Source organism: Peptoniphilus duerdenii ATCC BAA-1640, assembly GCF_000146345.1.
GTDB classification, from domain to species: domain Bacteria; phylum Bacillota; class Clostridia; order Tissierellales; family Peptoniphilaceae; genus Peptoniphilus_B; species Peptoniphilus_B duerdenii.
On sequence record NZ_GL397071.1, the window covers coordinates 1631904 to 1798644 of the forward strand.

Annotated in this window: 176 protein-coding genes, 1 tRNA gene and 1 CRISPR repeat array; of the genes, 11 read left to right on the forward strand and 166 right to left on the reverse strand. The window is 33.4% G+C overall.

Annotation, left to right across the window (positions count from 1 at the left end; genetic code table 11):
* The 85 genes from HMPREF9225_RS10115 to HMPREF9225_RS07790 form a co-directional block, all read right to left on the reverse strand.
* A partial coding sequence (locus tag HMPREF9225_RS10115; RefSeq protein WP_104659178.1) for a tetracycline resistance protein occupies nucleotides 1-66 on the reverse strand: 66 nt, incomplete at its 3' end.
* A 274-nt stretch (nucleotides 67-340) separates the two neighbouring features.
* Nucleotides 341-1258: a conjugal transfer protein gene (locus tag HMPREF9225_RS07375; protein ID WP_000975336.1), complete on the reverse strand. Its 918-nt coding sequence runs from the start codon at nucleotides 1256-1258 to the stop codon at nucleotides 341-343.
* Nucleotides 1259-1272: 14 nt separating this feature from the next.
* Nucleotides 1273-2274 carry a bifunctional lytic transglycosylase/C40 family peptidase gene (locus HMPREF9225_RS07380; protein ID WP_000769868.1) on the reverse strand — a complete coding sequence of 334 codons (1002 nt, stop codon included), beginning with the start codon at nucleotides 2272-2274 and terminating at the stop codon, nucleotides 1273-1275.
* Nucleotides 2271-4448, reverse strand: coding sequence for a CD3337/EF1877 family mobilome membrane protein (locus HMPREF9225_RS07385; protein WP_008902317.1), 2178 nt, complete (start codon nucleotides 4446-4448; stop codon nucleotides 2271-2273). Before HMPREF9225_RS07385 ends, HMPREF9225_RS07380 begins: the two co-directional genes overlap by 4 nt.
* A gap of 2 nt (nucleotides 4449-4450) precedes the next feature.
* Nucleotides 4451-6898 carry a conjugal transfer ATPase TcpF gene (gene tcpF / locus HMPREF9225_RS07390; protein ID WP_002368314.1) on the reverse strand — a complete coding sequence of 816 codons (2448 nt, stop codon included), beginning with the start codon at nucleotides 6896-6898 and terminating at the stop codon, nucleotides 4451-4453.
* Complete coding sequence (locus HMPREF9225_RS07395) at nucleotides 6882-7274, reverse strand: conjugal transfer protein (RefSeq protein WP_025186755.1); 393 nt, start codon at nucleotides 7272-7274, stop codon at nucleotides 6882-6884. The genes tcpF and HMPREF9225_RS07395 overlap by 17 nt, the downstream gene beginning before the upstream one ends.
* Before the next feature lie 13 nt (nucleotides 7275-7287).
* A complete protein-coding gene (locus tag HMPREF9225_RS07400; RefSeq protein WP_002368312.1) occupies nucleotides 7288-7785 on the reverse strand; it encodes an antirestriction protein ArdA in 498 nt (165 codons plus the stop codon).
* Between the two features lie 116 nt (nucleotides 7786-7901).
* A complete protein-coding gene (locus HMPREF9225_RS07405) occupies nucleotides 7902-8123 on the reverse strand; it encodes a hypothetical protein (protein ID WP_001009056.1) in 222 nt (73 codons plus the stop codon).
* A 42-nt stretch (nucleotides 8124-8165) separates the two neighbouring features.
* The gene (mobT, locus tag HMPREF9225_RS07410) at nucleotides 8166-9341 is read right to left on the reverse strand and encodes a MobT family relaxase (protein WP_002390710.1); all 1176 of its coding nucleotides are present in this window, start codon (nucleotides 9339-9341) and stop codon (nucleotides 8166-8168) included.
* 205 nt (nucleotides 9342-9546) lie between these two features.
* The gene (locus HMPREF9225_RS07420) at nucleotides 9547-10941 is read right to left on the reverse strand and encodes an FtsK/SpoIIIE domain-containing protein (RefSeq protein WP_002368310.1); all 1395 of its coding nucleotides are present in this window, start codon (nucleotides 10939-10941) and stop codon (nucleotides 9547-9549) included.
* A gap of 39 nt (nucleotides 10942-10980) precedes the next feature.
* Nucleotides 10981-11367 carry a YdcP family protein gene (locus HMPREF9225_RS07425; RefSeq protein ID WP_000985040.1) on the reverse strand — a complete coding sequence of 129 codons (387 nt, stop codon included), beginning with the start codon at nucleotides 11365-11367 and terminating at the stop codon, nucleotides 10981-10983.
* Nucleotides 11368-11382: 15 nt separating this feature from the next.
* Entirely contained in the window at nucleotides 11383-11697 is a 315-nt protein-coding gene (locus HMPREF9225_RS07430) for a YdcP family protein (protein WP_000420681.1), read from the reverse strand.
* A 363-nt stretch (nucleotides 11698-12060) separates the two neighbouring features.
* On the reverse strand, nucleotides 12061-13803 hold the full coding sequence (locus tag HMPREF9225_RS07435; protein WP_008902318.1) for a DUF4153 domain-containing protein: 1743 nt from the start codon (nucleotides 13801-13803) through the stop codon (nucleotides 12061-12063).
* 86 nt (nucleotides 13804-13889) lie between these two features.
* A complete protein-coding gene (gene glpK / locus HMPREF9225_RS07440) occupies nucleotides 13890-15389 on the reverse strand; it encodes a glycerol kinase GlpK (protein ID WP_008902319.1) in 1500 nt (499 codons plus the stop codon).
* Entirely contained in the window at nucleotides 15386-16129 is a 744-nt protein-coding gene (gene truA / locus HMPREF9225_RS07445; protein ID WP_008902320.1) for a tRNA pseudouridine(38-40) synthase TruA, read from the reverse strand. Before truA ends, glpK begins: the two co-directional genes overlap by 4 nt.
* A 2-nt stretch (nucleotides 16130-16131) precedes the next feature.
* Nucleotides 16132-16935: an energy-coupling factor transporter transmembrane component T family protein gene (locus HMPREF9225_RS07450; protein WP_008902321.1), complete on the reverse strand. Its 804-nt coding sequence runs from the start codon at nucleotides 16933-16935 to the stop codon at nucleotides 16132-16134.
* The gene (locus HMPREF9225_RS07455; RefSeq protein WP_008902322.1) at nucleotides 16928-17782 is read right to left on the reverse strand and encodes an energy-coupling factor transporter ATPase; all 855 of its coding nucleotides are present in this window, start codon (nucleotides 17780-17782) and stop codon (nucleotides 16928-16930) included. The genes HMPREF9225_RS07450 and HMPREF9225_RS07455 overlap by 8 nt, the downstream gene beginning before the upstream one ends.
* Nucleotides 17764-18582 (reverse strand): energy-coupling factor transporter ATPase, encoded by an 819-nt coding sequence (locus tag HMPREF9225_RS07460; protein ID WP_008902323.1) that lies wholly within the window; start codon nucleotides 18580-18582, stop codon nucleotides 17764-17766. The genes HMPREF9225_RS07455 and HMPREF9225_RS07460 overlap by 19 nt, the downstream gene beginning before the upstream one ends.
* A gap of 93 nt (nucleotides 18583-18675) precedes the next feature.
* The gene (gene pyrE, locus HMPREF9225_RS07465) at nucleotides 18676-19305 is read right to left on the reverse strand and encodes an orotate phosphoribosyltransferase (RefSeq protein ID WP_008902324.1); all 630 of its coding nucleotides are present in this window, start codon (nucleotides 19303-19305) and stop codon (nucleotides 18676-18678) included.
* Nucleotides 19302-19988, reverse strand: a complete 687-nt coding sequence (gene pyrF / locus HMPREF9225_RS07470) for an orotidine-5'-phosphate decarboxylase (protein ID WP_008902325.1) — start codon at nucleotides 19986-19988, stop codon at nucleotides 19302-19304. The genes pyrE and pyrF overlap by 4 nt, the downstream gene beginning before the upstream one ends.
* Before the next feature lie 72 nt (nucleotides 19989-20060).
* On the reverse strand, nucleotides 20061-20882 hold the full coding sequence (locus HMPREF9225_RS07475; protein ID WP_008902326.1) for an ABC transporter permease subunit: 822 nt from the start codon (nucleotides 20880-20882) through the stop codon (nucleotides 20061-20063).
* Entirely contained in the window at nucleotides 20882-22111 is a 1230-nt protein-coding gene (locus HMPREF9225_RS07480) for an ATP-binding cassette domain-containing protein (RefSeq protein WP_050748296.1), read from the reverse strand. Before HMPREF9225_RS07480 ends, HMPREF9225_RS07475 begins: the two co-directional genes overlap by 1 nt.
* Nucleotides 22112-22307: 196 nt before the next feature.
* Nucleotides 22308-24932, reverse strand: a complete 2625-nt coding sequence (gene alaS / locus HMPREF9225_RS07485; RefSeq protein WP_008902328.1) for an alanine--tRNA ligase — start codon at nucleotides 24930-24932, stop codon at nucleotides 22308-22310.
* Nucleotides 24933-24973: 41 nt separating this feature from the next.
* Nucleotides 24974-26221 carry an AI-2E family transporter gene (locus HMPREF9225_RS07490; RefSeq protein ID WP_008902329.1) on the reverse strand — a complete coding sequence of 416 codons (1248 nt, stop codon included), beginning with the start codon at nucleotides 26219-26221 and terminating at the stop codon, nucleotides 24974-24976.
* Nucleotides 26222-26224: 3 nt separating this feature from the next.
* Nucleotides 26225-27298, reverse strand: a complete 1074-nt coding sequence (locus HMPREF9225_RS07495) for a cysteine desulfurase family protein (RefSeq protein WP_008902330.1) — start codon at nucleotides 27296-27298, stop codon at nucleotides 26225-26227.
* Nucleotides 27295-27690, reverse strand: coding sequence for an RrF2 family transcriptional regulator (locus tag HMPREF9225_RS07500; protein WP_008902331.1), 396 nt, complete (start codon nucleotides 27688-27690; stop codon nucleotides 27295-27297). The genes HMPREF9225_RS07495 and HMPREF9225_RS07500 overlap by 4 nt, the downstream gene beginning before the upstream one ends.
* Before the next feature lie 8 nt (nucleotides 27691-27698).
* Complete coding sequence (gene sufU, locus HMPREF9225_RS07505; RefSeq protein ID WP_008902332.1) at nucleotides 27699-28154, reverse strand: Fe-S cluster assembly sulfur transfer protein SufU; 456 nt, start codon at nucleotides 28152-28154, stop codon at nucleotides 27699-27701.
* Entirely contained in the window at nucleotides 28144-29373 is a 1230-nt protein-coding gene (locus HMPREF9225_RS07510) for an aminotransferase class V-fold PLP-dependent enzyme (RefSeq protein WP_008902333.1), read from the reverse strand. Before HMPREF9225_RS07510 ends, sufU begins: the two co-directional genes overlap by 11 nt.
* Nucleotides 29366-30412, reverse strand: coding sequence for a SufB/SufD family protein (locus HMPREF9225_RS07515; RefSeq protein ID WP_008902334.1), 1047 nt, complete (start codon nucleotides 30410-30412; stop codon nucleotides 29366-29368). The genes HMPREF9225_RS07510 and HMPREF9225_RS07515 overlap by 8 nt, the downstream gene beginning before the upstream one ends.
* 9 nt (nucleotides 30413-30421) lie before the next feature.
* Entirely contained in the window at nucleotides 30422-31843 is a 1422-nt protein-coding gene (sufB, locus tag HMPREF9225_RS07520; RefSeq protein WP_008902335.1) for a Fe-S cluster assembly protein SufB, read from the reverse strand.
* Entirely contained in the window at nucleotides 31836-32591 is a 756-nt protein-coding gene (sufC, locus tag HMPREF9225_RS07525) for a Fe-S cluster assembly ATPase SufC (protein WP_008902336.1), read from the reverse strand. The genes sufB and sufC overlap by 8 nt, the downstream gene beginning before the upstream one ends.
* Nucleotides 32592-32702: 111 nt before the next feature.
* A complete protein-coding gene (locus HMPREF9225_RS10680; RefSeq protein ID WP_083773005.1) occupies nucleotides 32703-33452 on the reverse strand; it encodes a YwaF family protein in 750 nt (249 codons plus the stop codon).
* Complete coding sequence (locus HMPREF9225_RS07535) at nucleotides 33400-34263, reverse strand: sensor histidine kinase (RefSeq protein ID WP_008902338.1); 864 nt, start codon at nucleotides 34261-34263, stop codon at nucleotides 33400-33402. Before HMPREF9225_RS07535 ends, HMPREF9225_RS10680 begins: the two co-directional genes overlap by 53 nt.
* Nucleotides 34260-35063 carry an ABC transporter permease gene (locus tag HMPREF9225_RS07540; RefSeq protein WP_008902339.1) on the reverse strand — a complete coding sequence of 268 codons (804 nt, stop codon included), beginning with the start codon at nucleotides 35061-35063 and terminating at the stop codon, nucleotides 34260-34262. Before HMPREF9225_RS07540 ends, HMPREF9225_RS07535 begins: the two co-directional genes overlap by 4 nt.
* Entirely contained in the window at nucleotides 35056-35976 is a 921-nt protein-coding gene (locus HMPREF9225_RS07545; protein WP_008902340.1) for an ABC transporter ATP-binding protein, read from the reverse strand. The genes HMPREF9225_RS07540 and HMPREF9225_RS07545 overlap by 8 nt, the downstream gene beginning before the upstream one ends.
* 68 nt (nucleotides 35977-36044) lie before the next feature.
* The gene (locus tag HMPREF9225_RS07550; protein ID WP_008902341.1) at nucleotides 36045-36728 is read right to left on the reverse strand and encodes a response regulator transcription factor; all 684 of its coding nucleotides are present in this window, start codon (nucleotides 36726-36728) and stop codon (nucleotides 36045-36047) included.
* Between the two features lie 24 nt (nucleotides 36729-36752).
* A complete protein-coding gene (thiE, locus tag HMPREF9225_RS07555; RefSeq protein WP_008902342.1) occupies nucleotides 36753-37388 on the reverse strand; it encodes a thiamine phosphate synthase in 636 nt (211 codons plus the stop codon).
* Nucleotides 37375-38184 (reverse strand): hydroxyethylthiazole kinase, encoded by an 810-nt coding sequence (locus HMPREF9225_RS07560; RefSeq protein ID WP_008902343.1) that lies wholly within the window; start codon nucleotides 38182-38184, stop codon nucleotides 37375-37377. Before HMPREF9225_RS07560 ends, thiE begins: the two co-directional genes overlap by 14 nt.
* Nucleotides 38159-38671, reverse strand: a complete 513-nt coding sequence (gene thiW, locus HMPREF9225_RS07565) for an energy coupling factor transporter S component ThiW (protein WP_008902344.1) — start codon at nucleotides 38669-38671, stop codon at nucleotides 38159-38161. Before thiW ends, HMPREF9225_RS07560 begins: the two co-directional genes overlap by 26 nt.
* 380 nt (nucleotides 38672-39051) lie before the next feature.
* Nucleotides 39052-41001 (reverse strand): transketolase, encoded by a 1950-nt coding sequence (tkt, locus tag HMPREF9225_RS07570; RefSeq protein WP_008902345.1) that lies wholly within the window; start codon nucleotides 40999-41001, stop codon nucleotides 39052-39054.
* A complete protein-coding gene (locus HMPREF9225_RS07575) occupies nucleotides 40998-41768 on the reverse strand; it encodes a WecB/TagA/CpsF family glycosyltransferase (RefSeq protein WP_040551433.1) in 771 nt (256 codons plus the stop codon). Before HMPREF9225_RS07575 ends, tkt begins: the two co-directional genes overlap by 4 nt.
* A 4-nt stretch (nucleotides 41769-41772) precedes the next feature.
* On the reverse strand, nucleotides 41773-42867 hold the full coding sequence (gene csaB / locus HMPREF9225_RS07580; RefSeq protein ID WP_008902347.1) for a polysaccharide pyruvyl transferase CsaB: 1095 nt from the start codon (nucleotides 42865-42867) through the stop codon (nucleotides 41773-41775).
* Nucleotides 42857-44938 carry a DUF5693 family protein gene (locus HMPREF9225_RS07585; RefSeq protein WP_008902348.1) on the reverse strand — a complete coding sequence of 694 codons (2082 nt, stop codon included), beginning with the start codon at nucleotides 44936-44938 and terminating at the stop codon, nucleotides 42857-42859. Before HMPREF9225_RS07585 ends, csaB begins: the two co-directional genes overlap by 11 nt.
* Before the next feature lie 223 nt (nucleotides 44939-45161).
* Nucleotides 45162-45305: a hypothetical protein gene (locus HMPREF9225_RS10345; RefSeq protein WP_023059821.1), complete on the reverse strand. Its 144-nt coding sequence runs from the start codon at nucleotides 45303-45305 to the stop codon at nucleotides 45162-45164.
* Between the two features lie 123 nt (nucleotides 45306-45428).
* Complete coding sequence (locus tag HMPREF9225_RS07590) at nucleotides 45429-46673, reverse strand: FprA family A-type flavoprotein (RefSeq protein ID WP_036746999.1); 1245 nt, start codon at nucleotides 46671-46673, stop codon at nucleotides 45429-45431.
* Nucleotides 46674-46696: 23 nt separating this feature from the next.
* The gene (locus tag HMPREF9225_RS10120; protein ID WP_083773017.1) at nucleotides 46697-48634 is read right to left on the reverse strand and encodes an acyl-CoA dehydrogenase family protein; all 1938 of its coding nucleotides are present in this window, start codon (nucleotides 48632-48634) and stop codon (nucleotides 46697-46699) included.
* A gap of 524 nt (nucleotides 48635-49158) precedes the next feature.
* Complete coding sequence (locus tag HMPREF9225_RS07600) at nucleotides 49159-49809, reverse strand: OLD family protein (RefSeq protein WP_008902352.1); 651 nt, start codon at nucleotides 49807-49809, stop codon at nucleotides 49159-49161.
* A gap of 1 nt (nucleotide 49810) precedes the next feature.
* A complete protein-coding gene (locus HMPREF9225_RS07605; protein WP_008902353.1) occupies nucleotides 49811-50047 on the reverse strand; it encodes a hypothetical protein in 237 nt (78 codons plus the stop codon).
* Nucleotides 50044-51351, reverse strand: coding sequence for an AAA family ATPase (locus tag HMPREF9225_RS07610; RefSeq protein ID WP_008902354.1), 1308 nt, complete (start codon nucleotides 51349-51351; stop codon nucleotides 50044-50046). The genes HMPREF9225_RS07605 and HMPREF9225_RS07610 overlap by 4 nt, the downstream gene beginning before the upstream one ends.
* A complete protein-coding gene (locus HMPREF9225_RS07615) occupies nucleotides 51348-52328 on the reverse strand; it encodes a metallophosphoesterase family protein (protein WP_008902355.1) in 981 nt (326 codons plus the stop codon). The genes HMPREF9225_RS07610 and HMPREF9225_RS07615 overlap by 4 nt, the downstream gene beginning before the upstream one ends.
* Nucleotides 52328-53395 carry a recombinase RecA gene (gene recA / locus HMPREF9225_RS07620; protein ID WP_008902356.1) on the reverse strand — a complete coding sequence of 356 codons (1068 nt, stop codon included), beginning with the start codon at nucleotides 53393-53395 and terminating at the stop codon, nucleotides 52328-52330. The genes HMPREF9225_RS07615 and recA overlap by 1 nt, the downstream gene beginning before the upstream one ends.
* A 1-nt stretch (nucleotide 53396) precedes the next feature.
* Nucleotides 53397-54602, reverse strand: a complete 1206-nt coding sequence (locus HMPREF9225_RS07625) for a CinA family nicotinamide mononucleotide deamidase-related protein (RefSeq protein ID WP_008902357.1) — start codon at nucleotides 54600-54602, stop codon at nucleotides 53397-53399.
* Entirely contained in the window at nucleotides 54589-55122 is a 534-nt protein-coding gene (pgsA, locus tag HMPREF9225_RS07630; RefSeq protein WP_008902358.1) for a CDP-diacylglycerol--glycerol-3-phosphate 3-phosphatidyltransferase, read from the reverse strand. Before pgsA ends, HMPREF9225_RS07625 begins: the two co-directional genes overlap by 14 nt.
* Nucleotides 55106-56440: a 30S ribosomal protein S12 methylthiotransferase RimO gene (rimO, locus tag HMPREF9225_RS07635; RefSeq protein ID WP_008902359.1), complete on the reverse strand. Its 1335-nt coding sequence runs from the start codon at nucleotides 56438-56440 to the stop codon at nucleotides 55106-55108. Before rimO ends, pgsA begins: the two co-directional genes overlap by 17 nt.
* Entirely contained in the window at nucleotides 56433-58826 is a 2394-nt protein-coding gene (locus HMPREF9225_RS07640) for a DNA translocase FtsK 4TM domain-containing protein (RefSeq protein WP_008902360.1), read from the reverse strand. Before HMPREF9225_RS07640 ends, rimO begins: the two co-directional genes overlap by 8 nt.
* Nucleotides 58827-59164: 338 nt before the next feature.
* Nucleotides 59165-61450: a CRISPR direct-repeat array (repeat unit 28 nt; unit sequence GGATCACCCCTGCGTGTGCAGGAACATT).
* A 20-nt stretch (nucleotides 61451-61470) separates the two neighbouring features.
* Complete coding sequence (gene cas2e / locus HMPREF9225_RS07645) at nucleotides 61471-62361, reverse strand: type I-E CRISPR-associated endoribonuclease Cas2e (RefSeq protein ID WP_008902362.1); 891 nt, start codon at nucleotides 62359-62361, stop codon at nucleotides 61471-61473.
* A gap of 2 nt (nucleotides 62362-62363) precedes the next feature.
* A complete protein-coding gene (gene cas1e, locus HMPREF9225_RS07650; RefSeq protein WP_008902363.1) occupies nucleotides 62364-63308 on the reverse strand; it encodes a type I-E CRISPR-associated endonuclease Cas1e in 945 nt (314 codons plus the stop codon).
* The gene (cas6e, locus tag HMPREF9225_RS07655) at nucleotides 63305-63943 is read right to left on the reverse strand and encodes a type I-E CRISPR-associated protein Cas6/Cse3/CasE (protein ID WP_008902364.1); all 639 of its coding nucleotides are present in this window, start codon (nucleotides 63941-63943) and stop codon (nucleotides 63305-63307) included. Before cas6e ends, cas1e begins: the two co-directional genes overlap by 4 nt.
* Nucleotides 63944-63951: 8 nt before the next feature.
* Nucleotides 63952-64650, reverse strand: coding sequence for a type I-E CRISPR-associated protein Cas5/CasD (gene cas5e, locus HMPREF9225_RS07660; protein WP_008902365.1), 699 nt, complete (start codon nucleotides 64648-64650; stop codon nucleotides 63952-63954).
* Nucleotides 64643-65722, reverse strand: a complete 1080-nt coding sequence (cas7e, locus tag HMPREF9225_RS07665; RefSeq protein WP_008902366.1) for a type I-E CRISPR-associated protein Cas7/Cse4/CasC — start codon at nucleotides 65720-65722, stop codon at nucleotides 64643-64645. Before cas7e ends, cas5e begins: the two co-directional genes overlap by 8 nt.
* Nucleotides 65715-66314, reverse strand: coding sequence for a type I-E CRISPR-associated protein Cse2/CasB (casB, locus tag HMPREF9225_RS07670; protein WP_008902367.1), 600 nt, complete (start codon nucleotides 66312-66314; stop codon nucleotides 65715-65717). Before casB ends, cas7e begins: the two co-directional genes overlap by 8 nt.
* A complete protein-coding gene (locus tag HMPREF9225_RS07675; RefSeq protein WP_008902368.1) occupies nucleotides 66298-68028 on the reverse strand; it encodes a type I-E CRISPR-associated protein Cse1/CasA in 1731 nt (576 codons plus the stop codon). Before HMPREF9225_RS07675 ends, casB begins: the two co-directional genes overlap by 17 nt.
* Nucleotides 68029-68031: 3 nt before the next feature.
* Nucleotides 68032-70779, reverse strand: a complete 2748-nt coding sequence (locus tag HMPREF9225_RS07680; protein WP_008902369.1) for a CRISPR-associated helicase/endonuclease Cas3 — start codon at nucleotides 70777-70779, stop codon at nucleotides 68032-68034.
* A gap of 357 nt (nucleotides 70780-71136) precedes the next feature.
* Nucleotides 71137-71715 (reverse strand): HD domain-containing protein, encoded by a 579-nt coding sequence (locus HMPREF9225_RS07685; protein WP_008902370.1) that lies wholly within the window; start codon nucleotides 71713-71715, stop codon nucleotides 71137-71139.
* Nucleotides 71716-71728: 13 nt separating this feature from the next.
* Nucleotides 71729-73363 (reverse strand): putative manganese-dependent inorganic diphosphatase, encoded by a 1635-nt coding sequence (locus tag HMPREF9225_RS07690; protein WP_008902371.1) that lies wholly within the window; start codon nucleotides 73361-73363, stop codon nucleotides 71729-71731.
* Complete coding sequence (locus tag HMPREF9225_RS07695) at nucleotides 73363-74001, reverse strand: MBL fold metallo-hydrolase (RefSeq protein ID WP_008902372.1); 639 nt, start codon at nucleotides 73999-74001, stop codon at nucleotides 73363-73365. The genes HMPREF9225_RS07690 and HMPREF9225_RS07695 overlap by 1 nt, the downstream gene beginning before the upstream one ends.
* Complete coding sequence (gene dtd / locus HMPREF9225_RS07700; RefSeq protein WP_008902373.1) at nucleotides 74002-74451, reverse strand: D-aminoacyl-tRNA deacylase; 450 nt, start codon at nucleotides 74449-74451, stop codon at nucleotides 74002-74004.
* Entirely contained in the window at nucleotides 74451-76592 is a 2142-nt protein-coding gene (locus HMPREF9225_RS07705; protein WP_008902374.1) for a RelA/SpoT family protein, read from the reverse strand. The genes dtd and HMPREF9225_RS07705 overlap by 1 nt, the downstream gene beginning before the upstream one ends.
* 8 nt (nucleotides 76593-76600) lie before the next feature.
* Nucleotides 76601-78337 carry a single-stranded-DNA-specific exonuclease RecJ gene (gene recJ, locus HMPREF9225_RS07710; protein ID WP_008902375.1) on the reverse strand — a complete coding sequence of 579 codons (1737 nt, stop codon included), beginning with the start codon at nucleotides 78335-78337 and terminating at the stop codon, nucleotides 76601-76603.
* Nucleotides 78338-78476: 139 nt separating this feature from the next.
* Nucleotides 78477-79784: a ribonuclease PH gene (gene rph / locus HMPREF9225_RS07715; protein ID WP_008902376.1), complete on the reverse strand. Its 1308-nt coding sequence runs from the start codon at nucleotides 79782-79784 to the stop codon at nucleotides 78477-78479.
* A complete protein-coding gene (locus HMPREF9225_RS07720; RefSeq protein WP_040551437.1) occupies nucleotides 79774-81081 on the reverse strand; it encodes an N-acetylmuramoyl-L-alanine amidase in 1308 nt (435 codons plus the stop codon). Before HMPREF9225_RS07720 ends, rph begins: the two co-directional genes overlap by 11 nt.
* Before the next feature lie 16 nt (nucleotides 81082-81097).
* Nucleotides 81098-82081: an AIR synthase-related protein gene (locus tag HMPREF9225_RS07725; protein ID WP_008902378.1), complete on the reverse strand. Its 984-nt coding sequence runs from the start codon at nucleotides 82079-82081 to the stop codon at nucleotides 81098-81100.
* Entirely contained in the window at nucleotides 82078-83367 is a 1290-nt protein-coding gene (locus tag HMPREF9225_RS07730) for a type IV pilus biogenesis protein PilM (protein WP_008902379.1), read from the reverse strand. Before HMPREF9225_RS07730 ends, HMPREF9225_RS07725 begins: the two co-directional genes overlap by 4 nt.
* On the reverse strand, nucleotides 83355-84065 hold the full coding sequence (locus HMPREF9225_RS09850; protein ID WP_008902380.1) for a prepilin peptidase: 711 nt from the start codon (nucleotides 84063-84065) through the stop codon (nucleotides 83355-83357). Before HMPREF9225_RS09850 ends, HMPREF9225_RS07730 begins: the two co-directional genes overlap by 13 nt.
* Nucleotides 84062-84409: a type II secretion system protein gene (locus HMPREF9225_RS10575; protein WP_008902381.1), complete on the reverse strand. Its 348-nt coding sequence runs from the start codon at nucleotides 84407-84409 to the stop codon at nucleotides 84062-84064. Before HMPREF9225_RS10575 ends, HMPREF9225_RS09850 begins: the two co-directional genes overlap by 4 nt.
* 13 nt (nucleotides 84410-84422) lie before the next feature.
* Complete coding sequence (locus HMPREF9225_RS07745; RefSeq protein WP_211203945.1) at nucleotides 84423-85547, reverse strand: type II secretion system F family protein; 1125 nt, start codon at nucleotides 85545-85547, stop codon at nucleotides 84423-84425.
* Nucleotides 85548-85590: 43 nt separating this feature from the next.
* The gene (locus tag HMPREF9225_RS07750; RefSeq protein ID WP_008902383.1) at nucleotides 85591-87015 is read right to left on the reverse strand and encodes a GspE/PulE family protein; all 1425 of its coding nucleotides are present in this window, start codon (nucleotides 87013-87015) and stop codon (nucleotides 85591-85593) included.
* A gap of 5 nt (nucleotides 87016-87020) precedes the next feature.
* Nucleotides 87021-89084, reverse strand: coding sequence for a type I DNA topoisomerase (gene topA / locus HMPREF9225_RS07755; protein ID WP_008902384.1), 2064 nt, complete (start codon nucleotides 89082-89084; stop codon nucleotides 87021-87023).
* 8 nt (nucleotides 89085-89092) lie between these two features.
* On the reverse strand, nucleotides 89093-90181 hold the full coding sequence (gene dprA, locus HMPREF9225_RS07760; RefSeq protein WP_008902385.1) for a DNA-processing protein DprA: 1089 nt from the start codon (nucleotides 90179-90181) through the stop codon (nucleotides 89093-89095).
* Nucleotides 90181-91701 carry a YifB family Mg chelatase-like AAA ATPase gene (locus tag HMPREF9225_RS07765; RefSeq protein ID WP_008902386.1) on the reverse strand — a complete coding sequence of 507 codons (1521 nt, stop codon included), beginning with the start codon at nucleotides 91699-91701 and terminating at the stop codon, nucleotides 90181-90183. Before HMPREF9225_RS07765 ends, dprA begins: the two co-directional genes overlap by 1 nt.
* Nucleotides 91702-91709: 8 nt before the next feature.
* Entirely contained in the window at nucleotides 91710-92063 is a 354-nt protein-coding gene (locus HMPREF9225_RS07770; protein WP_008902387.1) for a YraN family protein, read from the reverse strand.
* Nucleotides 92060-92671 carry a ribonuclease HII gene (locus HMPREF9225_RS07775; protein WP_008902388.1) on the reverse strand — a complete coding sequence of 204 codons (612 nt, stop codon included), beginning with the start codon at nucleotides 92669-92671 and terminating at the stop codon, nucleotides 92060-92062. Before HMPREF9225_RS07775 ends, HMPREF9225_RS07770 begins: the two co-directional genes overlap by 4 nt.
* On the reverse strand, nucleotides 92664-93497 hold the full coding sequence (ylqF, locus tag HMPREF9225_RS07780) for a ribosome biogenesis GTPase YlqF (protein WP_040551438.1): 834 nt from the start codon (nucleotides 93495-93497) through the stop codon (nucleotides 92664-92666). Before ylqF ends, HMPREF9225_RS07775 begins: the two co-directional genes overlap by 8 nt.
* The gene (locus HMPREF9225_RS07785) at nucleotides 93494-94300 is read right to left on the reverse strand and encodes a Cof-type HAD-IIB family hydrolase (RefSeq protein WP_008902390.1); all 807 of its coding nucleotides are present in this window, start codon (nucleotides 94298-94300) and stop codon (nucleotides 93494-93496) included. Before HMPREF9225_RS07785 ends, ylqF begins: the two co-directional genes overlap by 4 nt.
* A gap of 333 nt (nucleotides 94301-94633) precedes the next feature.
* Nucleotides 94634-95281 (reverse strand): aspartate/glutamate racemase family protein, encoded by a 648-nt coding sequence (locus tag HMPREF9225_RS07790; RefSeq protein WP_008902391.1) that lies wholly within the window; start codon nucleotides 95279-95281, stop codon nucleotides 94634-94636.
* Nucleotides 95282-95422: 141 nt separating this feature from the next.
* On the opposite strand from HMPREF9225_RS07790, the gene ychF reads away from it, so the two are divergent.
* Nucleotides 95423-96517 (forward strand): redox-regulated ATPase YchF, encoded by a 1095-nt coding sequence (gene ychF, locus HMPREF9225_RS07795; protein WP_008902392.1) that lies wholly within the window; start codon nucleotides 95423-95425, stop codon nucleotides 96515-96517.
* Between the two features lie 74 nt (nucleotides 96518-96591).
* Nucleotides 96592-96668: transfer RNA gene (locus HMPREF9225_RS07800), tRNA-His, on the forward strand.
* Between the two features lie 197 nt (nucleotides 96669-96865).
* Here HMPREF9225_RS07800 and HMPREF9225_RS07805 read toward each other — a convergent pair.
* The 54 genes from HMPREF9225_RS07805 to HMPREF9225_RS08045 all read right to left on the reverse strand — a co-directional run bounded on the left by HMPREF9225_RS07805 (nucleotide 96866) and on the right by HMPREF9225_RS08045 (nucleotide 130372).
* Nucleotides 96866-97183 carry a phage holin, LLH family gene (locus HMPREF9225_RS07805; RefSeq protein WP_008902393.1) on the reverse strand — a complete coding sequence of 106 codons (318 nt, stop codon included), beginning with the start codon at nucleotides 97181-97183 and terminating at the stop codon, nucleotides 96866-96868.
* Nucleotides 97170-97556, reverse strand: a complete 387-nt coding sequence (locus HMPREF9225_RS07810; RefSeq protein ID WP_008902394.1) for a phage holin family protein — start codon at nucleotides 97554-97556, stop codon at nucleotides 97170-97172. Before HMPREF9225_RS07810 ends, HMPREF9225_RS07805 begins: the two co-directional genes overlap by 14 nt.
* Nucleotide 97557: 1 nt before the next feature.
* On the reverse strand, nucleotides 97558-98307 hold the full coding sequence (locus HMPREF9225_RS07815) for an N-acetylmuramoyl-L-alanine amidase (protein ID WP_245526542.1): 750 nt from the start codon (nucleotides 98305-98307) through the stop codon (nucleotides 97558-97560).
* Between the two features lie 4 nt (nucleotides 98308-98311).
* Nucleotides 98312-98635 carry a hypothetical protein gene (locus tag HMPREF9225_RS07820; RefSeq protein WP_008902396.1) on the reverse strand — a complete coding sequence of 108 codons (324 nt, stop codon included), beginning with the start codon at nucleotides 98633-98635 and terminating at the stop codon, nucleotides 98312-98314.
* A 99-nt stretch (nucleotides 98636-98734) separates the two neighbouring features.
* Nucleotides 98735-98974, reverse strand: coding sequence for a hypothetical protein (locus tag HMPREF9225_RS07825; protein ID WP_141553743.1), 240 nt, complete (start codon nucleotides 98972-98974; stop codon nucleotides 98735-98737).
* A gap of 94 nt (nucleotides 98975-99068) precedes the next feature.
* Nucleotides 99069-99386, reverse strand: coding sequence for a hypothetical protein (locus tag HMPREF9225_RS07830; RefSeq protein ID WP_008902398.1), 318 nt, complete (start codon nucleotides 99384-99386; stop codon nucleotides 99069-99071).
* Between the two features lie 8 nt (nucleotides 99387-99394).
* A complete protein-coding gene (locus HMPREF9225_RS09855) occupies nucleotides 99395-100120 on the reverse strand; it encodes a hyaluronate lyase N-terminal domain-containing protein (protein WP_008902399.1) in 726 nt (241 codons plus the stop codon).
* A gap of 2 nt (nucleotides 100121-100122) precedes the next feature.
* Entirely contained in the window at nucleotides 100123-100269 is a 147-nt protein-coding gene (locus HMPREF9225_RS10350; RefSeq protein WP_008902400.1) for a hypothetical protein, read from the reverse strand.
* Entirely contained in the window at nucleotides 100269-100424 is a 156-nt protein-coding gene (locus HMPREF9225_RS10355; protein WP_008902401.1) for a hypothetical protein, read from the reverse strand. Before HMPREF9225_RS10355 ends, HMPREF9225_RS10350 begins: the two co-directional genes overlap by 1 nt.
* The gene (locus HMPREF9225_RS07840) at nucleotides 100424-100660 is read right to left on the reverse strand and encodes a hypothetical protein (protein WP_008902402.1); all 237 of its coding nucleotides are present in this window, start codon (nucleotides 100658-100660) and stop codon (nucleotides 100424-100426) included. Before HMPREF9225_RS07840 ends, HMPREF9225_RS10355 begins: the two co-directional genes overlap by 1 nt.
* Nucleotides 100657-102360 carry a hypothetical protein gene (locus HMPREF9225_RS07845; protein WP_008902403.1) on the reverse strand — a complete coding sequence of 568 codons (1704 nt, stop codon included), beginning with the start codon at nucleotides 102358-102360 and terminating at the stop codon, nucleotides 100657-100659. The genes HMPREF9225_RS07840 and HMPREF9225_RS07845 overlap by 4 nt, the downstream gene beginning before the upstream one ends.
* Nucleotides 102360-103469, reverse strand: a complete 1110-nt coding sequence (locus tag HMPREF9225_RS07850) for a radical SAM/SPASM domain-containing protein (protein ID WP_008902404.1) — start codon at nucleotides 103467-103469, stop codon at nucleotides 102360-102362. The genes HMPREF9225_RS07845 and HMPREF9225_RS07850 overlap by 1 nt, the downstream gene beginning before the upstream one ends.
* The gene (locus tag HMPREF9225_RS07855; RefSeq protein WP_008902405.1) at nucleotides 103469-103942 is read right to left on the reverse strand and encodes a hypothetical protein; all 474 of its coding nucleotides are present in this window, start codon (nucleotides 103940-103942) and stop codon (nucleotides 103469-103471) included. Before HMPREF9225_RS07855 ends, HMPREF9225_RS07850 begins: the two co-directional genes overlap by 1 nt.
* Nucleotides 103935-104279 (reverse strand): hypothetical protein, encoded by a 345-nt coding sequence (locus tag HMPREF9225_RS07860; protein WP_008902406.1) that lies wholly within the window; start codon nucleotides 104277-104279, stop codon nucleotides 103935-103937. Before HMPREF9225_RS07860 ends, HMPREF9225_RS07855 begins: the two co-directional genes overlap by 8 nt.
* Entirely contained in the window at nucleotides 104280-105098 is an 819-nt protein-coding gene (locus HMPREF9225_RS07865) for a putative phage tail protein (protein ID WP_008902407.1), read from the reverse strand.
* Nucleotides 105091-106188 (reverse strand): baseplate J/gp47 family protein, encoded by a 1098-nt coding sequence (locus tag HMPREF9225_RS07870; protein WP_008902408.1) that lies wholly within the window; start codon nucleotides 106186-106188, stop codon nucleotides 105091-105093. Before HMPREF9225_RS07870 ends, HMPREF9225_RS07865 begins: the two co-directional genes overlap by 8 nt.
* Nucleotides 106189-106198: 10 nt before the next feature.
* Nucleotides 106199-106633 (reverse strand): DUF2634 domain-containing protein, encoded by a 435-nt coding sequence (locus HMPREF9225_RS07875; RefSeq protein WP_008902409.1) that lies wholly within the window; start codon nucleotides 106631-106633, stop codon nucleotides 106199-106201.
* On the reverse strand, nucleotides 106630-107082 hold the full coding sequence (locus tag HMPREF9225_RS07880; protein WP_008902410.1) for a hypothetical protein: 453 nt from the start codon (nucleotides 107080-107082) through the stop codon (nucleotides 106630-106632). The genes HMPREF9225_RS07875 and HMPREF9225_RS07880 overlap by 4 nt, the downstream gene beginning before the upstream one ends.
* Before the next feature lie 4 nt (nucleotides 107083-107086).
* The gene (locus tag HMPREF9225_RS07885) at nucleotides 107087-108502 is read right to left on the reverse strand and encodes an XkdQ/YqbQ family protein (protein ID WP_008902411.1); all 1416 of its coding nucleotides are present in this window, start codon (nucleotides 108500-108502) and stop codon (nucleotides 107087-107089) included.
* Nucleotides 108492-109088 carry a hypothetical protein gene (locus tag HMPREF9225_RS07890; protein WP_008902412.1) on the reverse strand — a complete coding sequence of 199 codons (597 nt, stop codon included), beginning with the start codon at nucleotides 109086-109088 and terminating at the stop codon, nucleotides 108492-108494. Before HMPREF9225_RS07890 ends, HMPREF9225_RS07885 begins: the two co-directional genes overlap by 11 nt.
* Entirely contained in the window at nucleotides 109081-111132 is a 2052-nt protein-coding gene (locus tag HMPREF9225_RS07895; RefSeq protein ID WP_008902413.1) for a tape measure protein, read from the reverse strand. The genes HMPREF9225_RS07890 and HMPREF9225_RS07895 overlap by 8 nt, the downstream gene beginning before the upstream one ends.
* 166 nt (nucleotides 111133-111298) lie before the next feature.
* Nucleotides 111299-111706, reverse strand: a complete 408-nt coding sequence (locus tag HMPREF9225_RS07900; RefSeq protein WP_008902414.1) for a phage tail assembly chaperone — start codon at nucleotides 111704-111706, stop codon at nucleotides 111299-111301.
* On the reverse strand, nucleotides 111706-112188 hold the full coding sequence (locus tag HMPREF9225_RS07905; protein ID WP_040551441.1) for a phage tail tube protein: 483 nt from the start codon (nucleotides 112186-112188) through the stop codon (nucleotides 111706-111708). Before HMPREF9225_RS07905 ends, HMPREF9225_RS07900 begins: the two co-directional genes overlap by 1 nt.
* Nucleotides 112189-112240: 52 nt before the next feature.
* Entirely contained in the window at nucleotides 112241-113581 is a 1341-nt protein-coding gene (locus HMPREF9225_RS07910) for a phage tail sheath subtilisin-like domain-containing protein (protein WP_008902416.1), read from the reverse strand.
* A complete protein-coding gene (locus HMPREF9225_RS10360) occupies nucleotides 113581-113754 on the reverse strand; it encodes a hypothetical protein (RefSeq protein ID WP_008902417.1) in 174 nt (57 codons plus the stop codon). The genes HMPREF9225_RS07910 and HMPREF9225_RS10360 overlap by 1 nt, the downstream gene beginning before the upstream one ends.
* Before the next feature lie 12 nt (nucleotides 113755-113766).
* Nucleotides 113767-114240 carry a phage tail terminator family protein gene (locus tag HMPREF9225_RS07915; protein WP_008902418.1) on the reverse strand — a complete coding sequence of 158 codons (474 nt, stop codon included), beginning with the start codon at nucleotides 114238-114240 and terminating at the stop codon, nucleotides 113767-113769.
* A complete protein-coding gene (locus HMPREF9225_RS07920; protein WP_008902419.1) occupies nucleotides 114237-114626 on the reverse strand; it encodes an HK97 gp10 family phage protein in 390 nt (129 codons plus the stop codon). Before HMPREF9225_RS07920 ends, HMPREF9225_RS07915 begins: the two co-directional genes overlap by 4 nt.
* 1 nt (nucleotide 114627) lies before the next feature.
* Nucleotides 114628-114999: a hypothetical protein gene (locus HMPREF9225_RS07925; protein ID WP_008902420.1), complete on the reverse strand. Its 372-nt coding sequence runs from the start codon at nucleotides 114997-114999 to the stop codon at nucleotides 114628-114630.
* A complete protein-coding gene (locus HMPREF9225_RS07930; RefSeq protein ID WP_008902421.1) occupies nucleotides 114978-115403 on the reverse strand; it encodes a hypothetical protein in 426 nt (141 codons plus the stop codon). Before HMPREF9225_RS07930 ends, HMPREF9225_RS07925 begins: the two co-directional genes overlap by 22 nt.
* Before the next feature lie 8 nt (nucleotides 115404-115411).
* Nucleotides 115412-115657 carry a hypothetical protein gene (locus tag HMPREF9225_RS07935; protein WP_008902422.1) on the reverse strand — a complete coding sequence of 82 codons (246 nt, stop codon included), beginning with the start codon at nucleotides 115655-115657 and terminating at the stop codon, nucleotides 115412-115414.
* Nucleotides 115658-115668: 11 nt separating this feature from the next.
* Complete coding sequence (locus HMPREF9225_RS07940) at nucleotides 115669-116586, reverse strand: hypothetical protein (RefSeq protein ID WP_008902423.1); 918 nt, start codon at nucleotides 116584-116586, stop codon at nucleotides 115669-115671.
* A 12-nt stretch (nucleotides 116587-116598) separates the two neighbouring features.
* The gene (locus tag HMPREF9225_RS07945; RefSeq protein WP_008902424.1) at nucleotides 116599-117141 is read right to left on the reverse strand and encodes a phage scaffolding protein; all 543 of its coding nucleotides are present in this window, start codon (nucleotides 117139-117141) and stop codon (nucleotides 116599-116601) included.
* A 264-nt stretch (nucleotides 117142-117405) separates the two neighbouring features.
* Nucleotides 117406-117576 (reverse strand): hypothetical protein, encoded by a 171-nt coding sequence (locus tag HMPREF9225_RS07950; RefSeq protein WP_008902425.1) that lies wholly within the window; start codon nucleotides 117574-117576, stop codon nucleotides 117406-117408.
* 1 nt (nucleotide 117577) lies between these two features.
* Nucleotides 117578-120094, reverse strand: a complete 2517-nt coding sequence (locus tag HMPREF9225_RS07955) for a minor capsid protein (RefSeq protein ID WP_008902426.1) — start codon at nucleotides 120092-120094, stop codon at nucleotides 117578-117580.
* The gene (locus HMPREF9225_RS07960; protein WP_008902427.1) at nucleotides 120051-121460 is read right to left on the reverse strand and encodes a phage portal protein; all 1410 of its coding nucleotides are present in this window, start codon (nucleotides 121458-121460) and stop codon (nucleotides 120051-120053) included. Before HMPREF9225_RS07960 ends, HMPREF9225_RS07955 begins: the two co-directional genes overlap by 44 nt.
* Nucleotides 121461-121471: 11 nt before the next feature.
* Nucleotides 121472-122638 (reverse strand): PBSX family phage terminase large subunit, encoded by a 1167-nt coding sequence (locus HMPREF9225_RS07965; protein WP_008902428.1) that lies wholly within the window; start codon nucleotides 122636-122638, stop codon nucleotides 121472-121474.
* A gap of 71 nt (nucleotides 122639-122709) precedes the next feature.
* The gene (locus HMPREF9225_RS07970) at nucleotides 122710-123138 is read right to left on the reverse strand and encodes a terminase small subunit (RefSeq protein ID WP_040551443.1); all 429 of its coding nucleotides are present in this window, start codon (nucleotides 123136-123138) and stop codon (nucleotides 122710-122712) included.
* A gap of 220 nt (nucleotides 123139-123358) precedes the next feature.
* Nucleotides 123359-123760 (reverse strand): hypothetical protein, encoded by a 402-nt coding sequence (locus tag HMPREF9225_RS07975; RefSeq protein WP_008902430.1) that lies wholly within the window; start codon nucleotides 123758-123760, stop codon nucleotides 123359-123361.
* 3 nt (nucleotides 123761-123763) lie between these two features.
* Nucleotides 123764-123967 carry a hypothetical protein gene (locus tag HMPREF9225_RS07980; RefSeq protein ID WP_008902431.1) on the reverse strand — a complete coding sequence of 68 codons (204 nt, stop codon included), beginning with the start codon at nucleotides 123965-123967 and terminating at the stop codon, nucleotides 123764-123766.
* Nucleotides 123968-123976: 9 nt separating this feature from the next.
* Nucleotides 123977-124318, reverse strand: a complete 342-nt coding sequence (locus tag HMPREF9225_RS07985; RefSeq protein WP_008902432.1) for a DUF1064 domain-containing protein — start codon at nucleotides 124316-124318, stop codon at nucleotides 123977-123979.
* Nucleotides 124299-124874, reverse strand: coding sequence for a replicative helicase loader/inhibitor (locus HMPREF9225_RS07990; protein ID WP_008902433.1), 576 nt, complete (start codon nucleotides 124872-124874; stop codon nucleotides 124299-124301). Before HMPREF9225_RS07990 ends, HMPREF9225_RS07985 begins: the two co-directional genes overlap by 20 nt.
* Complete coding sequence (locus HMPREF9225_RS09860) at nucleotides 124871-125755, reverse strand: Lin1244/Lin1753 domain-containing protein (protein ID WP_008902434.1); 885 nt, start codon at nucleotides 125753-125755, stop codon at nucleotides 124871-124873. Before HMPREF9225_RS09860 ends, HMPREF9225_RS07990 begins: the two co-directional genes overlap by 4 nt.
* Before the next feature lie 50 nt (nucleotides 125756-125805).
* Entirely contained in the window at nucleotides 125806-126660 is an 855-nt protein-coding gene (gene bet, locus HMPREF9225_RS08000; protein WP_008902435.1) for a phage recombination protein Bet, read from the reverse strand.
* A 10-nt stretch (nucleotides 126661-126670) separates the two neighbouring features.
* Nucleotides 126671-127246, reverse strand: coding sequence for a host-nuclease inhibitor Gam family protein (locus HMPREF9225_RS08005; RefSeq protein WP_008902436.1), 576 nt, complete (start codon nucleotides 127244-127246; stop codon nucleotides 126671-126673).
* The gene (locus HMPREF9225_RS08010) at nucleotides 127243-127482 is read right to left on the reverse strand and encodes a hypothetical protein (RefSeq protein ID WP_040551445.1); all 240 of its coding nucleotides are present in this window, start codon (nucleotides 127480-127482) and stop codon (nucleotides 127243-127245) included. The genes HMPREF9225_RS08005 and HMPREF9225_RS08010 overlap by 4 nt, the downstream gene beginning before the upstream one ends.
* 70 nt (nucleotides 127483-127552) lie before the next feature.
* Entirely contained in the window at nucleotides 127553-127765 is a 213-nt protein-coding gene (locus tag HMPREF9225_RS08015; RefSeq protein WP_008902438.1) for a hypothetical protein, read from the reverse strand.
* A gap of 91 nt (nucleotides 127766-127856) precedes the next feature.
* Entirely contained in the window at nucleotides 127857-128021 is a 165-nt protein-coding gene (locus HMPREF9225_RS10365; RefSeq protein ID WP_008902439.1) for a hypothetical protein, read from the reverse strand.
* 35 nt (nucleotides 128022-128056) lie between these two features.
* A complete protein-coding gene (locus HMPREF9225_RS08020; protein ID WP_008902440.1) occupies nucleotides 128057-128269 on the reverse strand; it encodes a hypothetical protein in 213 nt (70 codons plus the stop codon).
* Between the two features lie 23 nt (nucleotides 128270-128292).
* Nucleotides 128293-128760 carry a hypothetical protein gene (locus HMPREF9225_RS09865; RefSeq protein WP_008902441.1) on the reverse strand — a complete coding sequence of 156 codons (468 nt, stop codon included), beginning with the start codon at nucleotides 128758-128760 and terminating at the stop codon, nucleotides 128293-128295.
* A 34-nt stretch (nucleotides 128761-128794) separates the two neighbouring features.
* On the reverse strand, nucleotides 128795-128989 hold the full coding sequence (locus HMPREF9225_RS08030) for a hypothetical protein (RefSeq protein ID WP_008902442.1): 195 nt from the start codon (nucleotides 128987-128989) through the stop codon (nucleotides 128795-128797).
* Nucleotides 128990-129032: 43 nt separating this feature from the next.
* The gene (locus HMPREF9225_RS08035) at nucleotides 129033-129524 is read right to left on the reverse strand and encodes a hypothetical protein (RefSeq protein ID WP_008902443.1); all 492 of its coding nucleotides are present in this window, start codon (nucleotides 129522-129524) and stop codon (nucleotides 129033-129035) included.
* A gap of 2 nt (nucleotides 129525-129526) precedes the next feature.
* Entirely contained in the window at nucleotides 129527-129835 is a 309-nt protein-coding gene (locus HMPREF9225_RS08040; RefSeq protein WP_040551447.1) for a hypothetical protein, read from the reverse strand.
* 129 nt (nucleotides 129836-129964) lie between these two features.
* A complete protein-coding gene (locus HMPREF9225_RS10370) occupies nucleotides 129965-130132 on the reverse strand; it encodes a hypothetical protein (RefSeq protein ID WP_008902445.1) in 168 nt (55 codons plus the stop codon).
* A gap of 6 nt (nucleotides 130133-130138) precedes the next feature.
* The gene (locus tag HMPREF9225_RS08045) at nucleotides 130139-130372 is read right to left on the reverse strand and encodes an excisionase family DNA-binding protein (RefSeq protein WP_008902446.1); all 234 of its coding nucleotides are present in this window, start codon (nucleotides 130370-130372) and stop codon (nucleotides 130139-130141) included.
* Nucleotides 130373-130427: 55 nt separating this feature from the next.
* Between HMPREF9225_RS08045 and HMPREF9225_RS08050 the strand changes: the two genes are divergently transcribed.
* Nucleotides 130428-130796 carry a DUF2513 domain-containing protein gene (locus HMPREF9225_RS08050; RefSeq protein ID WP_040551450.1) on the forward strand — a complete coding sequence of 123 codons (369 nt, stop codon included), beginning with the start codon at nucleotides 130428-130430 and terminating at the stop codon, nucleotides 130794-130796.
* Here HMPREF9225_RS08050 and HMPREF9225_RS08055 read toward each other — a convergent pair.
* Together HMPREF9225_RS08055 and HMPREF9225_RS08060 are read right to left on the reverse strand one after the other, a co-directional pair.
* Nucleotides 130774-130974, reverse strand: a complete 201-nt coding sequence (locus tag HMPREF9225_RS08055) for a hypothetical protein (RefSeq protein ID WP_008902448.1) — start codon at nucleotides 130972-130974, stop codon at nucleotides 130774-130776. The two genes, HMPREF9225_RS08050 and HMPREF9225_RS08055, sit on opposite strands and share 23 nt — an antisense overlap.
* Before the next feature lie 17 nt (nucleotides 130975-130991).
* A complete protein-coding gene (locus HMPREF9225_RS08060) occupies nucleotides 130992-131204 on the reverse strand; it encodes a helix-turn-helix transcriptional regulator (protein ID WP_008902449.1) in 213 nt (70 codons plus the stop codon).
* A gap of 158 nt (nucleotides 131205-131362) precedes the next feature.
* On the opposite strand from HMPREF9225_RS08060, the gene HMPREF9225_RS08065 reads away from it, so the two are divergent.
* The 4 genes from HMPREF9225_RS08065 (at nucleotide 131363) to HMPREF9225_RS08080 (ending at nucleotide 134232) form a co-directional block, all read left to right on the forward strand.
* Nucleotides 131363-131743 (forward strand): helix-turn-helix domain-containing protein, encoded by a 381-nt coding sequence (locus HMPREF9225_RS08065; protein WP_211203946.1) that lies wholly within the window; start codon nucleotides 131363-131365, stop codon nucleotides 131741-131743.
* Between the two features lie 9 nt (nucleotides 131744-131752).
* Nucleotides 131753-132265, forward strand: coding sequence for a hypothetical protein (locus HMPREF9225_RS08070; RefSeq protein WP_008902451.1), 513 nt, complete (start codon nucleotides 131753-131755; stop codon nucleotides 132263-132265).
* Nucleotides 132266-132455: 190 nt separating this feature from the next.
* A complete protein-coding gene (locus HMPREF9225_RS08075; RefSeq protein ID WP_008902452.1) occupies nucleotides 132456-133046 on the forward strand; it encodes an ImmA/IrrE family metallo-endopeptidase in 591 nt (196 codons plus the stop codon).
* A gap of 22 nt (nucleotides 133047-133068) precedes the next feature.
* Nucleotides 133069-134232, forward strand: a complete 1164-nt coding sequence (locus HMPREF9225_RS08080) for a tyrosine-type recombinase/integrase (protein WP_008902453.1) — start codon at nucleotides 133069-133071, stop codon at nucleotides 134230-134232.
* A 231-nt stretch (nucleotides 134233-134463) separates the two neighbouring features.
* Here the strand turns inward: HMPREF9225_RS08080 and HMPREF9225_RS08085 are convergent, their stop codons facing one another.
* Nucleotides 134464-134739 (reverse strand): type II toxin-antitoxin system YafQ family toxin, encoded by a 276-nt coding sequence (locus HMPREF9225_RS08085; protein WP_008902454.1) that lies wholly within the window; start codon nucleotides 134737-134739, stop codon nucleotides 134464-134466.
* The gene (locus tag HMPREF9225_RS08090; RefSeq protein ID WP_008902455.1) at nucleotides 134736-134957 is read right to left on the reverse strand and encodes a type II toxin-antitoxin system RelB/DinJ family antitoxin; all 222 of its coding nucleotides are present in this window, start codon (nucleotides 134955-134957) and stop codon (nucleotides 134736-134738) included. The genes HMPREF9225_RS08085 and HMPREF9225_RS08090 overlap by 4 nt, the downstream gene beginning before the upstream one ends.
* 208 nt (nucleotides 134958-135165) lie before the next feature.
* On the opposite strand from HMPREF9225_RS08090, the gene HMPREF9225_RS08095 reads away from it, so the two are divergent.
* Nucleotides 135166-137352, forward strand: a complete 2187-nt coding sequence (locus HMPREF9225_RS08095; RefSeq protein WP_040551452.1) for a stalk domain-containing protein — start codon at nucleotides 135166-135168, stop codon at nucleotides 137350-137352.
* A 98-nt stretch (nucleotides 137353-137450) separates the two neighbouring features.
* Here the strand turns inward: HMPREF9225_RS08095 and HMPREF9225_RS08100 are convergent, their stop codons facing one another.
* The 10 genes from HMPREF9225_RS08100 to HMPREF9225_RS08145 all read right to left on the reverse strand — a co-directional run bounded on the left by HMPREF9225_RS08100 (nucleotide 137451) and on the right by HMPREF9225_RS08145 (nucleotide 150225).
* Nucleotides 137451-139886: an ABC transporter permease gene (locus HMPREF9225_RS08100; RefSeq protein ID WP_008902457.1), complete on the reverse strand. Its 2436-nt coding sequence runs from the start codon at nucleotides 139884-139886 to the stop codon at nucleotides 137451-137453.
* Nucleotides 139879-140559, reverse strand: a complete 681-nt coding sequence (locus HMPREF9225_RS08105; protein WP_008902458.1) for an ABC transporter ATP-binding protein — start codon at nucleotides 140557-140559, stop codon at nucleotides 139879-139881. The genes HMPREF9225_RS08100 and HMPREF9225_RS08105 overlap by 8 nt, the downstream gene beginning before the upstream one ends.
* A gap of 49 nt (nucleotides 140560-140608) precedes the next feature.
* Nucleotides 140609-141469 carry a sensor histidine kinase gene (locus HMPREF9225_RS08110; protein WP_040551454.1) on the reverse strand — a complete coding sequence of 287 codons (861 nt, stop codon included), beginning with the start codon at nucleotides 141467-141469 and terminating at the stop codon, nucleotides 140609-140611.
* Between the two features lies 1 nt (nucleotide 141470).
* A complete protein-coding gene (locus tag HMPREF9225_RS08115) occupies nucleotides 141471-142121 on the reverse strand; it encodes a response regulator transcription factor (protein WP_008902460.1) in 651 nt (216 codons plus the stop codon).
* 233 nt (nucleotides 142122-142354) lie between these two features.
* A complete protein-coding gene (locus HMPREF9225_RS08120; RefSeq protein WP_040551456.1) occupies nucleotides 142355-144853 on the reverse strand; it encodes an FtsX-like permease family protein in 2499 nt (832 codons plus the stop codon).
* Nucleotides 144840-145529 (reverse strand): ABC transporter ATP-binding protein, encoded by a 690-nt coding sequence (locus HMPREF9225_RS08125; RefSeq protein ID WP_008902462.1) that lies wholly within the window; start codon nucleotides 145527-145529, stop codon nucleotides 144840-144842. The genes HMPREF9225_RS08120 and HMPREF9225_RS08125 overlap by 14 nt, the downstream gene beginning before the upstream one ends.
* 99 nt (nucleotides 145530-145628) lie before the next feature.
* The gene (locus HMPREF9225_RS08130) at nucleotides 145629-146606 is read right to left on the reverse strand and encodes a sensor histidine kinase (protein WP_008902463.1); all 978 of its coding nucleotides are present in this window, start codon (nucleotides 146604-146606) and stop codon (nucleotides 145629-145631) included.
* Entirely contained in the window at nucleotides 146599-147258 is a 660-nt protein-coding gene (locus HMPREF9225_RS08135) for a response regulator transcription factor (protein WP_008902464.1), read from the reverse strand. Before HMPREF9225_RS08135 ends, HMPREF9225_RS08130 begins: the two co-directional genes overlap by 8 nt.
* Before the next feature lie 55 nt (nucleotides 147259-147313).
* The gene (locus HMPREF9225_RS08140) at nucleotides 147314-149527 is read right to left on the reverse strand and encodes a sensor histidine kinase (RefSeq protein WP_008902465.1); all 2214 of its coding nucleotides are present in this window, start codon (nucleotides 149525-149527) and stop codon (nucleotides 147314-147316) included.
* Complete coding sequence (locus tag HMPREF9225_RS08145; protein ID WP_008902466.1) at nucleotides 149524-150225, reverse strand: response regulator transcription factor; 702 nt, start codon at nucleotides 150223-150225, stop codon at nucleotides 149524-149526. The genes HMPREF9225_RS08140 and HMPREF9225_RS08145 overlap by 4 nt, the downstream gene beginning before the upstream one ends.
* A gap of 124 nt (nucleotides 150226-150349) precedes the next feature.
* On the opposite strand from HMPREF9225_RS08145, the gene HMPREF9225_RS08150 reads away from it, so the two are divergent.
* Nucleotides 150350-152056, forward strand: coding sequence for an Rqc2 family fibronectin-binding protein (locus tag HMPREF9225_RS08150; protein ID WP_008902467.1), 1707 nt, complete (start codon nucleotides 150350-150352; stop codon nucleotides 152054-152056).
* A gap of 87 nt (nucleotides 152057-152143) precedes the next feature.
* On the opposite strand, the gene HMPREF9225_RS08155 is transcribed toward HMPREF9225_RS08150, so the two are convergent.
* The 13 genes from HMPREF9225_RS08155 to miaB all read right to left on the reverse strand — a co-directional run bounded on the left by HMPREF9225_RS08155 (nucleotide 152144) and on the right by miaB (nucleotide 165346).
* Nucleotides 152144-152455 carry a YerC/YecD family TrpR-related protein gene (locus HMPREF9225_RS08155; RefSeq protein WP_008902468.1) on the reverse strand — a complete coding sequence of 104 codons (312 nt, stop codon included), beginning with the start codon at nucleotides 152453-152455 and terminating at the stop codon, nucleotides 152144-152146.
* Nucleotides 152456-152655: 200 nt separating this feature from the next.
* The gene (locus HMPREF9225_RS08160) at nucleotides 152656-153201 is read right to left on the reverse strand and encodes a rubrerythrin family protein (RefSeq protein WP_008902469.1); all 546 of its coding nucleotides are present in this window, start codon (nucleotides 153199-153201) and stop codon (nucleotides 152656-152658) included.
* Between the two features lie 103 nt (nucleotides 153202-153304).
* On the reverse strand, nucleotides 153305-154372 hold the full coding sequence (prfA, locus tag HMPREF9225_RS08165; protein ID WP_008902470.1) for a peptide chain release factor 1: 1068 nt from the start codon (nucleotides 154370-154372) through the stop codon (nucleotides 153305-153307).
* 4 nt (nucleotides 154373-154376) lie between these two features.
* Nucleotides 154377-155180: a peptide chain release factor N(5)-glutamine methyltransferase gene (gene prmC / locus HMPREF9225_RS08170; protein WP_008902471.1), complete on the reverse strand. Its 804-nt coding sequence runs from the start codon at nucleotides 155178-155180 to the stop codon at nucleotides 154377-154379.
* Between the two features lie 38 nt (nucleotides 155181-155218).
* Complete coding sequence (rpmE, locus tag HMPREF9225_RS08175; protein ID WP_008902472.1) at nucleotides 155219-155419, reverse strand: 50S ribosomal protein L31; 201 nt, start codon at nucleotides 155417-155419, stop codon at nucleotides 155219-155221.
* Between the two features lie 117 nt (nucleotides 155420-155536).
* Nucleotides 155537-155815, reverse strand: a complete 279-nt coding sequence (locus HMPREF9225_RS08180; protein ID WP_008902473.1) for an HU family DNA-binding protein — start codon at nucleotides 155813-155815, stop codon at nucleotides 155537-155539.
* Nucleotides 155816-155939: 124 nt separating this feature from the next.
* Entirely contained in the window at nucleotides 155940-156758 is an 819-nt protein-coding gene (locus tag HMPREF9225_RS08185; protein WP_008902474.1) for an SAM-dependent methyltransferase, read from the reverse strand.
* A complete protein-coding gene (locus tag HMPREF9225_RS08190; RefSeq protein WP_008902475.1) occupies nucleotides 156755-157273 on the reverse strand; it encodes a nitroreductase family protein in 519 nt (172 codons plus the stop codon). The genes HMPREF9225_RS08185 and HMPREF9225_RS08190 overlap by 4 nt, the downstream gene beginning before the upstream one ends.
* Nucleotides 157263-158588, reverse strand: coding sequence for a methionine gamma-lyase family protein (locus HMPREF9225_RS08195; RefSeq protein ID WP_008902476.1), 1326 nt, complete (start codon nucleotides 158586-158588; stop codon nucleotides 157263-157265). The genes HMPREF9225_RS08190 and HMPREF9225_RS08195 overlap by 11 nt, the downstream gene beginning before the upstream one ends.
* Nucleotides 158539-159453, reverse strand: coding sequence for a tRNA (adenosine(37)-N6)-dimethylallyltransferase MiaA (gene miaA / locus HMPREF9225_RS08200; protein ID WP_008902477.1), 915 nt, complete (start codon nucleotides 159451-159453; stop codon nucleotides 158539-158541). Before miaA ends, HMPREF9225_RS08195 begins: the two co-directional genes overlap by 50 nt.
* Nucleotides 159450-161342: a DNA mismatch repair endonuclease MutL gene (gene mutL / locus HMPREF9225_RS08205; RefSeq protein ID WP_008902478.1), complete on the reverse strand. Its 1893-nt coding sequence runs from the start codon at nucleotides 161340-161342 to the stop codon at nucleotides 159450-159452. Before mutL ends, miaA begins: the two co-directional genes overlap by 4 nt.
* Nucleotides 161335-163929, reverse strand: a complete 2595-nt coding sequence (gene mutS, locus HMPREF9225_RS08210; protein WP_008902479.1) for a DNA mismatch repair protein MutS — start codon at nucleotides 163927-163929, stop codon at nucleotides 161335-161337. The genes mutL and mutS overlap by 8 nt, the downstream gene beginning before the upstream one ends.
* On the reverse strand, nucleotides 163916-165346 hold the full coding sequence (gene miaB, locus HMPREF9225_RS08215; RefSeq protein ID WP_008902480.1) for a tRNA (N6-isopentenyl adenosine(37)-C2)-methylthiotransferase MiaB: 1431 nt from the start codon (nucleotides 165344-165346) through the stop codon (nucleotides 163916-163918). Before miaB ends, mutS begins: the two co-directional genes overlap by 14 nt.
* Before the next feature lie 123 nt (nucleotides 165347-165469).
* Between miaB and HMPREF9225_RS08220 the strand changes: the two genes are divergently transcribed.
* On the forward strand, nucleotides 165470-166243 hold the full coding sequence (locus HMPREF9225_RS08220; RefSeq protein ID WP_008902481.1) for a threonine/serine exporter family protein: 774 nt from the start codon (nucleotides 165470-165472) through the stop codon (nucleotides 166241-166243).
* Nucleotides 166240-166710 carry a threonine/serine exporter family protein gene (locus HMPREF9225_RS08225; protein WP_008902482.1) on the forward strand — a complete coding sequence of 157 codons (471 nt, stop codon included), beginning with the start codon at nucleotides 166240-166242 and terminating at the stop codon, nucleotides 166708-166710. Before HMPREF9225_RS08220 ends, HMPREF9225_RS08225 begins: the two co-directional genes overlap by 4 nt.
* Nucleotides 166711-166741: the final 31 nt, after the last annotated feature.

The window sequence follows — 166741 nt, forward strand, 5'->3', positions numbered from 1 at the left end:
AAAATCCCAGTGATAAATACTTTTATCACTGGGATTTTTATGCATAACCATAGGTATACAAAGCATACAGATATTCTCTGGATACTTTAGAATCACATGATAAAGGTATTCTTAAACTGGGTACAAAAAACTAAGCCCTCCTAAAAAAGGACATCTAATTATTTGTTCCCGCTATCAAATTGACAGTTTATTTAAGAATACCTTGCCGCATATTTATTAACTCCTTTTAAATAGTCACTTAAATAATAGCACGTAAGAGCATATTTGTAAAGGAATCTCCAATTTTTTATCAAAAAGAGTACATGATTACAAAGTATCTGTAATCATGTACCAATATTTGTTATTTTACAATCTTCCAATTACTCCCGTTCTTTTCAAGTACCAAATCAAATTGAGATACCTGCGTTGCTTTGGTCTGCTGGTCGATATACTCCACTGTCAGCGATACCGTGACTTGATTATCCTTACGATTGTGAATAGGATTTACCAGTTCTTGAAAGATGTACTCTTTTCCGATTGGTTTTAATATCCCGTCATTCACATAGTAGGAAAGTTCACTGGCTGTCGCTGTAGGATAGAGCTTGAAGAACGTCGTTAAAAACTCATTGATTTCATTGGTTGTAATGGAATCAACCGTCCCCTCACTTTCAATGGCTTTTGGTTTATAACTTGATTTCTTAGGTATGTTGGTAATGGTCGGATTCTTAACCAGTACCATATTTCCAGAACCATCTACATAGACACTCACTATATAAGCAGAGTGGACGGTCTTTGTATTTTCTCCCTCTGTAATGAGCTGGTCTACACTGTAGGTTACATTAAACTCATTGTCGCCAGTTGGCTCTACCGTCCATATCTGAAATCCTCTTACAGAAGACGATACAGGAATATCTTTGCGTACTGTATCAACATTGAGAGCTTGAAGTTCATCTGTCAGATAGCCTTTTAGACTTTCCATTCGATTATCAATGGACTTATCGGATTGCTCCCATGAATAGTAGACTTTCGCAAAGTTCTCTACAAAATTTTCTACATGATGAGTATCAACGTATTCCTTTTCTATGATAGTTGTTTCGTGAATAGTATGAGTATCTATAGCTGTAAAGTGCTTGAATATCGCAAAGCTGAAACTAAGCCCTAAAAGTACCCACAAGGCAATCACAACCTTTTTATGAGGATTGACCTTATAGTAGACACGAGGTTTCTTTTCCTTTGGTATCTGTTTTTCTTTATTCTGATTTTTTCTAAATTTCATCATTAAATCTTCCTTTCTCATTGTTTGATTCGTCCTGCTCCCACTAAATGCTGTTGCCAGTAGGGGCTTGTTAAGTCGGCATAACCGATTGGGTCGCCTGCATGAAACATACGGTTATTGCCAAGGTATATCCCAACATGAGTAATATAAGAGCCAGCGTTATAGGTAGAATGAAAGAAAACCAAATCGCCAGCTTGTGCTTCCGATAGTGGGATATGCTGGGTCACATCATATTGCTGTTGTGCGGTTCGTGGTAAGTTAATTCCAGCTTTTCCATACGTCCATTGTGTCAGTCCGCTACAATCAAAAGAAGTAGTCGGGGAAGCTCCACCGTAAACGTATCGCCAGCCCTCATATTTCAGTGCTTCGTCCATGATGGCTTGTACCGTATCATCATCAAACTCTGTTGTGACAAGATACTGCGTTACCAGTTGCACATAAAACATATTGCCATAGTTGTATCGCCAGCCCCCATTGATAGGTATGGCTATGGGATTGGGGTAAGACACTTTTTCGCCACCTGAATACTCTTTTGAGAAACTTTGAGCCAGTTCAAAGGTATATTTATTTCCACGATTAGCCACATACCCTAAGAAACCACCACCATAATTGTAGGACTGGATAACCGATTCTAAATCTACACTGAGCCTTTCGCTACTGGCTAATAATTCACTGAAATACTTCACACCTTGCTTAATGGATTCTTCTGTACTCAATGAATTAGGTGGAAGACCGAGGGATTCCGAGGACTGCATAACATCTTCCGCAGTACCGCCCGATTCCACCTGTATAATCGCAAGAAGTATGTTGACATATTCTTCAACGCCATATTCTTTGGCATATTTTTCTACCATAGGCTTATGAGCCAGCACTTCTGCGGAAACATTCACACCTCCATAATGAATATTGGAAATTCCGCTGTCCTGTTCATCTGAAAATAAAATGGCAACAAACAGAAGCAGTGAGAAGACCATCAAGAATAATCCAGAACCACCAATCACTAAAGTTTTCAACTTCATGGTTTCTTACCGACTTTCTTAATGGTGGCGGTTTTGATTGGTGGTCTACTTCTTGTATTTTGTAGTGGTACTCTTTGAACAGTAGACGGACGTTCTTTTGTGATTGGACGTTGTGAAGTTCTATCTGCTGTAGTGGTTGAAGTTGCTGGCTTTTGAACGGTTTTTTCTTGAACGGTATTGCCTTGGCGTTCCACTTTTGGACTTGAAAAATCGGACTTAACTGCTGGACGCTCTTGTTTGGCTTGTTGAGATTCCTTATATGAAGTCTGAATATTAGACTGTTTTGAGGTCTGTTCATCATGATATTGTTCTTGTCTTGTAGTCGGTCTTTCATGAACAGAAGAAGCAGGCTGTTTTTTCTGTTTGACCTGTTCCATTTCAGAGCGACGCTTCGCAATGGTTTTTCGCCTTTGTTCCTGCTGTTCCTTGCGTCCACTGGCTCTGTCCGCTTTGGTTTGAGAAATACTACTGGTTAAATCACGGACATTCTCTTTTACTTTGGATTTTCCTTGATATACTGCATATCTTGCATTGGTCGGCAAATCTTTAACCTGTTCTTTCAAACCACTAGCAGTGTCTACCATTCTGTCTTTGGTATCAGCTACTGTACCGATGGTTTGACCGATACGTTTTCCAAGTGTTGATTTTTCCTTTCCGTCTGGTCGGGAGTGATCTGCTTGTGTCCTTGCAGAACTCCCCGAACCCGACTGTCCTTTTTTACCTGTAACAATGGCAGACCCAGCCCCTAGAGTAGTCATGGAACGTCCAAGTTTCCGCTGTAGACGGTGCATGTGAGCGTGCATAAGCATACGAGGTTTTCTCATCACACGACTTCCCACACTTTGAGAATCGTTACTCTGTAGAGAAAACATACTCATTAAATCGCCCAGCTTGAAGTAGATTCCTGCAAAGGTCACAATCTGTAGAAAAGCAATCAAAAAGAACGGATAACCAGCCGATAAGGTATAGAGCATGGTTGAAATACTAAATGCTGTCGTAATAATCAATGTGATTCCAGCTCGTGTCAAAATGGTATTAAAGAGCTTTGTTATGGCTCGTTTTGACATACCATCAAATGATGGAATCATGCTTAAAATAAAGCTCACAGGCAGAAACATAGCATAGATGATAAAAAGTACCTGCGAGAAAATCATGATTCCTGTTAATAGGAATACAAATATGGAAATCCCAATATTGAAGACAAATAGGAAGAAGACTGTACCTAAACGGTTAATGGTCTTTGTAATGGTTAGATTGGTATTGCTTCTGTCTTCAATTTCTTCCGCAACAATTTTTTCTCTGTCTTCGCCATTGTTGGAATCTGGGCTGGTGGAGAGCAGGCTTTCCACACGGTCAATACCGATACTTTCAATGTCTGAACTGTTGTATTGAAGCAGTAGCCACGGTTGCTGAACCTGTATGGAAAACAGGCTATCTCTGATTAAGTCCACGCTGTCCTTGCCTTGACTATCGGAATGGGGCATGACAATCTTCGTGCCAAGTGATAAACTGGCATTACTGATGTCTGATGAAAAGTCATTGATTTTTTTAATGTAGTCGGGAGCGTAGGCAATAAAGGAAGCCGATAGGATAAACACCAGCACAAAATTCATAATGGCATGAATTGCCTTTGTGGTTTCTCTCTTTATCAGTCCCGTATAGGCAACATAAACCCCAAGAACCAAAATCAAGTGTAAGAGGAATCCAACATAGAAACCCTCTGTTGAAAATCCGTTTGCACTCACACCAGCTAAGGTCTGCATATTCTTACCAATGGAATCTGCTGTAGCGGAAATGAAGTCTAAGGAATAGGCTTCCTGTACTAAGTAACCTGTCGCATTGGAAACATACAAACTGATTGTCCAAATAAAATTGGTAATGGCATATAGTCCATACATGACCTGTTTTCCAATCCCGTCCGACCAGTTCCACGGAAGCCAGCCCCAGCTATTATCCACATAAAAATCCAGTTGATAGTTTTCAAGTGGGTATCGGCTGTATTCATTTGCCACATTGACCGTATCATCTACCAAGCCCGCAGCTTGAACCACCGTTCCCAGCATGGCTAAAAGAAAAATGGCAATCACAAGTGTGAAAGCCACTGTCATTGCCACTTTACCTAGACGTTTCAGCGTCCAGTTTGATTTTATTCTGTTTACTATTGATGGTTTCACATTTACACCTCTTTTCGCACAGGTGGTCTGGTATCAAAGGCATGGAGCAGTTCTTCAAATACAGGGTGGAACTGTATCACACCGACACGACCATATAAATCACTGATAAGGCATTGCCCGTTTTCCAAATCACGCAATCGCTTCTGATTGTTTTCGTCCTCTGGGTCTACACCAAAAAAGGCTAAGGTCTTTTTAATCTCGTTAAGGTCAGTGGAACGAAATGCAAATTTTAAGCCGAGGTTATTTTTCAGTTTTTCATCTAAGAGGTCGTCTGTATTTTGGGTCACGAAATATACCCCAGCGTTCATAGCACGACCAGCCCGAACCAGCTTCATAGATAGTGTTTTTCCTTGTGCTACCTGTAAAAAGCTCCACGCTTCGTCTAAGTCAACAATTTTAAAAATGCTTCTGTCTGTATGGATAAAGTCTAACGCAAAGGTACTAATGACAATCAGCATTGCCACCGATAGTAACTCCATTGTGGTATATTCCTCAAAGGAGGTTTCTTTATCGGGAAGTACCAAGTCGGCAACCTGTATGATGTTCAGTTGTTTTTCAAGACTGATAGACTGCTCCACATATCCATCACTAAAGAGCAGATGTGCAAAGTCATAGTCTGTAAAACTTTCGATATGGTCGGCTATGCTGGTGCTTATTTGAGTTCCCTCAACCCGTAATTCCTCAATCACTTTCAGAAGACCTCGCACTTCACTATTAGTTACAGCACGAATGGCTTTTCGTAGAACAGGGAAACGGTCAGAATCTCGTGATGAAATCCCCGTAAGGAACGTCAAAATGTCGATTGCCAGTGATTCAGAATCTTTGGGATTTTTCATAATCACGTAAGGGTCAAGTAAGCCTTTATTTTTCTCATCAGAAGTCAGATTGACAATATTAATTTCGTGAGCGATTTCTGGCAAGGTTTCTTTCCATCTGCCACGTTCCGCTTTCGGGTCAACAATCACTGCTTGTGCCCCATAAAGCACTGCATAATAGACGATAAGGTTATTCGCAAAGGATTTTCCACCGCCTAGCGAACCTACAAAGGCAGACGCTAATGCATTGGTTACTGAACCCTTAACCCCTTGACTGGCAAGAGCAGGTTTGAGGTAGACATTGCGTCCTGTATCTAAGCTATAGCCAACATAAATACCCTCATTTTCGCCAAGCATTTGAGTAGCACCGAAACCAAGTCCAGCTAAGAAATCAGAGGTTACATACTGAATATAGTCATTCATATAACGCTTGCTTGATGGTAAAAATTCTTCATGTAAGCCCAGCATATCTCCAAATGGTCGTACCAACTTGACACTTAAATCGTCATAAAAATCTTTCACTTCATTACAACGACGTTTCAATTCGTCCAAGTCATTTGCGGAAACACGCACCACATAAGAGAGCTTATACATGGATTCCTTGCTTTGGTCTAAATTATTTTCCAGCTCATTGACACTTTCCAGAGCTTCCGCCACATTAGAGCTGGTTTCGTTATCACTTTGCCATGCGTGGTTATCTAGGTCTTTTAGTTCTTTCTTTTTATTACGAACGGTGCTTAGTGCTTTACGGTTTGCCACGATTTCCACATTCATAGAAGTATCAATCGGGAATGTAAATTGCTGTTGCTGGTAGTAGAAGATTTCAGAGGACGGAAAGTCCAATTCGCCGACAATGCTGTTGATGGTAAAGTACGCCACATAGACGGTTTCGTCTTCCTGTTGAATTTTTAGGTATCGCTGTTTTTCTTCCACCAGACAACGGGTCGGTTTAATAAGGTCATAATATTTAATCAGCGTTTCATTATCCAGCTTCTTCTTTGATAGATGGTACTCATAATCTTCATAAGCTGTACCTGTCTGTCCATAAAGATGTTCAATCAGATAGCCGAAGTCGTCCTTATCCAGTCTACGGATTTTGAAACGACGAGAGATTTTATTTTCCAAGAGCTTTTCCATCTTCTGAAAACGCAGGATTTCATCATTACTCATGCTGACAAAATCGCCCATTAGCTTATGGTTCACATCATAGACAAAATCAGACAAAGCATTTTTGGCTTCAACGGTAAGACTTTTCATAGAAAACTCTTGATCGTTGAGAAGCAACTTAAAGCCGATAAAGAAGCGGTAGTCCACTTGATTTTCGCCAATCATGGATATTAAAGCGTCTGTCTGTTGGTCGATTTTGTCATAGGCAATTACTTTGAGTTTGCCAGTTACTTCCTCTTTGGAACGTTCTTGTGCAGAACGTATGCTGGATTCTGTACTGATTTGTAGAGCATGAATCTTGCCATCACGATTTTGTGCGATAAGCTGTCTGAAAGAATCATGCACTTGTATTTTCTGTTCTGGACTTAGGAATGAGTAATTGTAAGGAATAAGCTCATAATAGGCGTAACATTCGCCATCTTTATTCCAGACCAGATTATTTTCAATGTATTTAATTGGATATGCCATAAAATTCACTCCTAACTGTCGTAATGGCTTCTTGTGGCTGGTTTCTGCCAAGGGTTACTTTTTTCCCTGCATAGGTCAGCTTTGGTCGCAGTGCATAAGCAATGACAGACTTCAAAAATCCATAAGGCTTTTTACCATCAAAGGTTTTTGTAGACATAAACCATGTGAAAGCCACAGGAATTCCAAAATATTTGAGAAATGCTCCCTCAATCATGGAAAGAGGTGGCAAGTTGCCAAGTATCATAACCGCAAACAGTGACACGACAAACCACGTCATTTGCGTAAAGGTTATGGGAAACGGAAGTCTAAAATCGTTGATGGAGTACAGCACTTTCTCAACAGACCAAATACTGGTATAGCTTCGTATTTTCTTCATAGAATCAATCCTTTCAATAGACGATTTCAAAAATCCCATAATTGGTTGTGATAAAAGTTCCCGAAATTTCTAAATCACGACCATAGGATTCGTAATCAATATAGTTTTGAAGACTGGTTGGCACTTCGCCCAATACTCCAGTTTCTTCAATGTAGTAACGTGCGACATCTGCCATATCATCACAATCCGAGTGAATGATAATATCCTCTTGATGTTCGCTTAGTTCCTCAATACTTGAAAAATGAGTGAGCAGAGCAGATAGCTCGGATTGTAGTTCCTCTGGCAACTCCGATACCATTTCCCATAGGCGATTGAGTTCGCCAATAGAAGTGTATTCGTCAACCGTAAAGGGTAACTCATAATCGTGAATGGCGTATTCCTCGTATTCATCATTCAAGCCGATTTTCTCTTTGACTTCTTCAAAATCAATGGGAAAGGTAAACCAAGCACCGACTAATTCTCCTTCATTGTATTTACCTAAGTTGGCAATATAGACTTGCATATCGTCCATGTGTTCACGTCCTTTCTTTGTAGAGATTCAAAAATCCCTACCGCACTTCGTTTGGTGTACCATTCTTTTGCGGAACATAAGAAAACCACTTATATTCCACAAAATAACGGTTTAATTTAAGCACCGATAATGCGATTAAATAGCTCTAATAAAATGTCTTTTACTCCAGCAGCGTTGAACACCAAGCCCACCGCAATAATCGCAATGATGAGAAAGCCAATCAGTTTACTAAACTCACGCTTGAAGCCAAGATACAAGCCAATTACAACGATTGCTAAAAGTACCAGTGATTGAGCATTTGATAGAAACCAGTTATAAAGGTTTTGTCCAAAATTCATAAAAATGTTCTCCTTTCTGTATGCAGTGAATTTGTATTTAAGTTATTTTTTTGTCGTTATCACGTCCTGTTCTTTTACCGACTGTTGCTTTAAAATCTGCTTGTGTCGGTCTGTCAGTTTCGCATGGTCGAGAATGTCTTTCACAACCTGCGTCTGGTTAATTTCATCAAGTGTAATAGCAACCTTTAAGGTCGGGGCGACTTGATGAGATAGCCAGTTTAGTGTCCTTTGGAAAGAGTAAGGCTCTGGTTTTGTGGTTAGCTTTAATCGTTCACGATTGTTTCCAATAAACCATGCCCATTCTTCATTGAGTTTCCAATCGGAACGTGCTTTTGAATCGTCCTTATCCACAAAGCGGATATACCGATTGATAATCTTAAAAGCTGTATGCTCTGGATTATCATAGACAAGTAAATCACGTACTGCATAATAGGCACGCTCATTTTTTAGTCGGATTTCAAAACGGTTTTTAACCTCTGCGTCTTCAATGGGAATATCATTTTTCTTGTACTGCTCATAGTCCTTTTCATAGATACAGAAATAGACTTCGCTTTGTAATGAACCGATATAAAGCGTGTTTCCCATACATTCCTTTTCATCTTTGCGTACCAGTTCGCCACTGCGATAGCTCTTGAAACTGCGGAACACCGAAATACACTCTTCCTGTAGGCATTTTTCCGTCAGTGTGGGAATATTCAAAATCCCTGTTTTATCGTTGATGGCAAGGTCAAGGCGTTTCATCACGCCACCAGCCACCAAAGCGTCCATAAAGAACTCATACCAGCTTCTTTGTTGTGCTAGAAGATAGCTTTCAAATTGTCTGCACCCACGACCTTTTAATTCCACCAGAACACCTTTGTCTATCTCATGAGAGCAGAGAACGAATATATCGCCTAAGGCATAATGTTCTGAATAAGAATAAAAGCCATAGTCTTCATGAAGAAAATAGGAAAGTTTCAATTGCAATATTTCTTCAACCACATGCTGTACGTCCATTGTGGGAAAGCGAATCCTTACATAGTCAAAGAGCATTTCAAGTGGGGCATCGGGATTGAAGCGTTCCAGAGTTTCCCAAAGGGATTGTTGCAACTCGTCTGATGGCTTAACCTTGCCAGTTTCAATGTCGCTAAGATATTGCCTTGTAATGCCTGTAGCAATAGCCAGTCGGTTTTGAGATAGCCCATAAGCCAACCGTTTTTCCTTTAAATGCTGTATCAAAGTTTGTTCATTCAGTTAAATCCCTCCAATTAAAAAAGGTATGTCAACTATTGAAGCTCATTTGACATACCACGAAATTTTCTAAACTCCTTGTAACCAAAGAATTTTCTGCTATTTTTTTGACTGTTTCCTGTCGATTTGTACCCCCCTGTTAGATACGGGGGGTTAGGTGCTGGCGTGGCTATCGCCACACCAGCCAGCAAGATCAGTCCACACCTGCGACTTTCGCTTCGCACGTCGCCTGCGTGGACTGTCTGCTGTTGGTTAGTTTTTTTATTTCCTCCAAAAAGTCATGACCTTTTGGTACTAAGGGAGTGTAAAATTCTGATATGACACTTGTTCCCACATCAACATAGCCACGACCTTTGATTTGTTTTAAGAAGAAATCTTTTTGTACATCACTGCCAAACATCATGCCATAGCCCATTTCAGACATTCTTCCAAGTGCCACTCTGAAATTAAACTGGTCACGGATTCCGTCGCCTAAATATTTTGCGTCTGGACGTTGACAAGCCAGTATTAAAAAGAAGCCAGCTTGACGACCTAACATGACAATCTGTTTGAGCTTGTTTAAGACTGCGGTATTTTCTTTATTTCCCAGCATTTCCATGAAAGCCACGTATTCATCAAAGATAAGAAAGTTTGCAGGAAGTCCTAAGTAGGCATAGTTCTCGCCAGTCTTATAGTTTTCCATCTCTTTCATAGCTTCACTTCGTGCCATCATTTCATCATAGAAACGGTCAATGCAGGAGAGCATATCTTCTTTTCTGTAGTAGACATTCCCCATCACAGAGCCTAAGTCGGCAAGGTCGGCGTTCTTTGGGTCAAGAATATAGAGCTTAGAATCTGTATAAAGCAAGGCTTCAATCAGTGTCAGTATAAAGTAAGTTTTACCGCCACCTGTACCACCAGCTATGAGCATGTGAGGGAGCTTGTCATATTCCCACCATACGTTTTCCATCAAGCGTAGTTTGCCATCTTTGGCTTGGACTTCATCAATAGAAATACGACTGGCGATGGTGTCATAGAGCAGGGTATATTCCACATAAGAATCTTTTAACTCTTTATCCGTCAGCTCACAGTACAATCCGCTTTCTAATTTCTTTTCCAAGTGTAGGAGCTGGTCTTGATATTTTCCTAGCGTGATTTCCACTCGCATCTGTATTAAACCATCTTTAAGGCGATAAAATATTTTGGGAAAGTAGGTTATCTTTTCCTTAGTACGACTGGACGAATCTTTGAAGAAGCCATCTGTTTTGACCTGTTCCGATTCATACCACTTGTTTTCAAGTACCATCTTAGCCAGCTTTTGACGGTGGTACAGTTGTTTTACTGTATCATATCTATATCTTTTGAATAGAAATGCCACCAGCAAGCAGACAAGAATTGCGACACTAACACTAATAACTAAATAGGGAATGTGAATCTTGTCTACTTGTGATAGGTTAAAGTCCTGCCAGTTAATCTGCTGGATTGTCTTCACATGAAACAGTCCGATAACCAGCAGGAAAATTGGCAGTAAGGACGCTACTGTAAAATGAAAGACTAAATCCTTGTCACTTGGGCGAATCCTTTTACCACGAATGCCAAACTGTTTCATGCGGGATTTCCTCCTTTCTCTCTAGTGGAAGTAGCATGACTATTTATCCGTGGCTGGCTCTTTTTTAGGTTGTGGCTGATTTTTAAAGGTACTGGAATCTTTCGTCAATACAATATCGTCTGCCTTGATATACCAGTCAACATCTGCCCCTCGGAAGGTAGCGGTAGCGACGGTATCTGCAACTGGATTGATGATTTCCACTTTTGCGTTATAGTCAAACTCTTTCAAAGGAACACTGGCAGGAATACTCACTTGAATCATACGTCCTTGCCCTTTGGATTTTAAATCATAGGTACGTTCTTTGATTTCATCTGAAACCGTACCGTCGTCATTTTGGATTCGTACTTCACGACGGAGTGCTGAAAACTTTAATTCTCCAAATGTAGCGTCTTTATCTAATACAATGCCATTAGGTAATCTCATCATTTTTCCTCTCTTTCTTTATTCTTTTATCATGTCGTCCGCATGTAAAAGGTAATTTGTGAATCCACGAGTACCAATTTTATAGCCCTCTGCGGTAATACGTGGATTGACTAACATTACACGTTCCTCAAAGCCGAAATGTTTTTCTCCAGCTTCAGCAGGAAGCACCACCACAATATCATCTGCTCTTTGAACGTCAGAATAGAGGTTGTAGCTTCGAGATAAGACAGTTAATTGTCCGTTGATTCTTCGCTGTTCTACTTTATCCTCGCCAGCAAATTCTAAATTGCCAAATGTTTTTTCCATGTTGGGAATCACAAATTTAAGTTCCATATTTTTACCTATCCTTTCTTTTTATTGTTTGATAAATCTTGTTTGTTTGATGGTCTTAAAGGGAGGGGAGCGACCTTTTGATTCTTGATTTTCTGTTTTCATAAGTTCACTTCCTTTCAAATATTGGGTAAAAAAATAGACACCTCATTTTTTGAAGTGTCTACCTATTAAATATTCAATTTTATTGGAAGTATCTTTGTATCTTCACTTTTCAAGGATAAATCGTCGTATCAAAGCTCATTCATAAGTAGTAAATTAGTAGTAAATTGAGTGGTTTTGACCTTGATAAAGTGTGATAAGTCCAGTGTTTATGCGGATAATTAGATTTTTATACTGTTTTTGTAAAAAAAAAAGAATCAATGATCAATTGACTCTTTCCATTAAGAAATAGAATGATACATCTAGTATCTCTATCTTATTATCTTCTTTTGTAAAGCTTAACTCTTTAAATATAATCTTATAATTTAATCCATCTATACTTCCCTTATACGCTAAATCATTTTGGTTTATTATTGAGTTGTCTTTTTTTAATGCTATATATTTCTTAGCAATGTCATTTAAATTAATTTCCTTACTAACTTCGCTGCCTTTAGTTTTTTTTGTAATAATTATGCTGTTATTTTCACCATATATCTTTATATTATTGTCATCATACAAAGTTTCGCCATTATAGTAGTCTTTGGAAATAAAGCAATCATACCCAGTAGTATCTATTGCCTCATCATCTGAAATATTTGCAACTTCATAACAATTATTGTAAGCTTCTATATTTTCATTAAAACCAAAGGTCCTTTCAAAATTAGAATCATAGTTTCTGAGTAAATCTATATCTTTTGGCTCAAAGTAATCATTTAAATAATTAACTATGGAAATAATCTCTTTTTTATCATCATTAGAAATATTATTATTAGCCACAATTTTGCCGCCAACCAACATTTGATTTTTTATTAGTAGATTTTTAAGCCTTTTATTTTGCGAAATTGCACTAATATTATAAGCTGATACTGGTCCTATAGAGCTAATTAAAACAATTATAGAAAATAAAACTATAATTGTCATATTTGAACTGTTTTTAACGAAAATATAGTATAACATTGAAAGTAGAGAGAAAAATCCTAAAGCCACCACCAAGTATCTGTTTATTGTAAAACCATATTGATTTATTCTTATATATATTGAATAAAACATAAAAAGTATTAATGGTAAACTAAGTACAGGCTGAATTTTTTTAAAATTCTGACCTATATTTCCCCTTGTCTTGGCAGAAATAAATATAACAAATGTAGTAAATATAGAAAACCAAAGTACTAAATTTATAATTATTCCTTTTGGCAATGTCATAGTAAATACTATTTTAAAGAAATACGCATAAAGTATAAGTGTGTATAAATATATTAAAGGTATAAATATGTTGTTTACCAAGATATTAATTTCTTTTGAAACTTCATAATCATTAAATGACTTTTGAATAATTGGAAAATCACTTAAGAAAAAACCTAGATTCAATGGGATAAATACTATTAATTCCAATGAAAGTAAATGTTTATAATCCATATTTAAGTCAAACAATTTATTTAGACTTACAAAAAATATTAATAGCCCTATGCCTATTGTCATAGAATATATAATAGATGCAATAAGCTGAAAATTTACATTAAGTACATAAGGTATAAAGTCTTCAAAATAATTTAATTTTGAAATAAAAAATATAGATATTATTAAAAATGCCATACAACCTATATAAATATATAATGAATTGTATCTAAACTCTTTATTCAAATAAAATATGTTGAGATACATTCCAAAAATTGCGGGCAATGAGAGCAGATAAGATGACGCCTTCAAAAGGCTCACATTTTTAAATGAAAATTTATCTTTTTTACTGAAGATTATACCTTCAAGAAATAGTTTTATGTTTAGATATAAAGCTGTTGCAAAAATAAAGAAGAATCCAAGTTTTGCATTATTTTTTATTCCTTCATTTCTCTGTATAGACAATATGAAAAATACAGTTGAAATTATTGAAAATATCATAGGTAGTGGAAATCTTTCTATTGCTTTTCTGGAGCTTAAGAATTTTTCTTTTAGATGATAAAATGGTTTCATAAAACCTCCTACTGTAATAATAATTTAAAGAGTTTTTCAGTTCAAGAAATTTTTTAAATTGTAATCTCTCTTTTATTATTTTGTAATCATTCTGATTCTAATCCCCAGTCAAAAGATGTTTCAACAGCTTTATGCCATCTCTTTATCTTCTTTTTTCTTAAATCTTCTTCCATGTTTGGAGTAAATGTGGCACTAGATTCAGTTTTATTTTTCAAGTCATCTATATCTTTCCAAAATCCTACCGCTAGTCCCGCAAGATAACATGCACCTAGAGCTGTAGTTTCAGTTACCTTTGGTCTTTTTACTTCACATCCTAATATATCAGATTGAAATTGCATCAAGAAATTATTATTTGATGCTCCTCCATCAACTTTTAATAATTTAAGTCCATGCCCTAGATCTTCTTCCATTGCATGAAGAACATCATAGGATAGATACGCAATTGATTCCAAGGTTGCTCTAATCAAATGATACTTAGTTGTACCCCTTGTTATACCTACAACTGTTCCTCTTGCGTATTGGTTCCAATAGGGAGCTCCTAAGCTTGTGAAAGCTGGCACTACATAGCAATCTAATGTATCTTCAACTTTTCCAGCCATATATTCTGAATCTTCAGAAGAGTCAATGAGACGAAGTTTATCCCTTAACCATTGAATAGATGATCCAGCAACAAATATAGATCCTTCAAGCGCATAATTTACCTTTCCATCTATTGACCAAGCAATAGTGCTTAGTAGTCCATTCTTACTCCTTACAATTTTATCTCCTGTATTCATAAGCAAGAATGCTCCAGTTCCATATGTGTTCTTAGCTTCAGCTTCATCAATGCAGAGTTGTCCAAAAAGTGCAGACTGTTGATCTCCTATTGCAGCTGCAATCGGAATCTCTTGACCAAATATTTTTTCGTTGGTATAACCATATATTTCCATAGAATTTTTAACTTCTGGAAGAATATTCTTAGGAATATTTAAAAGTTCTAAGATATCATCGTCCCATTTCAATGTATTTATATTGAAAATCATCGTTCTAGATGCATTTGAGTAATCGGTAACATGCACTTTTTTATCGGTGAGCCTATATATTAAGTATGAATCGATAGTTCCAAACATTAGGTCTCCATCTTCTGCTAACTTCCTTGCACCTTCAACATTATCTAGAATCCATTTTATCTTCGTAGCTGAAAAATATGCATCTATAATAAGACCTGTCTTTTCCTTTATCATATCCTCATAGCCATTTGCTTTTAGTTCGTCACAATATGAAGAAGTTCTTCTACATTGCCAAACAATCGCATTATAAATTGGTTCTCCAGTCTTTTTATTCCATAAAACTGTAGTTTCCCTTTGGTTTGTTATACCTATTGAAGCTATTTCGTCTGCTGAAATTCCTGCCTTGTACATTGCCTCAATAGCTGTACCTAGTTGAGTTGACCATATTTCGTTGGCGTCGTGTTCTACATAACCAGGCTTTGGGAAATATTGAGTAAATTCTTTCTGTGCAGATGAGACAATTTCTCCATTCTTATCAAATATTATTGTTCTACTGCTGGTAGTACCAGCATCAAATGCCATTATATATTTTTTCATTTATTACCTCTAAAATACACATCCATCAGATAAAGACCACAAGCTGGAGCTGTCATGCCTGCAGAAATTCTTTCTTTTCTAACAAGAGCTTCTTTCGTTATTTCTGGGCTTTTATTTTTACTGGATATTTGAACAGAAGTTCCAACTATTATCCTCACCATGTTTTTTAAAAAACTCTTTCCATAAAAATCTATATTTATAACATCTCCAACCTTATTAACTTCTATCTTATGAATAATTCTAATAGTATCTTTTACCGTGGCATATCTTCCCATAAAAGATTTGAAGTCATGTTCTCCAACTAAATAAGAAAGAGATTTTTCTAAAATTTCCATGTCAATCTTATGTGGATACTGCCATGCACGATTTTCAAATAATGCATTCCTATATTTGTTGTTATAGATAATATAACGATAGAACTTTCCTTTAGCACTATAACGAGAATGGAAATTATCATCTACATATTTAGCTTCCACCACAGATATGTCTGTTGGTAGATGGTAGTTTATTACCTTTGGCAAGTTTCCAATATCAATCGTAGATTCAGTATAAAAATTTGCATACTGACCGAAAGCATGCACTCCACTATCAGTTCTTCCTGAATAAAAAAGTTTTACAGGATGCTTTACAGTGTTTTCAACGGCTTTAGTTAGCACTTTTTCAATGGTTCTACCTCTATCCTGCTTTTGAAATCCGTAGAAATTCGTTCCATCATAAGTTATTTTTATTCTTATATTCATAATTATCTCATTAAAATACTAGCAGCAATAATCGCTGAATAAAATATAAGTGAAATTATAAATAATAAAATATCAGAAGATTTAATTACAGCTTTATTTAATTTTGTTCTACCTTGACCACCATTATAGCATCTAGATTCCATAGCTGTCGCCAAATCATCGGCTCTCCTAAAAGAAGAAATAAATAATGGTACCAAAAGTGGAACTAAATTCTTAGCTCTATTTATAACATTTCCAGATTCAAAGTCCGCTCCTCTTGCCTTTTGAGCCTTCATTATCTTATCTGTTTCTTCGATAAGTGTCGGTATAAATCTAAGAGCTATAGTCATCATCATAGATATTTCATGAGCTGGAAGCCCAACAACTTTCATAGGTTTTAATAGAGATTCAATACCATCAGTTAGCTGTATTGGAGAAGTTGTAAGGGTAAGGATTGATGAACCCCAAACCAAGAGTACTATTCTTGTAGATGTAGTTGTAGCAAGCACTAGGGATTCTTTTGTCACTGTTATAAATAAAAAACTAAATAAAACAGTTCCACCTACAAAGAGTAAGTTAATTACAAATGTAATTAAAATAATCCATCTAAGAGGTCTTAACCCTTTAAATACAGTTTTAAACTTCAAACCACTAGCTATTGTAACTATGGTTAAGAAAATAATTTGCGGAATAAATAGGTAAAGATTCTTTACAAAGAATAATTGCACTATAAAAAACATTACAGATAGAATCTTTAATCTAGGATCATATCTATGAATTTTTGATTCTCCTGGATAGTATTGTCCCAAGTTTATATCTTTAAGCATTTTTACCTCCAAGTTTAGATAGTAAATCTTTTTTCAAAACATCAATATCCAGTGTTGGATCTACGTGTATTCCTTTTTTTTCAAGTTCCTTTATAATTTCTAGAACCATAGGAATTCTTAATCCTATTTTTTTAAGATCCTCAGCTTTTTCAAAAATCTTTAAAGTTTCATCATCAAAAGTAAGTTTACCATGATTCATTACTAACACTCTATTAGCAAACTTTGATATATCTTCCATTGAATGGGATACTAGAACTATTGTAATTCCCTCTTTATGGAGCTCGTTTATTTCACTTAATATTTCATCTCTACCATAAGGATCAAGTCCAGCAGTAGGTTCATCAAGGACTAATACTTTTGGTTTCATAGCAAGCACACCTGCTATAGCAACTCTTCTTTTTTGTCCTCCAGATATTTCAAAAGGACTTTTTTTTAGCATTCTTTCTTCAAGTCCTACGCATTTTACAGCATACATGACTCTTTCATCTATTTCTTCGCTTGATAAGCCTAAGTTTTTTGGACCGAAGGCAATATCTTTATATATGGTTTCTTCAAATAGTTGATATTCTGGATATTGAAACACTAAACCTACCTTTTCGCGAATCTTAATCATATTTGTTTTTTCTGCGAATAACTCTTCTCCATCCACAACAATTTTTCCGGAAGTAGCTTTTAAAAGTCCATTCAAATGTTGAACTAATGTCGATTTACCAGAACCTGTATGTCCGATTAATCCGACAAAATCTCCAGAATTTATGCTTAGATTAATGTTTGATAGGGCCTTTTTTTCATAAGGAGTTCCTACCGAATATATATGATTTAAATTTTCTATTTCAATAATTGCCATATTTCATCCACCAAATCATCAACATTTAAAACTTCTTCTATATTGATTCCATTAATCTTTAAAAAATGAGACACATCTGTAGCATGAGGGACATCGAGTCCAATCTTCTTCATCATCTCAACATCTTTAAATATCTCTAAAGGAGTACCTTCCTTTATTAGTTTTCCTTCTTCGACTAAAAATATTCTATCGGAAAGTTTTGCCTCTTCCATAAAATGGGTAATTAGAATTATTGTTTTTCCTTGTCTATTTAATTCAATAAGAGCATTCATTACTTCTTCTCTTCCACCTGGATCAAGCATAGCTGTGGGTTCGTCAAGAATAATATAATTAGGATGCATTGCAAGAATTCCAGCTATCGCAACCCTTTGTTTCTGTCCTCCAGAAAGAAGGTGCGGCGCAGACTTCCTATATTCATACATGCCAACAGATTTTAAGGCACTATCCACCCTTTCTCTTAGCTCAGGCATCTCAATTCCCAAATTTTCTGGTCCAAATGCTACATCTTCTTCAACTATTGTAGCTACGATTTGATTGTCAGGATTTTGAAAAACAACTCCAGCCTTTGACCTAATATTAAAAATATTGTCGTCTTCTTTAGTATCCATCCCATCTACTAATATCTGTCCATCAGTAGGAATAAATAGTCCGTTCATAAGTTTTGCAAGAGTTGATTTCCCTGATCCATTGTGTCCTAGAATAGAGACAAACTCCCCACTTTTTATATTTAAAGAAACATCTTTAAGAACATACTTACTGTCATCTTCATATTTGAAGCTTACATTTTTTACTTCTATCATTTTTCACCATTTTCATACTGGATAATTAAATAATATTATTTTAAAAAAGCCAAGTTCCCTTGGCTTAGTAATTTTTAAATTTTAATAATAGTATTATAGATTTATCCAAGATTCATCTTTTATGTCTTTTTTCCAAGCTTGTAGTTTTTCAAGATCAGAGTGTTCTATATAATCTATTTTAAGAGCTATATCTAAAAGTTCATCATAGTTTGTAAGTGAATAAAACTTTAGATTATTTTCTTCAAAATTCTTTACACATTCATCTAAATTATATGAAAATATACCACAAACCCCTAACACTTCAAAGCCTGCTTCCATAAGTGCATTTGCAGCTTTTATAGAAGATCCACCAGTTGAGAATAAATCTTCAATTACTACCACTTTAGCTCCTTCTATAATCTTGCCTTCTATTTTATTTCCTTTACCATGATCCTTATTAGAGCTTCTGACAAAACCCATAGGTAGTTGCATCTTATCGGCAATAATAGCTGCATGAGGAATTCCAGCAGTAGCAGTTCCCATTAAATATTGTGCTTCAGGAAACTTATCTTCTATTAAATTTTTAAGTTCTTCTTCGATTATATTTCTCTCTTTAGGAAATGAAAGAGTGAGTCTATTGTCACAATATATAGGTGATTTTATTCCAGAAGCCCAAGTATATGGTAACTTCGGAGATAAACTTACAGCTTTTAAATCCAATAATATTTTTGCTATTTCTTTCATAGTCCTAAAAACTCCTCTCTTATTTTTCTATAGCTTGAAACAGGATCTTCTGATCTCGTAATAGGTCTTCCACAAACTATATAATCGGAACCTAAATTTCTAGCATCTTCAGGAGTCACAACTCTCTTTTGGTCCCCGGTATCTTCACCTTGAGGTCTAATACCTGGCGTTACTGTTAAAAATTCTGGACCAAGCTCTTCTTTAACTTTTGGAACTTCTTGAGCTGAACATACAATTCCATCAAGTCCAGATTCTTTTCCGAATCTTGCGTAACTTAGTACTACTTGCTCAACTGAAAGTCTTGAATTTATAAGAATTTCATCATGCATAGTTTTTTCATCTATTGAAGTAAGCATAGTTACACCTAATAGAGTCGAATTTGGTAGTTCTTCTTTAGCTCTTTTTATCATTTCAGATCCACCGGCAATGTGAAGATTGAGCATTTCCACATTTAAAGAGCTAAGAGACCTAAATGCGCCACCTACTGTATTTGGGATATCATGAAGTTTTAAGTCTAAGAAAATTTTATGTCCTCTCTCTTTTATAAGTTTTATAATTTCTGGACCTTCTTTATAGAAAAGTTCCATACCAACTTTTACAAATATACTTTCATCAAACTTATCTAGAAATTCTAAACACGTTTCTTTATCCTTAAAATCTAGAGCTACTATAACGTCTTTCATTGTTCCTCCTAAATTTTTTAATATAAAAGTCTTTACTCTAAAAAAGTTTGAGCTTTACTCAAACTTTTAATACTAAAATTTAAATTCTTTATTGCCATAGATAAGATATGTTAAAGCAATAGTAATTATAAATATTACTCCATTTATTGCTATTCCAATAATATCAAAACTATGACTTACTAATTTATAAGGGTTGAATACTTCAAAAGGTAATTTGCTTGCAACCATTTCATAAGTTCCGCCTAGAACCTTTCCGGTTGTTGCAAATAAAACAATTATAATTATAAATAGTACTGCAACAGTCTCTGAGTAACTAGCAGATCTAGTAAATGAAGAAATAAAGTATCCTATTCCCATAAATACTAATGATGATGCTAGCATTCCCAAATGAATTATTACTAAGTTAACTAAATAGTCGTTACTTTCAATGTCTGGATATTTAAGACCTATTACTTTAATAAATCCTAAACTAAGTGCGCATAGTAGAATTAAGAATAAAAATAAAGTAACTAATCCTGAAAGTAATTTTGAACTTACTATTTCAGATCTGCTGATTGGATTAGAGTATAAATATTGGATTGATCCGTTTTCTTCTTCTTTTGCTAGACTTTTCGCGCCTAATTGAAATGCAAATATTCCAATAAGTACTGCTATATATTGAAATACGAATGCTAAGTATGAAGAAATATTTGAGTAATCTAGTTCTTTATCAAACCCAAGACCAGCAGCTAAATTGTCACTTAACCCGTTAATAAATGTGTCGAATATAGATTTCATTCTGTCTTCAAGCATTAGTGGATAGAAAGCCATAAGAAGTCCAGTTAAGACTCCAATAACTAGTAACCAAGCTATCATCTTGCCAAATGTTGATTTAAATTCTTTTGAAAAAATCATTATTTATCCTCCTTGGTTTCCACGATTACTGTATCATCATTTTCTAATTGATTTTCAACTAAATGACTTACATTTACAAATGTATTTTCATCGAAGTTATTATTTTCTTTAATTAGAGCGTTGTCTTCTGAGTTTTCTAAATCCGTAGTTTCAGTTTCTTTATTTTCTTCAGATGCAACTTCACTTGCATTAAATAAAATGGTGTCATCTGAATTATCTACTACTTCTGTATTTTCATTAGAAATAACTATTGTTTCGTCATTTTTAGGTTCAACTACAATTTGATCTACTTCATCATATTCTCTATTGGAAATATAATCTGTTTTATAATTATTATCTACAAACTTTGGAAGTGGTCCACCTTGAAGTGCTTTTACCTTGTCGTCTAGAGTTGAATCAAATATTGAGTAATTTTTGAGCTGTTTGTCGTTTATTATCTTAGTAAGCTCAATCATGGATCCATTGTAGTATAGTTCGTGTAGCTCTAATTCATCTCTTATAACTCTAGCACCTATCTTTTCAAATTCTTTAATAGAATCTATCGGTCCTTTAATTACAAGTACCTTATCATTTGATATTCTGTCTTTAACAAACTCAATATCTTTTACTTCTCCATCTTTTAAAATAGCTACTCTATCAAAATAACTTTGTGCCATTGGAAGATTATCAGAAAGCATAAATACTGTTAAACCATATTCTTCTTTTAAATTTCTAAGATATGAGAATAATTTTATATTATCATCATTAGTTAAATCTTTAGTTGTATCATCTAAAACTATCAAACGTGGTTTAAAAAGCAAAGCATTGATTATAGAAAATAGTTTTTTTTCACGTTCAGTCATATTTGAGAACTTTTGTCTTTGATCAAAATCAAAATAATCTAATAGATTGTTTAGCTCATCCTTATTGCTTAAATTATGTTGACTCAATGTTTTATTGAAGATGGATGATGCCTTTGTATTTTCTTCAAACATTACTTCAGAAGGTACATATGCTACACCCTCCTTTATAGTTTTAGAATCTTTGGTCACATCCATATCATATACAAGCACTTTGCCTTGACTAGGTTTTAAGAAATTAAAAATAATTCTTGCAAGTGTAGTCTTTCCCTTTTTTTCAGGAGCAAGTAGTGCGAAAAATTCTCCATCTAGGACTTCTAAATTCAATGAAGAAAAGATTACTTCTTTTCCAATTTTTTTAGATAAGTCTTTTATTAAAATTGCACTCAAAATATTACCTCCCATACAATATTACTTTCATTATACAATATTTTTCACTTAAAACCAATACTTAGGCGGTTATAATAGATAACTTAGTAATAAATAAATAATAATTTTTAAAAATTTTTTCTATATAATTTATTTTAAAATTATTTGTAAAAAAATAACCAGAGATTATCCCTGGTTAAATTAAAATATAAAATTTTTATTCTGTTAAAAGTTTCTTTGCGAAGTTCAATGCTTCGTCTACTTTAGTTAGATCGCTAGCACCTGCGGTTGCCATAGTTGGTCTTCCACCACCAGATCCACCACATATCTTTGCAACTTCTCTTACGATACTACCCGCGTTATATTTCTTTGAAATTTCATTTGATGCTGCAGCTACAAAGTTTAATTTACCTTCGTTTACAGTTGAGAATACTACTACAGCAGATCCAAGTTTATCCTTTACAGTGTCAGCTAAATCTCTAAGTGTTGAAACATCCATATTTTCAAACTTATAAACTAAACCAAATCCACCATCAATTTCAAACTTAGTATCAAGAACATTATCAACTTCTGATTTTGCCTTGTCCTTCTTAATAATTTCTATTTCTTTTTGAGCTTCTTTAAGTTCGTTTTGAGTAGTTTCTATTTTGTGTTCAATTTCACTCTTGTTTGCTTTTACAAGTTTTGAAATTCTATCTATTTGTTCTATATTTTCATTTAAATACTTATAAACTGCAGGTCCTGTGATACATTCAACACGTCTAACCCCAGAACTAATTCCACCTTCTTGTAAAATTTTGAACATTCCTATTTCAGAAGTATTCTTTACGTGAGTTCCTCCACATAGCTCTATTGAGAAGTCACCCATCTTAACTACCCTAACAATATCTCCATATTTTTCTTCAAAAAGACCAACAGCTCCAAGTTCTGCAGCTTCTTTTGGATTTGTAATTATTGTTTCAACAGGTAGCGCTCTAAATATTTCTTTATTTACAATTTCTTCAATCTTTTTTAAATCTTCTTGTGATATTGCTTCAAAATGAGTGAAGTCAAATCTCATATAGTCATCTCTAACAAGAGAACCTGCTTGATTTACATGATTTCCTAAAACTTCTTTTAGAGCCTTGTGAAGTAAATGTGTTACAGAGTGATTTCTTCTAATATTGTTTCTTCTTTCTACATCTATTTCAGTGTGAACATCTGAACCAACTTTTGCTATTCCAGCTGTAACATCACCAATCATTAGAACTATTCCCTTAGAAGTTTTCTTAGTATCTATAATATCTATTTCAAAATTATCTGAAGTTACAGTTCCAATATCTCCTACTTGTCCTCCGCCTTCTCCATAGAAAGGTGTCTTATCAAGTACAAATATTGCTCTTTGCCCTTCACAGGCACTATCAACTACTTCTCCATTAAGAACAATTCTAACTATTTTAGAGTCACTTTCATCATCACTATAACCAGTGAATTCAGTATTTAAGTCTTCATAGTAATGTTCAGATTCCTTTGAAGTCCAGCCAATTTGGTCATGATCACGAGATTCTCTAGCACGTCTTCTTTGTTCTTCCATATTTTCATCGAAGCCTTTTCTATCTACTTCGTATCCAGAATCTTCAAGTATTTCTATAGTTAAGTCTATAGGGAATCCGTATGTGTCATAGAGTTTAAAAGCTTTATCTCCTGGAAGAACTTTTGTATTCTCTTTATCAAGTTCTTCTAGATAAGAATTCAATATATTCATTCCTTGATCAATAGTTTCTAGGAATTTTTCTTCTTCAATTCTTATAACTTCTTTTATCTTTTCTCTATTTTCTTTTAGATCATCATATTCAACTGACCATGAGTCTATGATTAAATCAGCAATTTCTGATAGGAATGCTCTCTTTATACCAAGAAGTCTACCATGTCTTGCAGCACGTCTTATAAGTCTTCTAAGAACATATCCCCTTCCTTCGTTAGAAGGTCTAACTGTATCAGAAATCATGAAAGTCATTGCTCTTGCATGGTCTGTAATAACTCTTACAGATATGTCTTTCTTATTATCTGTTTTGTACTTATAGTTAGAAAGTTCTTCTATCTTTTCTATAATATTTTTAATTGCATCTATTTCGAAAATATTATTTGTATTTTGAAGTACTGTTGCAATTCTTTCAAGACCCATACCAGTATCTATGTTTGGATGTGCAAGTGGATGATAAACTCCAGCTTCATCTTTATCAAATTGTGTAAATACAAGATTCCAAACTTCGATAAACCTATCGCATTCACATCCTGGTTTACAATCTGGATCTCCGCATCCATATTCTTCGCCTCTATCTACATAGATTTCAGAACAAGGACCAGATGGACCAACCTCAAGTTCCCAGAAATTGTCTTCTTTGCCCATCTTTACAATTCTCTCTTCTGGAATATGGATTTCATCTCTCCAAATTTTATAAGCTTCTTCATCTTCATAAAATACAGTAACCCATAATTTATCTTTAGGAAGTTCTAAATGTTCAGTTAAAAATTCCCAAGCCCAAGAGATAGCTTCATGCTTAAAGTAATCGCCGAATGAGAAGTTACCAAGCATTTCAAAAAAAGTTGCATGCCTGTCAGTAAGTCCGACATTTTCGATATCTCCAGTTCTAATGCATTTTTGGCATGTTGATACTCTCTTGCTAGGCGGAGTAAGTTCGCCTGTAAAATATTTTTTCATTGGGGCCATACCAGCGCCAATTAACAATAAAGATTTGTCTTGTTTTGGAATAAGTGGAAAACTTTTTAAAATTAAATGATCTTTTGATTTAAAAAATTCTAAAAATTCTTTTCTTATTTCGTGAAGTCCTAAATTTTTCATATACACCTCTTACTTATTAAAACCTCCCATTAGGGAGGCTATTATATATTAATTTGAGCTTTCTTTTCGTTATATTTCAACTTAAAGAACTCTATTAAAATCATCATTATAGAAACGACTGGAACACCTAAAATCATTCCAAGTACTCCAAACATTCCACCACCTATAATTATCGATAATAAAATTACAAGTGGGTTTAGTCCAACTCTATCGCCTAAAAGCTTAGGAGCTAGAATATTATTTTCTGCCCACTGAATAGCTAAGAATATAATTCCTGCCCATACTGCTTTCATAGGAGATTCTATAAGTGCAAAAAGTATTGCAGGTACGAACCCTAAGAATGGACCTATATATGGAATGATATCAGCTACACATGTGATAAGACCAATTATAACGGCGAAATCTACACCTATTATAAGTAATGCTATCATAGTAAGTATACCAACGAATACCGCCATTAAAAGTCTACCCTTAACAAACCCAAGTAGAGCTTCATTTACTCTAACAGATACGAAAAGTACATCCCTTTTATATTTTTCTGGAATCAATTCAACTACTTTTGATTTGATCTTATCTTTATCAACCACGAAGTAGTATGAAAAAACCAAAACTATAAAAAGTTTTACAAATGAATATAGTACTGTTGATATACCCGTAGCAATATTTTTTAAATTTGAAATCATAAGATCTTGAGATTTCTTAAGTATTTCTAAAAATTTATCTCCAAATGTTTCTACCAAATTCATATCACTAGGATTAAATCCTGTGAACATCTTGCCTTCAAATATTTTCGCAAGTGATTTTGAAATCTCTTCTGCCTTTATAGAAAGTATATCAAGAGTGGCAGGAGCTTGTGCTACAAGTTTTGTAAGTTCCTGTACCGTCTTTGGTATTACTGTAGCTATAAGTACTGTAAGAATTAATAAAAATGCGAAGTATACAATAATTACTCCATATCCTCTTTTGATTCCTTTTCCTTCTAACTTTGTCACCAATGGATTTATTATAAATGCAAGAATCATTGCGATAAAAATGGAGAAAAATGTATCTTTTAAGATTTTATATTTATTAAAAATCATAAGTACTATAAATAAACAAATAAACCCAACCAATGTTTTGATAAGTAAAAGTATGTCTATGTTTATTCTTTTGTTTCTCTCAATATATTTATTTCCTATATTTATTAGATAATAGATAAGTAAAAATATTAAAGTAGCTAAAAGAACGAGTACAGTATTTGATAAGAATTTAGGTGTTATTAAAGATTTTGCTATTTCGATTTTATTCATAGCTCACCTCAGTGCTCGAATTAATGTATCTATTTCTTCCTTTGTATTTTCTATGTCTAGACTAATTCTTATTGAAGAGTTTGCTTCTTCTTCACTAAGCCCAATAGCTGTCAAAACATGGGAAGGGCTCATTGCTCCAGCGGTACAAGCAGAACCTGCACTTGCCATTATTCCTTCCATATCTAATCTTAGAAGTGTAATCTCCGAGCTATTTTTTGAAATGAAATTTACATTACAATCCAGTCTATTTTTAAGCGAGCCATTAATTTTTAGACCCATTTCATTCAAATTTTTTATTAAGTAATCCCTTAGTTCTTTGACATAATTATTATGTTCTCTATTATAGTGAATTTTCATGGCTTTTTCAAGACCAACTATTAGAGCAACACTTTCGGTACCAGGGCGTTTACCCCTTTCTTGTGCTCCACCAAATAGAATATTATTTATTTTTGTTCCTTCTTTTACATAAAGTATGCCTATACCCTTTGGCCCATTGAATTTATGTGCAGTTATTGATGCTAAATCACAGTCTTTAAAATCTATTGGAGTTTTAAACATTGCAGCAACAGCATCAGTATGAAATAATATCCCGTTATCTCTTGCTAGCTTACCAATTGACTTTATATCGTTTATAATACCGATTTCATTGTTTGCAGTCATAAGAGATATTAGTTTTGTATTTTCTTTTATGGCTGATTTGATACTATCTAGCTTTATGCTTCCATCTCTTTCTGGTTTTAAATATGTTACCTCGACTCCTATACCTTCTAGATAGTTTGCGGTGTGTAAAATCGCATGATGCTCTATCATAGAGGTTATAAGATGATCGCCTTTTTTAAGTGTTCCAATTAAAGCCCAGTTATCTGATTCTGTTCCTCCAGAAGTAAAAAATATTTCCTTAGGGTTTACATTTATCATATTAGCAATGCTAAGTCTCTTCTCTTCTATTATCCCTTTTGATTTTTGTCCTAGGGAATAAATGGATGATGGATTCCCATAATATTTATACGAATCCATCATTGCATCTAGTACCTCTTTATTCATTTTTGTTGTCGCTTGATGATCAAAATATATCATTTTCTCATATCCTCAAGGGTCATTGAATCAAGCACATTTTCAATTTTAAATTGAACTACATCTAATATGTCTCTAGTAGGACATTCTTCTGATTTTGGACAAACCACATCTTTTTGGCAACAGGAAAGTTCCATATTCCCCTCCAAAGCTTCTATAATCTCACCAATTTTTATTTCTTTAGGATCTTTTGCTAAACTGTATCCACCATTTACACCTCTAGTAGATTTAATAAGTTTTGCATTTCTTAAAAGTGAGAAAAGTTGTTCCAAGTATGATTCAGATAAGTTTTCTTTCATAGCAATATTACTTATGGATTGAGGTCCATCTCCATAGCTTTCCATAAGTCTATACATTGCCATAAGTCCATATCTTCCCTTTGTTGATAGTTTCATATCTACACCTAGTGAACTGTAAAAGAGCCTTGTGATTTGCCTTCTTCTAAAATATTTTTAATTGTATACCATGGAAGGACAGCACATTTTACTCTTGCTGGTAAGTTTTTGATACTTTCAAATGCTATTGCATCTCCAAGTTCATCTTTTTCATCTTCCGTAAGCTCTTTTCCTTTTATCATTTCTATAAAATCATTAGCAAGTTTTATAGTTTCTTCTTTTTCTAAACCTTTAATAGTATCTACCATTATTGAAGTTGAGGCTTGTGAAATTGCACATCCCGCCCCTGTATAAGATACATCCTTTATCTTGTCACCTTCCATTAGTACATAGAGAGTGATTTCATCTCCACAACTTGGATTGTGTCCTAATTCTTTGTAAGTAGGATTTTCTATTTCTCTTCTATTCTTTTTATTTCTAGATTGTTCTAGAATTAATTCTGTATATATATCATTAAGATTCAATTCCCATCACCTCTTTTACATATTCCAAAGATTCTACAAACTTGTCAACTTCTTCAAAAGTATTATAAAAAGCAAAGGATGCCCTACAAGAAAAGTTACATCCTAGCTTTCTGTGAAGAGGTTGGGCGCAGTGGTGTCCAGATCTTATTGCAACTCCCTTAGTATCAACTATTGATGCGACATCATGAGGATGAGCATCTTTAAAATTAAATGAAATTACAGGACTTCTATGTTCATTTGAAGTTGTATAAACGTCTATATAGTTTAATTTTTTAAGTTTTTCATAGCAGTAGTTGGTTAGATTTTTTTCGTGTTCAAAGATTTTGTCAAAACCAATATTTTCTAAATATTCTATTGCGTACCTAAGAGATACTGCACCACCTACATTTTGAGTTCCTGCTTCAAATCTTTGAGGACTCATTAAGTAGGTACTCTTATCTTCATACACATATTCGATCATATCTCCACCGTACATAAAAGGTTTAAGAGAATTTAAAAAATCTCTCTTGCCATATAAAACTCCAATGCCCATCGGGCTTACCATTTTATGTCCTGAAAATACTAGAGCATCACAGTCAAGATCTTTTACATTTATCTTTTGATGTGGTAGGTATTGAGCTGCATCTACGAATATCTTGACATCTTTATAGTTTTCTCTAATATATGAAATCATTCGTGGAAGATCTGGCATAGTTCCTACAACATTTGATGCTGCTGTTATAGAAAATATCTTAGTATTTTCATTAATCTTGCTAGTAAATTCTTCCCAAGGTATTTGCATATCCTCATCTAAATAGAGATGATTAAGTTTTGCATTCTTTCTCTTAGCTACTTCTTGCCAAGTTACATGGTTTGAATGGTGTTCCATTATTGAGATTAGAATTTCGTCTCCTTCTTTTATCTCTTCCATTCCATAACTATAAGCTAGCAGATTAAGTCCTTCTGTAGCATTCCTAACGAATACTACTTCATCACTTTCAGCTCCTAAGAATTTAGCAATATATTCTCTTGCCCCTTCATACGCTTCTGTTGATACCATCGCCAAGTAATGGGCGCCTCTATGTGGATTTCCATTTTCAAATTTATAATAATTTTCTAATGCTTCTATAACTTGAATAGGTTTCTGAGTTGTAGCTCCATTGTCTAAATATATGATGTTTTTATCCATGGTTAGATAAGGGAAATCTTCCCTTATTTTTAAAACTTCTTCTCTATTCATGTAAATCCTTTCCTGAATACACAAGTACTCTATTCCATATTTCTTCTTTTAGTTTTTCATCTTCAAGTTCATCTATTGCACTTGCAAACTTGGATTCTATTATTAACTTTTCTGCTTCTGCCATAGAAAATCCACGGCTCATTATATAAAATAGAATATTTTCATCTATTCTACCTGCTGAAGCTGCGTGGTTTCCAAGAACATCGTCTTCATGGCATAGAAGAAGTGGAACAGATATACTTTTTACAGTACTATCTAATAGCATGCAGAATTCTTCTTCATTACCGACGCTTCCTGTACTTCCTTCTAAGAAGTCTAGATTTGATTTAAACACTTTTCTAGCGTTATCTTTTAAAGCTCCATTAATAATGATATTTGAAGTGCTTTGTTTTCCCTTATGAATAATATTGTAAATTAAATCAATTTCATGGTCATTATATCCAAAATAAATTGAATTTACTTCTGCGTGGGAAGCTTCTCCAATTAAATTTGCCTTATAATTTGATATAAGTTTGGAAGAACCTACCTCGTATTGATTTACAAATATATTTGCGCCTTCTTCTGCATGAACAAGGATAGATTCCAAAACCGTTGATTCTTCACCTTCTCTTTGGATTATAAATACATTTGTCTTTGAATTTTCATGACCTAATATTCTTATTATTGAATTTCTAAATTTATCTTTATGACCTTTGGATGCATAGTCTATAATTATTGATTGACTTTCACCTTTTTCTGTAACAATATCAATTGTATCGAAAAGTTCTGTGTGTAGGTCATCTGTTTCTAGTCTTATTATTTCTTTATTATTATCTTTTGAATTTAAATATCTATAGTAATTTTCAAACTCTTCATTCATTTCAAGAGCTTCTTTGGATACTCCATATTCATCATCTTTAAATTCATTTATTTCTACGAATTTATCTGATGGTAAGCTGAAGTCTTGGGTGAATATAGCCGGAATTTTTACTGTAGTCTCATTTACTTTTAAATAATCAAAAGTCTTAAATTTTAATTCATTTGCTTGTATAGTTGACATATTTCCCCCTTAACCTATAGCGCCTTCAAGTTCGAGATTTATAAGATTGTTCATTTCAACCGCATATTCCATAGGTAATTCCTTTGCGACTGGATCGGCAAAACCACGAACAACCATTGCTCTTGCCTCTCCTTCAGGAATACCTCTACTCATCAAGTAGAAGATTACTTCATCAGAAATTCTGCCTATTTTAGCTTCGTGACCGAAGTCTACATCTTTATTTCTGATGTCTATTACCGGAATTGTGTCTGATCTACTTTCAGGATCTAGCATTAAGGATTCACAACTTACTGAAGATTTTGAATGGTGTGCATTTTCTGTAATCTTTACAAGACCTCTGTATACCCCGATTCCTCCACTCTTAGAAATTGATTTTGAATCAACTGTACTAGTTGTATATGGAGCCGCATGAATTACTTGTGCTCCGGTATCTATATTTTGATCAGTACCTGCAAATGAGATACCAGTATATTCAGATGATGCATGTTCTCCTAGTAGAACTGAGCATGGGTATAGCATAGAAACTTTTGAACCGAAAGATCCACTTATCCATTGAATAAGTCCATTCTTTTCAACATGCGCTCTCTTAGTATTTAAGTTGTACATATTTCTAGACCAGTTTTCAATAGTTGAATATCTAAGAGTTGAGTTTTCTCCAACGAATAGTTCAACCGCACCTGCGTGTATATTTAGCACATTGTACTTAGGCGCAGAACATCCTTCAATGAAGTGGCAATAAGCATCGTCTTCAATGATTATTAAAGTGTGTTCAAATTGTCCTGCTCCAGGAGCATTGAGTCTGAAATATGATTGTAGAGGCACATCAACCTTTACTCCCTTTGGAACGTAAACGAATGATCCACCACTCCATACTGCGTAATGAAGTGCAGCATACTTGTGAAGAGTCGGATTTATACATTTACCAAAATATTTTCTAACAATATTTGGATACTCTTTAACTGCTGAATCAAAATCTGTATATATAACCCCTTGATCAAGTAGGTACTTTTGAATATTGTGGTATACAACCTCTGAGTCATATTGAGCTCCAACACCAGATAGAAGTGCGTCTTTTTCAGCTTCAGGTATACCAAGCTTATCAAAAGTGTCACGAATATCGTCTGGAACATTCTTCCAATCATCAGTCATGTCTGCATTTGGACGAATGTAGGTAGTTACCTTGTCCATATCTACTTCTGAAAGATCTGGACCCCATACAGGATTTTCCTTTTCATAGAAAATTTTAAGAGCTTCTAATCTTATTTCAAGCATCCAGTCAGGTTCATTTTTTTCGTATGAAATTTGTCTTACTATTTCTTCAGATAGCCCAGTTTCAGTTTTGGATCTATATTCGAATTTATTTTTAATATCATAAATTCCCCTATCCATATCATCGATTTGGGTCTTCTTTCTTTCCATTTTATCAGTCATTTTTCACCTTATTTCTAATCCAGCCAAAACCTTCTGATTCTATTCTATCTACGATTTCTTCTCCACCTTCAAGAGCCATCTCTCCATCTACAATTACATGCACTTTGTCAGGAGCAATTGATCTTATCAGTTCTCTATGGTGAGTAATTATAATAACCGCATTGTCTTTGTTTCTATATCTGTTTATTCCTTCTGCCACTATTCTTGTTGCGTCTACGTCAAGTCCTGAATCTGTTTCATCTAGTATTGCAAGCTTAGGATTTAACATTAGAAGTTGAAGGATTTCATTCTTCTTCTTTTCTCCACCAGAAAATCCAACATTTAGATATCTATCTCCATATGATTTATCCATGCTAAGTTTATCCATTTCTTCATGAAGTTTCTTTCTAAATTTTATGAATGAAATATTTTCATCTGTCTTTTGTTGAAGAGCTGTTCTTATGAAATTTTCAGTTGAAATTCCATTTACTTCCATAGGTATTTGGAAACTCATAAAGATTCCAGCCCTCGCTCTTTTATCTGTTGAAAGTTCAGTTATATCTTCTCCTTCAAAGAAGATTTTTCCGTTTTCTATAATATATCTTGGATTTCCCATAATAGTATTTGAAAGAGTAGTCTTTCCAGAACCGTTAGGTCCCATTAATACATGGACTTCTCCAGGATTAATTGAAATGTTAATGTTTTTTAATATTTGTTTATCTTCAGTTCCTGCTGAAAGATTTTCAACTTTTAATAATTCTTTATTCATAGTTCCTCCTTAATTCCCACAATTTTACTATGATTTCTTTATAATTATACCATTAAAATTTAATAAATAAACAAAAATCAAGAAATTTACACAAAAAAAACGCAGGAAAATTTATTTCCCGCGTGTTAAAACTAAATTTATTAATCTATAAACCAAATAAACTAGAGCCATTACAACCGCCGTTATTAACATAAGAGTCATAATATAGTTAGGCGCATATTTGTAAATTATTTCCAAAGGACTTCCGTGACTTGGTTCATTTATATAGAAAAAGTTAGCGTCAAATCTTAAATTTAAATATTTGATTACCGGTAATATTGCAATTATAAATATTAAAGGGTACTTAATATCTAAAAATTTAGGTTTATATTCGCCGTTCAAAATCATATATATAGGTATAAATACGAGTATTGCATGAATTATCCAAGAAATCATCGATACATAGGAATATTTATTTAATAGTCCCCAATCTGGGAATATCAATGCAAGTATCGCTCCTGTCATAAATAGATAGAATAAGCAGCTTTTTATAAACTTATTATCTACAAATACTAAATCCAACACTAAAAAGTATGTTCCCCATATACAAAGATGAAAAGGAAGATAGGAAACCATGTAATACTCAGTATTATAAACCAAGGCTAACCTAATAAGTTCTAGCGTTATAGGGACCACATGTAAAATTACCTTAAACTTTTTATTCCTTAAATAAGGTTTATAAAAAAGTACTCCTGCTAATATAATTACAAATAGCATTACAAAGTGAAATGTCGTATAAAATTTAAATCCATAAGGTTTATAACTTAAATCATAGAAGTTTCTTAAAATCGATTTCAATAGTAAATATTTTCTCCTGTACATATATTTTTGAGCTAATATTCATGCTGTCAAGCCTTGTCTTTACTATATAAAGTCCAAGTCCTGTTGAATTTTGCCTAGAAGGATCCAAAACATATGATTTTTCAAAAAGTCTATCATAGTTTCCATCTTCTAAATCTGTAAGATTTTTAAAATAGAGTTTTCCATCACTATATAAAATCTTATTTTGACCTAATGAATATTTTAACATATTAGAAAGTATATTTGATACTACTTGTCTAAAAATATTTTCATCTATCTCTAATTCCAACTTATTATTTAAATCAACTTCTGTAGAATCGAATTTTTTTGTAAAATCGTCATAATATTCTAGTACACATTCGTTTGTAATGGATATAACATCATTTATTTCAATATTTAAATGGCTTCCCATCTCTGCGAGGGAAGCTTCATAGAACATATCTATCATATTTTTTAGATAAAGTGATTTATTCTTTATTATATCCAAATATGATCTTTCTTTTTCATTTAAATTTTCTTTTTCAAGAAGTTTTATATATCCAAGTATAGATGTGAGTGGAGTTCTAAGATCATGACTCATATCCGCTAAATTTTCTTTATGAAAATCATCTAAATTTCTTAACTGAACCCTTTGATCTTTATTTTTCAAAAGAAGTTCTTCAAGTTTACTTGCCACTTCATTTAGTTCTACTCCGTAATCACTCTTCATCTTACTTGTGGAGTTGATCATAGTCCTTATGTTAAAATCTTTTTTAAATCTTTTTCTTTCTCCTATTAATTTATAATTTAAATAGATAGAAATCAAAAGTAAGACTGCGATTAAATAGATCATATTCCCTCAACTTTTCTCTTAGAAAATAATGTAATTCCGATTCCTAATAACACTATAGTATAAACTGTACAGATAATATATACTGATGGTATTGCAGCCATTTCTCTACCGAAAAGACTCGTAGTTTCTTTAAAATCAAATACTAGTGGAAGTTTATCCATAAATCTATTTGGAATGTAGTTTGAAATCAAATGTAAATTTTTGATTCTAGTTATTTTTTCCATAAATAGTAATATCTCATCTATAGGTCCAAGTAAAATAATGTAGGTAATAAGAGATATTACTTCATTTTTAAATACAAATATTAGTAATAAATATAGCGATATCAATGAAAGTATAGGAATAAATTCTATAGAAATTACTTTAAAAATATTTTCTAAAATATTTAAACAATCATTAAAACTATATCCCATGGTCATTGGAATAATTGATATAACTATCGCCATCGCAATTGAATAAATAATTCCTATTATTACTATACTTATGAATTTAGATAAATATATACTTACAGGTCTTATTCCTGATTCCAATGCCTTCTCCATACCATGCTCATTTATCTCTTTGTTTATGCTAGCATATATAGGAATTATTAGTATGAATGGAATCAATGCTTGAAGTGCCTCACCAATTATCATTATAAAATCACTATTTATGGGTTTAGTGGTTGTCCATTCTACATTTCCGCCTCTATATCCAATTACAAAGTTTATTAATATAAATGCCGGTATCAAAAATAAACTTATAAGTGCACTTTTTGATTTTCTAATTCTAAAAAATTCAGCTTTTAAATATCTACTCATTTTGTCCTCCCATTAGATCTACATAGTATTCTTCAAGGCTTTCTTCCTTCTTTGTACTACTCTTTAAATATATTTCTTTAGATGATAATATTTTTTGAATTTCTTTTAAATTTACATCTTCATATATATTTACTATGTTATTTTCAAATACTTTGTAATCTTTTAGTACATTATTTTCTTCAAGAGTAGCTATTCCTTCTTCTAAATCTTCTGGATAAAATTCGAGAACAGTATAGTTTTCACCTTTTTGTTTCAAATCTTCAGCAGAAATTTCTTCTAAAATTTCTCCGTTCTTTATAAATCCATACCTGGTTGCAATCATGTCAAGTTCTGATAGGATATGTGAACTTATTAGAATAGCAGCTTCATTTTCTTTTGCATATTTCTTTAGATAGTTTCTAAGTTCTAAGATTCCATCAGGATCAAGTCCATTTACAGGTTCATCGAGCACAAGTATCTTAGGTCTATTTAAAAGTGCAGCCACAAGTTGAACTCTCTGTTTCATCCCTGTAGAATAGGATTTAAATTTTCTCTTCTTAAATTTATCAATTTTGAAGAATTTAAATAGCTCTTCTACATATTTATCCTTTATATTTAGACCTCTTAGTTTAGCAATATAGACTAAATTGTCATATCCACTTAAGTATGAGTACATTGAGTTCATGTCGATCATAAATCCCATTTCATCGAGGCCAATCTTTCTAGACACATCTCCTTCTCTACCAAAGGTTTCAATGTAGCCCGAACTAGGATTTTCATGGTTTGCGATTAATTTTAAAAGCGTGGTTTTACCAGCGCCATTTGGTCCAACTAAACCGTAAATATCACCAGCATTAATAGAGATATTTATATCTTTTAGTTTGAACTTTTTATAATCTTTGGTTAAATTAATGGTTTTTAATAATTCTTTCATTTCTTCCTCCTTGATTATTATTATATTTGGTCTTCCTTAAATATCTCTAAATACTTTCTAAAGAATTTCTAAAGAATTAAATCTTTATTTAATCTATAACCTATTCCCCAAAGCGTTTCTATATACTCTTCTTTAGTTTTGTTCTTAATCTTTCTTCTGATATTTGAAATATGAGCATTTATAATATCTTCATCTGCAGCAAAATAGTCTTCCCATACCGCTTCGTAAATATTTTTCTTTGTAAATATCTTCTTAGGATTTTCTAGAAAAAGTTTGAGAATCTTACTTTCAACCATTGTAAGCTTCAGAGGTTCATCGTATAGATAGAAGCATTCTTCTTCGTAATTATATTTTAAATCTTTTACTTCAAGTTTTTTTATTTCTTTTGTAAAGTCTCTATATCTCCTGATATTTGCCTCTACCCTTGCAAGGACATCGTCAAAATCAAATGGCTTCGTTATGAAATCATCTGCTCCATCTTTAAGCACTCCTATTCTCGTTTCCTTATCTATCTTAGCAGAAAGTACGATGATAGGGATTGACATTTTTCTTTCTCTAACTTCTTTTATAAAATCTTCCCCTGACATAAATGGCATCATAAGATCTAGTAGTATTAAATCAAATTCAGAAATCTCCATTAGCAATGCTTCTCTTGCTGTAAAACATTGGGTAATTTCGTAACCTTCTTCACTTAGTAATTCTTTTAAAAGGTTGTTAATATCTATATCATCTTCAACAATCATTATTTTCATAATTTCACCTACTAAAAATCCCAGTTAACACTGGGATCTTATACATTTTATTTTTTGTTTTAATTCTTGTACTGCAATATCAGCGTCACTTCTTTGCATTATAGCTCGAACTACGCAAACTCCAGATATATCAAGACCATTTAAAATTTCAATATTGTCTTTATTTAGTCCTCCGATTGCAAATACATCTATATCTACATTTTTAGAAATATCATCCAATGTATCTACGGAGGTTAATTTAGTTATAACTTTTGTCTTCGTTGGTCTTATAGCACCGACCCCAAGATAGTTTGCCCCATCTTTTTCACACTCTTTTGCAACTTCTACAGATTTTGCAGATGAACCTATAATTGCATCTTTTCCTAAAATCTTTCTAGCGATTGTGACAGGAATATCTGAACTTCCCAAATGAACGCCAACACCTAAGGCATAAGCAATATCCACCCTATCATCTATAATAAGTGGAATATTGAATTTATCTGTAATCTCTTTTACAGCTTCACCGAGTCTCATAATTTCTCTTGCAGTCTTATCTTTTTCTCTAATCTGAACTATATCTACTCCAGATTTGCAAGCTTTATAAACTCTATTTAGATATTCTTCTTCATCTAAATTTGTAGAATCTGTAACTAAGTAAAGTGCATCTTTAAATTTTCTCATACTCAAGCCTCATTTTATCTTTAACCGTTTCATAATCCAAATTATAAAACACGCTTTGCATATTAATAAATCTTTCGATAGGTGATGAGCCTTTAGATATTTCTCCTGATATGTCGAATAGTAAAACCGAAATTATAGCGGCATTTAGAGGATCTAGTTCTGTTAGATACGCTCCGATTATTGAATTTAAAATACATCCTGTAGCTACAATCTGAGGCATAAAATCACTGCCATTAGAAATAGTTACTACTTCTTCTCCGTTTGAGATTATGTCTACTTCTCCAGTTGCTAATACTACTGAATTTAATTTTTTAGAAAGTTCTTTTACAACACTTTTTTTATAAAAAATATCATTTGAATCATTTTCTAATTCATCTATGCCAATGGTTTTATATCCTTTGTATAGACTCTCTATCTCTGTAAAATTGCCCTTTATAACTTCTGGAATCTTTATTTTAAATAATTCATTTAAAATATTTCTTCTAAAATCTGAAATTCCAACTCCAACCACGTCTATAGAGACTGGTTTATTGTTTTGTTTTGCAGATTCAAGAGCAGATTTTTGAGATTCAAACCTAGTCTTATTTATATTTGCAAGCGAAATTGTAAGCGAATCAGCATTTTTTGTTACTTCTTCTACTTCTTCTATTGCGTCAGCGCATATTATTCTAGCACCTGTCGCCAAAGTGAAGTTACAAATTTCAAATACACCGATCTTACTTACTATTGAATGTACAAGTTTTTTGTCTTTTTTTAAATTTTTTCTTATCTCAAATAGTTCTTTTAGATTTTTCATAATCCATCACTCCAAGTTTTCTTTGGATAGTATATAGTGATCCATTTCTTTTTAAAACTTGAAGAAAAATAAATGCTACTGTTGAACCCATAGTGGTTGCAATTAAAAATGATGGCACATAGAACATCCATGTAAGTCCAGTCTTACCCCATAGTAGTGACATAACTGGATATGAAACTATTGCTCCGATAATACCGGTACCTATAATTTCTCCCAAGCAACCATAAAATATTGAACCTTTAGATGCTTTGTAAAAAATTCCGCTAAGTACTGCTCCGAATACTTGTCCAGTTATAGCAAGTGGTGGTATTGACATAAGTGTCATCCTTAAAAAGGCAATTATGCATGCATTTAAAAGTGAATACCAAGGTCCTAAAAATACTGAACAAACAATGTTAACAAAATGTGCTGTTGGACAGAATCCTTCTATCCTAAGTATTGGAGATATAACCACTCCAATAGCAACCATCATGGCCAATGTGACCATCCTCAATAAATGTTTTTCTCTCAATTTTTTCTCCTATTAACGGTAAGGACTAAGTAGTCCACTCTCACCTTGTTATACAAGTTCCCTCGCGAGTATTGAAGTGAAAGGCGCTCCCCTCCCACTTGAGAAATATCCATTTCAATAGTAGTACATTTATAAATTTTTATCAAGGAAAAATTTTATTATTTCTATAAAATGTCTGGTATTTAAATATAAATTTTATTATAATTTTATATTTCAAAATCAATTTATAGTTTAGTTAAGACACAATAAAAAAACCTCCGAAATATATTTTATGTGTTTTTCAAATACATAAATTACAGGAGGTTTTTTAAAAATTTTATTTAATTAGTTTTATAAATCTACTAAGAAATTTATAATTATAATTTTTCTAATTCTTCTCTAATTCTAGATGAAGTTATTCTAAAGTATTCAAACACTTCTGGTCCTGGACCGCTCATTCCAAAACTTTCCATTCCTATAGAAACTCCTTTGAGCCCTACATACTTTGCCCATCCAAATGTTGATGCTGCTTCCACAGAAATTCTCTTTTCAATGTTTGAAGGTAGAACTTCTTCTCTATATTCAGCAGGTTGTGCTTCAAATAGTTCCATTGATGGCATTGATACCACTCTTACACCTTTTAAGCCTTCTGCTGCTTCTAGTGCTATTGAAACTTCTGAACCAGATGCTATAACTATCTTTTCTAGTTCGCCTTCTTCTTTTTTTATTATATATGCACCTTTACAAGCATTTATACTTGAATTTAATCTCTTTAGCTTTTGTCTTGTAAGTATTAAACATACAGGAGTTGATGTTGAATTCATCGCAACTTTCCAAGCTACTGCAGTTTCAAATCCATCCGCCGGACGGAATACAATCATATTAGGAATTGATCTTAACATTGGAATTTGGTCTACCGGTTGATGAGTAGGTCCATCTTCTCCCACACCTATAGAATCGTGGGTCAATACAAATATATTTGGAAGCATTTGAAGTGATGCTAGTCTAAGAGCCGGTTTCATATAATCTGAAAATACTAAGAATGTTCCACAGTAGGATCTGAGTCCTCCGTGAAGTAAAATTCCATTAGTTATAGCTCCCATTGCGTGTTCTCTAATTCCAAAATTAATATTGTTTCCAAGTCTGTCTTCTGCGCTAAAATTGCTTGAATTATTCATGTGGGTATTGTTAGATGGAGCAAGGTCAGCTGATCCTCCAAATAAGTAGTTAACCTTATTTGCGATTCTATTTATAATTTCTCCAGAGTTTGCACGAGTTGCCAAGTCTTTATCAAAAGAATAGAAATCTTCTTCATTTAAGAAAGCTTCCTTCTTCTTATTTTCATATACATCCATTAGATTTTTATATTCTTCTGGATATTTTTCCTTATATAACTGTTCTACTCTCTTCCAACCTTCATAGATAATCTTTTTATTTTCTACATGACTTTTTATATTTTCATATACATCTTCATCTACATGGAATGGTTCTTCGCTATATCCAAAGTATTCTTTAGTTGCTTTTAAATTGTCTGCTCCAAGAGGAGAGCCATGCGCCTTGCTAGAATTTGCTACTGGAGAACCATAACCAATCTTTGTGTTTATTTTAATAAGTGTTGGATGAGGATCATTTTTCGCTGAATTAATGGCTTCATTTATTTCCATTAGATTATTTCCATCGGAAACTTCTCTAGTGCACCAGCCACAAGCTTCAAATTTTTTAACTACATCTTCTCTAAATGCTAAGTCAGTAGAGCCTTCAATGGTTATTTTATTTGAATCATAAAGAACGATTAATTTATTTAGATTTAATGTACCAGCTAAAGAAATAGCTTCTAGTGCTACCCCTTCCATGAGATCGCCATCGCCACAAACAACATAGGTATAATGGTCAATTAATTTTAAATCATCTTTATTATACATTGCTGCTAGATGTTCTTCTGCCATCGCCATACCAACTGCCATAGCTATACCTTGTCCTAGTGGACCTGTGGTACATTCCACCCCATTGGTATGCTTATATTCTGGATGACCCGGAGTAAGTGAATCTACTTGTCTAAATGCCTTTAAATCATCAATTGTAAGTCCAAATCCAAAGAGATGGAGTAATGAATATAACATTGCGCTTCCATGTCCTGCCGAAAGCACAAATCTATCTCTATTTATCCATTTTTGATCATCTGGATTGATTGACAAATGGTTTGCCCATAGTTCATAAGTAAAAGCTGCCGCACCCAAAGGTAATCCAGGATGCCCTGAGTTTGCCTTTTCTATTGCATCCACTGACAACATACGAACTGCATTTATTGAACGTTCTTCTAAATTCATATATCCTCCTCTACTTTTACAGAATCTCTATTTTTTAAAATTTCAAAAATAAATTTTGGAATTGCAACCTGTCTCTTAATTCTAGATGGCTCTTTTAGTAATCTATAGAACCATTCCAGATGTAGTTTTATGAATATTTCCGGAGCTCTTTTCATATTACCCGCCAAAATATCCATAACTCCTCCGTTTCCAATTATAATCTTGGAATGTAGTTTATCTTTATATTCATTTATAAACATCTCTTGCTTAGGAAATCCAAGTCCTAGAAATATTATATCAGGCTTAAGAGAATTAATCTCCTCAATAATTTCTAATTCTTCTGGATCGCCTTTCATACCACGGTGTATCCCTTTGAAATATCCATGATGATGGCCAACGATATTTATATTTTCATAATCTTTTTTGATTTTTTCTTCAGCCTTATCTGTAACCCCTGGCTTTCCACCTAACATGTAAAGGGATCCACGACTTTCATCTAAGATTTTCAAAAGTTCCATAGAGACATCATATCCGGTTACCCTTTCTTTAAGAGGATGACCTCTCATCTTAGATCCATAGATAAGACCTATTCCATCTGGAATTACAAGATCTGCTCCATTTATAATATCTCTTAGTTCTTCATCATCCTTTGCTGCCATTACGATTTCAGTATTTGGAGTTATTATTGAATGATTCCTTTCTTCTTTTAAAAATCTATTTGCTATATCTATGGCTTCTTTGAAATCTATATTAAAAATTTTGACTCCAAAAATGTCTACATATTCCATTCTATCACCTAATAAATTCATATAAATTTTCAGCAGATTCTTTAGCTATTTTTCTTAAATGTTCTACGTCTTGTTGAAGCTTTTTATTGAGACTATCTATACTGTCTAAAGAAATTAAAATTTCATTAGCCACTTTTTCTCCTTCGAAATCTTCAACATAGTTTGATTGATTTCTGCCTAATTCTTTCATAAACCCATCTATCTTTGGATCGTATGAAATTCCAATTGGATAAGCACCCATAAGGGTTGCAAATATTAAACCGTGTAACCTCATAGAGAGGTATATATCCATATTACCAACCAGTGAAAGATAACCATCTACATGTAGATATTTATCAACTAAATAAATATTTTTATAATCATCTTTTAGTCTATCATAAATCTTAGTTAAAATATCAAGATCTACATGGTAGTAAAATGGAATTAAAAACACATCTACATCTGGCTGTTCCTCGAGAATTATTTTTAGAAGTCTAACACTTTCTTCAATAGTTCTTTCACCACAGTCTTTCCAATTTATAATTGTAACACCAAGTTTTTTAGAATCTCTTTTAGAATAATTCTCTACTATTCCTTGCCCCTCTTTTAAAGAAGGCTTATTTATTCCAAAAACAGTATCTGTAGTTACAATAATATCTTTATTTATGCCAATCTTTCTAAGATAATCATAGCTATTGTTATCTCTTACATTTATATAGTCAACTCTGTTTAGAATAAACTTAGTAAGCCTACGATTAAATCTGCCTTTGATTGGACCTATCCCCTGGCTATAGATAATTGTTTTCTTGCCCATTATAATAGCCAAGAAAAGAATCATTAGATAGTAAATAATTGATTTTGAAGAAGTCACATCTTGCAAAAGACTTCCTCCGCCACTTAGTAGTACATCGCAATTTTTAATTTCTTTTAAAATTTGAAATATATTTGACCTATTGGCAGAATCTACAGAATATTTCTTAGTGGTCCATTCAGGATTTTTAGATAGAACTTTTAATTTTAAATTGTAAGTCTGTAATGAATCTATAAGCCCTTTTAAGATAGCTTCATCACCTATGTTGTTATAGCCATAATAGCCCGATAAAAGCACTTTAATTGGCAAATCTATCGTATCCTTTCAATGCGAATTTGTATATTAATACGAATAAAATAGCTACAGGAATGCAGACTATATATTCGATTGCGATTCTTTGGAATGAAACCAAAATCGGTGTTCTAATATGTGAAAAAGTATTTACAATGTCAGCTTGACCGATTGCAATAAGAATTGTCAAGAATATTTCTAAAAATCTTCCACGTTTTTTATATGCCAAGTAGATCAATAAAACTACAGCTGGATATCCTAAGAATATCGCTTTTGTTCTAGGTCTTACTGGAAGAGTATTTTCTAGGAAGTTTCTAAATCTTAATTCAGCTCCTGGTACTTTTACATTCGTATTTCCACCTCTTAGAAGAAGTAGAGCAAGAACTCCAAGTGCTACAACACCCATCATCGCATGCCAAAACTTAACATTCATGTTTAAGAATTTACCAACTTCATGAATGTCTAGTCTTTCTTCTACCTTATCTCTTGATACACCAATATAGTATAAAAATACTACTAGTGATAGAAGGATTGGCATTATTTGACTAATCTTAACACCTCTAAATATTATAAGTTCAAGCATATCTCTAGTTGAAGCTAAGAATGATACTTCATATAGTGCGCCTACCATAGTTATAATGACAGAAACTAAAAGAATAATCATTCCCTTTATAAATATTTGTACATCAGATATTTTATTGGTATCTATATTTTTTCTATTTCTATAGTGATTATAATTTTTAAGCACATAACATGTTGCAAGTGTAGGAAGAATTATTATTGCTCCTAAATTGTAAAGACTTGCACCAAAACCTGTCATCTTACCAAGTCCAAAGAATAGAATTGCAGGTATTATTCCAAGTATAAATAATATTATTTTAAACACAAAACTTATGTTAAATAATATTCCAAGGAAAATAACCGCAGCTGCACTTACTCCAAATGCAGCAGGAAGTTTCATAAATGATCTAGGGGACCATTCATTCATAGGTACTGCCGTTCCGTGACTAAAACCTATCTTTTCCATTCTATCAACAGTCATCTTTATAACATTTTCATAAGCAGCTACATCTGTTATAGCTCTATCGTCTTTTACGAATGGTTTAAGCATTATAGATGCAATGTTTCTTTCACTAATTGCTCTAAAGTAGACATTTGAAATTTCTTCACCATTTTGATGTCCTGGAATTCCATAGTCAAATTCACTTTGTATATAATCCCAAGTAGTGAACATTCTAAGTTTTCTTACATCTTCTCTATTAACGATTGGTTCTTGACCAAGTAATTTTAAGCTACCTCTTTGAGTAGAAGATTCTATTACAGCAACGCCAAGATTTCTCTTGTTTAGTTCATCTACAAATTTGCCTACTATGCCATCTTCTGTTTCCATAAAGGCTTCTCCGCCAGCAAAAGTTAAATAATTTACTCTTTCTTCTACTGATTTATTTTTATAGAGTTCATCGTAAGCTTTAAAATATCTATCGATTACAAACTTTTGATCTTGGTAAAAATTATTTACCATAGGGCGAAGTAAAATTTTTGCGTTAGCAGGAATATTTTCTAAATATGGTTTATAGAATCCTAGCCCAATATATTCAATATAAGAATGAGGTTCTCCTCTACTGCCTGCTGGATAACCAAAAATATCAATTCCCTTATCTCTAAATTTAACTAAATCTTTAGGTAATGTTTCTATTTTTAAACTTCCATCTTTTGTATATTCAACACTTCTATTATCTTTTAAAGATTTGAGTCCCTCTTTTACAAATTCAATTATATCTTTATCTCCAGAAACATATAAAAATCCATTGTCAATTTTAGTTTTTATATTTATCTCTGGATCTTCCTCTAAAGAATTAATAGTGCTTTCGCTAAGAGAAATTACATTTGCTCCTGCATCAACAATTTTTTGTAAAAACTCATCACTATCTCCATATAAATAACCAAGAGTTTTAAATTCATTATAATCAGCTACTATATCAAAATTTTTGTAAGCTTTTTCAATCTCTATTCTCTTCTTTACAAAATAAAATGAGAATAATGCCGCCAAAGCCATTATTATTATAAAAATATTATTATTCTTTTTCATGTCCTCTCCTTTTTTCCTACATTTTATTATACTATGAAAAAAATTTTTTGGGTAGATATGTATTTCCCATTGCTATTGGTAAGATTAAACACAAATATTTCTCCTATAACTAAACGATCAATTTAAAATATATTACACAAAATAAAACGTATAATATTATAAGTTTATTATACGTTTAGTAATTTAAATTTTATTTAATTATTTTTATCATTCTTAATTGTGCCTAATTCCCAAAATATTTTAAAATAAAATAAATTGCTAGGAGTAATATTACAGAATAAGCTCCAATTCTAAATTCCTTTTCAGCCTTTTCCTTATCGAACTTAGGCATTTTATTTTTTCCATTTTTTAAATTCTTCTTACTCATCTCTCCTCCTATGTTTAATATAAGTATATTATACATCTTTAAAATTTATTTTGTCTCTAGTGTTTTAAAAATTATATCATCATATGTAAAAAGAGACCCATTAAGGGTCTCTCAAATTTTATTTTATTCAGCAAGTTTAGCTTTAAGTTCTTGAGTGTTCTTAATTGATTCTATTAGTGAGTCAGCTAATGCTTCCATATCGTTCTTGTTTGCGATATTTAATGAAGTATTGATTGTAACTCTTTCACCTAAAACGTCTATAAGCTTCATGTTTTCGTTTAGATAATCTTCAATTTTATCTCCTACTGTACATGCCCAAGTACCGTTTTCAATGATACCAACTGTTCTGTTTTGTAGATTTAGAGCAGCCATGTCAGCGATGAAGTTCTTCATTGGAGGATAAATTCCAAGGTTATAAGTTACAGAAGCTAAAACGATGTGTGAATATTGGAAAGCTTTAGCAATTAGGTATGATACGTGAGTTTTTGAAACGTCAAATACTTCTACTTTTGTCATTCCTTTTTGTACTAAGTCGTTAGCTAATTCTTGTGCAGCTCTTTCTGTATTTCCATACATTGAACCGTAAACAATTAGTACACCGTAATCTTCTGGTTCATATTTAGACCATTTGTCATATTTGTCTATAATATATCCGAAATTGTTTCTCCAAACAAGTCCGTGAAGTGAACAGATATATTTAACTTGTGGTAGAAGTGGTCCAGCTTTTTTAAGAACATCTTGGATGAATGGTCCGTACTTACCTACGATATTAGTTAGGTATCTACGTCCTTCATCTAGCCAATCTCTATCCCAATCAACTTCGTCATTGAATAGTTTTCCATCAAGAGCCTTGAATGATCCAAATCCGTCTGCTGTGAATAGAACTCCATTATAAGTGTCGAATGACATTATAACTTCTGGCCAGTGAACCATAGGAGCTTCGATGAATGCTAGTGTATGTTTACCGAAACTTCTAGTATCGCCTTCTTTAACTATTTCTATATTTTCATCTGGAATCTTGTATCCAATTTGTCTCATTATATCAAAAGCTTGTTCGCTTGATATAATTTTACATTTTGGATATCTTAGAAGTACTTCTTCTATAGCTCCACAGTGGTCTGGTTCCATGTGGTGAATTAGAAGGTAATCTAGTGGTCTTCCATTAAGAACTTCTCTTACTCTTTCAAGATAGTCTCTAGCTATTGACCAGTCTACAGAGTCTACTAATACAGTCTTTTCATCTAATAGAAGATAAGAGTTGTATGAAACTCCGTCTGGTATTGGGAACATATTTTCAAATAATTCTATTCTTTTATCGTTACCGCCTACATAGTATAGGTCTTCAGCAACTTCTCTAATTTTGTACATTGACATAGTAAAAAACCTCCTAATTACTTTCTATCAGCTGGGAAATCAGCTTCTATAAATTCAGATTTTTCAGTTTGACAATCTGGGCATACCCAATCATCTGGTAGTCTGTCAAATACTGTACCTGGATCAATTTCACCTTCTGGATCGCCTAGATCAGGATCATATTCATATCCACATCCTGGGCAAACATATACGCCTGCTGTTGGTGCAAGTTTTCTAGGTTTTGATCTTCTAACTTTCTTCATAGGTGGAGCTGGTTTCTTTTCTCCGGTTCCTAGTGCTTCTGCAAGTAGTGGCATGATTTCGAACATATCTCCAACTATACCATAGTCAGCATTTTTAAATATTGGAGCTCCTGCGTTTTTATTAACTGCAACTATTGTAGATGCATCTTTAATACCCTTTAAGTGTTGGCTTGCTCCAGATACACCTAGTGCAATATATAGGTTTCCTCTGAATTTTTGTCCTGACATACCAACGTATCTTTCAAGTGGTAATAGTTTCATGTTTTCTGCTACTGGTCTTGAAGATCCTAGAGCTGCTCCTGCTGCTTTTGCAACTTTACGAGCTAGTTCTAATCCTTTTTCATTTCCAACACCTTTACCAACTGAAACTACTCTTTCAGCATCTCCAATTGGAGTATTTATATCTATACCAACTGAGAAGTCGTATCCGTCTTTTTTAAGATTTTTTACTAATATATCAACAGCTTCTTTTGCTGTGTCAGCTTTAATTATTTCTCTTTTTCTTTCTCCAGTTATAGGTCCTTGTTTTTTTCCTGGAGCTACAGCTTTAGATCCACCGCCACGTTTAGGCATTTTTCCTATGATGTGAGAAGCTATAACAACTCTTTGAATTTCGTTAGTTCCTTCATAGATTGTAGTGATCTTAGCATCTCTGTACATTCTTTCAACGTCCATGCCCTTTAGGTATCCGTTTCCACCGTGGATTTGAAGTGCATCATTTACTACTTCTAGAGCAATATCAGATGCATACATCTTAGCCATTGCAGATTCCATACCATAATTTTCATGGTTAGTCTTCATTTCTGCTGCAGAGTAAATCAAGAATCTTGCACAACGTAGTTTAGTTGCCATATCAGCAAGTTTAAATGAAATAGCTTGTTGTTGAGCAATTGGTCTACCAAATTGAATTCTTTCTTTTGCGTATTTAAGAGCAGCTTCATAAGCTCCTTGTGCAATACCTAGTGCTTGAGCAGCGATACCTATACGTCCACCGTCAAGAGTTTGCATTGCGATTCTAAATCCTTGTCCTTCTTGTCCAAGTAAGTTTTCTTTTGGAACTTTAACATTGTTGAATTGAAGTTCTGCAGTTGATGATGATCTAATACCTAATTTATCGTAATGATCTCCAAATGTGAATCCTTCCCATCCTTTTTCAACAATAAATGCAGATATTCCGTGAGTACCAATTCCAGGAGTAGTTACTGCAAACACTACATAATAGTCAGCTTTAGGAGCATTTGTGATGAATATTTTATTACCATTAAGAATGTAATAATCTCCATCTAATTCTGCTACTGTTTCAGTTCCACCAGCATCAGATCCTGCTTCTGGTTCAGTAAGACCGAAAGCACCTATTTTTTCACCTTTTGCAAGTGGTACTAAATATTTTTGTTTTTGTTCTTCTGTACCAAATGCTTCGATTGGATAAGAACCTAGTGAAGTATGAGCACTTAGTATAACTCCTACACCACCGTCAACTCTTGAAAGTTCTTCTACAGCTATCGCATAAGAAATAGCATCCAATCCAGCTCCGCCATATTTCTTTTCATATGGTAGACCCATCCATCCGTGTTCACCCATCATTTTAACGATTTCATCTGGGAATTCGTTGTTTTGATCAAGTGAGAATGCTATTGGCTTAACTTCTGCTTCTGCAAATTCTCTTACAGCTTTACGTAAAGCTTCATGTTGTTCTGTTGTTTTAAATAACATTGATTTACCCCCTTCATCTTTATGAGCATTTATACCTTTTTCAGTAGATTTTTCGAAAGATTTGTCAGTTTTATTATCTTTTCTTTCTTTTTCTACATTTTTGATACTGTTATTTTTCCCGTTATTAGTATTTTGAGAATTTTGATGCTCATTTTTTGTCATTTCCTTCTTGTTAGACGCTTGTTTAACATCTGCATTTTTGTCTTTAATGTCGGTCAGTTTCGTTCTTTCGTCTTTATTGTTTTCTTCTTTCGGATGCTCTTCATTTTTAAAATTCTTTTTATTAGGCTTCCTTCTTTTAAAGATACTCAGACTACTCACCTCCAAATAAAATTATAGGAAAGGTTTTCCATTCAAAGAAATAAAAAACTTGTTTCAAACTATACCTTTATAGTATCCTATATCAACTTGTATGTCAATACCTTAAAAGTGGATTAAAGTATTAATTGGTATTTCATTTCTTTTTTATTTATACCCGTAGTATCAGGAAAATATCAGGATTTTTATAAGTTAAAACTTAATTATTAATTATTAGATTCCTCTATACTATCAGAAATTTTTGAAATTCCATTTCTTATGCTTACAGTTTGAGAACTATCAGAAATTTCTTTTAAATATTCATTATGTGTCACCATGATGATTTGCATATCTAGGCTCCTTGAGAGTTCTCTTAAGAATTCTCCTAGGTTAAAAATATAGTCATTACTTACATGTTTTCCTGGTTCATCCAATATTAGTGGACCTGATGATCTTCTTTTCATCTGGGTGATAAACGATATCCTAAGAGCCATAGAAACTATATCTACTACTCCTCCACCCCTAGAATCCTCTGGCTTTGTCTTTATTTCTAAATCATCATATCTATTTACTACATAAAATTCGCAGGAAGGCACCCCAGATTTTTCTTGTAATTCGATTTTAAATTCCATATCTGTTTCAAATACGTATTGTAGAAATCTTGTCACCACTATTTCTATCTGTGATATCGCCTGTTTTCTCGCATATTCAGAAGTATTTTTTAACAAGATTTGTGTTTTATTTACGAGGTCCAAGTATTCTTCTTGAGATTTTAAATCTTTATTTAGTTCAGAAATCCTATCTTCTAGCGACTCTTTCTTTGCCTTTTGAAGTAGAACATAATTTGAATACTCTCTTATTTTTGTATTTAGATCCATTTTAAATATCCTTAGGAAGTAGGCTGTTAGCTTCTTCTAGTAGGGAATTTATCTCTGTTTTTAGTGAATTTATTTCACTTTCTAAATTCTTTGGATCTACTCCCAAGCTTTTTACTTGTTCAAGATATTCTTTTCTGTTATTTTCTATACTTTCTAGAGCTGCTTCAGCTTTTACCTTCATAGTGCTTGCAGTATTTAATTTTTCTTTTAATTTTTTTAGTTCTTCTTCGTAATTCATATTTCACCTCTTAAGTGGTCAAGTATATTCTGTCTGCTTTCATTTCCAATTTTAGAATAGCAGAATGGGCAGTAATCAAGTTTTTTATATATTTCTTCATACTTTAAAAGTATATTTTCTTTTTCCTTATCTATGGATTTTAATTGGGAGTTAATTCTTAAAATTTCATTATTTAAATTTTTTAAATTAATGCCTATTTCTTCAAGCATGTTTAGTTTTCTATTTAAAGAATCAAGTCTTGTGTATGATTCTTTTGCTCTTTCAACGTCTGTGAAGTTTTTAATGTATATATTCCCATTGCTAATTCTTTCGTCAAAAATTTTAATTTCTTTATAATATCTATAAAATGTTTGTAAATTTCTAAATTTTTCTTCTGATTCTCTATATTTTTCTAAACTCTTATCTAGATTTACTAAATTATCTATAACTTTCTTATTCTTTTCTAGATCATCTTTACTTTTAACAAGCTTTGAATGTGCATTTTCAAGTAAATTTAATTTAAGCCCTAGATGTTCTAGTTTTTCGAATATATTTTTTGTATTCTCTAAGTCTTTAAACTTTTCTATAATAGCTTTTTGCTCTTCTATAGATTTTTTAATCTTAGAAAGACCATCGTAAAGGAAAGAAAGTTTATTTAGTTTATCTTCTTTTTCAGAGAGAGCTTTTTGAATTTCTATTAGTCTATTTAACTTTTTTTCATCTTCTTCTAAGAATGAAAATCCCTCAAGTTCTTTCTCTAGTTTTTCTTTCTCTTCCTTCTTTTCCCTTAAAATTCCATTTAATTTTAATGTATCTCTTCTTGTATTTGTAATGGCTATATCTAAGATATCTACTCCTATTAATTTCCCAATCTCCGCTGCTTTTTGACCAGGACTTAGTGATAATAAAAACGGTCCTTCAAGTTGATCTTGTATATAGAGAATTTGACTGTTTTGACCTATTGAGTCTTTAAATATTTCTGTTTGATCGATTATTTCCTGAGGTACTTCTCCGCCAAATCCTTCATACCTTGTAACTTCGCCCAGTAGATTTTTAAATTCATATACGTTTTTATTTCCGTTTCTAGCTCTTTTAAGTACAGTGTCGTCAGAAAATGTTATTTCAACAGATGTATCCTTTTCTCCAATTCTAACAAAGTAATCTCCCCTTGGTTCATTGTATAGAGCCCATTTTATAGCTCTTATTACCGCTGTCTTTCCGCTATCGCTTCTACCGAGGATTACATTTAAACCTTCCTCGAAATCTAAAATAGAGTCGGCATGAGATTGGAAATTTATCAAGTGAACTTTTTTTATATATTTCATTTGCTTTCTAACTCAGCCTCCCCTATTCTTTTTATCGCTTCTTCTCTGACTTTTTCCGGAAGATTATTTTCTTTTGCTATTTCCGAAATCATGTCAAATATATTTAATTTATTTAAATTTAAGTTCGAATTAACCATATCACTAAAGGCTAAATCTCTACTTCTCTTGGACTTAAAGTTTTCCATTACGCTTCTATCTAAGACTAACTCTCCGTCAAGTGCAGATTTTAAATAGATTTCTTTTAGTTTTATTTCATCTGTTAATTCTATTATTACAACTTTTGGTTTTCTCTTTATTTCAAGCATAGAATTTGAAAGTCTTACCATGGCTCCTGGATTTATAAAGTATTTCTTATGTCCATTTTCCTCATGACAAACTGTTTTGAAACCTAGATGGTAATGTCCGCAAAGAGTAATATCTGCATCCGTTGTGTATAAATCTTCAACCGTTGTATAATCTACCGTGTTTACAAATGATTTATCGATTATAAATCCATGGGTCATATGAATTCTATAGTCGTAATCTTTCTCTTCTTCTTTTACCAGGTATCTCTTCATATTTTCTTTAAGATCCATTCCATATTTATATGGAGTCCCGGTAAGTTTAACTACTACATCTTTTTTTAAGTAGATATCTTTCCCATTTACTAAATTTAAAACTTTTAAATCGCAAAGAAGTCCCATAACAGTCCTATTTAGCGTATCAGGATTGTGACCATATATGTCGTGGTTGCCGCTAACTATATAGATAGGTGCAGGAGCTTCTTTAAAAATCTTAGCAAAAGTTGATACAACAGATATAGCTATATCTGGACGGTCAAAGAGATCGCCTCCATGAAGGATATAATCCACATCCTCCATTCTTGCGATCTCCATAACTTCTTCCGTCTTCTTTACTTGTGTTTCTAAAAAGTTATCCAATCTGTTTTGAGGATTGGTACCTCTATAGTGGGTGTCAGTAAAGTAAAGAATTTTCATTATTCTAAGAATCCTTGATCTATATCTTCTTCTTTTACTTCTTTTGCATCCACTTCAGCTTCTTCTTTTGGTTTTAATGTTTCTCTAATTTTAGCTTCTATTTCATCTGCAATATTTTTATTTTGTTCTAGGAAGGCTTTTGCGTTTTCTCTTCCTTGACCTAATTTTTCTTCGCCATAGCTATACCATGAACCTGATTTGTCAACAAATCCATAGTCAACTCCCATATCTATTAATATTCCAGATCTGGAAATTCCTTTTCCGTACATGATATCGAATTCCACTTGTTTAAATGGAGGAGCGACTTTATTTTTAGCAACTTTTACTCTTACTCTGTTACCTATCATGTCGTCACCTTGTTTTAAGGTTTCAATCTTTCTAATATCAAGCCTTACAGAAGAATAAAATCTAAGTGCACGTCCACCTGTTGTAGTTTCTGGATTTCCAAATACTACACCGATTTTTTCACGAAGTTGGTTAATAAAGATTACAGATGTTTGAGATTTATGAATAGCTCCTGTGAATTTTCTAAGAGCTTGAGACATAAGTCTTGCATGTCTTCCGACCATCGCATCTCCCATTTCACCATCGATTTCTGCCTTCGGCGTTAAGGCTGCTACTGAGTCTATGATGATTACTGAAACTGCGTTTGATCTAATCAAGTGTTCTGCAATTTCTAAAGCTTGTTCTCCTGAATCTGGTTGTGAAATGATAAGGTTCTTTTCATCAACCCCGAGAGCTCTAGCATATTGTGGGTCTAGTGCATGTTCAGCATCAATAAAAGCTGCTATTCCGCCCATTTTTTGAGCTTCAGCTACTATGTGAAGTGCAAGGGTTGTCTTACCAGAACTTTCTGGTCCATATATTTCTATTATTCTTCCCTTTGGTATTCCACCAATTCCAAGTGCAACATCCAGACTTAGAGATCCCGTTGGAATAGATTCTATATCTAGCTTTGAGTTTTCACCAAGGAGCATTACTGCTCCCTTACCGAATTGTTTTTCGATCTTAGTTACCGCTGTCTCTAAGGCTTTTTGTTTTTCTTTGTTTTCTAAATTTAAATCCATATTAACCTCCAATTATTAAAAGTATACGTGATAATATGCTTGTGGTGGAACTATTTTGAATATTTTCTCTTGATCCACTGAAATTAAACGACAAATCTTCTATCTCATCTCTATATTTAATAGAGGAATAAACCGTTCCTACATCTTTTACACTCGGTACAGGACCTGCTTCTCCAGTTACGGAGACTACAATGTCTGCTCCCGTAATCTTTTCTAGTGCTTCGACCATACTTCTTGCAGTTTCCTTACTAACTACAGAGTATTTTTCTATTATATCTTTATCTACGCCAAGTTTTATCTTCGCTTCGTTAGAATATGTTACATAAGATTCTTTTAAGACATTTGAACTACCAGGAACAGAAGTGATGCTTGAAGCGAGTCTACCTCCTGTTATGCTTTCCATAAAAGAAATCTTTAAACCCTTTTCGATGAGCCTTTTAACTATGGCTTCTTCTAATGAGTTTTCTTCAAATGTAAATCCCTTAAATTCATTTTTTATAAGACTCATGCAAGTCTCAAACTTCGTTTTGTCTTTTGAATATGAGATTGCGTCAATCTCTGTGAATGCGCCTTTCGCATAGGTATTAACTGTTATATCTCCATCTATTCCAAGCTTTCTAAGTCTTACCTCTATAGGTGATTCTCCTAATGCGTGTACATTTATTTTTTCTGAATAGAAGACTTCCTTTTCTAAATATTTATCGAAATATTCATCCACTAAGAAATGAAATTCTCTAGGTGGTCCAGGTAATAAATAGTATTTTATACCATTTTCTTCTAATATTTCACCTGGCGCTATGCCGACTAAATTATTTAAAACTGTAGAATTTTCTAGCACCATTATCTGTTTTTTAGAAGATTTAGTAAGTTTTCTATTTCTACCTTTATAATATTTTTCTAAGTTTAATAGACTTTCTTTATGTTCGATTAAATTTCTTCCCAAGTATTTTGCAAGTATTTCCTTGGTTAAATCATCTTCAGTAGGTCCAAGACCTCCTATTAAAAATATATGGCTTGCTCTTTTAGATGCAACTTTTATCGCTTCTGTTACATCAAATTCATTATCACCTATATTTGTTTGGTACTTGATTATATATCCTCTATCAAATAAATATTTCGCTAAATATGCACCGTTTGTGTTAACAGTAAATCCTCTTAAGACTTCATCTCCAACGGAAATAATTTCTACAATATTAGATGTTTTCAAGATCTAGTACCTCTTTATTCCTTACAATATAATCTACTCCTGATAGAATCGTAAAGAATACTGAAATATAATAAAGTATTATTCCTATTTTAACTAATGGAGTGTAATTTAAAAGAATAAGAATGATTCCAACCATTTGAGTTGCTGTCTTTATCTTTCCGAGAGGTCCTGCTGCGATTGTTATATTTTCAGATGCAGCTATTACTCTAAATCCTGTAATTGCAAATTCTCTAGCAATTATTACTATTACAGTCCATCCTGGGATGATTCCAAGTTCCGAAAGAAGTATTATAGCACTTGCTACTAGAATTTTATCTGCCAATGGATCTGCAAACTTACCAAAAGTAGTTACAAGTCCATTCTTTCTTGCTAAATATCCGTCTAAAAAATCTGTAAACGATGCAGCTACAAATATAATTGTAGCTATCATTCTGTAATTATCTCCTGGAAGATACATAAATAGTACAAACACTGGTACCAGTATCATTCTCATAAAAGTCAATTTATTTGCTATGTTCATTATAAACTCCCAATAATTCGTATTCTTGGCTATCTTCTATAAATACTTTGACAAAACTCCCTATCTCAAGCTCTCTATCCGATGTGAATATGACTTCTGTGTCAATTTCAGGAGCGTCATACTCTGATCTTCCAATATAAGTTTTATCATCGGCTTTTTCCTCAATTAAAACTTCTAAAACTTTGCCAACTTTTGAATTCAAAAGCTCTTCAGAAATTCCCATCTGTTCCATCATAATTCTTTCAAACCTATCTTGTTTTATGTCTTCTGAAATCTGTCCTTCTAGATTAGCAGCCGGAGTTCCTTCTTCTTTTGAATATGTGAATGCTCCAACTCTATCTAATTTTGCAAAATTAATAAATTCCAAAAGCTCCATGAAATCTTCTTCAGTTTCACCTGGAAAACCAACTATAAATGTGGTTCTTATTACCATATCATCAATTTCTGATCTAAGGGTTTTTATAAGATTTTTGATATCTTCTTTGTTGGTTCTTCTGTTCATCCTCTTTAAAACATTATCTGAAACATGTTGAAGAGGGATATCTGCATATTTTACAAGCTTTTTATTGTTTTTAAATTCATCTATCAATTCTTTTGTGAAATGGTCTGGATAAAGGTACATCACCCTTATCCATTTTAAATCTTCAATCTTTTCCAGTTCATGTAGAAGCTTTGCAAGTCTATATTCACCGTATAGATCAATTCCATAGTCAGTGGTATTTTGTGCTATTAAAATTACTTCTCTAGTTCCATTTTCTACCAAGTATTTAACTTCACCTACGATGTTTTCTAGCTTTCTAGATCTATTCTTTCCTTTTAGTTTAGGAATTATACAATAGGTGCAGAAATTGTCGCAGCCTTCAGATATTTTTACATATTCTGTGATATTTATATCTTGTTTTGATTTTAAATTTCCTTCTAAATATTCTGAATTTATATCTCCGATAAAAACAGGCTTCTTGCCTTCTAATGAAAGATCTATAACTTCATTTATTTTATTTAAATGTCCAGTTCCGATTATCCCATCTATTTCTGGTATCTCTTTCATAAGTTCATTTGAGTACCTCTCGGCAAGACACCCGGCAAGGATAAGACTTTTTAATTTTTTATTTTCTTTATAAGAAGCTACTTCTAATGTCATATCTATAGATTCTTCTTTGGCAGACTCTATAAATCCGCAGGTGTTAACTATGATTACATCTGCATCGTCAACATTGTTTGTTGCTTCTGATTTCTTTTCATCCAAAATGGTGTTCATAAGATCCGTATCAACGTCATTCTTTGAACATCCAAGGGTGATAAAGTATACTTTATTCATTTCTTTCTCCCAGATATTTCTCTATTTCCTCAGGTGACATAATAATCGTTCTAGGCTTAGAGCCTTCATGCGGCCCGATTATTCCAGCCTCTTCCATTTGATCTACAATTCTTGCAGCTCTAGAATATCCTACCTTAAGTTTTCTTTGTAAGAATGATATAGAAGCCTGTTCATCCGTTAAAATATATCTTACCGCCTCTTCAAAAAGCGGATCTTTGTCTTTTATTTCTTCTGTCTTTTTCTCAATTTCATCGAGTAAGTTTTCTTTCTTCTCAGTCATTTGACTAGCGTTATTGCCTTTTACGAAGTCTATTACCCTTTCCACTTCCTCATCAGAAATAAATGCACCCTGAACCCTCTTTGGTTTCGAATAAAAACCTGGGTAGAACATCATATCTCCCTTTCCTAGAAGTTTTTCTGCTCCACCTATATCAAGTATAGTTCTTGAATCCACAGATGACGAAACAGCAAATGCAATTCTTGAAGGAATATTTGCTTTTATGGTTCCTGTAATTACATCAACAGACGGTCTTTGGGTTGCAATTATAAGATATATACCTGCCGCCCTTGCCATTTGAGCAAGTCTTGCAATATAATCTTCAACTTCTTGTCCAGATACCATCATAAGGTCTGCAAGCTCGTCTACAATTACAACTATTCTAGGGAATTCTTTTTCGCCTTGACTCTTCATCTTCTTGTTATAACCTTTTATGTCTCTTACAGAATTTTCAGCAAAGGCTTGGTACCTCTTTTCCATTTCTTGCACAGCCCAATTAAGAGCATATTGCGCCTTCTTAGGATTTGTAACTACTGGTATAAGTAGATGCGGAATGCCATTATAAATTGAAAGCTCAACTACTTTCGGGTCGATTAGTACAAGCTTTACATCCTCTGGCGAACTCTTATAAATAATTGACGTTATAATCGTATTTATGCATACAGATTTACCAGACCCTGTTGCACCCGCAATTAATAGGTGAGGCATCTTGTCAATGGTACTAATTATGTTCTTGCCCATTACGTCCTTCCCTAAAGCTAAAGGAAGATGAGAGTTCAATTCTTTAAATTCATCTGACTCAATTAGTTCTCTAACAGTTACCGCAGCTTTAGTTTTGTTTGGAACTTCGATACCTACTACAGATTTGCCCGGAATTGGTGCTTCGATTCTAATATCAGAACTTGCAAGTGATAATGCCAAGTTGTCAGAAAGAGAAACAATCTTTGAAAGCCTAACTCCAGGAGATGGCTCAAGTTCATAGGAAGTTATAACCGGTCCTTTATTTATAGCTACAATTTTTGATTCAATGCCGAAGTTTTCCATAGTTTCTTCTATTATTTTTTTATTTTTTAGAATCTCACTATTGTCCCCACGTTCATTTTCTATATTGTCAAGAAGTTCTATTGGAGGAGCAGTATATACATATTCTTCCTCCATGGACTTTTCTATATCCTTGCTTAACTCCTCTTCTTCTTTTTCATCTTCAATAATCTCATCATAGGTTTGAAGTTTAGTCTTTTTAGATTTAGTTTCTACTTTTTCTTTAGATTCTTCTACATAAGATTCATTCTCTTTAATGCAGTTTTCTTTATTATCCGAACTAATGGCTTCATTTGTATTTTGATCATATACATTTATAAGTAATTCATCATCTGAATCATCTTCAAAATCATTTTCTATAATTTCTAAAGAAGGTTCGTCTTCATTATCTTTTTCAATTTTTGACTTCTTTTTAGAAATTTTCTTATCCTTAATATCTTTATTCTTTTCCTTTTCTTCCTTAGCTAAAGCTCTTTCGTTTTTCATCTCAACGATTTTTTCTTTTAAATTTGCAAAACTTTCTTTTGTATTTTGAGAAAAATCAAAGATAAATTCTTTAGCCTTATGAGGATCAAATCTAATTAAGTATAGTATGGTTCCAATAGCAAGAATACTTATAACAATCGATGTGCCAACCACACCAAGAGCCTTGTAAAGGAAAAAACCTAAAGAAGCACCTATTACTCCTCCACCTTTACCAACTGTTGCATACTCTTTAGAAAAATGAATTCTTTCGATAAGAGTGTAGTCTCCACTTTTATCCGTGTCTAAAAGAATAATAAGACACACAAATAAAATAAGAGAACACACAAAATGTTTTAAAAAATTTTCTCTAAGAGATTTAAAACTTAGACTAGTTCCTAGAAACATAAAAATTAGTGGAACTACTAAATTCGCTCTACCCGCTAAATTTGTATTTAATTTATATAAAAAATTGCCGATAAATCCCATTTTGTCAGAAAAAATACTCACAAATGACATAAGTCCAATGAATATAAGAACTGCTCCTACAATTTCCGGCCTTATAGTTTTTGGTTTAGATTTAGTTTTTGCTCTTCTCTTTTTCAAAATTACACCTCAAGTAAATTATAACATATTTATGGCTTATTTTTCTTATAAATACCTTAGAACAAATCGTCTTTTTTATTAAGATATGTATATTTAATTCATTATTTTAATTAAGCAAAAAATAAAAAGAGTTTTAAATTACAACTAATTTATATAATATGAAAGTTAAAAAAAATATGAATGTTGATTTATTAAAATTAGATGTTGATTTATTAAAATTAGATATTAATTTATTAATAAGTAAATATTTTTAAATATATTATAGTCTAATTAAATTAAGGTTACATTGTCTATGTAGGAAACTTGTTCATAATAAAATCCGCAACAGATTATGTCTAGGATCACCCCTGCGTGTGCAGGAACATTTTGGTTTACTGGACTTAGAGTCCTATTTTCTTGGGATCACCCCTGCGTGTGCAGGAACATTTCATTGACATTCAGTAATTGACCTAAATATTTAGGATCACCCCTGCGTGTGCAGGAACATTTAATGATATACACACATCTTCCCTATTCGGAGAGGATCACCCCTGCGTGTGCAGGAACATTCGAAGAAGTAATCATGTCCTACTGGGTAGACGCGGATCACCCCTGCGTGTGCAGGAACATTTCAGAACTTGCTATTCTTAAATCCGATGGTCAGGGATCACCCCTGCGTGTGCAGGAACATTTTAACATTCGCCACCTCTATTCTTCTTCGCCAGGGATCACCCCTGCGTGTGCAGGAACATTTCCCATCATACGCAGTACCAGAAGATACGCTAGGGATCACCCCTGCGTGTGCAGGAACATTTTGGTTTACTGGACTTAGAGTCCTATTTTCTTGGGATCACCCCTGCGTGTGCAGGAACATTTCCATTTCGGTTTCCCAACCGCAAGCAAATGGAGGATCACCCCTGCGTGTGCAGGAACATTGTACACTTTCTTGATTGACTCATTAAGTCCGTAGGATCACCCCTGCGTGTGCAGGAACATTCTAATACGTAGATCGTCTTAAAGTTCGAGTGGTGGATCACCCCTGCGTGTGCAGGAACATTCTTCGACGCTACGGGCAAAATTTGTCCAGGTAGGGATCACCCCTGCGTGTGCAGGAACATTGTACACTTTCTTGATTGACTCATTAAGTCCGTAGGATCACCCCTGCGTGTGCAGGAACATTGCTAGTTTCTTGACTACGTGTTCTATTGAAGCGGGATCACCCCTGCGTGTGCAGGAACATTTACCCGTTAAATCATATCCTGGTTTAATCGTCAGGATCACCCCTGCGTGTGCAGGAACATTCTATAGCTGCATAATATCAATGCTTTGAGGGTGGGATCACCCCTGCGTGTGCAGGAACATTCTTCATTTGGTTTACTGGACTTATTTGTCTTTGGGATCACCCCTGCGTGTGCAGGAACATTCTGCTACTTCAAATGGTTGACACATTTCAGCTAGGATCACCCCTGCGTGTGCAGGAACATTTGGGCTATAAATACGAAATCAATGACCCAGACAGGATCACCCCTGCGTGTGCAGGAACATTGGACCGAAAGAGTATCTTTTCAAACAATAGGGAGGATCACCCCTGCGTGTGCAGGAACATTCTAATTCCAAGCACCAAACCTCTAATCTCTTCAGGATCACCCCTGCGTGTGCAGGAACATTATTTTTTTCACCTCTTCATGATTTCAATACCAGGGATCACCCCTGCGTGTGCAGGAACATTTGGGGCTTGTAAGTGTACGTCATGCGACGCATAGGATCACCCCTGCGTGTGCAGGAACATTCATTAAGTAAAGTAGAAAAAAATGCCAGATTTAGGATCACCCCTGCGTGTGCAGGAACATTTTGACGCTTCGAAATTCGAAAAGCTACCCCCTAGGATCACCCCTGCGTGTGCAGGAACATTAAAAGCCTTGTAATCTCTCTAGTCCAAAGTGCGGGATCACCCCTGCGTGTGCAGGAACATTTATTCTTGTAGTTGCTGCCTGTGGCGGTAGTCGGGATCACCCCTGCGTGTGCAGGAACATTTTGGAAATCTTCTTGAATTTTCCGTCATTGTTAGGATCACCCCTGCGTGTGCAGGAACATTTCTAAAAAGTAGTAGAATCTGTCTTTTCCTTTGGGATCACCCCTGCGTGTGCAGGAACATTTCAATTTCAAACTCTGGGTCATAATCCAGCAAGGGATCACCCCTGCGTGTGCAGGAACATTTGACAATGATTGGTTTATAAGAAGTATTGCAAGGGGATCACCCCTGCGTGTGCAGGAACATTTAGTAAATTCTTCATTTGATTTACTGGACTTGGGGATCACCCCTGCGTGTGCAGGAACATTTGTCCCAAAGTAACCAGGAATAGGCATCAAATAGGATCACCCCTGCGTGTGCAGGAACATTTCCATATTTCTTTATAAATCTTCTTTAGAATGAGGATCACCCCTGCGTGTGCAGGAACATTTAAATCGTGGTAAATATCCGTATATCTTATCTAGGATCACCCCTGCGTGTGCAGGAACATTTTGAAATAGTTAGCTATCAGTTCTGCGGTCTTAGGATCACCCCTGCGTGTGCAGGAACATTTCCAGCGTTTAAAGCTTTATACTGTCCACTTCGGGATCACCCCTGCGTGTGCAGGAACATTACTTAAATTTCCTCTAATTTTCAAGGTTTTCTTTTTGAAAATTCTTGAAATTTTTGCACTTTCTCTGAAAGTTCATATATTAATTTTGAATCTTCGAGTGCTCGATGAGGAACTTTTTTATCGATCCCATATTCTTTTAATACTGTTTCTAGTTTATAATTTTCTAAAAAGCTTTTTTCTCTTTTTACAAAATCCATTAGATCCCATGTTTTGTTTGTCAGTACGTCTAACCCATTTAACTTTAATTTTCTATTTATAAATTTTATATCAAATTTTATCCCGTAACCTACTAAATCTTCTAATCCTATAAATTCTTTCAGTTCTTTTAAGATTTCTTTTATGTTTTCTCCAGATTCCAATTCTTTGTCCGTTATTCCTGTTAATTCTATTATATTTTTAGGTAGTTTGGTATCTATTTTAACTATTTTGTGAAATTCTTCCTTTGAATCACTTTTGATAGCTCCTATTTCTATTATTTTATTTGTCTTTTCATCTAGTCCATCTGTTTCAATATCTAAAAACACAAAAGTTTTTTCTGAATAATTATTTCCAATACTTGTATACTTTTTGGATTTATGGTATTTAGATGCGTTGCTATATCCATGAATTTTAGCATCTTCTTCTATTTTTTCTTTTGACTTTATAATTATTAATGGTATTCCTTCAAAATCTATTACCTGTCTATCTGTGTTATGGGTTTCAAAGTTATATCCAATTTCATTTCTATTGTAGTAAGATAGAGTTGCCTCTCCTACTCCAGAGCTCTCTATTACTCTATTCCATAGCTCTTCTCTTACTTTACTGTTGAAATTACCTACATATACTCCTGTTGCTATTTCTTGCATCCATTTAGTTAAATCTCCTCTTAAGGATTTTGGCGTGTTTTTCAATGTTATTACTGTGAATGGCATGTCTAAATCTCTCTATAACTTATTCCATATTTTACTAGTTTTTCTTTGTCATCCCATAGATTTAAGGAGTCTGTTTCTATATAGTTTGGATCTTTTTCATCTATTTCTAGTAAGTATTGGACATCTTTTACTATTTGAGACATAATTCTACCGTCTACCATCTCATCTCTAACTCTTTTTCTAGTTTCTGAGCCTATGTCTTCGCCTTCTTTTATGTTTTTTGCCATTTCAAATGCTATCGGTATTGTCAGTTCTGCTTTATATAGATCGGCAATGTCATAGATAAAACTTTTGTCATGACCTGTGTGGACAAATCCAAGTCCAGGTGACATTCCCAGTGCTACTACTACGCTCATGACTACTCCGTATAGTGAAACATTTGCCGCTGATAGTGCTTGATTTACTAAGTTTGAGTTTTCAAAGTCATCTGGGTCATACTCTCTTCCGTCCCATTTAATACCTGTTTCTTTTGAGTATCTTCTATAGACTCCTCTTACTCTGGCTCCTTCTCTTCCTCTAAGTTGATGCATCGTAAGTTTACTTACGTCTTCGCCCGGAAATCTCATCTGATACATTTTTCTTGCTACTTCTAGTCTTGACCTGGTATTACTTACTAGGCTAGCTTGTTTTTCCAAAAGTTTCGTTGAGTGGGCAAGGGGTCTACCATATGCATAGTTTCTGACCCCTCTTTCTCCAACCCAAACGATGCTTGTGCCTGTATCTCCGATTATTTCTACCGCTCTATGACTAATATCTGTGCCTGGGCCCAAAAGTAATACTCCTATTATAGCAACTGGAATTCTTATTGTCCCTCTATAATCTGTTATGGTTATAGAGCTATCAATCTTGTTTATTTTTGCATGTTCTATATAGATAAAACTAACCCTGTCTCCTATTCTAGGTAATTCCTTTAGTTCTGTTTTTTTAGCACCTACTTGTTTTTTCATCTTATTACCGGTATTACAGTCATCATACCAAATCCATAAGCTTTTTTCTTTCCTATGCCAGTGGTAAGTGCATTTTTGAATTTTTCAACATCTGTTATGGTTAATTCGCCTTGGTATTCTGCCTTTATTAAATCCAATTTAAATCCATTTGGTTTATATAGTGTCTCGAAGTTACTTTTAAGAATATAGAAATCTTTGTTATTTAATGAAAACCCATTTTTTTCACTTCTGTCTATCAAATATTTAAACTGTTCATCTTCCTGCAAAAGCGGAATTACCTTTCCCCTTCGAAGACTTCTATCTGAGATTGACTTGTTAGGATTTAAAACTACTCTGAATGTCATTCTATCATTATTTTTAAATGTATTTAAAAATTCATCATAATCTTTTGCCTGCGCTGTCCCCTTTACTCCGTATTTTTCTAATCTTTCAAAGTCAGGTTTATCTTCACTAACTATTAGTAGATAGTTTTTATTTTTTAATCTATCTACTCTCCATAGTTTCCTTTTTCGTTCACTATTTTTAATTTCTTCTGGGAAGCTTTGTTCTACCCAATTATGAAAAGCACCTAAGTGATTTAATTCTTTTAATGCCAATCTATTTTCATAGTCTATTTCAACTCTTGATAAATACATCTTTCCTCCTAGAAATTGAAAGCATCATGCTCTTCACTTAATGTAACTACGTATCTTTTTTCTCCTCTGTATCCGAATCTTCTATTTTTTTGAGAAAAAGATTCCACTCTATCTTTTCTAAATTTACTTACGGATTCTTCTAATAAATCTCCGTCTATATAGACTTCTAAATCCACCTTACTCTTGTCTTTGAAATCTCTTTTATACCAGTTCCCTGCCTGCCAGCTTAGATTTTCTAAGCTTTCTATTACTCCTAAGTCTGTTTTGTCTAGTATAAAGTCTGGATTTATAGGATTAGATCTCTTGCCGAAGAATGTTTGGAAGTATGGATTTTTAAGACTGTGCTCGATTTGATCTATAAAATTATCTTCTCCACCTATTGCAACCACAAAGATTGCATCTTCTAAATAGTATCTGTTGGTTACATAGTTTCTTTCAAATCTTCCATCCGGTTTATATGCAGTGGCTATTTGATAGTCTCTTAGCAAGTTTCCTCTTTGATCAACTCTTACCGCAAAGTCTAAATCATTTAATTTTTTTATTTTTTCATCTTCGTGTCTTCTATAACCGAAGCTCGCAGCTATCATACCTATTACCGCACTTTTAGAAGGATAGAAATCTGTATACCTGGTTTCAAATTTAGAGTCAGTTCCCCAGGACTGAAGTGGTCCTGCAAATTTCAATAATAGGGTTTTCAATCTATTCACCTTGACTTTCGTCTATGACTTCTGCTAATTTTTCTCCTAATTTTGATAGTATATCTTTCATGCTTTCAGCTTTTTCAAATTCATCTGATAGTTCTATTGCTCTGGTACTTAAAACAATTGTAAATAGTGGTTCTTCTACAAATTTTTCTACTTCTTTGTATTCCTTCGTAAGTTTTTTTATAGATTCTTCCACATACCCTTCTTTAGATCTAACTGGTTCTTCAAATGCACTTACTAAGCTTACTGGTCTATCACTTCTAATACTTACCATTATGAATTGTGGTAATGTTTGGTTTGCAAATGAATTTAACATTCCTGTTGGAAGTGAGTTTGAAAAAGCTTCTACAAAGGCTTTCAATGCGTTAATTGTAGATTCTTTATCTCCAACTTGATTTAAGAAATCATGCACTGCTACATTTGCGTATCTATACATGGTTGATGAGTTAAACTCTATTGTTCCAAGCATACCAGCGCCAGCATTATCCTGTGGAGATAAGTCATCTACTGCAGTATAGAAATCAAATTCTGTTTGAATTTCATGGGTTGAAATTGAATGGGCTACTTGGCAAGATGCGTCTTCATTTAAGTATGGATCGTCTGCTACCATTCTTCCAAACAAAGCTATGTCTATGGCTGGGTTTGAATTAAATATTTCTTGGATGGTCTTCTTATCTTTAACACCTTCAATAGCTGCTTCTGCAAGTTTTACAGCTTGAATTTCTCCTAGGAAAAAGAGTGCTCTTACTTTATTATCTTTAGTCTTTATTCCTCCTAGGTTGAATATTTCGTCAGCCATTTTTATTGCTTCTTCCATAGTTATAGAACTATCTATGTTGTTTATCTTTTCTGCAACGTATTCAACAACATTAAGAGATCTTATACCTACATTTGTTTGAGCAGTGTTTTTGTTGAAGTATTCTCTGATTGCTTTCTTCCATGATTGAGAGCTTACTCTTGCTCTTCTAGCTCCGCCATATTGCGCAGTCTTAGGACTTCCAGTGTCATCCCTATTGATATTTGAAGGCGGCAAAGTTTGTACTGCGTGAATGTCCATAAAAATTCTTTTATTCATTTTCTTCTCCTTTTGAAATATTTTTACTATAATATGCTCTTGACCAATTTAGTCTTACTCTTTCATCGTACCCTCTTGCAAAATCGTATAGATCTTGGGCAAGTTTTGGATAGTTAATCTTAATAAGTTCTTTTGAACCTTTTAATATTTTGATTAACTGTCTTAGGTGGTTTGATAATTCTTCAAATGATTGTGAGGTTATCATTGCATTAAACCTTCTATCTAGTGATAAAAAGTTATCTTCTGTTCTAATTTCTGCTATCGATTCACCTACATTGTCCCATCCATCTTTCTTTTCCGTATTATTTACCGAATCAATTTCAGATTGTTGATGTATCGCATAAAGTTGTAAAGTTGTTAAGATGGCATTTTCTTCATAAGTTAGTTTACTGTATTTAGTGTAAAATTCTTCTGGAATGAACTGATACAGAAGCTTTATTCCTTCTAGATTTTCTGCCGATGGTCTACCCACAGAATTTCTAAGATTTGAAAGTGTAGCTTTGGTTTTTGATAGTTCTTTACTTTCTTCCAAACTAAAAATTATCTTGTTCGTTGTGGAATAAACGAGTTGTCTTTTACTTGGATTCTGCATATTCCTCCTCCTTTGTCTTTATTTTTTTATCTAAAAAGTATTTAAACCTGGAGTATGATTTTGCTAAATTTTTTATGCAATTTTCTGTTATAGGCTCATTTTTTCTTTTAACGATTATGCCTTTATACTCTCTTGAACCAGACTTTAAGGCAATCTCTTCTGCTGATTTTAAAATTAAACCTTTAACAGTTTTTCTCCATTCGAATACTTTTTCTTCCTTTGATGAATTTTCATCTATTGAAGATATCCAGTTTCTAAAAGGCTGATCTATGATATAGTACATTTCACTTATATTTTCATCTATAAAGCCGGTGCCTTTAAATCTTCTCATATCGCTTATGTCAGCTAGTAGATTTCTATATATTACGCTCACCGCAAACTTTGTTTCTTCAACTACATCATTTACTATGTTATTCCAACCATCATTTCTGCCATCTGTAATGATTATGTCGTGAATATCTAGTCTGTCATGGATTTCTCCTACTGGCATCCATGAAGTTGCATTTCCATCATCCTCCATAGAAATTGCATTGATGGTAATAATTTTATCCCTTCCAATTATTTCAGAAATTTCTGAAAACCATCTTATTACTCCAGGGATTTGAACATTGTCTTCACCACTTCCCGCTAAAAATATATTTCCAAAGGATCTCCACATAGATTGATTTGAAATATGTTTTCTAGGTGTGAAACTATCTTTGTTAGGCCCTTGTTTATTTTCTCTATACACAGTCATCGGCTCAAGAAACATATCTCTATGGTCTATGTCTGGAACTTTTACCACCTGCATTTCAAATGGTTTTTCTACATCTGTTTCAGGATTTATATAGATTGCCCGACTCCAAGTGGTGTAAAGTTCTGCAATATTGTCAGGATCATTTTTTACAAGATACCTATCTATAATCTCTTGACCTGAATATTCCCAACAAGGTTTTTGTTTCTTATAATAGAAATTATCTCTATTTCCAAGGATAGTATTTAGCATAAGTGTTTCGAAGAGGTTGTCCCCTTCCAAGTATATACCACCGATATCATATATCCATCCTTTAGAAGCAGTGTATTTTTCTTTGCCAAACATGACTTTATCAGACGTACCAACATAACCTTGAAATGTAATGAGCCATCTTGTGATTTCATCTTCTGTTAAGATTTCTTTGTTGTTTTTGAATTCATTTTTAGGTGAGAATAAAGCAATTTTATTTCCACTTTCAGAGATGATTCTATTCATAGTCTTTCCAGAAATAGATGTTGGACTCGCTTTATTTATCTTGTCTTCAGCTACTACATCAGCTGTAACTTGATAGAAAGGATATTTATCATCGAATAGATAAAATCTATCCCTCCATCTTTCTAAATAATCAAACATTATTTTTGAATATTTCTTTTCTTTCCAAAGATCTGACCATGTAGATCCCAGTTCATACTTATAATCTTCACTATCCGCATCTTCTACCTCTTCGATCTGCATGAATTTTTCATCTACTTCGAAAAATTCATAGGGATCTCCATTAATTCCAAATCGTGAATACACTGTTTGAGGTATAGCAAGTAAAAATCTTAGCAATGCAAACTTTTGAGTTTCGGTATCTCCACCCAAAGCTAAATAACTACTAGCATTTTTAAAAAGTTCTAGTATTGACACTTTTTCGATGCTTCCTTTTTCATTTAAGATTACAGGTATCCACTTTTCATCCAGTAAATTATACTTTCCCATTTTTCACATCCTTTCATACATAAGCCCTAATTTCTCATCATACTTTAATCTAACTCCATCTAATAAAAACTCACCTTCCTCATCGAAAATTATTCCTAGACAACCTTTTAAAAAGGATTTGTCTTGCCAATTTCTTAAATATTTATTGTTGTAATTTTCTAAATTTAATATTAGTCTATCCACCTGAGCTGAAGAAAATGTAAGACTCGAAGGAATTCTAAGAGTGTGTTTTGAAATCTCTCTTAATGTTTCTACATTTTCTAAATCTTTCGATATATCTACATCTTCACCAAAGATACCATATCCTTCACCAACTTTCTTAAGCGCAATAACTTCAACTGTTTCTTTTATATCACGAACTTGAGCATAGATTTGTTCTTCTGATTTTCCTGAAAAATCTTTAGATGTAGTGAACATCCCGATAAGATTATTCACATCAGTAAACCTACTCCTTTCATATGGTTCCCTAAGTTTAAATGTTTCAGCTCTCTGTTTTTTGTTTTTAGTATATGCTTCAAATTTATATTTGTAATCTTTGTAAATCGGCAGTAATTCTTCCTTAAGTTCAATTTCTGATTCTCCATATACATTTTGAACTAATGGAGAAATATCTTCTGGTATATTAATTTTATCCGGTAAGAAATACTGAGTTCTGGTTAAATTATATCCATCATAAACTGCTATTGATCCTTTTTCAAAATCAAGGACATCTGATGTTCCAAGAACATAAAATTTTGGCTCTTTAAATATTTCTGGCCTTATATTTTTATGTCTATGTAATCTGCCCATCCTTTGAATAAGTAGATCCATCGGAGCAAGATCAGAAATCATCACATCAAAATCAATATCTAGGGACTGTTCGATCACTTGAGTTCCAATTATTATTTTGAATTTCGGTCTGTCTTCAATCTTTCCACCGATAATCTTCATCAAATTCTTTTCTTTTTTTATTCTATCTGTGGCTATAAATGATGAGTGCAAAAGCTCCACATTTTCTTCGCCAAATTTAAAGGTCAAGTCTTTTGCTATTTCTTGAGATTTCTTTACCGTATTTACAACTATCCCGATTACTCCACCTTCATTAGAGAAATCTTCAACGAGATTTAATAGATTTTCTGAATCTTCTCTTATAATCTCGATGGTCTTACTGTGTTTAGTCTTAAATTCATCGAAAATTCTCACTTCTTCACCATCTGTATATGTTATAAGTGGATAAGAATCAGTGTTTAAACTTGAAAGCTGTTTTTTTATTTCTATATTTTTAATTCCTTTACCGATTAGATAATTTTTTACAAGTTCCTTTCTTCTTTCTGAAGGAAGGGTTGCTGAAAGTATGATTATCGGTATATTGTAAGTTGCTGCCCACTTTATGGACTGATATAAGTAAGAAGCCATAAACGAATCATAGGAATGGACTTCATCTATAATTACTACTTTCTTGCTGAAACCGAGATGTCTTAAAAATAAATGCTTCTGTTTAAGTGACATCATAAGAAAATTATCTACCGTTCCAACTACAAAATCATCTAGAACAGAAGTTTTATTTCCAGAAAACCACTCATTTACAAATGTACCAGGTGTGAAATCATCTTCATAAATATTTCTTGAAAGATGTCTATAAATATCGTTTAAAGAAGATTTTCCGTGTTTAAGTCTAATAGGAAGTTTTTCTCCCATATCTTCAGAAATAGACTTTAACCATTTGTCATTGATTCTTGGAAAGATTCCATCGCTTGTAGCTTGAGTTGGCAGGCCAAAGAATAATCCACTTTTCCCAATTTTGCATGCAAGTTGTTCTGCTGCGATTAGTGATGCTTCTGTTTTTCCCATTCCCATTGGTGCTTCGAAAATTATAATTCCTGGCTCATCTATTTGTTCAATTACATCAAATAAAACTTGTTGCTCGTGTCTTGGAGTATTAAATCCAAATCTTTTTTCATAAATCTTCGAAGCTTCATAAACATCTTCAGCAATCCAAGTATCAGACATCCTCCATTTATTAAATCCATCAATAATTCTAACTTGAGGATTACAAGCACTTTCATCGTCTATTGGTATGAGGGGAAAATAATACTCGTTACTTGCAATCCAGTCCGCCATAATTAAAAGACCTGTTAGTATCATCTGTACCGGAACTGAAATCTCAGGAATATCTTCTACAGAACTGTATCCAGATTTTTTTAAAGCCCAATTAAATAATTCTTCTTGAGCCTTTCTAAATAAATTATCACTGCTGCAATTCTCTTCACCGTAATAGTTTGCAGAGTATGAACTGAGCTGTAACTCGATATCTTCTAAAGAATTTACAGATTTTCCGTGATGACTCCCAACTATAGATGAAACATCTCTTTTCACGCCAAATTTTTCTAATATTACTTGCCCAGCAATAGAGTGATGGCTTTTGTTTGCATTTGCAAGTTCTAAATTATGTATTCCTTTAAATCCACATCGTTCAAGTTTAATTAAAACTTCGCTATCTAAATCTTCAGAGTTTGTAAAGCTTTTTTTAGTTACAAAGTTAGCAGTTACTTTTCCAATGTCATGAACATAGGCTATAAATGTAGCAAGCTTCTTTCCATCTTCTTCACATATTAAATTTTCTGTTATCATCTTCTTCTGACTATCATCAAGCCATAACTCCCAAAGCCTTCCTATAATTCCAGCCGTGTCTTGAAGATGATCAATTACTGACAGCCATTTTAAAGTTCCATCTCTGTCAGATTTTTTTGCCCAGAAATTTTTTGCAAGCATTTTATATCCTCAATTTATATTCAAACTAATACGTTTCTAAAATCAATATACAACATTTAAAATATAATTGCAACTATAAATTTAAAATTTATAAAATATTTTTTGAGTAATAAAAAAACCCGCTTATGCGGGCATTTGAGAATTGTCTGTTGCACAATCCAAACTAATACTGGATCACACCTGCTCTGCAGGAATACAATTCTTCTTTTTATTATATCATTTTATAATTTCTTTATAAAGAACTCTAATAGCTTTGTTTTCATTCGTTTAACTTTAGTATTTCTAATAATATTAAACTTAAACTAGATATTTTTATTTTCGCAAATCTACATTGAATATAAAGATTTTAATTAAATTTTACTTTTCTTCTCCCAAAAAGTAATTGTCTATAATACCCTTTGTATATTCATAGAGCTTTGTAGAGATTTTTTTCATTGGTTCTATTCTCTTATATACTTGTTCTATTTTTATTCCGTGTTCTTCCCAGGATCCTCCACCTCTGTAGTAGTTGAGCATGATTGGTTGGAGTCTATCGATAGTATTTGCAAAGAGTGAGTCGTCGGTTTCTAGATTATCAAACTCGAAAAATAGATCCATATATTCTTTTTTCTTTTCGTCATCAAGTAGTCCGAAGATTCTATTTGCTGCCTTTTTTTCTCTTTCTTCTTTGGTTTTATATCCTTCGTAGTCATAGGCGTAGGTGTCTCCTGCGTCTATTTCTACGATATCATGAATTAGAAGCATCTTTATTACTTTTGATTTATCGATTGGCTTATCCGCATAATCTGCTAGCACATCCGCCATAAGTGCCACATGAAATGAATGGGCTGCATCGGATTCGAACTTGCCAGTTTCTATTACTTTTGTCTGTCTAAAAACAGATTTCATTTTGTCAATTTCCACTATAAAATCTATTTGTTTTTGTAATTTTTCCATTGTGTCCTCTAGATCAATTTTTAATTTCTTTGTCGACGCCTCTTGTCACTGCTGGTAATAATTGTTTCTTCCTAGATAGAAGTCCCTTTACCTCAAATACTTTTCTCTCATCTTCAGGATTTAATTCACTTTTTATTCCATTATAAAAAGATGATTCTATAAAAACTTTAGATGATTCATCCAATATATTTGTTACCATGGTTACAAATCCTGAAATATTTTTTTCTTCTACTGTCGATTTCATTATCCTTGAAATATCTTCTTTTAATTCATCTACTAATTCATCGTCCATGGTAAAGACTTGAGATATTAGAAAGTCGTATCCAGATATATTAAATTTCTTTTGATCTATATTTAATATTTCTTCTACGGTCTTTCCTTTTAATGAGGTTCCTGCTTTAAACATTTCTTTTGCAAATTCTTTGCTATCGATTCCACTGATTTCTTCTAAAATTTTAAGTATCTTCTTGTCTGTTTCTGTGGTGGTTGGACTTTTAAAGAATAATGTGTCTGAAATTATCCCCGCCATAAGTATTCCAGCTATTTCCTTTGGCATATTTACAAGTCTTTCTAAATAGATTTTAGAAACTATGGTTGCTGTACTTCCAACAGGCTCATTTCTAAAGTATATAGGTTCGTTTGTTGGCACGGACTGTACTCTGTGATGATCGATTATTTCAAGTACATTTGCCGTTTCAATTCCATCGATAGATTGAGTCTTTTCGTTGTGGTCTACCAATATCAAATCATGTCCTTTTAGATTCAAAAGATTAAATCTTGAAATACTTCCTAGGACTTCATCTTTTCTATTTAGGACTGGATATTGACGAAATCTCGTCGATTTCATAATATTCTTTATTTCGGATACTTCTTGATCCTCATAGAAAGCTATTATTTCATCTTTTTTCATTATCTTATCTATGCTTGTTGCAAGTGGGATTAGTTTAGCTGCCCCTACCGTATCTAAGTCTGTTAAGATATATGAAACATTTTTTTCTTTTGCAAGCTTTTTTAAATCTTCTTCTAGATCTATACCACCTACAAGTATCATAAGAGAAACTTCCATCTCTATAGCAGATTTTCTAGCTTTGTATCTATCTCCTACGATTACTACATCTCCAGGACTTATATATTTTCTTGCAAGGTCTGTATCCATCGCATAGGCAGTTAGTTTTGTCTCTGGCTTTATGCCTTTGAAATTATTTTTTATAAGTTTACCGCTTAGCACTTTTGATAAACTTTCTAAATTTATATTACCTTCTAGATTATGTTCACTGGCAAACTTTAGATATCTATCCATGATGTCATACATGGTTACTAGTCCGACCATCTTCTTGTTCTTATCCACAACATATGCACTCTTATAATTCTTCTTTTGTAAAATATCTAGAGTATCAAAGATAGAAGCATCTTCTTCTATTTCTATGGCATCGTCCATATTTATGTCTATCGCCCTTGGGAAAATATCTTCTTTTAACTCAGGAACGTCTATGTTGAAATAATCTAGTATAAATTTTGTTTCTAAATTTAATTCACCTAGTCTAATGGGCTCAGTCTTATTTCCTTCTATATTTTTTAAATATGAATAGGCTATACTTGAAACTATTGAGTCCGTATCAGGTTTTTTGTGTCCAGTTATATATATCATTACCAAAGACCTTTCGCTTTTTGTATATATGGATTAAGTCTTAATTCTTTTCCGATATCTGTTCCAGGTCCATGACCAGGATATACCTTTATATCTTTATCTAAATCGGAAAGTCTTAGAAGTGAATTCATCATTGCTTCTTCACTTCCTCCTGGTAGATCTACTCTTCCCATTGATGTGTAGAAAAGTGTGTCCCCAGAGAAAAGATCTTTGCCATTTAATAAGAAGCAACAACTTCCTTCTGTATGACCTGGCGTATGAAGAACCTTGAAGTTCATTTCACCAACAGTTATTTCATCTCCATCTTTCAAAATAACATCTGGTGTAACATCTTTTACTTCCATGCCAAGCATAGGTCCAAAGTATTTTGAATTAGTCTCTAACATTTCTACATCTTTTGAAACTAAGTATACGGGCACATCTTTCTTTTGAACTATGTCATAAAGTCCACAAACATGATCTGGATGGGCATGAGTTAATAGAATCTTTTTTAAATTTAGCTGTAATTCATCTAATTTTTTTAGTATCGCTTTTGCATTGTCTGCAGGGTCTATTACAACCGCATTTTTTTCATCATCATAGACTATATAACAATTGGTTTGAAAAGGTCCAAGTATCATCTTTTCTATATTTATCATTTAAAACACCTTCTCTGAATCAAGTAAAATTGTAACCGGTCCATTATTTATAAGCGATACCTTCATATCTGCTCCATAGGATCCAGTTTCTATCTTTAGTTGTGAATTTTTAAGTTCTTCTATCATTTTTTCATAAAGAGCTCTTCCTTCTTCGAATCCAGCTGCAGTTGAGTAAGATGGTCTATTACCCTTTCTCACATCTCCATATAGAGTAAACTGACTGATTAGAAGGATGCTTCCTCCTACGTCCATTATAGATTTATTCATTACTCCATTTTCATCATCATAGATTCTAAGATTTAATAGTTTTCTCAGTATATAATTTAAGTCTTCAACAGTGTCGGTATCCTTTATACCAAGAAGAACGACCATTCCCCAGTCGATTTTCCCTATAGTTTCTCCGTCTACCTTTACACTGGCTTCATAACTTCTTTGAACAACTGCTCTCATTATGCCTCCACTCTATAAACATCGTAAACATGTTTTATTTTCTTTATCTTTTCAATTAATTTTTCTAGTTCTTTTATAGATTTAATCTCAACAGTAAGGTCCACTATAAGCTCATGGTCTTTTCCTTTTCTCGCGCTAAGTGATGAAAATTCGAGCTTAGAATCAGATATTTTATTTGCAATATCTGAAATAACTGTCGCCCTTTCAAAAGCCATAACTTCTATTTGAGCTGAATAGAATCCTGATTCAGTTTGATTCCAAGAAACATCTACAATTCTATTTTCGTCTATTCCTTTTAAGTTAGGACAATCTGCCCTATGAACAGAAACTCCACGGCCAATAGTTACATAACCTATGATGTCATCTCCTGGAACCGGGTTACAACATTTTGCAAATCTTACCTTTACATCATCTATTCCGTCAATGACAATTCCACCGCGTTTTGGTCTATTGAACCTTGTAGTTCCTACTTGTTCAGTTGGATCTTCTGTATCTTTGTAAGTTCTCTTATATATGTCTACTAGTTTTGCAGTAACTTGATTTACAGAGATAGTCCCAAAACCAACCGCCGCATACATATCGTCGATGGTTGAGATGTTTAATTTAGATCTTACTTCTTCAAGCCATTCATCCTTTAAAAATTCAAAAGGTTTATATCCTATTCTCTTAGCTTCATTTACAAGCATATCTCTTCCGCGTTCAATGTTTTTATCTCTGTCTTTTACTTTGAAATATTGTTGGATTTTCTTCTTAGCTTGAGGACTCTTAACTATATTTAACCAGTCAAGTGATGGTCCGGAGTTAGGGTTTGTAATTACACTTACAATGTCCCCACTCTTTAATTTATAGGTAAGTGGAACTATCCTTCCGCTTATCTTTGCACCGACACAAGTATTTCCTACTTGGGAGTGAATTCTATAAGCAAAGTCAATTGGAGTAGATCCTTCTGGCAAGTTCACCACATCACCATTAGGTGTGAATACAAATACTTCGTCTGCGAAGAAGTCAATCTTTAGCGTTTCCATGAAGTCATCTGCATCATTTACGTCTTTTTGCCACTCTAATAGCTGTCTTAGCCAAGTTAGGTTCTCGTCAAATGACGTTGACTTAGTAGCTCCTGATTTATATTTCCAATGGGCAGCAATACCGTATTCAGCAGTTTGATGCATTTCGTAAGTTCTGATTTGAACTTCAAAAGTCTCACCATTACTATCAATTACAGTTGTGTGTAATGACTGGTAGTTATTTGACTTAGGCATTGCTATATAGTCTTTAAATCTTCCTGGAATTGGTTTATAAAGATTGTGAACAGCACCAAGAACCCCGTAACAATCTTTGACTGTATCTACGAGCACTCTTACCGCTTGGAGATCATATATTTCATCAAAAGACTTTTTCTTTATTATCATTTTTTTGTAAATGGAATAAAAGTTTTTTGGTCTTCCGTGAATATCTGCCTTTATACCAGCCTTTTCAACTTCGGCTTTGATTTCATCAATGAGTTTTTTGATGAGGTCTTCTCTCTCGTTACGTCTCTTGTTCACCATATCTACTAATTTGTAGTAATTGTCTGGATCCAAGTAACGAAGTGATAGATCTTCAAGTTCCCATTTAACTTTACTCATCCCTAGTCTATCCGCTATTGGCGCATAGATTTCGATGGTTTCATTTGCTTTTTCAATCTTCTTCTCTGGGGTCATGTACTCTAGAGTTCTCATGTTGTGAGTCCTGTCTGCAAGTTTAACTATGATTACTCTAATATCTTTCGCCATAGCAAGAACCATTTTTCTTATATTCTCTGCTTGGTTTTCTTTTTTCGTCTTGTAATTTAATTTTTTTAACTTCGTAACCCCATCTACTAGATCTGCAATCTCTTGGCCGAATTCTTCTTTGATATCCTCATAAGTTACATCTGTATCTTCAACTACATCGTGTAAAAGACCAGCAACTATAGTAGGTGTATCCATATTCATATCTGCAAGTATAAGCGCTACATTGAATGGATGGATGATGTAGTCCTCTCCAGAATTACGCTTTTGTCCCTTGTGATGTTTTTCCGCTAAGTCAAAAGCCTCTTTGATTAGATCTAGGTCTGCATGTTCATTATACGATTTTACTTTATCTAATAATACTTCTATCATAATTACTCCTAAGGTCTTACACTCTTTATGCTAAGTTGAAGAGTCGTATTTCCCATAAATTTATTTACATCCACAGATGCAACCACATCTATAAATAGCTCTTTTTTATTTTGAAGAATATAGTTTAGCTCTTCTCCATCATATTTAGAGCTCATTAGCTTCTTAAAATTATCAAAAGTTTGAAAATATATACCTTCTACATAATTTTCTCCATCGGTAAAGGTAAATTTCAAAACATTTTTATTTTTTCCAAGTACATCAAGTCTAACTATTTTTAAATTTTTAAATCCAAAGATCGGATCTTCATTTCCCTTTCCAAAAGGTTTAAGTCTCATAATTTCATCGTAAAAATCAAAATTAATATCTCTTAATGTAAGGCTATCATCTAAATAAATCGTCTTTACAAGATCCTCTCTCGTAAGATTTGAATTATTGTTTAAATCCTTTACGAAATCTCTTAAATTTTCCCTTTGAATAGTTAATCCGCAAGCCATTTGATGACCACCAAAAGCTGTAAGGTATGATTTTATCTCTGATACTTTTGTGAACATATCATAGGCTTCGATACTTCTTCCAGAGCCTTTAAGTTCATCCTTACCACTTAGTACAATGGTTGGTCTATAATATTTTTCCTTTATTCTTCCTGCAACGATTCCTGCCACTGCAGGATGTAGATCTTCATCTAGCACTACAAGTACTGGAAATTTCCTTTGCATCTCATGGGTTTCTATGAAATCTATAGCTTTTTTAAACCCCTCTTCTGTGTAGCTTTGTCTAGTTGTATTTAGTTTTTTAAGCAATTCTACAATTTCAGTTCTCTTAGTAATGGAGTCTGACATAAATAATTCAACCCCAATATCTGCAGTTTCAATCCTGCCAGCAGAGTTAATCATAGGACCGATTAGAAATCCTATCGCAGACACGTCTAACTCTTTTTGAAATCCTGAAAGCTTAACAATATCGTCAAATCCTGAAATAGTACTACTATTTAAAATTTCAAGTCCGTACTTTACAAATATTCTGTTCTCTCCCACCAAGTTCATCATGTCACAAATGGTTGCAACAGCTACATATGGAAGTAGAGCTTTTTCCTTTTCTTCATCAATGCCTTGAATTTTATATAGATAGGATATAAGTTTAAAAGAAACTCCTGCTCCACATAGTTCTTTGAATGGATAGTCACAGTCAGATCTCTTGGGATTTAGTACCGCATCCGCAGCAGGTATACTGTCCTTGCCATCGATCTTTGGTACTTCATGGTGATCTGTAACTATTACATCAACTCCTAGTGATTTTGCATATTTAACTGTTTCGCTTGCCGCTATTCCATTGTCACAAGTTATGATTAGTGAAACATCTTTTTCTTTTAATTCATCTACGATATTATTATTTATTCCATATCCTTCTTCTCTTGCTGGAATTCTATAGATTGGATTCATTCCAAGTGTTTGAAGTCCCTTTAAAAGAATAACCGTACTCATGACTCCATCTACATCATAATCTCCAACTATGGCAATATTTTTACCGCTACTTTTTGCAGATAAGACTATATTCCCAGCTATTATCATGTCCCTCATCTTTAGCGGAGTTTCTAAGTCATCATAATCAATATTTAAAAAATGCTCTGCCTCTTCATTAGTTACTATTCCTCTCTTAGAAAGGAGATTGGCAGTGGTCTTAGTTATATTTAATTTTTCTATATCTAAAGTATTTTCTTTATTTCCTTTTAATATCCAACGTTCCATATTTCACCTATAATTAAGTATTTTATCATATTTTAGCACATTTTTCGATAAATGGTGATAATTAGCATTTATTATGCTATTCAAATAATATAAAATGAATATTTAAATTTATCCAAAATAAAAAACCTCATTAAGAGGTTTAATTATTTCTATATTTATATTTTAAATATGATTTTAAATTTTCTGTAGCTATTGCTCTATGAGATATTTTATTCTTCTCTTCTTCGCCTAGCTCAGCAAATGTCTTGTCGTATCCATTTGGAATAAACACGCTATCGTAGCCAAAGCCTTCTTCGCCTCTTTCTTCATAGGCGATGGTGCCGTCAATTCTACCGCTAAAGAGTTTTATTTCTTTACTTGGTTCTACTAAGGCAATAGAAGTTTGGAAGTAAGCGCTTCTATCTTCTTTGTCTTGTAATTTTTCTAAAATCTTTTCAATATTTTTCTTGTCATCGTGATCGCCACAGTATCTAGCAGAATGCACTCCTGGCTCTCCATTTAGTGCATTTACAAATAAGCCTGTATCATCAGAAATAACATTTTTATATCCGACCAATTTTGAAATTTCTTCAGCTTTTTTTCTTGCATTTCCTTCAAGGGTCTCTTGATCTTCATCCACTTGTAAATCTTGTAGACCTACATCTGATTTAGATTCAACGATTAAATCTATATCGGATAAAATAGATTCCATCTCTTTAATCTTGTGAACATTGTCTGTTGAAAGCACCAAGTAATTGTTAGAAGGTACTGTATCCTCAACTATTTTCATAATCTCATCTATAGTTTCTTCTGATAATTTTACCAGTTCTTCAAGTTCTTTAATTTTTAAAGGAGATTTTTCTGATGTGCCTTGTATTTCAATAATGTTATGGTCTTCATCCATGACGATATTCATATCTACATCAGCTTTAGAGTCGTCATTGAAATCTAAATCAACCATTAATCTTCCATAAACTTTTCCAAGTGATATTGCTGCTACCTTTCTCTTAATAGGGTTAGCAAAGATTAATTTTTCTTTTAGATATTTATTTACAGCAAGTTTTAATGCTACAAATCCTCCTGTTACAGAAAGAGTTCTAGTGCCTCCATCGGCGGAGATTACATCGCAATCAATCCATATGGTTCTCTCTCCTATTAGGGATAAATCTATCGCAGATCTTAATGCTCTACCTATAAGTCTTTGTATTTCTTGGCTTCTACCGTCGATCTTACCTCTAGAGATATCTCTTGGTTTTCTTCTTTGAGTTGAACCTGGTATCATGGAATATTCTGCACTGAGCCAACCGACTCCTTGTCCTTTTAAAAAGAACGGAACTTTGTCTTCAATCATTGCAGTTACAATTATCTTCGTGTTCCCCATCTCTACTAGACAAGATCCATCTGGACTACTCAAATAGTTTGGAGTTATTTTTAAATCTCTTATCTTGTTAAATTCTCTATCTCTCATCAGATTCCATCCTGTAATTCATCACATATTCTTGAACTCCTCTTACTATTGCATCTGCCATAGTATCTAAGTAGGAGCTGTCGGTTATTTTTTCCATATCTTCACTGTTTGTTACAAATCCCAATTCACATAGTGCAGCAACCATTTTGGTTTTATTTAAAACGATTAAGTCTGCTCTATTCTTAACTCCTCTGTTTACTGCTCCTGTGCTATCTATAAGCTCTTTGAGGATTGCTTTTGCCATATGAACCTGTTCAGATTTTTTTATAATAATATTTTTTTCTGAACCATAAAGTACTTCAATCCCTTTTGATGTACTACTGTTGGAAGCATTAAAGTGAATAGATAAGAATATATCTGCATCACTAGTGTTTGAAATTCTTGCTCTGTCCAAAAGTTTTATATATTCATCTTCTGTTCTGGTAAGGATAACATCATAACCAAGCATCAAAAACCTTTCGTTAAGTCTATTTATCATGTCAAGGGTAAGTGTTTTTTCCATGACCGACTTATCTATAGTACTTATTGCGCCTGAATCTGTTCCACCATGGCCTGCATCTAGTACTATCTTAATCTTTTCGCCATTTTGAATGAATCCTTTAGTGATTTTTCTTTTCTTTGGATCTATTTTGTATTCCTCTTCTTTAAGTCCTGCTCTTTCATAAATCTTGTTTTTCTTATTATTTTGTGCATTCTTTGTTTCTTTTTTTTCAGATTGTGATTGAAATTGAACTCCTGAATTACTATTCTTCTTATTGTTTTCGTTTTTTAAATCTTCATCACTAATAATTGTCGCAGTTTGAAGTACCGTTGAACTTATATTTTCTCCAGTAGTTATAAGTGCGGTAGAAGTTTTTTCGTCCCAAGACACATTATATCCCAAAGTTTCTGATACAAACCTAAGTGGGATCATAGTCTTGGTTTCAACTCTAGGTGAATTATATAAAGCAAGCTTAGGAATTTGATCCTTGTCAACTATATTTTTCTTTCCGTCTACATATGTGACATCTGAATTTATTTTAAGAACTATAGTTTTTTCTCCGAATTTAATCTCAACGGTCATATTTTCTCCGTCCCAATTAACCTCAGCTCCCAGTCCTTCTGTTAGTTCTCTAACTGGGACAAAAGTTCTTCCGCTAGTTACATATGGACCGAAGTCAGACTTAATTGGACTTCCATTTACAAGCACGTTCGCGTCCAAAACTTTTACATCTTTTTTATCTATCTTTACATTGCTTAGTGCATAGGCTGGCACTATTAATATCAATAAAATAATTACAAAAAATAATTTTCTCATGTTACCTCCCAATTCATTATACCACTTTGTAAAGTTCATCAGGAGAAGGTTCATCAATGTCTAATTTTTCTCCGTTTTTATTCATAACTATACCAGTTTCAACTAAACTTCCTATATCAGTAAATAATAGTCCCACCTTTTTCGCTTCGTCAATTAATTTTTCACTGTCTTCTCTATCTACGATTACCATCATAGAACCAGATGAAATAAATCTAAAAGGGTTTAAATCAAAACCTTTGGTGAGTTTTTTCGTAACATCTGTTATAGGTATATCTTCAAAGTTTATTTCTGCACCAAACCCAAGGTTGGTCGCCATCTCCCAAACAGCTCCTAAGACTCCACCTTCTGTGATGTCATGAAGAGCTCTAACTCTAAATTTTCTAGAAATAAGTGATTCTTCTTTTACAGATAGAAGTTTGGAATAGGATTTAGCTTCATTTAATTCTTCTTCATTTAAGTATTTTGAACTATCCATTTCAAAGTCGTGGGCTATTATTGATGTACCTTCTAATGCAACATGCTTTGACACTAGAATTCTATCTCCAACCTTTGCAGATTTTCTATTTGGAAGAATCCTATCCTTGGTCTTTGCTAATACCGTTGTAGTTATTACAACTGTATTTACAACATCTGTTACTTCAGTATGACCTCCGATAATATTTACACCTATCTTGTCGCAAGCAGATTGTGCATCAATCATTATCTCTTCAATTTCATTCTTCGTCGTCTTTTCTGGTAATAGAACGGACATTAAAAGTCCCACTGGTTCTGCAAGTAGACAGTATGCATCATTGCAAGCCACATTTACTGCAAGTGAACCTATATTTTTACTCGCTCCAGTTATTGGATCAACTGAAGTGACAAGGAGCTCATCTCCTAAATCCACAACAGCACAGTCACTTCCAATTTCAGAAGCTTCTAAAACTTCTTTTCTATTTAATGTAAGATTATTAAAAATTAATTTTTTTAAGTCGTTATTAGAGATTTTACCTATTTTCATTTTTCCTCCAAGTTAATTGTAAAGTAGTAGACGTCTTTTTTCTCATAATCTATTCTAGGATTATAATCTTTTAGATAATCTTCAATAATTTTTATTGTAGGTTCATCTTTTGCAAGACCAGAAATGACTATTTTTTGTTCGTCAGCTTTTATCGATGTGATGAGTATATCATTTTCATTTAATTTTTTTAATTTCTCAAGTATTTTTTCAAATTTTTCAGAAAAATCTACTTTTTCATTTGTATTTTCTGAACTGTCTTCCGAGATATTTTCATTTTTTATATTTTCTAAATCGATTGAATCAAGTTCTTCTTTTAAACTTTCAAGCTTTCTTTCATTTATCTCAAGTTTATCTGACTTTGATCTGTATATTATAAAACTAAATAATAAAAAAACACAACATAATAGTATATATCCAAGCTTTTTGAAATTGAATGACTTTAAATTCGTCTTCTTTGTAGTAGTTTTAACTTTTGAAAAATCAATTCTGTCTACACTAAAATTTCCTAATTGCTCTTCTAAAAAATATTGATCAAATTCAAAATAATCATTTAAAAATATTTTGCTTACATTATTATTTGTAGCAATATTTTTTAGATCGTTTAGAAACTCACTTACTATGAAGTCGTATCCCATGAAAAAGTCTTGTAAATCTACAGAATCTCTATAAAAAGATGGATTTTTTATTTCATGGAAATACTTTTCATCAATATCATAATCTTTTTTAAGAGTCACTAAATTATTTAAATCAATATTTTTTATTTTTTCTATGGAGCCATTTTTAATGATAATATCTGCACTTCTTCTACCGACAAACACATAGGCACCATCGGAATTTTCTTCTACAAAAGTCGTAATAGGATATACATTTCTTAAATTTAAATCTAATTTATCAAATATTTTACGAACTTTTTCAAACTCTTCTAAATAGATGGCAGAGACAGAATATTTTCCATCATTAAACTTTTCAACCATCGGGATGATCTGTTCATCAGTTTCGAAATATTCCTTGCTTTCAATTTGAATCATGGACTCAAGATCTGCCTCAGAAAGATTTGGTAGTTCTAAAGTTTTATGGATATATGATTTCATAAAGTAGACATAGGCATCCGTACCACTTTTTATCTCTCTATTTTCTATCTCTTTTTTTAGAATGTATAGAAGATAATTTTCATCCGTTATCCTTCCGTTATATAGAACTGATTCATCAACAATTATTCTAGTTGTATTTTCGTTGTAATTTAGATATATTAAATTTTCGTCTAAAAATATGTTTACAATTTGCAAAGTAAAACTCCTAATATGGTTGTTACTATAAATGGTCCAAATGGTATGTAATCTTTTCTATCTTTTATTTTAAATAAAATAAGCACAATTGCAACTACTGCGCCAAGTAAAAATGTGTATGTAAAATTATATAGAGCATCAATTATTCCACTAGAAACGATTCCTAACGGAATAGAAAGTAGTGCGTCTCCTGAACCCATAACTCCAGTTATTTTATAGATTGCATAAAAAATAGCAGCTAAAAAACACATTGATTTAATAGCATCAAATGTAAAATTATTATTAGTAACTCTAAAATTAATTAACAAAATTGTGAGCGTCATCGTGTCAATGTCATAAATGTCCATGTACTTCAAATCTGTAATTGCAATTAGAAAACAAAATGAAAAAATAATTAAAAATATAAAAAGATTAAAATTAAATCCAAATTTCAAATATCCAAGCATAAATCCAATTCCTGAAATAGTTTCAAAAATTGGATAGAGTGGATCTATTTTCTTATTGCAACATGAGGATTTTCCTATTAAAAGAAGATATGAAATTATCGGAATATTATCCACTACTTTCAAAGTTTTATTACAATGATCGCAATGGCTTCTTCCTATAATAAAAACTTCATTTTTATTTCTTCTAATGGAAACTAGTGTTAGAAATGATCCTACACATGCTCCAATAATGAACATTAAAATATAAATCATTGCGGAATTATTTTTCCATTTTCAAATTTTACTGGGCCTGGTGTTACTACTATATTTCTATTTGCATCAACGCTCACTGAAAAGTCTGATCCGTCATATGCCTTTGGAATTTTGGAATCCATATAACCCTCTAAATCATTTAATGTTACCGAATCAGCTTCTGGATGTTCTACTAAGTAAGTGGCAGCTGCCTGTTTTATAACTTCTACGTTGGTGTTGTGGGCTGCTGCTTTCGCCTTTTCTTGAGTCTGCATATATTTTGGAATTGCAATTGATGCAAGAAGTGCAAGTATTGCTATTACAACTATTAATTCAATTAATGTAAATCCTTTTTTCTTTTTCATTTCTTCCCCCCCCCTAAATAAAATTTACTATATCAAACATTGGAAGTGCTACGGAAATTACTATAGTTCCTACCACTACTGCTAGAATAAGTATTACTATTGGTTCAAAGTATGAAACCATCTTCTTTAGATGAATTTTTAAATTTTCTCTGTAGTAGGTAGATAATTCTCCTACAACTGAATCTAAAGATGATGACATCTCAGCAACTTCTATAATTTCTAAAAATAATTTATTGAAGTACCTGTCCATTTTTAAGGATGTTGAGATACTCATTCCAGAACTTATATTTGTAAGTACATTTTCAAAAATCTCTTTTAAATATTCATTTGAAAACGAATCTCTAATCATCACCAGTGCTCTTTGCGGCTTAACTCCAGATGATAAAAGTGCATCTAAGGATGAAACAAATCTCTCTGTGTAGTATATCTTGCCCGTTTTTGTTCTGGCGATAAATCTATCGAAAATTATTCTTTTCTTAATTCCAAAATAATAATATATCGAAATTCCTATTAAAACTAAAAGTATTGCTATGTAGAAAAAGTTTTGTCTTATAAAATTGGAACTATTTACAACAATTTTTGTAATTAAAGGAAGTTCTAGGTCTCTGCTGGCGTACAAACCAACAAATGTCGGCACCACAAATATTATTAGAAAGTTCACCACAAGCATAGTTGTGAAGATCAAAATTATTGGATATATTAGAGATTTCTTGACTTCCTGCCTAATATTTTCTAGTTCCTGCAAGTATTCTGCCATATTTGTAAAGGTCTCTTCGAGGTTTTCTGATTCTTCAGCAATCTTAATACTAGAGATCACAAATTTAGAAAAAATCTTGGATTCTTCAAATATTTCTCCTAGACTTTCTCCCATCTTAAGCCTCTTTTCCACATTTGAAAAGAAATCATACTTTTTGCCATCGCTACTATTCTTTAAAAGAACGAATGCACCATATAGATCTATTCCGGATCTTAGCATTATTGATATTTCTTTAAATAAAAGAGGTATCTCTCCTTCTTTAAAGGTTCCTTTAAAGCTCTCTTCTTCTAATACTTCTTCAATTTTTACAACTTTATATCCTCTGGATTTTAGCTTTTGAATGGCAATTTCTCTACTTGAATCTTTTAAAACTCCATTCACAATCTTTTCCGACGGATCTATGGCTCTATATTTAAATTTCATTTTAATGGAATATATTTTTCTTTACTTCTTCAACTGAAGTGGTGTAATTTTCTACCAATTTTAAAAGACTTTTCTTTAGAGTAACTAGTCCTTTCTTTTCAGCGACTTCTCGTATTTTATTTATGTCTTCACCTTTGTAAAACATGCTCTCTAGTTCATCGTCATAGTCTAGTATTTCAAATACAGAAGTTCTATTTAAGTATCCATCCTTACACATCGGACATCCAACAGGAATTGCGTGGTCCATTTCTCTATCGAAAACATCGACGTATTCGTGGATAATTTTCTTACAATGAGGACAGAGAACTCTCACCAGTCTTTGTGAAACCACTCCTATTAATCCTGCATTTACTTCATAGATTGGAACTCCCATCTCAACTAATCTGGTAACTGCTCCTATTGCATCCCTTGTATGGAGTGTGGAAAGAACTAAGTGACCTGTTATCGCTGCCCTTAAGGCAACTTTTGCAGTTTCTAGCGAACGAATCTCTCCAACCATGACCTTGTCCGGGTCTTGTCTTAAAATTGCTTTAAGTCCGGTTTCAAAATTAAGCCCAGACTGTTCATTTACTTGAACTTGGTTTATTCCCTCAACTTTGTATTCAACTGGATCTTCAACTGTAATTATGTTAAGCTTTGGATTTTTTATGTATTCCAAAATTGTATAAAGTGTAGAAGTTTTTCCTGATCCTGTAGGTCCAACTAGTAGAATTAAACCCGATGGCTGGCCTATAAGCTTAATAAGTTTATCCCTATCGTCTCCTTCTATTCCAATTCCATCAAATGTAAAATCCACCTTAAGCTTATCCAAAATTCTTAGAACGATCTTTTCTCCATAGACCGTTGGAATGGTTGACACTCTTATATCAGTTGAAAATTTTTCGTTCTTATAGGTAAATCTTCCATCCTGCGGTAGAGATTTCTTAGCTATGTCCAGATTTGATAAGACTTTTATACGCATGATTACTTGGTTGTAGAGATCTTTTTGTATCTCGGAAATGTCGGATAAAATTGAGTCCATCCTTATTCTTATAACTGCAGATTTTTCTCGAGGATCGAAATGAATGTCTGATGCCTTCTTTGTTATTGAATATGTAATTATCTTATCCAAAAGTTTGGATACAGGGCTTTTTATATTTTCAAAATAATATCTATCTTCTTCAGATTTTACTTCTATACTCTTTACAAAATCTTCAATTTCAGAGATTTCATCATAGAATTTATCTCTTAATTCTTCTAGCTCCGCTTCACTTACTGGAATAAATTTAGATTTTAATCCAAAACTATTTTCTAAAATCTTATCATTGAAGTTTACACCTTCAAGTATATAAAAGGTTGCCTCATTCCCAAGTATGCTTTTGGGAACAAGGCTATATTTTTCTGAATAATCTTTATTTATTATCTTTTTTAATCTTTCTATTTCCATTTATCTCATTTTTGAAAGTTACAGTCCTTGTTTGGACATCTTAATACTACACCATTTCTAGTTCTAACTTTGGTCAAATTTTCTCCGCATTTTGGACATTTTTCTTCCACAGGTTCATCCCAGGATACGAAGTCACAGTCAGGATATCTTGAACAGCCGAAGAATTTACGACCTTTTTTAGATCTCTTTACAACTATGTCACCCTTGTGACACTTTGGACATTTAACTCCGATTTTTTCTAAAAGAGGTTTGGTGTTTTTACATTCTGGCCAGCCTGGACATGCTAGAAATTTTCCAAATCTGCCCATTTTTATGACCATTTTTCTACCGCATTTTTCACAGACTTCATCTGTTTCTTGATCTCTTATATCTATCTTTTCCAGATCCTTGTCCGCTACTTTTAAATCGCCTTCAATATCTTTGTAAAATTCTCTTACTATTTCCTTCCAGAACATATCTCCTTCTGCAATTTTATCCAGTCCCGTTTCAAGTTTTGCGGTGAAATTTTCATCCACCAAGTCTTTGAAGTATTTTTTCATGACATTGTTGACAGTTTCCCCGAGTTCTGTCGGTACAAACTTCTTATCTTCTATAACTACATAGTACCTAGATAGAATGGTAGAAATTGTAGGTGCATATGTTGATGGTCTTCCTATTCCTAAATCTTCAAGCAGTTTAATTAATGTCGCTTCTGAATATCTAGCTGGTGGTTGTGTATAATGTTTTTCTTCTTTGCAAGAAGTTGTCTTAACTATTTCATTTTTTTCTAAAGGGGGAAGAATCGTATCTTTTTCAATTGCATAGTTGTAAACTTTTAAGAATCCATCGAACACGATAGTTGAGCCTTTTGCTTTAAACAAATTGTCATTGGATGCTATATCTATAATTTGATTTTCATATATTGCAGGACTCATAAACGATGCTACAAATCTCTTCCAAATCAAACTGTAGAGCTTGTATTCATCGCGAGAAAGCGAATCCTTTATGCTCTCTGGAGTTCTTGTAACATCGGTTGGTCTTATACATTCGTGAGCATCTTGTACATTGTCCTTGGATTTAACACTTCTATGTCCTTTTAGATACTTGCTTCCGTATTCAGAGTTTATAAATAAAAATGCATTGTCTTCTGCTTCTTTAGAAACTCTTGTGGAGTCGGTTCTCATGTAGGTTATAAGTCCCACTTCTCCGACCTTTGGAAGGTATATTCCTTCATAGAGTTTCTGTGCAACCATCATTGTCTTCTTCGTTGAGAAGCTTAATCTCGTTGAGGCTTGTTGTTGCATGGTAGAAGTTGTAAATGGAGGTTGAGATGCTCTTGTTCTGTCTGATTTAGATATTTCTAAAACTTTAAAATTATTTAAATCAACTGAGTCTATAATTGCCTTCGCTTGTTTTTCTGATGTAATTTTATCTTTTTTCGCTTTTCCATTTTCAATTTTTCCGTAGTATTCAGAATTAAAAGTCTTTCTATTCTTTAAATGGCTAGCTTCTATAGTGAAATACAGCTCAGGAATAAACTCTCTGATTTCATCTTCTCTATCGCATATTAGTTTTAGTACCACCGATTGAACACGGCCTGCTGAAAGTCCACTCTTAATCTTCTTCCATAAAAATGGTGAAATATTGTAACCCGCAAGTCTATCTAGAACTCTTCTTGCTTGTTGTGCGTCAACTAGGTTCATGTCTATTGACTTTGGTTCTTTGATTGCTCCCTTAACTTTGTCTTTTGTTATTTCGTTAAATGTTACCCTCACCTTATCTTTTGGATTTAAATCAAGTATGTGAGAAAGATGCCAAGAGATAGCTTCCCCCTCTCTATCCGGGTCAGTTGCTAAAAATATTTTTGAAGCGTCTTTTGCATCCTTTTTCAATTCTTTAATTAATGGACCCTTTCCCCTAATGTTTATATACTTAGGTTCGAAGTCATTTTCAATGTCGATTCCCATAGTTGATTTAGGTAAATCTCTAATATGTCCTATTGAGGCTACTACTTTATAATTAGAACCCAACATTTTCTTTATTGTTTTTGCCTTTGTAGGTGATTCTACTATAACTAAATTCTTTGCCATAATTCTCCTTACTTACTCATGAATCTTCCCATAGATTCTTCCATTATTACACCTTTTATTTCCAGTACTGTAAGTATTCCACTTACTTGGGATACGCTAAAGTTTGTATTCTGAACGATACTGTCCACATCGTTTTTTCCTTTAACGATTAAATCATATACTATTAGCTCATCTTCACCGAGCTCTGTTCTCATTTTTTTATTCTTTTTGTCTAAACATGCTTCTTGTAATTTGTAGATATTTTCTACTATGTCTCCAACTTCTAGAGCTATAATGGCACCGTCTCTTATAAGCTTGTTGGTTCCTTCAGAATAAACAGAATTTATATTTCCAGGCACAGCGAAGACTTCTTTGCCCTGCTCTGCTCCAACTCTTGCTGTTATAAGAGATCCACTTCTATCTTTCGCTTCAACTACGATTACTCCATCTGAAAGTCCAGAAATAATTCTGTTTCTCAGCGGAAATCTATAGGGCATCGGACCTGAAGTTGGTGGAAATTCACTAACTATAAGTCCTTTTTCTCTAACTTCTTCATAAATTTTTCTATTCTTGCTCGGATAACAAATATCCACCCCTGTGCCTAGTACACAGGTAGTCCTTGCTCCATATTTAAGAGCGGTTTTGTGGGCAATGCTGTCGATTCCATAAGCCATTCCACTTACTATTTCAACTCCAAGCTCACATAGGTCTGATGCAAACTTTTCGGTTACATATGCACCATACTCTGTATGATTTCTCGCACCGACTATCGCTATCTTTATGGTTTCTTCGTTGAAACTTCCCATGTAGTATAGAACAGCCGGAGAATTTTCAATTAATTTTAGGCTCACCGGATATATCTCGTCATTATAAGTTATGACTTTGATTCCATGTTTGTCATTGTATTCGTATAGCTTTTTAAGTAGATCTTCATCATAATCTTTTAGCTTTTGAAATGTCGCCTTTTGAACCAAACTCTTTAGCTCTATATTATTAGTTATATCTTTTAGATCATCTGCTGTCAAATTATTATCTGAAAAAAACTCGTCTATTATTAAAATTTCACTATTGGATATTCCCTTTGCATTCAAATATACAAGCATTTCATCGTAGTTCATTACTTACTCCAATATTTACCGTCGATAGTTCTATATCTTATAGCTTCTAGTAGGTGCATCTCTTTGATGTTTTCTGATGAATCAAGGTCTGCAATAGTTCTAGCTATCTTTAAAATTTTGTTGTAGGTCCTCGCTGAGAATCCATATTTTTTAAAACTAAGCGCCATTAACTTTTCACAAGCTGAGTCTAGCTTACAGTATTTTCTAATTTTATTATCAGGCAAATCGCCATTTAGTTTGAAACTTTCCTTTGCATATCTCTCTTCTTGCAATTGTCTTGCATGAAGAACAGAATTTCTAAGAGTTTCAGAATCAAGTCCAGATGCCTCATCAGAAATATCTTCATACTTAACTTCTGATACTTCAATGTGCATATCAATTCTATCGAGAAGAGGATGTGATACCTTTGAAAGATATCTATCTATTTGAGGTCTCGTACAATTACATTCATGAAGTTTTGAACCATGGTATCCACATGGACATGGATTAAGTGCAGCGATTAAGATAAAGTCTGCAGGATAAGTAAGCGTCGCAGTCGCTCGGCTTATGTGAATTGTCTTTGATTCAAGTGGTTCTCTTAAAACTTCCAATACATTCTTTTGAAACTCTGGTAGCTCGTCTAAGAATAATACACCTCTATGAGCAAGAGAAATTTCTCCTGGTTTTGGTATGGATCCTCCGCCGATTAAACTTACCGCTGATGCGGTATGATGGGGAGATCTAAATGGTGGCGTAGTTATAAGTGCTCCTTCTTTTAAAAGTCCTGATACGGAATATATTTTAGAAACTTCTATTGCTTCTTCAAATGAAAGTTTCGGTAGTATAGTCGGAAATCTCTTGGCTGCCATGGTCTTACCTGAACCTGGTGTGCCCACCATGAGCACGTTGGTTCTTGATGCTGCAGATATTTCAAAGAGTCTCTTCACCTTTTCTTGACCTTTTAAATCTTTGAAATCAAGATTATAGGTTACTTCTTCTTCTGATCTATTGCCTACCATTCTCTTTAATGTTCCTGTTCCTTTTACGAATTCCACAACTTCTGTCAAAGTTTTCGCTGGATATATTTCAATATCTGATACTACAGAACATTCATTTCTATTGGCATATGGAACTATAAATTTGGTAAATCCTTCTTCCCTCATAGAAATTACCATAGGAAGCACACCTTTTACAGAATTTATACTTCCATCTAGTGCTAGTTCTCCTATAAATATAATATCTTTTGGATCTTCGTCTACTTCATCGTTTGCGCAAAGAAGTGACATAGCTATTGCTAGGTCTAGTGCAGATCCGTCCTTTTTTATTGCAGCTGGAGCTAAATTCACCGTTACTCTTTCGTTTGGAAATGAGTATCCCGAGTTGGTTATAGCAGATCTTACCCTTTCACCAGATTCTTTTACTGCCGTATCCGCAAGTCCTACAATGGTTAATTTTGGAATATTCCTAACTATATCTGCTTCTACATTTACAAGAGTTCCCTCTAGTCCTAGAAGTGTTACCGTCTTTACTTTTGCATACATATTCTACCTCAACTTAAAATAAATGCATCTTTGTTATGTACTATCTTCTTCTCATCTAAATATACTTCTACTACATCGAATCTAACTTTTATATTTTGGAGCTTTTTGTCATATATGTACTTCATTGCTCCTCTAATTATCCTACTCTGTTTATTTTTATTTACCGCTTCAGAAGGTCTTCCATAGCTTGAGTTCTTTCTCGACTTAACCTCTACAAAAACGATTTCAGTACTGCTCTTACAGATTATATCAATCTCAAAACCAATGCCTCTGTAATTTCTCTCAAGAATATTATATCCATTTTCTTCTAGAAATTTAGCTGCAATATCCTCTCCGATGTCGCCAAATACCTTTGTATTCATTTCCAATTCTCCATATTTTTTAGAAAAGATTTTCTGTGATGTGGCGTTGGACCTTTTTCAAGTAATATTTCCCTATGTTTTTTCGTTCCATATCCCTTGTGTTTTTCTATTTCATATCCTGGATATTCCTTACCCCATTTTTCACAGAGTCTATCTCTATAGACTTTTGCAACTATTGATGCACAGGCGATTGAATATACTTTTTCATCCCCTTTTACTATGGATTCCTGTGGTATGTCCGTCTCCAAATGTTCCGCATCTATTAAGAGTACATTCGGATCCACTTTCGAACCGTCCTTTGCTCTTAAGTTTTGCACCGCTAGTAACATAGCAAGATGGGTTGCCATCTTTATATTTATTTTATCAATGGTGACAGAGTCCATGATTCCAATTCCGTATGCGACACATGAACTAAGAATCTTGTCATATAACTCAGCTCTTCTTAATTCAGTTAGTTTTTTAGAATCATTTACTCCTGGGATCCTAGTCTTTGGCATGATTACAGCAGCAGCAACCACATCTCCGAAAAGACATCCTCTTCCCACTTCATCGATACCGCAGACTAAGTCCAAACCCTTGTCATAATAGTTTTTTTCTATTTCAATCATTTTTTTCTAGTGTAATTCTGCCGAGAATTCCCTTTCTAAATTCGTCTAATATAATAGAGGATACTTTGTTGTAGTCGACTTCTGCCCCTCTTAAAATGGCGCCCCTCTTCCTAGCGATACTTTCCATCACTTCGAGAGGATCATCTGTCGCTTCTATCTTGTATCTGTTTTCTAAAATAGTTTTATCTAGTTTAAGTGTGTATTTTATAAATTCAAATGCCAATGTCTCTATGTCCATAATTTCATCTTTGATTGCTCCCGTCCAAGCAAGATGCAGCTGTGCTTCTTTATCAAGTTTGTGCCATAACACACCTGGTGTATCCAATAGGTGTAGGTCATCGTTTATTCTGATCCATTGGTTGGTCTTTGTAACTCCTGGACGATTACCAACTTTAGTTGCCCTTCTCTTGCTGACATTATTTATAAAGGTACTCTTTCCTGAATTTGGAATTCCAACTATCATAGCTCTTAGAGCTCCTGTGGAGATTCCCTTTTCCTTCTGTCTCTCTATAAAATCCTTCATTAAAATTTTGGATTCTTTGACGATGACATTTGGATTTCCACTATTTGAATTATATAGAATCGCTCTGTCATTTGTTTTATCAATTGCTTCAACCCAAGCTCTATTTTCACTTGGAGAAGCTAGGTCTTCCTTATTTAGAATTATGAGTCTTGGTTTTTTAATTATTTCATTGAAGAGAGGATTTCTACTTGAACGAGGGATCCTCGCATCAACCACTTCGATGACGAAGTCCACGAGCTTTTGTTTATTTTCAATCTCTTCAATGGTCTTCTTCATATGACCTGGAAACCAGTTTATATTCATATTAAACCCCATTTCTCTATTGTTCTTACTACTCCGTGATTGTTGTTGTCAAACTCAGTAACATCAAATCCACTTTTTAGAGAGTCCCTTGCGTTCTTCATAATATATCCATGACCAACACTATTTAACATCTCTATGTCGTTTTCTTCATCTCCAAAAGCCATTACCTCTTCCGGAGAAATTCCATAAGTTTTAAATATTTTTTCCAAAGCTGAATACTTAGAAATATTTGCTTGAACGATTTCTAACATGTAGCTATCAACATTAGTTGCAGGCATAATATAAAATTTTAAATCTGAAAAATCATTTTTGATTTTATTCATAATTTCAGTTACATAGTCCAATGTTCCAACGTATATAACACTGAAATACTCTTCATCCTCTGAGAGTTCGTCTTTAAAATTAACCGGGAAATGATATCTAGAAATATATTTTTTTAAAGTTTCAGTCTCTGGCCTTCTAAGCATGATAGTGTTGTAGCCATCCTTGTAGCCGTTTACATGGGCGATGAAATTATCTATTCCATAGGTTGAAAGTTTCTTCACCGTTTCATAGCTAAGATGGTTTGAATAGAGTTCATTTCCAAAACTATCGAAGATTGCATTACCACTTAGTGTGTTGTAGAGAATTCTATCTTCCTTGTCGAAAAACTCCCTTGCTGAGAAGAAATCTCTTCCGGTAGAAACTACAACCTTTATTCCATTATCTATTAACTTCGAAAGATATTCTTTGTCTTCATCTGGTATTCTTTTGTCTGAAGTCAAAAGAGTTCCATCTAAATCTATTGCAATTAGTTTTATCATTTATTCACCTTTTTTTCTTCTATTTATATAAAATTATTTTTTATTCATTATAGTAGCATAGTTATCTCATTATTTTTATTATAACACAAATCTATTTTACAATTTTTTGGATTTCGATACTACAAAATTAATCCAATGAATTTTATAAAATTTTTAAAAAATGGATTATTTATGATGACAATAAAAAAACCTTAGTTAATTAAATTCTAAGGTCTTAAATTTATATTATTTTTTTGTAATCAAGAATAGTTATAAAGCTTTACGTGAATCATTTTTTAATGCTATACGTAGAGCATTTAAATTTATTTACACACTATCCGTGTAGCATCTATTTTATTCTCCTAGCATCTTAATCATTTCCGCTGCTGGGTCTAGGATTTTTATGTCTGTTAGCCTTTCAAGTTCTTCCTTTATATATGGAAAATGTGTACAACCAAGAATTATAAGATCTAGCTTTTCTCTTTTAATATTATTGAAATAATCAGCGAGTTTATCAAGAGCAAGGAGCTTTATTATTTCTTCTGGGTTTAATTTGTCTTCTATTGCTTCTACCAAGGTTAGGTTTCCAATGGCAACTATATTTCTAAATTCCTCTTCACAAAGAATTTGATCAATTTTAAATGCAGATTTCGAATTTGCAGCAATAATTGCTATGTTTTTATATTTCTTATCCAAGTTTTTGTACACATCTATCGGTGTTATAATTTCCATGCCAGTAGTTTCTCTTAGATATTTTAAATCAATTGCAACGGATAGAGAATTGCAATAGATGAATATCTTCTCTGCTCCATTTTCTTTTGCGTCTTCAATCTTTTCTTTTACGATATTTGTGAGTTCTTCTACTGAATAGAACTGTAGCTTCGACTGTTCTTTGGGATTTTTTGAAATAGGATATAGAATTGTTTCAAAATTGTTTTTCTCAAGTAAGTCTGAACCCATCTTAGTATCAACGTATGTACCTGCAAATACTGCTACTTTCATTTAGCACCTCTGTTTTCATTTATTAATTTAATTCTCTACTTAGTAATATTATAACACCAATTATTTTATTTTATATTGGAAGTTCATTAAAATTAACATAAATTCTATGATATAATTAACAAGTAAAGTGAGGAGATATTTATGAAATTAGGAATAGTTGGACTTCCAAATGTAGGCAAGTCTACACTTTTTAATGCACTTACCAAAGCCGGTGCAGAAGCTGCAAACTATCCATTTGCAACTATCGAACCAAATATCGGCGTGGTAGCAGTGCCAGATGAAAGATTAGAAGTTTTATCTAAAATTAATAATTCAGAGAGAATTCTACCGGCAACCATAGAATTTTTTGATATAGCAGGTTTAGTAAAAGGCGCGAGCAAGGGTGAAGGTCTAGGTAACCAATTCCTTGCAAATATCCGTGAAGTTGATTCTATCGTTCAAGTTGTAAGATGTTTCGAAGATAGCAATATCATCCACGTTGATGGTTCTGTAAATCCACTTCGTGATATTGAAAATATAAATCTTGAACTAATCTTTTCTGATTTAGATTTAGTTGACAAGAGACTTTCAAGAGTTGAAAAACAAGCTAAAGCCGATAAATCATTGGCACTTGAAGTAGAAGTTTTAAAAAAGACTAAAGAAGTTTTGGAACAAGGAAAAGCTGCTAGATCTCTTGACCTTTCAGAAGAAGAAAGTAAAATTTTAAAATCTTACCAACTTCTATCATCAAAACCAATCATTTACGTTGCCAATGTTTCTGAAGATGATATTGCAGACGACGGCGCAAGTAATAAAATGGTATCTGAAGTGAGAGAATATGCCGCAAAAGAAGGCTCAGATGTGGTTGTAATTTCATGTGAAATTGAATCACAAATTCAAGCGCTAGACGATGATGAAAAAGAACTCTTCTTAGAAGAACTTGGGCTTAAATCATCAGGACTTGATAAACTAATAAGAGCTTCCTACAGTCTACTAGGTCTCATATCTTATTTAACTTCAGGACCTATGGAAACAAGAGCATGGACCATCAAAAAAGGCACCAAAGCTCCCCAAGCAGCAGGCAAAATTCACACAGATTTTGAAAGAGGATTTATAAGAGCAGAAACCGTAAGTTATGACGATTTAGTTAAATCAGGATCTATGAATGCCGCAAAAGAACACGGTCTAGTACGAAGCGAAGGTAAAGACTACGTAGTCCAAGACGGCGACGTAATACTATTTAGATTTAACGTATAAATTTTATTAATTAACTTATTAAAAGTATTGACAATATATTTAATCGATGTTAAAATTTTATATGTTGTCATATGGTGGGTATGGCCTAGTTGGTTAGGGCGCAAGATTGTGGCTCTTGAGGTCGTGGGTTCGAATCCCACTATCCACCCCAAGAAAATACCTTGTAATTTCAATGTTACGAGGTATTTTTTATTTTAACGAGCGGGGACTCTAAGCGGGATTTTTAAATATAAAGTTTTATATTTAAAGTACTGTACATCATGGCAATCCAATTATGATACATTAAAAAATCATTGATCAGCCATCAATTTATTAATATTGTTACAAACAAAAAAATAAGCCTGAGGATTATTCCCCAGGCTTCTCTAATTCTTTTTTCCATTTATTTAATTCAAGCACGCTAGCTTTTCTCATGTCGTCAAGATCCTTTTCCGTAACCTTAAAGCCTTGTTCGTTTAACCTCATCAAGACATATTTCTTCTTGAGGTCGCCCTGACCAGCTTCTTTATAGATTTCCTCTGCAGCCTTGACTGCAATATCTACAGCTTTCATAGCTGTGAGAATTTTCTCTCTGCCATACTTTTGCTTTAACAGCGGCACAAGTACACCAGTGATTAGCACTGATGAAATTGACAAAACTACATAAAATATTTCACTTACTCTCATTTTCTACCTCCATAGATTTTTTAATTTCTTTGATTAATTCTTCTTTATCTTCCCACTTTTTTAAGCTTTTAAATTCTGAATGCTGTTTAAAAAATTGATGCACTCCTACTGCCGTGGCACCAAGAAAAACTCCCTGCCCAACACTCATAAGGATCCATACAATGATTTGAATTTTATTCATGGGATCCATACGATTTGCAAGACTAGTGATTAAAGCTATAGGTATACCTACTATTGATAATATAGTAGGTATTAAGCTATCACTAATTCTTGTAGACTTTTTCAAGCCGCTTCCTATAACTACTAGTACAGGTATCATGAAGACTAATTCAGGGCTAAGATACTCTTTTAAGCTGAAGACTATATCTTGCATGTTAGCCTCTTAACTCTACAATCTTCTTATCTTGGTTCCAGCCTACCTTAAGGTTTAAAGCCTCTGCTAGATCCCTTATAGATACATAGTTAGTTCCTTGAATATTCTTGCCACGAAGCTCTATTTCTTTGCCATTATAATTTACTTTCACTCTATCCGCTTTTAAAATCTCATCCATAACAAATTTAATCCTTTCATCTAGTGCTTTCTGTTGCACAGGTACTCCTACACTTGACTTAGATAGGTCAAGCTTTATCTTAATCGGCTTTTGTACATCTTGTAGAAATTTCTCCCAAAGATTCTTGGTAAAAAAGGATCCAGGGCATCTCTTCCTAGACACATCATAGTGCCTGCAAATAAAGTGTACATTGATGTTGAATTTCACCATTAGATTTTTCACCAATTCTACTAGATTTTCATAAGCCTTTTGATAATTACCATCTGAATTGATACAAAGTTCAATTCCTATAGAAGTGCAGTTTCTAACTCCATTTAAAGCTCTGCCATATCCCTGTGTATCTCCACAGTGCCAAGCAGAGAAGCTATCTCCAATGATTTGTACTATTTGATGGTCATCCACGAAGTAGTGAGCACTTGCATTTCGATTTCCGCCACTAAAGAATTTAAAGTGGTTTAGGGCATTTGCTCCTACACCTGAATTTCCTGTGTCGTGAATAACTAAATATTTTATCTTTTGCCCTTTTCTGCTTGAAAAGTTATATTTTATAGGCATAAATTTATATTCTAGCAATCTATCACCCCTTTACGAGTTTAGCTATTATTCCAGTGACAATAGCAGTAATTATTATAGTGATTATAGTGTCCTTGTATTTGTCGTATGCTTTTTTCGGCTTGTCTGTAAGTTCAACCAGGGTTGCATTCATACTCTTTAATTGCTCTTTTATGAAATCCAAGTCTTTTTGAAATAATTGACTGTTCGTATTTTGGATTGATATCTCCGCCGAGAGCTTTTCGATTTTGTTATCGTGATCCTTAAAATTGATTTCGTGTCTTTCTGAAATTTTTTCCAAAAGGGCAATTCTTTTTTCGTGGTCGTTACATTTTTCATCATCTGTCATAGGCTTTCTCGTCCTTTCTTTTGAAAATTAGGTCTATTTTCATGCTTTTCTACATGCTACTATAAGTTGCTTTAATTCTATTTCCATAATTTTCTCCTTTTAGTCAGTAAAATAGTTGTCTACCTTTCTTTGCCATCCTTCTTTTGAAATTTCTACCGTAATATAATCATCCTGTCTTATTGAATTGTCAAAACTACACGTAAAACTTCCAGAGACAGAAGAGACACCTTCAGTAAAAAATTTACCGTTTAAACTGATTTTAACTTTACATTTAGCTGGGTAGGTATTAAATGCAAGATCTGTCAATCCTGGATATATATTTATATCACTAGTCATCACCGTTGGCATCTCCCAAACTAAATCCCCCCCCCCTAAATATTTCTACAACACGCTTATTTAAGCCATTTTTAAGTTCCATAAATCCTCCTTTTTATTAAACTATATAATTATTTCGTAAATCTCTCCATCCACTTTTTGTAATTTTTATAGTCACATAATCTTCGCTTCGAAGTGGAGTGCCTAATCCACACGAGAAATTGCCATCAAATGAAGATTGAGCATTTGCGACTTCCTTGTCGTTAACCGTAACAGTAACATTACATCTCGCAGGATAAGTTGTAAAAACTAAAGTTTGTATGCCCGCGTATACGTTAACCTCGCTAATCATTACAGTAGGTAATTGCCAAACAAGCTCCTTACCTTTATACATTTGATTTATGATTTTATTATTTTTCTCAATGTTTTCTAACATTTAACCACCTATCTTTCAGTAACAAGGTATAATGTTTCAGGCTCAACAGTTCCGCTGCTTACCAGTTTTCTGTGTTCTGCTTTTGTTATCCACACTACTTTAACTCCTACTTCTTCTTTCTTTGCATATCCACTTAATTGACTCGTAACATCAATGCTTTCTAAGTCTTTTTTAGTTGCATAGTCTTTTAGTAGTTCGTCCTTGGCTACCTTGGTGGCTAGTTCCTGTTTCTGCGCCTCCGTCAAATCTGTATACTTTAAAGGATCCCCCTTTTCACCCTTAAAGCCTTGTGGACCAATTTTTCCTCTTTCGCCAGTCTTACCTGGAGGTCCTAGTGGTCCTGGTGGTCCAATTTCTCCCTGATCACCCTTAGGACCTTTGATTCTGCCTACATTGGTAAATTTGCCATCTTTAGCAATATACAGGTCACCTTGTACCATGTAACCTACACCATCTTTGGGATTCTTAGGAAGTGAGGCTTCATCTGCTACAGTGCCATTGATACTAAGACTAGTACCAGTATCACCTTTTTCACCTTTATCTCCAGTGAGTCCTATAGGACCTCTATTTAAATAAGGTAAGTCGGAGTATGGACTTTTGCCATCTCCGACTTTCATAAACTGTGTATCATTTTCAATTGCAAGCTCCCCTTTAAGCAAGATTAAGTTTTCCTCTTCAAGCTCAGCCTTAGTGCCATAATTAAAAATGAATCTTCCTTCTTTTAAGATTTTCAATTTTAAACTCCTTGAAGCTCTTTGATCACTTCTTCAACTGCTGCTCTTATACCAAATAAAGCAGGTACTTGGTCAATTTTATAGACTCCAGTCATAACCATAGTGACCCAAGCTTTTACTACCATTGAATTTCTATCAAATTTTAACATTATTTATCCCCCTTTCTTTGATCTAACACTTTTTTAACGACTGCCCTCAAATCCCAGATATCAGGCACATCGTCTAGTATTCTTTCACCACTTAAAATCATGGTTACCCACGCATTTACGATAATACTATCTTCTTTAAAAAATCCAGTTGCCATTATTTCATACCTCCCATACTTACCATCATTGTTGTAAGTTCTGTTATTGCCTTTGCTTGATCCATTGCCATCTGCTGTACCATCATGGTCATCTCAACTGCAAGTTCGCTACTATCTGCAGCTTTACTTTCTATTACATTTGCTAAATGTTCAGTTTGTTTTTTTAAATCACCTGAAGCCTCAAGCTCTCTAATTGCTTGTATCTCTGAGACAGGCTTTTGTAAAAATTCTATCATTCTACTGATCCTCCTATCGAAGTTATATAGCTAGTTACTGTGGATTTGCCTTTTTCAATCGTTAGCCTTATATTTACTCCCCACTTTGTAGCAGTCTTAGAAGAGTTTAAGAAGTTAAAGGCTCTACCCTCATTAGTTACCACAGTTGCATCTTCCCATGTAGGAGCCGCATCATAAGCATTATTACAAACCTCTACTTTGCCTGTAGCTCCAGGAGCCACGAACCAGCCAGGAATAACAAGGACTTTCTTTGCCATTACGTCAGTATCTCTTGGATCCTTAAGTTGCATTACGACTCTTGCAGCAGTTCTAGTGAAAGATACTAGCCTAGTAGATACCAAGCCATTGCTATCAGTAGCCACGATCTTCAGAGTGTGCTTACCTAGTGTCAATTTTAAGAAGTCAAAGCCTTTAAGCTCATATCTGTACTCTTTATTGTCTACTCCATCAAACTCAGGCACTACGAGCCTATTGTCTAAGAAGACTTTAATCTTTATCTTGTCTTTTTCTTCATCAGTAACTGAGTAAATATAAGTAAATTCTTTGTCTTTTTCTCCTAAATCTGTGTCAGTGCCGCTGATAATAGGAGCAAAGTTACTTCTAACAAAGGTAAATCTTCTATAACTTACAGCATTATTTGCATCTCTCGCTTCAATTTCTATTACATTGCTTGTATTGATCGCAAATTCAGAGAGCATTTCAGCAGTAACAGTTATAGATTGCTCACCAGTACCAATATTTGTAATGTTCTTTAAGATTTTGCCGTTAAGTTTCTCAATTACGTTGACCTTGTCATTATTAGGATCTTTGACAGTATAAACGATTGTAAAAGCAGAGTTTTTATTCCCTAGATCGGTGTCAGTACCGCTTATTATAGGAGCGGTGTTTATCTTCTCAAAAGTATAGGTTCTAGTATAGGTTGTACCTTCTTTATCTCTAGCTATAATCTCTATCTTATGTTTTCCAAGCTCATACTTAGTAAGATCTACATCAATAGTCTTTCTAATTCCTAATGATGTTTCTGTAAAATCTTGGATAATCTGATTATCAACTGTAATTTTAACTTCTACTCTATCTCCGTCATCTGAATCGGTGACGATGTAATTAATTGAGAAATTTTCTGTTACAGCTCCATAATCATAATTGGATCCAGAGATTATAGGAGCGGAGTTATTCACAACTGTTACTATTTGAGAGTAAGTATATCCTGAAGTTAAATTGTAGGAGTCGTAGGCTCTTACTCTGTATCTTACGCTCTTAGTGCCTTTAGGTACTGTGTCAGTGTAAGAAGTTGAGCTTCCGTTATAAATTTGACTATAGCTGCCGTTGTCGATAGACCTTTCTAAGGTGTATCCACTTAAATTTCCATCAGAATCACTAGCATACCCCCAAGATATACTAAAGGATTTCTCACTTCTTATTGGATTTGGAAGATTGACTCCTCCAGGACTACTTGGAGCAGAGTTCTTTTCTGCACCAGATTGACAGCTTTTCTCGCATGAAGATTCACAATTTTTTTGACATGAACTTTGGCAGCCATTTTCGCAATATCCTTGACATCCTTGGCAATTGCTCTCACATGTTGTTTGACAACTATGTCTACAGCGTTCTTCTTTATTACTTTGGCACTCCTGACAGTAGCCTTCGCAGCTTACCCCTTGGCAAGCACTACATGTTTCCCATCCATCGCAATATCCCATTATTTCACCTTACCTTTCTTTAATTTCTTATAGCTTTCAAAACACATTTCACTATATACGCATAGAGGCTCACTCATGACGTTTAAATCTCCATTTTTAAAGTAATTATTAATCACGCAGCCGCCGTTGCAAACTTGCTTCAAGCTGCAGCTTTCACATCTACCAGCCTTAGAGCTTTCTACCTTTGAAATATGATATCTTGAAATAACTTCATATCTCTTTTCATCATCCACTCCATCGTAGATATTGCCGATTATGAAGTCATCACAGTCGGAATTTTCAGTCATTTCTTGACAACTATAAAGATTTCCGCTTGCACCACATGAAGCGTACCTACCTGCACCAAGTCCACAATTACCGCAGCCCTCAGTATTGCAGAGTTGCACTCTTTTATTTCCTGCTTCTCCAGATTCCAAAAGCTCAAGATCTCTTTTATATTTAGATACTTCAGTAAATTCGATTGAGCCATCATTATTTTCTATATATGTCATAATTTTATTTAAGTTTCTAGCAAGTTCTCTATAATCTTCTTCGGTCCAAGTTGCAAAGACATTTATAATCATAGTGCAGCTTTTATAGCCTATATCTTTTGCCCAGATATAGTTATCGAACATATATCTCACATTTCTTGGATCTAAAGTAGCTCTAAAAGTGCCATAAGGATTATATTTGAGATAAGTCTTAACATCGACATCATCAAAGCTTCCGCTTCCATCATGCTTTACCCTTAGCAAATCCTGAGTTTTTCTATCTCCGTCGATTGATAAAAGGATCCCTACATCATTCTTTTTAAAGAATTTTAATTTTTCTTCATCTAGCAGAGTGCCATTAGTAGTAATATCTAGGTGATAATCTCCGTATGTTTTTCTTATATACTCTACAAGCGGTTTAACTATATCGTCATATCGAAGCATAGGCTCACCGCCAAAAAAGGTTATGTTTGGCACAGTCTTTTCTTCTAGTGCATTTCTAGCGTAGAAGTCAGCACAGTCTTTCGCTACCTTATAGGTCATCTCTTTGGGCTGTTGGACCACAAAGCAGTACTTACAAGCTAAGTTACACCTCTGAGTGACATTTAAAAAGCCACCGCATATTTTAGGCAAAGCCATTAAACGATACCCCTTCCGTTTACCTCGTCGTAACATCCTTCAAGGATTACGAGATCCTCGTTAATCTTCATAGCTGAAGCTACAAATCCGTTATATGACATGTTATTTGAAGCTTGGCCAAGAAGTGTAGCCACTTGAATTTGAAGCCTTGATACAATTTCTCTTAATGCTTTAATGTTGACGAAGTTTATAAGGTCATTCCACTCCATCCTCCCTAAATTTTCAGCGTTTACAAAAGTACCTTCTTGGAATATATTTCCATCAAATCTTTCGTGTCTAACCAACTGAGTACCATCAGAGTTATTTTTTACAATCGTTTCTTTCTTGACATCACCAAATTCAGAAATGTTGTCATACCAAAAAACAAGCCCTAGTTCGTCATTTAAGAGCTTGTCTTTATATTTCTCTATGAATTTATTGTTGTCTTCGTCTTTCTTTAAGTTGTAATAATCCCTTAAAGTGAATTTACTCATTTCTTACCCCCTTAGCTAAGTCAAAGATATTTATAGGGTCATCGATTTCTACTTCTTTCACCCTTATATAAAAAGAAGCTACGAGGCTATATCCTGTAGACTTTAAAAGACTATCAGGTTTTGAAATGATGACATTTCCCTCACTGTCTTTGATCACTATATCGCTCACTCTTCCTTTTCCCTCAGAGGCATTTGTGAAGATTTTTAAAATATTTCCTGAAATTTCAGTTTTTAAAATCTCCATATTTCTTTTATTGCCGTCAATTATCATCTCGGCACTTGCAACTTTGCTTTCAATAAAGCCGCATATATCACTTATTAGCTTTTCGCTAAGCATTTACTCACCTCTTTCAAAACTGTAAATATTATCACTTGCAAAGTCGGTTGCATATATTATCTCTGTGACTTCTCCATTCTCAAGATCTCCAGATTTAATTTTCCCGACAGTAGGATAATAGTTTTTGCCATAATTGCTACCAACTTCAACATTTAAGTCACTTACTAACCTTTGAGCCTCAGCAAATACATAAGGAATATCACCGCAAGGATGTTCACCACATAAAAAGGCAGGATAGTTATAAGTGCCATATCTTGAGATTATATCTACACCGCATACAAAGCCGTACTTGATGAAAATTCCCAAGTTAGCAGGTACTATCCCTCTTAGTTCCTCATATAGCCCGCTTTCTTCATACTCTTTGCCGACAAATAACTCAAACTCTAGTTCATATTTATTATATTTAAGCTCTAGCCTGTACTTGGATTTTCCAACTCTGATATTAAGCCATTCTAACAGCGTTCTATGAGTCCAAATAATCTTCTTATTCCAAAGAAGATAAACTCTTTTTCTTCTATCTTCTAGTGACTCTTTCTTATCAGGTGATATGCCAAGGATTTTTTCATATCTAGCTATGCCATACTCACTAGCTCTTAAAATAAATTTGTCGTTAAAAGTTTTTAAAAGTCTTCTAGTTAAAAAGTCAAATTCAAGGCTCTCACTGTCGCTCCAGTCAATCCAGTCAGCAGATTTCGCTATGGTCTCGAAGTCATTATAGGCTTTTAGATCTACATTTCTACTAAGCCTTATCTCAGAGCCTGAGAAGTCCTCTTTCGTGTCGAAGTACCATAGCTTTTCAATATCTCTTCTCTTATCCATTGACTGTCACCACACTAAGCACAGGGATCTCATTTTCTTTTAAAGCTCCATTTCTATCGAAGCCTTCAAGTTTCGTGTCATATACATCGACTACTCCGTCTATATCTAGGATTAAAGATTCCAATTTAGATACTCTGATTATTGTCGATTTTTCATTTTCCCACTCTTTTCTAAGCTGTAAGAAGTATGGATTTAAAACACTTTTAATCTTTTCTTCTATACTTTCTATTTTGTTATTGTCTCTGTAAGTAACTTTTAAAGATACTTTAACCTCTACCTTATTTGCACCCTCTACAGTTACTAAGTGACCGATAGGAGCTAGTCCGTACCCCTTTTGTTGATTAGGCACAGGATCCAGCTTTTCTTGTACTTTATCAATAAGCTCTTTGCTCGGTACATCAAATTTAGAGTCAGTGAAGACGATCTTCACAGTGCCGCCGCCATTCCACACAGGATAGACTTTCACTCCGCCTACACCCTCTATTGCGTGGCACCAGTCCAGGTATTGGTCTATATTTCCGCCATAAGCGTTGGTATTAATGTTTCTGTAGTATCTGTTTCTAAAGTCTTCAGTGTCTTCCTCTTCTTCACCAGGTTTAATTACACTCACTATAAAAGCGTGGTTTAATCCGTTTATATTATCTATCGGAATTAATTTTCCATAAGGGACATTGCCTTTTTCTCCATACTCTTCGCAAATTAGCTCATAGTAAAACTTACCTTGATTTTCTTCTATGAATTTTATTGCCATATAGTTTAGATCATCAAAGTTAAATCTCGCATTTATAGGCAAAGCAATATTAAATTCACCCTTAACTATTGCCTGAGTCGCAGGAAAAGGCTCCATCGCTCTATCTTTCGCTACCGCCTTGAGTCCCTCTCTATCCGCAGTGTCACCATACATATTTTTAAGGATCCAGTCCAAGGTCATATATACGAGAGAAAATTCTACCGCAGCAGGAGCTTGGGCATCGTAGATTATTGAACCCTCTCTTTTATCCCTAGTGTTGTCTACCCTAGACAGCATCCTTTCAAGAAGAAAGTCCGCTGAAAATTCTTCAAACTGAGGTTTATATTCTTTTTTAGCCATTTTTCACCCCCTAGTTCACGTTGTCGTAGTCAAATTTCCAAGTATTTTCAATTTCAATTTCTCCATACACTGAATTTACTATGAATGACATACTAAGCTCGTCTCTCAGTGATCTATCTTTTAAATAGTTGAAGTCGGTCACTGAAAGCACTCTATCATCTTTAATTAAGCACTCTTCAATTCTTCTAGTAAGTTCTACATAAACATAATTTTTAGGTTGACCAAATAGATCCTGAAGAGGCATACCAAAAGTAGGATAGATGATGTGCACACCATACTCAGTATTTAGATTTTTATAGATCATCTGTTTTAAAGCTTCTACATCGTCAATATTCCCGTAAATTCTCTCGGAGTTGACGTGCATCCTATAGGTTTTAGTAGGTGATATTTCTTCATCTATGCTTTCTTGCATAGCTAAGTTGATTTCGTTTTGTTCAGGTATCATTTCTTTATCCCCTTGTCATGTTTAATCTCAATGATATCTCCCTCAAAGAGCTCCACAGTGCCGTTGGTTACTACTACTGCACCATGAGGACATGTGCCATGAATCTCGCAGGTGATATTGCCCTTTAATTTGTGAGTACCATCAAAATAATAATCAACCCCGTTAGATCCTTGAGGACTTGAAGCCTCATACAAGTAGTACCATACTTGACCTTCTGAGTTAGATTGAAAGACAAAGTAGTGCCCGATTTCTTCGGCAGTAAATTTTCTATATTTAGGCACTACCAAAAACTCTTCTTTAAGCTCTATGTCATCATCTCTTTTAAAAGTCAAAGGCTCTAGTGTTTCTAATTTTGCATGGACGATTGTAGGGATCTTTAAAGTTTCGCAATAATTAGCCGCTATCTTAGTAACAGCCCTTTTTAAATTTAAAACATTTACATCACTCACTCAATCACCCCTTATATCTGAAAGCTCTAGTGAACTTCTTAGGTCTCTTAGATTGACTTTGAATTACTACTTTTTTCTTTGAAAAAGCCGCCTCTATGACGTTAGTATCGTCATACTTCATAGCCACGTGCCCTTTATGCCAAAGTACATCTCCAGGCTCAGCCTGATTGATAGGTATTTCCACGAAGCCATAAGCTTTTGGATTTGAAGCCAGTGTACTTGATGTGAATCTCGGCATATTGACTCCCATATCTCTAAGTGATCTAATTACTAAGCCAGTGCAGTCTACACCGCCCTCACTCATCGATTCACCGCCCCATACATACTTAACTCCTAGATATTTCTTAGCAGCTTCAGTCATGCTGCTATTTCCGCCATCTGAGCCTCCAGGTGAAGAAATATCCGCAGATCCACTCTTTTGTTTTTGAGGTAAACTTTGTGGAGCTACCTCAGGACTAATGTCTTTGTTATATACTTCTAAATCCATAAAGTGATGTTCCTCCTGAAATTTGTGAGTCACGCTCTGCACTAGCATTAAAGAGTTGATATCAATGTCACCAATAGCCATCATCTGTACAGGTACTAGGGATCCTGCTCTTACATCGAGTCTTCCGACTATGTTTTTTAGCCTTAATTTTCTATGTTTCTTATTTAAGACTTTTAAAAGTTCCTTAGCCTTTGCATCTATATCCAACTCTTCATTATTTGTAGTAGCTGAGTATGAAAGAAGCCCCCATTTTTCGATAGCCTTGGTGTCCTCTGCAGTAGCTGACTTGATTTCTTTTTTATTGTCGTCTAAAAGTTTTAAGTGGACCCGATTATAGGTATTAGAGTTGATAGAGGTTTCGTAGTTGAAATCCTCTGTGCAGTCATAATCGATAACATCTTTGGTCTTCATACTTTCTATAGACTTAAGACAGATTTTTCCACCCTTGTCAAAGAGCGTATAGAGTTTACCAGTGTTTGCCGTAGTCATATCACTTGCAAATCTTAAAATCTCCCAAAATTCTTTATTTTCTTCAATTCTTCCAGGTATTTTGAATTTAGTGTCCTCTACTTCTCCTATCTGAAGATTTCTATCTCTGCAGATATTAGTTAGAAGCTCTGAATAGGTCCAATCTTTATATTGATAAGTAGCCTTGTTCTTTAAGTACCTAAGCTGATCGTAGCAAGTAGTAGTTATAATTTGTTCTCCAGTCCTTGACTTAGAGAAGACATATCCATAAAAAAAGACTTTGCCATCTACATAAAAAGCTATTGGATTTCCCTCTTGATAGTCTAGGTTCTCATCTTTTACGATGTTGCAGGTCATCTGTCCAGGTGATCCATCTCTTGACCACATCACCTGGACAGTGCCCTCAATCATAGCCTCTTGGACTTTACCTCTATTATCAATGATGACTTTAAATCTATCTCGCATTTTTACCACCGCCAAAGACAGCATCTAAAAAAGCACTAACTCCATTAAAGGCTCCATGTACTACCTTTGAAGCAAGGCTGCCATCAGGTTTTCCCTTATTCATTGGCACATTTCCCTCAGAGACAGTGATTGACTTAGACTTGTCCGCATTAGTATTTATAATCTTGGTTTTAAGTGGTAAATACTGCTTTAAACTTATAGAAATAATTAAATCAGCACCATTCTCAGCATCTTCAATAATTTCGTAGTCTTCTAAAGTTACCGACTTATTGATGGAGTTTTTAAGATTTTCTTGGTACTGACTTCTAAGAATTATGAATTGAAAAGATTTCTTTTTGACCTTTAGATCTTCAAGTTTATTTAGCACAGTTTGAGGACTTACGTATCTTTTGACTGCAGGGAAATCTTCAGATGGTACTCTAAACTCAAAGTCAAACTCCGTAAGTCCAGGTTTTTTTAAAAGGTTCAACTCTTCTCCATTTAGAAGAGTTACAACCTTGTTTTTATTCTTAATCTTGGTGTTTATTTTCTTTGGTGTTATTGGGAGTAGTAAATTATCAATATAAAAGTCATATCCTTTATTCATATTGCGGTATTCCTCCCATTGTCATTTCTACAGCTTCAGTGAGCTTGTCAGTTAATCCTTCCATCCAGCCATCAAGATCGGCGGTTTCGTGCACATCACCAAAGTTGTTATTAGCAATCACTTCTAGTTTGTCAAAGCTAAAGTTTTGAATCGCTCTTCGTTCCATAAGGTCTTTTAGATAGGATATATCCTCATTTTTGACCTCTAAGCCGTCTTTTAACTTTTCAGTGTTTTCTTTTGTACCTGCTGCAGATTTCTTCAGATCTCCAATATCGCTTGCTATGCCAGGTAATTCTGCATATTTAGGTATATCAAATTTAGGGATCTTGTCTTCAGTTTTTTCAGCATTGAGTTTTTCAGCTTGTTTCTTTGCAATTTCGCGTTCTCTTTGGAATTTCTCGCTCTCATACTTAAAGGCTATCTTCTTGGTCTCGGAATCTCTTAGTGCCTTGTCTCTTTCGACTTGGTCTACTACCATTTCTAAGTTTTGATCTCTCTCCGCCTTTTTTCTAGCAGCCTCAGCCTTAGCACCCGCTACCATAGAGACTTGATCTATAGTTTCTATCCCTACACCAGGTATTTTATTAACTAAATCTATAAGCTTGTTTATTAAACCTATAGCTCCGTTGACCATGTTTTCAAGGATAGTCAAGCCTTTAATCCTCATGTTGTCTAAGTGGTCTAGCACTCCATTTTTCATTCTCGCTATGCCGACTTTATACATTTGCCATTGGTAAATCATATCGCTGATATCATTTCTAGTATTTATGATTAAGCTAGCCATGTAGTTTTTTATAGCATTTACAACTATTAAGTGAGCTACACCTACGCCGCCTACAGAATTTGCCCATTTTAAATAGGCTGCTACTATTAGAGTTATAATTGCAGGTATTAGAAACATAGGGCTCTTAAGCATAGCCAGATTAAGCTCCATAGTTGCCAACTTCGCAGCAGTAGTTGCTACTGTATATGCAGTAAATCCAGCCGCTGCTGCAACTGCTGCAGGTTCTATTAGCCATAGATTGTCGGATATAAAATTCATCCCTTTAACTGCTATCTCTGTTGCTGTAAAGATCCCTTTTGTTACTTCTCCCAGATAAAATAAAGCTCTATCAGAAAATTCTTGAAAGGCTTTTGAGTTTGCAAAGTCATTAAGCCTATTTAAAGCAGGCTCAATGTTTTTTAAGAATCTATTTTTCATTGATACTGCTATCTGCCCAAAAGTCATAGGCATGTTCTCAAATTCTTCGTTTATTTCCTTGCTTGCACCTAAAAGTGCATTTTTAATAACATCTGCAGATAGTTTGCCTTCTTCCGCCAATTTCCTTATTTTGCCTATAGGCTCACCCATATATTCTGATACTATTCTTAGAAGTTGAGGTGTGTTTGCCATTACAGCGTTTAAGTCTTGACCCCTTAAGACTCCAGAAGCCATTGCTTGAGTTAAGTTATACATGACTGACTCAACCCCTTGAGCAGAGGTACCAGAAATTGTAAATAGTTTATTTAGATTTTCGGCAAATGCTATAGTTTCTTCATTGCTTGCAAAGGCATCTTTAGCCTGTGCTCCAAGTTTAGAGACTATATCCATAGTCATCTTATATTCTCCTCTAGCCCTTTGAGCAGATTTATATATCATTTCTTGAAGCTCTAGTGTAGTTTGATGACCATCGTTTATAGCATCTAGTCTAGCCTTAATCTGTGTCATTTCATCTGATAAGCCTACAAAAGCCTTAACACTTCTAAAAGAAGCGTATGTTACCAAGGCTTTTTTAATCATTCCTGCCATTTTGTTAGCAGCAGAGGATCCTTCTTGTAGTTTTCTATTAAATTTTTCTTGTTCTTCAGCGTTTTTATTTATAGTAGCTTGAACTTCAGCAAGTTTGCTTTTTGCTCCATTTAGTGTTGCAGGATTAAAAGCCTTTTTCCCAGCCGTTTCGACATCATAAGCAGCAGAGATCACCATATTCATACTGTCTACAATACTATTTAAAACTCCTGACATTTGATTTTTTAAAATTATAGTACTTTCTAAAACTCCCAATTTCTCACCCCCTACTTTGTTTTAGTGTCTTCAGCATACTTTTCAAGCATTGCCACATACATAGCTTGAGTAGCTTCATCTAGTTGTATAAATTCCTCAGGTCTTATTTGAAATTTACTACAAACAAAAACATAGTATGCCAGGGAGGTTTCTAAGTCCTCCCTGATTAGTTTTTTACTTCATTTTTTAAATCGTTAAAGTTCTTGTTTAAGCCGTTTATATCCAAGCATTTTTCTAGAAGCCTGTTAAATTCTGCTGAGTTAAGCATTTTATTTAAAAGTTGACCAGGATCCATAACTCCGTATGAATCTTGGAGCTCTTTATCCCTTAAATTAGGGTAAACTACACTCTCAGCTACTACACTTTTAAAGTATATGTTAGTATTAAAGCCGCCTTTCTTGCCTTTTACTATTGTTGACTTATCAGTAGCCAAAAGGGCATTGTCTGGAGACATTGCCCTTAATTTCCATGCAATTGGATTCCCATCTTCATCTTTAAATCTATCTGATACTATAAACTCTACTTCCTCGTAGGCATTTGCCACGTTTTCTTTTAAAAAAGCTGTTAAACTCATTAAATCATCCCTTCTAAGATATTAAATTCTTCAGGCATATCGCAGTCTTCGAAAGTACCTGATAGCTTTTCTTCCAAAGTATCTGAAGTTATATCGATCTTTGCCATCACTGATCCATCGATATTACAGTCTCTGAAGATTACAGTGTGTCTACCAGCGTTTGAGTTTGGATCGTCGTTAGTGATTTGTACATCGAAATAAATATCTCTATGGTCTTTGACGTAGGTCATCATTAACTTTCTGAAAATATCAGTATTGTAGTAGCAAGTTGCACTCCATTTTCCAGTTACTGTGTTGGATCTATTTCCTTTAATTCTTGTACCTAGTCTAGGGATCTCTGATTTTCCTTTTTCCCAAGTTCCTTCAAAGTCTTTAAGTTGGAAAAGTAAATATCTGCTACCTTCAATAGTGACGTAGGCTGCACCTTCGGCACCGTGTATCGGTTCTCTTGCGTGCATTATAGCTTGATTTTTATCCACCATTTTTTTCTCCTTTTCAATTAAAAAAGACAATCTTAAAGATTGCCTTTGAGTTCTATCTAACTAAAATTGTCATATAAAGTTTTTGCATAGCCATAACAGGCATTAAGTAGTCATGGACTATGATTGTATCTTTTTCATGACCTTTTTCCACTGTTGAGTCTTTAGAGTCATAATCTTCTATAGCTCCTAAATCGGATAATGTTTCGGCATGTTTTACCAGTTCATTCCAGAATCCAATTCTGCCATCTTCGTTATTTTGCACCTTACCTAAGTAGTACTTATTGAAAATTATAGCTATATCTTTTGCTCTTTGATCGAGGACTCTTATGACTTGGTTCTTTGAGAAGTCTACATTTTGATACAAAGTAAATTCTGTGAAAGAGTTGATGTCTTCAAGTACCCTTACTTCCTTATTTCTTTCATAGAAGAAGAAGTATCCGCTCTTAATAGCTTGTTCAGCCTCTCTCTTCTTATACTTTGTATTAATTTTGTATTCTCCGCCATATAGCTTATTGGTCAAAGATCTATTTATAGGACAGCCTGCTTCTTGACCAGTTACCCAGTAGACTGCAGAGGCTTCATTTTCTACATCGGTTACAGAGTTCTTAACATTAATTAAGCCTTTATGGTTTGCCTTTGCTGTTTCCATATTGTATACAACTAGTTGGAATTTAACCCCTTCGTCTTCTCTCATTCTTCTCATAAATTCCTTATATAGAAGTTTGATTGTAGGATCTACCCCTGCATATCCAATTACATTGAAGTCGTATTTTTCTATCTCTTCAAGGTATCTTGAATGTGACTCAGCTAGAGTAGTACCATTTTCACCACCAGTAAGTTTCAACCCAGCAGTTGTAGTAAGTTCTTCATCTGAAGCATTAAATGCTACCACAGGATTGTCCTTTAGGTCGCTTCCTTTGGTTGCACGCTGCTCACATACTGTAGTTTTACCAAATTTAGTAGTGACGATGTAGCCTTTATCCACGTCCACGTCTTTTTCGATGATAATTTGAATATCATTTCCTCTTACACCCTTATATTTAGCTGTAGCTGTTAGACTACCTATTGTAGCCTTAGCTTCAGAGCCGCCATTGTCATTTAGCCTATAAAGGTATAAAGTTTTTGCTCCCTGCATAAGATCTCTTAAAGGCTTCATCTTTTCATGAGCATAGTCATAGCCTAACAGCTCTAGTGACTCATTTTGAAGCTCTGCAGGCTCTATTGTTATAATTTCACCAGTAGCACCCCAATCTAGCTCTAGTCCGATAGTTGCATAGCCTCTATCTGAGAAGAAGTTGGTTGCCCTTGGTACTGAAATATAGTTTATATAAGATCCAGGTAAAACTTTATTCTGTGTTAAAAAAGTTCCCCCACCTAAAGCACCATATGCCATTATTTAACCTCCCTTTTATTAAAATCTTGTACTATCTTTTCTACCTCGTCTAGTGTGTACTCTTTGCCACTTTCTAGCAGTACTGATAGCACATCTCTATTCCATCTCAATTTTTCAGATTTCAGTATCGCTTCTTTAGTGTACTTATCTGATTGAGTCTTCTTTTCTGCCATTTTTACCTCCGTTTATTTCTTTAATTCCCACATACCAGGATTGACCTTTTTAGTAGCATTTCTATAAGGTTTTTCTTCGGTGTAGTGTATGATATTTTCCACCATCATAAAAGGATCCTTAGGAATTTCTTCCTTGGTGTGATACCTATAGTTTATAGTGAAATTTACCTCTGTGTCTCCAGTTTTTGAGTTAGGTTCAAATCCATATACACCGCCACTTTCAAGCCTTATATTTCTCGTGCCATAGAGTAGCTTTTGTTCTATCTCTTCTTTCAAAAAGGCATCCGCTCTCTGATCTAAGTAGACTATATTGACCAAACTATCTACTCTATACCTCTTCATGAAGTCCACCTTCACGTCAGTATTTACTATGGTTATGAAGAAGCAAGGCTCTACTAGTCCTTGAGGCACATCTCTTATATAGATATTGGTATAAGGGAAAAGCTCATCCACTCTTTTAATCACTGCATCTAGTAGTTGAATCATAGTCCTTTAAAAGCCTCCTCTAAGTGCCTATCCACTATCTTTTCTATCTCTTTTTCAATCTGTTTTTCTGATATAGTCAGCATAAATTTTCCAGGCACCCATTTTTTATGATCTCTTGTTCTATGCCCAAATTCTACATAATTTCCATAGTTGGTATTATTGTATATGGTGACCTCTACCTCTAAGCCTTTTCTCTTAATATCCCCCACATACCAACTTCTTCTTAAAGTCCCTGTGTCTACAGGTGTCAACTTCTTCACGGATCTAAGCTCTCTTAAAGCTATCTCTTTGATTGCTTCTTCCATGACATTGCCTAGAGTGTCTTTAAATTCTCCCAGAGACTTTTCAAAGTCTTCTAACTTTGACATGTCAATCCTAATACTCATACTATGCCCACCTCGTGAACTCTACGCATAAGTACTCATTGTGAGAAGCATAAGACTTAAGCTTGGTGTTTTGAATATTAAATTCATAGTTATTTTGAGTAACTTTTATCTTGGAGTTTAAAGGTATATCAATTTCAGGAGCTACAAATAGAGTAAAAGTGCTCTCACTTGATGTGGTAAATTCTTCATCAGTGTTTTTGCCACTCGAAAAAGATAACCTGCAAGGTATATCTTCAAATTTAGTCACTTCTTTAAGTCCTGATACCTTGGTCACTTGGTCTTTTGCAGTCTCTCTGACTGTCACTGAGCATTTACCAGTATAAAGAGATTCAATTGCCTTTCTATAGGCTTCTACCACTGTAGTTTTCTGCATGTTATAGCCTCTTTTCTCCAGGATTCCTCGATTGTAGATAGCCAAGATAGAAGTTTTCTTTCGCTCATATCGTTGATGCCAGGTTCACTTGATAGCTCTACTGAAGTATCTCCTAGTTGAATTTTGCCAGCTATGCCATCAAAGTTAAATTTATCAGGCAATTTACCGCTTTTATACATACTATCTAAATATGCAGCTATTATCATCTCATACAAGATATAGTAGATCCTAGGCGGTATCAATTCTATGTTGCAGAAATTCTTCAGCCTCATAGTTTCTCTAGCTGCTATGATTTTGATACTAGTGTCAATCTCTTTAAATCCTGATTCTTTTAAGCTCTCAAGTATGTCATCGGCATATATACAAGCAAAGAAAGGATCTAAAGGCACTAAGTCTTTAAACATCAAATCACCTACTTTAAAAGCTCTATAAGTTCAGCCTTTGTCTTTGCTTTTCCTCTATCTAAGCCTTTTTCGTCACATAGCTTTTCAAGCTCTTCTACTTTAAGATTCTTTAAATTTGAGTTATCATCTATCTTTAATTCATCTTTTACTTCCTCTTTGCCGCCACTAACTACGAGGGCTCCAAGACTTTGGAGCTCCTCAATCCTGTTTGGATCATTAGTGGTATAAAAGAGGTTATCTAGTAATAATCTCATGAAATCACCTCTTAAGCGTTAGTGCATACGAAGATTTGATTTTCTTTTTGCTTCTTAATCCATAAATCGTGATACTTTCTGAAGTCAATCTTCCAAGCATCCGCTTTTTGGTTCACGTCAGGTGTGAAGACTCTTAGCTTGTCAGTCTTACTGATTCCTATTGGTACATTTTGAGGAGTGATGATCCAGTTGATGTCCTTAGCTTCAGCCGCTGCCTTAAGTCCGCCTGCTTCTTGTCCGCCAGTTTTACCATCTTGAATATTGTAAAGAGTTTTAAGTCTAGCAGATGGAGCAATTCTAATTGGGCATTCATCAAGCGTTTTAACTTTGAAGTTTAAAGCACCTTGTTTGAAGTCGGCTACGTTGATAGACTTACCAATCTTTGTAGATCCTTCAATAAGAGCTCTAGTTATAGAAGACATTGTAAGTACTAGAGGTACGTCTTCTCCTACTATATCTTGCACTGCTCTTATATGTTCTCTAATTTTGTCTAGTGCATTGTCAGCGGTTAAAGCAATAGCTTCAGTTTGTCCTGCTGTCTTTGCAATTGCTGCTATCTTTGAGTATCTATACGCATCGATTTCAGGTATAACCTGTTCAGTTTGGAATACTTTAATTAAGTTTGCTGATGTTGCCACAAATCCAGATTCATCTACATCCATTGAGTCAAGTTGAAATGTTCTACCTCTATCTTGAGTCATTTTGTAAGTATCGTATTTTAGAGTAACTCCGCCTTGTACAAATCCAGCATCTCTATCATAGTTAGCTAGTCCTACAGTTGACATTGTAGGGATTTTAACTTCATCCCCACCGTTATAAATAACTTGCCCTGCGTTTGCTTCCATCCAGCCTGAAGTCAAACCATGCACTGCATGTTGATCAAGCTGCTTCATCATTAATTTTGCATATTCTATAGTGTTTATTGTCATTTTCTATCTCCTTTATTCATTGAAAATATTTGATATTGTTTCAGCCATTGGACTTGTTCCTCCGCCATTATTATCGGGCGGTGTGTGAACATTAAATCTTGGATCCTCAGGATTGTTGTCTTCAGCCTTAAATAAATAAGGTTTAGATTCCTTTAGTGATTCCATTTGCTCTTTAAGTCCAGTTATGCCATCGTCAGAAAATTTAAGACTCTCTTTATCAAGAAGTTTAAGCAGTACATCTTCATCCACTGATTCATAGGCTCTTACTGCATCTTTTAAAGCTGTATCATTTTTAAGATTTTGATAGGCTTTTTCATGTTCTTTTGCAGTAGTTTTCCAAGTTTCTACAGATTTTTGGATTTCCTCAATGTTCATGTCTTTGTATGATTTGATTTCCTTGTTAGCTGATTCTACCTGCTCTTTTAAAGCCTTGATTTCGTCATCTTTCGCAGTAGCTTTAGCTTTTTCAGCGTTGATGTCTTTGCCATTCTCGTCCATGATCTTGTCGATCACTTCTTTTTCAAGTCCTAAGTTTTCTAAAAATTCTCTCTTCATTTCGTCCTCCTAAACTACGATTTTTTACGTCTTTTTCATAGACTTGTCCGACCAAGTTTTACGTCATTTCGGGACAATATAAAAGACGACTTTTACAGTCGCCTTAGATCCATGTTCTCGCGATTAACTCACGATTAATTGTGTAATTTTAACGTTTTTTAACTTTTACTCACGATTTTCTCACGATTAAATGCAATTTTAGTGTTTTTTTAATTTTTCATACAATAAAAAAGCACCTCTAACATCATCTGTCAGTGTGCTTTTTTAGTAATCATCTTCTAAATTAAAGTAACCTAGCTCATACGCATCTTTTCCTTTTGATAGGCAGTTTACTATGATCTCTTTTTCATATTCTTTAGATATTCCTATGTTTGGAAAATAATCATCAAATTTTTCTAAATATTTAGTTCTTAAAGCAGTTAAGTCATCTGCCATTTTAATTCACCCCTTTGATTATCTTTAGAAGAGCCTCTAAACTCTTCGGCAAATACTTTTCAGCAAATTCTAGTTCGCTTCCACCACAGGTAACAGCACTCATGATATTTGCCCATGCTTCACTCGCAGTTTCGTAATCCCTGATTAAAGACTTCATATCTTTTTTTGCTTTTATTTTGTACCCTAACTCTTTAAAAGCATCCATTAATATTTTATCATAATCTTCTCCATAAAGATCTGCATAATATTTTATCTTGTTATATTTTCTGTTATAGTATTTTTCGCCATGACCCCAGCTAATTCTATATTTAGAGCCCTCAAACATTCCATCAATTGCATCTTGTATTCCTTTAGAGGCTTCTTCATCTCTCAACTCTTCTACCAGTTTTTTAAAGCCTATTGATTTTAAATTCGCTTTATCTTCTCGTATAGCTTGCATAAATTCATCAGAGGAACTTAATAAGTCTTTCGCAGGAGCTAACGATTCAGGAATCACTTCTCTAATTTTTTTAAGATCAGTGTGAGTTAGGTCAGATGTTGCGTTGTGATCAAATGAGTGTCCATATTCATGAGCAACAGTCGAAAATTTATTTATTCCAGATTTAACTTCTTCCTCACTATTAATGCTTATTGACAACTCATTTCTTGCACTATTATAACATCCCTTGTCAGATATATATACGTGATTAATTTCATCTCCATACTTTTTATAAAGTTTCTGTATATCTTCATTTGTGTTTTCAGATATTATCTTTTTAAATTCTTTGTAGTCGTCTTCTTTAAATACTTTTTTAAGTTTAGGAAGCTCAATTTCTTCGTTTACATTATACCCATTATTGAGAATTAAATCAGCTTTAAAATAAAATTGTCCTTGTTCTTGAGTCATTTCTTTGATTACAAACTTTTGACCTCTCGCAAGCAGTACCTCTCTTTGTTCTGAATCAGCAATATCAAAATCTTTTAAATCTACACCCTTAATTCCATCGGGTACATTAAACTCTATTACGCAAGACTTTGAACTTCCTGTAAATCCTTGAAATTCCAAGGCTATATCTTTACTTTTTGTTGTAGAAAGGAACCCTTTGTCTACTATTTCTTTGCCTTGTATGTTTTTTAGATACTTTTCCATAATCTCTTTAGCACGCTTTGAATCATCTCCGTAGAAATAAGCACCTCTTAAATCATCATAATCGAAATCGCTTATATCTCCTATAATCGCGGATACATCCACAGATCTATATAGTGTTTTTTCTTTTACATTTTGTAATGTAGTTGCTTGGTCTAGCCGCTCAAGATAAATTTTATCATCTTCAGTAAATACGATATCTGGAGATCGTCCTCTAAGGTAGTTATTTATCCACATACCATCGCCAGATACATAGTAGTCAAGTGCATCGTCAGTTTCTGCCTTAGTGTATTTTTGTGGTGGTTCTACAGTCTCACTAGGAATGTTACTCTTTTCGCTATCAATCGGAAGCCCTTCTACATACTTTTTATGCCAATCTTCATAGGTTAAGTTTTCCACAGGTTCACTTTCCCCACTCTCTGGATCCCTTGCCATTCTTCCTATACCTTGGTCAATTTCTTTTTCAAATTCATCACCAAAATATGGCACTGTATCGCTTCTACAGTTCGGATGGAATGGTGGAGCAGTGATACCTATTCTGTAGTCTTTATAGTCAAAGATTTTAGAGTCCATGCTCCTACATATGTCACTAGTCTTTAAATCCAGTGTAGCTAGTATCTGATACTGCTTGACTCCTAGCTTCTCATAGGAATCTTGAGTAGCTTTAGCATTAACCGCCGCAGTTTCTGTGAAGACTAGCCTTGAAGCTGAAGCCTTTGATACATCGAATAGCCTTTGAATATTTCTTGCTGATTCTTTTGGACTATTTCCTCTAGCTATGTCTCGGATTAAATTGTCTCTTAGGGATGTAGTGAGCTTTTCACCTCTACCCCAGATTCTCTCTGAAAATTCTTGTCCGTCACTAGTCCATGGATTTTTTATAAGCGTATTTAACTCGCTTTTATTGACTGATTGCACCGACTTATAGCCTGTAATCCTTTGAAGTTCGTAGAGTTCTTTATAGTATCTTTTCTCGTAGGTACCGCCTAAGTGTGCAAAGAGTCCTTTTTCTTCACGGCTCATAAGTCCTGCTACTGTCTTTTTAAGCTCTACTTCCATAGCTTGAAGTCGTGAGATCCTGACTCTTCTTGAAATGATGTTTAATTCTCTTTCAGTGTCAACATTGATTTTCCCAGTAGCTTTCTTAATAAAGTCATCGAGACTGTCTTTGAAGATCTTCTTTTCTCTGTCATTTAATAGCTTCTTAGCCTCTGCCAGTGAGATTTCTCCAGCTTCTTCTTGAAGTTTTAAAAGCTGTGAATAGATACTATCTTGAATCTTTTCCGTCTCGGTGTCATAGATCTTTCTAAGTTCTCTTACATAACTTTCAGAGTCTCGGAAGACTTCTCTATTTAATCTTTCTATTCTCTGATCCCAATAATTGGTGGTCATGTCCTTCACCGCCTAGATCTTTATAATCATCAAAGTATTCAAGGCTCTTTTCCTTTTCTTTTTCTATTCTCTTCATCTCTTCATTTACATTTTCTACAAATGGATGTTCAGCAATTAAAGTCTCTTCAGAAATAATTCCTACTGAATCTCTAATCATGTCGATAGTAGACTCATCATTTACCATGATTGACCTCTTAAAGTTTACATTTACATCAGAGAAATCAATACTTATAATCTCAGATATCCAAGAGAATAAATATTCAAAAGAAGCCGCAAACTCCAATTCTAAATCATTGGCATCCAGTTCCATATCTGAGTACATTGCCTTGATGTTTAAAGTATTCGGAGCATTACTAGTTCTATCATTATCCAAGTATAAGGATCTTGCATTGTGAGCAATAGCTTTTTTAATTAGCTCTATAATAACTTTGTAGTTTTCTGCATTGACTGTAACTTCAAGTGTATCTACACCGCCTTGAGATCCATCAGCGGTCCTGACCTTAATTGCTGAATACTGTGCCAGTTTTTCTCTAAATTCCGCCAAATCTTCACCCTCATAGTTCTTAAGTACAAGGATTGAGTTCATAGGATTTTCAAACAAGTTGTCAGCATAGTTAGATAGTAGCAGGTTAAGTGCATCTTGTAGACATCTAACTCTTTCTAATAGAGTGATCTCATTAGGCTGCTTAAAATATACGAAAGGCAGCTTTTTATAGCTGTACATAGTGCCGTCTTTTTCGAGATATTGTTCATCTTTTAAATACTTGAGTCTTCCGTCTTTGTAATCAAAGACTTTTATAAAGTTTAAAGTATAAAGATAAACATAAGTTTTAACTTCAAGTTTGCCATTTTCAAATTCTGTTTCTGTTACCACTCTAATCACTGCATCTAATGACTCATGGTTATCATCTGACCATTCAGGGATCACTGTCATTGGATCCAGTCTCTTATACTTGATATCTTTACCATCCGTGGATAAGTACATCCAGCCTATAGAGGTGTTATATGAGTCTATAGCAATTCTATTCAAAGTTCTCATAAATCTCTTATCTACAAAATCATCTAAGTACTTCACCGCTTCTTTATTCTTTGAATTTATATTCGGCTTTCTTGAAAGTACATAGTTTCTCTTTTGGTCCAAGGATCTAGAATACTGATTATCTTTGATTATCGTGTTCGGTAAATTTCTCATGGAGATGATTTTTCCATTTTGACCAAGTATAGCTCTCTTTTTCTCGTCTATTGCATGTCTATAATGATAATAGTCAATCCCTGCCTGCATCTTTATTTTCTTTTCTTCAAATTCTGATATTTTGATCTCGACATATTTCGTGAGATCGTCAATTTTTAATTCTTCTAAATTCAAATGTTCACCTCCTAAAAGCCAATAAGTGAGCCTCTCATATCTTCAGATAGGCTGTACCTTGTGGCATCTATCGCGTGATTGTCTTTATCTTCCAGTTTATTCTTCGGATTGCCGTCTTTATCGACTGCATAATCAATATTTTCAAATTCCTTAGCAGTGTTCGGGCATCTCTTCGGATCTATGATGATTTCTTCTACGTCATCTAGCCACTTTTCTCCATACTCGACTGACCCTGGTCTCTTATTTGCACCATAAATCTTTAATCCATACTCCCACATTTCGTCGATTGACTTCGGCTCTGCAGAGTCGGCTATGATTTTACAATCATTCCAACCATTTGCTTTAATCTTTGCCGCCGCTTCTCTATTTGATAGCTTCACTCTATATAGTTCATCAAAGATGTAGATCCTTCTTCTAGTTTTGTCATAATGTAGCCTAATAAAGGCAAAAGGATCATTAGCATAACCCCAGTCAATGCCTTGTCTTATATTGTCAAAGTTTAAAAGTTCCTTTGTAGATATCTCCCTGAATACTAAATTATCAAAAGGCACTACACCTGAACCTATAGGCTCACCAAGATATTCCCACCGATATTTCAAAGGTTTAGTATTTTTTATATGCTCGGCTTCATTTTTAAAGGCTTGAGAGATATATGGATTATCTAAGTATGTTGAGTGATGTACAAAAGTATTCTCAGCTAAGAATGTTGTCTCGTACCTCTTATTGACCCATGATTGCTTTCTTTTCGGTGGATTGTATGTGTAATAAAACTTATATTCCAGTCCATCTTCAAGTTCTCCACGTAAGATAGAGTTCTCAATCATAGAGACTTCATCTTCAGTCTTAAATTCTGCAAGCTCCTCAATCCATAGCCTAGCTATAGGATACTTAGCCATTTTAATGGATTTAATCTTCGCAGGATCATCTGCCCCTCTAAATATGATTGAATTTCCTCTTGGAGTGTATGTAATCTTCAGAGGACTTATATTGAGTTTAAAGTATTCACCTAAGTTTAATTGGTCAATAGCTTCTTTAATCTGCTCGTAACATGATTCCTGAAGTGTATTTCCTACCTTCCTCACGCATAAAACAGTGATCGGATATTTAATAATATCTAGGATTATTTCTTGGGCTATAAAAGATGATTTCCCTGAGGCTCTACCCCCCCTTGAGTACATACTTTAAAAATTTACTTTTTTTAATTTCTTTATGCACAGGGATAAAACTTTCAGTGAAGACTGTGGATAACTTAATCTGTGTCATCGATGATCACCACTTTATCATTTGATTCGAGTTCTACTTTATCGGTCCACATACCAAACCTTTTTCCTATAAGCTCTGCAGCTTTAATTTTATCTGAAGCATTGAGCTCAATATTTGTAATCTTTTGAGCACATTTTCCAACTCCTATAAGTGTTTGTTGAGTTTCTTGCCCTCTAACTACTGATGTTAAATATCTAAGTACTTCTCTTTGGTCAGCTATAAGTTCTTCGTCAAGCTCTTTCATTCGCTCTTCGATATAGTCTTTCATGTCCTGAGTAGCAAAAAGACGGCATGAATTTGCTCTTGCCGTCTCTCTGTTTTTAACATTTTTATAAAATTTTAAGTAACTTTCTGTTTTGTTGCCTGTGATAATATAGTCGTCGGCAACCTGTTTCTGTTTAATTGTCAAAGCCATACCATCACCCCTTTTAAAATAAACAAGTCTATTATCCCGCCCCTGTGTGCAATATCTTGACTTGTAGCACTGCCCCCTCAAAATATGAGTAACCATTAAAAAAGCAGCCCTCGGCTGCTCTTTCATAAGATGTATAAGAAGGAAAAAAAGTTTTACTACTTCAATTTATATATTAGCATAGAAATTTCGCCCAAATCGCCCAAAATTAAAAATGACATAATTATTTTAAATTTAAATATCTATCATGTATCTTTCGAGCGTAACTTTCGTGAGGACTTCCAAGCTCTCTACTTATCTTCTGCCAGCTATAGCCGTCTATGTACCTCTTTTCAAAGATATACCTCACGTAGCTATCATCTATGCTGCTGATATACTCCTCTATCTCCACCTTTGCTTTTTTAGCTTTTATAAGTCTACTTTTAAGTACTTTATAGAGCTTTTTTTTATGTTTCGAATAAGAGAGCCCTTGAATCTCTTTGTGAATCTCCTGATAAGGAAATTCGGGATTTGAGGCTTTTACTATGTCAGTAACTGTAGTATCTTTTGCCTTTTTAATTTTTTCGCTGAGGTCGTCAATCTCTTTTCTTAATACTAAATATTGCATAAGTTTTTCCCTATTCACTCTCTACTCCTTATACAGCTTCCTCTCTCTTAGATAGTCAAAGTACTCTTTTTCTTTATCTCTTTTCTTTCGGATAGCCCCTATCATCATCTTATAGTTTTTATATCTTCGGCACTTACTATGGCAGCCAACTTCTCTATAGTCGCAATCTCTGCATACTTCTTCTAAATTTCTCATTTCACCAAATCCATTAGCAATTGTTAGCATTTTTGCTTCTCAAGTCTCTATAAAATCATATTTTTCTCCATATTTTTTTAAAAATATTTTCTTTTTGATCTTATAGACTTCAGTCCTGACCCCTTTCACGTCCTCTACTATGCAAGTTTTCTTCTCACAATCCCAGTACATGAAATCAGCTATATACTCAATCTTTCTTTGAGCCTTGCCTTTATACTCAAATTTATCTTGAAGCAGGAAATTAGGCTGCAAGCATAGATCTTTAATAACCCCTGCTCTTTCTAAGAGTTTTAATTCTTGGTATCTTGCAGCTTCTTTTCTACTGTCGAAGGTGATTCCGTCTACTTCAGTTTTCTTAGATCTATATTTCCTGTAAGCCATCTCTGCCTCGATCTAAATATTTATTGATCAATTCATCCATCCGCCTTTTACCCTCAATCTCAATTGCAAGCTGTCTCTTTTTTGTAGATTCAGGAAGCATGCCATAATACTTCTTTTGCTCGGCATAGTTAGTGTATGCCATCCTAAATTGCCCCCTAATCACTTCAAGATTCTCACTCAAACAGATCTCTTTAAAGCCTAGTCTTCTAGTCACTTCGGCGGCGGTCCTATCCTGCTCACTTATCCACTCTAGAGCCTCATCTTCTCTGTATGATCCAAATTTTCTTATAGCACGCAAAGCAAGTCCAAAGGCATCTGACCAATCACGGATTTTTTCATCGGATAAATTAAATATATTTTCTCTGATCTCTGCAATTGTAGGCGGAAATTTAGCTGTCATGATGTGCTTCTCAAATGCAAGAGAAACTATATCATCAGATACATCAGCTAGGGCTTTAAGCCATATTTCCATGCCCTCTTTACTTTCAATAAACTTAAACTGTGGATAGGCAGCTCTAACTGCTTTTACAATCCTGCCAAATTTGTCTATATTCATTTCTTCTCCAACTTTCTTTTAATGCTTTCAGTCCACTGATCCACTTGATCATAGTATCTCTCAGTGTCTGTTTGACTATCCTTTTTCTTGAATTGACTATCTTTGCCATTAGAAGTCCATCTCATGAGTATACCTCGGATATAGGTAAGACTTAGTTTTCCGCCATCAGCAGCAATCTTAAACGCTTCCTCTATCCAGGTCGTAGGATAAGTGTTCGTAAATTCTATCAGTGTGTCTTTAACGGACGGACTGATGTTCTGAAATCCAGAGTAATTATATAAATCCACCACCTTTTTAAATTTTTCTTGGTCAATTTCTGCATCAAAAGAAGCAGTATTATATATATTATTAATACTAGGTGGTGTATTATATACTTTACTTTTATTTAATTTACTATCCTTTACTATACTTTGTGTACCTTTGTATACATTTTTCTGATTTATGTATACATCAATTCCATTAATGTCTACATAAACTACATTAGTATACTCATCAATATTTATTAAAGAATAATCTTTTATAATCTTGACTTCTTTTCTTCTCTCACAGGCTTTCAAATATCTTTCTTGAATCCCTTTAGAAGTTAAGATTTTAAATTTACTACAGAGTTTTTTTTCAAAGAAACCAACTTGGACCAACTTACTAATGATCTCTTTAGTGGCACCCTCGGTAATCCCAACTGTGTCAGCAATTACAAAAGGTAAATCTTCGCTAAGCTTGATATAGTAGCCCTCATCTTCATATATAGAAGACAAGAGGGCTAATATCACGGCTATAGAATTAGCTCCGCAAGCCATCAGCACCCTACGCACCTTGATGTCTCTTAAAAACGCTGTATCAAGGGGAAAGTAACTGATACCCACTGCTATTTTCCTTGCCATACTTAATTCCTCCTATTTTTTCTTATTTAGTTATTCTTAATAAATATTATTTAAAAAGGAAGTTCTTCTTCGTTAATTTCAAAATTATTATCTTCATCTTGTAGATCTTTAAAATCAGGATCCACATCTTCATACTCAATAACTTCTTCGTCTTCTAGCTTCTTTTTAGTAGCTTCAGCTATAAGCTTCTCATACTCATCTACTTTTATTTTCGCTGCATCGTTGTAGCCTTTAGATTTACAGAAATCTACAATGGCATCTTCTCCCAGTGTTTTTAAAAGTAAATTAAATTGCTCTTTTGATATTGTAGGAGCCTTAACCTTTACTCCATCTGTAGGAAGTACTTCCTCATTAACTCCCATTTCAGAAGAGTCATATAAACCTTGATAATCTTCAGGAAATGCCTCTCTAAGTGCTTGTACCAGTGCAACCTTTCTAATCATAGTAGCAGGCTTAGATGCCCATGTTGACTTACCTGTGTTGTACTCATCAAAAGCTACTGTGTGATAAAAATCTGTGCCATTTGTAAATTCAACCTTGCACCAAGCACCCACTAAAGATTCAACTTGTTTCGCATAAAAGGATCCAGGTCTTTCTTCAATGTTGCCAGTCTTACCGAGGACAATAACCCCTGCAGTATAGCCTTTAAAGTTTTCATTTGCAGAAGCTCTTTTAATGAAAAAGTCTTTGCCCACGATCATATTTGCAGGTTTATCTCCAAATTTCACTAAGTAGGCATCTCTTAAAAATGGATTTAACTTTTGATACTTACAAAGATTTATAAATAGCTCTAACTCTTGATCAGTAACCTTGTCAGCATCTCCACTGACAAGGTAATTTTTAATCGTTTGTTTGTCTAATTGAACTTCACCATTAGACGTTTCATACTTTACAATGTTTGCCATTTTTTTCTCCTCAACTAAATCTTATTGATAACTTTTCTTCCTGAGTTACTTCAACTCCATCTATAACTTCTCCAGTCTCAGGAATTACTACAACTGAATCTATAACGTCTACCGCCTTTTTAAAGTCAGCCTTATTAACTTCTACTTTAAATCTCATAAATTGCTTCATGTCGTTCTTGTTAAGGAACTCTAATAACTTTCCATCGTCATATTTCCAGTTGGTTGACTTCCTGATGCTAGCTGTACCTGTAACAGTCTTCAACTTGAAGTTTGGATCTTCCTCTCTTCTTTGAAGTAGGTAATTTTCAAGTAAATGTTCTAAATATGCCACGTTATTGTCACGTCTTGCTTCTTCTTTCTTAATGAATTGTTGAAGTCTTTGGATTTCTTCTTTTGCATAATCGATTATTTCTCCAGATCTGTCTTTATTTTCTTTGATCTTACGCATAACCCAATCTGCAGATGAAAGACTATCTACTACAAATTGTTTTTGCACTAATTCTTCATTCTCGTCTTCGTCTCTATAAACTTCTCCAAAAGCCTTATACTCGTCATCATAAGTTTTTAATTCTACTTCTTTAATCATATTGCCACCTCTCTATATCCTATTGCTTCTACTATTTCTGACAGATTTTCGTACTCTGCCTCTAACTTTCTTAAATCTTCTTTAGTTGCATTAATATCTATAGCTATCCATTCTTTTTCTTCAGGATAAGGACAGCTCAAATATTTCATTTTTAACTCACTTAAATGTTGAGAAAGTTTTCTGCTTTCTTCAGGAATACTCTTCCATTTTTTTATAATTCTTTCAACTTGATTCATAATTTCCTCCACATCACCTAATCTGTGATATAATATAGGTGATAAAATATTTTTTATTACTTTTAGTCCTCTAGCTTTGAACGGTGTGAGGACTTTTTTTTATTAATTCTTCAATACAATACTCATTAGTTATAGGTCTTAATAAGCTAAAATCAGTTAGTGCCGCTGTATCACCTTCGTGGTAATAAACAAAGGCTTTATTTCCTGTAATTCTTTTGATTTTTCCTATCATCATATCGTCGAAGCCTACGTAAATAACTAATTGCCCTTCTTTAAAATTCATTCTTTCACCTCAATCTCTACATTTTCAATCCACGCTTTTTTATCTAACTCTCTGTCTATTCCCCATTGTTCAATATTTTCTATTAATTCTTTCATTTTTCTACCCCTGCTAAATTAATCATTATGATGTGAACTTCTCCTCTAAAGGTCTTGCTTTCCACTAATTCTCCAGCTTTTGCATAGATTTTCTCTTCGCTATATGTTGAATATAGGACCACTCGACTTTTAACGTCGTACAAAATATATAGCTCTTTCACTTAACACCTCTTCTCTACTCAACTCCTACTCAACTTTAATATCTTTTTTCTTCAGGAATTTTTGCGACTTTCGATCTACACTCGCAACAGTAATAGTAAATGCTTTTTAGTCTATAATCTGTAGCGTCATAAGCATCAGCATTATAATTAGTAAGTTCTCCATCAGCATCTACACACAATTCAGTAACACCAGAAAATTTTTCTATAATAAAGAAATTTTCCTCGTTACCACATTTTTTACATTTCATGTTTCTCAACTCCTACTCAACTCCTACTCAACGCTACTCAACTCTACCGCGTATTTTCTGTACTCTTCAGGTATATACTTCAAGTGCTTTTCCTTCCAGGTCTGCCTTAAATCCTTATTTCTTCTACAAGCGAAGAAGTGCTCTTCTTTATGAGTCAAGTATTGCTGCTCACCATCTGTAGTAACAAGCCCAGGAAGAGGAACTATAAATCTTTTCTCTTCTTCTCTTTCATCAGGCGGTGTCTTTGCATACTCTACAAAGATATCAAGTAGCTCTGCTCTAATATCATCTTCTAAACTTAAAAAATTTACATACATTGTTTCTAGTGCATTTGCTTTTCTCTCATAGATTCTAGCAATCATAAGATCTTTAAGATCTTCATCAGCAACCATAAATATTTCTGTCTCGAAAATATATTTTCTTACTTTGAAATGCAGGTTATGTTTCTTTTCGATTTTTTCGAGTCTTTTTACTAATTCATCAATTCTCATTTTTTACCTCAACTATTTCCATTTTTGCAATAGTTCATCTTTTTTCCGCAAAGATTCCAGGATAAAACCTAGATCCATAATCCAAGATTTGTTGAATGTCTCTATTTTCATCTTCTCCATCAGCTATGCCGATATAGTACTTGTCTTCATAGCCAGTGTCTACCTTAACGATTCCAATTACTTTTGCAGTGCCTAAAACCGTGTACCAATATGCTCTCAATTCTTTCATGTCTTTCCTCCTAATTTTTTCTACTCCCGATTCTTCCTCTAGCTTAAATATCTCCTAAAAAGGATCCATACATATCGGGAAAAAATTCATCTCCCTCAATAATAATTGATGGTAAAATCTTCATCTTTATTAAAGGAAGCCTTCCAGCTATGTTTGGATGTATTTCTTCAAAATCTTCAAAAGTATAATTTACCAAATCAAACATCACATCAGAAATATATACTTGAAATTCATCTTCTAATTCTACAACACCAGTTAAAAGCCTAAACATAAAACAGTCTTCATCTTCCTCAATGTCATAGGAAAAAGATATATCCATAATTAACTTTAAATAAGAATTAATTCTGTCGTGATCATCATAGAAATCTTTTGAAATACGGATCCATTTACTAGATGTAGATTTTCTCTTTTGTAATATGAAATTCAATAACTTGAAAAGGACAAAATCAGCATCCATTTCTCCATATTCTATTTCACCAATTCCAGTCTTAACACATATGAAATTTTTAATTCCTCTTAAATATTCTTCTTCCATCTTTATCTCCTAATGATTTCTATCTTCTTTTCTTCGTTTATAGTCTTTACTATGTCATTTAAATTTAAATACTCTTTGTCAATGCTGTCGTAAGTGTCATAAACGATATCCAAGAATCTCTCAAGCCTCACTCTTCCAAAACCAAATCCGTCAATCAGTGCCAAAACAGGTACAGCTATAGAGTAGTCAGTAGCTTTCTTTATTGCCTCATCTCTACCTTGGATGTAGCCTTGTTTTACGTATCCGCGGATGTCATCCATGGTCACGTTATATGTCGGAGTCTTGACCTTCTTCTCTTTCTTCTTTGCCATATCTATATCGGCTCGCATGAAAGATAAAAGATAAAGAGTATCACTACTACTCCCCAGATAAACCTAATGAAATTTTTTAAAAACCGCCACAATGGAGCGTTAAAATTAAGGATCACTTTTCCATGACTATTAACTAATTTCATTTTTATCCCCCTTTTTCCTAAACTTTTCTCCGATGACAAAGCCATCAGAGTATTCAACGATCTTCCAACCTTCATCCATGAGCATTCTGACGATCCTCACTCTTTCTTTAAAGCTTTCATACTTTACGCAGGTCACCATTCTTATAAAGTTCATTTTTCATCAGCTATCCATCCAATCATCGAGCCAATCTTTCTTAAAGATATAACTTCTAGATCCTTTATATCTGAATCTTATATTGCCTGCATAGACTTCTTTTAAAAGTTGTCTATAGCTGATACTTAGATACTCAGCCGCTTCTTCAGCACTGAAGATTACCTTAGGCTTCATCTTTTCAGCTATAGCTTTTGCCAAGCCTTCAATCGTGCCTTGGTCTAATCTAATTAAATTTTCCATCTTATATCCACCTTTAATTTTTATTTGTTATAATCACCATAAGGAGGTGATTATATTGAAAAGAGACCTAGACCTAATTCGAGATATGTTAATCAAAATAGAAGATTTAACTCCTTCAAAAGAAGTGACATTAGAAGATTTTTTAGAACTATCTTCTGACAAAGATAAACTTTATTATCATTTAGAATTAATAATAGATAATAATTTTATTTCATACAAAGCCATGCCTTGTATGGGAGCTAAATATAATTTATTTATAATTCACAGATTAACTTCTCAAGGTCATGACTACCTAGATTCTGTTAGAGATCCTGGAATATACAAAGAGACCAAATCTAAAATAGGTTCTTTAGTTAAATCCTGTTCTCTTGCAGTCTTCCAAGCTACAGCTGAATCCGTAATTAAATCTCATCTAGGCATTTAGCCTCATAACAAATAATTTCATTAAAGAGTCTTTCAAGTTTTGAGTACTTAGAAAATAACTCTTCATTTTTTTCATAAATATTAGAATTAATTTCCTCTCTAAGTTCTTTTTTATGTTTTTGAAGGACTCTTATTCTTTCCATATTCATTTCTTTTAAAAGTAATGATTTACTTTCCATCTTACACCTCAATTAATTTAAAGTTTGCCAACTGTGAATTTTATAGGCAAAAAAATATCATTTTTATTGACATTTAAAATCTTAGATATTTTGTTTACAGTCTCAACAGGTAAATTTCTCTTGCCTGTTTCGTATTGGCAATACGTAGATACTGCAATGCCAAGAAGATCCGCCATATCTTTTTGAGTTTTACTATTTTCTTCTCTGATTTCTGCCAAAGATTTTTTCACAGAATCACCTCCAATAATTTGCTATACGTGAAGTATAATATAATTATATATTCACAGTTAGCAAATGTCAACACTTTCATTCACTTTTTGTGAATTTATATTTTCTAATTGCAAAATTTGATATATAATATTCACAAATAGTGAATGAGGCGATAAGAATGATTTCAAATTTAGGAAGCAATATTAAATATTTAAGGGAAAAAAATAATTTATCTCAAAAAGAATTGGCAAAAATATTAAATATAAGTAATTCTACATTATCTCAATATGAAAGTAATGTAAGAGTTCCTAGTGACGATATTAAAATTTTAATAGCTGATTATTTTAATGTTTCTTTGGACTATCTTCTTGGTCGTTCTTCTAATCCTCATAAAAATAACAAAAAAACAAAAGTTGATGAACTTGAAGAAGATTTTCCTGAAGGGATCTCTGTGCTCTATAGAGCTAATCAAAAGCTAACTCCAGAGCAGAAAGATACAATGATTCGTATGATTAAGGCTACATTCTTCGATGATGAAGATGATAATAAAAGCAAATAGGAGGTAATTATGGGATATGTAATTGTTATTGGATTTTGTATTGTAATGCTAATCTATAGCATTAACTACCAAAACAAGAGAAAAGCTTTATTTAAAGAACGTCAACTTGCAAATCCTTTAGAAAATATTACTAAAGAATTTAAAATTAATAATCCTGCTTTTGAAAAAACTACAATTCAAATTGACGAGCCAAATAAGAAATTCTCTGTAGATTATGAAGTATTTAATTTCAAAGATCTTTTAGATTTCGATTATAAACTTGACGGAGAAACAATAATCAGCGGTAAAGGTCTATCCACAGTAGCAGGTGGTGTTACTTTTGGTCTTCTAGGAGCTATGGCAGGAGCCTCAGGAAAAAGAAAACAAAAAGAAAAAATTAGAAAAGCTACATTAATATTGAGGATGGATAGCCTAGAAAGATCTAACATTAATATTGAAATCTTACCTGCTATTGCAAAGTCATCACAGATTGAAGACTTAATCAGTGCTTTTAAATACATTAAGGTTCACTCTGCAGATTAATACTTGTTGAGGTCAACAAATTCCGATATTTCAATATTTAAAGTTATAAAATAATTAATCCTTGGAAGTAGCTCTCTCACCATTAGGTGGCAAAACCAAGGATTGATTATAAAATACAAATTTTAAGGGAAATTATGTCCCTATATATTTTTTATTTTTAAAAGAACATATGTTCTTAAAGTGAGGTAATATGAACGCTTTAGAGTATAACTTAAGGTATGCTACGAGCATAGCAAATTATATCCATAAGAATATTTCACCAGATGAAAGGCTGCTTCCAATTTTTCTTGGTGATATTTTGAAATATAGAGATGACATCATTGTTAAATACAAGAATTTACACGGATTAGATGGCTGCACAGTCTATAATGAAAAAACTAAAAAATATTTAATAGCTATAGATAATGTTAATTATGAGCGTGAAAGACAGAGGTTCACTCTTGCCCATGAGCTTGGGCATATCTTTTTACAGCATCATACTAAAAATAAAGATTTACCAGAGTATATCAAAGAGCAATCGGCAAATGCCTTTGCAGGTGAACTGCTCATGCCCTTAGAAATGATGAAAAAAACTTCACGATTTCCTGATGATTATATCTTCAGCCTTTTCGGTGTAAGTATCTCAGCTTTTAACTGTAGAAAAGATTTTATAAAAAGATTTATAGATTTAGAAAAAGTAAAAGATGATGAAGTTGCCTATAGTTTTAAAGAAATTTTTAAATATACAAAAAATTACAAGATTTTAAAAGGGTACTACCCTTCTAAAATAAATTTAATCTAAAAAATGTTGAGGTGATGATTTAATGGTGTGGAGAAAAATAGGTCCAGAAAAGTATAAGATCGAGGTGGAAAAGACAGTAGATGGTGAACGATATAGGAAGACTAAGACTATTAAATGCAGCTTTACAGGTTTGAAGTTAAAATCTTTTATGAACGCAAAAGAGTTAGATGTAATTCAAGAACTATATGCAGAAATAGGATCCGCATCCTACGCTGCTAATCTTTCTATATTTAACTTTGGTCAATGGTATATTAAAAATCATAAACTAGAAGAAAATACAATTTCTTGGTATAATTCTTATCTTAAAAATCAGATTAATTCTTTCTTTGGGGATAAGCCTATAAAGAATATCACTGAAAGAGATGTGAAAGATTTTAATAATCACTTGATGAACTATATAAGTGAGAGGACTAAAAAGCCCTATGCTCCAAAAACTATCAAGCATAATATCACAGTTTTAAAATCTCTTTTTAATGTAGCCGTCGAAGAAGGGATCCTTGAAAAAAATCCTGCTGAAAATGTCAAAAATGTTAAAGTTCAAAAGTCAGTTCAAGATAAGTATTATAGTCCAAGTGAGATGAAAAAGGCTCTGAAGTATGCTTTTAAAGAAGATGATGTTAATTTCATACTTTGCATAGTTTTAACTGTGACATATGGACTTCGTCCAGCTGAGCTAAGAGGTCTAAAGTGGACTAAAATTGAATGGACAAGTAAAAGAGTGATGATAGATGATACTATCACAGTGGTAAATTACTATGGTTATGATGAAAAAGGCACGAAAAATAATGAGCCGAGAGTAGGTATTTTAACACCTATGATAGAAGAGCTTTTAAAGCTGCAAATAAAAGAGCAAAAGAAACTATTTGGCAAAAAATGTGAGTTTGTGGTTCACTCAACTACAGGTGATCACTTGGCAAATAAGACCTTTAGAGATAATTGGAAAAAATTCTGTAAAAAAATAGGTTTGAGATATCTACCGCCATATGGATTGAGACATACTACCGCTACGCTTCTAGCCTCTCAAAATGTATCTATTCCTAATATCGCTGATGTCATGGGGCATAAAAATCTTTCAACTACTGAGATTTATATCCATGCAATCGAAGAAGAAAAGGGAATAGCATATAACATTATTAATGATACTATAGGCGGGCGGGATTTCGAGCGGGAATTTAGTACAAATTAGTATAAAAAATGTAAAACTGTGCATAACTAAAAAATTAAAATTCAGTAAAATACACAGATTGACCGACTGTGCATTACTGTGCAATTAAACTCCGTGGGTTCGAATCCCACTATCCACCCCATTATAAAAACCGTTGAAACATTTTAATTTCAACGGTTTTTTTATTGCAAAAATTGGCTACTATAGTGTTTTTTTTAATTTTATTATATTAAATTATATTCTTTAAAATTTTTAAAATAAATCGCTATGAGATCCTGTTCTATTTAAGATTAATATTAGACTTGTGCCTATTTTTTCATAAATAAGTAGCCAGTCTGGTTCTATATGGCATTCTCTGCATCCTGTGTAGTTGCCTGCTAGTTTATGATCTCTATAATTCTCTTCTAATATTTCATCGTTTGCTAGTTTTTCTACCACAGTAAAAAGTTTGTTCATATCTAAACCAGCTTTTTTAATTCTCTTTAAATCCTTTTTAAAAGAAGATCTGATTTGAATTTTTCTTTTCATATTTCACTTACAAAATTTTTAAAATCATCCATGTTGTCAAATTCTGCTACTATTGGATTACTCCCCTTTACTTTAAAAGGTATCCCATTGTCGTTTACCACTGCTTTGGCAAATACATTAAATGCGGTGGACATACTCATTCCCATTGATTCGCAAACTTTTGAAAATTCATTCTTCAATTCTTCATCCAATCTAATATTTAAATTTACATTTGCCATACTATCATCTCCTTAAGAATATTATATCATTTTGCATGTATTTGTAAATAAATATCTATGAATATGTTTTCTTATTTCTCTATGTATTATATTAAAATTTTTAAATTTTCTAATAATTGCATACGCTCTAATATTACATATATATTAAAGATTTTCTAATTAAGCATTGATAGAAACCGACTGTGCTATAATATCTGTGGAGGTTGAAATGAAAAAACGATTAACTATTTTATTATTATTTATATTTTTAATTCCCTACTCTACTTATGCAAATTTAAATTTAATTAATAGGGAAAATATATCTGGTGGCGTGGTTAAAACTCGCTACACTTACCAAGGTGCAAAGGGCAAAACTAGGGTCTATATTTTAGAATGTAATCTTTCAGATCCGGATTTAGATATAGACATCATAACTGGTAAAGGAAAATATACTCAAAGGGCTACAGTTTCTGAGATGGCAAATACAAGGAATGCTCTTGCCACTGTTAACGGTGACTTCTTCAATATGGCTCTTCAAGGAACTCCTGAAGGTCCTTCTATGAGAGGTGGAGTTCTACTTTCTAGTCCTTCCGTTATAAAGGATGTGTATTCAATCGGAATTACAAATGATATGACTGCTGATATTCTAAGAGTTTGGTCCCAAGGTGGAGTAACTGCTCCAAATGGGAAAAAATATCCAATAAGTGGTCTAAATAGAAGTTACTATTGGTACGATACGACAAATGAATACTCCCATGAAAATAAAATAAATCTATACGATAGCATGTGGGCATCAAAGTCCAGAGGCGACAAGAAAAATTCTGAAGTTCTTCTAGATTCAAACTATGTTGTTGAACAGATTTCAGATAAAAACTTCCCATTTGCTGTGCCCGATGGAAAATACATCCTTCAACTAGATGGTTTAGCAAAAGATTTCTTCAACCAAAACATAAAAGTTGGAGACCAACTAAAGATTGACTACACCATCTATCCTAGAAACGACTACAAGATGTTAATCGGTGGTCATGGACTGCTTGTGGATAATGGTCAAGCTAAGAAATACACAAAGGATGTAAATGTCCTAGGTGGTTTCAGAGCAAGAACTGCAGTTGGTATTTCTAAAGATGGTAAGACTCTTTACATTCTATCTGCAGAAGGTAGAACTAAGAGATCTTATGGACTTAGTTTAAATGATATGTCCAAAATATTTGTAGAGTTAAAAGCATTTAAGGCGGTTAACCTTGATGGAGGCGGTTCTACTGCAATGGTTGCAAAAGAACTTGGAAGCTCTGAAAGAACTAGATTTGTAAATCCAGAAAGAAACGGTCCTGAAAGAAGAGTTGTAAATGGTATAGGCCTATTTAACAAGGCTCAACCTACAGGTATCGCTGCTGGAGTTAAAATCTCTGGTCCATCTACAGTCTTCGTTGGAGAAAATGCACAGTATGGTTTGAAATCAGTATGGGATACTGCATACCAACCAATGGATAAATCTAAAGTAAAATATTCTGTCTATGATTTAAGTGGTCAGGAAGAATTTTGGAACAACGACGTCTTCTCCCCTATGAATCCTGGTAAGGTGGACATAGGAATCACAACATCTGAAGGGGCTGCGGGAGTCTTGTCTGTAGATGTTTTAGGCTTAGATAAATTAAAATCACTAAATATAAATAGAGACAAGGTTAAAGTTGCTCCAGGGGAAGAGTTAAATGTTAAATTCGAAGGAGTTAAACCAGATGGATCTAAATTTAAAATAAACCCAAGCATGTTTATTGCTAAATCTGATTCAGTTGTGCTAAATGATCTTGGCGGCGGTAAGTATTCTATCGGACCAATGAATAAAAATATTTCGAAAGTTGAATTTAGCGCCCCAGGCAAAACCGGAAGCATCATACTTTTAAATAAAGATGCTGAATTTTTAAGAATGGTTGTCGGCTCTAAAGATTGGGAAATGAATGGAATTAAAAATAAAATGGATGTCAGTCCATTTATAAAGAATAACAGAACCTTGGTTCCTCTAAGATTCGTCGTAGAAGCACTAAAAGGCGAAGTTGATTGGAATCCTGAAACAAAGACTGCAACTATAAAAATAAGAGATAAAAATATAGAAATTCCTATTGACTCAAATAAAGTTATGGTAAATGGAGTCGAAAAAACAATAGATCAAGCAGCAATAATTTCAAATAGTAGAACCTTCGTCCCAATCAGATTTATATCTGAAACAGTTGGAATGGAAGTTATCTACCTAGGAGAAAGTAAAGAAATCTATATAGTCGATTCAAACGGTGTTTCATTAGAAAATAATGTAGATAATAATGTAGAAAATACAGATGAAAATCAAAATGAAAATTCTAATAATAATTCTGAAAACACAAACGCTGATAACAACACCAACAATTCTACAAACGCAAAATAAACAAAAAATGAATGTTTAAAATCCTAAATAAAAAAAGACGAGGAAAAATAAAAATCCTCGTCTTTTTTATACAGTTATTATAAATAGTTGAATTAAAATTATATTGTTCGAATTAAATCTATGGTCGGTCTGTCTAAAATTCTCTTTAAAGAAAAATGATAGATGATTAGATTAATACCATAGACGACTAATGAAAATCCTAGGAAGCTTTTGTAGTCATAATATTTTATTAAAGTACTCATCCTTAAACTAGGGACTACTAATGATATTATAAACATAACTCCTAAGCTCACCATAATAGAAATTATAAAGGATTTTACCTGTTCTTCAATAAATTCTTTTTGATAGATGTTCTTTAACTCATCTACATCCATCCCGCAAGAGTAAAGACTCCCGATTTCTTTTTTTCTGCTCATGAGACTTAAATTAATGGACGAGTAACCGTTGGTGATATTTAATACAAAGATGATCGATGCTATTCCTATTACAAGTTTTATATAACTTTTAACTGCCTTATATTCATTTGTTGCGATTTCTTCACCTGTTGTGATATTAAATCTATCTTCAGGTGAAATTTGTTCTCTGATCATGGCCTCTACATATTCTTTTACATCTTTGGTATCAGAGTCTTTTACCTTCATATTCAAAGTATAGGCATATCCTGTATATTTCTCATCACCTGATTCTTCCATAAGCTTAAAATAAGTGTCAAAATCTGTATAAACTTTTACATCAAAAGGCATTGTTCTCGACTTATATTTTCCCAAATCTGTTATTGTCTTTGAAATTTTAATAGTCTTATTAGAATCATTTTCAAAGTTAATGTCTAAACTCTGTGGGTTTTCAAAATATGGAATTCTCTTTGCCTTTGCTATTGGAATAGAAGAATCTTCTTGAATTGTATTGTAGAGGACAAATTCACCCTTCTTTCCTCCAAGTTCTTTTAAGTCTTTTTCTTCCAAGGCGATGATAAATCCATCCATACCCTTTGCCTTATATTTTTCTATATTCTTTCTAGCTTCCTCGTCTAATCCAGCTGCCTTTGCTTCTTTTGAGAATTCGTTATTGTTTTCCACTTGAACATACTTATCTTTTGAAATATAAGACTTTTCGTTAGGAATTTTATCTACAATTTCTTTTAATATTTTTGGGACTTGGTTCTTTTCACTAAAATAATCCACAGAAAAATTATAGCCATTATCGTAACGAGAAAAATCTCTGTAGTAAAATGAGATGGCTATAGTGATTATAAAAACCGAAATGATAATTATACCTATTGCAGAAATATATCTCTGTGATTTTATTGAAGCTAAGTTGTTGAGTTTTAATTCCTTCCAAAAATCTTTGGCTCTTTTCTTCTTTGATTTTGAAAAATCTATATTCCCTCTTATGCCGTCTATAATATTTATTTTAGAAATCTTTTTCGCAGGAGATTTAATAGCTAATGCTACAATCACAAAAGAAACGAAAAGTATCGCCAAACTTAATAAGGGATTAAATTTTATAACTTCAAAGGCACTTACTCCTTCACCTTTTGTTATGTTTTTATACAAAGAATACATAAAGAAAAATCCTGCAATGTGTCCTAAAATTATTGGAACTATAGTTGTAACAAGCCCTTCCTTTAGAAGTAAGAGATAAATTTGTACATTGGTGGATCCAATAGATTTATAGATGGAAAGCTCTCTAATCTTCCTTAGCCCCCAAACCCAAAAGATGTTTTTTATAAAAAACACAAAGATTGCTATGCATCCAAGAACCGATAGAACAAGAACGGCCTTTTTCATTATATTTTGTAAGAGTTCGTTTTCTAATCCATAATAGTTTATAAGACTTTTAGAAAATTCTAAATGAACATCTTTACCAAGTCTCTTATTTATTTCATTTTGTATCTTATCTATATTCTTGTAAGCTTCTTCAAATGAATGAAATTTTATAAATGTTCTGAAAGTGGTCATTTTATCTTGTAGTCCTAAGGCAAAACTTAGTTTGCTGTACTTGTTGTAGACATCTCCATAAACACCGACTAAAGTAAAACTTTTAGAACCTTTAATCTCAAATTTTTCCCTGTCAGTATTTGCACTTGTGGGACCTATCTCTTCTCCATCTAAAAACCTTTTGCCCATATCAAGTTCAACCTTGTCGCCTATTTTAAGTTTATTTTTCTTTACGAGGCTTTCAGATAGTACAATTTCGTCTTCCTTTTCAGCAAATCTGCCGTAAGTAAGTCTAGAATACTCTCTCATCTTATTGATTGCTTCGTCTAGATAGTTGACAACGACTAAATCGTCGCCAAGCTTTCCGTTGTCAGGTTCAAGAGACATTTTTCCAACCAAATCTATATCTTCAATGGACTTTAGTTTTTCAACATCTTCATTTGAAAGCTCTTCTTTAATCTCTCCATGATAAAAGCTTGAAGCCATGTAATAACCATAGTTAGCCTTCATATTTGTATATCCGTAATAAAAAACCACAGTAAAAAACAGACTTACAATAAATAATGAGATGAAAATAGGAAAATTCTTCTTATTCATGTTTCTCATCTCCTACAATTTTTCCATCGACTATTGTAACAATTCGATTTGCTTGTAAGGCTATCTCTTCGTCATGGGTGATTAGGATAATCGTCTGTTTTAAAGTTTTGTTAAAATATTTAAAAATTTCAATTATTTCCTTAGAATTTTTTCTATCCAAATTACCCGTTGGTTCATCCGCTAATATTATAGATGGATTGTAGATAAGACTTCTCGCTATGGCAACTCTTTGCTGTTGGCCTCCTGATAATTCACTTGGAAAAGAATCAAGTTTACTTTCTATACCAAGTTTTTTTACTATATCTGAAAATTCATCTTGACTTATTTTTCTTTTATCAAGTTTTAATGGAAGTTCTATGTTATGTCTGACTGTTAAATTTGGTATTAAATTATAAAACTGATAAATTAGTCCGACTTTTCTTCTTCTAAAATAGGCTAGTTCCTTTGAAGAATACTTTGAGATGTCGTTACCATCTATATAAACCTTACCATCATCTGGACTATCTACCCCTCCTACAATGTGCAAAAGTGTAGATTTTCCAGATCCACTTGGTCCGACAATGGCGACAAACTCTCCTCTTTCAATTTCAAGGTCAACTCCATCTAAGGCAATAACTTTAGAATCTCCCTCACCGTATTCTTTTCTTAAGTTTTCTACTTTTAATATTTCCATACTTGCCTCCTTATTATCTTAAAGAAAGCTTATTAAAGTAAAGTGACTTTTAAGTGACATTGTAAAATTTAATTTCAAATCTTGCACCAGCATCAATATTGGAAACAGAAATCTCCCCATTGTTTTTTTCGACAATTGTCTTCGCCATGGCAAGACCTATCCCAAAGCCATTTGAGTCGGGGGTTTTATAAAAGCGTTTAAAAATTTTTTTCATATTTTCTTTTTCTATTCCTCCGCCATTATCTTCGATGATTAAGCTTGTATAGAGAGGATTTTTATAAGATGAAACCAAGATTTTATCACAAGACGGTCTATTATCAGCATTCTTTATAATATTAATAAGAGCTTCTGCCAGCCAATAAAAATCTCCACAAATACTATTTTCCTTTAAACTCTCCCCTATTTCTACATTTATAGATCTCTTTAAATCCAAACTATCTAAAGCATAATCCACTAATTCATCTAAACGAATTTCTTCTTTTTTCATAAGATCTTTATTTGCATCAAGGCTTGATAGTTTGAGCAAAATATCTGATAGAGAATTTAATCTGATAGTTTGCCTTTTTAAAATCTCTATGTCTCTATTATCTGGAAAGTCCATCTCCAAATTTTCTATGGAAAAAAGCATAGATGTAATAGGAGTTTTGATTTGATGGGCGATATCTTCTAGGTATTCTATTTGCTTTTCACTATTTCTAGCACTTGTCTCTTTGGCTTCTATTATTTCTATAAAAAGTTTGTAAATCTTATCTTCTAAAATTGAAAAATCATCTTGCTTCATAGGAATTTTATAGTCTTGATCCTTCATTTTTTCTATCAGATCTATAAGCTCATTTATTCTATTTTTCTTTCTTTTTTCTAAAAAATAATAAAGAAGTAAAAGACTTATTATCCAAAATACATATATCATCTTAATCCATCCTATATCCAATTCCTCTAACAGTAGAAATAACTTCCTTATCAAGTTTTTCTCTAATTCTCTTAATAGTTGATGTGAGAGTATTGTCATTTACAAACTTATCCCTGTCTTCCCAAAACATTTCTAACAGCTGACCTCTCGTATAAACTCGATGAGGATTTTTAATAAATAAAACTAGGATTTCATACTCAAGTGGGGTTAGCTCTATTTGACTAGCTTTAAAATAAACTTTTGATTCTTTTAAATCTATTTTGATATCCTTGTAAGTAAGGATTTTGTCTTGAGTTAAAGGTATTGTCCTTAAAACTGCATCAATTCTTGCCCTTAATATTGCTAGGGAAAATGGCTTTGTTAAGTAATCATCTGCTCCTTGATCTAGGGCATCAATTATAAAATCTTCATCATTTTTTACTGTTGTTACAATAACTCTTATGTCCTTATCTTTTAACTTTTTAATCAAATGTTGACCGTCTTTATCTGGTAGGTTTATATCAAGTAGTGCCACGTCCATGTCTACATTCATCTTATAGCTTGCTTCGTAAAAAGATGATGCAATCTCTACTTCATAACCATTATTAACTAAATACTCTTCCATTTGTAAGGCAATTTCTTTATTATCCTCTATAATCAAAACACTCTTCATCCTAACCCTCCCATGTACTTACTTTGAAATTTATTAAAATATTTTGTTTTATATCATTCGTCTATAAGCTATTTTATACTACTAACCAATATTTACACTTATAGTATACCATTATCAATTATATTAAAATATCCTTAAAGGCTTTCTGAATTAGGTATTTTAGAAAAATACTTTCATAAATCTTAACATGAAAAGAAAAAAAGGCTATGAGTTTAATGCTCACAGCCTTTTTCTTATATACTCTTGAAAGTATTATCTGAGTTTTCGTTTATTGTTTTAAGACCACTTTTTATTGCAAATAAAACTCCTGCAATCATAAATACAAATACTATTATCAGAGGGATATAATTCATATTTGTTATCAGGCCTTTTATCGCAAATGCTAATTCATAGTTGCTTCTATAGGCTCTTAATACAATTCCAATAATGAACATAAAGACATAGGCTAAGAAAATATTTTTAAACAGTATTTTTCCTTCTCCAAAGACCATCTTTTCCATTTGTTTTTCTGTCATACCTGTAGTGGATAGGAGTTTAAAATCATTGGCTCTCGCTCTAAGGTTGCCTTTAAAACTATTGTAGGCATTGGAAAGAGCAATTGTTATTAGAATGATTTGAATAGCTAGGTTTAAAAGTCTTTCATTCCTTGTTTGCTCTTTACTTGTTGCTTCTCTTAAAATTTCTGTAGCTGTTCCATGGTCAGACTTTGGTACATAATTTGAAATTACTTTTTCAGCATCTTCAAATACTTTTTCTTTATTATTATCAGCTTTAATTTTTACAAAGTAATAATAAACTGGGTCGCCTTCATCTATTCCATATTCATCAATAAATTTCTTCATATTACTTGTGCTTGTGTAGATGGATATTTCATTATTATCATAAGCTTCTAAGTCATAAGGCATTTCATCAATACTTGCGTCAATTTTTATATTTATTGGTTTGCCCTGTGCATTATATTTTAAAGTAACTTTTCCTGTATCCTTATCAGAAATTTTTATATACTCGCTAAAAGCGTAAGGCGTTCTATTGTCTTTTCTTATCTTATTAAGCAATAAGTAAGATGCATTAGTTATGTTATTTTCTTTTAAAAGCTCTTCAAAATCTTCATCTGTTAAAGCATATAAGCTTGCATATAGTCTATCATTTTCTATTTTGCCACTAGCTAAAGAATCTTTTAAGTCTTTAGAAATTAAATCTTTATTATCGTCAACATAAAATTTTGTATCATTTCTTTGATATAGGTGAAGCTCTTTTATTCCGTCAACTTTTTCTAAATCAGCTAATAAGTTTTCATCTAAATTCTTATCAGTGTAAATACTTGAATTAAAATTGTAAGGACTTTTATAAGAGTTATATTTTTCGTTCAAAGTTCTATAGGACTGGCTAACTAAAACTGTAGTCAGTACAAAGGCAGAAAGAGCCATTGAGATTACAATAATTCGATATGTTGATCGATATGACCTATAATAATCTTTTGCTAAAGTCTTTTCTATAGGTCCATTTATTTTTGATTTTCCTAATTTTATATTTTTTTCTGTAATACCATTTAAGCCTTCTATTATTTTTATTTTTGCACTTTTCCTAGCAGGGATTGTCGCAGATAAATATACTGTCAAAAGCGATAATAAAATAATTATTAAAATAGAAGTAAGATCTAAATAAATTAGGTGAAAATCTGGTGCCTTAAAACTTTCTCCAATTATCTCAGACATATTCTTATAGGATACTGAGTTATTAAGCCACATTAAATACATTAATAAGTTTGCGAAAACCCAGGACAGTAGTGTACCTAAAGTTACTGGCAATGCAGATAGTTTAAAGGCTTTCTTTTTTATCATTTTTTTAACTTGTTTTGCAGTCATACCTGTGCTTTTTAATAGGGCAATTTCCTTTAAATCTCTATTATTCCATACATTAAAAGCACCATAGATAATAAAAGCAAATAGAAAAACTAGAAAGAAATACGCACTATATTCTTCTACAGCAGATTTTATCACCGACTTAGGTGGAAATATTCCTTGAGGATAAATCATCTTATACTCTAAAATATCTGTGTTATAAGATAGTCTTCCTATTTCTATTGAAGACTTCTCGTCTATATTCATAGTAGATAAAATTTCTCTAGTCTTTGTATAAGTATCTCTTGGATGCTTATACCATATTAGGGCTTCTAAACCTCCATTATTTTTTAATAAGTCTATCTTTTTATCACTATCAGCCATAGTAAGTAACATAGACTTTTCAAAAGAATATCCATAATCATCATAGACTCCAACTATGGTATAAGTTTTATCACTTGCAGTAATTTTAGAGCCTATATCATAAGTTTTATTATTTGTTAAAAATCTTTCTGGTACTAATAGTTCATTTGAATTATTAGGTTCTCTTCCTTTTTTTATTTCGTAGCCAGTTAATAGGTTGCTATATTTTCCATTTTCATAAATATTAGCATTTAAATCTGTCTCTATAATTTTATTAAAAGAAATTTTTTCTATATCCGTATCATTTATTAATTTATCATATAGTTTTTCATCAACTTCTGTAATTGCTACATGGTAGTCTCCAATAGTTTTTCTTACGTAGTTATACTCGTCATGTTTTAAGGATCCTACAATAAATACAACTGTACCTAGCAATATAACTGCTAAAAGTATGGAAATTTTAATAGCAAAACTGTCTTTCTTATTATTTTTTACAGCTCCATCAGCTAGGTCATTAATAATTTTCATAAGTTCCATCTCCTAAGAAATTTAACCTACCATCTACCATTCTATAGACCTTATCACAAGAATTTGCTACTTTTTCATCATGAGTTATTATCATAATTGTAGAATTTAATCTTTTATTTACAAGTCTGAAAAGTCCTGTGATTTCTTCAGAATTTTTTCTATCAAGATTTCCTGTAGGTTCATCTGCTAATATTATTGCAGGTCTTGTAATCAAACTTCTGGCAATAGCGACTCTTTGTTGCTCTCCACCGGATAATTGTTTTGGATACCTATCAAGCTTTCCTTCTATTCCTAGTATTGATAAAATTTCCTTTAAATATTCTTCATCTACATTTTTATTGTCTAATAAAAGAGGAAGTAAAATATTTTTTCGAACGTTGATGTTTGGAATCAAATTAAAAAATTGATAGACAACACCAATATTTCTTCTGCGAAATACTGTCATCTCATCTTTGTTAAACTTGGTAATATTTTTATCTTGAATAAATATATCACCACTTGTTGGTGTATCTACTCCTGCAAGTAAATGAAGTAGTGTAGATTTGCCAGATCCACTGTCTCCAATGATGGCAACTAGGTCTCCTTTTTCTAGTTCAAAGTTTACATTTGAAAGGGCATTTACTTCTACTCCGCCCTTATATGTTTTTGTTAAATCAACTGTTTTTACTATATTCATATTGCATCCTCCTTAACTTGTCTATATAATACTAGGCTTAAGTGACTGGAAAGTGACTAGAAAAAAAGACTGTGCTTTATTTACACAGCCATAATTAAATCAGTTATAAAATCTCAGTTCAAAGGAATTTGATTTCTTCCCCTTATGATATAAAAGCTCTCCATTTTGTCTTTCCATAACAGATTTTGCCATTGGAAGTCCAATACCATAGCCTTTTGAATTTGGATCCGCTTTATAAAAACGTCTAAAAACTTTTTCTAACATTTGTCGATCTAATCCATCTGAGAAATCTTCTACTAATATGCTCTTATATAAGTTCGTATCTTTTAAGTGAATTTCTATATGCCTATCTTCTGTTGCTTCTAGACCATTTTTCATCACATTAAATGCTGCTTCATAGGTCCATTTCTTATCGCATATAAGATTAAAATCATCTCCATAAAGTAGAATTTCAACATTATCATTAATAAAATAATCTTTTAGGTTTTGTATGATATCTTCAATCAATCCTCGAGCTGATATCCTATCTTTTGTCATTTCTATTGTACCTGAATCAAGGGCGGCAAGTTTTAATAAAATATCAGATAAGTTGTGGAGTCTAAGAAGATTGTCCCTAAGTCTAGATATAAATTCTTTTACCGATTCATCTTCTTCGTCTTCTAATAAGTCAAGTAATAATAAGGACCCCGTCAATGGAGTTTTTATTTGATGGGCAATATCTTCCGTATATTCCCTTAGAATTTCTTTATTCTTCTCAGCATTTTCAGCTATTCTCTTGTTTTCTATAATAATTTTAATAATCTCATCTCTTAATTTTCCAAATTCATCATCTATAATTTCATAATTATCAGAGTTTATATCAAGTGAATGTAGGAGGTTAAATATATTGTTGATTTTATCCTCAAGAGATTTTTCTTTTTTCTTTTCAATTTTTGAAATAACTATAAATAGAATTATATTTATAACTAGAAATCCAATAAGTGTTAGAATATCAAATCTTGGATTGAGATAAACTACAAACAAAGACATTATCAAATTTAAAATTAAGACAAGTAAAATATTTTTGTTTTTACTCATTGTCCCACCTATATCCTATCCCTCTAAGAGTTTTTATATGACTGCCATAATCTCCAAGTTTAGATCTGAGTCTTTTTATGGTGACAGTTAGGGTATTGTCATTTACTTCATAAAAATCATAACCCCATACATAATCTAAAATTCGCTCTCTTAGTAAATTTATATCTTGATTTTCTAAGAGCATTTCCAATATAGCAAACTCTTTTAAGTTAAGGTCTAAATCTTTTCCATCTATGGAAGCTTGTTTTGATATAAGATCTAAAGATAAATTTTCAAAAGTCAGCTCATTCACTTTTTTAATTTTTCTACTAAAAACATTTTCTATTCTCGCCTTTAGAACAGGGAGAGAAAAAGGTTTTGTAATATAATCATCTGCTCCTTGAGAAAGACCTTTTATAATATATTCATCTTCATTTTTTACAGTAAGCATTATTACAGGAATATCAGAAAATCCCCTCAGCCACTTTAAAAAATTAAAGCCTGATCCATCTGGAAGATTGGCATCAAGTAGAATTAAATTAAAATCATTAAAATTAAGATTTTCTGTCAGAGAAAGATTGTTATAAATAATAGTTTCAATATTATGCTTGTTTAAGTAAGTTTTAACAGCAAAGGCAATTGTGCTGTCATCTTCAATCATCAGTATTTTCAATTCTATACTCCAATTTTCAAAGCTTGAGTTCTTAATTTTTTCCTACATAGAAATATTATATTCCTATAAATTTATTTTTAAACACTATGGATTGTTTAAATAAATCACCGTCGATGTCTATATAGAACTCTCCATCTTGTACTTCTACTAAAGATTTAGCTATTGAGAGTCCAAGCCCTGCTCCTTCTGTCTTCCTTGAGCTATCTCCCCTTACAAATCTTTCAAGAAGTTCTTTTGAACTTAAATTTAATTCCTCTTTGGAAATATTTTTAAATATTATAGCTATCTCTTGATTTACAAATAGATCTACGTAGACCCTTGTATTTTCTAAGGCATACTTATAGATATTTGAAAAAATATTTTGGAAAACCCTATACATTAAATCTGGATCTAGATTTACTTCTGCGGCGCTTGATGAACTTGATATAATTTCTAGTCCTCTTTCTTTAAACTTGTCTTCCCACTCTCCTATCATCTGAAGCAGCATCTCATTTAATTCGAAATCGACTTTGTGCACATCTATTTCTCCAGATCTTATCTTAGATATTTCAAATAGATCTTCGATTAAATACTTGATCTTCATACTCTTTTGATTTACAATTTTCGCATATTTTATTCTATCTTCTAAGGATAAATTTTCATCTTTTAGAAGAGTTGAATAGTTTATAACCGATGTAAGTGGAGTTTTGAGATCATGGGAAACATTGGTTATTAGTTCAGATTTTAACTTTTCAGAATCCAATTTTTCGCTTAAAATATTATCCAAATTTCTTCCAGTTCTATTTAGATTTTCAACCACCTTTTCGTAGCCATCTATTTCTTCTAAATTATTTTCAAAATTTCCTTCCGCTAGATATTTTGAATATTCCATTATCTTCTTATAATCTTTTGCATTGGTTGCAAAATATATTGCAAATACTGTAATAAGTATAAACCAAATTGCAAAAATATTTCCTCTATAAGCGTAATTTACAGATTCAATTCCAATAATTCCTGCAAAGATAAACAAAATATAGATTATTAATATCTTGATGTTGGATAAATTTTCTAGGCTGAAATTTTTATTTATAACTCTAGAAATTTTGGTTGCAAGTGAATGCTCAACTACCTGAGATTTTATTCTATTTTTAAGAATATCCCTCAAGAAAAGTAAGCTCAAAAATACGAATGCAGATGCTACAAATGCAAATATATAAAATTGTAACACCAATGTATTGAGGCTACCGTCCATTCTAAATGTATTGTCAAACCGGGTTAGATTTATATAATTAGTATGAATTAGAAATATAAAGAAGAAGTAGTATGTCAATAGAAATATCACTTCCGCTGGAATTCTAAAGGCAGTCTTTACATACTTAGATTTTCTTACCGATATGTCGAATAGCAATCCGTATAGCGCCATCGCTATTAAAAACACATATCCACTGATTAGGACTGGGTTTTGATAATACTCTGAAAAGATAATATTGTTATATAGTTTTGCAAAATTTTTGCTGGAATAATCCACTCCATAATAAAAATATAGAGAAATAATATCCGTATTATCTATGTTGGAATAAGAATTTGTAACCGCATCTAGTACACTCTTTTCAAAACTCTTTATAATATTTTTATCATATTTTTTAAAGATATCTTCCGAATAGGTTCTAGAAATTGTAATTGGATTTAGCTTTTTATTTTCATAGGAGCCCTTTATTATTAGACCATGTATTTTTTTATCGAACTTTCTAGGATCCATTGGAGAAAACTCTTCCATATTGGTTAGATATCTTGGATAGATAAATTTTCCATCTTCTAGTTTTTCTTTTTCAGTTTCATTTATTTCTTTGTTGGCATAGAAAACAGAAACATTTCCAGAAAAATCAACTAATTTCTTGTAGCCATCTCCACTGATTACGAATCCGTCCTCCTTTTCTTCTGAAATGGTCTCACCCTTTTCTCCAGAATATAGAATTCCTCCGCTGGTCTTATAGATCATAAGCTTACCATCTTTTGATTCGTAGTAGAAGCTGCTATTTACAATTTTGCTATCGTTTTTTATGGATTTTATTGCGTAATCATAGAAGAATTCAGTCTTCATATCAAGGAGTTTATAAAGACTTAAATTTATCTGGTCATTTATAGAATATTTAATTTGTCCAGATAGATTTTTAGTTTTCGATTGAGACTTTATAGTTCCTACAATGCTAGCTGAGGTAATAGAAATTATGAGAAGTATAATCGTCACAATCGGTACATATTTGTACTCTTTAAATATCTTCTTCATCATTTATCATTCTTTCTCGGATCTACAAAAATATATCCCATTCCCCATTTAACTTTTAAATAGATTGGGTTTTGTGGATCAGCTTCAATCTTTTCTCTAATCCTTCTTATGTGAACAGTGACTGTCTTAGGATCTATCGCAGGCTCATTCCAAACTTCTTCATAGATTTTATCTATTGAAAATACGACGTTTGGATTACTCATCATAAACTCTAGAATCAAATATTCTATATTTGTTAGGTCTATCTTTTTATTATTTAAAAATATTGTCTTTTGATTCTTATCCAGTTTTAAATTCCCAATTTCTACGATGCTTGCACTTTCTTTTACATACTTTTTTGTTCTTCTAAGTTGTGATGCCACCCTCGCCATTAACTCAGATGGGTTAAATGGTTTGGTCATATAGTCATCTGCCCCGATATTTAAACCGATTATCTTTTCAAATTCTTGGGACTTGGCAGATAGAATTATGATTGGCACATAAGAATTTTCTCTGATTCTAAGAATTGCATCTTCCCCAGATACATTAGGCATCATAAGATCCATGATGATTAAATCAATATGTTCTCTATCAAATATTTCCAGGCACTTTTCTCCATCTTCTGCGTAGAAAACTCTGTAATTTTCTCTTTCTAAATAAAGTCCTATTAAATCTCTTATCTCTTTATCGTCTTCTGCGACTAAAATATTATATACGTCCATAGTAACCTCCAACTATATTCTATCAAATAAATAAGTCTTAATTTCTTAAAAAACTATTAATTATGAATCGAAAATAATTTGGTAAATACCTTTCTTCTTGATATAATTTTTATGAGGTGATTTTATGGCTTACGATGGATCTACCATGCTAGCTTTAAAAAATGAACTGAGAGACAAAATTCTCGGATTAAAAATAGAAAAAATATATCAAACAAACGATACGGATATAATTATACAGATGAGAGAAATGGGCGAAAAATACAGACTATTCATATCAACCAATGCCACATTTCCAAGAATAAATTTGACAGAAATTGATTATGAAAATCCACAGATGCCACCTTCCTTTTGTATGCTTCTTAGGAAACATCTGCAAAGTGGAGTAATAAAAGATATTTCTCAACACAAGATGGACAGAATCCTATTTATAGATATAGAAAGTAGATCTGAACTTGGAGATTTGGTAATAAAAAGACTAAATTTAGAAATCATGGGCAGACATTCAAATATAATACTTACTGAAGACGGAAAGATTATAGATTCTATAAAGAGAATTGGGCCGCATATTTCTCGCGTCCGTTCTGTGCTTCCTGGATTAGAATACAATTTTGAAGTAATTTCAGATAAAATAAATCCTCTCGGTTTAAACTCAGAAGATTTTATAAAAATTTTAGATGAAGCACCAAAGGGAAAATCTATTAAGAATACTTTTGTAAATCTCTTTACAGGAATTAGTAACACAACAGCGAGAGAGCTTGCAGAGAGACTATCTATTGATGAGGACATTCCTCTAAGTGGGCTTGAACTAAACGAAACTACCGGAGATAAAATAGCTAAGTTTTTTTCTGATTTAGATCATACTGACAAGGCTTATTTAATCTATAATAGCGAGAGAAAACTAATCGACTTTACTTCTTTTAAACCAAGCTACTACAATAGTTCTAGTTTAGAAGAATTACCAAGCATTTCCTCTGCAATAGATAAATTTTATTTTGAAAAATCAAAGGATATAAATCTTAAAAACATTGGATCCGATGTACTAAAAGTGGTGGATCACAATATTTCTAAACTCGAAAAGAAATTGGAAAAACTTGTAATTGAACAGGAAGATTCTAAAAATCGTGAGAAGTACAAAGTTTACGGCGACCTTATCTCTTCAAACTCTTATAGAATTGAAAAAGGTGAAAAAGAAGTTACACTAGAAAATTTCTTTGACAACATGAATCCTATCACTATTCCCCTAGACGCAAGACTTTCCGCTCAAGAGAACGCAAGAAAATTCTACAAAACTTATCAAAAGATGAAGGTTCGTGAAGAGGTTTTAAAACCAGAAATTGAAAATACAAAAAATAAACTTTTATATCTAGAATCTGCAAAATCTTATTTAGAAATTGCTGAAAAAAAGGAAGACATCGAAGAAATACAAGATGAACTTAGAAATTTTGGATTTATAAAAAAGAAGAATAAGAAAAAGGTAAAACTTTCCAAACCCCTTGAATTTAAAACGGATGATGGTTTTACAATCTTCGTCGGCAAAAATAGCAGACAAAACGACAATCTTACATTTAAAACTGCAGGAAGAAATGATCTTTGGTTCCACGTAAAGGATGCACCAGGATCCCATGTAATTATTAAAAATGATGGTAGGGAGTTCTCTGAAAGTGCAATTGAATACGCTGCTACACTTGCAGCTAAGTACTCTTCAGTGAGATATTCTTCAAATATATCAGTTGATTACACGGAAAAAATAAATGTGAAGAGACATCCTCAAAAGGTACTAGGTCTTGCTGTATATACAGACTTTAAGACCATCAATATAAAGAATGATTAAATAAATTAATGCTACGAATTTTTCGTAGCATTTTTTATTCATTAAAATTATATAAAAAAATAGCGGACTAACCGCTATTATTAATTATTATTTTTTCTTGCTGTCGAATTTTATTCCTATTCTTTCAAGAACTAGTTTATATCCGTCAGAACCATAGTTAAGTGATCTATTTATTCTAGATATTGTAGCTGTTGAAGCACCTGTTTCTTCTTCGATTTCATGGTAAGTTTTGTTTTGTACAAGTAATTTAACTACTTCAAGTCTTTGTGCAATTGCTTGAATTTCTTTAACTGTACAAATATCTTCGAAGAATCTGTAACATTCTTCCATATTTTTTAATTGAAGAACCGCTTCAAAAAATCCGTCTGTTTGTTCGTTCTTAATTTTAGAGCTATACATTTAAATCCTCCTTTTTGTAAGTTTTATACTAACAGTTTTACACGTTAAAGTCAATATGTAATACTATCTTTTCTTTCTAACATTTTAACATACAAAGCACTTTAATGTGTGAAAAATTTGTGAATTATACTATTAATATTTTACCGCATAAAAAAACTCCTTCCTTTTAGAAAAGAGTTTTAATATATCTTTTAAAATAATTAGTAAGCTACGAACTTTGAAGATTTTGTATGACAGATTGGGCAAGATTCTTCGTTTGCATCGAATGTGATATATCCACATACTGGGCAAAGTAGAATATTTTCTGCTTTTAAGTCATGTCCTGCATCTACGTCTTTCTTAGCTTCTAGATATCTTTCTTCGTGTACTTTTTCAGCTTCAACTGCAAATCTCATTGCACGTACAGCTTCTTTTTCTTCTTGGAATTCAGCAACTGCAATATATGCTGGATACATTTGAGTAAATTCAAATCTTTCTCCATCTGCTGCTGCTTGAAGATTTTCTGATGTAGTTCCAAGTCCAAATCCTGCTCCTGATGTAACTGAGAAATCACCCTTTACATCTTTTAGAGCTTTGAAGTGTAGTGTTGCGTGAACTGCTTCAGCTTCTGATGTAGCATCAAATAATCTCTTTACATTTGGGAATCCTTGTTTTTCAGCTTCGTTTCCCCAAATTCTATATCTCATATGTGCTTGAGATTCTCCACCAAATGCTGATCTTAAGTTTTCACTTGTCATTGCGTTCATAATAATACCTCCTAAAATTTTATACCTTTACTTGTATATAATACTATATTAGGAGGTTTTATTCAAGATTTTATAGTAAAAATGGGCTTATCAAATCATAAGCTTAATCCATATTTTCAATTTTTTTAGCTTCATAATATTGAGTTAGTGCATCTATTATTTCGTCTAAATCACCATTGTTTATGGCATCTATTCTATGGGAAGTAAGTCCGATTCTATGGTCTGTCACCCTACCTTGTGGATAGTTGTAGGTCCTTATTCTTTCTGATCTATCTCCACTACCAATTTGACTTCTCTTCTCTGCACTAAGTTCTTGAGCTTGCTTTTGAAGTTCCAAGTCATAGAGTTTTGTCTTTAGAATCTTCATAGCTTTCTCTTTATTTTTAAGCTGTGACTTTTCATCTTGGCAAGAAATTACAATTCCAGTTGGTAAGTGTGTGATTCTAACAGCTGAGTCAGTGGTGTTTACAGATTGTCCACCATTACCAGAAGATCTAAACACATCGACTCTAATATCAGATGGGTCTATTTCAATTTCTACATCTTCTGCTTCCGGTAGCACTGCAACCGTTGCGGTACTAGTATGGATTCTACCAGAACTTTCTGTTTCAGGAACCCTTTGAACTCTGTGCACTCCTGATTCATATTTTAATTTAGAGTAGGCCCCCTTACCTTCTATCATAAATACTACTTCTTTGTAACCGCCTATTCCAATTTCATTGGTGCTCATGATATCTGTTTTGAATCCGCATTTTTCTGCATACATTAGGTACTGTCTTAGAAGTACACCTGCAAATAGTGCAGCTTCATCTCCACCTGCTCCAGCTCTAATCTCAACTATTACGTTTTTGTTGTCATTAGGATCTTTTGGAACTAAAAGTCTCTTTAATTCTTCAGTTACTTTTTCTAATTCTTGTTCTATGTTTTTTATATCATCTTTTACCAGTTGAAGCATGTCGTCGTCAAGATCTTCTGTGAGAAGTTCTTTGTTTCCACTTAAATCTTCTTCTAGTTTTTTATATTCTCTATACTTGTGTACAATAGGCTCTAGTTCTGCGTGTTCTATTGCCGTTTTTTGGTATAGTGCAGAGTTATTTATAACATCTACATTCACTAAGTCTTTTTCAAGTTCTACATAGCGATCTTCAAACACTTGTATATTCTCAAACATTTTATCACCTCATTATTACTACTCTTGGAAGTCCATTTAAATCTTTTATGATTTCAGCCCCTAATTTTTCAAAGAACTCTCCTTGATCATGGCCTATTTCAAATATTAAATATCCGCCTTCATTCAAATAATCTCTATATTCTGAAATAATCTTTTTATAGAAATCAAGTCCATCTTCTCCACCATCAAGTGCAAGCCTTGGTTCATAGTCTGTAATCTCAACCTGTAAATTTAAAATCTCATGAGACTTTATATATGGAGGGTTTGAATAGATTATATCGTATTTTCCTTCTACATTTTCAAATAAATCCGAATATTTAACTTCTACATTTTTTAAGTTTAAGTTTTCTATATTTAGCTTAGTGCATTCTAGAGCATCTTCTGAAATATCTACTCCATAACATTTAGCGTCACTATTCTTAGCAACGCTACATATCACCGCGCCAGATCCTACTCCCAATTCCAAAAATTTATCCCCAGATTTTAGTCTCTTTAGAATGTTTTCTACAGATACTTCAGTATCTGGTCTTGGAATTAGTACCTTGCCCTTTAGAAGAATGTCTAGACCATAAAATTCACTATGACCTAGTATATACTGTAGTGGTTCTCCATGCTTTCTTCTATTTAAAATATCTATGATCTCTTCTTCTTTTTCTTTATTTAATTCTTGTTCTTCATTTAAAATTAGGTAGGTCATAGAAACATCGAGCACTTCCATTAAAATCCTTCTAGATTCTATAAATGGATCTGTAAACTCTATATTTTCTAAACCATCTACTAATATTTTCTGTATATCTTTTAATTTCATAATTTAAAAAAGGGAAGTTAAAAAACCTCCCCTTAAACTTATTTTCTTCCGAATTTCTTGTTGAATTTTTCAATACGTCCGCCATGGTCAGTAAACTTTTGTTTTCCAGTGTAGAATGGATGACACTCTGAGCAAACTTCAACCTTTAAATCTTCTTTAACAGAACCAGTTTTAAAGGTATTTCCACAAGCGCAGGTTACAGTTGCTTCTTTATATTCTGGATGAATTCCTTGTTTCATGTTTTCTACCTCCTATTCTCCATTAAAATATTATAACAAAATTTCTTTTGTTTAACAAGCTTTTTACTTGTAAGTAAATCATTAAAATAGCTGTATCACTGATACAGCTAAAAAAACTTATTTATTAACAGCTTCTTTAAGTGCTTTTCCTGATCTGAATACAGGTGCTTTTGAAGCAGGAATTTTAATAACTTCTTCAGGGTTTCTTGGGTTTCTTCCTTCTCTTGCTTTTCTTTCTCTAACTTCGAAAGTTCCAAATCCTACAAGTTGTACTTTTTCTCCGCTTGCAAGTGCGTCTTGAACAGTTGTAAGGAAACCGTTAAGAGCCATTTCTGCATCTTTTTTTGTTAAATTACTTTTTTCTGCAATATTTGCAATTAATTCTGCTTTATTCATTACATCCTCCTAATTAATGAAAATTTCAATTTTTTAAATTGATGATAATCATCTGTATATCTGTAATTATACAATAGTTTCTCTATTTTTCCAATAGTTTTATGCGAAAAACTATAATAAATGGCTATTTTTTTGAGATTTTATCAAATATCTCACTCATTTCCCAATAACCATACCTATTTCCCACCCGGATCTTGTTCCAAATGGTCATAAATTCATCGGAAATTTCTTCTAGACTTTCATCAACTTCTACTTCTTTTAAAATTTTTTCCAAATCTAGAATAGTTTTTATATCTGATTTTGGAATAAATAGACATGTTCTATGATTTACAAAGTGACCTCTGTCCAAATCTTCTATCTTTAACTTCTTTCCACTTTCACTTTCAAGTCCAGCGTCCACTACCAAGTAGACTTCATATTCATCTCCATAAATTGAAGAAAGCAAAAGTTTCATATCTGATAGAATTCTTTCGTTGTAGACCTGTGTTATTATTATATGTTTCTTTGGATCTATCATTAAATCGCTTATTTCAAGAGCATCTAAGAGAATAAATCCTTCTGAAATATCTTTTTTTACAATATTTAAGGTCGGTTCTATAAAACTAAGCCCACTTATTATCTTATACTCTACTCCAGATTCTATTAGCATTCTCACTGTTCTTTCTGCAACAAGTGGATGTCCTGGCACAGAATAATTAATATCCCCGGACTTTTCTTCTTCTAAAAGTGTACTTACTATTTTCTTATAAACTTCGTCAAAACTCTCTGCATCTTCGTAGTAGTCATCAAATGAAGCGTATGGGATATTTTCAATTTCAAAATATTTTATCGCTTCTGTTTCCTTTGTCCTTGTGAAGTTTCTGTTTCCATTTTTTAAAGTTCTACAAGCTTCTAATGTCAGTTCTTCGTAGGATCCTGCTCCTAAACCAATTATATTAATCATATTATTCTAAATACTTCCTCAACTGATTTCTTCTTAGCTGGTTCTCTGTCTTTTTCTGGGTAACCCATGGCAATTAAAAGTCTAATTGGAGATTTTGTTCCTATGATTTTTTGGATACTCTTCTCATCGAACATTCCTAGTATACAAGTTCCAAGTCCTTTCGACTTTGCGGCAAGACAGATATTTTGTGTCATTATTCCTATATCTATTGAGCGAAAATCTATATCTGTTATTTTATTTCCTGCTTTTGCAGTAAGATTATAGCTATCTTCTTCGATTATAAATATAACTTTTGCTTTCTCTGCAAATTTATTCATTGCCATCTTTCTTTGACTAGCTATGAGTTTTGCTTTTTCTTTTGTAGCTACGGTTATTTTATATGGCATTGAGTTACATGCAGATGGAGCGTTTATCGCCATATCTAAAATTTCTTTAAGTACACCGTCTTCTACTTCTCTAGTTTCATCAAACTGTCTAAGGGAGTACCTACTTTTTATTACTTCTTCAAAATTCATAATCAAACTCTCCACTTTCTCTAATCTTATTTAAAATATTTAAAACTGCTATCTTCACATGGTCATAGGTAAGTCCGCCTTGAAAGTACACGTAGTATGGCTCTCTCATCGGACCATCTGCACTTAATTCAATGGAGGAGCCTTCTATGAAGTCACCTGCCGCCATGATTACTTGATCTTCATACCCTGGCATATCCCAAGCAACTGGTGTGAACTGTGAATCAACAGGGCTTGAATCTTGGACAGCTTCACAAAAAATTTCAACGAGCCTTCTATCTTTAAGTTCTATTGCAGTTACTATGTCTGAACGTTTATCTGTTGATTTTGGAATAGAGTTAAAGCCCATCTTCTCAAAACATTTTGAAACTAAATTGGCACCTAGTAGCGCATCATATACTACCTTTGGAGCTATAAATAATCCTTGAAGGATCTGCCTTGTCATCCCAAAGGTTAGACCGCATTCTCTACCTATCCCAGGCGCTGTAAGTCGATTGGCACATCTTTCTACCAAGTCTTCTCTTCCAGCCACATATCCTCCAGAAAAAGCTAGCCCTCCACCAGGATTCTTAATTAAAGATCCTGCCATTAAATCTGCTCCAACTTCAAGAGGTTCTTTGTAATCTGTGAACTCTCCGTAACAGTTATCTATAAAGATTATTACGTCTTTATTTATCTTTCTTACTATATTTATTGCGTCTTCTATTTCATCGATAGTTAGTGCTCTTCTGTCAGAGTATCCAGTAGATCTTTGTATAGCTACAATCTTTGTGTTGTCTTGGAACTTTTCCTTGACGTTTTCGAAGCTTACCACTCCATTTTCAAGTTCAGCGTAGGAAAATTCGATTCCTATATCCTTCATAGATCCAGGTTCTTCTCCTGTAACTCCTATTACTTTTAGAAGTGTATCGTAAGGCTTTCCAGTGATGTATAGTAGATGATCTCCTGCTTTTAAATTTGATAGTAGGGCCAGTGAAATTGCATGGGTTCCACTTACAATATTTGGTCTTACCAATGTGGACTGTGCCTTAAATACATCTGTGTAGATGGCTTCAACCTTATCTCTTCCTATATCTCCATATCCATATCCTGTTGTCCAGTTGAAATCTGTAGCAGCAAGATTGTTATTTTGCATCGCTTTTAGTATTTTAAGTTGGTTATATTCTTTTATTTCTTTTAAGTATTCCATTTCCTTAAATACTTCGGATTCTCTAATCTGAACGAAGTCATAGATCTCTCTGCTGACTCCGTAACTTTCATTTATTAAATTAAAAAAACTTTCTTTCAATTTCTTCGAAAATTTCCTTTCTATCTTCATTTAATGGATCGAACCATCTGATTCTTTCGTCTCTTCTAAACCAGGTGAGCTGTCTCTTTGCATAGTTTCTCGAAAATTGTTTCATCTTATCTACCGCAAATTCAAGATCCACTTTTCCTTCAAGGTACATAAGCATCTCCCTATATCCGATTGCCTTCATGGATTGGAAGTGTTCATCAATTCCCTTCTCATAGAGACTTTTGACCTCATCTAAAAATCCTTCTTCCATCATCATGTCAACTCTTCTATTTATTCTGTCATAGAGAACTTCCCGGTCCGTATTAAGTCCTAACATATAGAGATTGTAATCAGTATTTTGTCTTCTAAAATCTTCTGTCTCTTTTTTTTCTCCAGAGTTTAGAATTTCCATAGCTCTTATGATTCTATGACGATTGTTTGGATGGATATTGTCTTCAAGTTTTGGGTCCAGCTCCACCATTTTCGCGTACAGACTTTCCAAACCATGCTCATCGATATAACTGTCCAAGTACTTTCTATATTCATCGTCTTTTTCAATCTTTTGCATGGAAAAATCATAGACAATTGAGTTTATATAGAGACCTGTACCTCCTACCATTATTGGAAGCTTGCCTTCTTTATTTATTTCGCTTATCTTTTTTTTTGCAAGAGTCCTAAACTCTTCCACAGAGAACTCGGCTTTTGGATCTAAAAAATCTATTAGATGGTGAGGTATCCCTTCCATCTCTTCTTCTGTTATTTTCCCAGTTCCTATGTCAAATCCTCTGTAGATTTGCATGGAGTCTGCACCAATTATTTCACCGTTATATTTTTTAGCTATTTCTATTGAAAGTGAAGTCTTTCCGATTCCTGTCGGTCCAAGAATAATCATTAAATTCTCTTTCATCTTAAAAACAGCCTTTCTAAATCATATTTTTTAAGTTCTAATATGGTAGGTCTGCCATGTGGACAAGTAAGCGGATTGTCACAGTTTGACAAAAGTTTTATGAGTTCTTTTATCTCTTCTATACTTAGACTATCTCCTGCCTTTACAGACGCCTTACATGCTTTGGTCATGATTTTGTAAGGATCTACTTTGTAGAGATTGTCATATGAATCGGATAGAAGCTCATGGATAAAACCAAGTCCTGAAGGTTTTCCAAAGATAATAGGAATCTCCCTTAGAAGAAATGATTTTTCTCCAAACTCTTCAAAATAAAATCCTAAATTCTTTAAATTTTCTGTATTTTCTAAAAGCACCTTTCTCTCCTCTGAAGTCACTTCAACTAAAAGTGGACTTAGAAGCACTTGTCTCTCGATGCTTTTTTCTTCAAATTCTCTCTTAAATTTTTCGTAGTTTATTCTCTCGTGGGCTGCGTGTTGGTCCACAATGTAGAATTTATCTTCGTAGGATTCAAAAATTAGGTATGTCTTAAAAAGGCTTCCCTTGTAGGTAGAATTTAAAAGATCTTTTAAAATTTGTGGTTTCTCTACTAGGTATTCATCTGATTTATCCGCCACATTGAAGGATATATTTTCATATTTAGTAATATTATTTGAAAGAGAGTCAGTGCATTTTTCTCTTTTCTCATCCTCAACTTCTAAAGAATCATATTCATGTGAAAAATCTATTCCGTCGATTACCTTTATAAATTCATTTGATGTATTGGTCTTCTCTGTCGGTCTGTTAAACCAAGTATCTTCTTCTGAATTTTCATTAGAATTATTATCAAAAGAATTATTATCGAAACTTCCAAACTCTTCGAAGATACTCTTTTCCTCTTTTTCTTCAAAATTTACTTTGAAGATGGATGTGTTCTTGTATAACTTTTCTCTTACAAGCATATCCAAGATTTCAATCAATCTATTTTCGTTGGAAAGTTTAATCTCATGTTTCTTTGGATGGATATTTACATCCACAAGTTTTGGATCTATCTCAATATATAGTAGGTACACTGGAAATCTATTTAGTGGAATTAGAGATTTGTAGCTCTTTTCAATTGCCCTAGCGATTTCCAAGTTTTTTACAAACCTTCCATTTACAAATAGGTACTCGTGATTTCTCGTAGATCTGTAGAGCATATTGTTTGAGATGAAACCTTTAATCTTGTATCCTTCTTCCTCATGTTCTATTTCTACTAAGTTTCTCGTGATATCCGAACCGAGAACTGAATGGATATGATTTTTTAAATTTTCATTGGCAATGCTTGATACTACGACCTTTCCGTCTCTTACAAGGGTAAATGATATCTCTGATCTAGACAGAGATAGTTTCTCAACTACATCAAAGATATATGAAAACTCCAAATTCTCACTCTTTAAATATTTTTTTCTAACCGGAGTGTTGTAAAATACATCTCTAATTATAAATGTAGTCCCTTCGTTAGATGCGATATTTTTTTCACTTTTTATCTCTCCATTTTCAACTTCAACCACCGTCGCAGTTAAATCCGATTTTGTCTTAGTAATACAGGTGAGTTTTGAAACGTTTGAAATAGAAGCCAGTGCCTCTCCCCTAAATCCTAATGAGTGAATGTTAAATAGATCATCAGAAGTTTTAAGTTTTGATGTGGCATGACGAAGAAAGGCATACTTCAAATCATCTTTTTCAATTCCAGAACCATCGTCTGAAACTCTAAGATAGTTTGCAGCACCATCCTTAACTTCTACGGTTATATTCTTCGCCCCCGCATCTATGGAATTTTCAAGCAGTTCCTTTACAATTGACGCTGGATTTTCGATTATTTCTCCTGCAGCAATCTTGGAAACCGTGTATTCATCTAAAATATTAATCATTTAATTCACCGGATTTTTTCTTTATTTCATAAACCAAATCGAGAGCTTCCCTAGGAGTTAGAGAATCTGGATCCAGTTTCTTTAAGTCGTCTATAAAATTATCCCTTTTAACGTCGAATAGAGATTTTTCAAAAACAACATCTTTTTTCACTTTTACATTTAGATCTTTTGTCTTTTCTAGTGATTTTAGGATTTCTTCTGCCCTTTTTGTAACTTTTTCATCTATTCCCGCAAGCTTTGCAACGTCAATCCCGTAGGAATTATCGGTCCAACCTTCCACAATCTTTCTTAAAAAGATTATTTCTTCACCGTCTTTTTTAACTTTTATATTTAAATTTGAAACATTTTTATAGGTTTCTTCTATCTTTGATAGCTCGTGGTAATGGGTCGCAAACACAGTCTTAGCTCCGATATTTTCGCTTATATATTCAACTATTGACCAGGCGATGCTCATGCCGTCAAAGGTAGATGTACCTCTTCCCACTTCGTCCAAGATTATTAGAGATTTGTCCGTTGCGTTCTTTAAAATATTTGCAACTTCCTTCATCTCAACCATAAATGTGGATTCACCTTTAGAAAGATTGTCCGATGCTCCAATTCTTGTAAATATTCTGTCTACGATTCCGATATTACATGATTTCGCCGGAACGAAGCTTCCTATCTGTGCCATTATTACTATAAGGGCAATCTGTCTCATATAGGTGGACTTTCCCGCCATATTCGGTCCAGTTATGATGTGTATGAGATTCTTATCCATATCTAGAATAGTGTCGTTTGGAATAAATGAATCGTCTCTATTTTTAAATTCTACGATTGGATGCCTTCCATCTTTTATTATGATAGTATTATCTTCATTTAGTTCTGGTCTTATAAATCTATTTTCAATGGCAGATTTTGCAAGCCCTTGTAGCACATCTATTCTAGAAACTATTTCAGAAACTTCTAGAAGTAGGCTTGTGTATTTTTTAAAGTTTTCTATTAAGTTGTCATAGAGTTTAAGCTGAAGACTATTAGCTTCATCGTGGGCGTTTAGAATCTTTGATTCCATCTCTTTTAGCTCAATGGTGAAAAATCTCTCTGAGCCAACCAGTGTTTGTTTTCTAATATATCTTTCTGGAACCATATCTAAAGCAGATTTCGTAACTTCTATGAAGTATCCTAGAATTTTATTGTACTTTATCTTTAGATTTTTTATTCCAGTTTCTTCTTTTTCTTTCGCTTCCAAATCTATGAGGAACTTCTTGCCATCTTTCGAAAGTCTAAATAGTTCGTCTAACTCTTCATTGTAACCATCTTTTATAAATTTAACGTCCACAGTCTTAACTGGAGCGTCTTCAACTATCATGGAGTCAATCTCTTCTATGATATTGTAAAGAGGTTTTAATTCATAAGAAATTTCGTTTAGATTTTTGAAATTACTTCCTTCTAAATAGGACTTAAGCTCCATGACAGATGCTAAACTGCCTTTGAGGGCATTAAATTCATTTGGATTTATTTCGTTGTCAGAAATCTTAACCATCTGTCTTTCCATGTCTATAATTGACGAAAGTATACTTCTCACATCATCAAGAAGTATAAAATCAGATTTAAATTCCTCAACATAGTCCTGTCTCTTCTTTATTTCATCTACATTTAAAAGCGGTTCTTCTATCCATCTTCTTAGAAGTCTTTGACCCATGGAAGTCTTGGTATAATCTAGTACTTCTAAAAGTGATCCTGATTTTCTATTTGAGTTAAGTCCCTTTAGAATCTCTAAGTTTCTCATGGAATTTTCATCGAGAATCATCTTCTGTTCTAGATTTATATCTGCGATTTTAACTATGTGATTTAGTTTAGTCTTAGACACATTTGAAAGATAGTTAAGCAGAATTTCTAGAGAAATATTTTCCCTGTACTTGCTATTTAAAAGTTCATCTTTAAGTTCACTTGAAAGATGCTTTAAATATTCTTTATTCTTGATCTCTTCGATATTTTTTTCATTTATATAATTTTTTAAGACAGATTTATCGAAATATCTTTCCGCATCAGAATTTATAACCACTTCTTTAGGAGAAATTTTAGACACTATAAGGTCGATGTACTCATCTCTTGATCCTTCATTTAAAAATACTTTGCTGGTGCTTAAAAGCATCCCAGTAGAATAGTCCACATATGTTATTGAAACAGAATTATCCCTAACATAGAGACTCGTCATAAAGTTGTTTGAGCCTGCTTCAATATAGTCTGTGTCAGTGAATGTTCCAGGGGTGACAACTTTTGTAACTTCCCTCTTTACTATTCCCTTTGCAAGTTTTGGATCTTCTACCTGGTCACAGATTGCAACCTTGTATCCCTTGTCGATTAATTTTGAAAGATAATTTTTAAATACATGGTGAGGGATTCCACACATTGGAATCTTGTCATCCAAACCTCCACCCCTTCCAGTTAAGGCAAGGTCTAATTCCTTTGAAGCTGTGATTGCATCGTCAAAAAACATCTCATAAAAATCGCCGAGTCTATAGAATAGAATGGCGTCTTCATAATTTTTTTTAGTTTCTAGATACTGCCTCATCATAGGAGTTACTTTTTCTAAATCAACGTTTCTCAACTAAATCACCTTTCAAAGAAAATGTGTTTGCATCAGTTATATTTACATCTACGATTTTACCTATTAAATCTTTTGGTCCATCGAAGTTTACAAGTTTAAATTCATCTGTTCTTCCACTTAATTTATTTTCATCGGATTTTGAAGTAGATTCTACTAGAACCTTCCTTACTTTTCCAATTTCATTTTCATTCTTCTTAAGTTGTATAGGATATATTAAATCCAAAAGTCTATTGAACCTATCGTGCTTAATTTCTTCTGGCACCTGATCCATTTCATATGCCTTGGTACCTTCTCTCATGGAGTAAATAAATGTAAATGATGTGTCATATTCAACATACTTACATAGATCCAAAGTGTCTTTAAAATCTTCTTCCGTCTCCGTTGGGAATCCAACCATAAGGTCTGTAGAAAGTGCAATTTCAGGAACTATCTCCTTTACCATATCAATCTTTCTAATATATTCTTCCTTTGTATAATGTCTATTCATATCACGAAGAACTTTTGAAGATCCAGCTTGCACAGGAAGATGTAAGAAGTTTTTAAGTTTATCTAAGTCTCTATATGCATATGCAAGTTCTTTGGAAAAATCTCGTGGATGGGAGGTCATAAATCTTATTCTCTCTATTCCATCTATTTCATTTACCATTTTCAAAAGATCCACGAAGCTTACATTGTTTGAAAGACTCTTTCCATAGGAGTTTACATTCTGCCCAAGAAGTGTTACTTCCTTAACGCCGTGGGATGCAAGACCCTTAATTTCATTTACTATATCCATTGGTCGTCTACTCTTTTCACGGCCTCTAGTGTAAGGCACTATGCAGTAGGTGCAGAAATTGTTGCATCCATACATAATATTTACAAAAGATTTGAAAGAGTACATCCTGTTTGCACCGAGCAAATTGTCTTCGTTGGAATAATTCTCTTCAATATCAACAGCTCTAACTCCATTTTCAAGTCTTTCCAATAGAAGTTTTGGAAATTTATAAATATTATTCGTTCCAAAAATCATATCTACATTTGGAAATTTTTCAAGGACAATGTCTCTGGATTCTTTTCTCTGCATCATGCAGCCGCAAACTGCCACAAGAAGATTTTCATTTTCTCTCTTCTTGCCCTTTAGTTCGCCGAGCCTTCCATATACTTTATCCTCTGCGTTTTTTCTGATGGAACAGGTATTTATAATGTATAAATCTGAATTTCTATCAGACATATAAAAATCCATCTGTCTTAGGAGCCAATCTATTTTTTCAGAGTCGTGCTCATTCATTTGGCAACCAAAAGTTTCTATATAAGCGGTCCTTTTGCGACCATTTTTTTCAAAAAATTCTCTATTTAATTGTTTTATTTCATTGACTACATTCCAAAAATCGTAATCATATTCTGTTAAATCTAAATTTATATTTTTATCCATAATCATCCTCAATTCTAATACATATCTATTTTACACAAGGTTAAGAAAATAGTAAAGTAATTGACTTTTCGCCGATTTAACCTTTTAGAAAAAACTATATTTGTTGTATAATTGATTTAGGAGGAGCTTATGAAAAATATAGAGACAAAAGAAGATTTAAAAAAAGCAACAGACCTTGCCCTTACGGTTTCTATGATTATGGTCAAAAACGGAGCAGAAATCTTTAGAGCTGAAGATGCTTCAGAAAAAGTACTTCGTGCAATTCCAGAGATCACTCAAGCTGACTCTTACTGCTACCCTACAGGTGTCTTTGTAAGTTGCGAATACAGAGGCAAGGACTACACCATGTTTAGAAAAATATCTCTTGAGACTTATAATATGAAGCCTGTTGAGGATTGCAACACTCTATTAAGGGATTTTGTAAATACTGATTTATCTTTAGATGAAGCGCTTAACCGTGCTCAAGAAATCCTAAATAGAAAGCCTGCTTCAAGAAAACAGATAACCATATCTGCAGCTTTTGCCTGTGCATTTTTCGCTCTTCTATTCGGTGGAGGAATTAGAGATTTTATGGCAGCAGCCATTGCTGGATTTACAGTCTCAAATGTAATCTATAGTTTGTCTCAGTATTCACTTACGTTTTTTATAGAGAACTTCATTGGTGCATTCTTATCAGCTCTAATCGCTGTATTTTTAAATAAGATTGGTTTTGGAAATAATGTAGACTACACAGTTATAGGAGCTATTATGATCCTGGTGCCAGGATTTCCTATTACAAACGCTGCTCGGGACATATTTTCAAACCAATATATGAGTGGTATTATCGGTGTTACTAAGGCTCTATTCCAAGCATTTTCAATTGCTGCTGGAGTAGGTATTGTTTTAAAGGTGGTGGGACTATGAAACTATTAATAGAATTTTTCATAAGCATGTTCGCAGTCTTTGCTTTTACATACTTTTTTAATACTCCTAGAGATACAATGGTTCTTGGTGGAATCATCGGAGGATTATCATGGGTGATTTTTAAACTAGTTCTACCTTATAATGACTCTTATCTCTTCGCAGGATTTTTAGCGTCTATGTTTATAGGGATTAGCTCAGAAATTGCAGCTATTGTTTTTAAACACGCTGCGACTATGTATATTTTGCCTGCACTTCTACCACTTGTGCCAGGAGCAGGGATCTTCTATTCTATGTACTACGCAATTAATGGTGATACTGTCAATATGAAGATAGCTACTATGCAAACCATCTATCTAATTATTTCACTTGCAATTGGAATCGTCGCAAGTTCAACATTCGCAAGACTATATAAGTTTCACTCTAAAAATAGAAAATTAAAAAAGAAAATTAATTTAAAAATAAATTAAAAAAAAAGATTATAAAAGGCGGTTTTAGATA

Excerpts from the sequence above, each read along its gene's own strand:
- HMPREF9225_RS07375 (WP_000975336.1), bottom strand. The coding sequence starts at position 1,258 with ATGATGAAATTTAGAAAAAATCAGAATAAAGAAAAACAGATACCAAAG.
- HMPREF9225_RS07380 (WP_000769868.1), bottom strand. The coding sequence starts at position 2,274 with ATGAAGTTGAAAACTTTAGTGATTGGTGGTTCTGGATTATTCTTGATG.
- tcpF (WP_002368314.1), bottom strand. The coding sequence starts at position 6,898 with ATGGCATATCCAATTAAATACATTGAAAATAATCTGGTCTGGAATAAA.
- HMPREF9225_RS07395 (WP_025186755.1), bottom strand. The coding sequence starts at position 7,274 with ATGAAGAAAATACGAAGCTATACCAGTATTTGGTCTGTTGAGAAAGTG.
- HMPREF9225_RS07400 (WP_002368312.1), bottom strand. The coding sequence starts at position 7,785 with ATGGACGATATGCAAGTCTATATTGCCAACTTAGGTAAATACAATGAA.
- HMPREF9225_RS07405 (WP_001009056.1), bottom strand. The coding sequence starts at position 8,123 with ATGAATTTTGGACAAAACCTTTATAACTGGTTTCTATCAAATGCTCAA.
- HMPREF9225_RS07420 (WP_002368310.1), bottom strand. The coding sequence starts at position 10,941 with ATGAAACAGTTTGGCATTCGTGGTAAAAGGATTCGCCCAAGTGACAAG.
- HMPREF9225_RS07425 (WP_000985040.1), bottom strand. The coding sequence starts at position 11,367 with ATGATGAGATTACCTAATGGCATTGTATTAGATAAAGACGCTACATTT.
- HMPREF9225_RS07430 (WP_000420681.1), bottom strand. The coding sequence starts at position 11,697 with ATGGAACTTAAATTTGTGATTCCCAACATGGAAAAAACATTTGGCAAT.
- HMPREF9225_RS07435 (WP_008902318.1), bottom strand. The coding sequence starts at position 13,803 with ATGAAACCATTTTATCATCTAAAAGAAAAATTCTTAAGCTCCAGAAAA.
- glpK (WP_008902319.1), bottom strand. The coding sequence starts at position 15,389 with ATGAAAAAATATATAATGGCATTTGATGCTGGTACTACCAGCAGTAGA.
- truA (WP_008902320.1), bottom strand. The coding sequence starts at position 16,129 with ATGAATATAAGAATAAAAATAACTTATGATGGAACGAATTTCTACGGA.
- HMPREF9225_RS07450 (WP_008902321.1), bottom strand. The coding sequence starts at position 16,935 with ATGCTTAAAGATATAAACTTGGGACAATACTATCCAGGAGAATCAAAA.
- HMPREF9225_RS07455 (WP_008902322.1), bottom strand. The coding sequence starts at position 17,782 with ATGGCAATTATTGAAATAGAAAATTTAAATCATATATATTCGGTAGGA.
- HMPREF9225_RS07460 (WP_008902323.1), bottom strand. The coding sequence starts at position 18,582 with ATGATAGAAGTAAAAAATGTAAGCTTCAAATATGAAGATGACAGTAAG.
- pyrE (WP_008902324.1), bottom strand. The coding sequence starts at position 19,305 with ATGAAAGAAATAGCAAAAATATTATTGGATTTAAAAGCTGTAAGTTTA.
- pyrF (WP_008902325.1), bottom strand. The coding sequence starts at position 19,988 with ATGAAAGACGTTATAGTAGCTCTAGATTTTAAGGATAAAGAAACGTGT.
- HMPREF9225_RS07475 (WP_008902326.1), bottom strand. The coding sequence starts at position 20,882 with ATGATTTTTTCAAAAGAATTTAAATCAACATTTGGCAAGATGATAGCT.
- alaS (WP_008902328.1), bottom strand. The coding sequence starts at position 24,932 with ATGAAAAATTTAGGACTTCACGAAATAAGAAAAGAATTTTTAGAATTT.
- HMPREF9225_RS07490 (WP_008902329.1), bottom strand. The coding sequence starts at position 26,221 with ATGAATAAAATCGAAATAGCAAAATCTTTAATAACACCTAAATTCTTA.
- HMPREF9225_RS07495 (WP_008902330.1), bottom strand. The coding sequence starts at position 27,298 with ATGATATATTTTGATCATCAAGCGACAACAAAAATGAATAAAGAGGTA.
- HMPREF9225_RS07500 (WP_008902331.1), bottom strand. The coding sequence starts at position 27,690 with ATGAAACTATCAACAAAGGGAAGATATGGACTTATGGCAATGTATAGA.
- HMPREF9225_RS07510 (WP_008902333.1), bottom strand. The coding sequence starts at position 29,373 with ATGAATAGAGAAGAAGTTTTAAAAATAAGGGAAGATTTCCCTTATCTA.
- HMPREF9225_RS07515 (WP_008902334.1), bottom strand. The coding sequence starts at position 30,412 with ATGTCAACTATACAAGCAAATGAATTAAAATTTAAGACTTTTGATTAT.
- sufB (WP_008902335.1), bottom strand. The coding sequence starts at position 31,843 with ATGACTGATAAAATGGAAAGAAAGAAGACCCAAATCGATGATATGGAT.
- sufC (WP_008902336.1), bottom strand. The coding sequence starts at position 32,591 with ATGAATAAAGAATTATTAAAAGTTGAAAATCTTTCAGCAGGAACTGAA.
- HMPREF9225_RS10680 (WP_083773005.1), bottom strand. The coding sequence starts at position 33,452 with ATGTACAGGAGAAAATATTTACTATTGAAATCGATTTTAAGAAACTTC.
- HMPREF9225_RS07535 (WP_008902338.1), bottom strand. The coding sequence starts at position 34,263 with ATGATCTATTTAATCGCAGTCTTACTTTTGATTTCTATCTATTTAAAT.
- HMPREF9225_RS07540 (WP_008902339.1), bottom strand. The coding sequence starts at position 35,063 with ATGAGTAGATATTTAAAAGCTGAATTTTTTAGAATTAGAAAATCAAAA.
- HMPREF9225_RS07545 (WP_008902340.1), bottom strand. The coding sequence starts at position 35,976 with ATGAAAGAATTATTAAAAACCATTAATTTAACCAAAGATTATAAAAAG.
- HMPREF9225_RS07550 (WP_008902341.1), bottom strand. The coding sequence starts at position 36,728 with ATGAAAATAATGATTGTTGAAGATGATATAGATATTAACAACCTTTTA.
- thiE (WP_008902342.1), bottom strand. The coding sequence starts at position 37,388 with ATGAGAAAATTTAAAGATGCACTTTACTTAGTTACAGATTCTACAAAT.
- HMPREF9225_RS07560 (WP_008902343.1), bottom strand. The coding sequence starts at position 38,184 with ATGAAAAATCTAAAAGAACTATTTGAGATAAGAAAAAATTTAAAAAAA.
- thiW (WP_008902344.1), bottom strand. The coding sequence starts at position 38,671 with ATGGTCACATTGGCCATGATGGTTGCTATTGGAGTGGTTATATCTCCA.
- tkt (WP_008902345.1), bottom strand. The coding sequence starts at position 41,001 with ATGAATTTAGAAGAACGTTCAATAAATGCAGTTCGTATGTTGTCAGTG.
- HMPREF9225_RS07575 (WP_040551433.1), bottom strand. The coding sequence starts at position 41,768 with ATGGAATATGTAGACATTTTTGGAGTCAAAATTTTTAATATAGATTTC.
- HMPREF9225_RS07585 (WP_008902348.1), bottom strand. The coding sequence starts at position 44,938 with ATGAAAAAGAATAATAATATTTTTATAATAATAATGGCTTTGGCGGCA.
- HMPREF9225_RS10345 (WP_023059821.1), bottom strand. The coding sequence starts at position 45,305 with ATGAGTAAGAAGAATTTAAAAAATGGAAAAAATAAAATGCCTAAGTTC.
- HMPREF9225_RS07590 (WP_036746999.1), bottom strand. The coding sequence starts at position 46,673 with ATGTACAAAATTAGAGAAGTTGCTGAAGACCTATACTATGTAGGCGGT.
- HMPREF9225_RS10120 (WP_083773017.1), bottom strand. The coding sequence starts at position 48,634 with ATGTTATTTAAAACAACAGAACAACATGAAGCTTTACGTAAAGCTGTA.
- HMPREF9225_RS07600 (WP_008902352.1), bottom strand. The coding sequence starts at position 49,809 with ATGGATCTAAATACAAAAATAAGAGAGTATTCAAATTATGTTCTACTT.
- HMPREF9225_RS07605 (WP_008902353.1), bottom strand. The coding sequence starts at position 50,047 with ATGAATTACGAAGAAGAACTAAAAAAATTAAAAGAAAAATTAAATACT.
- HMPREF9225_RS07610 (WP_008902354.1), bottom strand. The coding sequence starts at position 51,351 with ATGAAATATATAAAAAAAGTTCACTTGATAAATTTCCAATCTCATGCC.
- HMPREF9225_RS07615 (WP_008902355.1), bottom strand. The coding sequence starts at position 52,328 with ATGAAAATTCTTTACTTTACTGACACCCACTATAGAGGTACCAATCCT.
- recA (WP_008902356.1), bottom strand. The coding sequence starts at position 53,395 with ATGGATTTAAATTTAGAAAACAAAGAAAAACAAAAAGCCTTAGAGACA.
- pgsA (WP_008902358.1), bottom strand. The coding sequence starts at position 55,122 with ATGAACATAGCAAATAAATTGACTTTTATGAGAATGATACTGGTACCA.
- rimO (WP_008902359.1), bottom strand. The coding sequence starts at position 56,440 with ATGAATAAAGTATACTTTATCACCCTTGGATGTTCAAAGAATGACGTT.
- cas2e (WP_008902362.1), bottom strand. The coding sequence starts at position 62,361 with ATGCCATTCACAGTAATAACATTGAAAAACACGCCAAAATCCTTAAGA.
- cas1e (WP_008902363.1), bottom strand. The coding sequence starts at position 63,308 with ATGAAAAAACAAGTAGGTGCTAAAAAAACAGAACTAAAGGAATTACCT.
- cas6e (WP_008902364.1), bottom strand. The coding sequence starts at position 63,943 with ATGTATTTATCAAGAGTTGAAATAGACTATGAAAATAGATTGGCATTA.
- cas7e (WP_008902366.1), bottom strand. The coding sequence starts at position 65,722 with ATGAATAAAAGAATTTTTATGGACATTCACGCAGTACAAACTTTGCCG.
- casB (WP_008902367.1), bottom strand. The coding sequence starts at position 66,314 with ATGCAGAATCCAAGTAAAAGACAACTCGTTTATTCCACAACGAACAAG.
- HMPREF9225_RS07675 (WP_008902368.1), bottom strand. The coding sequence starts at position 68,028 with ATGGGAAAGTATAATTTACTGGATGAAAAGTGGATACCTGTAATCTTA.
- HMPREF9225_RS07680 (WP_008902369.1), bottom strand. The coding sequence starts at position 70,779 with ATGCTTGCAAAAAATTTCTGGGCAAAAAAATCTGACAGAGATGGAACT.
- HMPREF9225_RS07685 (WP_008902370.1), bottom strand. The coding sequence starts at position 71,715 with ATGGAAAAATTACAAAAACAAATAGATTTTATAGTGGAAATTGACAAA.
- HMPREF9225_RS07690 (WP_008902371.1), bottom strand. The coding sequence starts at position 73,363 with ATGATATATATAACTGGACACAAAAAACCTGATACGGACTCAATAGTT.
- HMPREF9225_RS07695 (WP_008902372.1), bottom strand. The coding sequence starts at position 74,001 with ATGATAAATATAGAAAAGATGATACTTGGACCTTTTCAAACCAATTGT.
- dtd (WP_008902373.1), bottom strand. The coding sequence starts at position 74,451 with ATGAGAGCAGTTGTTCAAAGAAGTTATGAAGCCAGTGTAAAGGTAGAC.
- HMPREF9225_RS07705 (WP_008902374.1), bottom strand. The coding sequence starts at position 76,592 with ATGATAGAAGTATTATTAGATAAAGTAAAATCGTATAATGAACATGCA.
- recJ (WP_008902375.1), bottom strand. The coding sequence starts at position 78,337 with ATGGAACGTTGGATATTAAAAGGAAATAAAGAAAATACTTTAGATATA.
- rph (WP_008902376.1), bottom strand. The coding sequence starts at position 79,784 with ATGAGAGATAGAGAATTTAACAAGATAAGAGATTTAAAAATAACTCCA.
- HMPREF9225_RS07720 (WP_040551437.1), bottom strand. The coding sequence starts at position 81,081 with ATGAGAAAATTATTTTTTGTAATTATTTTATTGATATTAATAGTGCCA.
- HMPREF9225_RS07725 (WP_008902378.1), bottom strand. The coding sequence starts at position 82,081 with ATGAAAATAGGTAAAATCTCTAATAACGACTTAAAAAAATTAATTTTT.
- HMPREF9225_RS09850 (WP_008902380.1), bottom strand. The coding sequence starts at position 84,065 with ATGATTTATATTTTAATGTTCATTATTGGAGCATGTGTAGGATCATTT.
- HMPREF9225_RS10575 (WP_008902381.1), bottom strand. The coding sequence starts at position 84,409 with ATGAAAAAGAAAAAAGGATTTACATTAATTGAATTAATAGTTGTAATA.
- HMPREF9225_RS07750 (WP_008902383.1), bottom strand. The coding sequence starts at position 87,015 with ATGGAAATAGAAAGATTAAAAAAGATAATAAATAAAGATTATTCAGAA.
- topA (WP_008902384.1), bottom strand. The coding sequence starts at position 89,084 with ATGGCAAAGAATTTAGTTATAGTAGAATCACCTACAAAGGCAAAAACA.
- dprA (WP_008902385.1), bottom strand. The coding sequence starts at position 90,181 with ATGAACTACGATGAAATGCTTGTATATTTGAATGCAAAGGGAATATCC.
- HMPREF9225_RS07765 (WP_008902386.1), bottom strand. The coding sequence starts at position 91,701 with ATGTATGCAAAAGTAAAGACGGTAACACTTCTAGGACTAGAGGGAACT.
- HMPREF9225_RS07770 (WP_008902387.1), bottom strand. The coding sequence starts at position 92,063 with ATGAATACAAAGGTATTTGGCGACATCGGAGAGGATATTGCAGCTAAA.
- HMPREF9225_RS07775 (WP_008902388.1), bottom strand. The coding sequence starts at position 92,671 with ATGATTGAAATAGAAAAAAACTATTATGACAAGGGTTTGGACTTAGTC.
- ylqF (WP_040551438.1), bottom strand. The coding sequence starts at position 93,497 with ATGAATATAAACTGGTTTCCAGGTCATATGAAGAAGACCATTGAAGAG.
- HMPREF9225_RS07785 (WP_008902390.1), bottom strand. The coding sequence starts at position 94,300 with ATGATAAAACTAATTGCAATAGATTTAGATGGAACTCTTTTGACTTCA.
- HMPREF9225_RS07790 (WP_008902391.1), bottom strand. The coding sequence starts at position 95,281 with ATGAAAGTAGCAGTATTTGCAGGTACATACGTTGATACTAAGATGGGT.
- ychF (WP_008902392.1), top strand. The coding sequence starts at position 95,423 with ATGAAATTAGGAATAGTTGGACTTCCAAATGTAGGCAAGTCTACACTT.
- HMPREF9225_RS07805 (WP_008902393.1), bottom strand. The coding sequence starts at position 97,183 with ATGAGAGTAAGTGAAATATTTTATGTAGTTTTGTCAATTTCATCAGTG.
- HMPREF9225_RS07810 (WP_008902394.1), bottom strand. The coding sequence starts at position 97,556 with ATGCAAGATATAGTCTTCAGCTTAAAAGAGTATCTTAGCCCTGAATTA.
- HMPREF9225_RS07820 (WP_008902396.1), bottom strand. The coding sequence starts at position 98,635 with ATGACAGATGATGAAAAATGTAACGACCACGAAAAAAGAATTGCCCTT.
- HMPREF9225_RS07830 (WP_008902398.1), bottom strand. The coding sequence starts at position 99,386 with ATGTTAGAAAACATTGAGAAAAATAATAAAATCATAAATCAAATGTAT.
- HMPREF9225_RS10350 (WP_008902400.1), bottom strand. The coding sequence starts at position 100,269 with ATGTTAAAATTTGATAGAAATTCAATGGTAGTAAAAGCTTGGGTCACT.
- HMPREF9225_RS10355 (WP_008902401.1), bottom strand. The coding sequence starts at position 100,424 with ATGGCAACTGGATTTTTTAAAGAAGATAGTATTATCGTAAATGCGTGG.
- HMPREF9225_RS07840 (WP_008902402.1), bottom strand. The coding sequence starts at position 100,660 with ATGATAGAATTTTTACAAAAGCCTGTCTCAGAGATACAAGCAATTAGA.
- HMPREF9225_RS07845 (WP_008902403.1), bottom strand. The coding sequence starts at position 102,360 with ATGGGATATTGCGATGGATGGGAAACATGTAGTGCTTGCCAAGGGGTA.
- HMPREF9225_RS07850 (WP_008902404.1), bottom strand. The coding sequence starts at position 103,469 with ATGGCTTTGCCTAAAATATGCGGTGGCTTTTTAAATGTCACTCAGAGG.
- HMPREF9225_RS07855 (WP_008902405.1), bottom strand. The coding sequence starts at position 103,942 with ATGAGTAAATTCACTTTAAGGGATTATTACAACTTAAAGAAAGACGAA.
- HMPREF9225_RS07860 (WP_008902406.1), bottom strand. The coding sequence starts at position 104,279 with ATGCTTAGCGAAAAGCTAATAAGTGATATATGCGGCTTTATTGAAAGC.
- HMPREF9225_RS07865 (WP_008902407.1), bottom strand. The coding sequence starts at position 105,098 with ATGGATAAGAGAAGAGATATTGAAAAGCTATGGTACTTCGACACGAAA.
- HMPREF9225_RS07870 (WP_008902408.1), bottom strand. The coding sequence starts at position 106,188 with ATGGCTAAAAAAGAATATAAACCTCAGTTTGAAGAATTTTCAGCGGAC.
- HMPREF9225_RS07875 (WP_008902409.1), bottom strand. The coding sequence starts at position 106,633 with ATGATACCTGAACAAAACGAAATCAACTTAGCTATGCAAGAAAGCATA.
- HMPREF9225_RS07885 (WP_008902411.1), bottom strand. The coding sequence starts at position 108,502 with ATGCGAGATAGATTTAAAGTCATCATTGATAATAGAGGTAAAGTCCAA.
- HMPREF9225_RS07890 (WP_008902412.1), bottom strand. The coding sequence starts at position 109,088 with ATGAATAAAGGATATGACTTTTATATTGATAATTTACTACTCCCAATA.
- HMPREF9225_RS07900 (WP_008902414.1), bottom strand. The coding sequence starts at position 111,706 with ATGAGTTTAACAGCTTTTTTAAAAGAAAACGTGGCAAATGCCTACGAG.
- HMPREF9225_RS07905 (WP_040551441.1), bottom strand. The coding sequence starts at position 112,188 with ATGGTGGATAAAAATCAAGCTATAATGCACGCAAGAGAACCGATACAC.
- HMPREF9225_RS07910 (WP_008902416.1), bottom strand. The coding sequence starts at position 113,581 with ATGGCATATGGTGCTTTAGGTGGGGGAACTTTTTTAACACAGAATAAA.
- HMPREF9225_RS10360 (WP_008902417.1), bottom strand. The coding sequence starts at position 113,754 with ATGGCAGAAAAGAAGACTCAATCAGATAAGTACACTAAAGAAGCGATA.
- HMPREF9225_RS07915 (WP_008902418.1), bottom strand. The coding sequence starts at position 114,240 with ATGATTCAACTACTAGATGCAGTGATTAAAAGAGTGGATGAGCTTTTC.
- HMPREF9225_RS07920 (WP_008902419.1), bottom strand. The coding sequence starts at position 114,626 with ATGAGTATTAGGATTGACATGTCAAAGTTAGAAGACTTTGAAAAGTCT.
- HMPREF9225_RS07925 (WP_008902420.1), bottom strand. The coding sequence starts at position 114,999 with ATGCAGAAAACTACAGTGGTAGAAGCCTATAGAAAGGCAATTGAATCT.
- HMPREF9225_RS07930 (WP_008902421.1), bottom strand. The coding sequence starts at position 115,403 with ATGTTTAAAGACTTAGTGCCTTTAGATCCTTTCTTTGCTTGTATATAT.
- HMPREF9225_RS07935 (WP_008902422.1), bottom strand. The coding sequence starts at position 115,657 with ATGAGATTATTACTAGATAACCTCTTTTATACCACTAATGATCCAAAC.
- HMPREF9225_RS07940 (WP_008902423.1), bottom strand. The coding sequence starts at position 116,586 with ATGACAATAAACACTATAGAATATGCAAAATTAATGATGAAGCAGCTT.
- HMPREF9225_RS07945 (WP_008902424.1), bottom strand. The coding sequence starts at position 117,141 with ATGAAGAGAGAATTTTTAGAAAACTTAGGACTTGAAAAAGAAGTGATC.
- HMPREF9225_RS07950 (WP_008902425.1), bottom strand. The coding sequence starts at position 117,576 with ATGGCAGATGACTTAACTGCTTTAAGAACTAAATATTTAGAAAAATTT.
- HMPREF9225_RS07955 (WP_008902426.1), bottom strand. The coding sequence starts at position 120,094 with ATGACCACCAATTATTGGGATCAGAGAATAGAAAGATTAAATAGAGAA.
- HMPREF9225_RS07965 (WP_008902428.1), bottom strand. The coding sequence starts at position 122,638 with ATGTACTCAAGGGGGGGTAGAGCCTCAGGGAAATCATCTTTTATAGCC.
- HMPREF9225_RS07970 (WP_040551443.1), bottom strand. The coding sequence starts at position 123,138 with ATGGCTTTGACAATTAAACAGAAACAGGTTGCCGACGACTATATTATC.
- HMPREF9225_RS07980 (WP_008902431.1), bottom strand. The coding sequence starts at position 123,967 with ATGCTAACAATTGCTAATGGATTTGGTGAAATGAGAAATTTAGAAGAA.
- HMPREF9225_RS07985 (WP_008902432.1), bottom strand. The coding sequence starts at position 124,318 with ATGGCTTACAGGAAATATAGATCTAAGAAAACTGAAGTAGACGGAATC.
- HMPREF9225_RS07990 (WP_008902433.1), bottom strand. The coding sequence starts at position 124,874 with ATGAATATAGACAAATTTGGCAGGATTGTAAAAGCAGTTAGAGCTGCC.
- HMPREF9225_RS09860 (WP_008902434.1), bottom strand. The coding sequence starts at position 125,755 with ATGGCAAGGAAAATAGCAGTGGGTATCAGTTACTTTCCCCTTGATACA.
- bet (WP_008902435.1), bottom strand. The coding sequence starts at position 126,660 with ATGGCAAACATTGTAAAGTATGAAACGTCTAATGGTGAAGTTCAATTA.
- HMPREF9225_RS08005 (WP_008902436.1), bottom strand. The coding sequence starts at position 127,246 with ATGATTAAAGAAGTAGAATTAAAAACTTATGATGACGAGTATAAGGCT.
- HMPREF9225_RS08010 (WP_040551445.1), bottom strand. The coding sequence starts at position 127,482 with ATGAATCAAGTTGAAAGAATTATAAAAAAATGGAAGAGTATTCCTGAA.
- HMPREF9225_RS08015 (WP_008902438.1), bottom strand. The coding sequence starts at position 127,765 with ATGAATTTTAAAGAAGGGCAATTAGTTATTTACGTAGGCTTCGACGAT.
- HMPREF9225_RS08020 (WP_008902440.1), bottom strand. The coding sequence starts at position 128,269 with ATGAAATGTAAAAAATGTGGTAACGAGGAAAATTTCTTTATTATAGAA.
- HMPREF9225_RS09865 (WP_008902441.1), bottom strand. The coding sequence starts at position 128,760 with ATGAGAATTGATGAATTAGTAAAAAGACTCGAAAAAATCGAAAAGAAA.
- HMPREF9225_RS08030 (WP_008902442.1), bottom strand. The coding sequence starts at position 128,989 with ATGAAAGAATTGAGAGCATATTGGTACACGGTTTTAGGCACTGCAAAA.
- HMPREF9225_RS08035 (WP_008902443.1), bottom strand. The coding sequence starts at position 129,524 with ATGGAAGAAGAATATTTAAGAGGAATTAAAAATTTCATATGTGTTAAG.
- HMPREF9225_RS08040 (WP_040551447.1), bottom strand. The coding sequence starts at position 129,835 with ATGGCAAAGAAGAAAGAGAAGAAGGTCAAGACTCCGACATATAACGTG.
- HMPREF9225_RS10370 (WP_008902445.1), bottom strand. The coding sequence starts at position 130,132 with ATGAACTTTATAAGAATGGTGACCTGCGTAAAGTATGAAAGCTTTAAA.
- HMPREF9225_RS08045 (WP_008902446.1), bottom strand. The coding sequence starts at position 130,372 with ATGGAAAATTTAATTAGATTAGACCAAGGCACGATTGAAGGCTTGGCA.
- HMPREF9225_RS08055 (WP_008902448.1), bottom strand. The coding sequence starts at position 130,974 with ATGGAAAGTAAATCATTACTTTTAAAAGAAATGAATATGGAAAGAATA.
- HMPREF9225_RS08065 (WP_211203946.1), top strand. The coding sequence starts at position 131,363 with ATGATTTCAAATTTAGGAAGCAATATTAAATATTTAAGGGAAAAAAAT.
- HMPREF9225_RS08070 (WP_008902451.1), top strand. The coding sequence starts at position 131,753 with ATGGGATATGTAATTGTTATTGGATTTTGTATTGTAATGCTAATCTAT.
- HMPREF9225_RS08075 (WP_008902452.1), top strand. The coding sequence starts at position 132,456 with ATGAACGCTTTAGAGTATAACTTAAGGTATGCTACGAGCATAGCAAAT.
- HMPREF9225_RS08080 (WP_008902453.1), top strand. The coding sequence starts at position 133,069 with ATGGTGTGGAGAAAAATAGGTCCAGAAAAGTATAAGATCGAGGTGGAA.
- HMPREF9225_RS08085 (WP_008902454.1), bottom strand. The coding sequence starts at position 134,739 with ATGAAAAGAAAAATTCAAATCAGATCTTCTTTTAAAAAGGATTTAAAG.
- HMPREF9225_RS08090 (WP_008902455.1), bottom strand. The coding sequence starts at position 134,957 with ATGGCAAATGTAAATTTAAATATTAGATTGGATGAAGAATTGAAGAAT.
- HMPREF9225_RS08095 (WP_040551452.1), top strand. The coding sequence starts at position 135,166 with ATGAAAAAACGATTAACTATTTTATTATTATTTATATTTTTAATTCCC.
- HMPREF9225_RS08100 (WP_008902457.1), bottom strand. The coding sequence starts at position 139,886 with ATGAATAAGAAGAATTTTCCTATTTTCATCTCATTATTTATTGTAAGT.
- HMPREF9225_RS08105 (WP_008902458.1), bottom strand. The coding sequence starts at position 140,559 with ATGGAAATATTAAAAGTAGAAAACTTAAGAAAAGAATACGGTGAGGGA.
- HMPREF9225_RS08110 (WP_040551454.1), bottom strand. The coding sequence starts at position 141,469 with ATGATATATGTATTTTGGATAATAAGTCTTTTACTTCTTTATTATTTT.
- HMPREF9225_RS08115 (WP_008902460.1), bottom strand. The coding sequence starts at position 142,121 with ATGAAGAGTGTTTTGATTATAGAGGATAATAAAGAAATTGCCTTACAA.
- HMPREF9225_RS08120 (WP_040551456.1), bottom strand. The coding sequence starts at position 144,853 with ATGAAAATTATTAATGACCTAGCTGATGGAGCTGTAAAAAATAATAAG.
- HMPREF9225_RS08125 (WP_008902462.1), bottom strand. The coding sequence starts at position 145,529 with ATGAATATAGTAAAAACAGTTGATTTAACAAAAACATATAAGGGCGGA.
- HMPREF9225_RS08130 (WP_008902463.1), bottom strand. The coding sequence starts at position 146,606 with ATGAGTAAAAACAAAAATATTTTACTTGTCTTAATTTTAAATTTGATA.
- HMPREF9225_RS08140 (WP_008902465.1), bottom strand. The coding sequence starts at position 149,527 with ATGATGAAGAAGATATTTAAAGAGTACAAATATGTACCGATTGTGACG.
- HMPREF9225_RS08145 (WP_008902466.1), bottom strand. The coding sequence starts at position 150,225 with ATGGACGTATATAATATTTTAGTCGCAGAAGACGATAAAGAGATAAGA.
- HMPREF9225_RS08150 (WP_008902467.1), top strand. The coding sequence starts at position 150,350 with ATGGCTTACGATGGATCTACCATGCTAGCTTTAAAAAATGAACTGAGA.
- HMPREF9225_RS08155 (WP_008902468.1), bottom strand. The coding sequence starts at position 152,455 with ATGTATAGCTCTAAAATTAAGAACGAACAAACAGACGGATTTTTTGAA.
- HMPREF9225_RS08160 (WP_008902469.1), bottom strand. The coding sequence starts at position 153,201 with ATGAACGCAATGACAAGTGAAAACTTAAGATCAGCATTTGGTGGAGAA.
- prfA (WP_008902470.1), bottom strand. The coding sequence starts at position 154,372 with ATGTTTGAGAATATACAAGTGTTTGAAGATCGCTATGTAGAACTTGAA.
- prmC (WP_008902471.1), bottom strand. The coding sequence starts at position 155,180 with ATGAAATTAAAAGATATACAGAAAATATTAGTAGATGGTTTAGAAAAT.
- rpmE (WP_008902472.1), bottom strand. The coding sequence starts at position 155,419 with ATGAAACAAGGAATTCATCCAGAATATAAAGAAGCAACTGTAACCTGC.
- HMPREF9225_RS08180 (WP_008902473.1), bottom strand. The coding sequence starts at position 155,815 with ATGAATAAAGCAGAATTAATTGCAAATATTGCAGAAAAAAGTAATTTA.
- HMPREF9225_RS08185 (WP_008902474.1), bottom strand. The coding sequence starts at position 156,758 with ATGATTAATATAATTGGTTTAGGAGCAGGATCCTACGAAGAACTGACA.
- HMPREF9225_RS08190 (WP_008902475.1), bottom strand. The coding sequence starts at position 157,273 with ATGAATTTTGAAGAAGTAATAAAAAGTAGGTACTCCCTTAGACAGTTT.
- HMPREF9225_RS08195 (WP_008902476.1), bottom strand. The coding sequence starts at position 158,588 with ATGAAGATAGAAAGGAAATTTTCGAAGAAATTGAAAGAAAGTTTTTTT.
- miaA (WP_008902477.1), bottom strand. The coding sequence starts at position 159,453 with ATGAAAGAGAATTTAATGATTATTCTTGGACCGACAGGAATCGGAAAG.
- mutL (WP_008902478.1), bottom strand. The coding sequence starts at position 161,342 with ATGATTAATATTTTAGATGAATACACGGTTTCCAAGATTGCTGCAGGA.
- miaB (WP_008902480.1), bottom strand. The coding sequence starts at position 165,346 with ATGATTATGGATAAAAATATAAATTTAGATTTAACAGAATATGATTAC.
- HMPREF9225_RS08220 (WP_008902481.1), top strand. The coding sequence starts at position 165,470 with ATGAAAAATATAGAGACAAAAGAAGATTTAAAAAAAGCAACAGACCTT.
- HMPREF9225_RS08225 (WP_008902482.1), top strand. The coding sequence starts at position 166,240 with ATGAAACTATTAATAGAATTTTTCATAAGCATGTTCGCAGTCTTTGCT.